We start from the raw sequence: 168953 nt of genomic DNA, 5'->3' as shown, positions 1-168953 counted from the left end.
GCATAGCGCCTCGCGCTGGCGCTGCGGCGCTATGCGCGCCACGCGGGCGCAGCCGCTGCGCCGGAGGCGCGCGCGGAGCGCGTGCGCCGCGCAGCGCAGCGGGCGGCGCTGCTCGCCGCAGCTGCGGCGCTGCTGCGCAAGCTGGAGCGCCGGCACGGCGCGGCCGCAGGCGCAGCGGCATTGGCCGCAGCCGGCGGCGAAGCCGGGCGCGCGGAGGCGCTTGCGCCGCTGCTGGCGCCAGCCGCAGCGGAGCAGCTGCGGCGGCTCGCGGCCTGGGCCGAGGCCGCGCGCTACGCGGCTCCGACGGCATGGCGCGGGCCGGAGCCGGAGGCGCTCAAGGCCGCGGCAGCGGCGCTGTCTGCCCGGAGCGCAGCTCCAACTGCGGCGAGCGCCCCGGAGATAAAGCGGGGCTGAACAAGCCCAGCTTAACGGGCATAGCCGCGCATTCTCTGCCGACGCGACGCTGCCGAATCTCGTCCAATTGCCTTGGACGCGAACATGCTCCGCATAACGGGCATAGCCGCGCATTCTCTGCCAGCGCTGCCGATCCTGAGCCTTTTGCCCAGGACGGTAATCGCAGAACTTGATTATAATAAACTCCCGCTCGTACTCGATAGCTCTAGCTAGATTTAGCTTGCCGGATCCCGGTGAGCTTTTTGTACTGCCTCTCGTAAGGAGGCGCATAAAGAGACTAACGTTCGGCTAACGCAACTGAGCGGGCTTATTCAGCCGCAAACGAACCTTTTTTAACTCTAGCGCAACTGAGCGGCCTTATTGCCGACTTTTAACGTCGTAAACCACCCAAACATCGCAAATAACGCGTATGAGTTGCCTTAGATTTTTAAAAGTAGCAAAAACGGTGAAATAGCGCTTCTCAGTTGCGTTAGCGTGCCAGTAGTGACTAGGTTAGTCTAGATAAGTACTTTCGGCGGCAAAGTCACCAAAGACTGTGGCGGTGAAGCCAGTGACTAGGTTAGTCTCGACGAGTACTTTCGGCGGCGAATTCACGCAGCACTGTGGCGGTGGCGCCAGCCGTGAGGAGAAGGTAGCGGAAACAGTAACAAAGCAATTCCTGCATGACTGTGGCAGTCACGGCCATCCGTAGGAGGCATAAGCCGAATAGAGCTTACGAACCGATAACCGATCGCATGCGCGAGTTTGTCCCATCCCATCCCGTCCCATCCCGTCCCCCCGCTGCTGAACGTCGTACCATCCCGCTGCCAGCGTATTAGCAAAATTCCAGCAAAAAGGTACCTTTCCAAACGGCCCGATTTGCTTCCTTATGCCTGCTCTGTGCGAATTTTGTCAGAACCCCGCAGCAACTGCCGGATAAGCTGCCCGGAGCGCCTTGACTGGCTGGAAGCGGCTTGGATATAATATGTCCAATTGACTTAGGGAGGTACGGACTTGAATAAGCCAAATGAAATGATCGTCGTTCTCGATTTCGGGGGCCAGTACAACCAACTGATCGCTCGCCGCATTCGGGATCTTGGCGTGTACAGCGAGCTGCTGCCATATAATACGTCCGCCGCGAAAATCCGCGAGCTGGCGCCAAAGGGCATCGTGTTCTCGGGCGGCCCGGCAAGCGTGTACGAGGAGAATTCTCCGATTGTGGACCCGGAAATTTACGAGCTCGGCCTGCCGATTTTTGGCATCTGTTACGGCATGCAGCTGATGAGCCATCAGCTGAGCGGCAAAGTGCAGCGCGCCGGCAAGCGCGAGTACGGCCGCGCCGATGTGACGTTTACGGACGGAGCGGCGCTGGCGCTCGGCCTGCAAAACACGCAGACGGTATGGATGAGCCATACTGACCTTGTCGTTGAAATGCCGGAAGGCTTCCGCTTGGATGCGGGAACGGAGCATGCGCCGATCGCGGCCATGAGCCATCCGGAGAAAAAATTCTACGCGGTTCAGTTCCATCCTGAGGTTCGCCATTCCGTTTACGGCAACGACATGATCCGCAACTTCCTGTTCACGATTTGCGGCTGCGAAGGCAACTGGAGCATGGAATCGTTCATCGACGACGCCGTGCGCGACATTCGCGCCCAGGTTGGCGAAACCGGCCGCGTGCTTTGTGCGCTGTCCGGCGGCGTTGACTCTTCCGTTGTGGCTATGCTGGTGCATAAAGCAATCGGCGACCGTTTGACATGTATGTTCATCGACCACGGCCTGCTCCGCAAAGGCGAAGCGGAAGGCGTCATGGAGACGTTTGTCGGCAAGTTCGGCATTGAAGTTCTCAAAATTGATGCCAAAGAGCGCTTCATGAGCAAGCTCAAAGGCGTCGACGATCCAGAGAAAAAACGCAAAATCATCGGCAACGAATTTATTTACCTGTTCCAAGAGGAGTCGGAAAAGCTGGCCGATTTTGAATTCCTGGCGCAAGGAACCCTATATACGGATATCGTTGAAAGCGGCACAGCTACCGCGCAAACGATCAAGTCCCACCACAATGTGGGCGGTTTGCCGAAGGACATCAAGTTCAAGCTTGTTGAGCCGCTCAAAACGCTGTTTAAGGACGAGGTCCGCAAAGTCGGCTCCGAATGCGGCCTGCCGGACGCAATCGTTATGCGCCAGCCGTTCCCGGGTCCGGGTCTGGCTATCCGTGTGCTTGGCGAAGTAACGGAGGAAAAGCTTGAAATCGTTCGCGAATCCGATGCGATCCTGCGCGACGAAATCGCCAAAGCCGGTCTTGACCGCGAAATCTGGCAGTACTTTACGGCTCTGCCAGGCATGCGCAGCGTAGGCGTTATGGGCGACGCCCGCACCTACTCCTACACCGTCGGCATCCGCGCGGTTACTTCCATCGACGGCATGACCGCCGACTGGGCGCGCATTCCTTGGGATGTGCTGGAGAAAATCTCCGTGCGTATCGTCAATGAGGTCGACAACGTGAACCGGATCGTTTACGACGTTACGTCGAAGCCGCCAGCTACGATCGAGTGGGAATAAAAGAGTAAAAGCTTCAACCTCACAGCATTAACCGGAATCCTGGGCAGCCAGGGTTCCGGTCTTTGTTTTTTTTAGGGAGCTTTTCCTTGGATGACGCTTTCCCTTAGTACAGTTTTGGAGGGGCGAGGCATGAGGAGCGCCATACAGCTGCTGCAAGATCGCACGGTCAAACTCGTCTTAACCGAGCCCTGCAAAGGAGCAATTGAATTACAATGACCATGAACCCAACGATGTCCGCGCCGGAGCCGGAGGAGCGGATGCTCAGCTACCGCCTGCTTGTCCTGCTAGCGGTCATTATTACGGCAGGTATAAGCCAAGGACTGCTGCTGCCGCTGCTGGCGATTTTGCTGGAGCGGGCGGGAGTGCCGGATGATGTGAACGGCATCAATTCCATGGCGCTTTATATCGGCACTTTTTCGACGATGTTTTTTATCGAGCGTCCGGTGCGGCGCTTCGGCTTCCGGGCCGTCATTATAACCGGCATGATCATGATAACGGCGGCAACACTGCTCTTTCCGGTCACCGCCGGCTCGCTGGCCGCCTGGTTCGTGCTGCGGATTATTATCGGCATCGGCGATAGCGGGCTGCATTTTGCGACGCAGCTGTGGATGGTCAGCCGGGCGCCAGCAAGGCATCGGGGCAAATTTATCTCGCTCTACGGAATGTCGTACGGGGTCGGCTTCAGCATTGGGCCGCTCGGCATTAATTTGCTGCATTGGGGAGAGGCGGCCCCGTTTCTGATCAGCGCGGCTTTTTACGTCATCGTGTTTCTGTTTGCGCTGCGTCTTCCGAAGGATCGGCCGGAGCCGATTCAACGCGACCAGGAGATCAAGGGAGCGGCCAGATTCAAAATAGTGTATCGCCTCGCCTGGTACGCTCTCATCCCGACGATACTGTACGGTATCATGGAGGCTTCTATGAACAGCAGCTTCCCGCTTTACGGAGCAAAAATCGGCCTGGAGCGCGAGGCGATCAGCACGCTGCTGCCCGCGCTAGGCATTGGCGCTCTGCTGCTGCAAATTCCGCTTGGCACGCTAAGCGACCGCATCGGCAGATTGCCGGTGCTGATTGGCTGCGGGCTTGGCGGCGGCGTTCTGTTTGCTCTCATTCCGGCGGCTGGCACTAATGTGCTTACGATCGCGATTCTGTTCGCGCTCGCGGGCGGGCTTGTAGGCTCGTTTTTCTCGCTCGGCTTGGCTTATGCCGCGGATCTGCTGCCGCGCCATTTGCTGCCGGGGGCAAACGTGCTGGCATCGATTCATTTTTCCATCGGCAGCATCGCCGGTCCTGTCGTAGGCGGATTCGGCCTGCGTTATGGCGCGGCCGGAAGTCTGTTTTACATGCTGGGCGGAGCGTTTTTCGCATTTGCGCTCATCGGATTGGCTGTCCGAAGAAAATCGGAACAAAATGTGACTCAAACGATGTAATGTTCGGAAAATACTCCGTTTTTCAGCATATCAGGTTGACTTTTAATTAAAAAAATATAGAATAAGATACGTTCTGTTGAAAAATATAAATTAACTTTCGTATAATTCCGGGAATCGGCCCGGAAGTCTCTACTCGGTCACCGTAAATGGCCAGGCTACGAAGTTTCAGGGTTTACGCAGGTTTTTTCCAGCGCTGCCCGGCTCCAATATTTTCGTATCGGTTACCATTACCGAATTTGACGAAATACATGGAGTCCCGGCGCTGACTGAGCCGCGTTGACCCTGAAGCCCGAGAGAGAGACGTTTCGGCAGGCTGCGCTCAGCCGCCGGGAACCGTCCTCTCTTTTTTGTTTTTTGCCGGAACGATTCCAGCACTTCAATTCCAGGGGGTACAAACAGCATGGATCGCTTCTTCAAGCTCAAGGAAAACGGCACGACCGTCCGCACCGAGATTATGGCGGGCATTACGACATTCATGACGATGGCTTATATTTTGGCCGTCAATCCGAGCATTCTGTCGGCGTCCGGGCTCAGCTGGACCGCAGTATTTCTCGCAACCGCGCTTGCTGCGGGCATTTTCACCATCGTGATGGGATTGTTCGTCAATTTCCCTGTTGCGCTTGCGCCGGGGATGGGGCTCAACGCTTATTTTGCCGCAACGATTATCGCCTCCCAAAGCACGGACACGCCGATCTCACCGGCAATGGGGCTTACGGCCGTATTTATTTCCGGCATCATCTTCCTCATTCTGACGGTTACGCAAATCCGCCAAATGCTCATCACTGCTGTACCGGACAGCCTTAAACACGCGATTACGGTCGGCATCGGCCTGTTCATCGCGGCGCTCGGCCTGAAAAACAGCGGCATCATGTCCATTTCGCCGGAGACGATGGTCATCCATATGGGCGATCTGCATACTCCGTCCGTTTACCTGACCGTTATCGGACTGCTGCTTATCGCCGTATTGATGGTGCTGCGCGTGCCGGCCGCTTTCCTGTGGGGCATTCTCGGTACGACGGTTATCGCTTGGCTGACCGGAAATCTTGATGTCAAAGCCGCATTGACGGGTCAAACCTGGGTGCCTAACTTTGGCGAGCTGAACTTCTGGCATTTTGATTTTGCCGGCATTATGAATGTAGGCATCGTTACGGTCGTGCTTACGTTTACGTTTGTAGAGCTGTTTGACACGTTTGGCACATTGGTTGGCACCGCCAACCGCGCCGGTTTTATGAAGAACCCTGAAGAGGGCAAAAAGCGCGTCGGCAAAGCGATGTTCGTGGACGCGGTCGGCGTCAGCGGCGGCGCCATTCTCGGCACCAGTACGGTAACGGCTTTTGTGGAAAGCTCGTCCGGCATCGCGCAGGGCGGCCGTACTGGGCTTACGGCTATTACAACAGGCGTTTGTTTCCTGCTTGCGCTGTTCCTCGCTCCGCTGGTTGCGCTTATTCCGGGCTCGGCAACTGCTGCCGCACTGATCCTGGTCGGCCTGCTCATGATGCAATCGGTGAAAGATATCGATTTTAAGGATATGGTGTATGCCGTTCCTTCCTTCTTTATCATTGTTATGATGCCGTTCACGTTTAACATCGCTAACGGTATTTCCTTCGGCGTTGTATCGTATGTCGTGCTGGCTCTGATCGCCAATCTGGCGGGCAAAAGCGGCGCTGGCACCGGCAAAGGCAAATATGTTATTCATCCGCTGATGTGGATTCTAGCCGTGCTGATCGTACTGCGTTACCTTATGTTAGGCGCTGGGTAAACGCTCATCAAATCAATTCATCGTCAAAGCTGCGTTCAAGCCAACACTTGAACGCAGCTTTTTTAGTTTTGAAAATATGCGCCAAGACCGGATTTAACCTGTTTTTTCCCCAAGTAATCCATTTAATCATCTGAATTGTAATCCAAATCAATCATTCATGCGTTTAGCTGTTTAACTAGCGAATGATTCGGAAAGGAGGGACATGGATGAGCGACAGCAGCTTTAACCGGTGGAAAAGAACCGTCCTAGCGGGATTGTTTACGGCGGCGGCATTTGGCTTTCAGCTTGCCCATGCTCCTCCTGCAGCGGCTCTGCTCAAGGAAATTACGGAGCCGGTGCTGAATGCGGCCGAGAAAGCGGAGCTGAGTCTGCCGTCACTAAGCCTGGACACTCCGCTCGGAAGCATACAGACGCCTGAGGTAGAGGCGGATTTATCAAGCAAGGGCCAGCCAGAGTTGAGCGTATCTCCGGTGAACATCGATACTCCGGCTCTGCAAGTATCGACGCCTGAAATCAAGGCAGGGCAAGGAGAGGGATCGCTGCCGCTGCCGTCGGTTTCCTTATCTCAGGCAGAGATCGAATCGCCAGTATTGGATGTGAAAACGCCTGCTGTGAAAGCGGACGGCTTCCAGCTTGAAGCTGAAATTTCTCCGGCGTCGGTCAGCACGCCGATTGGTGCAGCAGGTACAGGCGAGCTCAACGTCAATGTGTCTCAGGGACAGGTTCAAATCGGGAACGTGCCGGTGCAATCGCCGCTGAATTCTGAGCCGATTCCGGAAGTCGAAGTACAGCTTCCGGCTCCGGCCGGACAAGCTGCTGCCTCGCCATTACCAACGGCAACGGAGAGGCAAGATGAGCAGCTCAGGCAGGAGCCGGCGCGGCCGCCCAAGCCGCAATCTGCAGAGCCTTCGCACGAAGGAAGACCAAGCGGCGGTTCTTCTCCGGCGCCACAGCAAATTCCGGCAGCGGTGCCGCCTTATTCCGGCCATATCGAAGAGGCTGAAGCTGCCGTGCCGCAAGCCAATCCGCCTTCTTCGGAAATCGGCTTTAGCGGTGCAGAGCAGGAAGCTCCTAGCCCTAAACCGCTCCCATTGCGCCGCCTTCCGGCAGCGGTTCCGAATGCTCCGTTTCCTGCCATGCCCGGTGGCCCGGCTTGGACGGGTCAAGCCGGGCCGGGCGGCGGACCGGCTCCTCCAGGCGGACCGGGGAGCGGCATGCAAGGATCGGGCTCCGGGCCCTCCCTTTATGCCATTATGCAAATGGAAGGCTACGGAATGCCCGGTATCAATCGTCCGGGCGTGAATATTTCGATGGAATATTTAATGGGGAACGACCAGTGGCGGGAGCCGCCGCCGGAGCAGCCTCCAATGACATCCTCTTTCTCTCAAAACGTTGCGATGCAGCTGTCATCCTAACCCAAAATGAGAAGGAGTGTATGTCAAATGAAAACGAATCAGATGGTAACGGTTAAAGCGGTTCAGCTTCCTAAATGGGTGAAATGGTCGGTTCTTTCCGCGAGTGTGGTGCTGGGAGCTCTCACTGCTGCCGGAGCGGCAAGCGCTGCGGAAGCCACAGAAACGTATGAGAGCCAGAGTTCATACAGCAGTCAATCTTCCTCGTCAGGGATGTTTGGCCTTAATCTGGATCTCGGGCTTAGCGGGAACAGCTCTGCCAGCAGCTGGACGAAATCCAGCTACGAGTCGGAGGAACGTGAAGGAAAAGACGAAGTCAAAGCCCATTCCAGCCGGACAGAGTCGGAGTCAAAGGCAGAGGGAGAAGGAAGCCTTGATCTGAACCTGAACGCAGAAGGCTCGTCTTCCTACAAGCAGTGGAGTCGCGATTCCGAAGGCTATTCTTACAGCAAAAACGATGATAACCGTGCTGAAGAGGTCAAATCCGAATCCGTTGCCGAATCGGCTGTCCGCAACGAGAGCAGCGGCCAGGTAGAGCTTGGGCTGAATCTCGATGTTGAGCTCGAAAGCGCTGCAAGCAGCGAAAGCCGGTATGCCGGGGAAAACAGCAGCCACTCCTACGGCTCCCAGTCCAGCTCTTGGAGCTCTGCCAAAGCCGGACTTGACGTCGATTTAGATTTGAAGCTGAGCGCGGACGGTCATTATTACGAAAAGAGCACGGAGCACAGCCGTTATTTGAAGTAAGAAAAAACTTGTGAACCGGATGAGCGCCAAAGGGAGGAAACTGAGCCAACTCAGTTTCCTCCCTTTTTTTCGATCAGGCATATCTTTTGGTTGTTCAAATACGCTGCCCATGGTTTTTGGGTCCTCAGTCGATTCCGCAGCCCGCTTCATTCCAATAGCTGTTCCACGAAAATCTGGTAGGAGGGGGCAACCGCTTTCCCGTGATATAATCTCCCTTCAAGCGAATAATTGTAGGAGAGTACTGCCGAACCAGAGGTTGAAGCTGCAATAAAATCTAACGGAATAAGACAGCTGAACTGGATTTGATAAACGCTTCCCGGATTTAGCAAACCTAGGGGAAGGCTTTGATCCGCGAGAACAGCCGGTTGGCCGTTTACCGTGAGCGTTTCGTTCAACAACAGAAGCCCCGGCGGGAGAAATCCGGTCAAAGTGCCCGCCGCCGCCTGGCTGCCGATAACGGAAAGTGTAATTGAAACGGCGACGGTTTCGCCCGCTTCGCTGACGGAAGGTGAAGCGGATGCGGAAATTCGATACTCAGCCGTCGTTATCACGGATACAGCAGGAGGTGATGCAATGTTAACTCTGTTGTCGCCGGTACTGAATATGACATTGGCAGAATTGCTTGCTTGAAGCGGTTGAGAAATGGATGACTCCGGAACAGTCAGAACCGAGGTACGGAAAAAAATCGTTACCGGATTATCTGTGGAAACGAGCCCAAGCGGAACGCCTTCGGACAAATCTTGATAGCCGGAAGAACTGCCGTTAATGAGCAAGCTGCCCGGCACGTATTGCAGTCCCGTCGGCACAGCATCTACTAAAATAGCTGAAAGCGGCTGTCCGGAAGGAACGGATGCTTGAATGGTGTAGGATACAATGTCTCCGGGGGAAACTTGAGCAGCGTCAACCTGTTTTGTCACCTGCGGCAAAGTGTTGACCACGATAAGCTGAAGCGTGTTGGATGGAACGGTATAGAGTCCCTGCTGGTTGACGGAATACTGTACGGTAGCCGAAATCGGCTGTCCGGAAGCTTCGGTGTCCGTGACCTGAACGGAGAGGGAAATGCCGACCTCAGCTCCTGGCGCAAGTGTGCCGACTGGAATTCCTGCTTCCAGGCTTATGACTGCGACGGAGATCCCGTTTACCGTCACGCTTCCGGGGATAAACTCTAGTCCTTGCGGCAAGGAAAAGAAGCTGACGATTGAATCCAGTGCCAACGAGGCTGACTCGTTAACGATGGCTAGCGAAAAACTGACCGTATTGCCGGGTACGACAAAGGAAGCGACTGTGCTAAGACTGGCTTCCGCCAATAACACAGGTACGATCAGGGAAGCCGGGGAGACATTTGCGGGAATGGCGTCCTCATACAATCCAACTCCCGTAGCCACCGTAAACAGATCGGCGTCCTGGGGCGGAGCCGAAACGATGACTTGATAAGTGAACCGGATCATCTGACCGGGAGCGAGCGTTCCTAAATCTACTCCTTGCTCAGGGTTAATTCCCGGCAGCGCCGTTCCTTCGACCGTAACACTATCTCCCACGAATTGGGATCCTTCCGGGATGGTGCTTGTAACCGTAAGCTGTGCATTCGCATTGCCTAAATTTGTAGCGGTCACAATATAAGTAAGCGTCTCGCCGGCCATTGCCGCTGATGCGCCTGTTTCCAGCTGCAAGCTTATTCTGGGATCAACTACGAATACCGAATTCGATGAGGACCCGGCCGGACCGCTGATTGCTCTTCCGCTAGGCAAAAAGGTGTCGTAAGTCCCTGTCACGGTATTGGTGACAAAGGCTGGGGAAGGAATGGTATTCACCCTTACCTGATACTGGATAAGGGTAAGCACACCCAGCTGGACATTTCCAACGGCAATTCCGAGGCCCGGGCGTGCTCCCGGAATGGTTTTTCCGTTTATCGTCACGGTATTTGCAATAAACGTAGCGCCGGGGTGCACGGGATCGATAAGCGACAGATTTGCCGTGGTAGTTCCATTATTCGTGACCCCTATCGAGTAGGTAATAATATCGCCGACGACGGTAAAGGATTTATCAGCCGTTTTTGTTATCAAATAGATCGGTACGAACACTCGCCGTACAATCGTGCCGGAGAGATTGCTCCCGTTTTGTCCTCCTGATGTGTAGGTGACCGAAGAAGTGTTAGCAATGTTTCCGCCCGGGGGCAAAGAAGTGATGGTCACGAAAAATGAAACCGTTACGGAAACTCCCGGCCCGATATCGGACAGCTGGATGCCGGCGCTGGGATCGGCCTCGGGACTGACCAGGCTGTCAATGACAACACTCCCTGGCACAAAAGAGGCGCCGGGCGGCACGGGGTCCGAAAACAAGACACTGGTCAGCGGCTCGGCGCCGTTGTTTGTAATGACGCTGGTAAAAATCATCGTGTCTCCAAGGGTCAGATCAGGGAGATTGGCTGATTTGGCAACCGTAACTGTCGCAAGTCCGATAGGGATGGATACCTGATTGGATACGACGGTCACGGTTTCTGTCAGGCCCTCGGGGATATAAGCTGCGCTTGATGTATTGTCCGCCGTTGGAGCGGGCAGGGAGGTTACCGAGGCTTGAAAAACAACCGTTTGAGCTGCTCCGGCAGCGATCGTTCCTAAGGAAACGCCGCTGATGATGGATGCCCCCGGCAGCGAATTTCCGTTTAAAATCACGCTCCCGGCGACGAAGGTAAGGCTTGGAGCCAGCGGATCGGAAACGACGACATTCGTCGCTCCGTCAGGTCCTCCATTTCTAACCATAATCGTGTACGTAATGGTGCCGCCTAGAACGGCGCTCGGCACATTGGCGCTTTTAATAAGAATTACGGGCAATGAAATCACCCCCTTTGATTGTCATTTTCTACTCAATATGTCCTTCTACTTGAATCGTGTATCTTGCTGCAAAAGATAATCCGCGATAAGTTCTGCCCTCAAGCATATATTGCCAGCTTAGCGCAGCAGTGCCAGTCAGCTCATCCCTGGCATAGTCCGATGCGATACGTCCAGCAAAGCGGATTCGGATGACGGACCCGGGCGCCAACAAACCAAGCGGCAGCAATCCGTCCTGAATGGATACGGACACCCCGTCAATCGTTAATGTATCCGGCAGCAGCAGCAATCCTTCGGGAACGAAGCCGGATAAGAAGGCCTCGGCAGATTGGCTGCCTACGGCTGAAACCGTGATGGTAATCCATACGGTTTCTCCCGGCTCGCTAACATAAACATCCGGCACCGCCGTTACCCGGAAAGCAGCAGTCGTTACGACTGTCAGCACTGGCGCTGTCTCAACGGTAATAACGGACCCTCCCTGTCCGGTGAAACGGACAGAGGCGGTATTGTTCACATATAACGGCTGCGAAATCGTCTGTCCCAGAATAGGCAGAACCTCTGCCCGGTAGAAGGCTGTCGTCGGGGAGCCGTCGTACACAAAGCCCAGCGGCACTCCTTCCGCCAGGTTTTGAGAGGGAGAGGGCTGGCCGTTAATAAGCAGGCTGTTCGGAACATACCGGAGCCCGGCAGGAAGCAAATCGGTCAGAAAGGCGTTTTGCGGCGGTCCCGGGGGAACGCTGGAGGTTACGACATAAGAGAGAATGTCGCCGGGCGACGCTTCCCGGGCGTCTACGGACTTGGCAACAACGGGCAGGACGGACGTAACTTGAATTGCGACGGGATTGGACGGCGACGTTTCTTCTTGTGACCCTGCAGAATATCGGACGAGAGCGACGGTTGGCAGTCCGGAGGCGGCGTTGCTGATTACGCGAACAGCGTAGGATACGCCGATTTCGGCTCCTGCTCCCAACAGTCCAATCGGAATTCCGGTTAGCGGGCTGGCATCGGGCAGGAATACGCCGTCCACATTAACGCTCCCCGGAATAAACTCCAATCCCGGGGGCAGGGAAAATGTAGCCGTCATGCCGCTCAGTCCTGTTGCCCCATTGTTATTAATGACAAGTACATACTCCACGATATCGCCTGGCGCTGTAATGGACGCGCTGGCGGACAGCCGCGCGGATAGCGCAGCCGCCCGCACCGGAATGCTCAGGGAGGCAGGTTCTGCATCCAGCGTTATGACACGGCCGCCAGGCGTGCGGAATATGGCTGTGCCAAATGCTTCATTGACGAGCTCCCCGCCGGGAACTGAAGCGCCGACAAGCACTTGATAGGAAAAAGAGGCACTCCTCCCCGGCTCAATCATGCCGAGGTAGATGCCTTGACTCGGGTCGGCGCCGGGCAGCGGAATGCCGCCGAGCATGACGCTGCCCGGAATAAATGCAGAGCCGGGCGGGAATGTGCTTCCCGCCGTCAGCTCGCCAGCCAAATTGCCGTCATTGAAGGCGGTCACCGTGTAAACGACGACTGAGCCTCCTGTTGTTTCGGTCACCGAAGCGGTCAGCTGCAGGCGGATCCGGGGTCCGGCGACAGATGTGGTCACGACATTGGAAACGGATGTGCCGCTGCCGGTTCCAATGTCGTACTGCACGACGGATTGATTGCTTAGGCTGTCATAAGGGGGAGCCATCAGGGGCTCACCGCCGTCACCGTTACTTGGAAGGTTACCGTGACAGAGTCACCTGCCGCGATGGTGCCGATGGCGACGCCTGTTGACGGGCTTGCGCCCGGTTGAGGCACGCCGTTAACCGTAACGCTGCCCGGCACAAAGGCGGTTCCGGCCGGAATAGGGTCAACCAGCAGCACATTATCAATTGGAGAAATGCCGTTGTTCGTTACAACGATGGTATACGTCAGCGTATCGCCGACAACGGCGTCAATGGACGATGCGCTTTTTACTACGCTCACATCAGGCGAGGAAACCTGGATAACCAGCGTATTGGAGAAAACGTCACCGGTAATCGTGCGTCCGTCCGGCGGGCTGAACGTGAACAAGGCCGATGCTTGGTTGCTTAGCTGCTGTGAGGGAGGCAGAGTGCTTACGTTTACTTGCAGCGAGACGGCAATGTTCAAGCTTGCTCCCGGCTGCAGCACTCCTGCGGGAATGCCGGCGTCGGGGTCGGCTCCCGGCTGAGGCACGCCGTTGATTTGCACGCTGTTCGGGACAAAAACAGCCCCTGCCGGAATCGCATCAAACACCGTCAGCGTCGCAGGAATATTGCCCGTATTGGTAGCGTTAAGGAAGTACGTGATGGTGTCTCCTACCGTCGCTTGAGTGCGGTCTGCCGATTTGACAAAGCTGATGATTGGCTGGTAGACCGGCGTAACGGCTGGATTCGATGTTGAGCTGCCGGATAGCGCGCCGGAGGTGAACACCGCAACCGCCGTATTGCTCAGGCTTTGAGAAGCTGGGAGGGCATTGACCTGCACGCTGAAGGTGACGGTTACGGAGTCGCCGGCTGCAATGGTGCCGATCGTAATCCCTGTAGCGGGATTTGCGCTTGGCTGCGAGACTCCGCCAACCGTAACGCTGCCCGCGACAAAGGAGGTGCCGGCCGGAATTGTATCCGAGACAATGACGTTGTTAACGGCTGCGATGCCGCTGTTCGTGACGACAATCGAATAGATAAGGGTATCTCCAACAACCGCATCAATGGCATTGACGGTTTTCACCACTTGAACGTTAGGCGACGAAACCGGGAACGTAAGCGTGTTGCTGACAACGGAGCCGTTCAGCGTGCGCCCGTCCGGCAGCGTGTAGGAGTAGGAGGCAAGCGCTTGGTTGGAAAGCTGCTGGTTGGCAGGCAGCGAGTTGATAATCACCGAAAACATGACCATAACAGGCGTTCCGTTTACGACGCCGACCGGAATTCCGGTAGCCGGGTCCGCACCGGGAACCGGTGCGCCGCCGACAATAACGCTGTTCGGGACAAAGGAGGTGCCGGCAGGAATGATGTCGGTTACGGTAACGGACGCGCCGTAATTCCCGGTATTGCTTAGTGTTACGGTGTAGACGACTGTATCTCCAACAATTGCATTGGAAGTATTAGCAGTTTTGAGAGCGGTGATAATTGGTTGATACACAGGCGTGACAACCGTATTGGAGAAGGTTGCGCCGGAAAAGGTGCCAGAGGTGAAGCTGGCGGATGCCGTATTCGACACCTGAGCGGGACTTGGAAGCGTATTGACCTGATAGGAGTACGTAATCGTGACCGACTGCCCGGGAGCAAGAGGAGGAACTGGCGCGCCGGCGGCGGGATTAGCGCCCGGAACGATAGAGCCGTCAACGGCAAAGGTTCCCGGCACATAAGAGGTGCCTTGAGGAAGCGGATCCGTCAGCACAATGTTAGTCAGCGTGGTCGCCCCGTTATTAGTCAGCACGACTGTATATGGAATGATGTCTCCGACAGTAGCGGCCGTCAGCGTAGTCGATAGAGTCATCGGCAGATTCGGTACGGAGACGGGAATCGGGAGCAGATTGGACGACAGGCTGCCCGTACGCGTGCCTCCGCTTGGCAGCGTGAAGCTGTACGCTACGCTGGCTTGATTGGACAATACCTGCGGCGTTGGCAGCGTTGCTATATTAATCGAAAAGGAAACCGGTACGGACGCGCCGGGTGCAATAACTCCGGCATTAATGCCAGTTGCCGGATTGGCCCCTGGCTGCGGAACTCCGCCGACAATGACGCTGTTGGGAATAAAAACGGCGCCTGCTGGAATCGGATCCGTAACGGTCGCTTCAGCCGGATAGTTACCGCTGTTTGTCAACGTAATCGTATAGCTGATCGTATCGCCGAGCGTAGCGCTTGCCGTGCTGCCCGTTTTCACCGCGTTAAGATTAGGCTGGTATATCCGCGTTGAGACAAGGTTGGACAGAACAGAGGCCGACAGCGCGCCGGAAGTAAACGTAACGGAAGCCTGATTGCCGACCGTACCGCCGTCGGGAACGCTGATAACCGTAACGCTGAAGGCGACTGTCGCCCCGGCGCCAGGAGCCAGAGTGCCTAATTGAATGCCGCTAGCCGGCGTTGTCGGAACAGGCGCGCCGTTCACCGTCGTGCTGCCCGCTACGAGCACGGTTCCGGCAGGAAGCGGGTCTGTCAGCAGCACATTATTGATTGGATCAATGCTGGAATTGGTGACGTTGATGCTATAGCTGATTGTGTCGCCAACGGAGGCGTCTGTTTGCGGAGAGGTTTTGGCTACGCTCACGTTAGGCGGCGATGCCGATACGCTGACCGAATTCGAGGTTGCTGATCGGGTAAGCGTCCGCCCGTCAGGCGGAGTGAACGTATATGTCGCCGAAGCCTGGTTGACATAAAATTGGGGGTTTGGCAGCGTGTCTGCAGAAAAGGAAAACATCACGGAGACGCTGGTGCCAGGCTGTACATTTCCAATATTCACGCCAGTTGTAGGATCGGCACCCGGCAATGGCAGCCCGCCGACAGAAACGCTGTTTGGCACGAACGACATGCCTGCGGGAAGAGTATCGATTAAGGTCACGTTGCCCGCCAAATTGCCGCTGTTCGTCACGACAACCGTGTAAGAGACTGTATTGCCAAGCGTAACGGCTGCTGTGCCTGAGGATTTGACCAACGTAATCTCCGGCTGCGTAATCGGCGTATCCGTAACGTTCGATGCGGAGGTGCCGGAGAAGGTGCCGGACGTAAAGCTGACGGTAGACTGGTTGTTAATCTGAGATGGGGTAGCCATCGTTACAATCACCTCGAATTGGACGGTAGCCGAAGCTCCCGGAGCCAGAGTGCCTAGCAGAATGCCGGATGCGGGCGATACGGCGGGAAGCGGGGTTCCCTGGACGATCACGCTGCCGGCCACGAAAGAAGTGTTTGGAGGCAAAATGTCCGAGAGCACGACATTGTTAATAGGCGCGATTCCGTTGTTTGTGACCACGACGGTGTAAATGAGCGTGTCTCCAACGACGGCGTCGATCTGATTGAAGGTCCCGACCAGGCTGACGTTAGGGGAGGATACCGGGATAACCAGCGTATTGGACGTAACGGAGCCCTGTACTTGCCTGCCCCCGGGCAGGGTGAAGGTAAACGTGCCGTTAGCGGTGTTGCTTGTCGATTGTGGAGACGGCAGCGACGTAACGGCAGCAACAAAAGTTACGATTACTTCGGCGCCTGGATTGATTAGCGGAAGGTTGAACCCGGTCTGGGGGTCCAGTCCGGGAGCTGGCGCTCCGTTAATGACGACGGAATTTTCCACAAAAGTCAGCCCGGCTGGCAGCGGATCGGATACGGTGAACAAGGCTGTGGCATTGCCGGAGTTGCGGATGCGGAGCGAGTACGTGAACGTATCGCCTACCGTCAAGGCCGAGGAGCTTGCCGACTTCTCGATGGAGAGTATAGGCTGCAGTACGTTTACCGTTGTTACTTCGGAAGCGGATGCCCCGGAGAAGGCCCCGGAGGTAAAGGCGGCTTTGGCCTGATTTTGGATAACGCCGCTTGCCGGCAGCGAGTTGACGGCTGCCTGAAATACGATGAATGCGCCGCCGCCCGCGGCGATCGTCCCGATGTTGATGCCGGTGTTAGGGTTCGCCCCGGCGGCGGGCGATCCGTTAATCGTCACGCTGCCCGTTTGAAAGGTCAGCTCTGGCGGCAGCGGATCGGATATGATCACGCCGGTTATGGAAGAGGCGCCGGTGTTTTGCACATTCAGCGTGTAGGTCAGCACATCCCCGACAGCGGCGTAGCTTTCATTCACGCTTTTGGCAATCGTTACGTTCGGCGACGAGGCCGGCAAAGAAACGGTGTTGGACTGCGCGCTTCCATTAAAGCTGCCGCCGCCCGGCAGCGTATAGGTAAAGCTTGCCGACGCTTGATTGGTCAGCGTTGGAGGCGAAGGCAGCGAGTTGAGCAGCAGCTGGAAGGTGACGGGTACGGAGCCTCCCGGAGCGACCGGGCCGACGGCGATCCCCGTTGCGGGATTGGCGCCCGGGACAGGAGTGCCGCCGACCGTAACGGTTCCCGGGACGAAGCTTGCCCCGGCTGGGATCGGATCGGTTACCGTAACGGTTGCGGCTATATTGCCTCCGTTGCTTGCCGTAACAGTGTAGTTGACGGTATCGCCTACGACCACGGAAGTGGCGCTTGCGGCTTTGGTTAGCGTAATGACCGGCTGAAAAACCGGCGTCAGTACCGTTCCGGATAACGCTTGCCCGGTTGAGGTGCCTGAGCTGTAGGAAGCCTTTGACTGGTTGGACAGCTGGCCGCCTGGAGGCACGGATACGGCCGTAACCTGGAACGTCACGGTTACGGAAGTGCCCGAGGCAATGGTTCCGACCGAAATTCCGGAGGCTGGCACTGCAGTTGGTCTGGAGACCCCTCCTACGACAACGCTGCCGCTTACAAAGGAAGAGCCGGCCGGAATCGGATCGGTAAGAATGACATTTGTGAGCGCAGTGCCGCCGCTGTTGGTAATAACGCTTGTGTAGGTCATCGTTTCGCCGACGGCCAAATTGGTCCGGCTGGCTGTTTTGGTCAAGCTGACGCTCGGCAGGCTGACCGGAATTGTAATGGTGTTGGATGCTGCCGACCCGGATAACGTCCGGCCGTCAGGCGGCTGATACGTATACGCAGCGGTTGCCTGGTCCGTGAGCTGCGGCGGCGAGGGGAGCGAAACGACGTTGACCTGAAACGTAACGGTGGCGCTGCCGCCTGCCGCAATGCTGCCGATGGAAACGCCCGCAGCAGGATTTGCTCCGGGTATGACCGTGCCGTTTACGCGGAAGCTTCCGGCAACATACTGGCTTCCCGACGGGATATTGTCCGTCAGCACCGTAGCGGCGGCAATGCTGCCGCTATTGGCAACATTAATGGTATAGGTGATCGTATCGCCGACCGTAGCTGCCGATGTGCTGGCCGATTTGGCAAGCGACAGCACGGGAGCGTACACCGGGGTAGATACAGTGTTGGACGGAATGACCGCCGTGATCGTGCTGCCTCCCGGGATACCCTGGAAGGTGAACGACGCGCTCGCCGTGTTGTTCGCCTGAGGCGGGCTTGGCAGAGAGGCAACGACGGCCCGGTAAGTCGTCGTTACGCTGCTGCCAAAGGCTACTGTGCCGATGGATACGCCGCTGCGGATGTCCGCCGTAGGCCTGACGACGCCCCCGACCGTGACGCTTCCGCTCACAAAGTTTAAAGATGCCGGCAGCGGATCGGTCAAAATGACGTTGGAAACGTTGGCCGTGCCGCTGTTTGTAATCGTCACGGTGTACGTAATGATGTCCCCGATGACGGAGCCTGGCACATTGGCGCTTTTGCTGACTGTTACGTTAGGAGAGTTGATGTTAATCTGAATGCCGTTGGCGTTCAGGATATAGGCGTCTCCGGATGTTGTCAGTGTAAGTACGGCGCTTGTCTGGCTGTTGACAAGCGTTGAGGAAATATCGACGTTCGTAATATCCCAGCCCTGCCGCCCGCCGGAAATATTCGAGCCTGGCGCTCCGTTGACCTGATTCCTTGTGCCGAAGGTGCCTGTTGTATCAAGCGCCCCGGAATCGCTATTGATTTGCGAGGCAAAAAAGTTGTTGGCAAAATTGTTCGTGCCGGATAATGCAATCTGGGTCGAGGCAGTCGGCCCGAACAAGGCCTGATCCCCGTTCCGGTTGGCATCCCCTTCCTGAGAGCTGAACAGCGCTCTCGCGCCAAGCGCCCCGGTAATCGGCGTTGCGAAGCCGGTTATGGTCGTTGCTGTTGAGCCGGATGTGCTGACCAGCACGGAGCCTACCCGCAGCGACATGTTGCGCAGCGGAAGGGAGGCGTTGCTGTAGATGACGGCGAGCGTCCAGCCGCAATGATTGATGGTGGAATCATTCGTTATGACGATTGTGCCAACGACCCCGCCTGTTGTGTAAGTGCCGGCTCCGGCCGCCTGAATAAGCGACGTGACGTTAGCTGAGCGGACGTAGGCAAGCGCGCCGGAAATGCTGATTCCGGTCTGCGCCGTGGCGCTGTCGGGAGTGATGGAATTTGTGCCGGCCGGTGTAATGAATGTAACGGGATTGTTGATGGCTGAAGTCAGATTGACATTGCCATTGACATAGGTCCCCGCCCAAATTAGCTCCGCGTACAGCACGGAGCTTCCAGCAGGAAGAACCAGAATGGCCGAAGAGCTGTTGGCCGTATACTGGTCCGTTGTGCCAAACGGATATGTGCCGTAGCGGACGGCGGTATTGGTCGTTACGAATGCGCCGATGCTGTCCTGCGTGCCGGGCACACCTGCGGTGTCGGAGCGGCTGAGGCCGAGCGTATTGCCCGTAAAAGTGATGGCGCCGGCCGCATTAAATGTTGCTCGAACGATTAAAGGAATTTGAATCACCGCCTTGCCGTAAAATAACAGCGGAAGGATAGCGCCGATCCCCCGCATTTCATTCAAGCTTAATTGTATGAAGCAGCTTGCTGATTTTTGACTTAATTTTACAAAGCATGGCCGACTGGTCGAGGAGCGGAAGATGCTGTCGCTTTTCCATTAAGCATTTGACACGTATAATAATAGGTGGGATTAACCGCAGTGTTTACCCGAATCTGAACTGCAAGGAGGGAAAGCGGATGGAACTTCAGCAAGCAATCCGGCAGAGACGGAGCATCGGAAAGGTGCTGGATCTGCCGGTGGAGAAGGAGAAAATCGAGCGGATTTTGGAGTCGGCGGTATGGGCTCCCAATCATCATCATACGGAGCCTTGGAAGTTTTTTGTGATGACGGGCGAAGGCAGACGGGTGCTCGGCAGCGCTTATGCCAATGCGGCGCTGGATGCGCTGGATGCGCTGGACGGTATGGAGGCTGAGGAGAAGGAGAAACGGCTTGCCCGTGAGGAAGCCAAGGCAATGCGCGCTCCTGTCGTAATTGCGGCTGCTTGCTCGCCATCGACGAATCCGCGCGTTATTCGCTCGGAAGAATTGGCTGCTGTCCACTGTGCGGTTCAGAACATGCTGCTAACCGCCTATGAGGAAGGACTTGGAGCGGTTTGGCGCAGCGGCGAGCCGATGCAGCATCCGGCTATGAAGTCGGCCTTTGGGCTGAAAAACGGCGAGGAGCTCGTCGGATTCATTTATATCGGGTATCCCGCTATGATTTCCCCGGAAGGCAAGCGAATCGCTGCAAAGGACAAAACGTTCTGGATTAGTTGAGCCAATTGTCGATGGAAAATCCGGGATGTTCGGATTTAGGCATTATTTCTCTTTTATATCTCTTAGTCCATGTCAGCAAAAGTGACATCATTTTCAACGGTGCAAGTATCGGATTAAGTTTATGGAAGCCAAACTGCCATGAGAGCAGTTTGGCTTTTCTTTTTTGCCGAAAATCGGTTTTGGTGGCTGGAAAGCTTACTATACCGCACTGTTAAAGGGATTTTGATGCTGCGAGAGCAGGTATCATTAAATGAAAGCGCTTAAAAATATTCAAGCCTCCCTCATTGTCCGCTCGTTTGAGAGAAGGATTTAACATGGAGGCGGCAGTAATGAAGCGATATCCAGTATTCCAGCAAAAGGCGAACTTTATGCTTTTAAATTAAATTAATGTTCGTGTTTTTGGGTTGACAGTCGCGGCTGACTTTGGGTACACTAGGGGAGCAAAGTTAATCGAGCTTGTTTGGCATGTTTTCAAGATGTCGAATCTTGTAGCAGAACAGGCGGAAGCTTTAACATGAGAAGATGAATTGAACCCTCGTATATATTCGGGAATCGGCCCGAACGTTTCTACCTGGCGACCGTAATCGCCGGACTACGGGATATGCGGCTTGGCGGCTTACGCCGCTGCCGCGATAGGCGGCGTTCGCCCGGACTGCAGCGTTTGATGCAGGCCCGCACCGCCGGTATCCCGCAGGCTTGGATGCTGCTAGAACGCTTCATGGTTTAAGGAGTGTTCGGCGGCCCGGCAGCGGGATTTTTTTGTGTATATGCGGCCGACAGGCGCAGCGTGCTTAATACCACTTAAAATGCAGCGAAGGCGGGATGAATGGGATGAGTGCAAGCGTAGGCGTCATCATGGGCAGCAAGTCGGATTGGGAAACGATGAAATTGGCTTGCGGCGTGTTGGACGAGCTGGGAATTGCCTACGAAAAGCGGGTCGTTTCGGCTCACCGGACGCCAGACCTCATGTTTGAATATGCCGAAACAGCCGCAGAGCGCGGCCTGAAGGTCATTATAGCCGGAGCCGGCGGAGCGGCTCATTTGCCCGGAATGGTAGCTGCAAAAACGCCGCTTCCGGTTATTGGCGTGCCTGTAAAGTCCTCTGCGCTGAGCGGGCTTGATTCGCTGCTCTCTATTGTACAGATGCCGGCAGGCATCCCGGTGGCGACGGTGGCAATCGGCGCAGCGGGCGGCACCAATGCCGGCCTGCTAGCCGCGCAAATGCTCGGCGCATTCGACCCGGAAGTCCAGGCTCGCGTGCAGGAGCGCCGCGAAGCGACCCGTCAGCAGGTGCTGGCCAGCGGGGAAGAGCTGTGAGCGCAGGGGGCGGCAAACAAGACGCGCTTGCGCGAAACGGAGCGGCTGTGAAACCCGATTCAGCCCGCACGATCGGGCCGGGAGCGACGGTTGGCATTCTTGGCGGCGGCCAGTTGGGACGCATGATGGCGCTCGCAGGCAGCGCGATGGGATATCGGTTTGTAGCGATGGACCCTGCTGCGGACGGACCGGCTGCACAGGTCGGCGGGAGCATCGAGGCTGCCTATGACGATCGGGATGCGGCGAGCCGTTTGGCCGGGCGCTGTGATGTAATCACCTACGAGTTCGAAAATGTGGATGCGGATGTCGCCGCGATGCTTATGGAGCAATCCTATGTGCCGCAGGGCAGCGACTTGCTGTACACGACGCAGCACCGGCTGCGCGAGAAGCGTGCGGTTGAGGCGGCGGGAGCGAAGGTTGCTCCGTACGCGGAAATCCGCAGCGAGCAGGAGCTGCGTGACGAGGTAAACCGTCTCGGCCTCCCGGCGGTGCTCAAGACGGCTACCGGAGGCTACGACGGCAAGGGCCAGTGGGTCATCCGCAGCGAGGAGGAAATCCCGGCCGCGTATGCGGAGCTTGCGAAGGCGGGCACGGAGCTGGTGCTGGAGCAGTTTATCCGTTTCAGCAAAGAGCTGTCCGTTATTGCCGCCCGCAGCTCGCACGGCGAGGTTCGCGTTTTTCCGCCGGCAGAGAACATCCATGTGGACAATATTCTTCATCTTTCAATCGTGCCTGCACGGGTTGAAGCGTCCGTGCTGGAAGAAGCGGAGCGGCTGGCGCTGCGGATCGTCGAGGGTCTTGGAGCGGTTGGCCTCGTCGCCGTGGAGCTGTTCCTGACGGAGGACGGCCAGCTGTATGTCAACGAGCTTGCGCCGCGCCCGCACAACAGCGGCCACTTCACGATGGAAGCTTGCCGGACCTCCCAGTTCGAGCAGCATGTGCGCGCCGTTTGCGGCCTGCCGCTCGGCAATCCGTCGCTGATGAGCCCGGTTGTCATGGTTAACGTGCTCGGACAGCATGTGGAGCCGGTTGTGCAGCGAATTACGGCTCCGGACAGCGAAGCGGCACGGCTGAGCGCCGTTCCCAAGCTGCATCTGTACGGCAAAGCCGAGGCCAAATACGGCCGCAAGATGGGCCATATTAACGTGCTGGCGCCGGATACGGACGCGGCGTTGGCCTGGATTGAGGGAACGGGAATATGGCAAGCGGAGAACGAAGCCTGATCTAGAGGCAGCGCATTATAATCAAACATGCAGGCTAAGCCTGCTTTCCAAATACATTTTACAATCTAAATAAAGGTGTGATGAAGCCTATGTTGGAGCGTTACAGCAGACCCGAGATGCGGGCGATCTGGACGGAAGAAAATAAATTCAAGGCGTGGCTGGAAGTTGAAATCTGCGCTTGCGAAGCTTGGTCGGAGCTCGGCGTCATTCCGAAGGAGGACGTTGCCGCAATCCGCGAAAGCGCCGGCTTTAATATTGACCGGATCAACGAGATCGAGCTGGAAACGCGTCATGATGTGATCGCCTTTACGCGCGCTGTATCCGAAACGCTCGGAGCCGAGCGCAAATGGGTGCATTACGGCCTGACCTCCACGGACGTTGTGGATACGGCGACGGGTTACCTGCTTCGCCAGGCAAACGAGATTTTGGAGCGCGACCTGACGAACTTCATCGAGATTTTGCGCGGACAGGCTGTTGCCTACAAGGACACGGTCATGATGGGCCGTACGCACGGCGTGCACGCAGAGCCGACAACGTTTGGCCTCAAGCTGGCGCTTTGGTATGAAGAGATGAAACGCAACCTGGAACGATTCCATCATGCTGCGGACGGCGTACAGTACGGCAAAATTTCCGGCGCCGTTGGCACTTACGCCAATATCGATCCATTTGTCGAGGAATTCGTTTGCCGCAAGCTCGGCACGAAGCCGGCTCCGATCAGCACCCAGACGCTGCAGCGCGACCGCCACGCCGAGTACATGGGCACGCTGGCGCTGATCGCCACGTCGCTGGACAAGTTCGCTACGGAAATCCGCGCTCTGCAAAAGAGCGAGTTCCGCGAAGTCGAGGAGCCGTTCGCCAAAGGCCAAAAAGGATCGTCGGCAATGCCGCACAAGCGCAATCCGATCGGCTGCGAGAACATTTCCGGCCTGGCCCGCGTCATTCGCGGCCATATGATCAGCGCCTACGAAAACGTGCCGCTCTGGCATGAGCGCGATATCAGCCACTCCTCCGTGGAGCGCGTCATCCTGCCGGATGCGACGATGCTGCTCAACTACATGCTGAACCGTCTCGGCAACATCATCAAAAATCTTCAGGTGTTCCCGGAAAACATGAAGCGCAACATGGGCCGCACGTTCGGCGTGCCGTTCTCCGGCCGCGTCATGACAAAGCTCATCGACAAAGGCTTTGCCCGCGAGCAGGCGTACGATACGGTGCAGCCGCGCGCGATGCAGGCTTGGGAAGAGCAGCGCCAGTTCCGCGACATCATCGAGTCGACGCCTGAAATTACGAAGCATCTGAGCGCCCAGGAAATCGACGATGCGTTCAACCCAAGCTGGCATCTGAAGCATGTTGACACGATTTTCCGCCGTCTTGAGCTGATCTAATAGATTGAGCCCGATTGAGCCCAAAGGGTCGCCTTTGATTCCAAGAGCGATTCCAAGGCCGGTCTCTGGCGCAGCGGGCGCTTTAGCTGATCCATACTACGATTAAAGGCGGGGAGAACCGATGGCTGTTGCTTCCAAAGCGCTGTCCACGGCGGCGGACCTCATTAAGGCGCCGCTGCTTTACAAAGGAAAAGTCCGCGAGCTGTACGATCTCGGCGAGCATTACCTGATTGTCGTTACCGACCGGATCAGCGCTTTTGATTATGTGCTGGACCCGGCTGTTCCGGACAAAGGCAATGTGCTGAACCGGCTGAGCGCGTTCTGGTTCGAGCAGACGGCGGCAGTTCAGCCGAACCACGTCATTCACAGCGATGTTGAACTGCTCGGCGATCTGGTGGCTGAAGAGGGCAAGGAGCAGCTGCGCAACCGGATTATGGTTACCCGCAAAGCGGAGCGAATCGACATCGAGTGTGTCGTGCGCGGATACATTACCGGCGGCGGCTGGCGGCAGTATAAGCATAACGGTGAAATCAACGGCATTCCTCTGCTGGACGGCATGCGCAAAAATGAGCGGTTCCCGCAGCCGATTTTTACCCCCGCAGCCAAAAACGACGTCGGCCATGACGAGGACATACCGTTCTCGTGCATGGAGGAGATGGTTGGAGCCGATATCGCGGAGCAGCTGCGCGACCGCAGCATTCGCCTGTATGAGTTCGCTCACGCCTATTGCCTGGAGCGCGGCATTATTTTGGCGGACTGCAAGTTTGAATTCGGCCTGATTGACGGACAGATTATTCTGATCGACGAAATTTTCACGCCGGATTCTTCCCGGTTCTGGGCTCAAGACAAGTACGAGCTCGATACCGAAATTGACAGCATGGACAAAGAACCGGTGCGTACTTATCTGCTCGGTTCGGATTGGGACCGGGACAGCAAGCCGGCTCCTCTGCCGGAGGCCGTCGTAGCAGAAACGACTTCCCGTTACCGCGCTATATACCGGGCATTGACCGGACAAGAGCTTCGCTAGAGCTGGTTTTTATTTATTTTAATTTTTACCAGATTGATGAAAAGAGAAGTGGAGCCGAAGGTTCTGCCCGGAGAATAAGCTGTTGAATTTCTACCGCTTGGCGGTGCCAAGTGAAAAAAGGAGCGGAGTCAAAGGCCGAGCCTGGAGAAGCCTAGCGTTCGCATTTGAAGTCGGATTTCCACCTCTGTGGGAGGTTAAGTTCAAGGAAATCTGAGTTCAAGAGCGATCGGAGGGCCGGCCTTTGGCGCAGCGGGAACTTTTTCACTGGACTGAATTATAGCGGTATCCGAGGTTAACAGCGATCGGAGAGCAGACCTATGGCGCAGCGGACCATTTTTCACCGAGCGTTTCAACCATCCCCCTTATGAGGAGTTGCCACGATGAAAGCAACCGTATACGTGACGATCAAGCAAAACGTGTTGGACCCGCAAGGAACGGCAGTTCAAGGAGCTCTGCACAGCATGGGCTTCGCAGAAGTTGGCAAGGTCCGCATTGGCAAGTACCTGGAGCTGACTTTGGATACGGAAGACCGCGCCGAGGCTGAGCAACGCGTGCGCGCTATGTGCGAAAAGCTGCTGGCGAACACCGTCGTGGAAGATTACCGCTTCGAGCTGGAGGGCTGAGCCGATGAAGTTTGCGGTTATTGTATTCCCGGGTTCCAACTGCGACATCGACTGTTACAAAGCCGTGGAAGAAATCGGCCAATCCGTCGACTACGTATGGCACACGGCAACAGATCTTTCCAGCTATGATGCGATTCTCGTGCCTGGCGGCTTCTCTTACGGCGATTATCTGCGCTGCGGCGCAATTGCGCGTTTTGCTCCGGTCATGAGCGAGGTTGTCAAAGCTGCGGAAGCAGGCAAATACGTGCTCGGCATTTGCAACGGATTCCAGATTCTTACCGAAGCGGGATTGCTGCCTGGCGCGCTGCTGCGCAACCGTGATCTGAAATTCCTGTGCCACCAGTCTCCGCTTGAGGTTGTGAACGCGGCGACTCCTTTTACGACTCAATATCAAGAGGGCGAGGTCATCTCGATCCCGATTGCGCACGGCGAAGGAAACTACTATTGCGACGAGGCGACTTTGGAGTCTCTGAAGGCGAACAACCAGATCGTTTTCCGTTACGCGAACGGCGGAAACCCGAACGGCTCGCTTCACGACATCGCCGGTATTTGCAACGAGCGCGGCAACGTTGTCGGCATGATGCCGCATCCGGAGCGCGCAGTCAGCCAAATTCTTGGCTCCGAGGACGGCAAGCGGATGTTTACATCGATTTTGAACGCATGGAGGGAACAGCATGGCGCAGCAGTTAACGGCTAAGGAACCGACAGCGGAGCAAATCTCCGAGCAAAAGATTTACCAGCAGTTCGGAGTGACGGATCACGAGTACGAGCTCATTTGCGGCTTCATGGGCCGTCTGCCCAACTACACCGAAATCGGCGTATTCAGCGTTATGTGGTCGGAGCACTGCTCCTACAAAAACTCCAAGCCCATCCTCAAAAAGTTCCCGATTACGGGTCCAAAAGTGCTTATGGGTCCAGGCGAGGGCGCGGGCATCGTTGATATCGGAGACAACCAAGCCGTTGTATTCAAAATCGAATCCCACAACCATCCGTCCGCCGTTGAGCCGTACCAAGGCGCAGCGACCGGCGTTGGCGGCATCATCCGCGACATTTTCTCCATGGGCGCCCGTCCTGTCGCGCTGCTCAACAGCCTTCGTTTCGGCAAGCTGGAGAACGACCGCGTCAAATACCTGTTCGAGCATGTCGTCGGCGGCATTGCCGGATACGGCAACTGCATCGGCATCCCGACCGTTGCGGGCGAGGTTATGTTCGACGAGAGCTATGAAGGCAATCCGCTCGTTAACGCCATGTGCGTAGGTCTCATCGATCACGACAAAATCCAGCGCGGCGTCGCCAAGGGCGTAGGCAACCCGGTGTTTTATGTCGGTCCGGCAACGGGCCGCGACGGCATCCACGGCGCAACGTTTGCATCCGTTGAGCTGTCCGAGGAATCCGAGGAGAAGCGTACCGCTGTTCAGGTCGGCGACCCGTTCATGGAAAAGCTCGTTATGGAATCGACGCTGGAGCTCATCAATTCCGGCATCGTACTCGGCATTCAGGATATGGGCGCGGCGGGTCTGACCTGCTCCAGCGCGGAGATGGCTTCCAAAGCCGGCAACGGCCTGGAGCTGTACCTCGACGAGGTGCCGCAGCGCGAGGAAGGCATGACGCCGTACGAAATGATGCTGTCGGAGTCGCAGGAGCGCATGCTGTTTGTCGTGACTCCCGAGAACGAAGCTCAAGCACGCGAAATTTTTGAGCGCTGGGGCGTTATCTGCGCCAAAGTCGGCAAAGTAACGGACGACGGCCGTCTGCGCCTGTTCCATCAAGGCGAGCAAGTAGCCGATATGCCGGTAAAAGCGCTCGTTGACGAGTGCCCGGTATACAACAAGCCTTCACAGGAGCCTGCGTACTTCTCTGCCAGCGCTGCTATTGACACAGCTGCTTACGGCGAAGTATCCGACCTGACGGACGCGCTGCAAAAGGTTCTGGCTTCCCCGACGGTTGCCAGCAAAGAGTGGGTGTACAAGCAGTACGACTATATGGTCCGTACAAGCACGGCAGTCGCTCCTGGCTCCGACGCAGCAGTTGTCCTCGTTCCAGGCACCCGCAAGGCGCTTGCGATGACGACCGACTGCAACGGGCGTTACGTATTCCTCGATCCGGAGGTCGGCGGCGCAATCGCGGTTGCCGAGGCTGCCCGCAACATTGTTTGCTCCGGCGCCGCGCCGCTGGCGATTACGGATAACCTCAACTTCGGCAGCCCGGAGAAGCCGGAAGTGTTCTGGCAGCTGGAAAAATCCGCTGACGGCATGAGCGAAGCCTGCCGCGTGCTGGAAACGCCGGTTATCGGCGGCAACGTCAGCCTGTACAACGAAAATGCTAAAGGCGCGATCTACCCGACGCCGGTTATCGGCATGGTCGGCTTGATCGACGACATCGACTATATTACGACCCAAGAGTTCAAAAACGCCGGCGACGCCGTTATTCTGCTCGGCGAAACGAAGGCCGAATTCGGCGGCAGCGAGCTGCAGTACGTGCTGCAGGGCAAAGCCGAAGGACGTCCTCCGGGTATTGACCTGGCGGTAGAAAAACGTCTGCTGGACACGGTTCAGGCAGCAATCCGCGGCGGCCTTGTCGCTTCGGCGCATGACCTGTCCGAGGGCGGCCTTGCGGTTGCGCTCGCGGAAGCAAGCTTTGGACGCGGACTCGGCGCCGACATCAACGTGGCGACAGAGCTGCGCGCGGACCATGCGCTGTTCAGCGAGTCGCAATCCCGTATTCTGCTCAGTGCAACCCAAGAGAACAAGGCTGCGCTGCTGGCGCTGCTCGCAGAGCGCGGCGTACCTCATCAGGAGCTGGGCGCAGTAGGCGGCACGGAGCTTGTTGTGAAAGTAAACGGTAAACCAGGCATTCAGGCGCAAGTAGACGGACTGCGGAAAGTGTGGAAGGATGCGATTCCATGTCTGATGAAGTAAGCATTGCGGTTCAGCTCGGTTCACGGTATGGAACAAGCGGCGGCAGCGGGGCTGGAGAGAGCAAGGCTCTCTCCGGTTCGGCGGCAGCGGTTGGTCTGATTCCGGCTCCGTCGGAAGCTTCATGCGCAGCGGAGGGATCATCCTCCGCTGCGCATGAGCTTGCGGGCGAAGCGGCAGCTTATGTCCGCGCCTCTGCAGCGTCCTCGCATTCTGCAGCGGTACGTCCCGGCTCGGAGGAGCTGCGCAAGGTGTCTCAGGCTTGGGAGAATTCCCACTACAATGAGGGCATCGGGCGCGACGATATTTTTGACAAGCTGAGAGAGGAATGCGGCGTATTCGGCGTGTTCGGCACGCCGAACGCGTCATCGCTTTCCTACTACGGACTTCATGCTCTGCAGCATCGCGGCGAGGAAAGCTCCGGCGTTTGCACGGTGGACAGCGCAACGGGCGGTTTTGCCTACCATCGCGGCATGGGACTCGTCAAAGAAGTGTTCACCAGCGACATCCTTGATTCGCTGCCGGGCGACCGGGCAATCGGCCATGTCCGCTATTCCACTTCGGGCGCGAGCCAGCTCGGCAACGCTCAACCGCTTGTATTCAAATACCGCGACGGCGATCTGGCCGTGGCGACAAACGGCAACATCGTTAATGCGCCGTCGATCCGGCGGGAGCTGGAGCAGATGGGCTCTATTTTTCAAACGACGAGTGATACGGAGGTCATCGCTCACCTGATCGCGCGCTCGCCGAAGGACTTTGTGAGCGCGGCCAAGGACGCGCTTAAACGCATTATCGGGGGATTTGCGTTTTTGATCATGACCAACGAGCGGCTGCTTGTCGCTTCCGATCCTAACGGCCTGCGCCCGCTGGTGATGGGACGGCTTGGAGAGGGTTACGTGTTCGCTTCCGAAACCTGCGCGTTTGAGACGATTGGCGCCGAATACGTGCGTGACGTTCAGCCGGGCGAGCTGCTTATTTTGGACAAGGAAGGCATGCGCGAGGACCGTTTCGATGAGGAAGACCGCCGGGCAAGCTGCGCGATGGAATACATCTATTTTGCCCGTCCGGACAGCGACATCAACGAGGTCAACATCCACACGGCCCGCAAACAGATGGGGCGCACCTTGGCGGTTGAGTCCTTCGTCGATGCCGATATCGTCGTCGGCGTGCCGGATTCCAGCATCAGCGCCGCGATCGGATATGCCGAACAGACGGGCATTCCGTACGAGATGGGACTGATTAAGAACAAGTATTCCGGCCGGACGTTCATCCAGCCTTCTCAGGAGCTGCGGGAAAAGGGCGTGAAGATGAAGCTGTCCGCCGTCCGCAAAATCGTGCAGGGCAAACGCGTCGTTATGATTGACGACTCCATCGTGCGCGGCACAACGTCGCTGCGGATCGTCAACATGCTGCGCGAGGCGGGAGCGAAGGAAGTGCATGTGCGCATCAGCTCGCCTCCGTTCGCCAATCCGTGTTACTACGGCATCGATACGCCGGACCGGCGCGAGCTGATCGCATCGTCCAAAACGGTCGAGGAAATCCGTGAGGCGATCAACGCCGATTCGCTGTATTTCCTTAGCGCCGAGGGTCTGATCGAGTCGGCCTCCGTGCCGGGAGACTCCAAGGGCGGCGGCCTTTGCCTCGCCTGCTTCACCAACGAATACCCGACTCCGGTCGATGAGAACTCGGATAAAAGCTGCAGCTGTTAAGCTCATAAGGTTAATGCAGCGGCGCCAGTGATTGAATCAAGCGGGCAGCGCGGCCGGATCGGCATGCGGGCCCTAATCCATTTTGCAGGGAGTGACGGTCAGTGTCAGAGGCTTACAAGCAGGCAGGCGTAGACATCGCGGCGGGCAACGAAGCGGTAGAACGCATGAAAAAGCACGTTAAAAGAACGATGCGTCCGGAGGTGCTGGGCGGCCTCGGCGGTTTTGGAGGCATGTTCGGTCTGGATAAAAACAAGTACGAGGAGCCGGTGCTTGTTTCCGGTACGGACGGCGTCGGCACGAAGCTGATGCTTGCTTTTGCTATGGACAAACATGACACGATCGGCATCGACGCCGTTGCGATGTGTGTCAACGACATTATCGTTCAGGGCGCGGAACCGTTGTTTTTCCTCGATTATTTGGCAACGGGCAAGGTTGAGCCGTCCAAAATCGAGCAGATCGTCGGCGGCATCGCCGAGGGCTGCGTCCAGGCGGGCTGCGCGCTGATCGGCGGCGAAACGGCTGAAATGCCGGGCATGTACACGCCGGAAGAATACGATATCGGCGGCTTTACGGTTGGCGTAGTGGATAAAGCGAAAATCATTGACGGTTCGACGATCGCTCCTGGCGACGCCGTAATCGGCATTGCTTCCAGCGGCATTCACAGCAACGGCTACTCGCTGGTGCGCCGCCTGCTGCTGGAGCAATCCGGCTACAGCCTGCAAGACGCGCTGCCGGAGCTGGACGGCAAAAAGCTCGGCGACGTGCTGCTTGAGCCTACGCGCATTTACGTCAAACAGGCGCTGGAGCTGATTTCCCGCGTTACGGTTAAAGGCATGGCGCATATTACGGGCGGCGGTTTCATTGAGAACATCCCGCGCGTGCTGCCGGATAACGTAAACGTTGAGGTACAGTACGGAAGCTGGCCGATTCAGCCGATCTTCTCGCTGATGCAGCAAAAAGGCGCCGTCACGAACCGTGACATGTTCACCACGTTTAACATGGGCATCGGGCTTGTCGTTGTTGTGCCGGAGGCTGAGGCAGCGGCGGCGCTGGACGTTCTGGCCGGACTTGGCGAGCAAGCGTACCGGATCGGAACCGTTACGGAGGGCAGCCGAATCGTCACCTTTACGGGGGCCGAGGTTTAATGGCAGAGCAGCAGCTGCGCATTGCCGTATTTGCCTCGGGCCAGGGCAGCAACTTCCAGGCGCTGGCGGATGCGGCTGCGGAAGGGAAGCTCGGCGGCTCCATCGAGCTTCTCGTCTGCGACAAACCTTCCGCTCCGGTTGTGGAGCGGGCGCGGCGCGCCGGCATTGAAGCCTGGGTGTTCAATCCGAAGAGCTACGCTTCCCGCGAAGCGTACGAACATGAAATTCTGGACGAGCTTCGCCGCCGCGGCGTCGGGCTCGTTGTGCTTGCCGGGTATATGCGCATTCTGACCCCGGTGCTGGTAGAGGCGTTTGATGGGCGGATGATCAACATTCATCCGTCGCTGCTGCCGTCTTTTCCCGGCTTGAATGCGATTGGCCAGGCGCTGGAGCATGGCGTGAAGGTGACCGGCGTGACGATTCATTTTGTCGACGGCGGCCTGGACAGCGGTCCGATTATCGCGCAGCGCTCCATTGAGATAGGCGAAGGCGAATCGGAAGCTTCCTTGTCGGAACGGATTCATTCAGCGGAAAATGTGCTCTATCCGTGGGCGGTTCGCTGCATCGCGGAAGGAAGAGTAACGCTTGACGGAAGAAAAGTGCGCATAGCAGGAGCGGATTTCTCCGGCTAGGAGGCATCCTCATACAAGTAGGCGCAAGTTCGTTTTGAAGTCGGCTTGGGTTGGGACGCATGAAGACTCGATCACAGGAGTGCTGATGAAAGGGCTCCGAGCTCGCAGTTTGGTTTGGTTTTCTGCAACAGGCGATGCGGACTTGACTACCAGTGTGCTGGCGAAACGGGCTCCGAGCTCGCAGGTTGGTTTGAGAGTCTTAACGCAACTGAGAAGCGTTATTCGGCTAAAAATGCGGCTTTCTCAGCTCTAACGCAACTGTAAGGCGTTATTTCAGGTTTAGGCCCTCTTTTCGGCTGGAAATGGCGAAATAAGCAGCCTGAGTTGCGTTAGAACACAAAAAGCGGCTTTTTTAGCGAAATAAGGCTTGTGAGTTGCGTTAAAGGCGGGAAGAGGCTGCCCCAGCGGGCAGCGAATGGACCGGCAGTATTTGCACCATTTGGAATGCAATCATTTTTCATATATAGACCTTAGGAGGGGACGTAGTGGCTATTCGCAGAGCGTTAATCAGCGTTTCGGACAAAACGGGCATTGTTGAGTTCGCACGGGAGCTGGCTGCAGCAGGCGTACAGATCATTTCCACCGGAGGGACGCACAGCCTGTTGGAAAAGGAAGGCATCCCGGTCATCGGCATCTCGGAAGTGACCGGCTTCCCGGAAATTATGGACGGACGCGTCAAAACGCTGCATCCGGCTGTGCACAGCGGCCTGCTGGCCGTACGCGACAACGAGGAGCATCAGCGGGCGATTCGCGAGCTTGGACTCGATTATATCGATCTTGTTGTCGTCAATTTGTACCCGTTCGCGGCTACAATTGCCAAGCCTGACGTAACGTATGACGACGCCATCGAGAACATTGATATCGGCGGCCCGACGATGCTGCGCTCCGCTGCCAAAAACCACGCTTTTGTCACCGTTGTTGTGGATGCCGCCGATTACGCCGCTGTTCTGGAAGAGATCAAACAAGACGGCTACACAACGCTGGATACGCGCAAGCGCCTTGCCGCTAAAGTATTCCGCCATACCGGCGCTTACGACGCTCTGATCGGCGACTATCTGTCCAAGCTGGGCGGCGACCCGCTGCCGGAGCGTTACACGGTCACGTATGAAAAGGTGCAGGACCTGCGCTACGGGGAAAATCCGCATCAGCGCGCCGCGTTCTATCGCCAGCCATTGGCGAAAGAGGGCAACGTTACAACCGCCGAGCAGCTGCACGGCAAAGAGCTGAGCTACAACAACATCAACGACGCCAACGCGGCTCTTGCCATCGTGAAAGAGTTCAGAGAGCCGGCCGTTGTTGCCATCAAACATATGAACCCTTGCGGCGTAGGCATCGGCAGCGACATTCATCAGGCGTACCAAAAAGCTTATGCTGCCGATCCAACCTCGATTTTTGGCGGCATCGTAGCGGCGAACCGGATGATTGGCGCCGATACGGCAGCGCTGCTGTCTGAAATTTTCCTGGAAATCATCCTTGCGCCGGACTTTACGCCGGAAGCGCTTGAGATTCTCGGCCGCAAGAAAAATATCCGCCTGCTCAAAACCGGCGAGCTTGCTTCCGCCGAAGGCCGCAAAAGCGACTGGGTGCTGACAAGTGTAGACGGCGGCATGGTTGTGCAGGAGAGCGACGTGCACAGCATTACCGAGAGCGATCTGCAGGTGGTCACCGAGCGCCAGCCTACAGCGGAAGAGCTGAAGCAGCTGCTGTTTGGATGGAAGGTCGTTAAACATGTAAAATCCAACGCTATTTTGCTGGCAAAGGATGATATGACGGTTGGCGTCGGAGCGGGCCAGATGAACCGTGTCGGCGCTGCGCGCATCGCGGTTGAGCAGGCGGGCGACAATGCAAAAGGAGCCGTGCTGGCTTCCGATGCGTTTTTCCCGATGGGCGATACGGTTGCCCTGGCGGCTGCCGCGGGCATTACAGCGATTATCCAGCCGGGCGGTTCGATTAAGGACGAGGACTCCATCAAGGCGGCTAACGAACACGGCATTGCCATGGTATTCACCGGCGTCCGCCACTTCAAGCACTAGAGCAGGAGGAGATCCAATGCGAATTATGGTAATTGGCGGCGGCGGCCGCGAGCATGCCATCGTTTGGTCGCTGGCGAAAAGTCCAAAGGTGACGGAGCTGCTGTGCGCGCCAGGCAACGCAGGCATTGCGGAGCTGGCGGAGTGTGTGCCGATCGCTGTAGACCGTTTCGCCGATCTGGTTCAGCTGGCGAAGGAACGGAAGATTGACCTAGTTGTTGTCGGTCCCGATGATCCGCTGGCTGCTGGCATCGTGGACGAGTTCCAGGCGGCTGGCATTCCGGCATTCGGCCCGGACCGCAAAGCTGCGGAGATTGAAGGCAGCAAAATTTTCATGAAAGACCTGCTCCGCAAGTACAGCATTCCAACAGCCCGTTACGAATCGTTTACGGACTTTGAGCAGGCGCTTGCTTATCTGCGCAGCCAGCCGGTTCCGGTTGTCGTCAAAGCCGACGGCCTGGCGGCAGGCAAAGGCGTCACCGTAGCGGCGACGCTGGAGGAAGCCGAGGAGGCGCTGCGCGGCATGATGCTGGGCGGCGTGTTCGGAGCGTCAGGCAGCCAGGTTGTTATCGAGGAGTTCATGACCGGGCAAGAGATGAGCATTTTGGCGTTCGTGGACGGCGAAACGGTACGGGCGATGGTGCCGGCCCAAGACCATAAGCCGATATTCGACGGCGACAAAGGTCCTAACACCGGCGGCATGGGCACATATTCCCCGCTGCCGCATATTTCTCAAGAGCTCGTCGACGATGCGATCGTAAACATCATCGAGCCGACGGCCCGCGCAATGGTCAGCGAAGGTCGCCCGTTCCGGGGTGTGCTGTTCGCCGGGCTCATGCTGACGCCGGACGGCGTCAAGACGGTCGAGTTTAACGCCCGCATGGGCGACCCGGAAACCCAGGTTGTGCTGCCGCGTCTGGATACGGACCTGCTCGACATCATTATGGCCGCAATGGAAGGCCGTTTGGCCGATATCGAGATCAAGTGGAAGGGCGAAGCTGCGGTGTGCGTCATTGCCGCATCGGAGGGTTATCCCGGCTCGTATCCGAAGGGCCGTCCGATCTCCGGTCTCGAAGCCGCGAAAGAGCAGGGAGCGCTTGTATTCCATGCTGGAACGGCGCAGAAGGACGGCGAGCTTGTTACAAACGGCGGACGTGTGCTCGGCATCGTCGGCCTCGGCCGCGACATAGCGGAAGCCCGCGCCAAGGCTTATGAAGCGGTATCCGTCATTTCTTTTGATGGCATGCAATGCCGCTCGGACATTGCGCTGAAGTCACTGGAAGCAGCAAAGTAATCGCCTGTTAAAGCCATAATCATCATGCACAGCCCCGACTGCCGGTACCCGGTTTGTCGGGGCTTTTTGGATTTCATTGGTCCATTCTTTTAAGCTTCGTTTAAGATTTCTTTCAGTTCTCATTCATCCTGGCGATGTATCGTTGTAAACAGTTAAGAATACTGGCTTGGACCCGGGCGCATATCATTGCTTAAACCGCGAATGCTGAGATAACTTTAATGTAAATGTCAGTTATTCGGGGTTTATGTCGTATTGACGATCCTAAAAAGTGCCGGGATAATAGAACGGACAGAAAGTTTAGAATCGTCGGATAACTGAATTCGAAGGGAGAGGGATATGAGTTTTCTAGTTGCTTTTATACTTGCGTTTGCCATTGTCGTTGCCTTAATACCGCCGCTTCGAACCGCCGCGCTGCGAATTGGATTCGTGGACAAGCCGCGTTCGGATAGCGCGCGAAAAATACATCGGGAGCCGATTCCGCTCACTGCGGGCATTGCGATTTTTATCGGCTTCACCGTCGTTTATCTGCTGTTTGTGCGTGATTCATGGATTCAATCGCTGGCTATTTTGGGTGGCGGGCTGCTCATTCTGCTGATTGGTATCGTGGATGACTGGTACAAAACGAATGGCAAGGAATTTCCCGCGCTTCCCAAAATGGCGGTACAGCTGTCCGCTGCCGTCCTTGTGTACCTTTCGGGCATCGTTTTCTCCGGGTTTGAGAATCCGTTTAACGGAACATATGTAACTCTGCCGGATTGGCTGTCGTTCCTGTTCACTGTTTTATGGATTTTTGGAGTGACAACAGTCATTAATTTTTCCGACGGCATGGACGGTTTGGCCGGAGGGCTGTCGGCGATTTCGGCGACAACGCTCCTAGTAGTCGCGCTTGTGATGGGCCTGCAGGGGCCAGCTATGATGGCGGTCATTACAGCTGGCGTGTGCGCCGGTTATCTGCTGTTCAACCGCCCGCCGGCCAAAGTATTCATGGGGGACGCCGGGGCAACCTTCCTCGGTTTCATGCTTGGCGTTATTGCGCTTGACGGGGCGTTTAAACAAGCGACGCTGCTGTCGCTGTTCATTCCGATTTTATCGCTTGGCGTACCGATTCTGGACAACGTGCGGGTCGTTATTTCGCGAATTCGCAATGGTGTTCCGATTTACAAGGCGGATGCTTCTCAGGCTCATTATCGGCTGCTTGCCGCCGGCCTTAAGCCGGTGCAGGTCGTATCGTTTCTCTTCTTGGTCAATATTTGTTTTGGATTGTTCTCGATCGTGCTGCTTTTGGCTCAGTGAGGCGAGCGCGTACGGTTTACATGTAAGCCTGTCCCGGACCGGGACAGGCTTTTTATTGTTCAAAATGCTCGATTCAACAGCAGAGTGCACTTATCGCGTATTGAGCTGTTTATATTCCGAAATCTATGGAAAGACCCCCCTTTATCAATAGCTTAATAGCGAATATTATAGAGCTATTGCAACTTTTTCTTCATGTCGAACGTCGTAGAATGCTGTCAATCAGATGTAACCGGATTGTAACTCCTCCGCGAACTCGGTTTGATACGATAGACTCATCTAATAGAGTTGGGAGATTACATCCATGATTACCAGACGCAATAAATGTAATGATTATTCCATTTCCGGGCAAAATAACTCCAATACATCCGTTAAACCAAATCCATCCTCCAGTGTGCTGCCGGACCGCTCCGCGCCTAAGCGCCGCAAGTGGGCTGGCAGACTGCTGCTGCTGCCGATCGCCGCATTGCTGGCCTTCTCCAGCGGCTGCGGACAGGCGGGTTTTGTTGAAGCCGGGGGGTTTAAAACCAACAATGGTGTTGTGAATACAAACGAATCCGGCACAATTAAAGACGCTCCTAACGGCCAGACGGGCTCTGAGAATGTTGTGGGGGACGGAGATAAAGCGGGCAGTAATCCCAGCAACAATGACAATAGCGCCAACAGCGGCAGTGATAGCAGTAACGAAGTCAATCACAAAGCTAACAACAACAGCAGCAGCAACAACGGTTCCCAAAAGCCATCTGTTCCGAATGAGGGACAGGTCAAAGGCGCTCATCATAAAAAAGGCGACAAGGTTGTAGCGCTTACGTTTGATGACGGGCCGGACGTCGAAATAACAGGCGAAATTCTCGATATTCTTAAAAAAGAGAACGTTAAGGCAACCTTTTTTGTCGTCGGAACACGTGTAAAACAAAACCCGGAAATGCTGAAACGCATCGCCGACGAAGGACACGTAATCGGTAATCATTCCTATAATCACCCTCAGCTGGGCAAAGCAAGCCGCTCTAAAATATTGGATGAGCTGAACCGAACGGATAAACTGATTGAGAATGCTGTTGGATATAAGCCGAAATTGATGCGCCCGCCTTACGGCTCGAGCTCGTCGTTGCTGCGCTCCATTCTGGATGAAACAGGGCGCCAGCAGGTTCTCTGGAGCGTGGATACAAGGGATTGGGCTGGCACATCGGTGAAGGATATGCTTGCCAACATTGACCGGAACACAAAGCCTGGCGGCAATATCCTGATGCACTCCGTAGGCCCTAAGCTGAAAACGCCGGAGCTGCTGCCGCTGCTCATTAAGGATCTTAGAGCAAAAGGATATACCTTTGTTACCGTGGACCAGCTCCCTTCTTAAAACGGGCTGAGCCGGTCGAGAAGCAAGCAACCACCGTTGGAAAGCCGGCAGAGGAGGTGCGGACGATTAACGCTACTAAACCCATGAGCAGGAACCGGTCCGGCCTCCCGGACCGGGGATCAAAGGTGTCGCCAGCAGCCGCCGTTAAGCCGAGAAAAGCTCGGCTTGCGGCGGTATTTGCAGCTTTTGCCCTTGTTCTGTCGGGATGCCGTTACACGGCTGCTCCGGCCGATTTGCTTACACCGCCGCTTGCCCAGCAGAAGACGGGGAGCACTGCGGCTGAGCTGAAACGCCTGCTCCCCGCAGGCAGCGCTTTATCGCTTCCTTCAAATGAGCGGCATCCCGAGGCGATACGATCAATGGATTGGGACGGAGACGGCATCGAGGAAGCGATTATGACTTACTCCGATAGTTATGGCAGCTCACGAATTATGATTGCGCGCAAAGAGGCGAATGAGTGGAAACCATGGGCTGTGTTGCGTTCCCCATCCGGAACGAGCCTGGAATGGTTAACCTTTGTAGATATGGATGGAGACAAACAGACCGAGCTGATTGCCGGCTGGGTTGTTAAGCAGCCTGGAAATAGCTTAAGCTGGCAGCAGTACGAGGTACAGGTATATTCGGCCGATAATCCTTCCTTCGAGGAATCAGAGGAAGGGAGGCTGCTGAAACCGATTGAAGCGCTGGCCTATGAGGCAGCAGAAACGGGCGATGTGGACGGAGATGGCAAGCAGGAGCTCGTACTTATAAGACGCCCAGACAACCTCGGTAAACCGCAAATTGAAATATACCGGATTGAAAAAGGCAAACTCGTCAATACGGTCAAACAATCGATTCAGCATAATGCCATGGTCTATCGTCAGCTTGCGATCGGTAAAATTGCCAAGAGCAAATTTGGAGTTATTGTGGAAGCGGAGTCTGGCGGGCATGCCTCCACGACAACTATCTATGCCTGGGAACAAAACAGGCTGGAGCAGGTCTATCCGTCGCAAAACGTTTCCATAACCGCAGTCGCGGACAGCTTCCCTATGACTGATATTAACGGTGACGGTATACTGGAATGGAGCGAGCTGGTCAGCGCGCCAGGCCAGCCGGAAGATACGCCGTATTCCGAACTTGTCGAATATACAGAGTGGCTGCAGTGGAGCGGTGAAATACCGGTATTGGGCAGCGGAGCGGCTTTTTATCCGAATGACGGATCTATCGTTTACCATAATGGCAGGTCTACAGCAACTTCTGGCACGGCCACAATGGAACGCGGAGCTGAAACCCCGAATCAGGGACGGTCGCCTGAAATAGGCAAATCCTTGGTGCCTGATGCGGAGTCTGAAAAAGCTAAGCCGTCGCGCATCAGCATAGCGATGGAATATAACGATTTGCGGTACGGCATCTCGGTGCAGATCCCTTCACGCTGGAAAGGGAAATTTACGCTTTCCCGTCCGGTTGGGGAGAACAACGGGATTATTCGAATGGAATATTACAATGCTAAGTCGGGTATTCGCGCGCCTCTCTGGACGCTCTACGGCGTGTCTGTAAAGGATTGGGACAGCTGGTCCTCGTGGATGGAGAAAAAAGGGCTCAATCCCGATAATTTGCGTACGACCGGAGGCTTTGTATATGCGGCCGTGAAACAGCCGGCTCCGACTGCGGCAGACGGATGGAGCGAGGACGAGCTGAGCCGGTACAACTCCATGCAGCTGACCCAGGAGCAATTGGCTTCCTCCGTGCGGCTGCTGCCGTTTGATTAACGGAAAGTCCTATTTAGGGAAGGGAGGGTGAAGGCGGATGAAAATCTTGCTCGTTGAGGACGAGGAAGCGATTCGCGGCTTCGTACGAATTAATTTGAAGCGCTCGGGAATGGTGCCGATCGAAGCGGGAAGCGGAGAGCAGGCGCTGCAGATCGTTGCAGAGCAAGGGCCGCCGGACATCGCCCTGTTAGATATCATGCTTCCCGGCATATCGGGCTTGGAGGTGTGCGCTGCGCTGCGGGCAGCCTACCCGGAAATGGGCATTGTCATGCTCACTGCGAAGTCGCAAGAGCAGGACAAGATTCAAGGGCTTGAGCTGGGAGCGGACGATTATATTCAAAAACCGTTCAGCCCTGGAGAGTTAATGGCGCGGATACGTTCGCTGGCGCGGCGGCTGCGTCTCAGCGATTCCGAGCAGCCTGGCGAGCTTTTTTCCAGAGCTGCGGAGGGAGGCTCCTTGTCGGCAGGCGCATCGGCGGGCTTAGTTCCGCAAACAGCCGTTTCGGACTTGGCTGCCATCGCCGATTCTAACGAGTTGCTGCCTGAGTTTCCGGAGGATAGCCGGAAATTCGGCGCTTTTCTTTTGTCCGAAGGGGATCGCAAGCTGTGGAAAAACGGGGATGAAATTGTTCTTACTCCGACCGAATGGACGCTGGTAAAGCTGCTGCTTGACCGAATCGGCCAGAGCGTAAGCCGGGACGAGATTTTAACCGAGGTATGGGGCCGTTACTACGCAGGCGATCTTAAGGTTGTGGACGTTAATATCCGCCGCATCCGCCAAAAGGTGGAGGACGACCCCTCCAATCCGTCCATCATCAAAACGGTATGGGGCTTCGGCTATCGGTGGAGCCGGTTATGAGAAGCCTTCGAACCCGGATGGTATTGAGTTATTTGCTGTTAATCCTGCTCACGGTTGTCGTGTTGGGCGGCGCTTTTTTGACGCTGATCTGGAACTACTATTACGGCAGCGCATCCAGCGCGATGAAACAGCGTGTTGTAACCTCGATGGGGCTGCATGCCAGAGCGATGCAATGGATGGAACCGAATGAGCGCGCGAGCTACATGCTTCAGAACATGACCGATTCAGGAACACGAATACAGCTGCTGCAGCCGGACGGCCGCATGTTCATGGACTCCGACGGTTTTAACGACAGCCATTCCATTCGGACTCCCGATGTGGAAAAGGCAGCGGAAGGCGGCACAGTCGCCTGGTACGGCAATGACGAGATGACAGGGGAGCGCATCGTTGCCGCTTCGTCGCCACTGCTGCGGGATGGCCGCGTTATTTCCATTGTGCGTTATTCCGCCTCGCTGCGGGAAGTCGACAAAATGGTGCAGCTGCTCATTCGTATGACGCTGCTTACGGCGGCGGCCGTTATTCTCTTGTTTTTTGCGCTTAGCATGTGGATGGCAACACGAATCGTACGCCCGCTGCGGGTGTTGACCAGCCGTGCCCGATTAATGGCGGACGGAGACTGGCAGAGCGGCGTGGGAGGGCGGACCGGCCGCGACGAGATTGGACAGCTGTCAGACACGCTGAATACGCTGGCGGTTGAGCTGACGAAGCGGGAGAAGCTCAAAAACGATTTTATTTCCTCTGTATCGCATGAGCTGAGAACACCGCTGACGTCCATCAAGGGCTGGAGCGAAACACTCGCCGACCCGGGCTCCCGGCAGGAGGAAGTTCAAGAGGGGCTTGGCATCATTTCGCGTGAAACGGAAAGGCTCGCCGGACTTGTTGAGGATCTGCTGGATTTCTCCAAGCTGAGCTCGGGAAGCATGGAGCTGCATCTGGAGGAGATGGACCTGAACTTGCCGGTCCGCGAATGCGTCATGCAGCAAGCGGTTCGCCAGGATGTTACGGGGGTAAGGCTGCTCAGCAGCCTGGAGCCGGACCCGCTCCTCATTATGGGGGACCCGAACCGGCTCCGTCAGGTGTTGATCAACCTGATCGACAATGCCTTCAAGTTCACCCCAAACGGAGGCACGGTGAGAGTAAACGCTGTAAGCGAGGGGGGCCATGCGCTTTTGTCTGTTTCCGACAACGGCGTGGGCATTCAGCCAGAGGATTTGCCCCATGTAACCGAAAAGTTTTACAAAGGCGTGGTATCCCGCTCCGGCAGCGGGCTTGGGCTTGCGATCAGCAAGGAAATCGCGGAGCTGCACGGAGGCGTGCTGGAGCTCGAAAGCGAGCCCGCTCTCGGAACGACCGTCAAGCTTCGACTGCCCTTGCTGCAGGCCGAGGACGAGAATGAAAGCCCGGATGTTACTCCTTGAGAAAAAGCGTGCGGTTCATATAAACAAATACGCAGGCAACTAGCAGAGCGGCCGCAATCAGGACGGACACCCAATGTTTGGTTAACCAAGTCAGAAGCTCTGGCATGGCTAAGCCTCCTCTCCATAGTAGGGAATGGCATTAGGTTAACTCAAACAGGGGCGTTCCATTCCAGCGAAGGCGTTGCGCAATGACATTGCCGGCATCGTAAATGGAGTCAGCGCCTTTGCAAGCACAATTCATTTCAAAATGGCGGATTTGCCTCTCCGAGTTGGAGGGCGAATTCGCTTTTTTATATGGCATGCAAAGCAATTTGAACCGTTCATTGACAATCTCAAATGCGGATGATAAGCTAAGTCTAACCAATATCATACTAATTAGGTCGGAATAATCATATATAAGAAGCTCCTCCGTCGGAACGGAAGAGCCGGGAAAGGATGCTGGAAATATGGAAAAGCAGCTTGTTTTGCGTCATGAGGACTTGGAGCTCACGGCAACGCTCCACTATCCCGTGGGCGAATGCTCGGAGCAGCGCAGCCCAGCTGTTGTCATCTGCCACGGTTTTATCGGCAGCAGAATCGGAGTGGACCGGCTGTTTGTCAAAACAGCACGCGCGCTGGCCGCTCAAGGCAGCTTTGTGCTGCGCTTTGATTACGGCGGCTGCGGCGAAAGCACCGGCAGCTATGGCGCACTCGGCTTTGAATCCATGATCCGGCAAACCCAGACGGCGCTTAACTATGTGCTTTCGATGGATTGCGTCGATCCGCAGCGGGTTACGCTGCTCGGACACAGCTTGGGCGGCGCGGTGGCGCTGCATACGGCCGTCAAAGACAAACGGGTCGGCCGCCTCATTCTGTGGTCAGCCGTCGGTTATCCGTTCAACGACATTGTGCGCATTGTAGGCCGCCAAGGGTATGACGAGGCCGTTCTGAAAGGCTCCACCGACTACGCGGGTTATACGCTGGAGCCGGTATTCTTCGACACCTTGCAGCAGCATCAGCCGTTCCAGGCCGCTTCCCGCTTCAGCGGAGACGTGCTGCTTGTGCACGGCACAAGCGACGACGTCATTCCCGCCGACTACAGCTTCCTGTACCAGAAGTTATTTTGGACGCGCGGCGACGGGCTGTGCGATAAGGAGATTATTTTCCAGGCTGATCATACGTATTCTGCGAGCTCTCATCAGCAGGAGGCGATCCGCGTCAGCTCGGATTGGCTGACCCGCCTGGAGAAGCGGCATGAACAGTGGCTGGATTGGAGCATCTAGCGAAACAGCCCTCAGTGTTTATATCTTCCCGGTACTATGATTTTAATTTTAACCTTGATTTTGTCCAGCGAATTCTCTGTCAATATAAACTCAGATCCGTTTGAGGTCATTTGTTTCCAATGTTTATAATGCTTGCGGTAAAACAATTCATTCAATTGGAATATGTCTATTTCTCGTTTTATGCCGGTTGTATAAGCTTCCCTGATTTGTTTAGTAATCATATCTTCTGCCGCTTGTTCCACTTCCGATAGAGGTGAGCGAGATTTACGAAGGGCAAGGAAGCCGTAAAGCTTGACATCAATATTATAAATCGGCTCGCCGTTTTCGTTGAAACGGAGCTGAACGGCCGGTTTTGATTTTTTGTACGTAATTGCGCCGAGCTCTTCCCCATCCTTGTAAATACTTACTGTCCAGCGTTTCATCCTAGGATTCATCCAATGCCAGCCCTGCAGCTGTTTCAGGCTCATTTTCCCTTTGTAATTGTTGTTGTGTAGAAAATACGCTCCGGTAACGCTAAGAGTATTTTTGGACTTGAAGTCCGATTCCCAAATGGAGTTATTTGTGCCCAGCTGAGGAAGATATTCCGAAAAGGCCGGATGAAAATCCTCTCTTAATAGTTTAAATAATTGAACTGGTTCGATACCGGACAGCTGTTTGTAATATTCTTCAGGGGAATGCAAGACCGAGTTGGTATCCATAAAGTTAAACAGCGTCTCCGTTGAAAAAACTTGATCCATCGGAGCTGCTGTGGCATACGTCCAAATATTGAGACGGATTTCGGGGAACTTGTCTAGAAGTTCTGTCAGATCCTCTGTCTTAAGCCTCGGTAGAAAGTTCTCCGATATTACTAGAGCTGTTACATGAGAAAAGTCTAACTCCCGCTGTGAAGTGGCCAAGATTGCATTTGCGGACTCGATGAAACTTCGGCTGCTGCTATTGCCCGTCCAAGGCTTATATCCGGCTGATTTGGGGCTTGATTCGTTTTTAGCCTCATTGTTGAAATTAAGAACCTGGACAAACATGACGTATTTCCCGTCTTTAAAATCCAAGCCTAATGTTTTCACGTAAACCCGATTCACTTCATTGGAGTCACATCCCGCTGCTGCTAGAAGCAGCAACAACCCCGCCGCAAGACAAGTATAGAAACAAAGGCAGCGTTTCATTTTGGCGCCTCCCGGGTTTTCATGGCAGTCGGTTTGTTGGCCCGCTTTGAAAACGGTTTGATAAACAAGCTGGAAAGCAAATCTTTGAATTGCAGCGGAGCGACCGGAGCCAAATAAGGCACGCCGAATGAGTCGATTCTGGTTAAATGCACAACCACACTAATCATCGCCAGCAGAAAACCGATAATGCCTAACTGTGCCGAGATGAAAAAGATATAAAACCGAATCAGCGTCGTTGCTCCCGTAAGGCTTTGGTTCACCAATGTCGATCCGCAAACAAACGTCATCGCCGCGATGACGATCATCGTCGGTGAAATAAGTCCGGCCCTAATGGCGGCATCGCCTATGACGAGCCCCCCGACAACCGTCAGCGTTTGGCCGATTGCGCCCGGCAAGCGCGCTCCCGCCTCGCGGAATATTTCAATTAAAAGCAAGACCAGAAACATTTCCTGTACGATGCTTAACGGCAGTCCTTGCCGGGAGTTAATAACTGTAGCCAAAAGATTGTAAGGAATCTGATCCACATGGTAGACGCATAAAGCTACGTATAGACCAGGCAAAAAACAAGAGAGAAGCAGGCTTAAATAGCGTAGAAAACGGGAAAAGTTAACAAACAAGTAATTTTGCTGAGCATCCTCCGCTGATTTCATCAGCAGAAAGAGATTAATCGGGGCTACGATAGCCGTGGGACTGCCGTCAAGCAGTACGATAGCTCTGCCGTTGTTGAGGCACTGCACGGCAAAGTCGGGCCTGCCTGTGTATGTGCTCCTTGGAAACAAGGACCAGGGCTTTCCAGTCAGCAGGTCCTGCAGATGGCGGGTGGAATTGACATCTTCGGCGTCAATGCTCAGCAGCCTTTTGCGAATCCGTTCAATTAAATCCGGGTTTGCAATCGTAGATTCATACATTAATGACGCCTTCGTGGCGGAGTGGGTGCCGAGTACGATTTCTTCGCAGTGCAATCCGGGACAGCGCATCCGGTAGCGGATCAAAGCGGTATTTGTATGAAGCTGCTCGACAAAGCCGTCTCTTGGCCCGCGTACGGAAACCTCCGTTCCGGTTTCGGAAGGATCGCGTCCAGGGACGATGCCGGAGGAGATCGACCAAGCCATTTGCATTTCCATACATAGAAGAACTGCATTTCCCTCAAAAATAAGCCGGGTTATATAATCCCGCCAGGCCATAGAGTTGGAAGGGCTGCCGTTCTTGGGGAGCTCCAGCTTCTGCCAAGCGCCCATATAGCTTGGCCGGCTGCCAATTGCGCCGCCGGTAGGACGCAAGGGGATTCCGGAGGTTGCTTGGGGTATAATGACTTTCTGCAGCTGAAAAGAATCGGTCATCGTGCTGCAAAAAATCAGGATCAGCTCCAATTCGGCGGGCGTTTCCGTGGCTGCTTTTTCTTTTGAAACCTCGGTTTGCTCCTTGTTTTTTTCAGCGGCTCCGGCGTTGGAATATTTTTCTTCTTTAGGCACGATTTTTATAACTGCGACATCATCGCTTTTGATGAACCACTCTTCCAGATCTTTTGGACTGGGGAAAGCCGTTTGGTCAGCCTCGACGGGCTCGGGAGTTGTGTTGGATGTCAAGATTCTGTTGCCTCCTTCAAGCTTGGGTTAGGCGGTTTTCGCTTCACCATAAACGCGAACGCAATCGTCAAGAGCGGCACAAGGATAAGTATAAAAGGGTATTGAACGTTGATAAGATAGCTGGTAAGCATCCTGTCCGAAACTGGAATGCTGGAAGTAATACCTATGCCAAGCGAAATGGCGAACAGAAAATAAGCTCTGTGAAGCGGCTTTTTAAAGCCTGCGATATTGGAGATTAAATATAGTTGAAGAGACAGCCGGGTGAAATTTCCCGCAGTCCGCTGCACGATTGCAAATAAATCAATATGCTCAATTGTGTTTCCAAGGGAAGCGACTCTCCACACTTCGAGCAACGGTCCGCGCAGATGACTTACCTGCTCCTCTCCGAGTATGGTTAGCCCAAGAACGATCGGAATTAGCTCCAACCATGCCATATATAGCACGATTCCCAAAGGCTGCCACCATTTAAAAGCGCCGCGTACCTCCTGCTGCACCCAAAGCAGCAACCAGATATTAATCATGCCTCCTGCCGCAAGATACGCTCCTTTTAGAGCAGGCTGAAAGCCGTTCTCGAGTACGGGAAATAACAGGCGGAAGTCCTGATAGGTGTAGGTCACTCCAAGCAGCATCACATCGATTAATGAGGCGACTGGAAACAGTATTACGGATGTGAATGCTATAGAGCGGAGGCCGGAGTGAGCGGTCCACATGCACAACATAATGGTGACAAAGATGATAATCCAAACCGGCGTATTACTCATATAATTTTTTGCGGCAACATGCCCAGTCTCCCAAGAACTCGAAGTGGCTTGCATAAACAGCAGCAAAATAACCGGAAGCCGGATGAGCCACGACAGGAATGGGCCGAATTGCTTGCTAAGCCATTCGGCAATCGGAGCACCGTTCAGCTTGCGCAGGATGTACCAGAGGGCAAGAGACCAGATTAGAGCAAAGGGCAATGCAACAAGCACGGAAACCCAGGAATCGTTTTTTGCCTGTGAAAGTATATATGGAGGCAAGAGCACGTTGGCAACGCCGCTGTTTCCTAGCAATATCATCAGGATACATACCCATACGCCGATTGTAGAAGTGGGCTTCAAGTCGCCTTACCTCCTTTCCCATGTTCAAATCAGTCAATGATAATTCGGCTTGAGGTAGTATGAACTGAATTTGGTATTATTATCCCCCGCAGGAAGGATTAAGGAGTGGCTGGTGGAACGGAGAATTCCGGCAAAACAGTTTCCATAAGCTGGCTGCTGGTCTATGATGAGATGGGGTGAGAATGAGTGAAAAAATACGGAAAAAGCTTAACCGCATTAACGCTGGCCGCCGTGCTGCTTGCTGCTTGCAGCAAGGCCGCGGACGCGCCGGTGACGACGAATCTGCCGCCTGCGACCTCATCGCCTTCAGCTGCGCCAACTGTTTCGCCTGCTCCGTCCGCCGCACCTGCCTTCACGGCGCCGCTGACCGGTGAAGCCGTGCAGGGGCCGGTCGTAGCTAGACCCTATCTGGTTATGATCAATAACCATTCCAAGGCCCGCCCGCAGTCGGGGCTTGGTTCTGCCGATCTGTTTTATGAGGTGCTGGCGGAAGGGGAAGTGACGCGGATTCTGGCCGTATTCCAAAGCAAGCCGCCTGAGGGTGCGATCGGTCCGGTGCGCAGCATCCGGCCGTATTTCATCGATCTCGGCAAAAGCCTGGACGCCATTCTGATTCATGCGGGAGGCAGCCCGGACGGGTATGCGCAGCTGTCCCGCGAGAAGCTGGACCATATGGACGAAATTTCGAATGCGGGGTCGTATTTTTGGCGGGATAAATCCCGCAAGGCTCCTCACAACCTTTACACAAACGCGGAAAAATTGGCGGCGGGAGCCGGAAAGAAGGGCTTTGAAACGGCGCTGCAGGGTGAGCCGAGCTCCTACTCTTTCGTCTCTCTTGATTCCGCCGAGCCCGCCGGCCAGCCTGCGGATAAGCTCGATGTCACTTTCCTGCTTCAATCGTACCAGGTATCCTATCGATACGATGCGGGGCAGGAGCGGTACTTAAGGTCTATCAACGGCGAGCCTCATACGGATTTGAACGACGGCAAGCAGTTAGCGGCGGCAAACGTTATTGTCATGGAAGCCCCGCATAAAGTGCTGGACAATGTCGGCCGGCGCTCCGTCGATTTGTCCGGCAGCGGCAAAGCGAAGCTGTTCCAGCGGGGCAAGGGGCGGGAGGTCGAGTGGCGCCGCAGCGCTGTCGGCGAACCGATCCGATTTTACGAAGGAGCGGCGGAAGCTCCGTTTTATCCCGGTCAGACTCAAATTCTGATTATCCCTGAGAAGCCTGGAATCGCGGAGCGGCTGCATTACGGGAGCGGGGCGTAACGCCTTAAGAGGCAAACAAGGAAGGCTTAGCGGAAGCGCGGGCCTTCTTTTTATTGTTTGTCTTAATGAAAATTTACATAATTGGATTCGACAGGGAAAGACTGAACGGTATACCGGTAATGAGGCGAATTTGTGTCGAAGGGATGGCGACATTTTTTGCAAAAGAAGCCGTTTGTCTTTACATTTCCTTTACAACAGACGGATGAACTGTGATAAGATAAGTTGGGCCTAAAAGGCCGGCACTACATCAATTTTCCTGAAAGCAAAGGGGACGAACATGGCTAAGAAGAATATTTTCTTCAAAACGCTGGAAGAAATGGCGGATACGATTGTCGAGAGCGTGGAATATTTTGCCCGAGGTGTGGATGACTTGTCGAATGTCGGCGAGTTCGCCAAGGCAATGAAGGAATACGAAAGCCAGTGCGACCGCTATACCCATACGATCATCATCGAGCTTAACAAAACGTTCATTACGCCGATTGAGCGCGAGGACATCATGGCTCTGACGACAGCGCTGGACGATGTTGTAGATGAAATCGAGGCATGCGCTTCCCGTTTTGAGATGTACCAGGTAATGGATAAGGACGAGTATATCCGCTTGTTCGCGGACAACCTCGTTCGCTGCTCCCATCAGGTGAAAAACGCCATCTATCTGCTGTCCCAGAAGAAGCTGCTGGCGATTCGCGAGCCTAACATCGCCATCAACGAGCTGGAGAACCAAGCGGACGATTTGCTGCGCGTAGGCATCAAGGCGCTGTTTGCCAACGAGAAGGATCCAATTGAGCTGATCAAGCGCAAAGAGATTTACGAAATGCTTGAACAGACGACTGATCATTTCGAGGATGTTGCCAACACGCTTGAAACTATCATTATGCGCAACAGCTAAGGATAGGAGACTACTTAACCCTTATGGATACAGTATTTATAGTTATGGCGATAGTGGTATTCTTTGCTCTGGCGTTTGACTTTATCAACGGGTTTCACGATACAGCCAACGCCATTGCCACTTCAGTTTCCACCCGGGCGCTGAAGCCGCGTACCGCTATCATTTTGGCGTCGGTTATGAACTTTATCGGCGCGCTCAGCTTCACCGGCGTCGCCAAGACGATCGGCGGAAGCGTGGCCAATCCGGCCACCCTGCAGAACGGCGAAGAAATAGTTATCGCTGCGCTGCTTGGCGCTATTATCTGGAACCTGGTTACATGGTGGTTCGGCATTCCGTCGTCCTCCTCGCATGCTTTGATTGGCGGTCTGTCCGGCGCGGTTATTTCTGCGGCCGGTTTCGGCGCGATCAATGCGAGCGGCTTTACCGATATTATCAAAGCGCTGATTTTCTCGCCGTTCATCGCGTTTGCGATCGGCTTTACGCTCATGTGGATTTTGAAGAAGGTATTCGCTAGGGCGAATCCGCATCAGATCAACAAAGGCTTTCGTACCGGCCAGATTCTGACCGCTGCGTTCCAGGCGTTCACGCACGGCACGAACGATGCGCAAAAGGCAATGGGTATCATCACGTTTGCGCTCGTATCCGCAGGTCTGCAGGATACGCTGGACGTTCCGCTGTGGGTCAAGCTGTCTGCAGCGACCGCGATGGCGCTCGGCACGTCCGTCGGCGGCTGGAAGATCATCAAAACGATGGGCACGAAGATTTTCAAAATCGAGCCGGTCAACGGTTTTGCCGCCGACCTTGGAGCCGCATCCGTCATTCTTACGGCGACGATGATTCACTTCCCGGTCAGCACAACGCATGTCATTACGTCCTCCATTCTTGGCGTAGGCAGCGCGAAACGCTTCTCCGCCGTTAAGTGGGGCGTAGCAGGACGGATCGTTATGTCCTGGATCATCACGATTCCGATTTCCATGCTGCTTGCTGCGCTGATCTTCCAGTTCATCAAGTGGGTATGGCTGTAAAACAACTAGCCGGTTCACTCCATGACTCTACATCGCAGAATAAAGCCCGCTGGCGCCGATAATCGGCTTCGCGGGCTTTTGGCATTTGGATGGCGCCAGAGGCGAATTTGTGGATATGTACACCGCCGTACGGACGGTGTAGGGGCGTGGATGAGAGCTGACGCGGCCTGTTATGCAAACGTTTTGCCACCCCCTGTGTGCAGGTTCATCGTTCGCTGTAAACCGCTGCAGCAGGAGCAGTCTGCGCATAAAATGCACAGAGCTTCGGAGTTTGCTGCGGAAACAGGCTGCGCTCAAGGTGAACGGCATATTCCGAAGCTGCAGCAGAAGCTTGCACTTTTAGGCTCCAAAGTCTTCCGAGCCGCCACGGCTCAGCGCCGCAGCGGCCCGTTATTCATCAAAGCGCCGCTTGCGGCGGCGTTTGGCGCCTGGTTTGCCTTTGCCCGCTGGCTTGCGTTTGCGGGGTCCGCCTGCCTTGGAGTATCCTCCGCCGCCGGATCCGGAAGGCCGTCTCTTTTTCCGCTTTTTCTTAGACGGGGTCCATTCCTCCTCGTCGAGGTCAACGAGCTTGGAATCATCCTTTTTGCCAAAGGAGCCCATCATCAGCTTAACCAGCGGAGCCATCTGCTGGACGGTGCCGATAAGTTTCTGGGCTTTGGTCATCGTGCCGAGAATACCGTCCAGGCCGCCGACGCGGTCAACAAGACCTTTCAGCTCGCCCAGCTTCTCCAGCGAGAACAAGCTGCTGCTACTGCTGCTTTTTTTGCCGGAATCGGACGTTGCCTTTTCCAAGGTAGCCAGAGGCCCGATAGATGGAGGCGCAGGACTGTTTACAAAGCCGGACGGCGGATTGAAGTGGGTCGGCGCGGGCGGATTATTAAAGGGAAAGCTGTCGCCGATTCCGGGGAAGACGTTGCCATGGCCTGGGAAGCCTTGCCCTGAAAAAGCATTGCCTTGTCCGGGGAAGACATTGCTCTGCCCGGGAAGTTTTGGTGTATTGCGCATCGGCTCCTGCCCGTTTTGCACGTTCGGATATTGGGAAGAGGGAGGAGAGTTCGGATTCATTGGGATTCTCACATCCTTGCGTTAATTGCGGATTGTGGAGTCCGCGTATAGTTCAGTGTATGTTTTCCTCCGGGTTTTGGTTGGGCGTTTGCCCGGTTTTGGCGAATATATGAAATGGGGACTGGCACAGACCTGAGTGGGCAGGGCGCTTGCCAGCTTGAGTTTGCATCTGCCGCTTGATCCCATGCAGTTGTATAGGGGCGGTTGGACTCGAATCGCGGATCGCAGCCAGTCCCGCGAAGATAGGAAAAGGGCCTTATTTATCCCCGTTTATGCAAAACGCGTCCTGCACTAGAGGGCGGTATTTTGCGGCAGCGCTTGCAGATTTCGTTCGTTCTGTAAAGCGTGAACACGGTGATAGTTGTTTTCTCTAGCGCATCGCTATAAAATGGAGTGTAGGATTCTTGTACAGGGGTGAACTGTTGATGCAGCTTAAGAAGCTGAATGATAAAGCAATCGACCAATTATTTGAAGCAATTCTCACGCTTAAGAGCGTGGAAGAATGTTATATTTTCTTTGATGATCTGTGCACAGTCAACGAGGTGCAGTCGCTGTCCCAGCGTCTGGAGGTTGCGCGCATGCTCGGCAAGGGCAGCACGTACAACCAGATTGAGGCCGAGACGGGCGCTAGCACGGCGACCATTTCCCGCGTCAAACGCTGCCTGAACTACGGCAACGACGGATACAAAATGACGCTGGACCGTTTGAACCGCTAATGATGCCGCAGGGCCGCAGCCGGGTTGAGCCCGGACACGGAAAGGCACGGAAGGCAGCGGACAAGCCGGATCGCAACAGGGATTCGGATGAGGTTGCTGTTGAAGTTGTGCATACGATTGAACCTAGCTCTAACCGCTCGTTATGCGAGTCGAGTTTTGAGCATGCTTCCGGCAGTATTTCGCATACATTATACAATGAGCAGGAAAGCAACAAAGAGTCCGTCGGCGGCGAGTCCGTTTCCGGCATTCTGGTGATCAGCCACGGCTCCAGAGATCCGCAGTGGGTGAGTCTCGTGGACGAGGCTGTAGGCAAGGCAACTGCAATGATATCGAATTTGACCGGCCCTGTGCCGGTCATTTCGTCGTTCCTGGAGCTAGTGACTGGGCGGCTTATCCAGGATGGGATCGACGAGCTGCTGGCGCTGGGAGTGACCGATATTTACGTGCTGCCGCTGTTTGTGTCCTCGGGCAGCACTCATGTAGACGACATCATGCAAGCGTTCGGCCAGCCTCCAGTCGGAGAAAGGGAGGGCGAGCTCGAAGCATTTTATATCGAAGAAGCTTGTATTCATCCCGGAAAGCCCATCGACGACGAGCCAGAAATAGCAGAGCTGCTGCTGCGGCAGGTGCTGGAGCAGTCCCTCCATCCCGCCGGTGAAGCGCTGCTGCTGATTGGTCACGGCTCCGTCGAGCCGGTGTTCCACGAGCGCTGGCAGGAGGGGCTTGGCAGGATGGCGGAGCGGCTGCGGCTCGGAGGCGGCTTCGCTAGAGCGGACTATGCGATGCTGCTGCCCGATCAGGCGGCTGCCAAGCTGGGAGAGCTGCAGCGTGAGCGTCCGGAGGAGCGGATTATCGTGGTGCCGGTGTTCCTTAGTCAAGGATATTTCACATCAACCGTGATTCCGGGAAGGCTCGGAGAGGTAGACTATGAATATGTGAACCGGGCGATGCTCCCGGACGAGGCCGTTGCGCGCTGGATCGCGCGGCAGGCGAAGCAGTGGCTGGACAGATCAGGAGGATGAGCATGAATAGCGGATACAAGCGGGCCCGCCTCATTTACAATCCGACCTCCGGTCGCGAGGAAATGCGGAGGCGGCTGGGTGAAATTCTTTCGTTGCTGGAGCGCGGGGGTATCGAGACGAGCACGCATGCGACCTCGGGCGAGGGCGATGCGTCGATTGCCGCTGCCGAGGCGGCCGACCGCGGCTTCGATATGATTATCGCGGCCGGCGGCGACGGCACGCTCTACGAGGTCATCAACGGCCTTGGCGAAAAGCCGAACCGGCCTCCGCTGGGTATATTGCCGGTCGGAACGACCAATGATTTTGCCAGGGCGCTCGGCATTCCCCGCAATCTTGAATATGCCTGCGAGCTGATAACGCGGCAGTACGCCCGTCCAATCGACGTTGGCCGCGCCGGCAAAAAATACTTCGTCAACATCGCGGGCGGCGGCTCCTTGACCGAGCTGACGTACGAGGTGCCGAGCAAGCTCAAGACGATGATCGGGCAGCTCGCCTACTATATGAAGGGTATGGAAAAAATGACCCGGCTGCGCCCGATGGAGCTGCTCATCCAGGGGGATGGCATTGAGGACATCCACGAGGAGATCATGCTGTTCCTGATCTGCAACAGCAATTCCGTGGGGGGCTTCGAGAAGCTGGCCCCGGCGGCGAGTCTTGATGATGGCATGTTCGAGGTACTCGTGCTCAAGAAGTGCAATCTTGCGGAGTTCATTCGCATCGTTACGCTGGCGCTGCGCGGGGAGCATTTTAACGATCCGCATATCGTGCATTTCAAAACGAACCGCCTGACGGTCACAACGCCGGATTACGCGCAGCTGAACCTGGACGGTGAGTACGGGGGCACGCTGCCGTGTACGTTCACGGTGCTGCCTTCGCATTTGAATATTTTTGTGGACCAGGAAGGGAAGGCTCATTACTAATTCTTTGCTGTCGCCGCCGCTGCGCCAAAGGTCGGCCCTCCGATCGCTCTTGACCTCAGATTTCCTTGAACTAACCGCTGTAACGGTGGGAATCCGACGTCTTACAAGCGTTCGCTTCTACGGGCTTGAACAACAAAATTAATCTTTAATACCCTTTAAATTTAACCTGCACAATTCTTGCACGAGGTTCTTGTAACCGGTGCGTGCCCGATTTTGATATACTTAGTGAAGGTGGCAGATTGAACAGCTTCCATTTACGTTTAACCTTAACGGCCTGCCGGAACTTGCCTTGGAGCGAGCTTCCCTGCGGGCCTTCACTACTCATAGAGAACGGATGACCACAATGAAACAAGCATTGCCCGTCAACAAAAATGATACCGTCACCCTCGATATTACCGGGCTGACGCACGAAGGCGAAGGGGTGGGCCGCTACGACGGCTTCACCTTGTTTGTGCAGGGCGCGCTTCCCGGCGAGCGCGTGAAGGCCAAGGTGCTCAAGGTCAAAAAGACCTATGGCTACGCCAAACAGCTGGAGCTGCTGGAGCCGAGCCCGGATCGTGTCGATGCTCCTTGCCCCATTTACAAGCAGTGCGGGGGCTGCCAGCTTCAGCATATGAGCTATGAGGCGCAGCTCGTCTGGAAACGCCAGCATGTTATTGATACGCTGCAGCGCATTGGCAAGCTGGAGGTGCGGGATGGCAAGATTGGTGCGGGCAATGGAGATGGAGTAGTTGGAGCGTCGCAATTAGTCAGCGAAGATAGTGGGGAGGCGGACAGCCCCGAGCTGTCTCACGAGTCCAAGCCAAGTGCAGGAGGTATCGTCGTCCATCCGACGATCGGAATGGACGAGCCTTGGCGGTACCGCAATAAGGCGCAGGTGCCGATTGGCATGGCAATGGCTGACCTGGACAATCGCGCAGCCGGGAGCCTGATCGGCGGCTTTTACGCGCGCGGCTCGCACCGCATTGTCGATATGGACGCTTGCCTCATCCAGCACGAAAACAACGACGAAGCGGTTCGTCAGGTGAAGCGTATCGGCCGAAACGTTGGCATTACCGCTTATGACGAAGCGAGCGGGCGAGGCATTCTGCGCCATGTTGTCGTGCGGACCGGATTTGTCACCGGCGAGATGATGATTGTCCTCGTCACAAACGGCCCGCGCATTCCGCGCGTGGAAGATTGGATCACGGGCATTCGCGAGGCGTTGCCGCAGGTGAAGAGCATCGTGCAGAACATCAACAAGCGGCAGACGAACGTCATTTTTGGCGATGAGACCCGTACTCTTTGGGGGAGCGACGTCATTTATGACGAGCTGGACGGGATTCGTTTTGCCATTTCGGCGAGGTCATTCTATCAGGTGAATCCGGCGCAGACGCTGCGGCTGTATCGGTCGGCAGTTGACTATGCCGGTTTTACCGGCAAGGAGAATGTCATCGACGCTTATTGCGGCATCGGGACGATATCGCTGTTCCTGGCCCGCCATGCGGGGCAGGTGTATGGGGTCGAGATTGTGCCGGAGGCGATCGAGGACGCGAAGCGCAATGCCGAGCTGAACGGCATCGCGAATGCCTCGTTTGAGGCTGGGCCGGCCGAGGTTGTCATTCCTCGCTGGCGTTCGGAAGGCGTGAAGCCGGATGTCATCGTAGTTGACCCGCCGCGCAAAGGCTGCGATGAGCAGCTGCTAGATACGATTTTGAAAATGCAGCCGGAGAGAGTGGTTTACGTATCCTGTAACCCGGCCACACTAGCGCGGGATCTGCAAGTGCTGGAAGCAGGGGGCTACCGGACGGTGGAGGTGCAGCCGGTGGATATGTTTCCGCATACGGTGCATGTGGAATCGGTGGCTTTGTTGGTTAAGGATTAAACAGAGATGGAGACCCCTTGTCCTGATTGGTTTTTTCGATATGATACAGCACATTAAAAGTTGTGATACAGTGGCTGGAAAATGGCATTGATGTAAAAGTGATGTAAAAGTTGAGCCGAAAAGAACGGAGAGACGCTCGAGATATTCCCGAGCGTCTCTTATTGTTCTTGAGCTTTGTTGATGTTGAAAGTGATTCGAATTTATCGGCAGGAGATTGGTCAGTTGTACGAAGAGCGTGACCATATATGTTCATGGTTGTCGTTTACTTTCATGACCCAGTCGTTCTGAAATGATCTTGGCATGGACGTTCTGTTTGATTAATATTGTAGCTGAAGTATGCCGGAGATCATGGAAGCGAATATATCGGAGTTTGTTTTTTTGAAAACGCGAAATGTAATATCAAGTGCAACACCTTGAAATAAATAGAGCCCATGTTGGAATCGTGTAAAATGGAAGTTACCACACCACCACTTTTACAGGAGTCGAACCAACATGAGCTATACACACATTACCCTAATAGAACGAGCGAAACTAGAGGTGATGCGTAAGAAGGGGTTGTCGATTTGGGAGATCGCTCGGGAACTGGAGCGAAGTGGATCGACCGTTTCCAGGGAGTTGAAACGCGGTATGAATACGGCGAAATCGTATGAGGCTGGACAGGCTCATGCCCTCTACAAGACGCGTCGCAGGGCAAGTCAGCCAAAGGGAAGCTATACGGAAGCGCTAGCGCGAGACATTAGCGAAAAGCTTTATGAAACGTTATCTCCAGAGCAAATCGAAGCCCGGATTAAGGCGGAGGGGACGTTCATCATTTGCTTCAAAACGATCTACCGTTGGATCTACCAGGGACGAATCGTCAGGAAAGATCTAAGCTTGCTTCGACATAAAGGAAAACGCCATGAACCTGCAGAAACACGTGGGAAATTTGCCATGGGAACCTCCATTCATGAACGCCCGGAAGAGGTGGAAGGGCGAACGACATTTGGTCATTGGGAGTTGGATACGGTCGTTTCCGGTCGTGGAACGAGCAAGGCCTGCGTGGCTACGTTTGTCGAGCGTAAAACACGAATGTACATCGGAGTTCGTATGGTGGATCGCTCAGCTTCTTCGATGGAACAGGCCGTGAAAAGAAGTCGTCGCTCGCTTTCCGAAAGGCACGTTTAAGAGTGCAAGGACCGATCGTGGAAAGGAATTTGTCTGCTACAGCTTCTTGGAGCAAGAGCTTAAGCTGAACTTCTATTTTGCCGATCCGTATTGTTCCTGGCAGCGTGGATCCAATTTAATTAATGACTTAGATGGCTCATTTATAGAATCACAACCAAATTCTTACATTGGAAACTCAATGCTTGATGACGGATATCTAAGCAATACCGGAGATGTTGTTTTTAGCTTTGTTAGTTCCAAGGCAGGAATTGTGAGTGACTTGAACAAGGGGGAAATCATTAACCAAAACTTTGCCAAACTCATTATTGAATACAATCAACTGGATAGCAACTACTTATGTTATGCGCTGAATGAATCGCATTCAATTAAAAGGCAAATGGCGATTTTTATGCAAGGAAGTACCGTACCTAAGTTAACTCCAGCAATATTGAAGGAGTTAGAAATCGAACTACCCAGCGTTGAGAAGCAAAAGATAATTGGAAAGGCTTATTTGTCTTTGAGAAAGCGCCAAGCTTTGGCAAAGAAACAAGCAGAGCTTGAGGAGCAACTTTTTTTAGAAGTATTGAAGCAATTAGATCGATAATAGGAAAAGTGGGGGAAACAATATGGCTGAATTAAACTCAAAATTATTTAGTGCCGCAGACAGCTTGCGAAGCAAAATGGACGCATCTGAATATAAAAACTACTTATTAGGATTGATTTTTTACAAGTACTTATCCGATAAGTTACTACAAAAAGTTGTTGAAATATCAGATGAATTGCTAGAAGAATACGACACTCAAGAAAAACAGACTCAATTGTATAGGGATTCTTTAGCCGATGAAGATATAAAAAATGACTTAATTGAAACGTTAGTCGATACTTTGGGCTATGATATTGAACCAGATTATTTATTCAATGTCTTAACCAGTCAAGCGAAACAAAACACGTTTCAGCTTAATGATCTGAATAAAGCATTTATTGATTTATCTACGAAGTATGATCAATTCAATGGGTTGTTTGATGATGTTGATTTGAAATCGAAAAAACTGGGATCAGATGATCAACAGCGAAACATTACCATTACAGAAGTTTTGAAAAAGCTAAATGATGTCAATGTGCTGGGACATGATGGAGATGTCATTGGGGATGCTTATGAGTTTTTGATTGGTCAATTCGCATCTGAAGCTGGTAAGAAAGCTGGAGAGTTCTATACCCCTCATGAAGTATCTGACATGATGGCTCGTATTGCTGCAATGGGAAAAGAGGATAAGAAACTGTTTAGCGTATTTGACCCAACCATGGGATCCGGTTCCTTAATGTTGAACATTCGAAATTATATTAATCACCCAGAGAGTGTCAAATACCATGGACAAGAACTGAATACCACAACCTACAATCTGGCGAAGATGAACCTGATCTTGCATGGTGTAAATAAAGAAGATATGCGATTACGCAATGGGGATACACTCAACAAAGACTGGCCAACAGATGAGCCTTACACCTTTGATGCTGTCCTTATGAATCCACCATACTCTGCAGAATGGTCCGCCGATGAAACCTTTTTAGATGATTCTCGTTTCAATCGTTACGGGAAGTTAGCACCTAAATCCAAAGCAGATTTTTCTTTTCTTTTACATGGGTTCTACCATTTGAAGGATTCGGGAACAATGGCGATCGTCTTACCGCATGGTGTGCTGTTCCGTGGAGCTGCAGAAGGTGTAATTCGTAAGAAATTATTAGAGAATGGCAGTATATATGCCGTAATCGGGATGCCAGCAAACTTGTTCTTTGGGACATCGATTCCAACGACAGTCATCATTCTTAAGAAAAATCGCACCACTCGTGACGTGTTATTTATCGATGCAAGTAATGAGTTTATAAAGGGAAAAAACCAAAATAAACTCTCGAAAGAAAATATTGATAAGATTGTCGAAACGTATATGAAACGTGAAGATGTAGAGAAGTATGCCCATCTTGCTACCTTTGAGGAAATCAAAGAGAATGACTTCAATTTGAACATCCCTAGGTATGTAAATACCTTTGAAGAAGAAGAGCCTGTTGATATGGCTGTAATCGGCTCATCAATTCAAGAAATTCGAAAAGAAAAAGCACAACTGGCGTCTAGCTTGTATGATATGATTTCTTCGCTGCAATCTGATGAAGATAACGCTGAATGGATCAAAGGTGCATTAGAGGTGTTTAATCGTGAAAAATAAGCAGACACCAGAAATTAGATTTGCGGGATTTGCTAACGCTTGGGAACAGCGTGAGATTACCGAAGTTTCAAAGGTATTTATTGGATTAGTAACATCAATGACCGAGAATTACCGTGAAGATGGAACATTACTGATTAGAAATTCTGATATAAAAGAGGGTAGATTTGAGTTTGCAGAAAATCCTATTCATTTGGATGAAGCTTTCGCAGAGAAGAACACTACTCGAAGATTAAAAAAAGGCGACGTGGTTACAGTTCATACAGGTGATATTGGTACTTCGGCCGTTATAGGAGACAGGGAAGACGGTGCTATTGGTTTTGCAACGATTAATACACGTCCTAACAAAGACATTTTAGATTCAGATTATCTTGCTACCTTCTTCAATACTGTAAAACATAAGAATTGGGCGTTAAAAATGTCGACTGGTGATGGAAGAAGTAACTATAATTTATATGATTTCAATAGATTACAAATACCAATACCTAATTTAAAAGAGCAGAAACAAATTGGTATAATCTTTAAGACTTTCGACGATATTATCACCCTTCATCAGCGTGAGTTAACCACCCTCAAACAAACAAAACAGGGTTTCTTGCAAAAAATGTTTCCAAGAGAAGGGGAGACCGTGCCGGAAGTTCGCTTTCCAGGGTTTACTGGCGATTGGGAACAGCGTAGGTTTGATTCAGTGTTCGATCCGATACCGAGCAACACTCTTTCAAGAGCCGATTTGAACTATGATGTCGGAAAAATAAAGAATATCCATTACGGCGATATTCTCATTAAATATGGTGCCGTTACTGATTGCGGCAAAGATGTGATTCCGTTCATTACAGGAGCGGAGGTTTCAGATTATCAGAGACATCTTCTCCAAAACGGTGATGTGCTGTTTGCCGATGCCGCCGAGGATGCAACGGTTGGCAAAGCTACTGAAATAGCAGGAATTACAAGCATTCCTGTAGTATCAGGATTACACACAATAGCTTGCAGACCTAAGATAAAAATGCAGCCAAGTTTTTTAGGATACTATATGAACTCACCATCATATCGTCAACAATTGCTACCGATCATGCAGGGAATTAAGGTCCTCTCGATAAGCCGGACGAATCTAGCCAAAACAACAATATGCTATCCGAATTCGGCGCAGGAGCAGTCGCAAATCGGAATAGTATTTGCCGATATCGACCACCTCATCACCCTTCATCAGCGTGAGTTAGACGCCTTAAAAGAAACAAAAAAAGCATTCCTTCAAAAGATGTTTGTCTAAACCAATAGAAGGGAGGGAGTAATGTGACAAAGATACCACATAACGATGAAGCTGAAGTAGAACGTCGCCTAATCGAAGTGTTAGGGGAAGGTCATAATCAGTGGAATTATCGCCCGGATTTAAAATCCGAAGAAGACCTTTGGAATAACTTACGTCAAAAGATTACACAAAATAACTTATCAGAAATAGGGGAACAACCCATCTCTGATAAGGAATTTGAGTCTATAAAGACAGAATTACTCTCTAAAACAAAGACCCCCTTTGATGCGGCTAAATGGCTCAAAGGGGAGAATGGGATTTCTCGTATAACAATCGAACGTGAAGATGTGTCCCTAGGATCAATGTCATTGGTGTTGTATTCCAATCAAGACATTGGTGGTGGAATCTCTACATATGAAGTTGTTCATCAGATCGCGAAAAAAAGGGCAAACATAGAGGATCGTGATCGTCGATTTGACGTGACACTTTTAATCAATGGGCTGCCTATTGTTCAAATTGAATTGAAACAGGTCACCGCTAAAGACGGCGTATTTCAAGCCTTTAATCAAATCAAGAAATACGGAGAAGAAGGGATGTTTAGGAACAATATCTTTTCTACTCTTCAGTTATTTGTCATTTCCAACGAACAAACGACCCGATATTTTGCAAATGCAATGCCAAAGGACATGCACAGAAAGTTTGTCTTTAGCTGGCGTACAACAGACAATCGAAAAGTTGAAAATCTTTATGAGTTTGTAAAACAAGTCTTAAACATACCTGATGCACACCGGTTAATCGCTAATTATACAATTGTTAGTGAGGATCAAGACAATAAGGTTTTAATGGTATTACATCCTTATCAAATCCATGCGATTGAGGCTTTATTTACGTCTGCCATGAAGCATGAATCAGGATATGTGTGGCATGCGACAGGTTCAGGGAAAACGTTGACTAGCTTTGTGTCTACGAAGTTATTGGCTCGAAAATCAGGTGTGGATCGTACCATTATGCTGATTGACCGCAAAGACTTAGATAGTCAAACGACATCCGAATTCACTAAGTTTGCTTCCGAGTTTAATACCGGTATTTCCTCTGGTAATGCCAGATCAAACAGCTTAATTGTAGGAACCGGAAGTGCAAAGGAATTAAGTGAAACCCTGCTATCGGATGCTAATTCTAATACAGTGATTATTACCACTCGCCAAAAGTTAGAGGCTGCCTTAAGCTATGCGCAAAAATTGGAAGAGCAAAAAGGCACTCAGCGTTTTAAGAAACTATTGGGGCAACATATTGTCTTTATCGTGGATGAGTGCCACAGAGCGTTAAGTTCCGAAGGGATGGAAGCAATCAAGAAGTTCTTTCCGAATTCCACGTGGTTTGGATTTACAGGTACACCGATATTTGATGTAAATAAAAAGCAAGCTAAAGGACAATTAGCTCGCACCACGCATGATCAATATGGAGAAGTCCTGCACACCTATACCATTAAGAACGCGTTAGATGATAAGGCAGTCTTAGGGTTCCAGGTAGAGCATGATGATACGATTGAACCAACCTCATTAAATAATTATATTTTCAAGCAGTTGCGTCAAATTGAAAAGTACGTCGATCTTAGTGATGATGAAATCAATGAGATGATCGATCAAATGGATGGATTAGAGAAGGAAGGATATATTGAACCATCTACTTATGAAAGTGATGAGCACATCCAAAAAGTCATTCATAAGATCTTCAGGCCAGATAATGCTTATATCAAATTCGATTTCCAAAACGGTCGCCCACAAAAGTCTGCAATCTTAACAACTAGCTCGATTGAAATGGCGAAACGCTACTATAAAGCAATTAAAGAAATGACAAAAGATCCAGAGTGGTTGGCCAAAGAATTTGCTGGACAACCGATTCGGACGGGGCGTACGATTGAGGATCCAGATTTCCCCCGAATTACCATCACCTATTCGACACAAGAAAACGAGGATAATGCCAAACAAATTCAAGATGAAATGAAGGAAATCATCAAGGAATATAACGAGTATTATAATACGGCTTGGTCGATTGAAGATATTGAACGATACAATGGAGATATCAACAATCGATTAGCTCGTAAAAAGGCAGAATTCAAAGAGTTTGGAAAACAAATTGATCTGGTCATTGTCGTGGACCGCTTATTGACTGGATTCGATGCCCCGACGATCCAAACATTATTTGTGGATCGAAATTTGAGCTATGCCAATTTGATTCAAGCTTTTTCTCGGACTAATCGTACCTATCCAGGAAAAACAAAAGGATTAATTGTGACATTCCGTAAACCTGCAACAATGGAGCGAAATGTAGCGGATGCCACGAAGTTATACTCAAAAGAACAAGAGGAATCTAATCTAGTTTACCCAACTTATAAAGAATCTAAAAATCGTTTTAAAAAGGCTCACAAAACATTAGTAACGCTGGTACCCACTCCAAACAATATTGACGAGCACTCGCCACTTGATATCCGGATTGAGTTTGTGAAAGCGTTCCAAGAGTTAAACAATGCTTTCGAAGCCTTAGTTACGTACGATGATTATAATGATGAAGTGGAGAGCTCAACAGCACTTCAAGAACAGGTGAAAACCTTAGAAGAATATATTGGGTTGTACAACACGGTTAAGGGATCATTAAAAGCAGAAGTTGAAGGGGACCCGGAAGGGCCAGAACCGGACTTCTCAGGCATTGAATTCTATGGGGAAAATGCAATTAAACTCTATGACATTGACTCAACCTATATTGATCAACTATTAGAAACGTACTCGGCCAATAACCAGAATATTCGTGATGAGATCGAAAAGGCACTCCAAAAAATGAAGAAGTCGGAAATTGTTAAAGATGTCTATCGTGCAATTTTAAATGCGATTGATTCCAAAGAAATAGCTCCAGATGAAGACATTCTTGCAGTTAAACGTCGTTTCTTCACTGAATCTTACAATAAAGCGATTGAGGAATTCGCAAGTACTTGGTTTGTGGAAGAAAGTGAGCTGCATCTATCAGCGATCCAGTATGAGATAGGAAAAGAGCCTATTCCGAATATTGGTGGAATCATCAACAGCAAGCAATTTGATAAATATAAAGCCGTACACCCCGATGCAAAACCATTGAAGTATGGACCGGAAATGAAACGCCAGTGGAGAAAAACACTTGATGAGGTTATTGTACCTTTAGATGATGAGTTGAGATGAAATGAAATGTTACTTGTACCTACAGGACTGGACACTTGAAAAGTGTGTTTGGGCTGTGGGTACTTTTTTTGTAAACTGGAATCCACTGATATGTATATACGGATGATCGATGAGTTCCAGAAGTAAACGGAATGATCCGGCATATATTCAAACTAGACATGAAAATCAAACACTGGAAAAGCAATATTGAAGAATGAGTAGCTCTGCCAATTTGCTAGATTCGGTGTATAAGAGATGATGGAACAGTGGGGGGCATTAGGGAAATTCACTTTTTCAGGACCTCGAGCTCGACTTTCTTTCCTTTTCAGTTCCGTATCTATTCGAATATCACTAACTTCTTTGCTGCACAGAATGCCCCTATGTATGACGTGAAACAACTAAAACACCTTTTAAAAAGATTCGAATTTGTCGGAAGATATGGGTCATGACTTATACGCATTATTTTTCTGTAAACAAGGGTGCAGATTACCGAGCAGTGGATAAGAAAAGCATAATAAAAAAATAAATTGACCATCCGGAGTTACAGGGGCGGGTAAAGAAAATATATAATTCAGAAACTAGTGATAACAGGTTCTTAAAAAGTATACTAGGAGTCGTCGATTTTTTCATGAAAGTTACACATGAATAGATAATCATTTGGAGGAAAAATAGCCCTAATGCCGAATTGTGTAAAATAAACACTTGTGTTAATGGGAGGCGGGGGAATGATTGGAAAAATTATTATTAGAAATATTGCCACATATGACCAACTTGGAATTACTTTGGATGGTTTAAGGGAAATTAACTTTATTTATGGGAACAATGGCTCCGGAAAGACTACTTTGTCGGAATTTCTTCGGAATTCAGGAATGTATCCTAATTGCTCATTGGAGTGGCAGGGTAGGTCTTTTAAGATTAGTGTTTACAATCGGAATTTTGTTAATGAGAATTTTCGAATGGGAAATTCGATTAAAGGTATATTTACGTTAGGAAAAGAGTCTGTTGAACTTCAATCCGAAATCTTTGAACTTAAGGAGAAAATTAAACAACATGATGAAGCAATTTTTAAATTATCAGAGACAAGTTCTGAAAAGATAACCGAGTTGGATAGAATTATTGATAATTTTAAAGACTCATGTTGGGAAATAAAGAAAAAAATTGATCTTGAATTTAAAGAGTCGATAGAAGGGTTTAGAAATTCACGAGATAGGTTTATGACCAAATTCTTAGAGGAAGCCAGTAATAATTCAAGAGAAGTACGTCCACTTGAAGAATTACGTAAACTGAAAGGAAGCCTTTTCGAACTAAAAGGAGAATTAGTTAATAGATTAAGTGAGATATTGTTCGAATCTCACCTTGAAGAAGATCCAATATTTCGAGAAAAAATTCTCGGTAAAGAAGATGTTGATATTGCTCGACTAATAACAAAATTACAGATTAGTGATTGGGTTAAACAAGGTCATATAGTTCTAAAGGGAACTGAAGGCATTTGCCCTTTTTGCCAACAATCACTTTCAGATTTATTTGAGGAGAAACTAAATTCATACTTCGATCAAACTTATATTGAAAATATTCAACGGCTGGAAACAGCCTCAAAAAAATATATTGAAAATGTATCTAATGCAATCTCTCAAATTGAAATGTTGCTTGCCCACTCTAAAGGCGAGTTCATTGATAAAAATAAACTACAGAGTACTTTAATTTTAATTAAATCAAGATTAGAAGAAAATAGGTTATTAATAGAAAATAAAAGCAAAGAACCTAGCAGAAGTATTGAATTGGTTAAAGTATCAAATTTTTTTTATGCAATTAATCAAGAAATTATCGAATCAAATCAGAAGATTATTGCTCATAATAAACTAATTGAGAATATAAAGATGGAAAAAGAAAATCTGTCTAAAGACGTTTGGCGATACATAAATGAACAAAACATCTCAAACTATCAAGATTTTATCAATAAAAAAGGAAATATTGATAAAGTACTATTTGGATTGGAGAAAAGCACTGAACAAAAAAAGCAATATAAAAAACAGTTTGAACAAGGGTTGTTTCAGAAACAACAGCAAGTTACAAGTGTCGAGTATTCTGTAACGGAAATTAATAAGATATTGTTTTCTTTTGGCTTTAAATCATTTCGATTGGCTTCCGCCGAAGAAAAGGGAAACTATAAGATTGTCCGCGAAAATGGGGAAGATGCAAATGAAACCCTTAGTGAGGGTGAAAAAACGTTTATTACATTTCTCTATTATTATCAATTGTTGAAAGGCAGTAATGAAATTAATGATATACAGGCTGAGAAAATTGTAGTTATTGATGACCCTATTTCAAGTTTAGATAGTAGTGTGCTCTTTATGGTAAGTAGTTTAGTCAGAAATATAATGTTCGAAATAAAAGAGAACAGTTCCGACATAAAGCAGCTTTTTGTTCTAACACATAATATTTACTTTCATAAAGAAGTTACATTTAGTCAAGGTAATAAAAGTTTCGGAGATGCAACATATTGGATATTGAGAAAGAATAATGAAACAACAACAATTGAACCATTTGATAAAAATCCTATTAGAAGCTCTTATGAATTACTCTGGAAGGAACTACGGAACTCTAATAATCATAATTTCGTATCAATTCAAAATATTATGAGACGAATTCTTGAGAATTATTTTAAATTTTTCGGTGATACAAACATTGATGATCTTGAAAGTGAATTTGAGAATGAAGAAAAAATGATATGTAGATCTTTGCTTTCTTGGATAAATGATGGTTCTCATTCAATAAGTGAGGATTTATATGTTGAAAGTAATATAGATTTAGTAGATAGATATTTGGGTGTCTTTAAGAGTATTTTCGATAAAAAGAATCATATTGCTCATTATAAAATGATGATGAAGGATTTTGATATTGTTAATCAAGATACAGTATCTGTTCGTGCAGTTGAAGAAATATCTACTGGACTCAGAGAAGTTGCGGGTAGTATAGAGTAATCAGTGATGCAAAAATTAACCCTTATCGGTAGAAATAGATAAAGGATTATATTGATGTAAAATTGATGTAAAACATCAACAGAAACCATCGGAATGCAGCCCAAAGGATCGGAAGCTAAATGGTAAAAAGCCCGTCAAATCAAGGTTTCCGCGGATTCTAACAGACCAGATCCTAATCCAATCGTAACCCGCATACGGTGCATGTGGAGTGTTGCTCACTGTTGGTCAGGAAAGACTAATAGTTGAGGTGTATTGGCATATACAGCAATGGAGCGGGTAAATCCCGCTTCTTTTTTTGTGAATTTTTTGGATAACTTGTACGCATACAAGCTTCCAACATAAGGGGAATAATGCTAAAGTTTCAATAATGAAATCTCTTTAGAGGGGAGCAACACAACGTGTTCATAGTAAACGTAGAAGGTGCAATCTGTAGGGATGATAAATGGCTTGTTATTACACGAAGTACCAAAGAGGAGCATGCAGGGGGGACTCTGTCTCTTGTGGGAGGAAAAGTAGAAGTTGAAGGTAACGCACTCGAAATCCTAGAACGAACTGTAAAAAGAGAATTTTATGAAGAAGTTGGCATCGAGATAAATGATGCTGTGAACCTTGTATACAGCTCCTCCTTTGTGACAAATGATGGATGCAACGTTATAAATATGGTCTTCCTATGTGATTATGACAGAGGTACAGCACATCCCAAGAGTCCCGATGAGGTTGAAGCCGTTCATTGGATGACCTACGATGAAATTATGAATCATCCCAAATCTCCTCCTTGGACAAAGGAGAGTATAAGAAGAGTAGTATTTGCAAGGAGATAAACAATAATGATGAAAAATGTTTATGTTGTGCGACATTGAAAACAGATGGGCAAGAGCCTGATGCTAAGCTAACTGAACTAGGTATTCAACAAGCTGAGAATCTTACTAAATTTTTCTTAGATAAAGATATTGATTTTATCATTTCAAGCCCTTTTGAAAGGGCTTACCGCACCATAGCTCCATTGGCTGAACATATAGGTATAGAAGTTGTTTTGGACGATAGATTGGCTGAAAGATTTTTATCAAGCAAGGATCATCCTGATTGGCGAGTATGCTTCGCAAGACCTACGATGATTTAGACATATGTTATGAGGGTGGAGAGTCCAGTAACACGGCTATGATCCGTGCCATTAGTGTAGTAAGGGAAGTCCTGAATGGTGAGAACAAAAACATTGTGTTAGTTTCACATGGAAATCTGATATCACTGCTTCTTAAGCATTTTGATGACCTAATCGGGTTTAGGGAGTGGGAATCTTTATCCAATCCTGATGTATTTCATCTAACCTTCTCGGGAGAAGATAAGCCTAACATTCATCGAGTATGGGCAGAGTGATATTATACATCTAGAGCAAACACATTCCTTCGGACACGTACATGTTTATTGTCACTGTCTACTCGTCACATGTGGAGTCGGTGGCCTTGCTATTGAGGGATTGAACAGAGACTGATATCCCTTGTCCTGATTGGATTTTTCAATGTGGTACAGCATGTTAAATGATGTGATACAGTGGTCGAAAAATGCCATTGATGTAAAAGTGATGTAAAAGATGAGCCGAAAAGAATGGAGAGACGCTCGGGAAATTCCCGAGCGTCTCTTGTTGTCCTTAAGCCTTGTTGATGTTGAAAAGTGATTCGAACTTATCGGCAGCCGTTTGGTCAGCCGTACGGAGAGCATGACCGTATATGTTCATGGTTGTCGTTATGTTTCCATGTCCGAGTCGATCTGAAATGGTTTTGGCATGAACGCCCTGGTTGATCAGAACCGTGGCTGACGTATACCGAAGATCATGAAAACGAATATATCGTAGTTTGCTTTTCAAGATGAAATTTCGGAACCATTGGTATGGTGCCTTGTAATGGAACGGTTGTCCGTCGGGGTGGAAGAACAGGAATAACCATGGTCCTCCTCGCCAACCTTTCCCTCATACGCGCGCTTAATAAATGCCCGTGTTTGAGTTCCACACAAATGAAGGAATTGGTGATTATTGAAACAGCCTCACCCATGTTATAATGAGTTAATAAGTGACAATGGAGGGACAATGATGATCCCCAAAAAAATGGATCCACTAACCGCGAGTGCGATAAAATCCATTCTTCAAAAACTCAACATAAATAACACTCGTGTATTGATTGACCTTGAAAAGCAAACTGTGGAAGCTCAAGAAGATGACTATTCCGTTGATGATCTTTTGGAAGCGGCCGGTACTTTAACGCCTGAACGAGGCAAAGAACTTCTTGAAGAAGTGGGCAAATCGCGTAAGGAATGGAATACATGAGTAAAGGGTATCTTCTGGACACGAATATTGCGATTGCGATTCTAACGAACGAGAGTAATGTTATCGATTTTGTTCAACAGGCCTCCCGTGATAAAATGCCGATTTACTTTTCTACAATTACGGTTTCTGAAGTGTTCGCAGGGTTAAAACACGAGGAACAACTTCGTGCAGAAAAGCTGTTTACATCCAAAAGATGTATAGATGTTACGTCAGAAATTGCAAAATTGGCTGGAACGCTTCGTAGAGATCTTAAAGGTAAGGGACGTAAGTTAAAAACTCCGGACGCCCTTATTATTGCGACAGCGTCAGTTCATGAACTTACATTAATTTCTAGAGATTCTGACATGAACTTCGTTCAGGACGAATTGGATATCCCACTTTTAAATATAGATTTAAAATAAGCTTAACCGACTCCTCTACTTTAAGTTGAAGAGTCGGTTTTTTCATATCTATCTAGTCCCCTATGATAGAATAGAGACAAGTCCAAAACCTATTATTTCAGGAGATCGTATGAGTAACGACCTGGAGCAACAATTATTTAGAGCTTTGAAAGAAATAGAAGCTCTTAAACAGGAGAATCATTCCCTAAGACTCCAACTTTCCAATTATACAAGTATTGAGAAAACGACACCTCCGACGACGCAATATTTACCTAATTCTGCAATTGAGCAAGAAAGATCAAGTGTTATACACTCAAAATCTAGCTCAGAAGAAAAAATAGCATTATTCCGTTCTCTTTTTCGCGGTAGAGAAGATATCTATCCCGTGAGATGGACGAACAAATCCGGAAAATCAGGATATTCGCCTTTTTGCCAGAAAGAATGGACGAATGTTTGCAAAAAGCCTCAAATAAAATGTTCGGAATGTGTCCATCAAGCATTTGAGCCTTTGTCAGATGAAGTTATTTATCGGCATCTCGATGCTACAATAAATCGTACAATTGGTGTCTACCCTATGCTTCAAGATGAGACTTGTTGGTTTCTTGCCATGGATTTCGATAAGCAAAATGGGGAAGAAACAACGCGAAGCCTTACGCGAGCAGATCGCAAGCATACCAGATTCGGAGGAACGAGTATTCATCGCGACGGGCAAATTGATTGGCGAGGGATTTGACGATGCGCGGCTGGATACTTTATTTTTGGTGCATCCCATCTCTTGGAGAGGGACGCTCCAACAATATGCGGGCCGACTTCATCGGGTTCACCAAAGCAAACAAGATGTGCAGATTTACGATTATATAGATTTGCAAGTCCCGATGCTGATGAGCATGTATAAGAAAAGGGTTAAGGGCTATCAGGCGATGGGGTATAAAGGCATGAGTTTGTAACCGCTCATTTCTGATATCTAAATGATAAAACAATAGCCGAAGCAACCTTTTCCACATAGAATTTCAACGGGTTGCCGTTGATGTAAAATTGATGTAAAACATCAACAACAAAAACCATCGAATTACGGCCAAATAGATCGGAAGTCAATTGGAAAAAAGCCCGTCAAATCAAGGTTTCTGAGGTTTGCAACAGACCAAATCTTACGCCAATCTAATCTCGCATACCGTGCATGGATAGTCGGCAAATCGCAATATGTGTCCAAACATTAATCCCCAGTTATATTGCCATTTGCAGTTGTGTGTTCATTATAGAATTAACAAAATAAGGAGCTACGAGTAGCTCCTTATTCTGTTTGATTCTCCGAGTGTGCGCGGTTTAATCAGCCGTGTTTACAAAATAAAAAACGTGTGCTATTCTTATTTCTACAAATATAGAAATAATGGCTCGTGGAAGAGGTGAACTTGCAATGACAGAAGACCAAGCAGGCGTGAGTCAAGCTGTTAAAGTATACAAAGCACTCGGAGAGCCAACAAGATTGAACATCGTTCTGCTGCTGAAGGAGCAAAATTTGTGCTGCTCCGATATTTTGACTAAGCTGGAAACTGTGGCTCACTCAACGCTTTCGCATCACTTGAAGCAATTGACGGAATGCGGGGTGCTTAATCTTCGCAAGGATGGGACGTATAAATATTACGGTGTGAACCGCGAGGTAGCTCTTAAATATGCGCCGTATCTATTGCAGTAAAATTTTTTTTCGCTTTTATTTCTATATTTTTAGAAATATAAAAATCAGAAAGAAGGGTATAAAAAGTGTCAAATGCGTGGAAAATTTATATGCTGGCTATTATCAGCTTTTTGGTGGGGACTTCTGAGTATATTATTGCAGGCATACTGGATAAGGTTGCCTCAGATGTGGGGGTTTCCGTATCGGCAGCTGGGCAGTTGATCACAATTTTCTCATTGGCGTATGCTTTTGGCACGCCTGTGGTCATGGCGTTAACAGCACGCATGGAGCGCCGCCGCTTGCTCTTATACTCTCTGGCTGTATTCGCACTAGGCAATTTTGTTGCCTTCGCTCTGCCCGGATACGGATTTTTAATCGTATCTAGAATTGCGGTTGCTGTTAGCGCAGGTGTTTTTTTCGTAGCGTCTCTGACCGTTGCTTCCAAGCTGGCGCCTGCCGGCAAACAAGGCAGCGCTATTGCAACACTGATTACAGGATTCAGCGCAGCCTTGATTGTTGGTGTTCCGCTTGGAAGAGTTTTTGCTTCCGCTTACGACTGGCTGCTGATCTTTGGAGCGCTCGGCATCTTGGGGCTGCTATCCATGCTGCTTATTTTGAGTTCTATCCCGCAATCCGACGGCGAGAAACCTGTGCCGCTTCGCGAACAAATTGCTCTAATCAAACAGCCGAAAATCGCCATTGGTTTGACCGTATCCTTTTTATGGGTTGGCGGGTATTCCGTCGCCTACACGTATATTTCGCCTTATCTACTTTCAGTTAACAAACTAACCGAGCAAGGCGTAAGCGCGGCATTATTCGCTTTCGGTATTGCCAGCCTAATCGGCTCTAAAATCGGAGGTTACAGCACAGATCGATGGGGAGTACCCCGCACTTTAGCGAGCGGTTTGCTGTTCCATACCATTGCGCTGCTTCTTCTTTCGCTGGCAGGCACATCTCCGGTCATTGTATTCCCTGTTCTTATGTTATGGGCGTTCACCGCTTGGACAACCGGCCCTACTCAACAGCTCAATCTCATGTCGCTTGCGCCTCAGGCTTCCGGTATTATGCTCAGTCTAAATAGTTCCGTCCTGCAGCTTGGCATGGCAGCGGGTGCCGGGCTTGGCGGAGTCATCATACAGCAAGTATCGCTCGCATCTATCAGCTGGGTTGCTGCAATTGTGGTCATTTTAGCTGGCGCGTTAGCTGTATCTACCTTTGGCATCTCATCATCCTCGCGCTCTCGACAGGAAGGGATAAGAAGCGGTAACTAAAATAAAGGCAAGGCGTTCATGGGGAGAACGCCTTGCCTTTATTCATTTTTCCTCAACTTAATTTCTGATTATGCTAAAAAAGCTGAGCGCTCACCCTAAGCTCCTCCGCTTAAACAACAAATACATAAAAAACGGAGCTCCAACCCCAGCTGTGAACACTCCCGCAGGGATATCCAGCGGCTGGAACAGCATGCGCCCCGCCAGATCCGCGAGCAATAAAATCACAGCACCAAGCACGGCCGATAAGGGGATAAGCAGCTTATAGGAATTACCGACAATCCGTCTCGCCATATGCGGAGCCAATAGTCCGATAAACGAGATCATGCCGGCAACACCGACGGCAGCGCCTGCGAGCGCAACGCTGTAAAATAACAGGACCATCCGGCTGCGATGAAGCCTGCTCCCGAGCCCAATCGCCGTCGCTTCTCCCAGTGACTGCACATTCAGCTCTTTGGCGAAAAGGAAGGACAAGGGGATGAACACAACAACCCAAGGCCAAAGAACCTCAATATACTTCCAATTCGTCCCGTAAATGCTTCCCGTTATCCAGTTCAGCACCTGCGGGGCCAGATAGGCCGGACCGCTAATAAGCAAAAACATAAATGCATAATAATTTAGTAGGTAATTTTATTTTGTGTTTGCTTGGCTCAAACATCCTATTGCCTGTACAATACGGGTAGAATGCTTTTGGTATTATTTAGTTTTTTTTCAAGGAGGAATCATAAATGGTAACATCCGTTGAAGCAAAAGTGGATGATGTTATTTTTTTAGAAGATTTTCCAGTCGGCGGGGCTGTTGTCGTAGTTAAAGATAATCAAGTTTTATATGGCAAGGGCTTTGGGAAATCCCGGTTAGGTGTGAGTGGAAAAGCATTTACAACAGATACAATCGTTAGTATTCAAAGTATTTCCAAGAGCTTCGCGGCAGCAGTTTTAATGCAACTTGTCGAAAAAGGGCTTCTCGAACTCGATAAACCTCTAGTGCAATATCTTCCATATTTTAAAACAACGGATCAATTTATGAGCAACTCCATCACAGTAAAACAATTGTTATCTCATACTGCTGGATTCCCTGGTGATGTATGGATTGGTAATTTGGTTTCTCCTAACGCATCCGAATTCAATGAATTTAAAAGCCTTAAGGAGCATTGTGGGATAACCGATTTTACCCTACAAAGTATCAATAATCGAGAGGACGTAACCAAATATTTCGCTTCAGTTGCTCTGTCTTATCCGCCGGGTGCCAATTGGATTTATTGCACGGACGCTTATATTATTGCAGCCGATCTATTTGAGAAGGTTAGTGGACTTCAATGGGATGAATTTATGGAGAATGTGTTTTTCAAAAGTTTAAAACTGAACAGAACTACCCTGTATGCTGAGAAGGTGCAGCAAGATGAAGGTAGTGCTCAATACTATACATCGGCCGATACAACATTACGTAACATGATTAAGTCTGATGCTAACATGGATGTGTATGAGTCTCCATTCCCAGTAAACCCATTGGGCGCCCCATTGGGTTTTATCTATTCAACTGCTAATGATTTGGGCAAATATCTATCTTCATATATGAGTGAAAATCCATTAATGTCTCAGACCATGATTAACCGAATGCATGAGCCGGTTTGGCAGATTAATCGTGAATCTGGGTACGCTTTGGGCTGGGGGACAAGGAGAACGAGAAATCATACTTTTATTGAACATGGAGGAGGATTTCCAGGTGTCAGTGCTTATGTATGCATGGTTCCATCAAAGAGAATTGGCGTAGTTGTTGTATCCAATCACGATAAAACACCATCCCAAACGATTTGTTATAAGGTAATAGACACGTTACTCGAAAGAGGATGAAGGTAAAGGATTTATTACCACATTAGTGAAACTAGCAAGTAAATAAAATAAGCCTTGACTTTCAACATACTAATATTTGCAATTTGGTCTTGTCTAATAGCATAGTTTCAGTAAGGGGTAGTATATGTCGTACAATTTAAAATGAAATGGAGAATTATTTTGGCTTCTAAACAGCAAATTGTGGATTATTGGTTTTCAATTGTAGATGAATGTGACTTAAGTGTGGATGCATCTGAAGCTCATGAAAGATGTTGGCGATGTGGCTATAAACAGTCGCTAGAAAGATGTCATATCATTCCTAGTTCCTTGGGTGGTGAAGATACGGTTTCTAATCTTGTTTTACTATGTCGCAGATGTCATCTGGAAAATCCCAACATTGCTAATAAAGATATTATGTGGGATTGGCTTCGTGCACATAAGGCAACATTTTATAACACTTTCTGGGTAAAACAAGGGATGAAAGAATATAACTTTATATATGGGAAATCTTTAGAAGATGAGTTCGCTGAGAGGGGGATCACCGACGTTAGTAATTTTAATGAAATTGTTAGAGAGCAGATGGAAAAAACAACATTTCATTTTGGACACCCTTATCTAAATTCTGCAACATTGGCTGGTGTATTTAGAGTCTCGTTGATGCAATATGATGAAGTTTTGAGAACTGAGCTATAATGCTGGAGGGCATGGTTCGGTAATTTCCTAGATAATAAAAATGAAGATTATTGGTGGGACAGAATTAAATGGGATATCTTAATTAGTCATTTGAAATCAGTTTGTTCCTTGGTGTATAGATGGCTATGCACTTTGGAATTGAGCAATCTGAGACTAAATAAAGACAGACGTTCTAGACGGAGCGTCTGTCTTCATATCAAAACAGTCCTTCCTGAGCAGGAACCTTTTTAATAAATTATGATTTTATCGGAATAAATCTCACCCCAAGCTCCTCCGCTTAAACAACAGATACATAAAAAACGGAGCTCCGACCCCGGCCGTGAACACTCCCGCAGGGATATCCAGCGGCTGGAACAGCATTCTCCCGGCCAGATCCGCGAGCAATAAAATCACAGCACCAAGCACGGCCGATAAGGGGATAAGCAGCTTATACGAATTACCGATAATCCGTCTCGCCATATGCGGAGCTAATAGTCCGATAAACGAGATCATGCCGGCAACACCGACGGCAGCGCCTGCGAGCGCAACGCTGTAAAATAACAAAACCATCCGGCTGAGCTGAAGCCGACTCCCGAGCCCAATCGCCGTTGCTTCTCCCAGAGACTGCACATTCAGCTCCTTGGCGAAAAGGAAGGACAACGGGATAAACACAACAACCCAAGGCCAAAGAACTTCAATGTACTTCCAACTCGTCCCGTAAATGCTTCCCGTCATCCAGTTCAGCACCTGCGGGGCTAGATAGGCCGGACCGCTAATAAGCAAAAACATCGTCAGCGCGCTCATCGCGGTAGAGATGCCGACGCCGATTAGGACGAGCCTAAACGGAGAGATGCCCTTTTTCCAGGCTAAGGCATAGTTGATAAAGGCGGTCAGAAACGCGCCTGCCACAGCGATGACCGGTATCCAGTGAATGCTATAACCGGTGACCAGGGTCATAAATGCAACAACTGCTACCGAAGCGCCTCCCGTCACCCCCAGCAAATCCGGGGAAGCGAGCGGGTTGCGAATGACGCCCTGCAGCACGGCTCCAGCGACCGCTAGAGCAGCTCCAATTAATATCGCTGCCAGGATGCGTGGCAAACGGAACTGCATGATGATCAGGTCGCTTGCTTCTTCGTTCCGGCCGACAAGTGACAGAACAGTCTCTTTAAAGGGGATTTTAGTCCCTCCAAAAGACAAACAAACGATAGATAACACAAGCATTGCGAGTGCAAATCCGACTATGATAAAAACGGCTTTTAGGGTTCTTTTATTGTGCATGTTTTCCCTTTCTGGCCACATGAATCAGGAATGGCACACCGATAAGCGCGGTTGCCACGCCAACCGGGACTTCCTTGGGCATAAGGATAAAACGCGAAACAAGATCCGCGCACACGAGCAGCAGGCCGCCGGTTAAGGCGCAATAGGGCAGCAGCCAGCGGTAGTCGTTGCCTACCAGATAGCGGCAAAGATGCGGCACAATTAAGCCAATGAAGGCGATCGGCCCGGCGATGGCGACGGAGCTGCCTGCCAGCAAAACTACGGCCACGCCGGATAAAACCCGGACGAGCGTCATCCGCTGACCCAGACTTTTGGCATTGTCATCGCCAAGTGCCATTACATTTAAGGAGCCCGACAGCAGCAGCGCCACAATCCAGCCGATTACCAGATAGGGAAGCACAATGAGCAGATGATCGAGCTGCCTGTCTGCCACCGAACCAATCATCCAGAACAAGGCATCCTCAAGGGATTGCTGGTTCACCAGCATAATGCCGGATGTGACGGACGAGGCAAACGCCGCAACAGATGCGCCGGCCAGCGTGAGCCGGATCGGCTCAAAACGGCTTCTGCCCTGAAAACCAAGCGCAAATACAAACAGCGATGTGACGGCTGCGCCAGCCAAGGCGATCCACACCATTCCGCTCATTGTCAGCGAGGAACCGAGAAGGGCCAGTGCAATGACGATGAATAATACCGCGCCTGAGTTAATACCGAATATGGAGGGGGAGGCTAGCGGGTTCCGCGTCAGCACTTGCATAATGGCTCCCGCAATTGCGAGGCTTCCGCCCACCGCTGCCGCAATGATCGCACGAGGCATCCGTGTATGTGTAATGATGATGTGAGCCTCGGAATCGTCAAATTGGGTGTAGGCCAGCCATACTTCTCTAATCTCGTAATTATGTATACCGTATAAAATACTGGCGAGCATGCCGGCAAGCAGCAGCAGGAAGCCAATGATCAAACCCGCCTGTTTGCTCCTGCGGCTGTGCAGCCCAACAGTCATATCAGCTCAGTCCTTTCATCATAAAAAGCTGACGTCTTGTAATCAAGACGTCAGCTTTTGTATCCTTAATGCAAAATTACTTGATGTCAAAGTACTCAACGATCTCATCCAGCAGCAGGTTTGCTGCTTTGTAGCCGCCCGCCGTATTCCAGATCGCTTCATTCACTTGGACGACTTTGTTGTTTTTTGCAACATTTAATTTCTTGAACAGGGGATCGTTCATCCATTCTTCAGCTACTTTGGCCGCATCCGTTTTTCCTGGATCTTCGGAAACAAAGTAGAACATCACGTCCCCGTCCATGCTAGGAATCGTTTCTTTCGTCATTTTTTCAATGAAAGCATCTTTATCCTGCGATTCCGGACGCGCAAAGCCAAGATCGTTCAAAAGCACGCCTGCAAATGTTTGCTTCTGGTAAATCCGGACCTGGGAAGCCGAGAAGCGAACGAGCGATACTTTTGTTTCCGCTTTGCTGCCCACCTTGGCTTTCACATCAGCAACGCGCTTTTCATAATCAGCCATTGCTTTTGCGCCTTCTTCAGCTTTGTTAAGAGCTTCTGTGTACAGCTTGAAGTTGACTTTCCAATCTCCGCCCAAGTCTTCCGCAAATACCGTTGGAGCGATTTGATTCAGTTGGTCGTAGATTTTCTCCTGGCGCACCTTGTTTCCGATAATCAGGTCCGGCTTCAGGCTTGCGATTACTTCAATGTTCGGCTGCAGCTCGTCGCCAACCGTTGTAACGTCCTGCATGTCGTCTTTGATATGGTCATACCAAGGATCGCCGATCCAGGAGTGAACAGCTCCGACCGGTTTGACGCCTACGGCAAGCAGTGCCTCCGTGCCTTCGTTTGTCAGAATAACAACACGCTCAGGCGTGCCTGTCAGCGTTGTTTGGCCCATCGCATGTTTAATGACGCGCGACTCTTCGGAAGCTGCCGCCTCCGTTGGAGCCGGGGATGTCGTCGAGACATTGGCGCCAGCCGAGTTAGAGCCGTTATTCGCCGAATTTGTATTTGACGTGCCTGAAGAGCAGGCGCTGAGCAGCAAAATAAAGCAAAGCATTAAGGATGCCGCCATTGGTGTTCTTTTTCCTCTGTACATTGAACTGACTCCCACTTTCTTGTATTGAGAATGATTTTCATAACCATTACCAATATACCGACTGAGGCTGCGCGGGGCAATGGCATATCTTGAACGAATGGCAGGATTATTTTGAACCTTTGCTTTAAATTGGCCTAACGAAAGACCCGTCTGTTTCTTGAACATCCGGTTTAAATAACTGTCGTCCGAGAAGCCGACGCTCTCCGCAATTTCTTGCAGTGTGGCGTCCGTGCCCAGAAGCAGCACCTTGGCCTTCTCGATGCGAAGCGCAATCATGTAGTCGATGGGGCTCTTCCCGACCGTTTGTTTGAACTTCCGCGACAAGTAGCTCACGCTGCAACCGAGCAGCTCGGCAAGCTCATCGAGCGTAACCCGATCCGTATAATGTTCTTGGAGGTAGCGTGTTGCTTGCGAGACAAGATCGACCTTTTTGCCTTGAACGCCTTGTTTGCTCATTTGACTTAAAAGCTCATGTACAAATTGATAGAACAGGATTTTGATATGTAATTTTTCGAGATTGCTCGGCTCCATCCACTCGCGCGACATCAGTTCTACTGCGTGATAGAGGGGGATCGGATATTCCGGAGCAAAGTTATATTGCAATTGGAACGGATTGTCCGTCTCCATCAGCTTCAGCAATTGCTGGCGTGCAGGCAGAGCCAGAGCGGCTTTATAAAAAATCATAAAAAATTCGACCGCTTCCTGAGCGGTAATATCCAAACACATTCCTTTGCCGCCATGCAGCACGTGAAACCGATCGATAAAGATTGTGTTTCCATCCATCCGCACCTGTGCGCGGCCGCGAACCGAATAGATGAAAGTGCTGGAAGGCAAACGATAGGAGCGAAGCTCATCGCCCGGCTCCATGACCGTGTGACGCACATCCACAACTTTGATGGAGGCGTTATTCCACAGTAATAGGTGATCACTTAACTTCATGGAGCGGGTTCATTCCTTTCTTAACGTATCGACCTTACAAATGGGTGATAATCTATTCTTTATTATAAGTGATAATGGTTCTCAATAACAGTAGGGAATGGGATTTCAGGAAATGAATTATGAGATGAAGGAGATTAGATTTGTGAGTTTCGTAATACAAGCTACATTTCTTGAGTTGACAAAACATGTAATAAAAAGGCAAATCGCCAAGCGGCGCTTCGGGAGTCACATTAAACCCAAACTTACTATACCCAGTTCACGTTGGGACGATATTCCGTGAGAGCGAGAGGTTCGGGTAGTAGCATTGAAAACATGTTCTAGTAAGGCTTTGCCTATTCCACTCCCCTGAGTCCCCGGAGATTATAATTCTATAATGTTGCGGTAGAGAGGAGCGGCGGTTTTGGTGACTCTAATACAGGAGTTAGGCTGGGTTAGAGCTTTGGGGGGATGAATAAGCAGAGTGGTCAAAAGTCCAAGCAGCCTGTATCCGCCATCTGTGTTTGATATTCCGCTTATAAAAAGGTTTCTCTACGATATAAGCGCCTAATAAACGGTCGCCGCGGAATAAGCCCCATGCTTCTTTGTGAAGTATATCAAAATATTTTCCTTAATTGTGGAAAGGTCAAAAACCCATTTAGCCAAATATATTTCTGATACAGGATTAAAAATATGGTGGAAGTCTAAGAAAAGGTCACTTTTTACGTCTATTTTTGAATTTAGCTTCTAGTTGGGGAAAAACGGAGAGGATATCCTTTCTCCACATATAGTAAGTTTTTGAGGATATATTTAGGTGGTTAATAATTTCGGTAGTTTTTTTGTCAGTAGTGTGAATTTCCACAATAAGATCAATAATCTTATCATGCTGTCTCCTTCGGTAATAGAGAGGCTGCCGATTAACGGCGTAAGCTTTGTTGCAATCGAGGCAATAAACCCTTGGTAGTGGAGTCGATCCATGCCGTCTCAAATTGCTGGACTGGCACTCGGGACAGCTCTTTTGTGGATCACGGGCTTGTGGCTCTTGTTGTTCTAGTGAATGATCAATTTGTTTCAGTGTAACTTGAAGAAGTCGGCGTAATCCTCTTAATTCGATAAGGTCTGTAGTGGACGTACATTTCTCTAGTAAATTTCTTAGTTTAAGTTCATCTTCCATAAGCATTTTCCTCCATCGCTATTGGATAATCAAAGTGTAGTTTCCATTTACAAGAAAAGCAACGATTAAATAAAAAAATGGAACTAAAATCCTGTTCTTGGTAGACGATGGGATAATTTTGGGATATTATTATCTAAATTCTCACATTCAAGCTTGATATGGAGGAGCACGGATTAGATGAAAATTTTCATTGGAAGCTCGAACTCGCCGCAATCATTAAATGATCTTAGACAAGTGGCGATGATTATTGAGGAAGAGGGACATGAGCCCCTGCCATGGAATAAACAGGGGCTATTTCCACTGGGAAATTATGCGCTGGAGAGCTTGCGCGATATCAGCTTGAAAGTGGATGCAGCAATACTAATCTTTAATGAAGATGATGCGGTGTGGTACAGGAGTGACTATGCACTTCAACCGAGAGACAATGTAGTTTTGGAATTTGGTCTCTTTTTCTCACAGTTGGGCAAAGGGCGAACAATTATATGTCGACGAGGTCAGGCCAAAATCCCATCGGACCTTAATGGAGTTGTGTATTGTAATTTAAATAAAGAGTTTAAAGCACAAGCAACTCTAATTGAATGGTTGCGCTCTTAACATGTAGGGTATTCCTAAAAAGCCCTAATCCTTGTATCCTGATAACTCTAATTTCTCGGAGGTCCGCTTGAGTAAAAATCCCAGCTTAACTTCATTACGCGGAGTCGCAGAGTTGAAATATGTCAATGCCGACAACGTTACTCGTTATCGTGCAATCATGCGTTTTTTGTATGAACAATATCAAAGGCTGAACTACTGGTTAAAACCAGAACAAATTTTTGAAGGTGTAATGTCATGGCAGTTACACAAAAGTTACACGTTAGAGCAATGCCAAATAGATTTAGAGCAATTAGTGGAGTGGGGTAATTTAAGCTCGCGCCATGATGGAGGAAGGTCTGTTACGGTTGAGGAGTATTTACGAAAAAAAAACCAATATCTTTTGACGCCCTATTCAATTGAGATTGAGCGGCTGCTTGAGAGTTTAGAACGAGTTCAAGGATATGGAGGTTCGCTAGAACCGACTCTATTCGATTTAATAGCCGATACATTATTCAATGTACGATTGCATGCTGGGGCATATAAAAAGGGGCAAGCGTTGGAGTTGTGGAATAGCTTGTTTGACTCATTTCAAAAACTCCATGAAACATCTGTAGATTATATAGCCAGTCTTCAAACAAAAAAAGCAGAGGAACTGATGGCGACCGAGGCTTTTTTGCTGTATAAGGATTCTATTGCGAAGTATTTAAGGGATTTTGTACAAGCTTTACAACGATGTTCGTTTAAAATCGAAGGTAACCTAGAGCAAATTACAGTAGGGGCAAGAGATTTATTTTTTTATGCCGTAATTGAAGATGAATGGAGTATCCCTAAACTCGAAGAAACAGTGAGGAAAGAACAATATTTCAAGGAGCTCTTAGAGAAGTGGATGGGGTTAAAAAGATGGTTTGTAGGAGGAATTGGCTCGACTAGCGAGCTTGTGCTACTAGAATTAGCTTCTAAAGAAGCTGTTGTTAAAATGGTGCGCAGCGCAATTCGCATTCAGGAGCGGAAAAGGTCAACAGTTAGTCGACGTAAGGAACTTGATTATTTAGGTCAATGGTTTTATAAAAGTGAAGATATTGAATTTGCCCACAAATTGGCTGCGTATGCATTTGGGCTTTTTCCGACAAGACATTTGCAGGGAGAAGATAATCGAGACTCGGATAGTTCAGAAACATCTATGTGGATAGAAGTTCCAAACAAAATTACTTTGCGATCACGGAGCCGTAAAAAGAATGAACGTCTGGATACAGAGTCGATTATAGATAAATCGGCAAAGAAAGCACTGTTTCGGAAAGAATATATTCAACGTCATAAAGAGGAACTTCGTTTTGTAATTCGAATGGTGGAAAACCAAACAATTAGAATGTCGGAGTTTGAAACTGTGTCTGAATCAGAACGGTTGCAAATTTTGCAATGGATTGGATTATGTACGGCTACTTCATCTAGGTTTTTTTATACACCTGAAGGAGTTAGAGTTCGTTTAAAGCAACCGCAAAATAAAGAGCGAACAATCTTACGATGTGAAGACGGAGAACTAGGGTTGTTAAATTATGAGTTTCAGTTTGAAGTTGCTAATAAGGATGCTTGGGATGAAATGATTCATTGGATAGACGATTAAATTTCGGGAATCACAGAGGGTGAAGGAAAATGGAAAAAATAAAGATAGGTAAAATAAACCGTCAGAAAAGCCGACGAACGAATCTTGTCGATAAAGCTGAGCTACAAGCTCAAAAAATGGCGTGTATGAATGCTCTGCTGAATCGGCCTTGGATTACAAAAGAGCATGATCGACAACTATACTATTGGATAAAAGAGAAACAACCTGAGTTAAAGCAATGGTTTATGGAATTCGCAGGTTATTCTTTGTTTGTAAATTCTAAGCTAGCCAAGCTTGATAAGGCCCCTGTAGTAGCGTATCCGTGGATGGGGTTTCGGGAATTTCGGGAGTCGCTTGATTATGTCTTATTTACATATGCATTGTGGTTTTTGGAGAGTAAATTGGAAAAAGAACAATTCCTATTAACTGCCCTTGTGAAAGAAGTTCGTGAGTATATGTCAGAGCAAGGAATGGAAGTAGATTGGAAAAATTACTTTCATCGTTTGTCAATGGCGAGGGCGCTAAAAAAACTGAAAGCCTTGGGTATCGTGCAGGCTGTTGACGGACAAGAATTACATTGGGCGCAAAGTGAGACTAATACTAGTGATGTGCTGTATGAGAGCACTCCCTATTCTCGATATGTGTTACGCAACTTTCCAAAGGTTCTTAACGAATACACGACATTAATTGAATTGCGTGAAACTATAGATTATGGCTCAGAGCAAGAAGAACAGAACCGACGTCGAAAACATCATCTCTATCGGCGCTATTTATTAGAACCGGTTGTCCAGGATCGGTTTTGGCGAGATGACTTGTTATATTTCCACGGTCAACGAAAAAATATACTGACACAAATAAATTCAATGTTTGGGTGGGAAGGTAGCAGGTATCGTGAAGGCCTTATTTTTTTTGAGTCGGAAAATATGACGGAGGCAGAGTTGTTTCCTACGTTGTCATCCATTTCAGATATCATCTTGTTAGTATGTAGCAGCATACGTGAGGAAGTGACTTCTTCTGATTCTGAAATGAACTTTGAGAGAGATGGTACGATTCATCTTACTAGAGGAGAAGTTGAAAGAATATTAATTCAATTGCAAATGGAGTATAAAAAATATTGGATAAACGATTACAGTAAAATGAAATCTTCTAATTTAGCAGAAGAGGTGTTCAATCATTTAGTGGAGTGGGGATTTGGCGAGTGGGGGGAAGACGGCTTGTTTTTACTTAATGCAATTGCAGGACGGTGGTCCGTTAAATACGGGGCTGTAGAATTGGAAACTTGAGGGGGAACTATATCCAATTGAACACCTTAGAGGATATCGATGTTAAAACGGTCAATCATACTGCACGTTGGCAGATGAACCGGGCAGGTATTTTGAATTTTTGGCATTATGACGAGGAAGAATTCTGTCTCGAAGAAGGACGGATTATTTTAAGAGGGACCAATGGATCTGGCAAGTCAGTTACAATGCAAAGCTTTCTTCCGCTTGTGTTAGATGGCGACAAGAGACCACAACGTTTAGATCCGTTTGGTTCTCGTGATCGTCGATTAGAATATTATTTACTGGGCGATACAGAAGATGGACATACCGATAGAACGGGATATTTGTGGCTAGAGTTTTATCATACTGAAAAGAAGATATTTAAAACGATTGGTATTGGTGTGCGAGCGCGTCGTGGGGTGGCCCAAATTGGTTTCTGGGGTTTTTTACTGAATGATGGTCGGAGAATTAATCATGATTGTTGGTTATATGATGAAAAGCTTTGGGTGGAACAAGGAACGAAAACACCTTTAAATCGAAAGCGACTCGAGGATATTATTGGTGATGGTGGTCAAGTTGTGCAAGAGCAAAGCGCTTATCGAGACATGGTCAATAAAGCTTTGTTTGGTTTTCAAGACGAAGAATCCTATCAGGATTTATTAAAATTACTTTTAGAATTACGTAGTCCCAAACTGTCAAAAGATTTTAAACCCTCCTCCATGTATGATATTTTAACGCGTGCTTTACCCCCATTGCATGATGCCGATTTAAATCCGCTTACAGATGTTTTGGAGGATATGGATCAAATTACAGATCGATTGGAGGAACTACAATCACACCGAAAAGAGATAGAAAAATTAAACTTTTATTATGATCGTTATTGTAATTTCTTACTCTTTACATATTCTAAAAAGTTATTAGAATTATTGAACTTTAAAGATAGTATTTCTCGGGAACTTCTTGTGTTGAATGTTCAAAAGGAGACGACCGAGCTAAAAGAAGCTTCTATTATAGATGAATTAGAACAGAATCGACATCAACTAGAAAAAACCAATATGGAGCTTGAGGTTCTTAATAGAAGCGAAGCAATGGAAAAACAAAGAGAGCTTGAGATCTCCGGCAGCCAGTTAAATGATACGCGAAAGCAGCTAAAGAGCATCAATGAACGAATAAATAGTAATGCTAAAACATCTGAAAAAATTAGAGATGAAATTTTATTTTTAAATGAAAAATTGTCTGAATTATCAGCTACACAGATTCAAATTATTCAAGAGCTTGAAGATCAAGCCCGGATGATGGAATTCCGTGAACATGACATCTATCATGGTTTATGGCAGCGTAGTATGCAGGAAGATTCGCGTTGGACAGTTAACTGGAAAAAAGACCTCGATAATCATAAAAAAGCATTACTGGTAGCCCTAGAGGCGGCAAGAAAAGCGACTGAAGCCTCTAAAGCTGTTGCTGAAGCTGAAATTCACTTGGGGGAAGTTCATAAAGAACGTAATCTGTTAGAAGAACATTATTCAAGTGAAGAAGACAAACTAGATGGGCTTAAACAGGACTTAAAAGAGAAGTTATTAAATTGGCATAAACATTTGAATCAATTAACCTTGGATAGCGAAGGAATCCGAGAATGCTTGCGAACTGTGTCTATGTTAACACCGATGGAACGTAAATACGATCTGGTTCGTCAGCCGGTTACTCAAGCCTTTGAACGTCAGAATTACGCTCTAATTGGACAACGAGTAGGATTGCAACAACAACAGGAATCACTGAACAAAGAAATTAGTCGAATTGAACAGGAACTCAAAGAATGGCAGACATTAAAAGAACCAGAGCCGGTAAGAACAACTGGACGGATCCTCTCTCGGCAACAAAGAGGAACAGAATTGGGAGCTCCGTTTTATGCAGCATGTGAGTTTCATTCTTCTCTTTCTGAAAGTGACAAAGCGCAGTTGGAAGAAACATTAGCTCAAGCCGGTCTTTTAGATGCTTGGATTGTTCCTGGGGGAAAGCTTGCGCTATGGCATCAAGACAACACTGAGGAGATTTGGCTTGAACCTAATCCTATACAAGGAAGTACACTTGCTGATGTATTGTATGGAACTCCTCCACTAAATAGCGGCTTATCTTTTGATGATATTCGACTGGCCTTAAGCAGTGTTGAGTGGTCTTCGAAAGAAGCAAAAACTATGTCTTTGCAAAACAATGTGCATATTAATCGTAATGGCAGCTTCCGATTGGGGCCGTTAAACGGCAGGAGTTTCTCAAAAGACCGAGCGGAGTACATTGGTAAAGAAACACGATTGCGTACAAAGCAACTTGAAATCGAGCGTTTACAGACTGAGAAACAAAATCTTCTAGCACAGATAAAAGAGATTCAAGAAGGTATATATGCAAATAAAGAACAACAACAACAATTAAGAAATGAACTGGATGGTTTTCCTAAAGTTGAAGAACTGCAGCTTCAGATGGATATGTTGCTACAGATCTCTTATCGACTCGATGAGGTAATAAAGCAAGAACAAAAAGTGGAAGCTTGGTACAAAGAGAAGATAGCAGCAAAAAAAGAAATTCAATTACATCTGTTTGAGCTTACAGATGCATGGTCGAGTTTGAAGCAGGAGAAATCCATTAGCGAAGCTATTGAATTATGTGGATCGTACGGGAACCTAATCTCGGAATTGTCCTCTGTTTTAATACGTATGCAAGAAATTATACGAAGTCAATCTAGCTATGAAGAACAGCAAGCGGGCATTTTAATTTTACTTGAGGATGATTATGAAGAAAAAGTGGATTTTCAGGAACGTGAGCGCATTTATGAAGCGCAGACTGTGCAATTACGAAAACTTATTCAGGAAATGGATATTGAAGATGTTCATCTACAAATTCAGCATCTTAAGCATTCAAAGTTAGTTATACAAAAAGTACTTGAAGAGTTAAGAGAGAGCAAAGAGCAGTTTGGGAGCGTTCTTACGGAAATAAAAGTGAAGTTAGAATTTAAATTTCATGACTTGCAACAATGTGAAGACCGAATTAATGGGGTCTTGGAGCTTTGGAATACAGAAATTGAGCTTTCCCTTTCTTCACAATGGAAGGAATTTATCAATCATATTGATGATGAAAAAGCAAATTATAAATTATGCAAAAAAATAACAAAAGAATATGAACCATTTTTTGGTCATATTAAAAAAGACCGTGTTTCTAATGAAATTCAGCAGACTTATGCTATGACTCGCAGTTCTTTAATAGACTACGTATTAGAGATTGATTATCTTGAATCCGGTAGAATTGTGATTTCGTCTAAACAAGATCGCCTACATCCCTTATCTCTAAAAAAACTGTTGGAAGATGTGCGAACTTCAGAACATGAGCAGCAGGTACTTCTTACGGAAAAGGATCGAGAGCTTTATGAGGAGATTATTCTCCACAGTGTTGGTCGGGCAATTCGACTTCGTATTCATCGGGCTAAAGATTGGGTTGGGGAAATGAATGAACTTATGAAACAACGAAACACTTCAAGCGGTCTACAGTTATCTTTACAATGGATAGCCAAAAAAGGACAAATAGAGTCTGATTTGGACACAGAAACATTAGTTGAATTATTATTACGCGATTCACATCGTTTGGATGATGAAGAACTTGAGCAAGTCATTATCCATTTTCGAAATCGTATATTACTGGCTAAACAAATTGCTGATGAAGAACAGGGTACTTTCCGAGACTACATTTATAGCTTGCTTGACTACCGTACTTGGTTTGAGTTCAGATTGCTTTATCGCAAAGGGGATAATCTTGCCTATAAGGAATTAAGAGACTCTAAATTTAATGTGCTGAGTGGTGGAGAAAAAGCAATGTCGATGTACATCCCGCTATTGGCTGCTACTTATTCCCGATATAGTGATGCTAGCGGAGATGCGCCAAAAATTATATCGTTGGATGAAGCTTTTGCAGGTGTCGATGACGCGAATATCCGTGACATGTTTTTGTTGCTGACCGATATGGGCTTTGATTACATGATGACTTCGCAAGTACTTTGGGGATGTTATGATTCAGTTCCACGATTAGCAATTTATGAAATTCATCGTCCCAAAGACTCCAATACAATTACGTTATTTCACTATCGTTGGGATGGAAAAAAACGGGTACTTGTAGAAAATTGATTTCAGTAGCAGATATAAGTGAGGCGTTTTAGTAATGGAGGTAAGATCCAGGAAGTCAGCGAAACAATACTATGAAGATCCGCTGCTGCAAAATTTATTAGAAGCCATATTTAATAAATATCGGGGACAAAACGGAGTAAGAGGCAAAGTAAATGTTAGCGTAGCATCTATCGATGAAGCCATTAGACTCCAAGAGTTTTTTGGAGGTAGGTTAGAAAGATTAATCCGACCAGGTTCCACGATTGAGTTACATTTGAAAGTATTTGCCGAGGAGATCGCTCAGGGATACAAACTGAATATCCCTGAGTTGTATGAGGTGTTGAATAATGTGCCGCTGGTGACTAATTCAGAGCGAAGGCAGTTGCAGGAGCACGCATGGCATACATTATTTGAGCAGGCCAATAATCGATTCGCGAACTATATGGGTCTCAGTGCTTCTAATCTTAAATTAGAGGAAAGTACGTTTAACTGGCTTCAAAGACTGCACGATGGGGTAGCACCAGGTTATAGAATTGTGCAGCATACGATGCGAACCAATACGGAAGACTCTGTTGAAATAATATTTCATTGCTTAAAAGCACTATGGTATCTATTCGTTGAAGATGACAAGATGTTACAAGATATAGGTAGCTCTGTGCCATGGGTGCCTCTTCAAATATTTGCGGAATTTATTACAGAACGAGATCCGCATGCTTTTGATAAGGAGTTTCCGGCAGGAAGATTACTATGGCATGCATTAGACCATATTCATACTGAACAACTGAAAAGCGGTCGAATAACGGGAAATGAGCACTTGCTGGTTCCCGATTTTATGAAGCGCAGATATATTTATCGGGTTTCAGGGATTTTGGCTGATGATGTTAGCTCGTATATGCATGTATTTATACCGGATGAGTTTTATGGAATAACAGCTAGAACGCTAAACTTAAATGAGTTGCATTCCAGTCAAAATTGGTTCAAGCCAGCTGATCTATATATCTTTGAAAATCCATCTGTGTTTTTGTTCTTAGTAAATGAAACTATTCATTTTTTTGAAACAAACGGGATAGTGCTTGAACAGATTCCTGATTGTTTTCCAATTCTCGTATGCCCTTCAGGACGAGCACGGGATGCATGTAAGTATTTTATATATCAATTACTTGAATTTAACCCGGATTGTACGATTCATTACTCCGGTGATTTTGATCTCTCTGGCTTGCAAATGAAAGTGAATTTAGAAGCACTAGGGGATATTCAGGTTATGCGTATGGATGCTGTTACTTATAACGAACATGTACATCCTCAAAATCAATCGCTCACTCAACAAGACGTAACGATACTGGGAGGAATGCGAGGGGATTTACCGAAAGCGATGGCGAAACAAAAGAAAAAGGTTTATCAAGAAGAGATTACTAAAGAATTGCGAGAAGACTGGATACAAGTAATCAAAAAGGTATTAAAGTGCTAAAGGGAGTTTCTACGAGCTAATTGGGTATATTCATTTGTACTAAAAAAGCGAATCTTCGGCTTATAAAATAATTTTGAAGTTTAACGACCAATTTGGAGTCAAAGTGCAGGCAAGCAGTCGCTCCGAATATAGATTAGTTGATGGAGTTGTTTTTTTGGGTTGGCGGGGCGGTTACCCTGAGGATACAGTAAAACTAACATATAACTATGCAAGGGGTGGACGTGATAATCATTAAGCCTTCTGCGAGTTTTAGACAACACTATAATGAAATCGCCGAATTATGTAAGAGTTCCGGGGATCCGCTTTATTTAACCAAGATCGGCAAGGGAGATTTGGTTGATATGGATATTGAGGTTTTCTCCCGCCGCGAAAAAATGCTGAAGCTGCGTGAAGAGCTGTTGGCTATTCAGAAGGATCGTTTGGCTGGACGCGCTGGTGTAACGCCTGATGAACTGGACCTTGAATTAGATTTCATTATTAATGAGGCGCAGCATGGAAAAAACGCTACGTTATAAGGTTCTCGTCTCTGATGATTTGTCTTTGGAACGGATGCCGGAGTGTTTTCCGTTTTAGACGCCGAATTTATTCCACCAAATAAATATCATAAAATGTTCTTAGAGAAATGGTATTTGGTGTTGTATCATTCAAGATCAAACGGTATATGTGGAGCATATCGTAGATTGCAGACAAGATTATCATTGGCTGATACGAAAAATGTTGGAATAAACAGACGCTGAGCAATCAGCGCTAGAGTCTCGAGAAACCCACATCTTTTTTCAGACGGTTGGTTTCTCTTTTTATTGAGATGAACTTTTTATTTGAAAAGTTATGGGCTACTAAGATACGTTTACATGTATTCCGAGATAGACTGGTAGACGGAGAGATCATATTGGTTGAGCATGCTGAATTCCAATGGGTCTATACTAGCGAATTGTCAGAGTTTGAATTTGCTCCGGCGGATATTTCATTTGTGGAAAGACTTACAGAAAGCGGTGTTTGAGAGAAGTAGATTCTGAATAAATAAGATTTTCACGGAAGGAAGATACCATCATGCCCCAATACAATAAACTCGTCCGCGACCTGATCCCCAACATTATACAATCGACGGGCAAAGAATTCCGCAGCCGCACCTTGGACGAGCAAGAGTTCATCGTAGAACTTAACCGCAAGTTAAAGGAAGAGTCGGAGGAGTATTTCGCTGCGGAGCAACCGGCGGAAGCTCTGGAAGAGCTGGCCGATATGCTGGAGGTCATCCGCGCGCTGGCGGCTGCGCATGGATCGAACTGGGAGCAGCTTGAAGCTACCCGAGAGAAAAAGGCGGAGAAGCGCGGCGGATTTCTTGACCGGGTGTATTTGATCGATGTCGACGACTAAGCTTAACGTTAAGCTAATTACGGAAAATCTAGCAGATGATCTAATTACCGGCATGCAGAACGCTTCCGGCATTTATATTATGACCTCCTTCGTCATGCAGTCCGGGGTGCGCCTTCTGGCGCCGCATCTGAAAAATGCCATTCAGCGGGGAGCCGAAGTAAAGGTGCTCGCTGGAGATTATTTATTTGTGACGCAGCCGGAAGGCCTACAGGCTCTGCGTGAGATTGATTCACGGCTGGAAGCCCGGTTATGGCGCAGCATGGGCACTTCTTTTCATCCAAAGGCTTATTTGTTCGATTATGACAATGGTGAAGGACTGCTTATTGTCGGCTCCTCGAACTTCTCTATGTCGGCGATGAGAATGGGTATGGAATGGAACCTCGCGATGAACGCCAAAGCGGAGCCCTATACGTTCCAGATCGCGCTGGAGAAGTTTATGCACAATTTTTACCATGACTCTACTCTTCCATTAAATGAGCATACGATCTCTCTGTACGAAGAGGAATACCGAACCTGCCATCGCAAAAATCCCGAGCTAACCCGCATGATTACGGAGATGGAAGAGGAGGAGTATCGGACCGAAACGATCGAAGCTTCTGTCATGGAAAAGACCCCTGGTGCTGACTTTACTCCTATTTTCCCGCGATTTGCTCAGCTTGAAGCTTTGGATGCGCTGGAGAGAACGTTGGAAGAGGAATATGACAAAGCGATGGTCGTTATGGCCACTGGACTCGGGAAAACAAACCTGGCGGGCTTTTTCGCCCAAAGGTTTCAACGGGTATTGTTTGTTGCTCATCGTGAGGAAATTCTTCTGCAAGCACAGCGCTCATTTCAACGAATTATGCCGGAGCGGACGTTTGGCCTGTTTAACGGGATGAATAAAGAGGGAGACGCCGACTGTGTGTTTGCTTCCATTTACACGCTTGGAATGAAAAAACATAGGGAGTCGTTCGCAGAGGATCGCTTTGATCTTGTCGTGGTGGATGAATTTCATCATGCTGCTGCCGTATCGTATCAGTCGGTCATTCAATATTTTAAGCCGCAGTTTTTGCTTGGCATTACGGCGACGCCGGACCGAATGGATGGCAAGGATGTATATGCGCTGTGTGACGGGAACGTAGCGTACCAAATTCATTTTATAGAAGCAATCCGTCGCAGCTGGTTGGCGCCGTTCCACTATTTTGGCGTATACGACGACACGGATTATTCCGCGATTCGCTGGCTCGGTACGCATTACGACGATGAACAATTAGCTGCTGCACAGTTGAAAATGGAGCTGGCCGAGAAGGTTTTCGACGCCTGGAACCGGCATAAACAAACGAGGTCGATCGGTTTTTGCTCCTCAATTCGGCAGGCGGATTTTTTGGCGGAATATTTCCAGAGTAAAGGAGTGCGCGCGATCTGCCTTCATTCCAAAGCGACCGGCATCACGAGGGAGGAAGCAATCAACCGCCTGGATGAGCAGAAGCTGGATATTCTGTTCACGGTGGATTTGTTCAACGAAGGTGTCGATATTCCGAGCGTAGATACGCTGCTGTTTGTTCGTCCTACGGAATCATTGACGGTGTTTACCCAGCAGGTAGGCCGCGGATTACGCCTATCGGAGCAGAAGTCGCATTGTACGATCATTGATTTAATCGGCAATTACCGTAATGCGGATGTAAAGCTCCGCTTGTTCGCAACCGGCGAAGATCCCAAGGCAAAGTCCTGGGAATCGGTCATTCCGACGGTCCCTGCGGGTTGTGAGCTCAACCTGGAGACGGCGGTTGTTGATCTGCTTGACGAGTTAAGCCGAAAAAAGCTCCCGCATCGCGAACGGCTGCACCGCTCTTTTCTTGATCTTAAACATGAGCTCGGCCGGATTCCGACGTATTTGGAGCTCCATCTTCATGGCAGCTCTAACAGCTGGGAATACCGGAACGAGTTTGGCACTTATATCGGTTTTCTGCATTGGACGGAATGTTTAACAAAGGAAGAAACGGACATTTATTATCGGTATGAAGCTTGGCTGCGCGATGTGGAGAAGACGGTCATGAGCAAGAGTTATAAAATGATCGTGCTGCTCTATATGCTGGAGCGCGGCCCCGAGCGCTGGACGGAGCCAGTCTCAGCAAAGGAGATGGCCCGCTTTTTCCATCGTTATTTGATGAAGTCGGAATATCGCAAAAGACGGGACTTCTCCGATAACGACTCCAAAAAGCTCTGGGAATACAATGAAGCCGGAGTGAGCCGGCTTATCGAACGGATGCCAATGCTCAAGTGGAGCTCCGCTAAAGGAAGCATGACTCGGTTTGAGGACGGAGTGTTCAGTCTCCGCTTCACTCCAGATCCTGAACATCTATCCGTGCTGCATCGCTGGACGATGGAGATTTGCCAGTACAGGCTGCATTTCCATTTTGAGCGTAAACAAGAAAGGGCTTCTTCAGCCTCCAAGGAATAGCCCTAAGCTGGCCGGTTTCTTATTAGAACTCCAAAGCCTCCTCATCCATTGTTACGGTGGATGAGGAGGCTTTTCAACGCAGCTTCTGCTTCAGAGGCACACTTAAGCTGAATGTGTTCCGGATTGATCCGCTTTGGCTGCAGAACCGCCGCCAAATTTCATGCTTAGGCTTGCAAAAGCGGCAATCAGAACAATTGCGGCGGACAGGCCGTAGACGGGAACAAGCGTGATCGACTTCATGAGCGGACCCGCCAGAGCGGACCCAATCAGCGTCCCCGCCATGAGCAGCGGCGTAATCGTACCGTTCACACGCCCGATGTAGGCCTCCTCAACCAGCTTCATCATTATCGCTCCAAGCACGATTTGCATGAACGCCGTCATGACGCCGACCATGAAGCGCATGGCAGCCGTTAGATAGACCCAGACGGATAGAGCCTCGACGATCATGGAAAACGACAGGAAGGCGATGCCTGTGAAGATGGCGACACGCGGATTTATTTTTGGACCGAGAATCGCTGCCGCCACGCCCCCAATCAGCATTCCGGCGCCGGACAACGCATAGAACCACTGGACGCTTTCCTTGTCGAGCTGAAGACGTTCGGTCACAATGTAGATGTCCAACGGCCGGACCAAGCCAGATCCAAGCCCGATGCAGGCAAACGTGATCGCAATAATAATTAAGTTCCGATGGCTGCGGATATAGCGGAACCCATCCTTCATATCGTTAAGAATCGGCGGGGAGCTCCGTTCGGGTGAGCGCGGCGAGGGGGGAAGGAAGAACTGGACGGCTGCTGCAGTCAGGAATAACACGATCAGTACGGCCAATGAAAAGGTCAGGCCGAGCGACGAATAGATCAGCGTCCCTATGACCGGTCCTACAATAATGAACAAGGACATGATTCCCTGAGAGATACTGATTGCCGGCGCCAGCAGCTCCTCGGGCACATGTCTCTTGAACATGACGGCCGAGGAAGGCTGAGAGAACTGACTGACGATTGCCGACACGACTGTCGCGGCGAATACGGCCTGCCAAGTCCCCGCTAGCACGAAAAAAAGAATGGCTCCAATCGACAGCGCACTGAGCAGATCGCCTGCTATCATCGTCCGCTTCGGATTCCACCGGTCGGCAAAGGCGCCGCCGATGAAAGAGAATAGAAATATCGGAGCGTATTCCATCACGTTCAGCAGGGAAACGGCGACGGGATCGTTGTTGGTCTGCTCCATCACGTAAAACAGCAGCGCGATATTTCGAACCCAGATCGCGAGCTGCTGAAGAAGGTCGGCGAATGCAACGATCCGGAAAACCCGGTTTGCGAACAATGCTTTCATAATAAAAGCCTCCTTAAGTATTCTATAAACCGACTGTCCGGTCTAGTTAATAGGCAAAAAAAATTATTTTTTCTCTATCCCTTGAAGCAAGATGTCGATTGCAGTCCGATATAAGCCGACAATTCGATCGGTGTCGTATCCATAATAGGCGACACTCAATCCTCCCAGCAGCCCAAACAGGGTAAAGGTTAAATCGTCAAGCGGTACCGAACGAAACTCGCCGTTGCGCATCCCTTCCTCCACCACTTGTTGAATGGCGGGGTAATGCATTCGCGTCAGCTCAAGCAGCTTGTCCCGAATCTCCTGATCGTAGTTTTCGCTGCTCGAAAACTCTTCCGCAGCCCGCAGCAAAGGATTCCGAAAATCCTCGGCGTAATGCTCGGCAAGCCGGTATAACTTCTCGCGTGCCGTATCGAGCGGCTTCTCTATGTCGCGCCACTTGCGGATCCACTCATCCATGGACAGCTGGAGTATGTACAGAAAAAGCACTTCTTTGCTTTTGAAGTGATGGTAGATACTTCCTTTGCTTGATCCCGATAATTGCCGAATCTCATCCATTGTAGCTGCTGCATAGCCTTTGAGCACGAACAGTTCTTTCGCCGTGGCCGCAATGTGACGTTTTGTCTGTTCGCCATGGTCCGTGGATCTCGGCATGTCGTCACTCTCCTTGTTTAAACCGACCGTCCAGTCTAATAAAAGGATAAGGGATTTCTTTTTACTTGTCAACGACTCCGTGGGAAGTGAAGCAGATGATCTTGTATTCATATTTATATGATGTCAAAGTCAAAAAGCCTCCAAACCCGCTCACATGCGGATTCAGAGGCTTTTTTGATATTCAAATCACAGTCTACTTAAACCCCAGCTGCAACGTCCCCGCCTGCTTTACGCTCCTTCGCATACTCGGCCGTCGCCGTGAAAAGCACGTCCGATGAGGAGTTAAGCGCCGTTTCGCAGGAGTCCTGTACGACGCCGATGATGAAGCCGACGCCGACGACCTGCATCGCGATTTCGTTCGGGATGCCGAAGACGCTGCAGGCCAGCGGAATAAGCAGGAGCGATCCGCCGGCGACGCCGGAGGCGCCAGCCGCAGAGATAGCGGACACGACGGACAGCAGCAGCGCCGTCCCAAAATCAACTTCAATGCCAAGCGTATTCACGGCCGCTAGCGTCAGGACGGAGATCGTGACGGCAGCTCCGGCCATGTTGATCGTTGCGCCGAGCGGAATGGATACCGAATAGGTATCCGAATTCAGCTTCAGCTTTTCGCACAGCCGCATGTTAATCGGAATGTTTGCGGCGGAGCTGCGCGTGAAAAAGGCGGTAATGCCGCTTTCCTTCAGGCAGCGAAGCACGAGCGGGTAAGGATTCCGGCGGGTATTCGCGTAAACGATGAGCGGATTGACGACGAGCGCAACGAACAGCATGCATCCGAGGAGCGCGAGCAGCAGCCTTCCGTAATCGAGCAGGGAAGAGAGACCGTTGGTCGTAATGGAGTTGAACACGAGTCCCATGATGCCAAGCGGCGCGCATTCAATGACCCATTTTACGATTTGCGAAATCGCGTCCGAGAAGCTGGATAGCATGTTTTTGGTCTGCTCGCTAGCGCTCCGCAGCGTGATGCCAAGCACGACGGCCCACGCGAGAATACCGATATAGTTCGCGTTCATGAGCGCGTTGACCGGATTGTCTACGACGCTGAACAGCAGCGATTCCAATACATCGGCGATTCCGTCTGGAGGCGTCAAGTCGCCGTCGCCAGTAACAAGCGACAATTTGACCGGGAAAATAAAGCTGGCGATAACGGCGATCAGCCCCGCGAGAAACGTACCAATTCCGTATAAAACGAGAATATGTTTCATATTGGTCTGGCGGCCCTTCTGATGTTTCGTGATCGCCGACATGACGATGAACAGAACGAGCATGGGCGCTACCGCTTTTAAAGCGGATACAAAAAGGGTGCCGAACAACGATACGACCTTTGCGTCAGGGATGATCAACGCCAGTGCGACGCCGACGATAATCCCTACAACAATCCGTTTGACGAGGCTGATTCGATTCCATTTGGTTAAAGCTGTCTTCATGAGTACCCTCCGGTTCAATATGAAAATTCCTTACTCTTTCAAATCTCGAACCGTTCAGCTGCTACCCGCAAAAAACAACAAACGTTTGCATAAATCGCGTTGTCAGTGTCTCTTGCAGGAGCTAAACGGTCGTTTACACGAACTAGACAGGGGAATAGGACGCTATTCCTCAATTTCCACCTGCCCGTACCGTTCTGGACTTTTAAATTTCATTAAGGTTCAGCTCCTTTAATAGGCGATAGCTGTAAATTTCGCCGGAAGCATGAGACAATCCTTGTGTGTTTCTAAAAGTTTAGTCCAATTTCTGGATAACATAACGCTTAATAACTCGCTTTAACTTGTGAATGCTTTACCGAATTAATATATCACATGATTACATTCATTTCTACGAAATATTAATTGTCTATAAATTCTTTCAATACAGATTTTAAATCAATAAACCGATCGATAACGATATCGGCATGAGTTAGCTCGTCCTCTTGGGCAAAATCAAATCTGCAGCCGATGGAGATCAGTCCGTTATCCCGGGCCGCTTTGATATCGGACATTCGGTCTCCGACAACCGCCCCATGGGTGATTCCACCGTTGATCTTGATGAGCTGCACCAAGTCGGATTTATTTTGCGAGCTGATTTGCTCAATGCTGTAGATTTCGGTCACCCAGCGGTCCAGCCGGAAATAATCGTTAATGGCCTTTAAATAGGCGGCCAGTCCGTTGCTTGCGACATACACGGTGCAGCCTGCATCGGTCAGATGCTGCAATACTGCCTCGACATCCGGGTACAACGCGCCTTTTCCGGATTGGATATGGGCTATCAGCCGCTCCAGAAACAGCTCGTTGGCTTGCTCGCGAATTCCGGCGGAATGATCGGGCATAAGGGTCTCCCACACGACCGGCAGCGGCACGCCCATAATTTGCTGATACTTCTCTAACGGCGCATCGCCAGCCCACAATTGAACATTTCGAAAATGAGCAAAGGTGTCTTCAAGCGCAAGTCCGAGTATTTGATTCGTTTGAAATAATGTGCCGTCCATATCAAAAATAACGGTAAAAGACAATTTGACTCCCCCATTAACGATTCATATTAAAAAGAACGCATCCATCTTTATCCAATATAATGAGAGATAGAGTGAACGGCAAATTATCCTTGGAAAGCAGGCGAGGTTATGAATTTGCAGCAATTGTTTCCCGAGCCGATCCGCAGCGTGCAGGCATTGAGCCCCGGTTACGACGATCATGCAAGCGATGTGTGGCTTGTCCAGACCGATACGCAAGAAAACGTCGTACGCGCTTCCCGCATGAAGGGGGAGCCCGATAACGATTTCTGGTGGGGCTGAAAAAGGATATTCGACCTCGATCCCCGCGAGGTGCATCTGCTTGAGCATGTTAATAATAAGCTTAGTGAAATAAGCTCGGTTCCCGTTCCGAGGGTGCTTCATAAGGGCGGTGAGTCCAGACAGTTTATTGTCTTGGAAAAGCTGGAGGGTCGGCGGGTGGAGACCTTCATTAATGCGCCTGCATCTTTATTGCGCAGCTTTGGCAGAGGGATGGCATCTATCCACGCTCATCGCCTGGACTACGCAGGCCACCCTTCAGGGCGGATGAAGTCGATCCGCGCGAGCTTGATTTTATCGGGCTGGAATACATTTTGGACGAGCGTTCCACTGCGGAGTTCAGAGCCGGATACGAATCGCTGCTGCCGATTCCTAACCTGACCGAGTGCCGTTTGCCTTACCGGTACTTTTACCGGTTGCTTTCCGTTCAAGGGAGCGTGAACATCGGGCAGTGGATGAATGCGAAGGTTTTGTTTTAACGCTGTTAAACGTTAAGGATAGGAAAGCACATGAAGTCCAGGCGGATAAAAGTCTGGGCTTCTCTCAATTTTTCGCACATCGCCATATATTCGCCCTGTTGCCCGGCCGATAATTGAGGCACAATGAGCCTAACGAAACGGCAGCAAGCCGCGTGTGCAGCAAGCGCTGCGGAGCCAGGGGGGCGGAACGATGATTGATTCAACGATGACTAAGAAAATAAAAGCCGAGCTTGAGCAGCTGGAGCATGAAGAAGAGGTCAGCATCCTCTATGCCTGCGAATCCGGCAGCCGGGCGTGGGGCTTCCCGTCGCAGGACAGCGATTACGATGTGCGTTTCATTTATGTTCGCCCGGTGGAATGGTATTTGTCGGTGCATCCCGGGCGGGATGTGATCGAGCGGCCGATTAGCGATAGCCTCGACCTGAGCGGCTGGGATCTGCGCAAGGCGCTGCAGCTGCTCGCCAAATCCAACCCGCCGCTGCTGGAGTGGCTGCATTCGCCAGTGAATTATGCGGAAAAAGGAACGGTCATCGCACAGATTCGCGCGGCGGCGCAAGGGATGTACAGCTCCAAATCATGCATGCACCACTACTTGAATCTTGCCACAGGCAACTATCGCAACTACTTGCAGGGCGACCGGGTAAGGCTCAAGAAATACTTTTATGTGCTGCGCTCGGTGTTAGCCTGCCAGTGGCTCATGGAAAAAGGCGGCCTGCCGCCGGTAGAGTTCGAGCGGTTAACAGCGGAGCTGCTGCCGCGCGAAGGGAAGCTGAGCCGAATCATTGAGGAGCTGCTGCACCGCAAAAAAAGCGGCGAGGAACTCGACGACGAACCGCAGATTCCATTTTTGCAGGCGTATCTTGAGGAACGGCTCGCGTATTTTCAACGAATTGCAGCGGGGCTTCCAAGCTCGCCAGGAGTACCGGATCTGCTGCTGGACGGCTGGTTCCGCAAAGCGCTGCGGGAAAGCGCGCTTCATTAACATATAAAGGAGTAGAGTACGAATGGCTTACCAACGAATTGAAAATGTCTCGGTGTGGGGAACGCCGGACGAGGGAGCAATGAAGCAGGCCATTACCTGCGCCAGCCATGGCCGCGTTGTGCAGACGCTGCTCATGGCCGATCATCATAAAGGCTACAGCCAGCCCATCGGCGGCGTAGTCGTCTACGACGGACAAATATCCCCGTCGGGAGTCGGTTATGATATCGCTTGCGGCAACAAAGCGGTGCGGACGGGGCTTTTTGCCCGGGATATTATGCCTCATATCGGGCGGGTTATGGATGAAATCGCGGCGCAGATATCGTTTGGCGTCGGGAGAATCAATGACGAAAAGGTCGATCATGAGCTGTTCGACGATCCGGACTGGGCGGTGTTTCGCGCCATCAGCGTTAAGCAGCACGATACGCTGAAAAAACTGGCTCGCAGCCAGCTTGGCACGGTCGGAAGCGGGAATCATTTTGTCGATCTGTTTGAGGAGCCGGAGACGGGACGGCTTTGGGTGGCGAACCATTTTGGCAGCAGAGGCTTCGGGCATAGAACGGCTAGCGGGTTTTTGAACCTCGCTGCGGGAAGGGGCTTTATGGACAAGGCTCCAGGGGAAAGCATGGACCAGCCGCCGGTGCTGCTGGAGCTCGCCAGCGAGACGGGGGACATGTACGAGCGCGCTATGCGTCTGGCTGGCCGTTACGCTTATGCTGGCCGCGATTATGTCATGGGCAAGGTGCTCGGCATCCTCGGCGCGGAGGCGGACTTTACGGTTCATAATCATCATAACTTTGCTTGGCGTGAACGCCATGGCGGCAGGGATACCATTGTGGTCCGCAAAGGAGCGACGCCTTCGGCGCCGGGCCAGCTTGGTTTTATTGGAGGCAGCATGGGGGATATATCCGTCATCGTGCGCGGCAAAGATACGGAGGAGAACCGTGATGCCTGCTGGAGCACGGTGCACGGAGCAGGACGTGTGATGAGCCGCACTCAGGCGGCCGGGAAAATGAACTGGAAGACGCGCCGCCGCAGCGGCGGCGAAATTAGCGAGAAGCGGATGTTTGATGCGGTGCGGGAGTACGGCGTGGAGCTGCGGGGCGCGGGCACGGACGAGAGCCCATTCGTTTACCGCCGGCTGCGGGAGGTGCTGGACGCGCATTCCGAGACGGTGGAAGTGCTGCATACGCTGAAGCCGATCGGCGTCTGCATGGCGGGAGCAAATGAGTATGATCCTTACAAAGATTGAAAATATTTCATGATCTTCCGATAGATAAGGAGGGCCTGTTAATCCGGGCTCGTATTCAAAGACAATCGGAGGATGAACATGAAAAAAACGTTATGGGCTGCGACTGCGGCGCTTACTCTGCTGCTGACAGCATGCGGTAGCCAGAACGGCTCTAATGATGCGGTGTCCGGTGCGGACAACTCCGCCACAGCCGAGGCAAGTCCGGCGTCTAGCCCGGCGGCGAGCCCGTCTAACAAGGACATTGAAGTGGATAAGGGCCTGCTGAAGCACGAGATTACGCTTCCGGCTGCTTTTTTTGAGGGCCAGGATATCGACGCGGTGCTGGAGCAAGCGAAAAAAGATGGAGTAAACGAGGCGGTCAAAAACGCGGACGGTTCCGTTACCTATACGATTTCAAAAGATAACTACAGCAAAATGCTGGATGAAATGAAACAAGGGATTTTGAAGTCCGTGGAGGAACTGAAAAGCGGAACTACTTTTAAATCCGTCAAGGATGTAAAGCATAATGACAGCTTGTCCGAATTCACGCTTATCGTGGAGCAGGAAGCCTATGAGGGCAGCTTCGACAGCTTTGCTGCAGTAGGCCTGGCTTTGCCGGCAATGTACTACCAGCTGTTCTCAGGGGCGAAGCCGGATGCTTATAACGTAACAATCAAGCTGCAGGATGAAAAGTCGGGCACTGAGTTCAACAAGCTGGTTTACCCCGATGCGATGAAAAAGTAAGCCGGCCTGTTCCTGATTCACCTATCGTCCAATTATTACGGCCTGCCAACCTGTTACTGGGGCGCAAAAGGATGATAGGTTTTTTATTTTCCGTCTCGGGGGAATTTTCCTGTGATTCTCTTCGTTTTAACTCCTGACAGAACGAACGGAACGATGTACAATTAATTCCATCGGCACTTGGGGCCGCTAACTAAAATTGAAATTGAGGGGAGAGTCTTACCAATGTCTAGCCCGCTTAAATTCCGTGATGACGGAACGTTTAAGATCGTTCAGTTCACCGATATGCATTGGCAGAACGAAGATGAAGAAGACCAGATGACCAAAGCTTTGATGGAGCAGGTGCTGGAAGCGGAAAAGCCCGATTTTGTCGCATTTACGGGAGATATTATTTATGGTCTTGGCTGTCCCGATCCTTTGGAAGCGCTTCGACAGGCGGTCGAGCCGGTCGTTTCCCGGGGTATCCCTTGGGCGGGCGTGCTGGGTAACCATGATGCCGAGAGAGGTACAAAGGCCAACCGCGAGGAAGTGCTGCAAGGGCTGATTGCTATTGAGGGCAGCCTCACAAGGCATACGCCTGGTATTTCAGGATTTGGCAACTATGAAATTGCGGTTCAGGGCCGGGACGGCAGCACGGCCAGCGTGCTTTATTTCCTCGATACCGGCGATTACTCGCACATCAGCTCGGTTGTGCCGGGTTACAGCTGGCTGCGCCATGACCAGATCGACTGGTACCGCAAAACATCCAAAAGCTACACGGAGAATAATGGCGGAACTCCGCTCCCATCGCTGGCGTTTTTCCATATTCCGCTTCCCGAGCACGACGAAGTATGGCAAAAAGGCGGCTGCCGCGGTCAACGGCATGAGGATGTATGCTGCGGTAAGGTCAACTCCGGCTTTTTCGCTGCTATGGCGGAAGCGGGCGATGTGACAGGTGTGTTTACCGGACATGATCATGTCAACGACTACGCGGGCACGCTGTTTGGCATTACGCTCAGCTACGGACGAGCTACAGGTTATCATACGTACGGCAAGGAAGGTTTCCCGCGCGGCGCAAGAATCATTCAATTAACGGAAGGTCAGCGCAACTATGATTCCTGGCTGCGTCTTGATGATGGCACAGTGGACCTGCAAGAGCTGCAAGAGGAAAAAGAAAGCTCGTTGTCGGAAGCCTAAACGCAGTAAAACGAGCAGCTGGATCGATTTTTATGGAATCGATACCAGATGCTCGTTTTTTTTTTCATTCCAACTTGTCTAGGACTTTCTAATCAAATCTATGGATTCAGACCTACGGAATTGATATGATCATATCGACTTATCGTTTTAAACCAAACGTTGAGGCATGTCGGCCAATGAAGAGATGAAAGCAGCGGCTGATTAGATGGGGGTCATATTTTGCAGAAGGCGATAAACCAACGACAACTAGTTATGCTGGCTTATCATTTGACCGGTTCCGTTGCGGAGGCAGAGAGAATAGGGAAAGAAGAAGCGGGCCGGAAAGTGGCGGAAACAGATTATTGTCCGTATCAAGCTGTTGTTGAGCAGTGTTTGGCGGTATATGAGGCATCCCGCTGCAGCCGTGCACAGTATTTTGGGGAATGGCTGCCGGAGCCGCTGGCGTGTTCGGCGGGTAATACGGGGTTAGCAGAGGAAGCGAATTCAGCGGTACCTGATGCGAGCATGCTGTCCTATGCAAAGCTTGCGCAGCTGGAGCTTCTGAATCTGGAAGAACGCGCCGCTTTTATACTGACAGAGGCGTTTGAACTGGAGCTTGACGCGATTAGCAAAATGATGCGGAGAAGCGAGGCGCATTGCCGGCTTCTGCTGCAAACGTCCGTTTCCAAGCTTGGCGTAGATGCCGGATGCGGATGGAAATCACCGCTGTATTCGCCTGCTGCTGGCGAGCAATGGATTCAACGCTTTTTGGCGGCTGCCGAAAAAGGACAGCTGGAAAGCGTTCTTGATATGCTGGCGGAGGAAGTCGTCTGTTCGTCCGATGGCGGCGGAAAGGTGTTTGCGCCTGTGCAGCCGATTACAGAACGGGAACGGGTTGCTTGTTTCCTGATCGGGCTGCTGCGGCGACTGCCTGAATTCCAGCATAATGCTCAGGTGGAGCTTATGTCGCTGAACGGCGAGACAGGTGTTGTTGTCCGCTCCGATACTGCCGTTGAGGCGGCGTTTATGATTCAGCTGAATGCGGATTTAATGCTGTCCCGGGTTTTCATCATGCGCAACCCGGATAAGCTGCAGCGTCTGAAGCGTTAAAAATTCGATGAAAAAAATACAAGCCTGGAGAAGCGTCTATGAGCAATTAGAGGGTCAACCTTTGATGCAGCGGGCGCTTTTTTGCGTGCTTTTATCTAACGCCGTGCTGCAATGCCGGCAACGCATGAAACCATCCTTTACAGCGCACGGGACGCTGCGTGGATGGTTTTTTTGCCTGGTGCATGCTGCTGCAGATGAATAATTATACGACGCCTTGTGCGATCATGGCGTTAGCTACTTTTTTGAAGCCGGCGATATTTGCTCCCGCCACCAGATTGCCCGGGAAGCCGTAATCTTCAGCTGCTTCAAGGCTGCTGCGGTAAATCTGCTGCATAATTCCTTTCAGCTTGCTGTCAACTTCCTCGAAGGTCCAGGAAAGGCGCATGCTGTTTTGGGACATTTCAAGCGCGGACACGGCAACTCCGCCGGCATTGGCTGCTTTGGCCGGACCGAACAGCACGCCTGCGTTGAGCAGCAGGTGAACGGCATCCAGCGTACAAGGCATATTAGCGCCTTCAGCAACAGCCAGCAGGCCGTTATTTACGAGCAGCTGTGCGGACGCTTCGTCCAGCTCGTTTTGCGTAGCGCATGGCAGCGCGATTTCACAAGGCACGCTCCAGATGTTGGTGCTGCCAGTACGGTAAACAGCGCCAGGATGATGGTTGACGTAATCGCTGATGCGTCCGCCCTCTTCGAGCTTGATGCGCTTCACTGTATCGAGGTTGATGCCATCCTCGTCGTAAACATAGCCAGCCGAGTCGCTGCAAGCAACGACGATGCCGCCGAGCTGCTGAACCTTTTCGATGGCGAAAATGGATACGTTGCCGCTGCCCGACACGACTACTCGGCGTCCGCTAATTTCCAGACCGCGCGAAGCCAGCATTTCCTCCACAAAATAAATGCAGCCGTAGCCGGTTGCTTCCGTACGTCCGAGGCTGCCGCCGTATCCAACGCCTTTGCCGGTCAGAACGCCAGGCTCATTGCCGCCGCGAATCCGTTTGTACTGTCCGAACATGTAGCCGATTTCCCGCGCTCCGACGCCGATGTCGCCAGCCGGTACGTCTGCATCCGGGCCGATGTATTTATACAGCTCGGTCATGAAGCTTTGGGAGAAACGCATGATTTCGAGATCGGATTTGCCTTTAGGGTCGAAGTCCGAACCGCCTTTGCCGCCGCCGATCGGCTGGCCGGTCAGCGCGTTTTTGAACGTTTGCTCGAAGCCAAGGAATTTGATCGTGCCCGCAGCAACCGTCGGATGGAAGCGGAGGCCACCCTTGTACGGGCCAAGCGTGCTGTTGAACTGAACGCGGAAGCCGCGGTTCACCTGTACCTGGCCTTTGTCGTCGACCCAAGGCACGCGGAACGTAATCAAACGCTCCGGCTCAACGAGTCTCTCCAGGATGGAGTGCTTGCGGTATTCGGGGTGTCTCGCAATAACGGGCTCCATGCTTTCGAGGAATTCCCGAACCGCCTGATGGAACTCCGATTCCTCCGGATTACGTTTGATAACTGTCTCATAAACGGACTCAATATATTCCCGCACTTCTGATTCGGTAACGACCGCTTGGCTCAAGTTCAAAACCCCTTTTTTTGGTGTTTGTATTCATCCGCCTAAACTTTGCACTATTATATCTACAGGACAAAGAATCTTACCAATACTAATCTTTTTTACGGTTGATAAAAATTATTTATGATGCATAAAAATACCACCCGCTTCAGCAGAAGCGGGTGGTATTTTAGGTGAGGCAAATCCTCTATATTGCTCAGAAAATGGGTCGAAAAAAGCGCTGGTGACTACAGCAGCTCTCTGCGAAGCTCTTCCGGAGATTTCGGGGAAAGCAGGCCGAACGGAATGTCATAAACGGTCACAGCGCCGGTTTGTCCCTGCTGCTTGAGACGGTAAGCTGCACGGGCATAAGCGACCAGAACGCTTGCCGTGAATTCGGGATTGCTCTCGAGCTTCAGGCTGAATTCAACGAGCTGTTTGGTGCCGTCGCCGGTCTCGCCGCTGCGGATAACAAAGCCGCCGTGCGGCATGCCGTGATGCTCCTCGGCAAGCTGCTGCTCGGTAATGAATTCTACGGTTGTGTCGTAATCGGAGAAGTAGTTAGGCATGGAAACGATCGTTTGACGGATTTCTTCCAGGTTTGCGCCTTCCTCGGCTACGACGAAGCATTGACGCAAATGTTTCTCGCGCGTTTCCAGATCCGGCGTTTCTCCGCCGCGGATGCGGTTAATGGCAGCTCCGACCGGAACGGTGTACTGAACGCCAGCTTTAACGCCGGCTACACGGCGGATGGCATCGGAGTGGCCTTGGCTTACGCCTTTGCCCCAGAACGTATACGTTGTGCCCTGCGGCAGAATGGATTCCGCCAGCAGGCGGTTCAGGGAGAACAGACCCGGATCCCAGCCCGTGGAGATTACGCCTACGTTGCCGCCGCTTTTTGCGGCCGCGTTTACTTGCTCGTAAAACTCAGGAATTTTCGCATGGGTGTCAAAGCTGTCCACCGTATTGAACATAGCGGCGATAACCGGCGTTTGCTCCGGAAGATCTGTTGCGGATCCTCCGCACAAAATCATGACGTCAATGCGGTCCCGATATACTTCCGCTCTGGAGATGGTCTCGAACAGAACCTCTCCGGCTGCGGATTGCATCGCTTCCGGCTCCCGGCGGGTGAATACAGCCACAAGCTCCATATCTGGGTTTTGCTGGATCGATTTGTGAACGCCTTTACCCAGATTGCCGTAGCCTACGATACCGACTCGAATTGTTTTGCTCATTGGTGTTGCCCCTTTCTATGTTAGCCTTGTCTGCTGACTGGCCCTAACTAGGAGGATAGAACAGCGCCGGAGTGGAGTCAATGTTAAGATGGGAGTTGCAAAAAGTAGGCAAAGAAGGCTAGTCGGTTAACAATGGCAACTTGCTAGATTTTAAGAGCCGGATAACGTTACCAAATTGCGGAGAATATGCTATACTTCCCTAATAGTTTGTCGCTGTGCAGCGCTGTATGAGGAGGGTATGCCATGTCAGGTTTACTGGACAACCGTGTTGTCACCCAGATCGGTCTGCTTGTCCACGACATCGAGAAAACAAGCCTGGCGTATGCCGATTTTTTCGGAATTCCCGTTCCGGGCATCGTCGTCACGGATGCGCCCGAGCTTGCGAGAACAGAGTATAACGGGGTGCCTAGCCCCGCGCGCGCCAAGCTGGCCTTTATGGACATGGGCTCGCTGCAGCTGGAGCTGATCCAGCCGGACGAGAACCCTAGCACCTGGCGCGCTCATTTGGACGAGCATGGGGAAGGCGTCCACCATATCGCGTTTGAAGTTAAAGGCATGAAGGATAAGATCAGCCTGCTGGAAAGCCGCGGTTTCCCGCTGCAGCAGAAGGGCGAATACTCCGGAGGACGTTATGCGTATCTGGATACGCTGCCGCAGCTTAAAGTGATCGTCGAACTGCTGGAAAACGATTAATCAGACCATTAGAACGGATAATCGGAGGAGGATATTGACGATGAATCTTTTAATTACGGGAGCGGGGCGCGGCTTAGGGCTGGTGCTGGCCGCCGAGGCGCTGGAGCGCGGGCATTACGTGCTGGCAGGGATGCGGAACCCGGATCAAGCGGGAGACGCCTACCATGAGCTCGAACGCCAGTTCGGAGAAAGGCTGCAGGCCGTTCAGCTCGATGCGTCCGATGAGGAAGGCATTGCCTCGTTGGCGGCGGAGTTTGCCCGCGACGGGCGCACGCTCGGCTCCATCGTGAACAACGCTGCGGTGCTGGAGGGACAGAGCTCGTCAATCGAGGAGCTGGACTTCCGCGATATGGAGGTTTCCTTCGACATCAACCTGTACGGCCCGATGCGGGTTGTCAAACATATGCTGCCGCTGCTGCAGGAGCCGAATGCGTCGGTAATCAACATCTCCTCAGAAGCCGGAAGTTTGACGAATGCCTATCCCGGCAATTATCCGTATACGATTTCTAAAACCGCGCTTAATATGTTCACGAAAAAGCTGAGCGGCGTTCTTAAGGAGCGCGGCGCGATAGCGCTGAGCGTGCATCCCGGCTGGATGCAGACCGATATGGGCGGCAAGAACGCAACGCTTGATCCGCGCGAGAGCGCGCGGGGAATTATGGATCTGATCGAGCGTAAAATCGAGCCGAACAGCAGCTTCCAGTTTGTCGACCATGTCGGGCGGGAAATGGAAATATAGAGGGAGCGAGGCCGAATGACAACTGCTGATCGAGCTCCGGCGCTGGAGCTGCGCCGTTTTCGGGGAGCGCTGCTCGGCTTGGCCGCTGGCGATGCGCTAGGAACGACGGCGGAATTCCAGCCGCCGGGAAGCTTTCCGCCAGTGACGGATATGATCGGCGGAGGCGTATTCCGGCTGGAGCCGGGCCAATGGACGGATGATACGTCCATGGCTCTCTGCCTGGCGGAAAGCCTGCTGCAGAGCGGCGGTTTTGACCCCGCCGACCAGCTGGAGCGGTACCGCCGCTGGTTCCGCGAAGGTTACTGGAGCAGCACGGGCGATTGTTTCGACATTGGCAATGCGGTGAGAGGGGCGGTTATGCGCTTCGAACGGACAGGCGACGGCTGGAGCGGATCGGATGATCCGATGCAAGCGGGCAACGGCTCGATTATGCGGCTTGTCCCGGCCGTGCTTTTCGAGGCAGGCATTCCGGAAAAGGCGATCGGTTATGCGGAGCAGAGCTCCCGGACGACACATGCCGCTCCGGAATGTCTTGATGCTTGCCGGCTGATGGCAGCTATTTTGCTGGGAGCGCTGCATGGCTGGAGCAAAGAGGAGCTGCTGCGGGAGGATGCCTTCGACCGCTGGCTCGGAGCCAAGCCGCTGACTCCGAGAATCGAGGATATCCGGCGCGGCTCGTATAAACTAAAACAGCCGCCGGCGATTAAAGGAACCGGCTACGTCGTAGACTCGCTGGAAGCTGCGTTATGGGCTTTCGCCGGCAGCAACAGCTTCGAGGAAGGCGCGCTGCTGGCCGTCAACCTGGGCGATGACGCCGATACGACCGGAGCGGTGTACGGCCAAATTGCCGGAGCGTATTACGGCGAGGCCGGAATTCCGTCCCGCTGGCTGCAGCTGCTGGCGCGCGGCGAGGACATCCGCGAGCTGGCGGATGGTCTCTACCGCCATGCTACGGCGTAGGTGAACAATAGGCTGTCCTTGATGGACAGCCCTGATTTGCAAGAAAACCCCCGCGGATCGCGGGGGTTTTTCGTATGGATGAGTAGGTATGGATGCAGAGCTCTAAACTCGGTTATGCAGGAGGCTGCTCTCACAAGCTGAAGCCGAAACGAGCGGGCTCGACTGCCCGCTCGTTCGTTTCATCGCTCTAGCTTGTTTCATCGCGATCGCTCGTGGATGCTGTAACGCAACTGACAGAGCTTATTCCGCCGAAAACCGGGTTTTTCAGCGGCTAACGCAACTGAGACGCGTTATTAGGCTATTTTCAGTCTAAAATCGGCTCTAAAGCAGCGAATAAGACGTATCAGTTGCGTTAAAAGTTCAACATCCACAAAAAACGCGAAATAAGGCGTCTCAGATGCGTTACAGCCCCGGGCGCTACTATCCAGCCTTCGCCTCCACCCTCAAAGGCAATGTAATACGAATCGAGGTGCCGTAACCCTCCTCGCTTTCGATATCCACTCCGTAGCTGCTGCCGAACAGCAGACGGATCCGGTCATGCACATTGTTGATGCCGATTCCCGACAGGCGGTGTTTCCTCGTTTTCTTTTCTTCCTCCGCAGTGCCGGACATGCCTACGCCGTCGTCCATAATTTCCAGCATGAGCCGCTCATCCAGCCGCCGGGCAAAAATATGGATGTTCCCGTTCGCGGAGCCGGGAAACGCATGGAAAAACGCATTTTCTACAAACGGCTGCACAATCAGCTTGGGAACAAGCAAACCGATGCAGTCCTCCGCGATTTCATAATGCACCTTGATGCCTTCGCCATAGCGAATTTGATTGATATAAACGTAATGCCGGAGCGTCGCCAGCTCATTGTCCAGCGTCACCTCGTCCTCGGTTGAACCAAGCGTGCTTTGCAGCATGGAAATAAGGCTGTCGATCGTCTGATCGACCTGGTCGGAGCGGTGCATTTTGGCCAAATATTTAATCGAGCTCAGCGTATTGTACAAAAAATGCGGATTAATCTGCATCTGCAGCGCGTTTAAATCGGCTTTACGGCGCTCCTGCTGCTCATGCACCAGCTTTTCGGTATGCTGATCGATTTCCTTGACCATCCGGTTGTAGGCTTTTGTCAGCACATTGGTCTCGTAACCGCCGCCTTCCTGCAGCGGATGCAGCTTCAGATCGTCGCCCTTGGAGCTCTGCATCGTTCCAACAAGTTTGTACAACGGCTGCGTAATCCGCCTGCTGAGCGAATAAACAAACGGCAGGCTGATCGCAAGCACGATGCAAACCACTTTAAATATATCCGATGCGATCCGGTAGAGCGGGGCAAAGGCCGTCGGCTGATCGATTTCCTCCAGCAGATAGGCGTCAAATTCCGGCAAATAGTAGGAAATATACGTTTGCTTAAGCTCGGGGTCCGACCCGATTCCGCCAGACTTTTTGCTGGCATTCACCGCGCTCGCGAGCAGCTCCGGGCTGCGCTTGCTGATAGACTCTTTGACACTGCTGGATAGGACCGTTCCATCGGAAGCAATCAAAGAAATGGTGATGCCCTGCGAAATATATGGCTTGAATTTGTTGTAAATATTAAGCTCGTCCATCAGCACAACCGCATACCCGTACATCCAACCGCTCCGGTCGATCAGCGGCTTTGTGGCAAAAATAAAATTGTCGTACGGAACCGTTTCGTTAAACAGATCGGGACTGCTGTGATAGAGGATACGGTTCGGAATCGCTCCGTCAACCCTCATAAAATCAGACACAATATTATTAGGTATATTATACCATTTCAAGGAATTACTTGAGTAATGCCGGCCTCCCGTACCAGGAAGCGCGGATACAATAATATGCGAATTGTCCGGATTGAAATTATCCTTATTCAGCTCCATGTATTTGCCAAGCGACATAACAAGATTGGCCTGCTCGAGCGAGGTGCTGGCCTGCTGAGTGATGTACTGCTTAAACTCCTTGCTGCGGTTGATCTGCACCATCATGGCAACAACCTGCGCGTTGTAATCCGTTAGATCGTCCTTGGTCAGCTTCATGTTGGCGGAGGCGCTCTGCACGACCTGATTGAGCAAAATGCGCTCTGATATGGACGAAGAGGCCAGCATCAGCACAAACGAAATCATGAGGATGCCAGCCAGCATCAGCAGGACGATTTTGATAAAAATACTGTTTTTCCGCAGCATAGCCTCCTTTACCATGAGGTTTGATTCCGGTATTCAATCGGGGTCATGCCGGTTTTTTTCTTGAATACCTTTGAGAAATAATTATGGTCGGAATAGCCGGTCAAACGGCTGATCTCGGACACGGTTAAATCCTGGCGGTGCAGCAGCTCCTGCGCTTTGCCGATGCGCACCCGGTTAATGTAGGAGGTCAGATTTTCGTTGGCGCGCTGTTTAAAATAGGTCGACAGATAGCTGTAATTCATATGCAGCTTGTCGGCCATTTCCGAAAGAGAAATATCGCTGTCAAAATTCTCATCGACATACGCGTAGATTTGCTGCAAAATCGCCGATTGCTGCTTGTCGGAGCAGGGCAGAATGCCTTTAAGATCATCCAGAAATTGCAGCAGAATTTCCTCCAGCTCCTCGATATGAAACGCCAAGTCGATCAGCTTAAACAGCCTAAGACGCGACTTGCCAAGCTCCGCGACCGGCTGTTTTTGAGCCTCAAGCAGACTAAGCGCGGTATAGATCAGATTTTGGGCAAAGCGCTTCAGGCTGTACTCATCCATGGAATGCGTAGCGGACAGCTCCGAAAAAAACGCTTTCAATTGTGTGCGTACATCCTCAATGGAATAGATGCGCAGCGACGCCGCAAACAGCGACTGATTAAATGCAGGCTGCTCCGAGTGCCTGTCGCAGGAGGCAATCTCCGCCTCAGGCACCGCTGCTGCTCCGGAATAATAGATTAATTTTCCCAGGTAGGGCGTTAGCCGCTCCTGCTGCGATTTGATGTCCTCAAAAGCCTGAAACGGCTCGGATTGCACAAAGGACAAATAAGTGAGCGCCTCCCGTGCGGCTTCCGCATACCGATTCAGCGCCGCTTTTGCCCCATCTTCCTCCTCAGAGACGTAATGGAGCAGCAGCACCATCTCATGTTTCAGAAAAATGCTTTCATGCCGCCACTCGGCAAGCTGCTCCGCCGCCAGCTCAAGCAGCATGCTCTCTAATTGCCCCTGATTCCACTTCGTCCGCGAAAGGGCCAACGAAGTACTGGCTTTGAGCAGCAAAAAGCGACCAGCCGTGAATTGTTCAGCCAACTCAACGGGATAAACATCCGGCTCCTCGCTTTCCAGCCAGCGTCCGAGCAGCAGGGAGGGCTCTTGAGTGCGCATTGGCTGCCTTAGCCGCTCTGGAGCCATGCCGCTGCACAGGGATTGGATGAGGGAGACAAGCTCTCCGGCTGATACCTTCGGTTTAAGCAAATAATCGGTAACTCCGTATTTAAATACTTCGCGTACATAGTTGTACTCGCTGTAGCTGCTCAGCACGATGATGCCGATTTCGGGATGCAGCGTCCTGAGCTCCCGGGTCAGCTCGACGCCGTCCATGACCGGCATGACGATATCCGTAAGGACAACATGCGGCTGCGCCTGTCCGATGGCCTGCAGCGCTTCTTTTCCATTAGAGGCCTGAGCCACAATTTCGATGCCAAAATCGCTCCATCGGCAAAGATGAACCATTCCTGTCCGAAGAATGGCCTCATCATCCACGATCATGACCCGGTAAGCAGTCGTTTGCCCGTCCATCATCTCACCTCGCCGTAGAAAAGATATGTCCCATCATACACCAATTCAGGGGATAATGGGGCAGGGTTCAATCCTCTGTTTCCATCATGCAAAAAAAGTGCTAGTCTATATAATTTTTACTAGTCAAATAGCGTAAGCGGATTCAAGATCAATAAATAGTACGAACAAAGATGGAAATAGAATTATACGCCGCTATCGCCGTTCTCTACAATAAAGAACATGAAGCGCTTACAACAAATAAAGGGGTTGGATTTTAATGAAAAAAGCATTGTCTCTCGTTCTGCTCGGCACGATGACCGCTGCGCTGCTGGCGGCCTGCGGCTCCGCGGAAACGGCAACAACTAACACCTCCGGCGCAGAGAACACAAGCGGAGATTCCGGGGCCAAAACGCAGAAGGTCGTCGCCTGGGCTTGGGACGCCGGTTTTAATGGAGGCGCTCTGAAAATCGCGGAGGAGCTGTACGCCAAGGAGCATCCGGGCTTCGAGCTTGAATTTGTCGACATGGCCAAGGTTGATCTGGAGCAAAAGCTGAACACCAACCTGGCCGCTGGCATCAAGGAAGGGCTGCCGGATATCATTCTGGTCAACGACCCCAATATCGAGAAGTATGTCGCCTCTTACCCGGGCACGTTTGCCGATTTTACGAATAAAACCGATTTCTCGCAGTTCTCTCCTTATAAGGTAGACGCTCTTACGATTGACGGGAAAGTGTACGGCATTCCGTTTGATATCGGCGTCACGGGCATGTTCTACCGCACCGACTATTTGGAGCAGGCGGGTTTTAAAGACGCGGATTTGCAAAATATTACGTGGGACCGCTTCATCGAGATTGGCAAAGCCGTGAAGGAAAAAACGGGCAAAGCGATGATTACGATGAATCCGAACGACGAGAATTTGCCGTCCATTTTGCTGCAATCCGCAGGCTCCTGGTACATTACGCCGGAGAACAAAGGCAACTTCGTCAACAATCCGGTGATGACCGAAGCGTTGCGTGTTTACAAAGCGATTGCGGACGCCGGAATTGCCAAGCCGGTCACGGGCTGGAGCGAATACGTGGGCAGCTTTAACGCTGGCGATGTGGCTACGGTAATATCGGGGGTATGGCAAGTCAACGGCATTATGGAAGCGAAGGACCAAAGCGGCAAATGGAAGGTTGCGCCGATTCCGAAGCTGGAGCTCGACGGTGCTGTTCATGCGTCCAATGAGGGCGGATCGAGCTGGTTCGTGCTGGACGGCTCTGCCAACAAAGAGCTTGCGATGGACTTTCTGGCAACGACGATTGGCGGCAGCAGCGAGTTTTATGAGCGATTCCTCAAGGAAAAAGGCGGCGTAGGCTCATTCATTCCGGCCTTCTCCAGCGAAGCGTACAGCCAGAAGTCCGAGTTTTTCAGCGGTCAGGCGATTTATAGCGATTTTACAAAATGGTCGAAGGAAGTCCCGGGCATCTCGCTGGGCATGTACACGCAGGAGGCGAAGGATTCGCTCAAAAACGAGCTTCCGAATATTTTGAACGGCGCGGATCTGGCGAAGAGCTTGGACAATGTGCAAAAGCTGTTTGATCAGCAGGTGCAATAACCGAAGAGACGGCAGGTGATTCAGATGGGCGGAAAGTTGAATAAATCCAATCTCATGGGATGGCAGTTTGTGCTGCTGCCTTCGGCAATCATCGTTCTATTCAGCTTTTATCCCATGATTCAGTCGTTGCTGCTGTCGTTTCAGTCGGGCAAAGGCGCCGTATACCATTACTCCGGGCTGGACAATTATACACGCCTGCTGGCTGATCCGATGTTCCGGCAGGCTGTCCGCAACACGGTGCTCTATCTGATCGTTCAAGTTCCGGTCATGCTGTTTGTCGCGCTTGTGATTGCCTATTTTCTCAACATACCGAATTTGAGGTTTAAAGGGTTCTATCGTACGGCGATTTTTCTGCCCTGCGTGACCTCGCTTGTGTCCTATGCGGTGCTGTTCAAAGGGATTTTTGCGCTGGACGGCATTTTGAACCGGATGCTGATGTCCCTTCATATTATCCGTGAGCCGGTCGCCTGGCTCATGGACCCGCTATGGGCGAAGGTGGTCATTATTGTAGCGATTACCTGGCGCTGGACGGGCTACAATATGATTTTTTATCTGTCCGCGATGCAAAATATCGACTCTAGCGTTTATGAAGCCGCCTCTATCGATGGAGCGTCCAAAACGCGGCAGTTTTTCAGCATTACGGTGCCGATGCTGCGGCCAATCATCCTGTTCACAGCGATTATATCGACCAACGGAACGCTGCAGCTGTTCGACGAGGCGGTCAACATTACAAACGGCGGGCCGGGCAACTCGACGATGACCATTTCGCAGTACATTTATAATCTGTCCTTTGTGTACACGCCGAACTTCGGTTACGCGGCCACTGTTTCTTACGCTATTGTGGTTATGGTCGCCATTCTGGCCTTCTTCCAGCTTAAAGTGGGAGGGGAGAAAAAATGAAAAAATGGAGCGCAGCCGGAATTCATCTGTTTCTGATCTCGGTTTCGATCATTTGCCTGTTCCCCTTCGCCTGGATGCTGATTGGCATGACAAACAGCTCGGCTGATGTGCTCAAGGGCAAGTTTAGCCCCGGCTCGGAGCTTTCGGCCAATATTGCCAAGCTGATGGATGTGGTGAATCTGGGCTCCGCCTTTTGGAATTCAACGATTATTGCGCTGATCGGCACGGCGGCAACATTGGTGCTGAGCTCCATGGCGGGGTACGGGTTCGAGATTTACCGGTCGCGGGGCAAGGACCGGCTGTTTGGCCTGCTGATGCTGTCCATGATGATGCCGTTCGCAGCGATTATGATTCCGCTTTTCCGCCTATTCAGCAAAATGAGCCTGTTGAATTCTCCGGCGGGAGTTATTTTGCCGACGATTACGACAGCGTTTATGATCTTCTTTTTCATGCAAAATACAAAGTCGTTTCCACGTGAGCTGCTGCAGGCGGGGCGGGTGGACGGTCTGGGCGAGTGGAGTCTTTTTGCCAGAGTATACGTGCCGAACATGAAGCCGACCTATGCGGCAGCGGCGATCATCACGTTCATGAACTATTGGAACAATTTCCTGTGGCCGCTCATTGCGCTGCAATCCCAGGACAAAAAGACGCTGCCGCTCGTTGTCTCCTCGCTTGCGTCCGGGTATAGCCCGGATTACGGGGTAATTATGGTGGCGGTTGTCATTACGACGATTCCGACATTGCTGATCTTTTTCATTCTGCAAAAGCAGTTCGTGCAGGGCATGCTGGGCTCGGTTAAATGATGAGCGGAAGCGGGTGCGTGTTCTACTTCCGTTAATAGGTGAATAGAGCTCCTGCGATGGTCGCAGGAGCTTTTTTTGTTGCGGACGGGGGAGCAGTTCGAAACCCGCCGCTTTAGGGATGAAGGAGCGAACCGCGGCTTAGCCGTCTGGCATGTCGCATAAGCGCAGCTCGTAATCCGTAAGTTGAGCTGCGAATAAGCGAATCGCCTAGCTCTCCGGCAGGCTGCGCAGGCGCGGCTCCTGGTGGATATGGGCTACGCCTTCCCGGCAGAGGCCGTAGGGCTGCCATTGGCAGTCGTGGCAAAGGGAAGCGATGTCGCTTGGCTGCACGCGTGCTACTACGGCCTCGCATACGGAGGACCATGTCCAGCTTTCTCCGATGCGGATGCCAATTAATCTGGCAATTTCCTCGTCTTGGGTGTAGACGCGCCGATTCTCGCAGTGTGACACCTGATCTGTAGGAAAGGCGGCGCAAATATCGTCAGGCCCGACGATAAGTTGAATGAGTGTATGCGGCTCCTGGCGGAGCTTTTCGTAGATTTGGGTCATATTGACGCAGAAGTCAGCCGAGTACCCTTTGCCCCGGAACCCGAGCAGACAGAGCAGATGATGCCCTCGCAGCTTAATTGTCATCGTTGTACCCGCCTTTGAATGATTGTTAACGATGTAAGTATATCATTGGGTTGACAATGGGGGATAGGGGAGGAAATCAAAATTAGGTCTGTTCATCATCCGATAGGAGTTGCATAATCAAAAATATTAATGTTATATATTCTCAAAATATAAAAGAATCAAGATAGTATAACGCTCGGGAGGATAACATGATTGTATACAGCAGTTCTGTTAAGCAGTTCAAGGAAGATGTGGCAGAAAATCTGATTGCCCCGAATATTGAAACGGCCTATATCAACAAGCTAGGTAAACGTCCAGCACAATCGGAATGGCGAGCCTGGAACAATTCAATGCAGTTTATGGAAAAAGTCGTTCGGAATTCCAAAATAGCGGATGATTGTGGTGTTCTAATCGAATATACTATTCCGTCTACAAGCAAAAGAATTGATTTTGTAGTTGCTGGTCATGACCAAGACAGTAAAAAAAATTTCATAATTGTTGAGCTCAAACAATGGGAAACGGCAGAAGCCAGTGCTAAGGAAGATATTGTAAGAACCTTTATAAACGGTGCACCGAGGGAAACGACGCACCCTTCCTATCAGGCATGGTCTTATAGACAGTTTATGTACGATCTAAACGAGAATGTTTACACTAATGAAATTAAAGGGCACTCCGTCGCGTTTTTACATAATTATCGATCCAAAAATCCTGAGCCTTTGAGATCTGGGCAATATCAGAAGGTTATAGCTGAAGCGCCTCTTTTCTTTGCAGAAGAGACGAGAAAGCTACAGGAATTTCTTTTTAAATACGTGGGTAAAGGCGATGGAGTTAATCTCTTATATGAAATTGAGAACGGACGAATTGTGCCTTCCAAGTCCTTAATTGATCACATAGATGGCCTATTCCAGGGAAATTCTGATTTTGTTTTGTTAGATGAGCAGAAGGTTGCCTATGAGACAATTATGAGTTATGCCAAGAAACAGGACCATAAAGTTACAGTTATTGTAAAAGGTGGTCCTGGTACTGGTAAGTCTGTCATTTCAATGAACGCTTTAGGCGGATTATTAAAAGAACGACTCAATACGGTTTTTGTAGCTCCGAACGCTTCATTTCGAAACGTCATGGTTGAAATGTTAGCGAAAAATCGAACTCTCTCAAAAGCAAGGACGAAAAATTTGTTCCTTGGATCAGGAAGCTTCGTGAATTCTCGAGAAAATGAATTCGACGTTTTGATTATTGATGAGGCACATCGTTTAAAGGGCAAAGGGACTTATATGTATAAGGGTGTAAACCAAGTTGAAGATATCATTAAAAGCTCTAAAGTAAACGTCTTTTTTATAGATGAGCATCAAAAAATTAGACCAAATGATATTGGAACAGTTGAAGAAATCAAAAAGCATGCAAAGGAAAAAAAGTCGATCATATATGAATATGAATTACATGCGCAATTTCGGTGTTCTGGATCGGATGGATACTTAAACTGGATTGATGATGTTCTTCGAATCAGAGATACAGGGAATTTTTATGGTTGGGACCGAGATGCATTTGACTTCCGAATACTGAGTAGCCCGCATGATGTATACAGTCATATCCGTCAAAAGCAAAAAGAAGGCTTTAAAGCTCGAATGACAGCAGGATTTGCTTGGGCATGGTCGACAGAAGGTAACTCAAATGGACAAGTAGAGGATGTTATAATTCCGGAACACAATTTCTTTATGCCCTGGAATGGAAAAGCCATTCAGTCCACTTGGGCGATTCATCCTGATGGAATTAATCAAGTTGGATGTGTGCACACAACACAGGGGCTTGAATTTGATTATGTCGGAGTAATTATAGGAAATGACCTGAAGTATGATGCAACGAATTTTAGATTATTTGCAGATTATAGTGAATATAAGGATACGGCAGGCAAGAAGGGTTTGAAAAGCAAGCCGGAAGAACTGACAAAGCTGATTTCAAACATATACAAAGTATTATTAACCAGAGGTATGAAGGGATGCTATGTTTACTGCTGTAATGCTGAATTGAGTCAATTTCTGAGTCAAAGATTGAATTTAAACGGATCAGTGAATTTTTAATGAAGTTATCTAATCAACCCAGCACCTAACGCAACTGAGAAGCGCTATTGAGCTGTTTTTAACTACTTTTAAATTCTAACGCAACTGAGAAGCGTTAAACGGGTGTTTTGGGTGCGAATTCATGCGAAATAGCAGAAATAAGGCTTCTCAGTTGCGTTAGGTTGGTAGAAAGGCGAAAAAGAGCCGAATAAGCCTTCTCAGTTGCGTTAGAGCAGAGGGGAACACCGTGCGGCACGATTCAGAGCGGTGCAGCGCAGTTTAATGCAACGCAATCAACGGGTGCAACGCAAATCACCGTGGTGCAATTCAAATCACATAGCGCAAGCAAGTTACAGTAATACAACTCCAATCAACGCGAAAAAGTATTTTCATAGTTACAGCTCTGCCATGTGCAGCGCAACTTACCTCAGCCCAACCCAACAAAAAAAGCCTGACCTGCAAGATGCAGGTCAGGCTTTCCGCTTTTCCACTACTTTTCCACTACTTTTCGGCTACATTTTCGCTGCTGTTACTGCTACGTTACCAATACGATTCCGCTATTTCTTCTCATCTTCGCAATGCTCTTGAACCGAGGCTTGGAACTCCTCTTCGTTGGACGAGGCGAGCTTGTCTCCGTACTGGTCCAGGCGGCCTGGGCTGCTGGATGGCCCGTCGTTTTTCGGCTTGCTGTTTCTTCCTGACATGAACCATACACCTCCTCAATTGTTTAATGCGTTGATCGTTTACGCAGCTAAAGGCTGCTGTTTAGCTTCCCGGTGCCGCAACAATTTTATTCCGTTTCCTCCTCCTAAATCAGGAGATTGTTGTATATTTAAGGTAATTGAATCGGGGGAGGGCACATTAGTGCTTCTGTTCTATAAGGCGTTCAAAAAACTCGTGAAGCTGGACGGCAGGACGCTTGCGGTGTTTGCGGTTTTCTTTTTTCTGCTTAGCCCGCTGATCATCCGCCTGCTGGAGCCGGATAAATTCACCAGCTATTTTAAGTCGTTCTGGTGGGTCGTCGTGACCGCGACAACGGTTGGGTACGGCGATTACTTTCCGGTAACCGCTCCCGGCATGTTGTTTGGCATCATTGTTATTATGGGCGGACTGTTTCTGATTGGCGCAATCGTTGGCAAAACGACCGAAAGCTTCGTGAACTGGAAAAAACAGAAGGAGGCAGGCAGGATGCCGTACAAAGGGGAGGACCATTACGTCGTAATCGGCTGGTCCGATAATAAAATCCGCGATGCGGTGGAGGAGATGCTGCTCGCCGACCCGCATCGGGACGTTGTCCTCATCGCCAAGCTGGAAAAGGCGCCGTTTGTTCATGAGCGCGTCCATTTCATCCAAGGCGATGCAACCGATTATGCAACGCTGGACCAAGCGAATGCATGCGGCTGCAAAGCGGTCATTATTTTTTCGCCGGACGGGGTGGACAGCTCTGCGCTGGCGGACGGGCAAACGCTGCTTATTGCCACTACGTTGGAGAGTTATGCCGAAAAGCAGGGACGCGATATCTATACGATTGCCGAGATTTTAAAAGAAAATCACCGTCACAGCTTCCGCCACGCCAAGGTGGATGAGCTGATTCTATCTCAGCAGTCTATATCTCACCTAATCGCCGCCTCAACGGTCAATCTCGGTTCATCCCGCTTATTCATGAACCTGCTGAGCAAGGACCGGGGAGATGAGCTGTATACCATCGCCAAAAGAAAAGAATGGCGCACCTACAACGACGCTTATGAGTGGTTGAAGGAGCGCGGCGCTTTATTGATTGCGGATCATGAAGATACGGGAATCATCCGCAGGCTGAATGAGGAAATTCCGGCGTCGGCGCGTTTGTTCATTATTGCCGATACGGAGACGTACCGCTTGCTTAATTCTCCGGCGGCAGCAGGCGGAGGAAAAACGACCTGAACCAATAAACGAACTTTACGGGAGAGAAAGGCTTCATCACGAGTCTCAATCGTAATTCCATACGCAAAAAGGCGAATGCAGAGCGCATTCGTCTTTTTCTATTTCAGCTTTTTTGCCTTACAACGTTGTTAGTTGAATGAAAGGCAACTCGATAGGAGATGGTTACAAGTTGGACTACACTTAGACACAAGAACAACGGCAAACAAATGGCCGCTTTAGGAGGCTGCGGAATGAAAACGGCACTTGTTTTTATAGATGGCGGTACCAGATTCATCCGGCCCTTATTGCCTGAAAATCAGGCGCAAAGCTGATCGGGACAACGGAGTAAAATGCGAGGGAGTGCAACGGATATGGAATTAGTAAAGATACAGCGGTTGAGCAAAGTGTTTAACGGAACCATCGCTTACGAAGCGCTGGCGGACATTGATTTGTCCGTAAATAAAGGGGAGTTTGTCGGCATTATGGGACCGTCCGGAAGCGGCAAAACAACGCTGCTGAATGTCATTTCGACGATCGACGTTCCAACGACCGGTGAAGTTTTACTGGAAGGGCGTGATCCACATCTGCTTTCCAAAAGGGAGCTTGCGCAATTCAGAAGGCAGGAATTGGGCTTTGTCTTTCAGTTTTTCAATCTGCTTTCAACCTTAACCGTTCGGGAAAACATTGCGCTGCCCTTAGCGCTGGACGGGCACAACCCGGACAGCATCATGCAAAAGATCGTCGAGCTGGCTGAAAAGCTCGGCCTTATGGATTGTCTGAACAAACGCACGTATGAAATATCCGGCGGCCAGGCGCAGCGAACCGCGATTGCAAGGGCACTTATCCATCGCCCTAAGCTAATTCTCGCCGACGAGCCTACCGGCAATTTGGATTCCAAAGCGGCGCGAGACGTATTGGAGCTCCTCTCCCGCCTCACTAAAGAGCAGGAAGCAACGATGATGATGGTTACTCATGACGCGATGGCGGCAAGCTACTGCGACCGGGTTGTGTTTATTCGAGACGGAAAACTGTACAACGAAATCTATAATGGCGGCGACCGGGAAGCTTTTTATCAAAAGATCGTCAGCGTTCTGGCGTTATTGGGAGGACATCGTCGTGAGCTTTCGGCAAATCATTTTATTTAATTTAATACGGAGCAGAAGGGTTTACACGGCTTATTTTTTAAGCGGAGCCTTTGCCGTTATGGTTTTTTATATCTTTTCCATGCTCAAATACCATCCGTTTCTCCAAGGAGAGCTTATTGCAACGAGCGAAACAATCGGCTTTCTTAGCACAGTCGGATTTCAAATGAGCCAATTTTCGCTTTTTTTCTGTTCGTTTCTGTTTCTCCTGTACTCGTTCAGCTTATATATGAAGTCAAGAAAAAGAGAGCTGGGCATTTTGCTGCTCCACGGAATGTCGCCGAAACAGCAAAATAGCCTGGTTATTTCGGAAACGGTATTGATCGGCCTTGCTTCAATTATTGCCGGGCTTGCGTGTGGTATTGTGATGACGAAGCTGCTGTTGTTGATTGCAGCGGATATTTTGGGGATAACTAAAGGGCTGAAGTTTTATTTTCCGCTGGAAGCGCTGGGGCTTACTTTAGTCTGTTTTATTCTGTTATATCTGTTTGTAGGTTTGCTCACTACAATTAGCCTTCGAAAAACAACGCTGAATGAATTACTGCAGACCAGCTCCAAGCCCAAACCGGCTCCAAGGCCATCCTGGCCGATGTCGGCGCTAGCTTTGCTGCTAATTGTCATGGGCTACGGGTTCGTTTTTTACTTTGCCAGATCGGGAAATTTCCTAAACGTCGCCTTTCTGATTGTAGGAGTCGTGCTGACGGTTGCGGGCACATACTTGCTGTACACGCAGCTTAATATCCGGATCATTCAGCTTTTTAAACACAGAAAAGAGATCTTTTTTCATAAGACGAATCTGCTTTCCATATCGGAAATGGCTTACCGCGTCCGCGACAATGCCGTGATGTATTTCCTTATCACCATTGTCCTGGCTGCTGCTTTTACCGGCTTGGGAATGTGCATTGCGCTCAGCTCAAAGGGACTGCCGGAGGTTAACAACCCCTTTGCGTTCAGTTATCGCTCCTATAAAGACAACATGCAGGAGCAGAAGCATATTGAAGCCATTGAAGCGGGCTTGAACAAAGCCGGACTGTCATACAAAAAGATTCACATATTGCCCAAGTACGGCGTTATAAACACGGTTATTTCGTTAAGCGACTTTAATCAATTGGCGCTTGCGCTGGGCCATCCGGCCGAAACGCTGAGCCGGGACGATGAAATGTTATTTGCCCCTTCAGGGATCAAGGAATTAAATAATGGGTTCAAAATCAAGGGAAGAGTAGAGATGAAAAAAGTCGACGGCGCAAAAGCCGAAATGAAGGTTATCAAAAAAATCCCGTATATCGCAACGCCTAGAGGCGTTATCGGTGAAGTTTACGTTGTTCCGGATGCTTTTTACGCTCAATTTGCCGAGTTTGAAAGCAGAGGTTCCATTACCGCCTTTTATGTTCCCGACTGGAGGAAAAGCGTTGCGGTTGCGAGAGAGCTTGACGAATTTTTAGGCAGTTACAACGAGGGTGAAGGCAGCACGCACTCGTTTGAGCGCCCGCTTGTGCTCCAGTGGCTGCAAGACAAACAAATTAACGGCATTCTGCTTATTATCAGCTCCTTAGTCGGGTTTGTATTTTTTATCTTTGCGGCAAGCGTCTTATATTTGAGGCTTTATACCGACTTGAACCGAGACCGGGAGCAATTTAAAATGATCGCTAAAATCGGGCTCGGACCGGATGAGCTGAAACGGGTTATAACCCATCAATTCTGCTTCATGTTCTTTTTTCCGTTTATTATCGCAGTGATTCATTCAACCGTTGCGTTTATGGCTTTGCAGCAAATGATTTATTTTCCATTTCATGAAGAGGCGGCAGCTATATTTATTTCGTTTTTTGCGGTGCAAATCATCTATTTTTACCTGGCCCGCTGGAGGTATCTCCATCAGCTCAGCCAATAGGTTATCAAAGCTCCCGGGAATTTGCCGGGGGCTATTGCCGCCTAAAATCTTTTTGATAAAGCGAAGCGTCCTCGAATCAGATATCCCGCATGTTGAATAGCGGAATGAGGCATTGTGCAATACTTTTAACAAAGGAGCTATACCGGAATGTATAAAGTTATGATCGTTGAGGATGATCCGAAAATTGCGGCTTTGCTGCAGGCGCATATCCAGAAGTACGGAAATGAGGCCGAGATCGTACAGGACTTCGAGCATGTTTTGGACCGGTTCAAAGAGAGCAATCCGCATGTTGTTCTGCTCGACATCAATTTGCCCCGATTTGACGGGTATTATTGGTGCCGCCAGATCCGCGCGATTTCAACCTGCCCCATTTTGTTCATTTCGGCGCGCAGCGGCAAGATGGATCAGGTTATGGCATTGGAAAACGGGGCGGACGATTTCATTACGAAGCCGTTTCATTACGAAATTGTCATCGCCAAAATCCAGAGCCACATTCGCCGGGCCTATGGCGATTATGCCAGCAGAACGGATGAGCGCGTCGTGGAAAAATCCGGGCTGACCCTCTATCCCGAAAAGCTGGAGCTCCAGCTCGGCGAAATTACGGTGTCGTTGACCAAAAAAGAGGCCGTATTGATGGGAATTTTGCTCGCAAGCAGCCCTAATGTGGCCAGCCGGGAAAAAATATTGGAAAAGCTGTGGGATGATTATTCTTATGTCGATGAAAATACGCTAAGCGTTAATATTAACCGCGTACGTAAAAAGCTGTCTGAGCTCGGAGTCGCCGATGCGCTGGAAACGGTACGGGGTCTCGGATATCGGCTGAACCCGAACTGGAAGGAGGAGGAGCGTTGAAGCTGTTTCTCCGCCAGCATAAACTGCTGATAGCTGCGGTGCCGCTGCAGATTGCCGTCATGATGCTCGCCATTTGGTATAGCGGCTTCAAACAGATCGGCATTATTTTTTACGCAGTCATGCTCGGTCTGATTATTATGGGCGTTTACTTGTTAATTCATTATCTTTCCAATCGGAGGTTATACATCCATCTTTCCCGGCCGCAGCTGTCCGTCAACGATCTGTTTGAGCAGGCGGATTCCAGTCCCGTATCGATGGCGGTACAAGAGCTGCTGGACAGAAAATTTCAGGAATATCAGCTTGATTTGAAAAGCTGGGAGCATAAACAGACGGAGCGTACCGTGTTTATGAATCAATGGGTGCATCAGATGAAAACGCCGCTTGCCGTCATCGAGCTGATTACGCAGGAGGAAGCGGACCGCCGGTTGGAGAGCATATCCGAAGAGACGGAAAGGCTGCGCCACGGATTGGAAATGGTGCTCTATATGTCTCGTCTGGAAACCTTCGATCAGGATTTTCAGGTGGAAAAGGTTAATTTGACGGAAGTCGTTAATGAGGTCATAACGGATTACAAACGGTTATTCATCCGCAGCAGAGTGTATCCATCCATTGAGATTGACAGCGCCTTAACGGTAGAAAGTGATGCCAAATGGCTGCGGTTCATCATGCAGCAGCTGTTGTCCAACGCCATTAAATACTCCGCAGGCCGGGGCGCCAAAGTAAGCGTAGAGGCCAGCGTGAAGGACGGCTGCGTCAGATTGACGGTTCGCGACAGAGGGGCCGGAATTCCGAAAACCGATCTCCCTCGGGTGTTCAGGCCGTTTTTTACAGGAGAGAATGGGCGGAACTTCAAGGAATCTACCGGTATGGGATTGTATCTGGTGAAGGAAATCATCGGCAAATTAAATCATAAAATCGAGATTCAATCCGTTGTCAGCGAAGGGACCGAGGTTACGATTTTATTTCCGTACGCAGCCAAGTAAAGGCGAATGCAGATTGCATTCGTCTTTTTTTGTGCTCCCGTGAATCTTACAACGTTGTTAGGTGAATGAAAGACAAGTCGATAGGAGACGGGTAAGGGTTGGACTAAACTTGTAAACAAGAACGATGGCGGTTTGAACAGATGCCATTTCAGGAGGCTGCGGAATGAAAACGAAACTGTTTATTATATATGGCGGAAAATCGGTTGAGCATGAGGTGTCGCTGAAAACGGCTTTAACGGTCATTAAATCGTTGGATGAATCGAAGTATGAGATTTATCCGATCTACATTGCCCGCGACGGCAGATGGTCCATGCCTCAGGAATTCAATCCGCAGGAAGCGGATATCCAGCACTTGACGGCGGAGCCGTCCGGAGCATCCGTTGCGGAGTCGATGGGAGCGCTGCTGATTCATCCGCTCTCGCTTCCGGGCCGCAAAGCGGTGCTGCCGCTGCTGCACGGAACGAACGGAGAGGACGGAACGGTGCAGGGCTTGCTGGAGCTGCTGGATTTGCCTTACGTCGGTAATGGCATTTTGTCTTCGGCGCTGACGCTCGATAAAGCGATGTCCAAACGGCTGCTGGCGCAATCCGGCTTCCGTCAGGTGGAGCATCTCGTGTTTGATTTAAAGGAGTGGGAGGAGCGCCCCGCAGCGATTTTGAACGGAATTGAGCAAGGGCTCGGTCTGCCTTGTTATGTGAAGCCCGCATCGTTAGGCTCCAGCATCGGCATCAGCCGCTGCTGCGACCGGGAGCAGCTGCAGGCGGGTCTGCGTGAAGCTTTTCATTACGATACAAAAATCGTCGTGGAAAAAGAGCTGCTGGGCCGGGAAATTCAAGTTGCCGTTATGGGCAACGATGATCCGCTTGCATCCTTGCCGGGCGAGTTTGTTCACGACAATCTCTTTTTTGACTTTGAATCCAAATACTTCGACAACAAGCTTACGATGTCCATTCCGGCGGAGCTGCCGGGCGGTGTGACGCAGCAAATTCGAGAGCTGGCCCGTCAAGCTTACCGTTTGCATGGCTGCTCCGGTCTGGCCCGCGTCGACTTTTTCCTCGATGAGGCGGGGGAGCTCTATTTAAATGAAATTAACGCCCTTCCCGGGTTTACGAATAAAAGCATGTACCCCGTGATGTGGGAGCGCACGGACGGCACGACGTATGCCGAGCTTGTTGAAAAGCTGATTGAATATGCCTTTGTCCGCCACGAGCAAAAACAAACGATCCGTTATTCGAGGTGATCATCGATGTACAGGGATACATGGGCGGAGGTTGATCTCGATTGCATCCGGACGAACATGAGGACAATCCGCCGCAAATTGCCCCGCGCTGTGAAAATGATGGCGGTCGTCAAAGCCGACGGTTACGGGCATGGAGCGATTGAGGCGGCCGGGGCAGCGGTGCAGGGCGGAGCGGACTGTTTGGGCGTCGCTTACCTGGATGAGGCTTTGCATCTGCGCGATGCGGGCATCAAGCTGCCTATTCTTATTCTGACTCCGATTAGGCCGGAGCACGTGAGTGTGGCGATAGAGCATGACCTCATGCTCACCGTTACGAGCTCGTCCTGGATGAAGGAAATGCGGGCCTATAAACCGGAGAAATCGTTCGGACGGCTGCAGCTGCATGTCAAATGCGATACGGGTCTCGGCCGGATCGGCCTGCGGACGCGCCAGGAATGGCTGGAGCTTGCCCCGTGGCTGAGAGCCTCCGACATCGAGGTCGACGGCTTCTACACCCATTTTGCTACGGCGGGACAGGAAGATACGAGTTATTTGCAGCAGCAGGCGGGCCGCTTCTTGACGATGATGGAATGGGCTAAACAGTCGGGGCTGGCGATCGGGCATTACCACTGCGCGGGCAGCGCAGCGGCGCTTCGTTTTCCCTATTTGGCCATGGATATGGTGCGCATTGGGGCGGCGATCTACGGCTTTTATCCAGACAAGCTTGTTCCGCATATTCGGCTTCGTCCGGCCCTGAGCCTGCGCAGCAGATTGATACAGGTCAAAAAGCTCGGCAAGGGTGAATGCGTCGGATACGACAACTCCTATGTGGCGGAAGAGGATCAATGGATCGGAACGGTGCCGATCGGATATGCCGACGGATGGACGCAGAGCATGCAGGGCACCGAGATGCTGATCGGAGGCAGGCGGGCGAAGGTTGTCGGCAAAATATCGATGGACCAGCTGATGGTGAAGCTGCCGTGCTGGGTTTCGGAGGGAACGCAGGTTACGCTGATCGGCTCGCAAGGCGGGGATTCGTTGACCTGCAAGGAGCTTGCCGGCAGCACAGGCCGGGTATCTCAAGAAGTATCTTCCTCCCTGACAAGCCGGGTAGAGCGAGTATATATTCAAGCGGAGGGGAATCAGCACGTATGGAACGTCAATACTGCGAAAGCCGGACTGATGAGCTGAATGGCCGTGAGATTCATTTGAGCCGTGCAGATATTCATAAAGGGCATTTAATATTAATTAATCAAACGAATGGGATGAAGGATTCGCCAGCGTCCGAAGAGCTCGGCGCGCTCAGTCAACATGCCGGAATCAAGCAATGGAGCGAAGGCATGCAGCTGGAGGAGAGCTGTCTGCGCCAGTTCACTGCCCTGCTGAAAGCGTCCGGCGGGATCGATGAGGTTGTTGCGGTGAGCGCATACAGGACGCAGCAGGAGCAGGAACAAATTTATGCCGGTTCTTTGGCTGAAAATGGCCCGGAATACACGGCCCGGTACGTGGCGCTTCCCGGCCATAGCGAGCATCAATCCGGCCTGGCCATCGACGTTGGAGCGCTGAGCGGGGAAATGGACTTTATCGCCCCGTCGTTTCCTGACAGCGGCGCATGCCTGGCCTTCAAGCAGCTTGCAGCCTCATACGGCTTCATCCAGCGTTACAAGGCGGACAAGGAAGCCATCACCGGCATTTCCTGCGAGCCGTGGCATTTTCGCTACGTCGGTTATCCCCATTCCGCCATCATGGAGCAGCGGAGCCAATGTCTCGAAGAATACATCGAGTCGTTAGAGAAGCATGAGCAGCCGAATGAGTTGATTTACCGGGATGAAGCAGCGGAATTTCGGATTTATTACATGCCTTTTGGCAAAGGAGAGCGCATGACCGTGCCAGTTAACTGCAGCGGCAATTTCAGCGTATCCGGCACGAACCGGGAAGGCTTCGTCGTAACGGTAAAACAGGGGATCGAGCAGGTGGATCATGCTGAATAAACCAACGTATAACGGGTTGGATTGGCTCCGGCTATTTGCCGGTTTGCTCGTCGTCGCCAACCATACCGGGCCGCTGGAATCGTACAGCCCTTTTGCCGATTTTCTGTTCAGCGGGCTGTTCACCCGCATTACCGTTCCCATCTTTTTTATGACAGCCGGGTTCCTGTATTTCCGTAAGCTGAACGGCGACGCCGCCCATGACCGGAAGGTTATGTACAATTATCTGAAACGGGTAGGCAAGCTGTATCTGATCGGAACCGTTCTGTATATTCCGCTCAACGTGTACAAAGGGTATTATTCCGATTCGTTCAACGCCGCTTCCTTCTTCCGTGATCTGTTCTTCAACGGCACTTTTTATCATCTGTGGTTTTTGCCGGCACTCATGATTGGTATCGTTATCACAACATTTGCCTACCGCAAATTGCCCATGCAGGCTTTTGTTGCGGGTTCGGCAGCCTTGTTTGTCGTTGGTATGTTCGGCGATAATTATTATGGCTTTTTAGGAAAGTGGAAGGAAGCTTATGACAGCATGTTCGTGCTGTTTGACTACACGCGCAACGGCTTGTTTTTTGCGCCGATCGGATTGGCTTTAGGAGCTGCGCTTGCGCGGGGCGGACAACGGGCGATGCCTCCGGCAACTAACGCCGTGTTATTCTTTATATCAATCGGTCTGCTGATGACCGAAGGCATTTTGCTCGACAACGCAGGGACGGCTAAACATGCGAGCATGTACTTGTTTGCCCTTCCTGCCGCGTATTTTTTATTCCAGCTGTCCCTCCAGTGGAAGGTGCGCCGCGGCATCGGATCACGCGATCTGCTTGTCTGGATTTTTATTTTGCATATCTGGGTCGTTGTGCTCGTGCGCGGGGCGGCGGAAGCCGTTGGTATGGAAGCCGTATTCGTGGATAACAGTGTCATTCATTATGCAGTTGTTTGTTTGATCACCGCACTGCTGGCCACAGCGGCGTCTCGAATAGTTAAACTGTCCAACCGCCGGGCCATGCCCAGGAATAGCACGCAAAGCTGATGGGGAAAGCTGAGTTGGAAGGTGAAGGTGAGGAAGGATATGGAGCTTTTAAAAATACAGCGGCTGAGCAAGGTGTTTAACGGCACGATCGCTTACGAAGCGCTGACAGATATTGATCTGACTGTGAATAAAGGCGAATTTGTCGGCATTATGGGGCCTTCCGGCAGCGGCAAAACAACGCTACTGAATGTCATTTCAACCATTGACGTTCCTACGACCGGCGAGGTGCTGCTGAACGGACGGAATCCTCATCTGCTTTCCAAGCGTGAGCTTGCGCAGTTCAGACGGCAGCAATTGGGCTTTGTTTTTCAATTTTTCAATCTGCTGTCCACATTGACTGTAAAAGAAAACATTGCGCTGCCGTTAGCGCTGGACGGACATGAGCCGGACCTGATCATGCACAAAATAACGGCGTTGGCGGAGCAGCTAGGGCTGACGGACTGCTTGAATAAACGAACCTATGAAATATCCGGGGGCCAGGCGCAGCGCACCGCAATCGCCCGGGCTCTCATTCACCGGCCTCAACTCATTCTCGCCGACGAGCCGACTGGCAACCTGGACTCCAAATCGGCGCGCGATGTGCTGGAGCTGCTTTCCCGGCTGAGCAAAGAGCAGGAAGCGACGATGATGATGGTCACTCATGACGCGCTGGCAGCCAGCTACTGCGACCGGGTCGTGTTCATCCGGGACGGCAAACTTTACAACGAGATTTACAACGGCGACAATCGGGAAGCTTTTTATCAGAAGATTGTTAGCGTTTTGGCATTATTGGGAGGACATCGACGTGACCTTTCGGCAAATCATTTTATTTAATTTAATTAGGAGCAGAAGGGTTTACACGGCTTATTTTTTAAGCGGGGCGTTTGCCGTTGCGGTATTTTATATTTTTTCGATGCTGAAATATCATCCTCTTCTTCTTGGAGAGCTTGCTTCAACCAATGAATCGGTTGGACTGCTGAGCACAGTTGGCTTTCGGATGAGCCAATACTCGCTTTTTTTCTGTTCGTTTCTGTTTCTGCTGTACTCGTTCAGCCTGTACATGAAGTCGCGAAAAAGAGAGCTAGGCATTTTGCTGCTGCACGGAATGTCGCCTAGACAGCAAACTAGCCTTGTTATTGCGGAAACGGTGTTAATCGGCCTGGCTTCGATTATCGTCGGAATATTGTCGGGACTCCTGTTGACCAAGCTGCTGCTGTTAATTTCGGCGGACATATTGGGGATCGTCAAAGGGCTGCCGTTCTATTTTCCGCTGGAAGCGCTGGGACTTACTTTGATAAGCTTTATCCTTTTATTTCTGTTTGTCGGTGTATTGACCACGATTACGCTTCGTAAAACGACGCTCAGTGAGCTGATTCAAGCCGAAGTTAAACCTAAACCGGATCCAAAACCTTCCTGGCCGTTATCGCTGCTAGCTTTGCTGCTGATCGGCACGGGGTACGGTTTTGTTTTTTACTTTGCGGATAAGGAAAATTTATCGGGCGTCTTTTATTTAATTCTGGGGGTCGTGCTGACGGTTGCGGGCACTTATTTTCTTTACACGCAGCTTAATATCCGGATGATCCGACTGTTCAAAAAAAGAGATAAAACCTTATTTAACAAGACCAATTTGATCTCCATATCGGAAATGGCCTACCGTGTTCGCGACAACGCGGTCATGTATTTCCTCGTTACGATTGTTTTGGCTGCTGCGTTTACCGGATTGGGAATGTGTACTGCGCTTGGCTCTACGGGATTATCGGAGGCGGGCAACCCGTTTGCGTTTACCTATCGCTCTTTGGCAGGTAACGAGAACAAACAAAAACATATTTATGAAATTGAAGCTAAATTGAAAGAGGCCGGCCTAGCAAATAAACGCATATCGTTTCAGGTTAAGTATGGGGAGCAGAGCATCATCCTTTCCATAACCGATTTTAATCAACTGGCGGTTACATTGGGCCATCCCGCTGAAAAGCTGAACCGGGACGATGAAGTGTTATTCGTACCTTCATGGTTCAACGAGTTAAATGATGCGGTCAAGAACCCGAAAGACTTGGGGACGGTAAATCTGGCCAAATCCGACGGCTCAATAAAGGAATTTAACGTGATCAAAAAGCTTCCTTATATCGTAACACCCGAAGGCGTCAGGGGAACCATATACGTTGTTCCCGATGATTTCTATTCCCAATTTGTTGGAGTATTCGATTACGATAACGATATTACCACTTTTTATGTTCCAAATTGGAAAGAGAGCGTTGGGGTAGCAAAGGAGCTTGACGCATTACTGAACAGCCCGGAAGAGGGTTATGGCCAAACGCATTATTTTGACCGCCCGCTTGTACTCCAATGGCTGCAAGACAAACAGATAAACGGCATTTTGCTCATTATCAGCTCTCTTGTCGGACTTGTGTTTTTTGCTTTTGCGGCAAGCGTCCTGTACTTGAGGCTTTATACGGATTTGGAGCGGGACAGGCAGCACTATCGGATGATCGCCAAAATCGGGCTGAGTCCGGACGAGTTGAAACGGGTCGTAACCCATCAATTTCGTTTCATGTTCTTTTTTCCGTTCCTTATTGCGGCCATGCATGCAACCGTTGCTTTTACCGCCTTTCAGCAGATGATTTATTTTCCTTTTTTCAAAGAGGCAGCGGCTATTTTTGCTTCCTTTTTTGCGGTTCAGGTCGTCTATTTTTATCTGGCTCGCTGGCGCTATCTCCGTCAGCTCCATCTATAGCCGGATCTCTGCCCGGGAATGCTTGCCAGAGCAGTTTCATGTCGGTTATTAGCGGCCGTGCACCCCTTTGCCGGGACTGCACGGCTTTTCGACATTTTGCCGCAGCATGGACTCGGTCCCGCGCCCGATGACGGACAAATACGGTTATGATACGCTCCTTAGCAAGAAGGAACTTCGGGGAATTAACCGCCCTTCAAAATGGCGAGGAGGCATGGCTTATGGGGGAGAAGGCAGGGCATTGGCGGGGCGATAGAGACGATTTACGTGTTAGCGGCATCGGAGTATTGAACGGAGGAAAGGTGCAGAGCGCCAAGATCGACGGCATCGCATGGGTGAACGGAGATATCGACAGCGAGAGCTTGATCGTAAATGGCAAAGCTGATATTAAAGGCTCGGTACGCACCGGCAACGCTGAAGTACATGGCCTGGCCCAGGTCGGCAGCTGGTTTGAAGCGGAATGCTGCAAGATTGAGGGCATGCTGGACGTGGAAGAGGCGATGAAGTGCAGAGAAGCTAAAGTGTACGGCAGCCTCACGGTGCATGGATGCTGTCAGGCGGAGCGGCTCATATCGGAAGGCAAGCTGAAGCTGGATGCGCTCAGCGCAGGAGAGATGCGCATGAAGCTGGATGGCCAGAGCAGTGTCCGCGAGCTGTCCGCCGGAAAGGTGGATGTCTCCGTCAAAGGCGACTGGCTGCGGTCGGGCTGGCAGAAGCTCCTCTCATTTCCGAAGGAGCATCGCCTGCATGCAGGGACGATTGAAGGCGAGGATATCTATCTGGAACATACGACGGCCAGCGTTGTGCGCGGCACAAGAGTGAAAATCGGACCTGGCTGCGACATCGGCCTCGTGCAGTATTCAGAGAAGCTTGAGCTGCATTCGCAGTCCGATATTCGCCAAACGAAGCGCTTCTAACGTCGCTAAAACAATCACGGGTTTGCAAAAGGAGGCGGCAGTATGAAAGCGGAGATCGAGCATCCGGCCCGATATGTCAGATTGACGGGCGACGCTTCAATTGCGGGAGGCAGCTACGAACGGGTGACCATTACCGGCGACAGCACCATTCATGGAAATACGGACTGCAGCCGGCTGGAAGTGACGGGCAGCTTGAACGTGTACGGCCGATTAACGGCGGTAAAGTCCGCTGTGACCGGAACGGTTGAGGCGGAATCTCTGGCCGGAGGCGTATTCCGAATTACAGGTGAACTGACGGTCCGTGAAGAGGTTGTGCTGGAGGAGCTGCGGATGTCCGGGAAAGCATACGCCCGGGATTCTTTGCGCGCCGGGAGCATCCGGCTGAACGGAGATATGGAAGCGATTACCTGTGACGCGGAAACGGTTATGATTCGCGGCATGGCCCGGGTGTCCGGCCAGCTTCGGGCGGAGGATATGGAGCTGAAGCTGTATGGCGATTCCCGAATCGGCCAGCTTACAGCCGGCTCGATCCGCGTTAGCCGCCCCGGGGCGGCATGGCGGCTGCTCGGTCTCTTTTTCCGGCCATCGTCCAGCGCTATGCTAGAAGCCGGAATAATTGAAGGCGACGTGGTGGAGCTTGAGCATACGCGGGCGGATATTGTGCGCGGCGGCCGGGTATTTATCGGGGAAGGCTGCGAGATCGGCACCGTGGAATACAGCGGCGAGCTGACTGTCCTGTCGGATGCAAAGGTTGGCGAGCGGATCAAACGATAACTGGAATGCCGGGCCGTTGCGGTCCGGCGTTTGTGTTGTTGTCCAAGGCAAGCCTTCGGCTTTAGCGGAATCGCTTCACGGGCGCATAAAGGCAAGCATACGCTGATAAAAACCGGATGCTGGAGGTGTGCGGCTTTATGCGCCCATATGATTGCTGCCACCGCGAATGCGGGGAGATAACTTGAAGATTTTACTTATTTTTTCCATGCCCAGCGGAGGCATGGAGACGTTAAACCGTATTCGCGCCCATGCGTTGACGGCGAACGGCATCAGAACTCATCTGCTGTACACAAACATCGGGGAAGGGCTGAAAAATATAACTGGCGTCCCTGTACTCGTTTCACAAGACTATGACGATATTGCCCGGCTGATTCACCGCGAAGCATACGATGCAGTTATCGTTTGCAGCCACATTGTTTTGCTGGAGCATATTCGTTTAAGCGGTTATAAAGGCAGGCTCGTGTTTGAGGTTCAAGGCATGGGTACGCCTGAACAGGCCGGCAGCTTTTTGCAGGCTCACGGGAGCGTGCTGACCCATTGCGCGGACGGCATTTTATATCCGATGACCCGGCATTTGCAGGATATTTTTCAAAGCGCTTATCCTGATATTACGCAGTTCTGTTTTGACGACCCGCTTGATACGGAAAATTTCGGCTATTCCCAATTTCCGATCGTGACCCATCCTATTCTCGGCTGGATTGGACGGATTGAAGCGAACAAAAACTGGAGGGAATTTTTGGAGATCGCCGCTTTGATTGCCCCAAAATTCCCGCAACTGTCGCTGTGGATGTTCGAGGACGCCACCCTTTACGAGCCGTGGGAAAGAGAAGCCTTCGAGAGGTGGAGGGCAACGTCGCCGCTTGCCGGACGTCTGACGCTCCGCTCCAACGTTCCCCACTCGCAGATGGCCGACTATTTGAGCATTATTGGAGATTCCGGCGGGGTGCTGCTGTCAACTTCGATTCGCGAAGGGTTCGGCTACGCGGTTGCGGAGGCAATGTTATGCCGTTGTCCGGTGCTTTCAACGCATTCGGGAGGCGTAACGCGCTTCATTATTCCCGATGTGACGGGAAAGTTTTATACGCTGGGCGATATTTCAGAAGGCGCAAAGAACGCTTATCAGCTGATGCAGGATGTTTATTTCCGAGAGCGCATTCGTATTCAGGGAGAGGCGCATATCCGGCAGCAGTTTTCAACCGGCGTTTACGTCGGGCATTTTTGCTCCATGCTTGGCATGCTGCAAGGAATAACGCCAAAAGCCATCTGAGGCGAGTTGCAATTCGCCGCTTGATCCCGGTAGAATGTTCATAGCTTTTTTTGGCGGCGGTGCCGCCGATGATATGAACCCGAGGTGAGGCGTGTGATGAAGCTGCCGGATTCATTCGAGTCCAAAATGAAGTCGCTGCTGCAGGAGGAATACGAAGCGTTCCGCCGCAGTTACGAGGAGCCGCGCGCGCAGGCATTGCGCATTAATACGCTCAAGGTCCCGGCGGAGCGCTTGTTGCGGGAGCAGCCGTTTCGGCTAGAGCCGGTGCCTTGGGCACAGAACGGCTTTTATTATGACGGTGCGGAGGAGCGCCCGGGGCGCCACCCTTGGCATGAGGCGGGCCTCTATTATATCCAGGAGCCTAGCGCTATGGCGGTGGCGGAGCTGGCGGCGCCCCGTCCGGGCGAGAAGGTGCTGGACCTGTGCGCCGCTCCCGGCGGGAAGTCCACGCATCTTGCCGGGCTGATGCAGGGCTCAGGTCTGCTCGTTTCCAATGAGCCCCATCCGGCCCGGGCTAAAATTTTGTCCCAAAACATCGAGCGGATGGGAGTGCGCCATGCCGTCGTTACAAGCGAGCTGCCGGATCGGCTGTCACCGCGCTTCCCGGAGTTTTTTGACCGGATCGTCGTGGACGCGCCTTGCTCCGGAGAAGGCATGTTCCGCAAGGACCCCGGCGCTTGCGAGGAGTGGAGCCCCGAGCATGTGCAGCTATGCGCCGCGCGCCAGGGCGATATTCTGCACCATGCCGCGCTAATGCTGCGGCCGGGCGGCACGCTCGTCTACTCCACCTGCACGTTTTCGCCGGAGGAGAACGAAAGCGCCGTGAGCCGGTTTTTGCGGGAGCATCCCGAGTTTGCCATTGCCGAAGCGGCGCGGATTGAGGGATTTTCGGCGGGCAGGCCGGAGTGGGCGGACGATCCGGCCCCCGGGCTGGAGCGCACGGTACGGATTTGGCCGCATCTCGTGCGGGGAGAAGGACATTACGCTGCCGTGCTGCGCAAATCGGAGGCTGCGGATGCCGTTCCGTTCCGGGGCAAACGCCGTTATGCGGCTGGCCTAAAACGGGACAAGCTGCCGGAAGATTATCTGCGGTTTGCTCGCGACACGCTCGCTGAGCTGCCGCAGGGGCAGCATCTGCTGTTCGGCGACCAGCTGTATGTCGTGCCGGAGGAGATGCTGGAGCTGGACGGGCTAAAGGTGCTTCGCCCGGGCTGGCATTTGGGCACGCTCAAAAAGAACCGTTTTGAGCCTTCGCATGCGCTGGCTCTTTCGCTTGGTTCGGAAGCCGTGAAGGCTTCCGCCGAGCTGCCGCTCGGCTCGCCGGGGCTGGCCGCGTATTTGCGGGGCGAAACGATCGCTGGCAGCGGCGCCAAGGGCTGGCAGCTCGTGCTGGCCGGAGGCTACAGCATCGGCTGGGGCAAGCTGGCGGATGGCCAGCTGAAAAACCATTTCCCGAAGGGGCTGCGCTGGACCGGTGTGTAGGGGAGTATGCCGAAGTGGGCGGAGCGCCGCTTCTTTGCATGAATACATCTCGTAATTGTGCACCGTGCCGCTGCGCCAGGCTCGGATTGGCGTTTCGCGCCATTAATGAAGGGGCGGAAGGTTGAAGCGGAGGAAATAAGACCGTTTAAGGCCTTAAATAAGGGCCGGACGGTAGAAAAGGAAGAAATAAGACCGTTTATGCCCTTAAATAAGGTCCGGACGGTAGAAAAGGAAGAAATAAGACCGTTTATGCCCTTAAATAAGGTCCGGACGGTAGAAAAGGAAGAAATAAGACCGTTTATGCCCTTAAATAAGGGCCGGATGGTAGAAAAGGAGGAAATAAGACCGTTTAAGGCCTTAAATAAGGGCTGGACGGTAGAAAAGGAAGAAATAAGGCCGTTTAAGGCCTTAAATAAGGGCTGGACGGTAGAAAAGGAAGAAATAAGACCGTTTATGCCCTTAAATAAGGGCTGGACGGTAGAAAAGGAAGAAATAAGACCGTTTATGCCCTTAAATAAGGGCTGGACGATTGAAACTCCGGTAATTTTCTGTTCGCCGTTGATTGATCCGCAAAGCGTATTTTACTACAAAACAGGGGATTCCGGTGCTTCCTGCTTCGAAGCTTGGAAAACAAGCTTGGGATGGTCAGGTGGAGTTGTTTTGCCCGCAATTTGCTGAAGAAGGCCATGATAGCAGTTAAACAAAGGCGGGAGGAAGCTGAGCTTAGCTCAGCCTCCTCCCGTTGGTGATGATTAACCTTTTCAAAATAATTCTTTGAGGCTTTTGAAACAGTCCGTTTTTCACCGAGACGCGTTAAGAGTGAAGAGAATAATCCAGCAAGCGGGAGAATAAAACAGCTGCTTCTCCGCGTGTCATTTTGGAACCGGATTTGAAGCTGCCATCGGAGTAACCGTTTAGGATACCGTGTTCGGAAATCTCCTCAATGGAAGAGCGAGCCCATTCCGGAATGAGGCTGGAGTCGGTGAAGCCTGCCGCAACTTGCCGGTTTGTGAAATCGGCTGTCTCTCCGAATAATTCGAGTACACGTTTTGCCATAACAGCTGCTTCAGCACGCGTCATAGGCCGCTCTGCTTCAAACCTTATTCCGTCAGAAGCCGGAATGCCTTTTAACAGACCTGTTTGCAGCATGATGGTTGCCGTTTCGCGGGCCCAAGCCGGAATCTCGTTGCTGTCGGCAAATGAAACTGGCTGATCTTGCGAGACAGCAAGGTTTAACATACGGGCCAGCATAACGGCAAGCTCGGCTCGCGTAATAGGTTTGTCGGGCTGAAATGTGCCGTCAGGCATGCCTTGCATAATCCCCATCCGGTTCAGTCTGAGGCTTTGCGGCTCGGCCCAATGCCCGGATAAATCCTTATACGACCGCGCCGTCTCTTGGAAGGCGGCGATTATGCCTTCACCCGGAGAGAACGATTCTCCGGACGGAGCCTTTTCGAGAGCCACCCACCGACGGAGCCGTTCGCTGTATTGGTACAGGCCGAATGGCTGCTGCAGTGTCGGGAGTTGAATCATAATTGGAGAGAGAATGTCTGTATCGGCAGGGACCGACCAGCGAATCGCATGACCGGCCAGTATAAGGCCTTCCGTCGCAGGCAGTTCTTCCTTAGCTATTTTAGCTACCGTTACGCTGCTGTCTTTGTTGAACGATTTTGGAGCAACAGCGAAGCTTGCAACGCCATGTAGGGACCAAAGCGTATTTTTTCCGACAGCCGCTTCAAACTTCCAAATTGGCGCACGCGAAGGGGGCGGAGACGGAGTACTCGAAGGCTCAGGAGACGGCGCACTCGAAGGCTGCGGAGACGGAGTACTCGAAGGCTCAGGAGACGGCGCACTCGAAGGCTGCGGAGACGGCGAACTCGAAGGCTCCGGAGACGGCGTGCTCGTAGGCTGCGGAGACGACGAACTCGTAGGCGTCGGAGATGACGAACTCGTAGGAGTCGGAGACGGAGTACTCGAAGGCTCAGGAGACGGAGTACTCGTAGGCTCCGGGGACGGAGTACTCGAAGGCTGCGGAGACGGAGAACTCGAAGGCTGCGGAGACGGAGTACTCGAAGGCTCAGGAGACGGAGTACTCGTAGGCTCCGGGGACGGCGCAGGCAGCACCGAGATTACGAACTGCCGCTCCTCCGACTCGTTGGCGCCTCCATGCTCGGTTCCGCCGTCATCCTTTAGGCGAACCCGCACCGTAGAGCTTCCTGCCGCATCGTCGGCAAAAGCGAACTGCAGCGTGCCGTCCGCGCTTACGGACGGCTGTAGCGCAAACAGCTCGGGACGATCCGCCGCAGCAGCAAAGCTCACCTGCTGGGCGGCTTCATCGCTAGGTCCAGGCAAGATAGACGCTGCCCAGCCGGGATAAGTACGCAGCTGATTGCCTGCTTCCTCCTGAATATTTTCTCCCGCTTCAAAAGAAGGCGCGTCGTTTACCGGCACAACGGCGATAGAGTAGCTCCGCTCCGCCGTTTTTGGACGACCCTGCCCATTATTGCCGCCGTCGCTCACGGAGATTCGCAGTTCATCCGTTCCGTTGAAGTTCAACGCTGGCGTGTACACCAGTCCCCGAAGCCCCGCCTGCAAAGCTTCCTGCGAGCCCCGGTAAACTTTACCGCCGCTGCCCGGCAGCTCGTCTTCCAGTGTTAAGCCTTCCGCATGGGCAAGCTCGGCTTGCCCATGGGATACGCTCAGCGTAAGCGTAAGATCCTCGCCGTCGAAGTCTCCGACGGAATCGACAATCATGCTCAGCGTGCGGTCCTCCGGCGTCGTCTGAACCGCGGGCGGCAGCAAACCGCCGCCTCCTTGCAAAAAGGCGCGCGCCGAGCCGGGAGCGCCGAATACGGATCCGTTCAGCCGTGAGCCGCTCTCGTCCCTCGTTGTGCCATTTAGCGCTTCATTTAACGGATAGTACACCTGCGGCTTGGCATCGCCTGACCGCAGAGGCCTCATGAACTGGCTGGAAATCTGCTCCTGGCTGCGGGGCGCCCTCCAGAAGCGGAACTCATCGATATCAGTCGCAGCGAAGGAGCTCTTAGACGGATTTGTGCCAAGGTAAAAGGATGCGTTAGAAGACCGCGGTCGTTCAATATATTCCGTCCGGGTCCCGACAAGCGTGCCGTCCAGATAAAAACTCGCTGTAGTTTCTCCGCGATTGTCCTGCAAGGAAAAAGCATAATGATGCCAGCGGTCCGGGTTTTCTGGCTCGAATACATCCTCGAATATGAGTCCGCCCCAGCCGTCCATGAATTGAACTGACAACTTATTGGTGCCTTCCGTCGGAATGAGCTGGAAGCCGTTTTGCCCGCTGGCATAAACGAGCGGAGCGGAGCTGGCCCACAGCGGTGTATGGGAGCGAGCCCAAATTTCTGCCGCATAGGATAAATTGATCTGGATGGACGGCGATTGAACGTAGTCGTTGCTTCCATCGAGGGCAATGCCTTTACCCGGGGAGACAAACGGCCGCAAGTTCGACTGAAGAACCGTTATTTTAAACGTTTTAACCGTTGTATCCGCACCACCGTTGGCAGTACCTCCGTCATCCTTGAGCGTAACGGTCACGTTCGCCTCGCCCTCGACATCCTCCTTTGGCTGAAAGGTCAGCTTCCCCTGTTCATCCAGCGCGGGTGCCTGAACAAACAGCTCGGGACTGTCCGTGGAAACGTTTAAGCTGAGTGTTTGCCGTTCGTTGTCCGGTCCGGCTGACAGCGGCGCAGCCCATCCTTCATAGGTCTGGATGCCGCTGCCTTCCGTGGCCTGCATGTTTGGACCCGGCGAAAAACGGGGAGCGTCATTGACCGGCTCGATACGGATCGGAAGCGTATAAACGCCTGTGGCCGGTTCCGCTGCTGCTGCGCTGCCGGAGTCGGTGACGTGAACGACCAGCTGGTCGTTCCCCGACACATCCGTCAAAGAGTCGTATTGGAGCGAGGCAAGCATCCGATGCAGCGCAGCGCTACCCCCGGTCCAGCTTATGGAAGAGCTGCCCTGCGCACCGGCTGCAAGCTGCAGCCCGGCTGTTTCGAGGGCAGTCAGTTGTCCAAGGCTAGCGGACAGGGATACGGTATATTGATCCGTGACGGCGTCGCTGTCAGCAAAGCCGATGGCAGGCAGCATAAACGGCGCTTGATCCTCTAACGCGACCGGCAAAGAATACTCCCGGCTCCCTTTTTGATAGGAAGAACCGCTTATGAATCCCGGCTCCCAAGCGTCCATGCCGGCATGAAGCAGCAAGCTGCTTTCGTTGCCGTTCATTTGCTGAGTCATGCCGGCTTTAATTTCGGACGGAGTCCGCACCCGGTTCCAAAGCCGGAATTCATCCAGCTCCACTTTGCCATAACGGCCATCGTCCGCTCCGAGCAGCAAATTGGCCAGGCTGTTGCTGTCATATCCCCAGCTAAAACCGGCGTATGACGCTACTTGTTTGCCGTCCACGTAAAAGAGCAGAGGACCGTTGAAAGCGAACTTATACGTTATCGCATAATGATGCCATTCGGTAATATCGTCCGGCGTGTATTGGGCGACGCGTACTAAGGAGCCGTTGTGTTTGATATAAACGGCTACGGTGCGGGTTCCTTTGTCCGGGTGAATCATAAAGTCGTTATCGCTGTGCCGGTAGGTTATGAGCACGCTGTTATCATTCCATACTGGATCCGTGGAACGGGCCCAGATTTCGGCGGTGAAGTCTTTAGGGCGCTGTATGTTGCGAAAAAGCGCATACGTTGAATTGCCTCCAAGCTTCAGGGTGTCGTCGCCAAGCATGTTAACGGTCGGGCGTTCGTTGGTTGCGGCCAATGCTCCCGAAGTGCCGATCGCGGCAGAAAGTATAATAAGGGCCAGAACCGCGAGCAGCGCGGGCCGGAGCAGCCTTTTCATCATGGAAGTAGTGCCTCCTTCTTCATCTGTCGTTTCCATTGTAGAGACAGAACAACTTTTGGACGACTGACAAATGTTAATTCTTTCACGGGAACGGGCGATGAACTAGAATAAGGTCAACGCTACGAGTTTCTCGTAAATCCGATTAAAAGCGCGGAGGATATCAATGAATTCAAGCAACGAATGGATGCCGCCACTCGCCAAAATAACGCCGCCTTCCGGACAGGGCAAAACGGCAGCCCGTCCAAGACTCCTACAAAAAATGAACGGAAACCCGGCCCGACTGACGGCTGTCGCGGCTCCGGCCGGTTACGGCAAAACGACGCTGCTTCGCCAGTGGGCGGTTGGTTTTGCCGGTCCTATAGCATGGCTGGCTTTGGATGAGCCTGACAACGAACCATCCCGATTCTGGCGCCTTGCGGCATGCGCCTTGGCGCAGGCGCTTCCCCCGGGCGCGCTTGCCCGCAGCCTGCCTCTGAGCAGCGCGCTTCCGGGTCTGTCGATATATACGTTTTTGGATGCTTTGACCGGGGAGCTTCAGGCATGCGGCTGCGAAGCCGCACTCGTCATGGATGATTTCCACCATATTAAGGATAGGGGAATCATCGAATCTATGACGTATTGGCTTCGCTATTTGCCGGCTAAGGTCCGGGTTATCGTTGCCGGTCGTTCCGTCCCGCGCTTTGGCGGGAGCCGCTGGCAATCGGAAGGCAGACGTCTTGATCTTGCGGCAGCGGATTTGAGGTTTACGGAAGAAGAAGCGGACGTTCTGCTCGATCTGGCATCGCGGGAGCCGCTGACCGGGGCTCAGCGGACTCGGCTGCTGGAGCATACGGAGGGGTGGGCGGCTGGCCTGCAGCTCGCCGCGCTGGCCGGAGCGCCTGCTGGCGCGCCGGATCTGAGCGAGGAGCTTTCCTTCTTTTTAATGGAAGAGGTTTATGAGCGGCAGCCTGCTGAAGTCAGGTCCTTTTTGCGTGTTACGGCGGTTTTGGACAGCCTGGACGCCGAGCTTGCTGCAGCGGCGGTCGGCTGCGGACAAGCTCGGGCTGCACTGCTGATGGAGCGGATTCAGGAAGATAATTTGTTTCTTTTGCCGGTTGGCGGAGCAGGTTCGTTCCGTTATCATTCCTTGTTTCGCGACTTTTTGCTGGGCAGGCCGGAGCCGGAGCCGGGAGCGGAGCGCGCTGCGCTGTGGCGCGCCGCACGAAAGCTGGCGGACAGAGGTATGATGGTGGAGGCGATTCGCTGCAGTCTGGATTGCGGGGATTATGACTACACGGGAGAACTGATTTCCGCTTATGCGGGAGCCGCTTTCAGGCAGGGCGAGCTGCCCGTGCTGCTCGGATTATTAAGCCGGTACGCAGAAGCGCGCGAGCTGTCGGCCGAGCAGCGCCAGCTTCATGCGTTTCTGCTCGCGGTTGCAGGGCGCGGCTCAGCGGCCGCAGCCGTACTGGCAGCGGCAAGGCAGGATACGGAGGCGATGCCTGACAGCGCGCTCAAGCGGCGGCTGCGGAGCGGCTTGCTGTTCGTGGAATCCAATCTGATCTTTTTCTCGGGGCGGTTCGAGCTATGGCATTCCTTCTCGGAACGGGCCGGAAGCGGGCTGCTGGCGGAAGAGGCGCTTTATTATAATATTGATTTCAACCGGTCTGAACCGCTCGTCCGGCGGACGGAGCTTGGGATGAAAGGTGTTCTGAGCAGCGATACGGAGGCTATCGGACTGCGTTTTACGTCGCTTTTGCAGCAGGGCGGCTGGGGTGAAAGCTATGTGAGCCTGTATGTGCGGCAGGCGCTGGCGGAGGGGTATTTTGAATGGAACCGGCTGGAGGAGAGTGAAGCGCTGCTGGCCGGGCTGCGGGGAGCGAAGAGCTCAAGAGAGGTACCTGGACTGGCCGTGCCAATGGCGATTCTCCAGGCGAATCTATACGCGGCGCGCGGCTTGCCGGAGGAAGCGGCTGATGTGCTGGACGAGGCGGAGCGCCTCCCGTGCGCTGAAGATGCGCACTGGCAGGCTTATCTACAATCCGCCCAAGTCCGGCTGCTGCTGCAGGCTGGCAAAACGGCGCAAGCCAAAAAACGGCTCGGCCCGACGGATCAGCAGTTCAAAGAGAAACCCGCCTACCATCGGGAATACGAGTTTATGACGCAGGTTCGCCTGCTGCTGAAGCAGCAGAAGTCGGCTCAGGCGCTGCGAATGCTGGAATCGCTCAAGAGATTGCAGGAGAGAGAGGGGCTGTTGTCCGGGTTGGCTGAATCCGCCATCCTGCAGGCGTTGGCGGAGCAATGCCGCGGCCGGCGTGACAGGGCGCTTCAGTATGCTGCGGAAGCGTTGGAAAGGAGCGAGCCCCACTGCTATATCCGATTGTTCGTCAATGAGGGCGAGCCGATGAGGCAGCTGCTGCTCGCTTTTCGGACGGCGTGCGGGGAAGAACGCGGCTCCCGGCTAATCGGCGAAGACGCAGCGTCTGTGAACAGCCTGGGCCAGGACGAACCGGCGGCGCTCCTGCGCCAAAGTCAGCTGCTCGGCTATGCCAACCGGCTGCTGCGCTGTTTTGCCTATGCGCCGCCGCGCCTGCTGTCCGTGGAAACGCCGGCAGAGCCGCTGACCGAGATTGAGCTGACGCTGCTGCGCCTCGTCGGGGAAGGGGCGGCCAATCGCGACATAGCCGCGCGGCTGGCGCTCTCGCCGGGCACGGTCCGGGTTTACTTGTCCCGGCTATACGATAAGCTTGGCGTATCCTCGCGAACTCAGGCGCTGCACACCGCCAAAGAGCTGCAGCTGCTGGAAGAGGGGAGTTAGAACGGACGCAGGTTTTTGGCTATTGTTCTGCATGCAGAAGGAGGCGCTCCAAGCATAGCTTGAAGCGGTCCGAAGCTGCGTTTACAGAAGGTCCGCTCGAATTTCGCCGATTGCAGCCACAATAAGGTCTGCCTCGGACAGGTCCTGATTGCCGGAATTCGGATTGCGGAAGCCGATGGCCTTCATGCCGGCGGCCTTGGCGGCGCGCAGGCCGTTTCGGGAATCCTCCAATACGACGCAATACTCCGGGCTAATTCCGAGCTGGCGCGCGGCTTCCAGATAAACGTCAGGCGCAGGCTTGCCCCGTGGCACCTCTTCACCGCTAACTATACAACTGAAAGAATCTATGAGGCCGAACTTGCCGAGAACCGCTTCGATAAAGCTGCGAGGAGAAGAAGAAGCGACGCCCGCTGGAATGCCGAGCATCCTCAGCGAATCAATCAGATCCCGAATTCCCTCAATCGGTTCAAGTTGACTGGAATGGAGTGCAGCTAGCTTTTGTTTTGTCTGAATTTCGATAATTTCTGCGATTGACGGAGTAAACCCAAATTGAGCGCGGAGCGATTTCCACATCTCGGGATTAGTCATGCCGACGAACGGCTCAAGCCCCTCCTGGTCGATAACGGCCCCGAGCTCTGCGACCGTTTGGATATCTGTAGCGAAGTGGAGCGGCTCGCTGTCGATAATAACTCCGTCCATGTCAAACAAAAATGCCTGCATCGAACCTCTCCTCGCCTTTGTCTGTATGAACTGCCGCGCAGTCTGTCTGCCGGACAAGTTCATTATACACCGAGCTTACTTCCGCAAGATGACAAGTTCTAAGGAATGGGATTGTGATACGATGATAAAAAACGGCAGGAGGGCTTTATTTAAGCTATGATCGCTTATAACATCGGTTTTGTATGCCGACGGGATGAAGTTTTGCTGCTTAACCGGGAATTTCCCGGCTGGATGGGCTGCTGGAACGGCATTGGCGGCAAGTTGGAGTCTGGCGAAGCTTTGCGGAATTCAATGGTTCGAGAAATCCGCGAGGAAGCATTTTTGGAGTCCGGGCAATATGAGCTGCAATTTAAAGGGCTGGTGACATGGGGGGCGGATGCCGCCAACTTTGGCGGAATGGCCGTGTACGCTGTTCGTCTGCCGGAGCAGCTCGATTATCCGACTCCGATTAAGACTCGCGAAGGCATTCTCGACTGGAAAAAGAGGACATGGGTGCTGCATCCGCAAAACCAGGGAATTTCGTCAAACCTGCCTTACATCTTGAGAAAGATCGATGACTCGGAACCTTGGCATCATCATTGCCGGTATACGGAGGAGAAGCTGCATGAAGTTATCTCCGTTCCGGTCGATTCCCGTCTTGAAGATAGAGAGAGCTTAAACGGCTATGCGGCCCGTTTTTTGTCCGGTTTAACAACCGCAATCCCGATCGCCGGAGCGGCTCGGGTTTGATCAACGATCATCGGTCAGCGCAAAGAGCCTGAAAGCTTTGAGACTCTCAGGCCAATTGCGTTTATTCCTCCTGTCCCCGGCTAAGTACCGGAATCCACAGCTCATTGCGGTTTTCCTCGGGATGTAAATAAGCCTCAATAGCCGGCAGCGGTGCGAGCTCGTAACCCGCAGCGGGAACCCATTCCCGGTAAAAACGCGTCCATACCTCCTGCAGCGTTTCTGGCATACCTTCCGCTTCAAATACGGCCCACTGGCATTCTGGAAAGAGGATGGTCCGCCAGCCCTCCGGTGCAGGAGCGAGAGAGACGGTACCCAGGATGTAGTCGAATTGTTCCCCCTGACCCCAGCTCCCGCCGGAGCAGATGCCAAGTATTCCGCGAGGTTTTCCGTGAGGATCGCCGAGCTCAAAGAACTGGGCAAACGCGCCTTCCTCCGCCGCTTTTTGCCACAGCTGAGGAACCTCCTGATATGCGGTGTTCATCCGCACTCTTTCTCCCATGCCAATCGCCGTGAACGGCGGCAGCTTCTCAAGCCGGTAGTTCATTGCGCTTCCTCCATGCAGTTCAAATTGAAAGTTCATGCGCGGGCAGACGAGCAGCTTGGCGCCGGGCTTGCGTGCTTCAACTGGCGACAATCCATGCAGCATTCCAAAAGCCCGGGTGAACGCCTCCGGCGATTCATACCCGTATCTCAAGGCGATGTCGAGCACCTTGCTGCCTCCGGTCTGCAAATCTGCCGCCGCAAGCGTAAGCTTCCTTCGCCTATATAATCCGACAGCTGGATTCCCGTCAGATAGGAAAGCATCCGCTGGAAGTGGTAAGCGGGACAGTCGGCTCTTTTAGCCGCCTCAGCATATGAAAATTCCCCGGTAAGACTGGCTTCAATATAATCGAGCGCCGCGTTCATGTTCCTGGCCCAGTCCATGCCTCACAACCTTTCCCGGTTATCGTAACCGATTCTCGCTGCTTCAAGCCTAGCCGCTGATGCGCCATTTCTGCAAGATCATTGACACCAGCTGGTAATTTCAATACTATCTAATTAGATGTTAATCTAATCAGTGGCACAAGGAGGCAAACCCCATGCAGCTGGAAAAGGTAATTGCCTATCATAAAGCGCTGGCCGACCCGACCCGCATCCGTCTGCTCATCCTGCTTGCCGAAGGCGAATTGAACGGGCTGACGCTGGCGGAACGGCTGTCGCTCACACCCGCGACGATTACTCATCATGCCGCCAAGCTGCGTGAGGCCGATCTTATTAATGAGCGGCGGGAGAAAAATACGATTTATTTTTCTTTAAACGAGCCCTTTTTGCGCGACGGAGCAAGCGCGGCGGCGGAGCTTATTTTCAGGAGAAACGGACAAACCGGGGAGGATAAGCAGGATATGAACGCGGAACAGCGGGAGCTGGAGAATCGTCAGAACGCGGAGGCGGAGCATAAATACCGTTCCAGCGTTCTGCGCAACTTCTTCGATAAGGAGGGCAGGCTCAAAAGCATACCGGCGCAGCATAAAAAGAAGCTGGTCGTGCTGGAGCATTTGGCGGAGAAGCTGGAGCCGGGACGCCATTACCCGGAGAAAGAAATCAACGCATTTCTGCAGCAGTTTCATCCCGATTACGCGACGCTGCGGCGCGAGTTCATCATGCACCAGTACTTATTCCGCGAAAAAGAAGTTTACGAGCGCAACCCGGTCGAAATGTGGCCGCGCTGGTCGCAGCTGTCTTGAAAATCGGGAACTGTACCCGCTCCCGTCATATCTGTTCTGCTATGCTTGAACTTGAGATGCGATTAAGCTTCGTTCAAGGGAGAGATTACGATGAACATGTATGAACACGAGCGTCCGTTGACGCGTTCCGATATCGTAGAAGGTTTGACAAAACTCGGCGTGAAGCGAGGAATGACGCTGCTTGTGCATGCTTCGCTGAAATCGTTCAACCGCTGGATTCCCGGAAAAAGCCAGGCGGTTGTAGAGGCGCTGGAGGAAGCGATCGGTCCGGAAGGAACGCTTGTCATGCCGACGCATACAGCGGACCTGTCGGAGCCGTCCTATTGGAGCAGGCCGCCGGTGCCTGAAGCGTGGTGGCCGATTATCCGCGCCGAAATGACGCCGTTCCGGCCGGATTTGACGGAAACGCGCATGATGGGGGCAATTGCCAACTGTTTTTTTCGTCAGGAGGGGGCAATGCGCAGCAATCATCCGCAGGTGAGCTTTGCCGCCCGCGGCCCGCTCGCGGAAGCGGTTATTGGCGATCACTCTTTGGACCACGGGCTTGGCGAGCGGTCGCCGCTGGCCCGCATTTATGAGCATGACGGCTACGTTCTGCTGCTCGGCGTGAACCATGACCGAAACACCTCGCTGCATTTGGCGGAGGAGCGGTCATCCTGGCCCGGCAAAAAAGCTGTCCGGCAAGGCTCTCCGATGCTTGTTGACGGTACTGCGCGATGGGTTGAGTTCGAGGACCTCGCCTACGACGACAGTGATTTTATCGAGATCGGTGAAGCATTTGAGAACTCTCATCCTCTAGTCCGTCTCGGATTAATCGGCGACTGTCAGGCCCGGCTGCTGCCGCAGCGGGCATTGATCGATTTCGCCGTGCAGCGGATGGCTGAACGAAAAGAGGAAAGTCCGCAAGGCTGAAGGCTGCGCAGCTTAGAGGAGCGCAATTGGCCGTCTGACGGCGCAGCGCTCCTCGATGAAAGGGAGCATGGCTTGGCGGAAGCCGAGGCGATGAGAGAGCCCCCTGGGGCCTCTATTGCCCCGGCTATTTTCGCTGGCTTTGCTGTTGCCATGTATCTCTGCCCCAGCGGCTCACAGGGTAACGGAATAGCTGCCGCAGGCTGTATTTGCTTCATCCGGGGAGGGAACGGTTATGTATAGGGCGGTTGTGCTGAATGGGTAGTCATGCTATCCTGCTTGATGACTGGTTACATATCGGAAACGAGCCCGAGGCCCGAGTATAAAGGAGATTCCAACATGAGCAAAGGTGCGTTTATGGGGCCGGACCGCCAGGCCTGGCTGGACAGTTTTAAGTTTTCGATTCCGCTGCGAATCCGATATTGCGAGACGGATATGCTGGGGCATGTAAATAATGTGAGCTATTTTATGTACTTCGAGCAGGGAAGGATCGAGTACTTCGAGAATTTGGAACTTAGCGATGATTTATTCGGCAGCAGGATGGTGTCCGTCGTAGCGGATTTGGAGTGCCAGTATCTGGCGCAAATTTATTTAAAGGACCGGCTTCAGCTCCACGTCAAATCGGCCCGGATCGGCCGCTCCTCCATCGACATCCACTACGCCTTGACTGTAGAGGGGGAGTTGAAGGCGGCGGGACGCGGAGCAATCGTGCTGATTGATAAGGAAAGCGGCCGTTCGGCTCCGCTTCCGGAGACGGCGCGCGAAGCGCTCCGCAAGTTTGAAGGCCCCGGGTTGGAGGAATAGCCAGCCTAAAGTCCAGGCTGAGGAATAGGCTGTGGTCGGTATGCGCGCGGGGCTCGGTGAAGTAAGCTGTTTCTCAGGGAATAAAGGTTATATGAACGGAGAACGCGGGCAGACTATTTTGCTTGCTTGCCCCGTATGTATATCGTAACGAGCAGCTTGTCAGTCAGCCTGCCGGGAACAACCGGCAAGAGGCGGGATGCTGAAGCCAGAGGAGGAAGCTTACGTGTATGCGAGCAGCCAGCAACGAATCCTTGTCCTGACCGGAACGCTGGGGGATGGCCATAATCAGGCGGCGCGCGCGATTGCGGAAGCTGCCGTTGGGGCAGCCCCGGACGCCGAGGTGCAGGTTGTGGATTATATGAAATGGACGCATCCCAAGCTTCACGCGGTCGGCAGATTCTTTTACATGCAGGGAATCAAAGGATTGCCCTCGGTATACGGCTATCTGTACCGGGCGACGAAGGAAGAGAACCGTCTCTCCTCGCTGTTCAAGCAGCTGAGGACGTTCCGCATCGAGCGCATGCTGGAATTGCTGGAAGAGATGCGTCCGACCGTTGTCGTGAGCACGTTTCCGGCTGCCGCCGCCGCGATGTCTCACCTGAAGCTGAACGGACTGACCGACGTTCCGGCGGTAACCGTGCTGACGGATTATGCGCGGCACAGCTACTGGATTCATCCCGGCACGGACCGGTATATCGTCGGCGCGGAGCCGATCCGCGAAGCGTTGATTGCCCAGGGCGTTAATCCCGGCCAGATTGTGGCCAGCGGGATTCCAATTCGTCCTCATTTTGGACAGTCGCATAACCGCAAGGCGTTATGCCTCAAATACGGACTGGACGCCTCTCTTCCGTCCATCCTGGTTATGGGCGGCGGCGACGGGCTCATTGGGCGGAGCGTGATGCGTTTGCTGGAGGAGTCCTCGATGCTGCCGCGAGCCCAGTTCATTATCGTCTGCGGCCGCAACGACCGGCTGCGCCGCCAGCTGGAGAGCCGCTTGGGAGAACTGCAGGGCGGACACCGGGTGCTGCTCACCGGTTTTGTGCCTTATGTGCATGAGCTGATGGCCGTGGCGGATGTGATGGTGACGAAGCCGGGCGGGCTAACCGTTTCCGAAGCGCTGGCTCAGGAGCTGCCCATGATTCTATTCAAGCCCATTCCGGGCCAGGAGCAGGAAAACTCGGCGTATTTGGCGGGCCTGGGAGCCGCTCTGCAAGCAGGCAGCCGCAGTGAGCTGCAGGAACGTCTGCGGCAGGTGCTGGCCCATCCTTCGCTGCGCGAGAGGCTTCGCCGCAACGCCTCCCGGCATAAACCCGTTGAGGGCGCCAGGCGCGCGCTGCAGGCGATTCTGGAGCTGCATACGGGCGGCGCGGCAGCCGCGCAGGCGGCAAGTGCGATTATATCCGCAGCCGACGAGGTGAGCGCTGCAGCCGCCGCTGCAGTAAGCGGCGCTGCGCTGCGCGGGCCGCAGCCTGAAGCAGTAAATGCATGGCCATGCTAACAAGCCGATCCGTTGCGATCGGCTTTTTTTGTTAGGTTAAAGGTTAACTTGTGAAACGCTTTCTTTACTTTTATTAGAAATATTGGATGTCGAACTTTGGCGCTTGTGAATTTAATTTATCAGAACTATAGGTCTTATGTATCAGAAGTAAAGAGCGATTCTTTATAAACAAAGACAAGTATAGCTTCAAGTCAATATGTCCTAGACGCAAAATGAAGTAGGATATGCTACTTAGATCATATTGACTAGGTTCCTATGCTCATTTTATAATTGCCCTGTACAAATGTTGGTAATTGTAGATTCTTACTGGAATAATGATATTTCCGTCGAGAAGGAGCCGAAGCATGGTATATGATGGAATCCTGCTAGGGCTTATCGTAGGATTTATCCGGGCCGGCTGGAAGAATGGTTTGCTGGCGCTTTCGCAGATCAACATTCGGTTTGGCTGGGTCTTTCCGCTGTTGCTGTTAGGCCAGTTCGGCTTGTATCTTCTGCAGGACAAGTTCTCCTTTTTTGCACAGTTTAATGGATATATTTATATCGTCATTTACGTAACAGGGCTGTCGTTATTATGGCTTAACCGGCATCAAAAGGGACTCGGCATCATTTTTGCCGGCGTTTTGTTGAATTTTGTCGTTATGCTGGCTAACGGCGGGCGCATGCCGGTCTCTTTGGAAGCGGCTCAGGCTGTGCTTGATCCTATTTATATCGATATGCTTATGAGCGGCGACGCGGTGACGAAGCACTTTTTAATGGACGAGTCCACCCGCCTGTCTTTTCTGGGAGATATTATCCCGCTCGGGCCGCCGTATCCAAGAAGCCAGGCTATCAGCATCGGAGATGTTGTAATCAACGTTGGAGTCTTTCTTTTTATCCTTCAATTACTCGGCAAGAAATCCAAACCGAACTCCAATTCTCTTCCTGAAAATGCGCTATAGTCTTATTCCATGCGAAGGGAGGTGAGCAGCAGATGAAAAAGGTTAATGTTAAAGTTATTCTTTTCAACCTTGCCATTCTTGCTTCCGTAGCAGTCGCTTTAACTTCTGGATACCGAGTAGGCTAGTATCTCTTAGATCAGGAGTCGGAAGAGTATTTCTTCTGATTCCTTTTTTATATTTTAACGGGGGAGTTACGACATGGGCAGTCAGAGACAAGGTTATAGACTTAAGCCTCAAGAACTACTCGTAGTAGTGATTTGTCTTTTAGGCACCTTGTTGTTCCTGTCCTTTTTTTGGGACACCGGATTTCATTTGCCCAATTCCGGCTGGGTCATGTTTTATGCCCTGGTTGCAGGGGCCATCGTGCTGGAATATTTTATGTTCAAGCTTCCGCCTGAGGGCAATCATCAGTCGATGGACAGCACCATTTTTCTCGCGGCGTTATTTATATACGGCCCAAAGTTTTCCCTAATGGTACTGCTCGTAAGCGCCGTTATTATAGCCTTCAACCGCAGGCATGTCGCCTGGTGGAAGCATTATTATAATTTTGTGACCTATTCAGCCATGATTATTGGGGCTTATTGGGTATTCGAAGCAATGGGGGGAACGTTAGGGGACTTCAAGGTAGTAGAGCTGTACGCTTATGTCGGAGCTCTGGCCACTTATTTTTTTGTCAACGTGCTGCTTTTAGCCAGCTATTTCTTTTTGCTGTACCGCAATCAGTTAATTCCGGTATTGGCCCATTTTGTCCGGGAATCGATTTTTGCTTATTTGGGTATTCTGCTGTTTTCCATCGTGCTGCTCATCTTAATTTTAAAAACGAATATGTTTGGAGTCTTCCTCTTCCTTATTATTGCCGTTCTGCTTTCCCATGTGTTCAAACAGCTGTTTCTCATGTACCACGAAATCAACGACAAAGCTAACAAGGACCAACGAACCGGATTGTTTAACCATAGCTATCTGGAAGAGAAGTTGGATGAATATATTCAGCTGTACCGGGAAGAGGGCAAAGCGTTTTCGTTTGCTATGCTGGATCTGGACGATTTCAAAAAATATAACGACTTATACGGTCACCCTCAAGGCGATAAGCTGCTAGGCTTCGTAGGCTCTATTTTAAAGGAAGAATGCGAGCCTCACGGCTATATCTGCGCCCGCTACGGCGGTGAGGAATTTGCAGTCATCATGCCTGAGCTGGACAAAAATAAAGCGAGACTGTTTATCCATCAGCTCCGCAAAAGAGTGAACAACTCTCCGTTTGAAGGCGTCGACGTGCTGCCGCATGGCTGTATTTCGTTCTCGGCCGGCGTCATGGAGATGAATGCCGATACGTATGAAAAATCCCAGCTCGTCGGATTTTCCGACCGTGCGATGTACATATCGAAATCCAAAGGCAAAAATGTCGTTACGGTGTACGGCGAGCAGACGTTTATCCCGCAGCTGTTCGAGCATGAGATCAACGAGCTGGAGCAGCAAATCAAAGTGTTTTTGTCCAAGGATGTATATACGTTTAAACATTCCAAGCGGGTGTATTCTTACGCGGTAGATATGTCGCAGGTGCTTGGCTTGGCTGAGGAGGAGCGGAGGACGCTCATTCTTGGGGCGCTCATCCACGATATCGGCAAGCTGGAGGTTCCGCGCGAGGTGCTGACAAAGCGGACGAAGCTGAGCCAGGATGAGTGGGAGCTGATCAAGCGGCATGTGACGTTCGGCAAAGAATTTTTGCTTGCTACGGGCAAATACAACGATCTTGTGCCGCTTGTCGAGCTGCATCATGAGCGTTACGATGGCGGAGGTTACCCTCATAATCTCAAAGGACCCGAGATTCCCAAGCTGGCCCGTATTCTATGTATTATCGATTCCTTCGATGCGATGACGACCGAGCGGCCGTATCAGCGGACCAAGTCGTTCACCGAGGCGCTGGATGAGATGCGCCGCTGCACGGGAACCCAGTTTGACCCCGAGCTGGTCGCTCCGTTTATTCGCTATATAGAACAACGGATCGAACAGGGGGATATCCCGGAAGAGGCGCTTCAAGCGTTCGAGCAGCAGCAGAAGCAGCAGGAACCGAACGAGAGAATTTAACATAGCTCCTTTACAAGAGGCCGCCGCGTGCGGCCTTTTTGATCCGGTTAAGGATTCGAAGCGGACAGCCCTATGATAAAATAATGACGGCAAGAAAATCCCGGCCAAAGAAAGAAGGATGAGCATGAGCAAGCCGGATAAGGTTCTGCTGAAGCTGAAGGAAGTTGTGGAGCATCGGCATATAGTAGGATTGGCCTGCGCGTTTCTGATTCGCGGGCGCGTAGTGTGGAAAGGAAACTTAGGTTTGGCAAACCGGGAGCAAGGTCTGCCGGTTACAGATAAAACGGTTTTTCGTATGGGCTCCGTGTCGGTTTCAATAACGGCAGCCGCTATCATGCAGCTCGTCGAAAGCGGCCGCTGCAGTCTGGACGACGATTCGGCAAAGCTGATTGGCCTGCCGTTTCGCCATCCGCCGCATCCCGATCAGCCTGTCCGTCTTCGTCATTTGTTGACTCATACGAGCGGTTTGCGGGATCATTACGCTGCGTTTGCCGCCGCATCCCGCAAGGAGCCGCTGCTTCCGCTGTCGGAGCTGCTTCTCCCCGGAGGAGGCTGGCATTCTCCTGGCCTATGGGGAGACAAGCCTCCCGGCGACTCTGCTGGGTATGCATTTTCCAATCTTGCAGGGATTCTATTGGCAACCATAGTGGAGAGGTTAAGCGGAGAACGGTTTGACCGCTATTGCCGCAAATATTTGTTCCAGCCGCTCGGTATGAGCGACTCCAGCTTTAATCCGGAAGATATCGATTCCAGCCGGTTTGCCGTTTTGTATGATCGGGATAAAGACTCGGGAGCATTTACAGCGGCTTTGGACGAATCACGGGGAGCGAGTGAACCATCGTCGGAACTGGGAGGATATGTTCCCGGCGTAAATGGCTCGCTGTTCGAGCCATACGGCGGCCTGCGGACGACGATAGCGGATTTGTCTCGCTGGCTGGAGCTGCTGGCCGGTTATGGTGAACGGAACGGAGTGCGCCTGCTGCAGGCGCGAACGGTCAAGGATATGATGAGCCAGCACTGGAAGCGGGAGACGCAGGAGGGATTTTACCGGGAAGGCGGCCTGATGCTTCAGCGCACCAAGGATCTTTTTGAGGGGCGGCTTATGATCGGCCATGCCGGCCATGCTTACGGCTTGCGCAGCGGGATGTTTGTGGAGCCGGATACGGGAATGGGTGTTGTTTATGCGATGAACGGTTTGGACGATGCGAAACTCGGTCACGTGTTTACAGCGGCTGAGACGGAGCTGGCTGCGGCGATGGCGGATATCTTTTTGAAGCGGAAATCGTAGGGGCGAGTGTTGGAGCAGTTGCTCTTCATTGAGTATAGGGGAGGATGAAGGGGAATGGATGCCGTTATAGAATCCGTGCTGCAGATTGCGAGGGAAGTTGCCGTAACTGCGGCTAAGGAAGCGGGGGCGCTGGCCCGGGATTATTTTACGAAGGATAAACAGATTACGGAAAAAGGCGAAGACGGCGACCTTGTCACGATAGCGGACACGCTGGCTGAGGAAATCATTTTAAGCCATATTTCCGCCGCTTTTCCGGAGCATGCTATCCGCAGTGAAGAAACAGGCTGGCGGGGCGTACAAGGAGACTGGCTGTGGCTTGTCGATCCGCTGGACGGGACGAATAATTATGCAATCGGCCTACCGGTATACGGCGTATCCATAACGTTATTGTACCGGGAGGAGGCCGTGCTCGGCGTCATCTGCGATTCGCATTTGGAACTGCTCTACGTAGCTGAAAAAGGCAAGGGCGCTACCTGCAACGGGGAGCCGATCTCCATTCGGCGCAGCGCCAGCTTGCCTAAAATGACCATCGGCTGGATTCAAGGGCATGCCGTTGGCAAAGATCCGCGCGCGCTCGCCCTGAAGCATCGGCTGGAAAGCAGCTTTAAGCGCGTGCTGCGCTTATGGGCCCCGGCGATACAATGGTGCATGCTGGCCCGCGGCGACTTGGATGCGATGGTATTGTACAACTCGGAGGGCGACGACCTGTATGCTGGCTTACTGCTTGCCCGGGAGGCTGGCGCTTTAGTAACGGACTTTGCCGGCGAACCTTTTGTCGAAATGAATCCGGAGCCTTATTTGATTGCGGCACATCCCGACTATTTGGGGGAGCTGGTGTCCCTCGTAGAGCAGGGCATACAGGCGGAGCCGCAGTGACAGCCCTCGTTTTGTTTATGAAATTTTTACGATTCCGGCTCATTTCTTTACCCTAAATTGACCGGTTATTGTCTATTGTTGTCTCTAAAAGCAACTTTGGAGGCTGAGACAACTTATGAAGCTTCGCGATCGCTTGGAACCCCCTGCGGCAGCAGCGGATACAAAGCAGGGCAAACCTTCTCCCGTCTGCGTCCCGCGTCCCGACCCGCTCGAACCGGCGGTAAAGACGGAATTCCCGATAACCGGCATGCAGCTGTATGTGCTGGATCGCTATCATGGCTCGGCTGCAGGCGGGCGCTGCCGGTTCGCGGTGCTGCAGTTGAGCTGCGGCGCCTGCAGCGGCTGGAGCGAGGAGCTGGTGTCGGCGGGCAATGAGCCCTTTGATCTGGTGCGTTTTGCAGGCCCAATGCTTCCGCTGCGCCGGATGACGGTGGAGCAGGCGTGGAGCTCGGCGATGAAATGCCGGAGCCGCTGGGGTGAAGCGCGCAGCCATCTGGTTGTATCGGCGCTGCTGGAGCTGGAAAAAAAGCTTGATTCCGGCTGCATGGCCGAATGGACGGAAGGGGAACAAGCATCCGCTGACGAAGCCGTTCGCGGCGCGGTTTATTGTCCGCTGATGCGGACTCCGGAAGAGCCTGATGAGGAGGCGCTTTTTCGGCAAGCGACCGCTTATTTTGACTTCCTGTAACGGAGTGAAATCATTTGGATGGAGGCAGCTAGCCAATGAGAAGCGAGCAACAGATGATGGCTTTGTTTTTGGAAACGGCGCGCAGCGATGAGCGCATAAGGGCGGCGACACTGGAGGGATCCAGAACGAATCCCAATGTGCCGCGCGATCTGTTTCAGGACTACGACATCAGTTATCTGGTTACGGATTTGGCATCGTTTCAAGCTGAGTCCGGCTGGATCGACCGTTTTGGCCCAAGGCTTCACCTGCAGCTGCCGGAGGCGATGAGCTTGTTTCCCGCTGAGCTCGGAGAACGCTTCTCCTATTTGATTTTATTCGAAGACGGCAACAAGCTCGATCTTACGCTTATTCCGGTGCAGGAAGCCGCAGCCTATGCCGTTGAGGACAAGCTGATAGAGGTGCTGCTCGACAAAGACGGGCTGTTCCCGGATCTTGCAGCCCCGAGTGACGAAGATTATCGCGTTAAGCGGCCGTCCGAAGCGTATTTTTATGATTGCCGCAATGAATTTTGGATGGTGTCCAGCTATGCGGCAAAAGGTCTATGGAGAAGAGAGATTCTATTTGCAATGGATCACATCAACGATATTTTGCGTCCAATGCTGCTGCAGATGCTGGAATGGAAGGTAGGCTTCGAAACGGATTTTGCGCTGAGCGTTGGCAAAAACCGCAAATATTTGGAGCGGTACATAACGCCGGAGGCATGGAACAAGCTGATGCTGACGTATCCGAGCGGTTCTTATCCTGACGTTTGGAAGTCATTGTTTGCAGCAATGGAGCTGTTTCAAGAAACCGGGCGGGAGGTCGCGCAGCATCTTGGCTGCCGTTACCCGCTGGAAGAGGATGAGCGGATGACGGAGTATTTGCGCAAAGTGATGGAGCTTCCTGGGGATGCGACATCGTTCTGAAGCAGCTTTGGCGAGAAGCTACCGGATTGAACAGAAAAAAGCCGACGTTTAAGTCGGCTTTTTGGCGTAATGCGGCAACCAGCCGCAGAAGGTTAGTTGGGAATGAGCTCAATCTCGATTGGCATCAGGGCGTACCCCGGATAATCCTCAACCGTAAAGGTGAGCGGCTGAGGGTATTTTTTGCGTTCAAGTGAGTAGTACATTTTTCTGCTGTTGTCATTTGAGGTATAACTGGCTATATCCCCGTCCGCAACCGCAAAGGAATGAGTGTTGCCCGCCGCATCCGTAAACTCGTTTGAGAAAATGTTGTACGCCGCCCAGAGTTGCTCCACCTCATCCAGATTGGTGAGGCTTACGGCGAGATTGGCACTGCCGCTCCCTTCTCTTTTGTAAAAAGGGTCAATGCTATCCAGCAATAATCTCTCATCCGGCGCTTCGAGTACGACTCCCTGGTCCAGGTCCAGCACGACCTTCTGCCCTTTATCGAACATGAAGAACCCGTCCGCAAGCAGCGTAAGCTGTTTAGGCGTTTGAAAATATCCGTTCTGGAAAAACAGGCTCATTTCATCACCGGTGAGGCCAATCGCACTTCGCCAATCTCGACCGGTTTCGTCCTGCAGCCGTAAATTAATCAATCCTTTGATTTGCTTTGTATTGCTCTTGTCCTTGCGGACAATCAGTTCCATCTGCAGCGGGGTTTGGCGGGCGCGAACAACGGTCAGCTTCTGTCCTTCAATCTCAATCGTCTGGTTAATCTCATAATTGCGGGTCATGCCTGCGAAGCGGCTATGGTCAATCGTCAGATCAAAGTTCATAACCGTCCCATGATGCTTTGCGCGAAGGCGAACGTTAGCGGGCAGCTGTGCTCCCTGTTCTAGCAGCAGATCGATATAATCCTCGTTACCGCGCGGTTCTAGATACGTTTTGCCTATAGAGGCGTGGTTGGTCATCACGATTCCGTTTAGTGGTGTACCGTTCTCGTCCAGCAGATCAAAGCGTAGGCCGCTGTCATAGCCCTGAGTCATACTTGTGCTGTAAAAAATAACGAGACGCCGGTCGTCCGCAATCAGCGCCTCGACCGTTAATCGCTTGCCGTCCTTTTCTATCGTCTGGCCGACAGGCTGCAGCAAATCCCGATCGATAGAGCTGAGCAGAGCGGGATTTTCGCCAATCAGCTTCAGAAAAGCGCCAAAACTCGGAATTCGCTGAAGAGCCTCGGCGAATGCGGGGGAAACTTTGGCTGCTCCCGCCGTTAGCGCCATCAGACCGATGAGCGCAGCAGCGATGCCAATGCTGAGCCGCCTCCGGCGGCGAGGGGCGGCTTGCTGTTTGCCTCGCTCCAGGCCGGAGCGGATCGCTTCCTTGAGCTGTTCGTCGCCGGGTTCCTGCGTGACTGATTTAGCTTCGTTTTCCATGCTGGCTCTCCTTTTCCGGACTTTGGGCTCCAAGCTGCGTCCGCAGTTGCCCCAGCGCTTTGTGCAGCCATGTTTTAATCGTGCCGGGCGGTTTGGCAAGGGTTTTGGCAATGTCCGCAAGCGTCATGTCTTTTTTGTACTTCAGCTGAATGACGTCCCGGTAGGGGGGATCGAGCGAGCCGATAAGCGCGTCCATATCCAGCCGCGCCGCGGCAAGCTCCGTCTCGTCGTTCGCGCTTAAGCCGGCTCGTTGCTGCTGCTCCGGCTGTTCGCTTACCGGCAGCTCTTTTCGCCGGGCCAGCTCATCTGCGCAGACGCGAAGCAGAATGCGCACAAGCCAAGTGCCCATGAACTCCGGCTGGCGTAAGCCGCGCCGCTTCAGCCAAGCCCGGCATACCGTTTCTTGAATGGCCTCCAGTACGTCGGCCTCGTTATGCAGGCATGCGGCTGCAATTCTGCCCATGCGCTGCCGCTCTACATCCATTAAGGCAAGAAAAGCTGCTTCATCGCCCTTGGCAGCTTTGACGGCCAGTATCTTTTTGTCCGCAGAATTCATTTGTTCAAGCTCCTTCAACTTGCTGATCTCCCGGCATCTATTAGACCCGTTAAAGATCCAAAGGGTTTTCCATTTCGAATTTATTTTTCCAATGCTTCCAAATGATTCTGTCTATGTGATCTCTTAGTTAACATTTCTTTTATTCCGATGAGAGTTTACTCATTGTAACCTTTTCTTGCTGGCCCCCTTCCCTCCCCTTTGTTATACTATCTTCGAATCTAGCAAATACTAGTAATACTAGAGAGAGTGCGGGAAGTTCCCGCGAAGGACAGGAAGGGGCATGCGCAATGAAGCTGGTCGTAGAGCCGGAGGCGGCTCGTTGGTATAAGCGAGAGCTTGGATTGAATGATGGAGACCAACTGCGTGTGTTTGTGAGACTTGGAGGCTGCGGCAGCGTGCAGCCCGGCTTGTCGCTCGGCATTATGAAGGATGAATCGCGTTCTCCCGGTTTGCGGGAAACGGCCGAGGGACTTGTTTTTTTTATGGAGGAAGACCAGCTGTGGTATTTGGACGGCAAGGAGCTTCATCTAATTTATGATGCCTCAGAGCAGGAAGCGGTGCTTCAAGTTCGCGGTTAGGCGAAGGAGGAAGAAATGTTTCGAAAACTATTGCTGCTGCTGTTGGCAGCGCTGCTGATGCTTCCAATTTGGCATACGGGCCAGGAGGCCGTTGCGGCAGGAGGAAGCTACAAGGTTGGAACCAAGTCTCTCCCGGTTCGCGCAGATGCGGACGGCGAATCCGCCATTAAGGGATATTTGAGCCAAGGGACGGCGGTTCAGGTATCGGAGGAAAAGTACGGCTGGGCCAAAATCAGCGGCGGCGGCCTTAAAGGCTGGGCAGCCGCTCATTTTCTTGTTGCTGCGTCTGCTGCTTCCGGCGGCAAAACCGTCAATACCGACGTAAAGTCCTCGACAACGGATACATGGAACGAGGTGAGCGGGAGCGGCGTGAGATTGCGCAGCGGTCCCGGCGTTAGCTACTCCGTTATTGGCAGCGTCACTACGGGCGATCGGGTCAAACGCTCCCAGAAAAAAGGGGATTGGAGCCGCGTCACGACGGAAGGCGGACAGACCGGTTGGATGAGCAGCAAATACATAGGCGGGGAAGTTTCCGTCAGTAGCGGAGGCGGTTCCGGCCCTTCCGCCCGATCCTCGCGCGGGAGCCTGCAGGGGCGCCTGATTGCCATCGATCCAGGGCATGGGGGCAGCGACCCCGGCATGATCGGCAAGGCGCATGATACGGAAGAGAAAGATTTGACGCTTAGCACCTCGAAGCTGTTGGCCGAAGAGCTGCGCGGCAGGGGGGCCAAAGTGGTGCTGACCAGAGACAAGGATGACGAGAAACCGGCGTTGTCCGATCGTGTCAGACTGGCGGGCTCGGCGGATGCTTTTGTCAGCGTGCATTACAATTCTGCGCCGAACAAGGCAAGCGGGTCGCTCGTGTTTTATTATTCCAAAAGCAAGGACGCTCCGCTCGCCCAGGAAATTGAGTCGGAGCTGCGGGGGCTAAGCCTGCGCAGCAACGGAATTGCCTTTGGCGATTATCACGTGTTAAGGGAGAATTCTCTCCCGGCAGTGCTGGTTGAGCTCGGCTTCCTGAGCAACGAGAAGGACGAGCTGGAGGTTCGCGCCTCCGCTTATCAGCGTTCAGCTGCCAAGGCGATTGCCGACGGGCTGCAAAATTATTTTGGGCGCAAATCAAGCTGATTTGACCACAGAGCCGCGCCGATACAGCGATGAATTTAGGAAAGAAGGATGCAGGTCATGATCTATGCCGTACTTGGGTTACAGCTTGTCATCCTGGCCGCAATTGCGGCGCTGTTTCTGAAAAGGAGCGGGAGCGGCCGAGGCTCGCATGAGGCAATCGCGCGCGAGCTTCGGTCAGAGCTTGACCGTCTGCGGGATGAGCTGCGCAGAGACAGCGCGGAGCATGCCGCTCAGTCTCGTCAGGAATCGAGCGCTTCGGCCCGGCAGAGCCGGGAGGAGCTTGCGGCGGCGCTTAACGCAACAAACCGGATGCTCATGGGCAACATGAACGACATGGCGCAGCAGCAGAAACATTTACTGGACCATTTTTCCGAGCGGCTTGGCGAGCTGACTCGTGTGAACGAAGGCAAGCTGGAGCTGATGCGCGGTACCGTTGAGGAGAAGCTTCGCCAGCTCCAGGAGGACAACAGCCGTAAGCTGGAGCAGATGAGAGCGACTGTAGACGAAAAGCTGCATGCGACGCTGGAGCAGCGTCTTGGCGAATCGTTCAAGCTGGTGAGCGACCGGCTGGAGCTTGTGCATCAGGGGCTTGGCGAGATGAAAAATCTGGCCAGCGGCGTCGGCGATCTGCGCAAGGTGCTGACAAACGTCAAAACGCGCGGCACACTCGGCGAAATTCAGCTCGGCAATTTGCTGGAGCAGACATTGACGGTGGAGCAGTACGAGCGCAACGCCGCCACGCGGCGCGGCAGCAGCGAACGGGTGGAGTTCGCGGTGCGCATCCCGGACAAGCATAGCCCCAAGCAGTGGCTGTATCTGCCTATCGATTCGAAGTTTCCGATTGAGGACTACCAGCGGCTTCTGGATGCGCTTGACGCAGACGATAACGTCGCAGCGGCGGAATGCTCCAGGCTGCTCGATGCCCGAATTAAGCAGGAGGCCAAGAGCATCCAAAGCAAGTACATCGATCCGCCCAACACGACCGACTTTGGCATTATGTTTCTGCCGGTGGAGGGATTGTTTGCGGAGGTGCTGCGCCGTCCAGGGTTATGGGAGCATGTTCAGCGCGAATACAGGATCGTTATTGCCGGTCCGACAACGCTGACAGCTCTGCTGAACAGCTTGCAGATGGGCTTTCAAACGCTGGCGATCCAGCAAAGATCGAGTGAGGTTTGGCAGGTGCTTGGCGCAGTGAAAACGGAGTTTGGCAAGTTCGGCGATCTGCTGGACAAAACGCAGAAAAAGCTTCAGGAGGCCAGCAACTCCATCGATGCGGCTTCCGTTCGCTCCCGCGCCATCGAGCGCAAGCTCCGCAACGTGCAGGAGCTGCCTGCTGGCGAAGCGCCGGATTTGCTTCTGGAAGCGTCCGGGGATTGAAGGGAGCGGCGGCATGGCCGGTATTGTAAATTTGCTCGCGACGGGATACCGGGCGCATGAGCTGAATATTTTTTCACAAAAGCATGAAGCGATTCCGTTCATTAAAGCGGCGGTGACGAGCCGGCTTGTACCGCTGCTGGACGAAGGCCTGGAATGGCTGCTGTCGCCGGGCGGAATCGGTTTTGATCTGTGGGCGGTGGAGGCGGCGCTGGAGCTGAAGCGGGACTATCCGCAGCTCAAGGTGTCAATTATGACCGCCTACGCCAATGTGGATGAGAAATGGAAGGATGACCGCAAGCTTTATTACGAGGAGCTGCTGCGACGTGTGGACCATCATGCCAGTGTGAGCAAGCAGCCCTATGAGGGCGTCTGGCAGCTGACTGCCCGGGACAGCCTGCTCGTCCGCAAAAGCGATGCGATGCTGCTGTTTTACGATGAGGAGATGGGCGAGGGAAGCCCGCGTTACTTCAAGGAGCGCGCGCTGCGCCGCCAGCAGGACGGCGACGATTACCAGCTGCTGACGATTACGGCGGAAAGCATTCAGAGCATTGCGGATGATGCAAGGATGGCGGAATAGGTACAAAAGAAAGGCCGGAGAGCTCCTGCGCTAGCGCTAAGAGTCTCCGGCCTTTTGTTCATCGCGTTATTGCTTGGTCAGTACATTCTCATCCAGCACTTCGAATTTATCGCCGTACAGGCGGCTCAAATGCTGATCGCCCCACTTGCAAAGCGCGGTCAGAATGCTGTCGAGGCTCCAGCCATACTCCGTCAGCTCATACTCCACCTTAGGCGGCATTTGATTGTAAATTATCCGTCTCACGATTCCGTCGCGCTCCAGCTCGCGAAGCTGCTGCGTGAGCATTTTCTGCGTTATATTTGGCATGAGCTGCAAAAAATCACAGCTGCGCTTCCGGCCCTTGGTCAAGTGACATAAAAGGACCGTTTTCCATTTGCCTCCGATAACCTCCAGCGTAGCTTCAACTGGAATATTATATTTTTTGGATTCCATCATTCTCGCCTCCAATCAATCCATAGGCACTAGAAAATTTCAGTTCCATCATAGCATCCAAGAGCGGCATTGAACAGGGATTAGGAGACTGCATCATGCGCCGCGAGCCCCGCTGTTAAACGTTAACGTTTTCATCGCCGGAAACACATTGACGGCAGGAATGAGCGGCTCACTTCGTATAAGCATTCCGCATAAGCTAGGCTAGCGACTATTTCCAGCAGAGATGAAGGTGCTGTACAGTGCTTGATTTTTTGGACCCCGGCTGTCCGCCTTATGCCGGCTGGCATTATCGAATTAGTTTGGAGCGTCGTCCGGAGCAGGAAGCGGCGGGTTTTTTCGGCAGGCGTTTGCGGTTAATGAGTCATAACGAGAGTGACACCGGCAAGCAGGAACATGATCAAAAAAGCAGCAATCCGGCGAGTGGCGCAAAAGCATTCCTGAAGCTGCCCTCAAAGCTTCCCATCAAATATGTGCCAAAGGAGCTTGTCCATGCTGAAGCGCTCAGCCCGGTATCGGTTCAGGTTGTGTTCAGCAAGCCGCTTGCGGCAGATGAGCTGGAGCCGGAGGCGGCGGGAAGTTATTTTAAATTTAGCGGCGGGTTAATGGTTACCGGCAGTCCATCGCTGAAAATCGGTTCCAGAGCCAGTTATATTCTTCCTACTACGCTTCAGAAGCCTGGCAGCCGCTATTCCTGTTCCTTTCGGGGAGGAGATAGGCTTGGCTTTCGGGCGGGAGTTGACCGGATTTATTTTCGGCAGGCGGTACAGACAGCGTTTGATACGGTGGAGCTGTTCAGTTCTGTAAGGGATGGCGTCGCAGATTATGCCAGAGTTACAGGCGTGGGCACTGTATCCGGCGATGCGATTGAGCTGAGTCAGGACAATGTGCGCGATGGCCGCTACTATCAAATCGTCCCTCCGCTTGAAGGATTAACTTTGTTTATCGTGCCGGACAAAGGCCAGCCGCTAGAAGCAGCTTATGTTTCGGGCACTCAACTGATCGGAGACAGGCAGGCGCCTCGTTTCCGCTTGCCGGAAGGGTATGCTTTTACTTCTGGGCAGCGGTATACGGTGTACGCCGATTGGGCCAGAATCGGTCAGGATTCCATTGTTGGCGCAGAGCCGCAGACATTGTCCCTTCGCTCCATTCGCATGTCCGGCTCAGGCCAGCTGGAGGCTCGGTTCTCCCGAGATCCGGCAGCGGAGCTGTTGGCGGGGCGCAGACTGAAGCTGCGGAGTATGGATGGGGGCAGCCTTCTCACCGCTGTATACGTCACTGGCAGCACAACGGGCAGTTACGCTAGGTTTGAGTTGGAGGCAGGCGCGCTGTTAGAACCGGGAGTCAGCTATTCAATTGTCCCGCAGGGCTACTGGCTCGTTTGCCCGCATTCGGTTCGGCTGCAGACACCCGCTTCAAGGCAGTCTTCGTTTCGACCCATGCTGAAAATAGCTATAGGGCCCTGACTCGGTCGGGGCCATTAGCATGCTTCTCCGAATGATTCGTCGCGGGCTCGTTGGTGACTTTTCAGGAGAGCGGCCCCCAGGCAGGAGAGTTCAAGCTTTACATTCTAAGCTTAAGAGCGGCCTTGGCGTTTAGCCGGCTTGGAGCGTTTTGTCCCCGTGCCTTGTTTTGTCGTTTTGGCGCCAACTGCTTTTGAACGTGTTTTACTGGGGGCGGAGGCTGATCTTTTCTTTCTGTTTGAACGATTCACGGAGCTCTCTTCCTCTGTCTCGGGCCAAATGTCTTCTGGTGTCGCCGGGCTGGCGGCCGAGGCGGCTGGCGGCTTCGTTTTTCCCGCATTATCGTCAAGCAGCAGTCCTGTCGGTCCGGGATATAGAAACGGCTCGTCGCCGTTATTAAAAACAGGGAAGCGCAAGTCGGCCACGTAGGCGGGCTCTTCCATTGGCTGGGCTGCCAGCCATTGCATCTCATCCTCGGATATACGGTGTTTAATGACGATTAGATGCATCATAAAATGATGGGCAATGTTCATCTGGCTTTGCCGCAGCAGCGACAGCTCATTCGGTTCATACAATCCTTCGTATTGAGGGAAATAGAAAAATTCCAGCCGGATCAAACGAAGGTCCGGTACGGCGGCATCCGAATTCGCTGCCAAACCGGGAGGAGTCGGGTGATGAGGCATCCGGTTCTTTTCCTCGCCAACGTTTGATGCACCGGCAAGGTTAGCCGTGTACGGCGAGAGCGACCAGTTTTTTTCTGCGGCAAAACGGTATTCATCCGGATCGACGTAACAAACCGGGTGGGGAGTCCAATATCGCGGGGTGTGCTCGCTCAGCTGCTGCCGAAAATAGGGGTTGGCCAAATGCGCGGAAGCATGGGCATAGGGCGCCGTAATGTTTATAATGGCGCCGTGCCGGCAGACGCGGTACAGCTCTTGAACCAACCGTTCCAGATCGGATGCATATTGCAGGCAGTTGGAGATCATGACAAAATCTACGGAATTATCGCTATACGGCAGCGGAATTTCAAAATCATGCACAAGATTGACGCCCGGCATCGGCAGTTTGTCGAGGCCCTTGCGGCCGGAGTTTTTAGCAGCCTCGCAGCCCAAATTTATCCTCACATTATCTCATCCTTCGCAAATCGGGTTCATACAGTTTATTCCCGCTGCACGGAGCCCGTTTATGCGATTGTCCAACGGCAGATTGACGGCTGTTATTCGCCCGGCTTCGCGGAGGATTCGGCGGCGTCGTTTGATAAAGAATAGAAGAGGCTGTACGGCAGCTGGTCCGCTGCTGTTTTTTTGCTGTGCTCGTTAATGAACCGGGTTAAATACTCGTTCAGTTCCTCCACCTTATCCGGCGTCAAAAAAAGATTGCTGTTGGTTACATTACCGAGCCGTGTTGAATCGGAGACTTGGCTGTTCAGGTACTTTTGTTTACTCTCATCAAACATCCGGGCGACTAATTTTTGGGCTTCGGAAGCAAAAACCTGTTTAATGGAATCGTCTACAACCTCGCGATTTATCTCAACCGTGCCCTCAAAAGCTTTATAATATCTGGCCGTAATGCCATTGATGATCTTGGTCTCCGCGACCTCTAAAAGCCCGATGCTCTCCAGCTTGCGCGCATGATAATAAACTTTCGCGGGAACTTCTCCAAGCTGGTCGGCGATTTCTTTAATCGTAGCGGGCTGCGAAGCTTTGTAGTATTGATTCATAATTTTCATGCGGTACGGGTCGGAGAAGATCCGAATTTCCTCAATCGTCTTGAGCATCTTCTTTTCGATAGCGGCTCGCTCCTGTCTCTTGGAGAAGTATGTTTGTCACTCAGTATACTATATTTTCATGAATTCCTTACGCGTCAAAAGGAAGAAAGCCGGAACCGCCATGATGACTCCTGCAGCCAAAAAGAGCCATTCGACGGATACGATGCTGCCGGCCACACCGACGCCAAGGGAACCAAGCGGAATGAACGAATAGCTGGCCATAGTTGATACGGAGCTCACCCGGCCGAGCATCGCTTGCGGAGCAGCCTCCATCATGTACGTAGTCAAAGGCGTATTAATAAAAGGAATGGCGAATCCGCTGGCAAAAGCGCCGCATCCAGCTATCACAAACGGCTGCCAAGAGGCCAGGGAAGGAATAAATAAGCTGGCCTGCCCTGTGGCAAGCAGCACACAACCGAATACGATAAGCGAGCTTTTGCGAAATTTATGGCCCCAAGAGCTCAATCCGAGCCCGCTGAGGATCATGCCAATGATAAGCGATATTCCGAGCACGCTTTGCGCTGCCGGTCCGGAATGAAGAATTTCTTTTACATATACCGGCTGCATGACGTTGCTTGGCGTGAGGCCTACGTTCAGCACTGCTCCCGTGAGCAAAGTATAGACGATTAGCCGGTGAGACCGGACAAACAGCAAACCTTGTTTGAACTCCTGCCAAAATTGCGGCTTGGTTTTTGCTGCGGAGTTACCTTCCTGCTCCACCTCCATGGCAGGAATCCGTACAAACAGAAGAATAAGGGCAGAGAGCAGAAAAGTACCTGAATCAACCCAGATTACGCCGGAAATTCCGAGCCATGCAATAAGCGGGCCGGTCAAGGCAAGACCAGCAAGTTCAGAGATTCTGGAAGCGGATGCGTTTAGGGAATTTCCGCTGAGCAGAAGCGGTTTGGGAAGCAGGCGAGGGACGAGGGAAGTTTCGGCAGGTATAGAAAAACACTCAAATGTGGAGTTCAGCAGCGTAAATAGAAAGAGATGCCAGGGCTGAAGCCATCCTTTTGCAAATAAAAAAGCGGTTAATGCGACGACAATGCCTCGCATGGTGTAGCTTACTATAAGTAGCGGTTTTTTCGGGAGACGGTCAACAAGGACGCCTGCAAACAGGCTGAGCAAAATCCCTGGCACAAAGTTTACGGCAAAAAGACTTCCCATCAGCAGTTTGGAGCCGGTAAGCTGGTACACCATCCAGCTATAAGCGACGGAATCAACGGAATCGCCAAAGCGCGACACCATTTTGGAAACCATCCAAATCAGAAAAGGCTTTTGAAGTTTTAAGGCGCTCATAGGGGATGAAGAGGGGGGAGTGGTCTGAGCTTGTGCTGCGGGAATGCTCATAGGGATGGGGCCTCCGTTCAATGATCGGGTTATATGAAAACATTCAACTTTAACTAACGTTAAAATAAATTTAACGTTAGTTAAAGTTGAATGCAAGCCTTTTTTTGAAGTGCTCGTCCATAGTACGGTTGAACAAACGCTGGTTTGAGTTCTTGAACGGACTGCTGATTTTCTGCTTATAATGAAGAAATAGGATTTGAAGATATATAGGCTAGGGCTTTTCTAAAAATAAATCATTTTTTTTAGAAAAAGGGTTGCACAACTCTAAAAGGGTATGGTATATTCTAATTCCGGCCGAGAGATACGCGGTTGGGACGCGAGAAACGGACAAGCTGTCCGGTAAGCGTTAAAGCGAATTTGTTCTTTGAAAACTGAACAACGAGTGAAGCAAGTCAACGTTATAAATGAGCAAGTCAAACACCTTGAAGCTTTTCTAATCCTTCGGATGCGAAAACTTCTTTTATGGAGAGTTTGATCCTGGCTCAGGACGAACGCTGGCGGCGTGCCTAATACATGCAAGTCGAGCGGACGGATCCCTTCGGGGTGAAGTTAGCGGCGGACGGGTGAGTAACACGTAGGCAACCTG

Annotated in this window: 131 protein-coding genes, 1 rRNA gene, 3 pseudogenes and 2 riboswitches; of the genes and pseudogenes, 102 read left to right on the top strand and 33 right to left on the bottom strand. The window is 51.4% G+C overall.

Going from position 1 to position 168953, the window contains the following annotated elements; translation table 11 throughout:
- The 6 genes and pseudogenes from M3223_RS18230 to M3223_RS18205 form a co-directional block, all read left to right on the top strand.
- Positions 1–587: pseudogene (locus M3223_RS18230) on the top strand (hypothetical protein); the annotation flags it as partial.
- An 820-nt stretch (positions 588–1407) separates the two neighbouring features.
- On the top strand, positions 1408–2949 hold the full coding sequence (gene guaA, locus M3223_RS18225) for a glutamine-hydrolyzing GMP synthase (protein ID WP_251564183.1): 1542 nt from the start codon (positions 1408–1410) through the stop codon (positions 2947–2949).
- A gap of 212 nt (positions 2950–3161) precedes the next feature.
- Positions 3162–4376 (top strand): MFS transporter, encoded by a 1215-nt coding sequence (locus M3223_RS18220; RefSeq protein WP_353057715.1) that lies wholly within the window; start codon positions 3162–3164, stop codon positions 4374–4376.
- A gap of 77 nt (positions 4377–4453) precedes the next feature.
- Positions 4454–4554, top strand: a riboswitch (purine riboswitch).
- A gap of 222 nt (positions 4555–4776) precedes the next feature.
- Positions 4777–6135 (top strand): NCS2 family permease, encoded by a 1359-nt coding sequence (locus M3223_RS18215; RefSeq protein WP_251564181.1) that lies wholly within the window; start codon positions 4777–4779, stop codon positions 6133–6135.
- Positions 6136–6341: 206 nt separating this feature from the next.
- On the top strand, positions 6342–7550 hold the full coding sequence (locus M3223_RS18210; RefSeq protein ID WP_251564179.1) for a hypothetical protein: 1209 nt from the start codon (positions 6342–6344) through the stop codon (positions 7548–7550).
- Between the two features lie 27 nt (positions 7551–7577).
- Positions 7578–8291 carry a hypothetical protein gene (locus tag M3223_RS18205; protein ID WP_251564177.1) on the top strand — a complete coding sequence of 238 codons (714 nt, stop codon included), beginning with the start codon at positions 7578–7580 and terminating at the stop codon, positions 8289–8291.
- A gap of 146 nt (positions 8292–8437) precedes the next feature.
- Here the strand turns inward: M3223_RS18205 and M3223_RS18200 are convergent, their stop codons facing one another.
- Genes M3223_RS18200 through M3223_RS18190 form a run of 3 tightly spaced genes read right to left on the bottom strand, consistent with a single transcriptional unit; the run spans position 8438 to position 19573 of the window.
- Positions 8438–11122, bottom strand: coding sequence for a hypothetical protein (locus tag M3223_RS18200; RefSeq protein ID WP_251564175.1), 2685 nt, complete (start codon positions 11120–11122; stop codon positions 8438–8440).
- Between the two features lie 28 nt (positions 11123–11150).
- A complete protein-coding gene (locus M3223_RS18195) occupies positions 11151–12809 on the bottom strand; it encodes a hypothetical protein (protein WP_251564173.1) in 1659 nt (552 codons plus the stop codon).
- The gene (locus tag M3223_RS18190) at positions 12809–19573 is read right to left on the bottom strand and encodes a DUF7507 domain-containing protein (protein ID WP_251564171.1); all 6765 of its coding nucleotides are present in this window, start codon (positions 19571–19573) and stop codon (positions 12809–12811) included. Before M3223_RS18190 ends, M3223_RS18195 begins: the two co-directional genes overlap by 1 nt.
- Positions 19574–19755: 182 nt before the next feature.
- Between M3223_RS18190 and M3223_RS18185 the strand changes: the two genes are divergently transcribed.
- The 19 genes from M3223_RS18185 to M3223_RS18095 all read left to right on the top strand — a co-directional run bounded on the left by M3223_RS18185 (position 19756) and on the right by M3223_RS18095 (position 43568).
- Positions 19756–20334: a nitroreductase family protein gene (locus M3223_RS18185; protein ID WP_251564169.1), complete on the top strand. Its 579-nt coding sequence runs from the start codon at positions 19756–19758 to the stop codon at positions 20332–20334.
- A 515-nt stretch (positions 20335–20849) separates the two neighbouring features.
- Positions 20850–20949: riboswitch (purine riboswitch) on the top strand.
- Positions 20950–21165: 216 nt separating this feature from the next.
- Positions 21166–21651: a 5-(carboxyamino)imidazole ribonucleotide mutase gene (gene purE, locus M3223_RS18180; protein WP_251564167.1), complete on the top strand. Its 486-nt coding sequence runs from the start codon at positions 21166–21168 to the stop codon at positions 21649–21651.
- A 47-nt stretch (positions 21652–21698) separates the two neighbouring features.
- Complete coding sequence (gene purK / locus M3223_RS18175) at positions 21699–22874, top strand: 5-(carboxyamino)imidazole ribonucleotide synthase (RefSeq protein ID WP_251564198.1); 1176 nt, start codon at positions 21699–21701, stop codon at positions 22872–22874.
- Positions 22875–22963: 89 nt separating this feature from the next.
- Positions 22964–24259 carry an adenylosuccinate lyase gene (gene purB / locus M3223_RS18170; RefSeq protein WP_251564165.1) on the top strand — a complete coding sequence of 432 codons (1296 nt, stop codon included), beginning with the start codon at positions 22964–22966 and terminating at the stop codon, positions 24257–24259.
- A gap of 121 nt (positions 24260–24380) precedes the next feature.
- Entirely contained in the window at positions 24381–25286 is a 906-nt protein-coding gene (locus M3223_RS18165; protein ID WP_251564163.1) for a phosphoribosylaminoimidazolesuccinocarboxamide synthase, read from the top strand.
- A 380-nt stretch (positions 25287–25666) separates the two neighbouring features.
- Complete coding sequence (gene purS / locus M3223_RS18160) at positions 25667–25909, top strand: phosphoribosylformylglycinamidine synthase subunit PurS (protein WP_251564161.1); 243 nt, start codon at positions 25667–25669, stop codon at positions 25907–25909.
- A gap of 4 nt (positions 25910–25913) precedes the next feature.
- A complete protein-coding gene (gene purQ / locus M3223_RS18155) occupies positions 25914–26606 on the top strand; it encodes a phosphoribosylformylglycinamidine synthase subunit PurQ (RefSeq protein ID WP_251564158.1) in 693 nt (230 codons plus the stop codon).
- Complete coding sequence (gene purL / locus M3223_RS18150; protein WP_251564156.1) at positions 26584–28827, top strand: phosphoribosylformylglycinamidine synthase subunit PurL; 2244 nt, start codon at positions 26584–26586, stop codon at positions 28825–28827. The genes purQ and purL overlap by 23 nt, the downstream gene beginning before the upstream one ends.
- On the top strand, positions 28812–30533 hold the full coding sequence (purF, locus tag M3223_RS18145; RefSeq protein ID WP_251564154.1) for an amidophosphoribosyltransferase: 1722 nt from the start codon (positions 28812–28814) through the stop codon (positions 30531–30533). The genes purL and purF overlap by 16 nt, the downstream gene beginning before the upstream one ends.
- Before the next feature lie 101 nt (positions 30534–30634).
- Positions 30635–31678: a phosphoribosylformylglycinamidine cyclo-ligase gene (gene purM / locus M3223_RS18140; RefSeq protein WP_251564152.1), complete on the top strand. Its 1044-nt coding sequence runs from the start codon at positions 30635–30637 to the stop codon at positions 31676–31678.
- Positions 31678–32310 (top strand): phosphoribosylglycinamide formyltransferase, encoded by a 633-nt coding sequence (purN, locus tag M3223_RS18135; protein WP_251564150.1) that lies wholly within the window; start codon positions 31678–31680, stop codon positions 32308–32310. The genes purM and purN overlap by 1 nt, the downstream gene beginning before the upstream one ends.
- A 485-nt stretch (positions 32311–32795) precedes the next feature.
- A complete protein-coding gene (gene purH, locus M3223_RS18130) occupies positions 32796–34343 on the top strand; it encodes a bifunctional phosphoribosylaminoimidazolecarboxamide formyltransferase/IMP cyclohydrolase (protein WP_251564148.1) in 1548 nt (515 codons plus the stop codon).
- Positions 34344–34359: 16 nt separating this feature from the next.
- On the top strand, positions 34360–35634 hold the full coding sequence (purD, locus tag M3223_RS18125; protein WP_251564146.1) for a phosphoribosylamine--glycine ligase: 1275 nt from the start codon (positions 34360–34362) through the stop codon (positions 35632–35634).
- Between the two features lie 336 nt (positions 35635–35970).
- Positions 35971–36927 carry an MraY family glycosyltransferase gene (locus M3223_RS18120; protein ID WP_251564144.1) on the top strand — a complete coding sequence of 319 codons (957 nt, stop codon included), beginning with the start codon at positions 35971–35973 and terminating at the stop codon, positions 36925–36927.
- A 301-nt stretch (positions 36928–37228) separates the two neighbouring features.
- Complete coding sequence (locus M3223_RS18115) at positions 37229–38281, top strand: polysaccharide deacetylase family protein (protein ID WP_251564141.1); 1053 nt, start codon at positions 37229–37231, stop codon at positions 38279–38281.
- A gap of 83 nt (positions 38282–38364) precedes the next feature.
- Positions 38365–40029 (top strand): hypothetical protein, encoded by a 1665-nt coding sequence (locus tag M3223_RS18110; RefSeq protein ID WP_251564139.1) that lies wholly within the window; start codon positions 38365–38367, stop codon positions 40027–40029.
- A 37-nt stretch (positions 40030–40066) separates the two neighbouring features.
- Positions 40067–40888, top strand: a complete 822-nt coding sequence (locus M3223_RS18105; RefSeq protein ID WP_251564137.1) for a response regulator transcription factor — start codon at positions 40067–40069, stop codon at positions 40886–40888.
- The gene (locus tag M3223_RS18100) at positions 40885–42306 is read left to right on the top strand and encodes a sensor histidine kinase (protein ID WP_251564135.1); all 1422 of its coding nucleotides are present in this window, start codon (positions 40885–40887) and stop codon (positions 42304–42306) included. Before M3223_RS18105 ends, M3223_RS18100 begins: the two co-directional genes overlap by 4 nt.
- A gap of 446 nt (positions 42307–42752) precedes the next feature.
- Positions 42753–43568 carry an alpha/beta hydrolase family protein gene (locus M3223_RS18095; RefSeq protein ID WP_251564133.1) on the top strand — a complete coding sequence of 272 codons (816 nt, stop codon included), beginning with the start codon at positions 42753–42755 and terminating at the stop codon, positions 43566–43568.
- A gap of 11 nt (positions 43569–43579) precedes the next feature.
- On the opposite strand, the gene M3223_RS18090 is transcribed toward M3223_RS18095, so the two are convergent.
- The 3 genes from M3223_RS18090 to M3223_RS18080 are packed head-to-tail and all read right to left on the bottom strand — an operon-like array spanning position 43580 to position 47417.
- Complete coding sequence (locus M3223_RS18090; protein ID WP_251564132.1) at positions 43580–44731, bottom strand: Ger(x)C family spore germination C-terminal domain-containing protein; 1152 nt, start codon at positions 44729–44731, stop codon at positions 43580–43582.
- Positions 44728–46317, bottom strand: coding sequence for a spore germination protein (locus M3223_RS18085; protein WP_251564130.1), 1590 nt, complete (start codon positions 46315–46317; stop codon positions 44728–44730). The genes M3223_RS18090 and M3223_RS18085 overlap by 4 nt, the downstream gene beginning before the upstream one ends.
- Entirely contained in the window at positions 46314–47417 is a 1104-nt protein-coding gene (locus tag M3223_RS18080) for a GerAB/ArcD/ProY family transporter (RefSeq protein ID WP_251564128.1), read from the bottom strand. The genes M3223_RS18085 and M3223_RS18080 overlap by 4 nt, the downstream gene beginning before the upstream one ends.
- Positions 47418–47603: 186 nt before the next feature.
- Here M3223_RS18080 and M3223_RS18075 point away from each other — a divergent pair, with 186 nt between their 5' ends.
- The 3 genes from M3223_RS18075 to M3223_RS18065 all read left to right on the top strand — a co-directional run bounded on the left by M3223_RS18075 (position 47604) and on the right by M3223_RS18065 (position 50597).
- On the top strand, positions 47604–48686 hold the full coding sequence (locus M3223_RS18075; RefSeq protein ID WP_251564126.1) for a DUF3048 domain-containing protein: 1083 nt from the start codon (positions 47604–47606) through the stop codon (positions 48684–48686).
- Between the two features lie 277 nt (positions 48687–48963).
- Entirely contained in the window at positions 48964–49572 is a 609-nt protein-coding gene (locus M3223_RS18070) for a DUF47 domain-containing protein (protein ID WP_251564123.1), read from the top strand.
- 23 nt (positions 49573–49595) lie between these two features.
- Complete coding sequence (locus M3223_RS18065; RefSeq protein ID WP_251564121.1) at positions 49596–50597, top strand: inorganic phosphate transporter; 1002 nt, start codon at positions 49596–49598, stop codon at positions 50595–50597.
- A gap of 390 nt (positions 50598–50987) precedes the next feature.
- On the opposite strand, the gene M3223_RS18060 is transcribed toward M3223_RS18065, so the two are convergent.
- Positions 50988–51662 (bottom strand): hypothetical protein, encoded by a 675-nt coding sequence (locus M3223_RS18060; RefSeq protein ID WP_251564119.1) that lies wholly within the window; start codon positions 51660–51662, stop codon positions 50988–50990.
- A 425-nt stretch (positions 51663–52087) separates the two neighbouring features.
- Here M3223_RS18060 and M3223_RS18055 point away from each other — a divergent pair, with 425 nt between their 5' ends.
- From M3223_RS18055 to rlmD, 4 genes are all read left to right on the top strand, one after another.
- A complete protein-coding gene (locus M3223_RS18055; RefSeq protein ID WP_251564117.1) occupies positions 52088–52378 on the top strand; it encodes a YerC/YecD family TrpR-related protein in 291 nt (96 codons plus the stop codon).
- Positions 52378–53400: a sirohydrochlorin chelatase gene (locus tag M3223_RS18050; protein WP_251564115.1), complete on the top strand. Its 1023-nt coding sequence runs from the start codon at positions 52378–52380 to the stop codon at positions 53398–53400. Before M3223_RS18055 ends, M3223_RS18050 begins: the two co-directional genes overlap by 1 nt.
- Before the next feature lie 2 nt (positions 53401–53402).
- Complete coding sequence (locus M3223_RS18045; RefSeq protein WP_435368027.1) at positions 53403–54320, top strand: diacylglycerol kinase; 918 nt, start codon at positions 53403–53405, stop codon at positions 54318–54320.
- Positions 54321–54663: 343 nt separating this feature from the next.
- Positions 54664–56184 carry a 23S rRNA (uracil(1939)-C(5))-methyltransferase RlmD gene (rlmD, locus tag M3223_RS18040; protein ID WP_353057714.1) on the top strand — a complete coding sequence of 507 codons (1521 nt, stop codon included), beginning with the start codon at positions 54664–54666 and terminating at the stop codon, positions 56182–56184.
- A 249-nt stretch (positions 56185–56433) separates the two neighbouring features.
- On the opposite strand, the gene M3223_RS18035 is transcribed toward rlmD, so the two are convergent.
- On the bottom strand, positions 56434–56502 hold the full coding sequence (locus M3223_RS18035; RefSeq protein ID WP_251564196.1) for a hypothetical protein: 69 nt from the start codon (positions 56500–56502) through the stop codon (positions 56434–56436).
- A gap of 174 nt (positions 56503–56676) precedes the next feature.
- Between M3223_RS18035 and M3223_RS18030 the strand changes: the two genes are divergently transcribed.
- The 8 genes and pseudogenes from M3223_RS18030 to M3223_RS17995 all read left to right on the top strand — a co-directional run bounded on the left by M3223_RS18030 (position 56677) and on the right by M3223_RS17995 (position 68332).
- Positions 56677–57348: an IS30 family transposase gene (locus tag M3223_RS18030; RefSeq protein WP_251564109.1), complete on the top strand. Its 672-nt coding sequence runs from the start codon at positions 56677–56679 to the stop codon at positions 57346–57348.
- 64 nt (positions 57349–57412) lie between these two features.
- Positions 57413–57931: a restriction endonuclease subunit S gene (locus M3223_RS18025; protein ID WP_251564194.1), complete on the top strand. Its 519-nt coding sequence runs from the start codon at positions 57413–57415 to the stop codon at positions 57929–57931.
- Between the two features lie 22 nt (positions 57932–57953).
- Complete coding sequence (locus tag M3223_RS18020; protein ID WP_251564107.1) at positions 57954–59546, top strand: type I restriction-modification system subunit M; 1593 nt, start codon at positions 57954–57956, stop codon at positions 59544–59546.
- Positions 59536–60810 carry a restriction endonuclease subunit S gene (locus tag M3223_RS24575; RefSeq protein WP_251564105.1) on the top strand — a complete coding sequence of 425 codons (1275 nt, stop codon included), beginning with the start codon at positions 59536–59538 and terminating at the stop codon, positions 60808–60810. Before M3223_RS18020 ends, M3223_RS24575 begins: the two co-directional genes overlap by 11 nt.
- 23 nt (positions 60811–60833) lie before the next feature.
- Positions 60834–63998 (top strand): type I restriction endonuclease subunit R, encoded by a 3165-nt coding sequence (locus tag M3223_RS18010; protein ID WP_251564103.1) that lies wholly within the window; start codon positions 60834–60836, stop codon positions 63996–63998.
- Between the two features lie 704 nt (positions 63999–64702).
- Complete coding sequence (locus tag M3223_RS18005) at positions 64703–66958, top strand: AAA family ATPase (RefSeq protein ID WP_251564101.1); 2256 nt, start codon at positions 64703–64705, stop codon at positions 66956–66958.
- A 398-nt stretch (positions 66959–67356) separates the two neighbouring features.
- Positions 67357–67779 (top strand): NUDIX hydrolase, encoded by a 423-nt coding sequence (locus M3223_RS18000; RefSeq protein ID WP_251564100.1) that lies wholly within the window; start codon positions 67357–67359, stop codon positions 67777–67779.
- A gap of 9 nt (positions 67780–67788) precedes the next feature.
- Positions 67789–68332 (top strand): annotated as a pseudogene (locus M3223_RS17995) (histidine phosphatase family protein).
- 271 nt (positions 68333–68603) lie between these two features.
- Here M3223_RS17995 and M3223_RS17990 read toward each other — a convergent pair.
- Positions 68604–68888, bottom strand: a complete 285-nt coding sequence (locus tag M3223_RS17990) for a tyrosine-type recombinase/integrase (RefSeq protein WP_251564192.1) — start codon at positions 68886–68888, stop codon at positions 68604–68606.
- Positions 68889–69038: 150 nt separating this feature from the next.
- Between M3223_RS17990 and M3223_RS17985 the strand changes: the two genes are divergently transcribed.
- The 5 genes from M3223_RS17985 (at position 69039) to M3223_RS17965 (ending at position 72598) form a co-directional block, all read left to right on the top strand.
- Positions 69039–69275, top strand: coding sequence for a hypothetical protein (locus M3223_RS17985; RefSeq protein WP_251564098.1), 237 nt, complete (start codon positions 69039–69041; stop codon positions 69273–69275).
- Complete coding sequence (locus M3223_RS17980; protein WP_251564096.1) at positions 69272–69676, top strand: type II toxin-antitoxin system VapC family toxin; 405 nt, start codon at positions 69272–69274, stop codon at positions 69674–69676. The genes M3223_RS17985 and M3223_RS17980 overlap by 4 nt, the downstream gene beginning before the upstream one ends.
- Before the next feature lie 109 nt (positions 69677–69785).
- Positions 69786–70388 carry a TOTE conflict system archaeo-eukaryotic primase domain-containing protein gene (locus tag M3223_RS17975; protein ID WP_251564093.1) on the top strand — a complete coding sequence of 201 codons (603 nt, stop codon included), beginning with the start codon at positions 69786–69788 and terminating at the stop codon, positions 70386–70388.
- A 681-nt stretch (positions 70389–71069) separates the two neighbouring features.
- Positions 71070–71348 carry an ArsR/SmtB family transcription factor gene (locus M3223_RS17970; RefSeq protein ID WP_251564092.1) on the top strand — a complete coding sequence of 93 codons (279 nt, stop codon included), beginning with the start codon at positions 71070–71072 and terminating at the stop codon, positions 71346–71348.
- A gap of 65 nt (positions 71349–71413) precedes the next feature.
- Complete coding sequence (locus M3223_RS17965) at positions 71414–72598, top strand: MFS transporter (protein WP_251564090.1); 1185 nt, start codon at positions 71414–71416, stop codon at positions 72596–72598.
- 90 nt (positions 72599–72688) lie between these two features.
- On the opposite strand, the gene M3223_RS17960 is transcribed toward M3223_RS17965, so the two are convergent.
- The gene (locus M3223_RS17960) at positions 72689–73192 is read right to left on the bottom strand and encodes a FecCD family ABC transporter permease (protein ID WP_251564088.1); all 504 of its coding nucleotides are present in this window, start codon (positions 73190–73192) and stop codon (positions 72689–72691) included.
- Positions 73193–73323: 131 nt separating this feature from the next.
- Here M3223_RS17960 and M3223_RS17955 point away from each other — a divergent pair, with 131 nt between their 5' ends.
- Together M3223_RS17955 and M3223_RS17950 are read left to right on the top strand one after the other, a co-directional pair.
- On the top strand, positions 73324–74445 hold the full coding sequence (locus M3223_RS17955) for a serine hydrolase domain-containing protein (protein WP_251564086.1): 1122 nt from the start codon (positions 73324–73326) through the stop codon (positions 74443–74445).
- A gap of 159 nt (positions 74446–74604) precedes the next feature.
- Positions 74605–75117, top strand: a complete 513-nt coding sequence (locus M3223_RS17950; protein ID WP_251564084.1) for an HNH endonuclease — start codon at positions 74605–74607, stop codon at positions 75115–75117.
- A gap of 258 nt (positions 75118–75375) precedes the next feature.
- Here M3223_RS17950 and M3223_RS17945 read toward each other — a convergent pair whose 3' ends face one another.
- The 4 genes from M3223_RS17945 to M3223_RS17930 form a co-directional block, all read right to left on the bottom strand.
- Positions 75376–76320 carry a FecCD family ABC transporter permease gene (locus M3223_RS17945; RefSeq protein WP_251564082.1) on the bottom strand — a complete coding sequence of 315 codons (945 nt, stop codon included), beginning with the start codon at positions 76318–76320 and terminating at the stop codon, positions 75376–75378.
- A gap of 46 nt (positions 76321–76366) precedes the next feature.
- A complete protein-coding gene (locus M3223_RS17940; protein WP_251564080.1) occupies positions 76367–77380 on the bottom strand; it encodes a FecCD family ABC transporter permease in 1014 nt (337 codons plus the stop codon).
- Between the two features lie 76 nt (positions 77381–77456).
- Positions 77457–79418, bottom strand: coding sequence for an AraC family transcriptional regulator (locus M3223_RS17935; RefSeq protein ID WP_251564078.1), 1962 nt, complete (start codon positions 79416–79418; stop codon positions 77457–77459).
- 691 nt (positions 79419–80109) lie between these two features.
- Positions 80110–80568 carry a hypothetical protein gene (locus M3223_RS17930; RefSeq protein ID WP_251564076.1) on the bottom strand — a complete coding sequence of 153 codons (459 nt, stop codon included), beginning with the start codon at positions 80566–80568 and terminating at the stop codon, positions 80110–80112.
- Positions 80569–80745: 177 nt separating this feature from the next.
- On the opposite strand from M3223_RS17930, the gene M3223_RS17925 reads away from it, so the two are divergent.
- The 8 genes from M3223_RS17925 (at position 80746) to M3223_RS17890 (ending at position 93427) form a co-directional block, all read left to right on the top strand.
- Positions 80746–81162: a nucleotide-binding protein gene (locus M3223_RS17925; RefSeq protein ID WP_251564073.1), complete on the top strand. Its 417-nt coding sequence runs from the start codon at positions 80746–80748 to the stop codon at positions 81160–81162.
- Between the two features lie 67 nt (positions 81163–81229).
- Positions 81230–82762: a TIGR02677 family protein gene (locus M3223_RS17920; protein WP_251564071.1), complete on the top strand. Its 1533-nt coding sequence runs from the start codon at positions 81230–81232 to the stop codon at positions 82760–82762.
- A 29-nt stretch (positions 82763–82791) separates the two neighbouring features.
- Positions 82792–84024, top strand: coding sequence for a TIGR02678 family protein (locus tag M3223_RS17915; RefSeq protein ID WP_251564069.1), 1233 nt, complete (start codon positions 82792–82794; stop codon positions 84022–84024).
- 17 nt (positions 84025–84041) lie between these two features.
- Positions 84042–88166 carry a TIGR02680 family protein gene (locus tag M3223_RS17910; RefSeq protein WP_251564067.1) on the top strand — a complete coding sequence of 1375 codons (4125 nt, stop codon included), beginning with the start codon at positions 84042–84044 and terminating at the stop codon, positions 88164–88166.
- 34 nt (positions 88167–88200) lie between these two features.
- Positions 88201–89613: a TIGR02679 domain-containing protein gene (locus M3223_RS17905; RefSeq protein ID WP_251564065.1), complete on the top strand. Its 1413-nt coding sequence runs from the start codon at positions 88201–88203 to the stop codon at positions 89611–89613.
- 221 nt (positions 89614–89834) lie between these two features.
- Positions 89835–90128, top strand: a complete 294-nt coding sequence (locus M3223_RS17900; RefSeq protein WP_251564063.1) for a prevent-host-death protein — start codon at positions 89835–89837, stop codon at positions 90126–90128.
- A 535-nt stretch (positions 90129–90663) separates the two neighbouring features.
- Positions 90664–90987 (top strand): nucleoside triphosphate pyrophosphohydrolase, encoded by a 324-nt coding sequence (locus M3223_RS17895; protein WP_251564061.1) that lies wholly within the window; start codon positions 90664–90666, stop codon positions 90985–90987.
- The gene (locus M3223_RS17890) at positions 90974–93427 is read left to right on the top strand and encodes a DEAD/DEAH box helicase family protein (protein ID WP_251564059.1); all 2454 of its coding nucleotides are present in this window, start codon (positions 90974–90976) and stop codon (positions 93425–93427) included. The genes M3223_RS17895 and M3223_RS17890 overlap by 14 nt, the downstream gene beginning before the upstream one ends.
- Positions 93428–93529: 102 nt before the next feature.
- Here the strand turns inward: M3223_RS17890 and M3223_RS17885 are convergent, their stop codons facing one another.
- The 4 genes from M3223_RS17885 to M3223_RS17870 all read right to left on the bottom strand — a co-directional run bounded on the left by M3223_RS17885 (position 93530) and on the right by M3223_RS17870 (position 97895).
- Positions 93530–94756: an MFS transporter gene (locus M3223_RS17885; RefSeq protein WP_251564057.1), complete on the bottom strand. Its 1227-nt coding sequence runs from the start codon at positions 94754–94756 to the stop codon at positions 93530–93532.
- Between the two features lie 63 nt (positions 94757–94819).
- Positions 94820–95410: a TetR/AcrR family transcriptional regulator gene (locus tag M3223_RS17880; protein ID WP_251564055.1), complete on the bottom strand. Its 591-nt coding sequence runs from the start codon at positions 95408–95410 to the stop codon at positions 94820–94822.
- Positions 95411–95607: 197 nt separating this feature from the next.
- The gene (gene sstT, locus M3223_RS17875; protein ID WP_251564053.1) at positions 95608–96837 is read right to left on the bottom strand and encodes a serine/threonine transporter SstT; all 1230 of its coding nucleotides are present in this window, start codon (positions 96835–96837) and stop codon (positions 95608–95610) included.
- Positions 96838–97232: 395 nt separating this feature from the next.
- The gene (locus tag M3223_RS17870) at positions 97233–97895 is read right to left on the bottom strand and encodes an HAD hydrolase-like protein (RefSeq protein ID WP_251564051.1); all 663 of its coding nucleotides are present in this window, start codon (positions 97893–97895) and stop codon (positions 97233–97235) included.
- Positions 97896–98003: 108 nt separating this feature from the next.
- Between M3223_RS17870 and M3223_RS17865 the strand changes: the two are divergent.
- The 6 genes and pseudogenes from M3223_RS17865 (at position 98004) to M3223_RS17840 (ending at position 103866) form a co-directional block, all read left to right on the top strand.
- A pseudogene (locus M3223_RS17865) lies at positions 98004–98650 on the top strand (hypothetical protein).
- A 190-nt stretch (positions 98651–98840) separates the two neighbouring features.
- The gene (locus M3223_RS17860) at positions 98841–99632 is read left to right on the top strand and encodes a nucleotidyltransferase domain-containing protein (RefSeq protein ID WP_251564049.1); all 792 of its coding nucleotides are present in this window, start codon (positions 98841–98843) and stop codon (positions 99630–99632) included.
- A 22-nt stretch (positions 99633–99654) separates the two neighbouring features.
- Entirely contained in the window at positions 99655–100881 is a 1227-nt protein-coding gene (locus tag M3223_RS17855) for an RtcB family protein (protein WP_251564047.1), read from the top strand.
- 78 nt (positions 100882–100959) lie between these two features.
- Positions 100960–101604 carry a hypothetical protein gene (locus tag M3223_RS17850; protein WP_251564045.1) on the top strand — a complete coding sequence of 215 codons (645 nt, stop codon included), beginning with the start codon at positions 100960–100962 and terminating at the stop codon, positions 101602–101604.
- Between the two features lie 222 nt (positions 101605–101826).
- Entirely contained in the window at positions 101827–102777 is a 951-nt protein-coding gene (locus tag M3223_RS17845) for a metallophosphoesterase family protein (protein ID WP_251564043.1), read from the top strand.
- Between the two features lie 219 nt (positions 102778–102996).
- The gene (locus tag M3223_RS17840) at positions 102997–103866 is read left to right on the top strand and encodes a hypothetical protein (protein WP_251564041.1); all 870 of its coding nucleotides are present in this window, start codon (positions 102997–102999) and stop codon (positions 103864–103866) included.
- Between the two features lie 202 nt (positions 103867–104068).
- On the opposite strand, the gene gdhA is transcribed toward M3223_RS17840, so the two are convergent.
- Both gdhA and M3223_RS17830 read right to left on the bottom strand, forming a co-directional pair.
- On the bottom strand, positions 104069–105445 hold the full coding sequence (gdhA, locus tag M3223_RS17835) for an NADP-specific glutamate dehydrogenase (RefSeq protein WP_435368026.1): 1377 nt from the start codon (positions 105443–105445) through the stop codon (positions 104069–104071).
- A 215-nt stretch (positions 105446–105660) separates the two neighbouring features.
- On the bottom strand, positions 105661–106647 hold the full coding sequence (locus tag M3223_RS17830) for a diaminopimelate dehydrogenase (RefSeq protein WP_251564036.1): 987 nt from the start codon (positions 106645–106647) through the stop codon (positions 105661–105663).
- Positions 106648–106890: 243 nt separating this feature from the next.
- Between M3223_RS17830 and M3223_RS17825 the strand changes: the two genes are divergently transcribed.
- Genes M3223_RS17825 through M3223_RS17815 form a run of 3 tightly spaced genes read left to right on the top strand, consistent with a single transcriptional unit; the run spans position 106891 to position 109039 of the window.
- Entirely contained in the window at positions 106891–107340 is a 450-nt protein-coding gene (locus tag M3223_RS17825) for a VOC family protein (RefSeq protein WP_251564034.1), read from the top strand.
- A 40-nt stretch (positions 107341–107380) separates the two neighbouring features.
- Positions 107381–108079, top strand: coding sequence for an SDR family oxidoreductase (locus M3223_RS17820; protein ID WP_251564032.1), 699 nt, complete (start codon positions 107381–107383; stop codon positions 108077–108079).
- Positions 108080–108094: 15 nt separating this feature from the next.
- Complete coding sequence (locus tag M3223_RS17815; protein WP_251564030.1) at positions 108095–109039, top strand: ADP-ribosylglycohydrolase family protein; 945 nt, start codon at positions 108095–108097, stop codon at positions 109037–109039.
- 420 nt (positions 109040–109459) lie between these two features.
- On the opposite strand, the gene M3223_RS17810 is transcribed toward M3223_RS17815, so the two are convergent.
- Positions 109460–111235: a sensor histidine kinase gene (locus M3223_RS17810; RefSeq protein WP_251564028.1), complete on the bottom strand. Its 1776-nt coding sequence runs from the start codon at positions 111233–111235 to the stop codon at positions 109460–109462.
- Positions 111229–112788 (bottom strand): response regulator, encoded by a 1560-nt coding sequence (locus M3223_RS17805; protein WP_251564026.1) that lies wholly within the window; start codon positions 112786–112788, stop codon positions 111229–111231. Before M3223_RS17805 ends, M3223_RS17810 begins: the two co-directional genes overlap by 7 nt.
- Positions 112789–113041: 253 nt before the next feature.
- Here M3223_RS17805 and M3223_RS17800 point away from each other — a divergent pair, with 253 nt between their 5' ends.
- From M3223_RS17800 to M3223_RS17790, 3 genes are read left to right on the top strand one after another with little or no spacing between them, the layout of a single operon-like run.
- Positions 113042–114361 carry an ABC transporter substrate-binding protein gene (locus tag M3223_RS17800; RefSeq protein ID WP_251564024.1) on the top strand — a complete coding sequence of 440 codons (1320 nt, stop codon included), beginning with the start codon at positions 113042–113044 and terminating at the stop codon, positions 114359–114361.
- 24 nt (positions 114362–114385) lie between these two features.
- On the top strand, positions 114386–115261 hold the full coding sequence (locus tag M3223_RS17795) for a carbohydrate ABC transporter permease (protein WP_251564022.1): 876 nt from the start codon (positions 114386–114388) through the stop codon (positions 115259–115261).
- A complete protein-coding gene (locus M3223_RS17790; protein WP_251564020.1) occupies positions 115258–116064 on the top strand; it encodes a carbohydrate ABC transporter permease in 807 nt (268 codons plus the stop codon). Before M3223_RS17795 ends, M3223_RS17790 begins: the two co-directional genes overlap by 4 nt.
- Before the next feature lie 207 nt (positions 116065–116271).
- Here M3223_RS17790 and M3223_RS17785 read toward each other — a convergent pair whose 3' ends face one another.
- Complete coding sequence (locus M3223_RS17785) at positions 116272–116697, bottom strand: DUF1284 domain-containing protein (RefSeq protein ID WP_251564018.1); 426 nt, start codon at positions 116695–116697, stop codon at positions 116272–116274.
- 188 nt (positions 116698–116885) lie between these two features.
- Between M3223_RS17785 and M3223_RS17780 the strand changes: the two genes are divergently transcribed.
- A complete protein-coding gene (locus M3223_RS17780) occupies positions 116886–118754 on the top strand; it encodes a DUF2075 domain-containing protein (RefSeq protein WP_251564015.1) in 1869 nt (622 codons plus the stop codon).
- Between the two features lie 536 nt (positions 118755–119290).
- On the opposite strand, the gene M3223_RS17775 is transcribed toward M3223_RS17780, so the two are convergent.
- Positions 119291–119437 carry a hypothetical protein gene (locus tag M3223_RS17775; protein WP_251564013.1) on the bottom strand — a complete coding sequence of 49 codons (147 nt, stop codon included), beginning with the start codon at positions 119435–119437 and terminating at the stop codon, positions 119291–119293.
- Here M3223_RS17775 and M3223_RS17770 point away from each other — a divergent pair.
- From M3223_RS17770 to M3223_RS17695, 16 genes are all read left to right on the top strand, one after another.
- Positions 119436–120653, top strand: a complete 1218-nt coding sequence (locus tag M3223_RS17770; protein ID WP_285891348.1) for a potassium channel family protein — start codon at positions 119436–119438, stop codon at positions 120651–120653. The genes M3223_RS17775 and M3223_RS17770 overlap by 2 nt on opposite strands.
- Before the next feature lie 350 nt (positions 120654–121003).
- Positions 121004–121777 (top strand): ABC transporter ATP-binding protein, encoded by a 774-nt coding sequence (locus tag M3223_RS17765; protein WP_251564010.1) that lies wholly within the window; start codon positions 121004–121006, stop codon positions 121775–121777.
- A complete protein-coding gene (locus tag M3223_RS17760) occupies positions 121749–123662 on the top strand; it encodes an FtsX-like permease family protein (RefSeq protein WP_251564008.1) in 1914 nt (637 codons plus the stop codon). The genes M3223_RS17765 and M3223_RS17760 overlap by 29 nt, the downstream gene beginning before the upstream one ends.
- A 147-nt stretch (positions 123663–123809) precedes the next feature.
- Positions 123810–124514: a response regulator transcription factor gene (locus tag M3223_RS17755; protein WP_251564006.1), complete on the top strand. Its 705-nt coding sequence runs from the start codon at positions 123810–123812 to the stop codon at positions 124512–124514.
- Positions 124511–125497, top strand: a complete 987-nt coding sequence (locus M3223_RS17750; RefSeq protein ID WP_251564005.1) for a sensor histidine kinase — start codon at positions 124511–124513, stop codon at positions 125495–125497. The genes M3223_RS17755 and M3223_RS17750 overlap by 4 nt, the downstream gene beginning before the upstream one ends.
- A 163-nt stretch (positions 125498–125660) precedes the next feature.
- Positions 125661–126737 carry a D-alanine--D-alanine ligase family protein gene (locus M3223_RS17745; RefSeq protein ID WP_251564003.1) on the top strand — a complete coding sequence of 359 codons (1077 nt, stop codon included), beginning with the start codon at positions 125661–125663 and terminating at the stop codon, positions 126735–126737.
- 6 nt (positions 126738–126743) lie between these two features.
- Positions 126744–127907, top strand: a complete 1164-nt coding sequence (gene alr / locus M3223_RS17740; RefSeq protein ID WP_251564001.1) for an alanine racemase — start codon at positions 126744–126746, stop codon at positions 127905–127907.
- Positions 127868–128707 (top strand): D-alanyl-D-alanine carboxypeptidase family protein, encoded by an 840-nt coding sequence (locus M3223_RS17735; RefSeq protein WP_251563999.1) that lies wholly within the window; start codon positions 127868–127870, stop codon positions 128705–128707. The genes alr and M3223_RS17735 overlap by 40 nt, the downstream gene beginning before the upstream one ends.
- Positions 128697–129734 carry an acyltransferase family protein gene (locus M3223_RS17730; RefSeq protein ID WP_251563997.1) on the top strand — a complete coding sequence of 346 codons (1038 nt, stop codon included), beginning with the start codon at positions 128697–128699 and terminating at the stop codon, positions 129732–129734. The genes M3223_RS17735 and M3223_RS17730 overlap by 11 nt, the downstream gene beginning before the upstream one ends.
- 39 nt (positions 129735–129773) lie before the next feature.
- Positions 129774–130547, top strand: a complete 774-nt coding sequence (locus M3223_RS17725; RefSeq protein WP_251563995.1) for an ABC transporter ATP-binding protein — start codon at positions 129774–129776, stop codon at positions 130545–130547.
- A complete protein-coding gene (locus tag M3223_RS17720; RefSeq protein ID WP_251563993.1) occupies positions 130519–132444 on the top strand; it encodes an FtsX-like permease family protein in 1926 nt (641 codons plus the stop codon). Before M3223_RS17725 ends, M3223_RS17720 begins: the two co-directional genes overlap by 29 nt.
- Before the next feature lie 218 nt (positions 132445–132662).
- Entirely contained in the window at positions 132663–133358 is a 696-nt protein-coding gene (locus M3223_RS17715) for a polymer-forming cytoskeletal protein (RefSeq protein ID WP_251563991.1), read from the top strand.
- A gap of 42 nt (positions 133359–133400) precedes the next feature.
- Positions 133401–134132, top strand: coding sequence for a hypothetical protein (locus M3223_RS17710; RefSeq protein WP_251563989.1), 732 nt, complete (start codon positions 133401–133403; stop codon positions 134130–134132).
- A 181-nt stretch (positions 134133–134313) separates the two neighbouring features.
- On the top strand, positions 134314–135399 hold the full coding sequence (locus M3223_RS17705; protein WP_251563987.1) for a glycosyltransferase family 4 protein: 1086 nt from the start codon (positions 134314–134316) through the stop codon (positions 135397–135399).
- 96 nt (positions 135400–135495) lie between these two features.
- A complete protein-coding gene (locus tag M3223_RS17700) occupies positions 135496–136881 on the top strand; it encodes an RsmF rRNA methyltransferase first C-terminal domain-containing protein (RefSeq protein WP_251563986.1) in 1386 nt (461 codons plus the stop codon).
- A 105-nt stretch (positions 136882–136986) separates the two neighbouring features.
- The gene (locus M3223_RS17695; RefSeq protein WP_251563985.1) at positions 136987–137559 is read left to right on the top strand and encodes a hypothetical protein; all 573 of its coding nucleotides are present in this window, start codon (positions 136987–136989) and stop codon (positions 137557–137559) included.
- Between the two features lie 135 nt (positions 137560–137694).
- On the opposite strand, the gene M3223_RS17690 is transcribed toward M3223_RS17695, so the two are convergent.
- On the bottom strand, positions 137695–141768 hold the full coding sequence (locus tag M3223_RS17690) for a LamG-like jellyroll fold domain-containing protein (protein WP_251563984.1): 4074 nt from the start codon (positions 141766–141768) through the stop codon (positions 137695–137697).
- Positions 141769–141931: 163 nt separating this feature from the next.
- Between M3223_RS17690 and M3223_RS17685 the strand changes: the two genes are divergently transcribed.
- Positions 141932–144565 carry a LuxR C-terminal-related transcriptional regulator gene (locus M3223_RS17685; protein ID WP_251563983.1) on the top strand — a complete coding sequence of 878 codons (2634 nt, stop codon included), beginning with the start codon at positions 141932–141934 and terminating at the stop codon, positions 144563–144565.
- 81 nt (positions 144566–144646) lie between these two features.
- Here M3223_RS17685 and M3223_RS17680 read toward each other — a convergent pair whose 3' ends face one another.
- Entirely contained in the window at positions 144647–145285 is a 639-nt protein-coding gene (locus M3223_RS17680; protein WP_251563982.1) for an HAD family hydrolase, read from the bottom strand.
- A 156-nt stretch (positions 145286–145441) separates the two neighbouring features.
- Here M3223_RS17680 and M3223_RS17675 point away from each other — a divergent pair, with 156 nt between their 5' ends.
- The gene (locus M3223_RS17675) at positions 145442–146014 is read left to right on the top strand and encodes an NUDIX hydrolase (protein WP_251563980.1); all 573 of its coding nucleotides are present in this window, start codon (positions 145442–145444) and stop codon (positions 146012–146014) included.
- Positions 146015–146075: 61 nt separating this feature from the next.
- Here the strand turns inward: M3223_RS17675 and M3223_RS17670 are convergent, their stop codons facing one another.
- Positions 146076–146744, bottom strand: a complete 669-nt coding sequence (locus tag M3223_RS17670; RefSeq protein ID WP_251563978.1) for an AraC family transcriptional regulator — start codon at positions 146742–146744, stop codon at positions 146076–146078.
- A gap of 349 nt (positions 146745–147093) precedes the next feature.
- Here M3223_RS17670 and M3223_RS17665 point away from each other — a divergent pair, with 349 nt between their 5' ends.
- The 10 genes from M3223_RS17665 (at position 147094) to M3223_RS17620 (ending at position 157726) form a co-directional block, all read left to right on the top strand.
- Positions 147094–147738, top strand: coding sequence for a metalloregulator ArsR/SmtB family transcription factor (locus M3223_RS17665; protein WP_251563976.1), 645 nt, complete (start codon positions 147094–147096; stop codon positions 147736–147738).
- Between the two features lie 90 nt (positions 147739–147828).
- Positions 147829–148650 carry an aminoglycoside N(3)-acetyltransferase gene (locus M3223_RS17660; protein WP_251563975.1) on the top strand — a complete coding sequence of 274 codons (822 nt, stop codon included), beginning with the start codon at positions 147829–147831 and terminating at the stop codon, positions 148648–148650.
- Positions 148651–148986: 336 nt separating this feature from the next.
- A complete protein-coding gene (locus M3223_RS17655; protein ID WP_251563973.1) occupies positions 148987–149451 on the top strand; it encodes an acyl-CoA thioesterase in 465 nt (154 codons plus the stop codon).
- A gap of 223 nt (positions 149452–149674) precedes the next feature.
- On the top strand, positions 149675–150949 hold the full coding sequence (locus M3223_RS17650; RefSeq protein WP_251563971.1) for an MGDG synthase family glycosyltransferase: 1275 nt from the start codon (positions 149675–149677) through the stop codon (positions 150947–150949).
- A gap of 344 nt (positions 150950–151293) precedes the next feature.
- Positions 151294–151887, top strand: a complete 594-nt coding sequence (locus M3223_RS17645) for a DUF5317 domain-containing protein (protein WP_251563969.1) — start codon at positions 151294–151296, stop codon at positions 151885–151887.
- A 198-nt stretch (positions 151888–152085) separates the two neighbouring features.
- Complete coding sequence (locus M3223_RS17640; RefSeq protein ID WP_251563967.1) at positions 152086–153969, top strand: bifunctional diguanylate cyclase/phosphohydrolase; 1884 nt, start codon at positions 152086–152088, stop codon at positions 153967–153969.
- Positions 153970–154093: 124 nt separating this feature from the next.
- Positions 154094–155257, top strand: coding sequence for a serine hydrolase domain-containing protein (locus M3223_RS17635; RefSeq protein ID WP_251563965.1), 1164 nt, complete (start codon positions 154094–154096; stop codon positions 155255–155257).
- Positions 155258–155311: 54 nt separating this feature from the next.
- On the top strand, positions 155312–156133 hold the full coding sequence (locus M3223_RS17630) for an inositol monophosphatase family protein (protein ID WP_251563963.1): 822 nt from the start codon (positions 155312–155314) through the stop codon (positions 156131–156133).
- 115 nt (positions 156134–156248) lie between these two features.
- Complete coding sequence (locus M3223_RS17625) at positions 156249–156821, top strand: hypothetical protein (protein ID WP_251563961.1); 573 nt, start codon at positions 156249–156251, stop codon at positions 156819–156821.
- Between the two features lie 35 nt (positions 156822–156856).
- A complete protein-coding gene (locus M3223_RS17620; RefSeq protein ID WP_251563959.1) occupies positions 156857–157726 on the top strand; it encodes an aminoglycoside 6-adenylyltransferase in 870 nt (289 codons plus the stop codon).
- Between the two features lie 92 nt (positions 157727–157818).
- On the opposite strand, the gene M3223_RS17615 is transcribed toward M3223_RS17620, so the two are convergent.
- Complete coding sequence (locus M3223_RS17615; RefSeq protein WP_251563957.1) at positions 157819–159141, bottom strand: DUF4179 domain-containing protein; 1323 nt, start codon at positions 159139–159141, stop codon at positions 157819–157821.
- The gene (locus M3223_RS17610; RefSeq protein ID WP_251563955.1) at positions 159125–159697 is read right to left on the bottom strand and encodes a sigma-70 family RNA polymerase sigma factor; all 573 of its coding nucleotides are present in this window, start codon (positions 159695–159697) and stop codon (positions 159125–159127) included. Before M3223_RS17610 ends, M3223_RS17615 begins: the two co-directional genes overlap by 17 nt.
- 287 nt (positions 159698–159984) lie before the next feature.
- Between M3223_RS17610 and M3223_RS17605 the strand changes: the two genes are divergently transcribed.
- From M3223_RS17605 to M3223_RS17590, 4 genes are read left to right on the top strand one after another with little or no spacing between them, the layout of a single operon-like run.
- Positions 159985–160275: a HesB/YadR/YfhF family protein gene (locus M3223_RS17605; RefSeq protein ID WP_251563952.1), complete on the top strand. Its 291-nt coding sequence runs from the start codon at positions 159985–159987 to the stop codon at positions 160273–160275.
- 15 nt (positions 160276–160290) lie between these two features.
- The gene (locus M3223_RS17600; protein WP_251563950.1) at positions 160291–161403 is read left to right on the top strand and encodes an N-acetylmuramoyl-L-alanine amidase; all 1113 of its coding nucleotides are present in this window, start codon (positions 160291–160293) and stop codon (positions 161401–161403) included.
- 57 nt (positions 161404–161460) lie between these two features.
- A complete protein-coding gene (gene rmuC, locus M3223_RS17595) occupies positions 161461–162780 on the top strand; it encodes a DNA recombination protein RmuC (protein ID WP_251563949.1) in 1320 nt (439 codons plus the stop codon).
- A 22-nt stretch (positions 162781–162802) separates the two neighbouring features.
- Complete coding sequence (locus tag M3223_RS17590) at positions 162803–163357, top strand: SLOG family protein (protein WP_251564185.1); 555 nt, start codon at positions 162803–162805, stop codon at positions 163355–163357.
- 66 nt (positions 163358–163423) lie between these two features.
- On the opposite strand, the gene M3223_RS17585 is transcribed toward M3223_RS17590, so the two are convergent.
- Complete coding sequence (locus M3223_RS17585; protein WP_251563947.1) at positions 163424–163789, bottom strand: winged helix-turn-helix transcriptional regulator; 366 nt, start codon at positions 163787–163789, stop codon at positions 163424–163426.
- A gap of 356 nt (positions 163790–164145) precedes the next feature.
- On the opposite strand from M3223_RS17585, the gene M3223_RS17580 reads away from it, so the two are divergent.
- A complete protein-coding gene (locus tag M3223_RS17580) occupies positions 164146–165252 on the top strand; it encodes a hypothetical protein (RefSeq protein WP_251563945.1) in 1107 nt (368 codons plus the stop codon).
- Positions 165253–165362: 110 nt separating this feature from the next.
- Here M3223_RS17580 and M3223_RS17575 read toward each other — a convergent pair whose 3' ends face one another.
- The 3 genes from M3223_RS17575 to M3223_RS17565 all read right to left on the bottom strand — a co-directional run bounded on the left by M3223_RS17575 (position 165363) and on the right by M3223_RS17565 (position 168367).
- Entirely contained in the window at positions 165363–166373 is a 1011-nt protein-coding gene (locus M3223_RS17575; RefSeq protein WP_251563943.1) for a methyltransferase domain-containing protein, read from the bottom strand.
- A 92-nt stretch (positions 166374–166465) separates the two neighbouring features.
- Positions 166466–167026, bottom strand: coding sequence for an ArsR/SmtB family transcription factor (locus M3223_RS17570; protein WP_251563940.1), 561 nt, complete (start codon positions 167024–167026; stop codon positions 166466–166468).
- A gap of 60 nt (positions 167027–167086) precedes the next feature.
- Positions 167087–168367: an MFS transporter gene (locus tag M3223_RS17565; protein WP_251563938.1), complete on the bottom strand. Its 1281-nt coding sequence runs from the start codon at positions 168365–168367 to the stop codon at positions 167087–167089.
- 459 nt (positions 168368–168826) lie between these two features.
- On the opposite strand from M3223_RS17565, the gene M3223_RS17560 reads away from it, so the two are divergent.
- Positions 168827–168953 (top strand): 16S ribosomal RNA (locus tag M3223_RS17560); the annotation flags it as partial.

This window comes from Paenibacillus pasadenensis (assembly GCF_023715725.1).
Taxonomy (GTDB): Bacteria; Bacillota; Bacilli; order Paenibacillales; family Paenibacillaceae; genus Paenibacillus_O; species Paenibacillus_O pasadenensis_A.
The sequence above is the reverse complement of the archived record's forward strand: the minus strand, read 5'-3'. Positions and strand labels throughout refer to the sequence as shown.

Coding starts and splice junctions, on each gene's coding strand:
- M3223_RS17700 (WP_251563986.1), top strand. CDS start 135,496: ATGAAGCTGCCGGATTCATTCGAGTCCAAAATGAAGTCGCTGCTGCAG.
- M3223_RS17570 (WP_251563940.1), bottom strand. CDS start 167,026: ATGCTCAAGACGATTGAGGAAATTCGGATCTTCTCCGACCCGTACCGC.
- purQ (WP_251564158.1), top strand. CDS start 25,914: ATGAAGTTTGCGGTTATTGTATTCCCGGGTTCCAACTGCGACATCGAC.
- M3223_RS18050 (WP_251564115.1), top strand. CDS start 52,378: ATGATGCCGCAGGGCCGCAGCCGGGTTGAGCCCGGACACGGAAAGGCA.
- M3223_RS17605 (WP_251563952.1), top strand. CDS start 159,985: ATGAAGCTGGTCGTAGAGCCGGAGGCGGCTCGTTGGTATAAGCGAGAG.
- M3223_RS17930 (WP_251564076.1), bottom strand. CDS start 80,568: ATGGAAGATGAACTTAAACTAAGAAATTTACTAGAGAAATGTACGTCC.
- M3223_RS18195 (WP_251564173.1), bottom strand. CDS start 12,809: ATGGCTCCCCCTTATGACAGCCTAAGCAATCAATCCGTCGTGCAGTAC.
- M3223_RS17565 (WP_251563938.1), bottom strand. CDS start 168,367: ATGAGCATTCCCGCAGCACAAGCTCAGACCACTCCCCCCTCTTCATCC.
- M3223_RS18220 (WP_353057715.1), top strand. CDS start 3,162: ATGACCATGAACCCAACGATGTCCGCGCCGGAGCCGGAGGAGCGGATG.
- M3223_RS17940 (WP_251564080.1), bottom strand. CDS start 77,380: ATGACTGTTGGGCTGCACAGCCGCAGGAGCAAACAGGCGGGTTTGATC.
- M3223_RS17980 (WP_251564096.1), top strand. CDS start 69,272: ATGAGTAAAGGGTATCTTCTGGACACGAATATTGCGATTGCGATTCTA.
- rlmD (WP_353057714.1), top strand. CDS start 54,664: ATGAAACAAGCATTGCCCGTCAACAAAAATGATACCGTCACCCTCGAT.
- M3223_RS18095 (WP_251564133.1), top strand. CDS start 42,753: ATGGAAAAGCAGCTTGTTTTGCGTCATGAGGACTTGGAGCTCACGGCA.
- M3223_RS17645 (WP_251563969.1), top strand. CDS start 151,294: ATGGTATATGATGGAATCCTGCTAGGGCTTATCGTAGGATTTATCCGG.
- M3223_RS17735 (WP_251563999.1), top strand. CDS start 127,868: ATGGAACGTCAATACTGCGAAAGCCGGACTGATGAGCTGAATGGCCGT.
- M3223_RS18215 (WP_251564181.1), top strand. CDS start 4,777: ATGGATCGCTTCTTCAAGCTCAAGGAAAACGGCACGACCGTCCGCACC.
- M3223_RS17855 (WP_251564047.1), top strand. CDS start 99,655: ATGGCTTACCAACGAATTGAAAATGTCTCGGTGTGGGGAACGCCGGAC.
- M3223_RS17775 (WP_251564013.1), bottom strand. CDS start 119,437: ATGTCAGGAAGAAACAGCAAGCCGAAAAACGACGGGCCATCCAGCAGC.
- M3223_RS17665 (WP_251563976.1), top strand. CDS start 147,094: ATGCAGCTGGAAAAGGTAATTGCCTATCATAAAGCGCTGGCCGACCCG.
- M3223_RS17655 (WP_251563973.1), top strand. CDS start 148,987: ATGAGCAAAGGTGCGTTTATGGGGCCGGACCGCCAGGCCTGGCTGGAC.
- M3223_RS18115 (WP_251564141.1), top strand. CDS start 37,229: ATGATTACCAGACGCAATAAATGTAATGATTATTCCATTTCCGGGCAA.
- M3223_RS17675 (WP_251563980.1), top strand. CDS start 145,442: ATGATCGCTTATAACATCGGTTTTGTATGCCGACGGGATGAAGTTTTG.
- M3223_RS17640 (WP_251563967.1), top strand. CDS start 152,086: ATGGGCAGTCAGAGACAAGGTTATAGACTTAAGCCTCAAGAACTACTC.
- M3223_RS17615 (WP_251563957.1), bottom strand. CDS start 159,141: ATGGAAAACGAAGCTAAATCAGTCACGCAGGAACCCGGCGACGAACAG.
- purB (WP_251564165.1), top strand. CDS start 22,964: ATGTTGGAGCGTTACAGCAGACCCGAGATGCGGGCGATCTGGACGGAA.
- M3223_RS18045 (WP_435368027.1), top strand. CDS start 53,403: ATGAATAGCGGATACAAGCGGGCCCGCCTCATTTACAATCCGACCTCC.
- M3223_RS18165 (WP_251564163.1), top strand. CDS start 24,381: ATGGCTGTTGCTTCCAAAGCGCTGTCCACGGCGGCGGACCTCATTAAG.
- M3223_RS17770 (WP_285891348.1), top strand. CDS start 119,436: ATGAACCATACACCTCCTCAATTGTTTAATGCGTTGATCGTTTACGCA.
- M3223_RS17925 (WP_251564073.1), top strand. CDS start 80,746: ATGAAAATTTTCATTGGAAGCTCGAACTCGCCGCAATCATTAAATGAT.
- M3223_RS17680 (WP_251563982.1), bottom strand. CDS start 145,285: ATGCAGGCATTTTTGTTTGACATGGACGGAGTTATTATCGACAGCGAG.
- purS (WP_251564161.1), top strand. CDS start 25,667: ATGAAAGCAACCGTATACGTGACGATCAAGCAAAACGTGTTGGACCCG.
- M3223_RS17955 (WP_251564086.1), top strand. CDS start 73,324: ATGGTAACATCCGTTGAAGCAAAAGTGGATGATGTTATTTTTTTAGAA.
- M3223_RS17815 (WP_251564030.1), top strand. CDS start 108,095: ATGACAACTGCTGATCGAGCTCCGGCGCTGGAGCTGCGCCGTTTTCGG.
- M3223_RS18070 (WP_251564123.1), top strand. CDS start 48,964: ATGGCTAAGAAGAATATTTTCTTCAAAACGCTGGAAGAAATGGCGGAT.
- M3223_RS17810 (WP_251564028.1), bottom strand. CDS start 111,235: ATGGTAAAGGAGGCTATGCTGCGGAAAAACAGTATTTTTATCAAAATC.
- M3223_RS17905 (WP_251564065.1), top strand. CDS start 88,201: ATGGAGGTAAGATCCAGGAAGTCAGCGAAACAATACTATGAAGATCCG.
- M3223_RS18105 (WP_251564137.1), top strand. CDS start 40,067: ATGAAAATCTTGCTCGTTGAGGACGAGGAAGCGATTCGCGGCTTCGTA.
- M3223_RS18030 (WP_251564109.1), top strand. CDS start 56,677: ATGAGCTATACACACATTACCCTAATAGAACGAGCGAAACTAGAGGTG.
- M3223_RS18120 (WP_251564144.1), top strand. CDS start 35,971: ATGAGTTTTCTAGTTGCTTTTATACTTGCGTTTGCCATTGTCGTTGCC.
- alr (WP_251564001.1), top strand. CDS start 126,744: ATGTACAGGGATACATGGGCGGAGGTTGATCTCGATTGCATCCGGACG.
- M3223_RS17730 (WP_251563997.1), top strand. CDS start 128,697: ATGCTGAATAAACCAACGTATAACGGGTTGGATTGGCTCCGGCTATTT.
- M3223_RS17800 (WP_251564024.1), top strand. CDS start 113,042: ATGAAAAAAGCATTGTCTCTCGTTCTGCTCGGCACGATGACCGCTGCG.
- M3223_RS17970 (WP_251564092.1), top strand. CDS start 71,070: ATGACAGAAGACCAAGCAGGCGTGAGTCAAGCTGTTAAAGTATACAAA.
- M3223_RS17845 (WP_251564043.1), top strand. CDS start 101,827: ATGTCTAGCCCGCTTAAATTCCGTGATGACGGAACGTTTAAGATCGTT.
- M3223_RS18020 (WP_251564107.1), top strand. CDS start 57,954: ATGGCTGAATTAAACTCAAAATTATTTAGTGCCGCAGACAGCTTGCGA.
- rmuC (WP_251563949.1), top strand. CDS start 161,461: ATGATCTATGCCGTACTTGGGTTACAGCTTGTCATCCTGGCCGCAATT.
- M3223_RS17880 (WP_251564055.1), bottom strand. CDS start 95,410: ATGCCGAGATCCACGGACCATGGCGAACAGACAAAACGTCACATTGCG.
- M3223_RS17935 (WP_251564078.1), bottom strand. CDS start 79,418: ATGAAGTTAAGTGATCACCTATTACTGTGGAATAACGCCTCCATCAAA.
- M3223_RS18190 (WP_251564171.1), bottom strand. CDS start 19,573: ATGCGGGGGATCGGCGCTATCCTTCCGCTGTTATTTTACGGCAAGGCG.
- M3223_RS18100 (WP_251564135.1), top strand. CDS start 40,885: ATGAGAAGCCTTCGAACCCGGATGGTATTGAGTTATTTGCTGTTAATC.
- M3223_RS17580 (WP_251563945.1), top strand. CDS start 164,146: ATGAGTCATAACGAGAGTGACACCGGCAAGCAGGAACATGATCAAAAA.
- M3223_RS17780 (WP_251564015.1), top strand. CDS start 116,886: ATGATTGTATACAGCAGTTCTGTTAAGCAGTTCAAGGAAGATGTGGCA.
- purN (WP_251564150.1), top strand. CDS start 31,678: ATGGCAGAGCAGCAGCTGCGCATTGCCGTATTTGCCTCGGGCCAGGGC.
- M3223_RS17725 (WP_251563995.1), top strand. CDS start 129,774: ATGGAGCTTTTAAAAATACAGCGGCTGAGCAAGGTGTTTAACGGCACG.
- M3223_RS17795 (WP_251564022.1), top strand. CDS start 114,386: ATGGGCGGAAAGTTGAATAAATCCAATCTCATGGGATGGCAGTTTGTG.
- M3223_RS18185 (WP_251564169.1), top strand. CDS start 19,756: ATGGAACTTCAGCAAGCAATCCGGCAGAGACGGAGCATCGGAAAGGTG.
- M3223_RS17695 (WP_251563985.1), top strand. CDS start 136,987: ATGAAGGGGCGGAAGGTTGAAGCGGAGGAAATAAGACCGTTTAAGGCC.
- M3223_RS17945 (WP_251564082.1), bottom strand. CDS start 76,320: ATGCTTGTGTTATCTATCGTTTGTTTGTCTTTTGGAGGGACTAAAATC.
- M3223_RS17975 (WP_251564093.1), top strand. CDS start 69,786: ATGAGTAACGACCTGGAGCAACAATTATTTAGAGCTTTGAAAGAAATA.
- M3223_RS18205 (WP_251564177.1), top strand. CDS start 7,578: ATGAAAACGAATCAGATGGTAACGGTTAAAGCGGTTCAGCTTCCTAAA.
- M3223_RS18210 (WP_251564179.1), top strand. CDS start 6,342: ATGAGCGACAGCAGCTTTAACCGGTGGAAAAGAACCGTCCTAGCGGGA.
- M3223_RS18110 (WP_251564139.1), top strand. CDS start 38,365: ATGAGCAGGAACCGGTCCGGCCTCCCGGACCGGGGATCAAAGGTGTCG.
- M3223_RS17715 (WP_251563991.1), top strand. CDS start 132,663: ATGGGGGAGAAGGCAGGGCATTGGCGGGGCGATAGAGACGATTTACGT.
- M3223_RS17885 (WP_251564057.1), bottom strand. CDS start 94,756: ATGAAAGCATTGTTCGCAAACCGGGTTTTCCGGATCGTTGCATTCGCC.
- purD (WP_251564146.1), top strand. CDS start 34,360: ATGCGAATTATGGTAATTGGCGGCGGCGGCCGCGAGCATGCCATCGTT.
- M3223_RS18060 (WP_251564119.1), bottom strand. CDS start 51,662: ATGAATCCGAACTCTCCTCCCTCTTCCCAATATCCGAACGTGCAAAAC.
- M3223_RS17895 (WP_251564061.1), top strand. CDS start 90,664: ATGCCCCAATACAATAAACTCGTCCGCGACCTGATCCCCAACATTATA.
- purE (WP_251564167.1), top strand. CDS start 21,166: ATGAGTGCAAGCGTAGGCGTCATCATGGGCAGCAAGTCGGATTGGGAA.
- M3223_RS17585 (WP_251563947.1), bottom strand. CDS start 163,789: ATGGAATCCAAAAAATATAATATTCCAGTTGAAGCTACGCTGGAGGTT.
- M3223_RS17755 (WP_251564006.1), top strand. CDS start 123,810: ATGTATAAAGTTATGATCGTTGAGGATGATCCGAAAATTGCGGCTTTG.
- M3223_RS17685 (WP_251563983.1), top strand. CDS start 141,932: ATGAATTCAAGCAACGAATGGATGCCGCCACTCGCCAAAATAACGCCG.
- M3223_RS17825 (WP_251564034.1), top strand. CDS start 106,891: ATGTCAGGTTTACTGGACAACCGTGTTGTCACCCAGATCGGTCTGCTT.
- M3223_RS17790 (WP_251564020.1), top strand. CDS start 115,258: ATGAAAAAATGGAGCGCAGCCGGAATTCATCTGTTTCTGATCTCGGTT.
- M3223_RS17890 (WP_251564059.1), top strand. CDS start 90,974: ATGTCGACGACTAAGCTTAACGTTAAGCTAATTACGGAAAATCTAGCA.
- M3223_RS17985 (WP_251564098.1), top strand. CDS start 69,039: ATGATGATCCCCAAAAAAATGGATCCACTAACCGCGAGTGCGATAAAA.
- M3223_RS17660 (WP_251563975.1), top strand. CDS start 147,829: ATGAACATGTATGAACACGAGCGTCCGTTGACGCGTTCCGATATCGTA.
- M3223_RS17765 (WP_251564010.1), top strand. CDS start 121,004: ATGGAATTAGTAAAGATACAGCGGTTGAGCAAAGTGTTTAACGGAACC.
- purL (WP_251564156.1), top strand. CDS start 26,584: ATGGCGCAGCAGTTAACGGCTAAGGAACCGACAGCGGAGCAAATCTCC.
- M3223_RS17745 (WP_251564003.1), top strand. CDS start 125,661: ATGAAAACGAAACTGTTTATTATATATGGCGGAAAATCGGTTGAGCAT.
- M3223_RS17635 (WP_251563965.1), top strand. CDS start 154,094: ATGAGCAAGCCGGATAAGGTTCTGCTGAAGCTGAAGGAAGTTGTGGAG.
- sstT (WP_251564053.1), bottom strand. CDS start 96,837: ATGAAGACAGCTTTAACCAAATGGAATCGAATCAGCCTCGTCAAACGG.
- M3223_RS17850 (WP_251564045.1), top strand. CDS start 100,960: ATGAAAAAAACGTTATGGGCTGCGACTGCGGCGCTTACTCTGCTGCTG.
- M3223_RS17690 (WP_251563984.1), bottom strand. CDS start 141,768: ATGATGAAAAGGCTGCTCCGGCCCGCGCTGCTCGCGGTTCTGGCCCTT.
- M3223_RS17820 (WP_251564032.1), top strand. CDS start 107,381: ATGAATCTTTTAATTACGGGAGCGGGGCGCGGCTTAGGGCTGGTGCTG.
- M3223_RS17860 (WP_251564049.1), top strand. CDS start 98,841: ATGATTGATTCAACGATGACTAAGAAAATAAAAGCCGAGCTTGAGCAG.
- M3223_RS17805 (WP_251564026.1), bottom strand. CDS start 112,788: ATGATGGACGGGCAAACGACTGCTTACCGGGTCATGATCGTGGATGAT.
- M3223_RS17785 (WP_251564018.1), bottom strand. CDS start 116,697: ATGACAATTAAGCTGCGAGGGCATCATCTGCTCTGTCTGCTCGGGTTC.
- M3223_RS17915 (WP_251564069.1), top strand. CDS start 82,792: ATGGAAAAAATAAAGATAGGTAAAATAAACCGTCAGAAAAGCCGACGA.
- M3223_RS17630 (WP_251563963.1), top strand. CDS start 155,312: ATGGATGCCGTTATAGAATCCGTGCTGCAGATTGCGAGGGAAGTTGCC.
- M3223_RS17830 (WP_251564036.1), bottom strand. CDS start 106,647: ATGAGCAAAACAATTCGAGTCGGTATCGTAGGCTACGGCAATCTGGGT.
- M3223_RS17620 (WP_251563959.1), top strand. CDS start 156,857: ATGAGAAGCGAGCAACAGATGATGGCTTTGTTTTTGGAAACGGCGCGC.
- M3223_RS17610 (WP_251563955.1), bottom strand. CDS start 159,697: ATGAATTCTGCGGACAAAAAGATACTGGCCGTCAAAGCTGCCAAGGGC.
- M3223_RS18005 (WP_251564101.1), top strand. CDS start 64,703: ATGATTGGAAAAATTATTATTAGAAATATTGCCACATATGACCAACTT.
- M3223_RS17600 (WP_251563950.1), top strand. CDS start 160,291: ATGTTTCGAAAACTATTGCTGCTGCTGTTGGCAGCGCTGCTGATGCTT.
- M3223_RS17625 (WP_251563961.1), top strand. CDS start 156,249: ATGAAGCTTCGCGATCGCTTGGAACCCCCTGCGGCAGCAGCGGATACA.
- M3223_RS18065 (WP_251564121.1), top strand. CDS start 49,596: ATGGATACAGTATTTATAGTTATGGCGATAGTGGTATTCTTTGCTCTG.
- M3223_RS18090 (WP_251564132.1), bottom strand. CDS start 44,731: ATGAAACGCTGCCTTTGTTTCTATACTTGTCTTGCGGCGGGGTTGTTG.
- M3223_RS17710 (WP_251563989.1), top strand. CDS start 133,401: ATGAAAGCGGAGATCGAGCATCCGGCCCGATATGTCAGATTGACGGGC.
- M3223_RS18055 (WP_251564117.1), top strand. CDS start 52,088: ATGCAGCTTAAGAAGCTGAATGATAAAGCAATCGACCAATTATTTGAA.
- purF (WP_251564154.1), top strand. CDS start 28,812: ATGTCTGATGAAGTAAGCATTGCGGTTCAGCTCGGTTCACGGTATGGA.